Raw genomic sequence first — 228,448 nt, 5'->3', positions numbered from 1 at the left:
GTGGCCCTGGGCGGCTTCGTGCTGCAGCCCAACGCCACGCTGGCCGCGGCCATGCTGTTCATCGTGCTGGGGCCGGCCATCCTGGCCTACCGCTTCTGGGGCGAGGGGGTCAAACGCGCCGGACCGGCCACCGCCGGTTTTTTTGCCAACCTGATTCCGCTGTTCACAGCCCTGCTGTCCATCCCCGTGCTGGGTGAGGTGCCGCAGCTCTACCACGCGCTGGCTTTTGTGCTGATCGTGGGCGGCATCGTGGTGTCCTCGCGCCGCTAGCCAGTGGCCACCTCGGCCCTGCGCACAAAAAAAGCAGCCCGTGGGCTGCTTTTTGTTTGGGGGGGGCGTGATGCCGGCTCAGTAGGTGCCGGGGTACAGGCCGCCGTCGGGCAGGATGTTCTGCCCCGTCATGTAGCCCGCCTGCACGCTGCACAGGAAGGCGCAGATGGCGCCGAACTCCTCGGCCGTGCCAAAACGCTTGGCCGGGATCTGCGCGGCCTGCGACTGGCGGATGGCCGCCAGGTCCTTGCCAGTCTTGGTGGCCGCAGCTTGGTGGGTGGCGGCCAGGCGGTCGGTGTCGAACTTGCCGGGCAGGATGCTGTTGATGGTCACGCCCTGGGCGGCAATGCCCGAGCGCGCCAGGCCCGCGACGAAACCGGTCAGGCCGCTGCGCGCGCCGTTGGACAGGCCCAGGATGTCGATGGGCGCCTTGACCGCGCTGGAGGTGATGTTGACGATGCGGCCAAAACCGCGCGCAGCCATGCCGTCCACCGTGGCCTTGATCAGCTCGATGGGGGTCAGCATGTTGGCGTCCACGGCCTTGATCCAGGCGTCGCGGTCCCAGTCGCGGAAGTCACCGGGGGGCGGGCCGCCGGCATTCGTCACCAGGATGTCGACATCACGGCCCGGGCCACCGGCGACGCTGAACACGGCCGTGCGCCCTTCAGCGCTGGTGATGTCGCAGGCCACGGCCAGCACTTGGGCGGCTGGTTGGCCGCTGGCCTTTGCGCGCTCTGCGCTGATCTCTCTCAATTGCGCAGCAGCCTCCTGCAGCGGGCCGTCGGTGCGCGCGTTGATGACCACGTGCACGCCTTCCTGCACCAGGGCCTTGGCGCAGCCAAAACCCAGGCCCTTGCTGGCCCCGCACACCAGGGCCCATTTGCCTTGAATGCCCAAATCCATGTTGTTTGCTCCTTCGCGTTTTACTTTGTCATGCCGGGCTTCTTGGCCCAGCGCGTGAACACAAAAATCCCCACCATCACCAGGCTGGTGCCGGCCACCATCCAGGCGTTGAGCTGTTCGTCCAGCAGCCACACGCCCATCAGGATGGTGGACAGCGGGCCGATCATGCCGGTCTGCGCTGTCATGCCGGCGCCGATGCGCTCGATGGCCATCATCACCATCAGCACCGGGGCCACGGTGCAGGCCGTGGAGTTGAGCAGTGACAGCCACAGCACCTGCGGCGCGACCTGCATGGCCGACAGCGGGTGGGTCAGCAGGAACTGTGCGATGCAGAAGAAGCACGCCACGCTGGACGCCAGCCCGACCAGCCGCAGCGCGCCCAGGCGCTTGACCATCTCGCCGCTGTAGACCATGTAGATGGCATAGCTGATGGCGCTGCCCAGCACCAGCAGGCTGCCCAGCACGACATCCGTGCCCTGGGCGCCGACCTCGTGGCCGAAGACCAGCAACACGCCGCAGTAGCTCAGCAGCATGCCCGCGCACTGGCCCCAGGTGATGCCGCGCTGGTAGACCACCCAGCCGAAGATCACCACCAGCGTTGGGTTGAGGTACAGGATCAGCCGCTCCAGCGCCGCCGTGATGTAGGCCAGCCCGGCAAAGTCCAGGTAGCTGGCCAGGTAGTAGCCCGAGAAGCCCAGGCCCAGCACGCCCAGCCAGTCCTTGCGCGTCAGCGGCGGCTGGCCGCGGCCGGCCCACCAGGCCATGAGCAGAAACACCGGCAGCGCAAACAGCATGCGGTACATCAGCAGCGTGACGGCATCCACCCCGTAGCGGTAGGCCAACTTGACGATGATGGCCTTGCCGCTGAAGGCAATCGCCCCCAGCAGGGCCAGCGTCAGCCCCAGCGCTACGCCTTTTTGAGCACCCTGCGCTGGCGAATCAACACTTTCAGACACTTTAAACCTTCAAAACCAATGGACAGCAGCGCCAGGCGCTACTGTTTTATGCAATTTCAATGCTTGTCGCCGAACAGGCGGTGGTGCAGCCGGCGCAGCGACCACCACACGCTGAGCGCCACCACGGGGATGGCGGCAGCAGCCGTCAGCTCGGGCGACAGCGGCCAGCCCAGCTTCTGCGCGCCCTTGCTCAGGTAGGCGATCAGGCCGGTGATGTAGTAGGTGATGGCGGCGACCGACAGCCCCTCCACCGTGGACTGCAGCTTCAGCTGCATGCCCTGGCGGTGGTTCATGGCCTCCAGCACCAGCTGGTTGCTTTGCTGCTGCTCGATCTCCACGCGCGTGCGCAGCAAGTTGCTGACGCGCGAGACACGTTCGGACAGCGCGTTCTGGCGGCGCGAGGCCCACTCGCAGGTGCTGCGCGCGGGCGACAGGCGGCGTTCCATGAATTCGCGGATGGTCAGCAGGCCCGACAGGCGCTCTTCCTGCAGATCGTGGATGCGGCGGTCCACCAGCTCGAAATAGGCCTTGCTGGCCGAAAAGCGCGAGTGCGTGGCGGCGTATTCGCTCTCCACCTCGCCGGCCAGGCGCGTCAGCCGGTCCAGCAGCAGGGGTTCCTCGTCGCGCTGCGCCTCGCGGATGGCCTTGGCCAGATCGGCCAGTTCCTTTTCCACCGTGCCCAGCACCACCGCCGCCTTGCGCGCGGCGGGCAGGCCCAGCAGCGCCGCCATGCGGTAGGTCTCGATCTCCAGCACACGCTGCACCAGCCGCCCCAGGCGGCGGGCGCTGACGCTGTCCGAAGGCTTGACCAGGATGCGCGAGTAGCCATCGGCGTGGATGGCAAAGTCCGTGCACACCTCGGTGTGGCCCAGGTGCACCGTGGCACCGGCCAGGGTGTCGTCATTGAGCATCTGCTGCACCAGGTGCTTGATGCCCTGGCCCTCGCACTGCGGGTCCTTCACGATCCACAGGTGCACGCTGCTCAGGCACTGGCCCGGCAGGTCCTTGAGCCACTGCTGGGGCACCTCTTCCATCGCCGTCTGGGGGCTGCGGGCATTCAGCACCGCCTCGGTCGGCATGGGCACCATGAAGGTCCAGGTGACGAACTCGGTGTGCAGCTCCCAGCGCAGGCGGAACGCGCCAAAGTCCATGCGCAGGTGGGTGCAATCGGCATCCGGCCCGGTGCGGTGATGGTTGTGCATCAGGGTCGCCAGGTGGGCACGGCTGGCCTCGCGCTGGGCGGGGTCGGTCAGCATCACCAGGTGCGCAATCGCAGCGGGGCCTTGCACCGGCTCCGCCGGGCGGGCATGCACTTCGTTGTGCAGCAAGGCACGCAAGGGGTGTTGGGAAGGCTGGGGCAGAACAGGCATGAAACGGTGCAGGGCAGCAGCAAACAAGCGCTTATTGTGGGGCTTTCCCCAGGCGTGCGGCGGCGCAAACCAAGTAGCCCCGCATCGCGGGGCGCCCTGCGGGCCGCGCACGGGGCTGCCGCGTCAGAAGGTTTCCCAGTCGTCGTCCGGGCTGGCGGCCGGCTTGGCCGACGCCACCGCGCGCGGTGCCGCCACGGCCTTGGGCGCGGCCGGCGTGCGGACGGTGGAGGCGGGCGCCACGGCCTTGGGCGCGACCACCTGGGGCGCCGGTGTGGGCGTGGGCGTGGGCGTGGGCGTGGGCGTGGGCGTGGGCGTGGGCGTGGGCGTGGACGGGGGGACGGTCATGGCCTGCCCCGCCGCGGTCGAAGCCCCGACCTGGAAGACCGCCATGGTCTGCATCAGCCGCTGGGCCTGCTCGTGCATGGCCTGCGCGGCCGCACTGGACTCTTCCACCAGGGCCGCGTTCTGCTGCGTCATCTCATCCAGGTTGCTGACCGCCTGATTGACCTGGCCAAAGCCTTCGCGCTGCTCGTTCGCGGCGGCCGTGATCTCGCCGATCAGGTCCGTCACGCGGCGCACGCTGGCCACGATCTCCTGCATGCTCTGGCCGGCCTGCCCCACCTGGTCCGCACCCACCGCCACCGTGCCGACGCTGGCTTCGATCAGGCCCTTGATTTCCTTGGCCGCCTCGGCGCTGCGCTGCGCCAGCGTGCGCACCTCGCCAGCCACCACGGCAAAACCACGGCCCTGCTCGCCGGCCCGCGCGGCTTCGACGGCGGCGTTCAGCGCCAGGATGTTGGTCTGGAAGGCGATGCCATCGATCACGCCGATGATGTCGCCGATCTTGCGGCTGGAGGCATTGATCTGGTCCATGCTGTGCACCACCTGCTGCACCACCGCACCGCCGCGCTCGGCGGCCTGCACCGTCGTGGCCGCCAGCTGGTTGGCCTGGCGCGAGGTGTCGGCCGACTGGTGTACCGTGGCCGTCAGCTGCTCGATGCTGGCGGCGGTCTGCTCCAGGTTGGCCGCTGTCTGCTCGGTGCGGGTCGACAGGTCTGCATTGCCCTTGGCGATTTCCGCTGCGGCTTCGGACACCTCGCCCACGCCGCTGCGTACCTCGGACACCACCTGGCGCAGGCGCTCGGCCATGGCGTCCAGGGCATTCATCAGGTGGCCGAACTCGTCGCGCCGATCGGTCTTGGCCGCCACGTTCAGGTCCCCGCCACCGATGGTGGCGGTCAGTTGCACGGCCTGCTGCAGCGGGCGGGTGATGTTCACCACCAGCCAGCGCGCCATCGCCACCGCGACCAGCAGCAACAGGCCGGCCACGCCCCAGCCGACCATGACGCTGCGCTGGCGGCGGGCCTCGGCACGCTGCGTGACCACATCCAGCTGGTCGATCTGGTACTGCACGAATTCATCGAACGCCTGCGAGTACTTCACGCCCATGGCGGCATAGTCCCCGAAGGCGAAATTGGCACGGGCGTTGTAGTCGTCCAGGTCCAGGTTCTGCTCGGTCTCGGCACGCCGGGTCTGCACCGCGTCGCGCGCCTGCAGGACGCGCGCGAATTGCGCCCGGTCGGCCTCGTCGTGCAGGGCGGCCTCCATGGCTTGCAAGGCTTCGGTGGCGGCCACCCGCCGTTGCTCGAAGCGCTTTTCCAGCTCGATCTGCAAGCGGTTCTCGTTGGTGGCGAACTGCGCGATGCCCAGCTCCAGCCCGGTCATGGCCGCGCCGCGCATGTGCTGGGCCAGCGCAATCTTGCGCTCGATCTGCTGCACGTCTTCGCGCGCCTGCTCCAGGGCCCGCTCGGTATTGCTGCGCACCCACAGGTTGGACAGCATCATCACGACCAGCAAACCCAGGATGGTTGCCCACAGCTTGGGGGCCACACGCACGTTGTTCAAATTCATAGTTTTGGCTTCTCTTGTTCCGGTGGTCCGCCCACATGGGGACCTTGCAGCGTGGAACCAAGCGCTCACCGCGCCAGACAGCCCTTGCAGCTGTTGGCAACCATGCGGTGCGGAATGGGCGTGTGCCCATCCCTCGGAGTTTGCAGCCCGGCGACCGTTGCGCAGCGATTGCGCGGCAGGCCCGTAGCTTTGCGACCCTGGTTTTCACACAGGTGAGCCCTCGGAATACGGATTCTTCTGTAACTTTTTTACAAACAGCGCGCCAAAAAATACCGGCATGGCCATCCAGGATAAAAAAAAGCGCCCCGCAGGGCGCTTTTTGAAGGGTCACACACAGGGTGTGCGTCACTCTTCCACGAAGGCTTCTTCGCGCTTGTTCTTCACCGCGGGCAGCGTCACGATGATCAGCAGGATCACCGCCAGCGCCAGCATCACGGCCGAGATGGGGCGGGTCACGAAAACGGACCAGTCACCACGCGACAGCAGCAGGGCGCGGCGCAGGTTTTCTTCCATCATCGGGCCCAGGATGAAGCCCAGCAGCAGGGGTGCAGGCTCGGTGCCCAGCTTGTAGAACACATAGCCGATGAAACCGAAGATACCCACCAGCCACACGTCGAACTCGGAGTTCTTGGTGCCGTACACGCCCACCGCGCAGAACAGCACGATGGCGGGGAACAGCCAGCGATAAGGCACGGACAGCAGCTTGATCCACATGCCAATCATCGGCAGGTTCAAGATGATCAGCATCGCGTTACCCAGCCACATCGAGGCAATCAGACCCCAGAACAACTCAGGGTTGCTGGTCATCACTTGAGGACCAGGCTGAATGTTGTGGATGGTCATCGCACCCACCATCAGGGCCATCACAGCGTTGGGAGGGATACCCAGAGTCAGCAGCGGAATGAACGAAGTCTGCGAACCAGCGTTGTTGGCCGATTCAGGCGCCGTCACGCCACGGATGTTGCCTTGACCGAAGGGCACTTCACCAGGCTTGAGCTTGGTCTTCTTTTCAATGGTGTAGGCAGCAAATGCCGACAACATCGCGCCGCCACCAGGCAAGATACCCAGGGCAGAGCCCAGCATGGTGCCACGCACCATGGCGGGGAACATACGCTTCAGGTCCTCGCCTGTAGGCATCAGGCCCTTGACCTTGGCCGTGAAGATTTCACGTTCGTCTTCTGGCTTGGACAGATTGGCAATGATTTCGCCATAACCGAACACACCCATGGCGATCACGACGAAGTCGATGCCGTCGGTCATTTCGGGGATGTCGAAGCTGTAACGCGCCACACCGGAGTTCACGTCGGTACCGACCATGCCCAGCAGCAGGCCCAGCACGATCATGCCCACAGCCTTCAGCAGCGAACCCGAAGCCAGCACCACGGCGCCGATCAGGCCCAGCACCATCAGCGAGAAGTACTCGGCAGGGCCAAACATAAAGGCCACTTCGGTCAGTGGGGGGGCAAAGGCAGCCAGGATGATGGTGCCCACGCAACCGGCGAAGAACGAGCCGATGCCCGCAGCCGCCAGCGCCGGACCGGCACGGCCCTTGCGGGCCATCTGGTAGCCGTCGATCATCGTCACCACGGACGAGGATTCACCCGGCAGGTTCACCAGGATCGCAGTGGTCGAGCCGCCATACTGTGCACCATAGTAAATACCGGCCAGCATGATCAGCGCAGCCACGGGAGGCAGCGAATAGGTTGCGGGCAGCAGCATCGCGATCGTTGCGACGGGGCCCAGGCCGGGCAAGATGCCGATCAGCGTACCTAAGATACAGCCGATCAGGCAGTAGATCAGGTTCTGCGCTGTGAAGGCAACGCTGAAGCCCAATGACAGGTGTTCAATCAATTCCACGATTCAAATCTCCTGCTGGCAATTAACCAACGATGAAGGAAGGCCACACGGGGAACTGCAGGCTCAGTGCCCAGACGAACACCGCGTAGCTGCCCACGGCCAGCACCGTTGCCAAGATCAAGCATTCCTTGAAGTTGGCTTCCTTGCGGGCATAGCTGGCGATCAGGACCAGGGCGTAGATCGCCACGATCAGACCGAAGCCGGGGATGCCCAGGGCAGGCACGCCCACCAGCAAAATGCCGAAGGCAAAGTTGGCGGCCAGGATGAAGAAGACTTGGCGCCAGGCCCACTTGCCCACCGGGTCTCCGTCGCCAGGGCCAGACAGCGTGGCCTTGAACGCGATGACCAGGCCGATCAGGGACAGCATCACGCCCAGGATCAGCGGAAAGTAGCCAGGGCCCATGCGGGCACCGGTGCCGATGTTGTAATCGGTCGCACCGATGGCGAAGGCACCACCGACCAGCAAATACATCAGCCCGGCGAAAAAGTCTTTGTGACTCTTGATTTTCACGAAACGTCTCCCATGAGAGGATTTACGACCGGTGGATTCTGTAAGGAAAGTGAAGGTGAATTCATGTGGATTCCACCTACAGCACGCGTTTTTTTGCCTGCAGAATCAAGCACTTTTCTACGCGTTTATCCCTATTCCACGACCCCTCCGGGCATGTTCCGCAAAGCCGGGCAACAGGCCCGGCACCGCCCCTAGCGCAGGGGGGGCGTGGCCGCCATCACCTCGGCCAGCGTGGTCACCCCTTCGGCCACGCGCAGGGCACCCGACAGGCGCAGCGGACGCATGCCATCCTGCACGGCCTGGCGGCGCAGCACATCCATGGATGGACTGTGGTTCATGTGCTGGTGCAGGGCTTCGCTGCTGAGCAGCAGCTCGTACAGGCCCATGCGACCCTTGAAGCCGGTCATACGGCAGGCTTCGCAGCCCACCGGCTGGTAGGGCTGGAAACCGCCCGTGAGCTTCCAGGGGCTCATCATCTCAGCCACCATCTCGCGCGTGGTCTGCGTGTCGGGCTCCTTGCACAGCGGGCACAGCACGCGCACCAGGCGCTGTGCCAGCACCCCCAGCAAGGTGGCGTTGAGCAGGTAGGGCGGCACGCCCAGCTCCATCAGACGGCTCACGGCGCTGGGGGCGTCGTTGGTGTGCAGGGTCGAGAACACCAGGTGCCCGGTGAGCGCGGCCTGCACCGCCATCTCGGCAGTGGCCGTATCCCGGATCTCCCCGACCATGATGATGTCAGGGTCCTGGCGCATCAGCGCCCGCAGCCCTTCGGTGAAGCCGAAGTCCAGCTGCGGCTGCACCTGGGTTTGGTTGAAGGCCGGCTCGATCATTTCGATCGGGTCTTCCACCGTGCTGACATTGACCTCCTCGGTCGCCACGCGCTTGAGCGTGGAGTACAGCGTGGTGGTCTTGCCCGATCCCGTGGGTCCGGTGACCAGGATGATGCCGTGGGGCCGTTGCACCAGCGACTCCCAGCGCGCAGCATCGTGGGGCGTGAAGCCCAGCTGATCGAGCTGCTTGACGGTGTTATCCGGGTCGAAGATGCGCATCACCATCTTCTCGCCGAAGGCCGTCGGCAAGGTGGACAGGCGCATTTCCACCTCTTCGCCACGCGGATTGCGGGTCTTGATGCGACCGTCCTGCGGCCGGCGCTTTTCGACCACGTCCATGCGCCCCAGCAGCTTGACGCGGGCCAGCATGGCATTGAGCACGCCCATGGGCATGCGGTAGACGGAGTGCAGCACCCCGTCAATGCGAAAACGGATCACGCCCTGCTCGCGCCGGGGCTCCAGGTGGATGTCGCTGGCGCGCTGGTCGAAGGCGTACTGCCACAGCCAGTCCACCACGCGGATCACGCCGGTGTCGTTGGCATCGAGCTGCTTGTTGCTGCGCCCCAGCTCCACCAACTGCTCAAAACTGGCTGCGGCCGACGCCCCGCCGCTGCGCTGCGCCGAACGCACCGAGTTGGCCAGGGCAAAGAACTCCGCCGTGTAGCGCTGGATGTCCGCCGGATTGGCCATCACACGGCGCACGTTCTTGCGGGTCTGGCGCTCCACCTCGGCCACCCAGTGCTGCACAAAGGGCTCGGCCGTGGCGATCACGATCTCGCTGTGTCCGACCTGCACCGGCAACACCTTGTGCCGCTGTGCATAGGGCGCGCTCATGGCCTCGCCCACGCGCCCCACATCCACCTTCAGCGGATCGATGCGCTGGTAGCCCATTCCAGTGCTGGCCGCGACAAAGGCCGTCAGGCTCTCCAGGTCCAGCGGCACCCCGTCGCTGGCCCGCGTGACGCCCACGCTGGCCAGACGGATCAAGGGGTGCTGGCTGCTCTCGGCCGTGGCGCAGCGCGCATGCACACGCTCGGCCTCGGCCGCGTCGATCACGCCATCCTCGCGCAGCCACTGCAGCACCAGCCGCCACTCCAGGGCACAGCCGCTGTGGGGGCCGTCCACGGCGCGCAAGGACAAGGAAGAGGCGGAAGGGGCTAGGGATGCGTTCATGGCGTGCCAGGAAGTCGGTCGTCAACGGACATTGTGCCGCCTTGGCCCACCCTGGGGCCGGTCCACTCAGGCGTAGGTATCGACCTGGACGCCCAGTGGGCTGTAGTTGGGGCGTTCCTCGGTGCCCTCGGCAACCTGCGGGGAACTGGCCTTACCCGCCGACTTTTGCTGCGCCTGCTGTTGCTGCAAAGCCTGGATCTGCGCCTGGATGGCCTGGATCTGGGCCTGCAGCATCTTCGCGGTCTGCACCTTCAGCTTGGCCTCCATGTCGGAGTTGGCCGTGTCCTTGAGCTTCTGGGTCAGCTCCTTGAGCTTGCCCTGCAACTTGGCGATCTGGCTGGACACATTGGATGCACTGGTGGCAGCTCCCGGGCTGCTGGAGATGGCGGAAACAGACATATCGGACACCGTAGAAACAAAAAGAAAGCGACCAGTGTAGGCCTTTCGCCGATCTCAGTCTGCGGACAGATCCGCCGCTGGCTCGATGCGCTTGAACACCTTGAGCCACTTGGTCGCCGGTAGGCCCCAGCGCGCCTGCACGGCCTCGGCCCGGGCCTGCAACTCCTCGCGCGCCAGCGGTGTGGCCACGCGCTGCGCCAGCACGATGGTGTTGCCCTCGCGCGTCGGTCGGAAGGCCCAGACATGGCCTGCGCCGAAGGCCTCGGTGATCTTGTCCAGGCTGCGCTGGTAGCTGGAGGCCCGACCGAACAGGTTCACCGTCATGCTGCCCTCGGGGGTGAGCATGGCGCGGCAGTCGGCATAGAACTCCACGCTGTCCAGCACCGGTGCGGCCGCGTTGTGGTCGTACAGGTCCACCTGCAGGGCATCGACCGCGCCTTGCCAGCGGGGCTGGAGGATCTCCAGCGAGGCATCGCCCAGCACCACCTCCAGCATGTCGTTGTCCGGCGGCAGCTTGAACCAGTTGCGGCAGATGTTGACCACCAGCGGGTTGATTTCGATGGCGGCGGTGCGCATCTTGAGCTTCTTGTAGTGGAACTTGGTCAGCGCGGCCGCGCCCAGGCCCAACTGCACAGCGCGGCGCTCGGCCACGCTGTCGGGGTCGATGAACAGCAGCCAGGCCATCATGCGCTGCACATATTCCAGGTCGATCTCGAACGGCTCCTTGAGCTTCATCGAGCCCTGCACCCAGGGCGTACCCAGATGCAGGTAGCGGGCCACGCCATCGTCCGAGACGCTGACCTGGGGCAGGCCGTCGTCGCCCGATGTGCTGGAGTTCTTCTTGCGTGCTGCCACGGTTCAATCGTCTTTCTGTAAAAGGCCCGCCGCCTGCATCACCGCGCGCCAAGCGGCCAGCTTGCGCTCGAAGCTCCACGCGGCATTCGCCGGGCTGGTCGAGGGCAACTGGTACACCTGCAGCCCCAGGCCGGCGAGCTGGCGGGCGTGCTTGTAGCTCTCGCCGCCGTTGTGCGCCACGGCCTGCAGCTGCGGACACGCGGTGCGCAGGGCCACGAAGTCGTTGACCTGCGGCACGCGAATGGCGCTGTCCAGGCTGCCGCGGCGCTCACAGCTGTCGTACACATCCCACAGCCCCAGGCCCCGCGCCAGCAGCCATTCGCAGCGCGCGCCGTAGGCGTCCCGCCCGGGCTGCGGCACGGTGGGCCACAGCGCAGCCAGGAGGGGCCAGAACTTGTTCTGCGGATGGGCGTAGTACTGCTGCGCCTGCAGCGAGGCCACACCGGGAAAGCTGCCCAGGATCACCAGCCGCGTGCGGCCGTCGGCCACGGGGGCCAGTCCCTGCAGGCGGTCGTTGGGAGGGGGGGGCATCACGGACATGGCGCCCGATTGTGCGGGCAAATGCATGGCGGCGTGCGCTGTACAGAATTGCAAAGCATAGCTGTCAGCGCAAGCCAGGTAAGGGCTGGAGGCCAAAATACCTCAATTCTCAATCCACGGTCGCTGCCGCCCAAGCCGGCAGTCCGCGCAGCGCCGCACGGGCGTTGCGGCCAGTGGCATGGGCCAGTGCCGGCAGCGGCAGGCTGCGCAGCCGCGCCACCTCGGCCGCGATGCGCGGCAGCTCGGCACTGGTGTTGCGCCCCTGGGGCTGGCCAGCGGCGCGCTGCTCGGCCGTGGTGTAGAGCCAGTGCGGGGGAATGTCGGGGGCATCGGTTTCCAGCACCAAGCTGTCCAGCGGCAGGCGGGCCGCCAACTCGCGCAGCTTCAGCGCACGCTCATAGGTCACGGCACCGCCGAAGCCCAGCTTGAAGCCCAGGTCGATGAAGGCCTGGGCCTGCTGGGCGCTGCCATTGAAGGCATGGGCAATGCCCCCCACCACCGGTGTGGCCCGCAAGGTCTTGAGCAGGCGGTCGCTGCTCTTGCGCACATGCAGGATCACGGGCAGGCCGAACTCCCGCGCCAGTTGTACCTGCTGCTCATAAAACCAGATCTGGCGCGCCGCCTCCAGGCCAGGCACAAAGAAGTCCAGACCGATCTCCCCCACCGCCACCAGCTGCGGGTCGTCCCGGTACTGCGCCAGCCAGTGGCGCAAGGCGGCGATATCGCCCTCCTGCGCCTGCGGGGTGTACAGGGGGTGGATGCCCAGGGCATAGCTGTCGCCGTGCTGGTGGGCCAGGGCCACCACCTCCGCCCAGTGGGTGCGCTGCACGGCGGGAATCACCAGGTGCGCCACGCCGGCCTGCCGGGCCACGGCACGCACCTGGGCGCGGTCTGGGCTGAATTCCGCAGCATCCAGGTGGCAATGGGTGTCGATCCAGGCAGTCATGGATTGATGATGCCATGCCCCTGCCCGCCCCTCGCAGCGCTGGGTGTGCGCGCTCTCCTACAAATCACAAACAGAAACATGTGCAACATCGTTTTTCACCACCCAAACGATGGTTCCCTGCCTCTCCCCGCACAAGGCCCTTCCATGCCGCACTTTGATTGGAAACAACTGCTCAATCGCCACACCCGCAAAACCGCAGACCAGCAAGGCCAACTGGCCGCCATCCAGGCCGTGCAGGCTGTGATCGAGTTCGACCTGCAAGGCCATGTGCTGCATGCCAATCGCAACTTCCTGCAGGCCACCGGCTACACGCTGGCAGAAATCCAGGGCCAGCACCACCGCATGTTTGTCGATGAGGCCACGCGCAACAGCGCATAGTACGCCGCGTTCTGGCAGCGTCTGGGGCAGGGCCAGCACGATGCCGGCCGCTACCGCCGCATCGCCAAGGACGGGCGCGAAATCTGGCTGCAGGCCAGCTACAACCCCATCCTCGACAGCCACGGCCAGCCGTTCAAGGTCGTCAAATACGCCACGGACATCACCGAGCAGCAGTACCGCGAGGCCGACGCCCAGGGCCAGTTGCAGGCAATTGCCAAGGTGCAGGCCATCATCGAGTTCGAGCTGGATGGCACCATCCTGCACGCCAACGCCCTGTTCCTGCGCGCCACCGGCTATGCCCTGCACGAAATCGTCGGCCAGCACCACCGCATCTTCATGCCCCCCAAGGAAGCCCGCAGCGCCGCGTACCAGGCCTTCTGGCGCAAGCTGGCGCGCGGCGAACACGCTGCCGGCGAGTACCGGCGCCTGGGCAAGCAGGGACGCCCGATCTGGATCGAGGCCAGCTACAACCCCATCTTCGACGCCAGCGGCCGCCCCTTCAAGGTCGTCAAATACGCCACGGACATCACGGCGCGCCACATGGCGGCGGCCACGCTGCGCTCGGCGGTGGAAGGCCTGTGCGACAGCGTGCAACGCTCGACCCAGGCCCGCACCCTGGCAGAGCAGGCCAGCCAGGTGGCCGAATCCGGGGGGCACACGGTGCACGAGGTCATGGACACCATGGAACGCATTAGCGCCAGCTCCCGCAAGATCGGCGACATCATCGGCGTCATGGACACCATCGCCTTCCAGACCAATCTGTTGGCCCTGAACGCGGCCGTCGAGGCCGCGCGTGCCGGTGAGCAGGGCCGTGGCTTTGCCGTGGTGGCTGCAGAGGTGCGCAACCTGGCACAGCACAGCGCGGCGGCGGCCAAGGAAATCAAGCAGCTGATCGAGGTGTCCTGCCAGCAGGTGAACTGCGGCGCGGAACAGGTGCGCAAGGCCGGTCAGACCATGCAGGACATCATGGGCGCCTCGAGGCAGGTGACGACCATCATCCACGAGGTGGCCGAGGCGGCCGTGCACCAGTCGGCCCAGCTGCGCGCCGTGACCGAGGCCCTGGACCATCGGCCCCAGGACCCGGCGCCCGTGCCGGAGCTGGCACCGCCGCCGGCGGTCACCAGCATGCCGGTGTTCTCGTTTGCGCCCACCCCGCGCCCGGGCGCCCTGCTGGCCTAGTGAGCTACGCCCACAGGCCCTAGGCGGCGGCGCTCAGGCCAGCCGGCCCTGCACCAGACGCACCACGCGGTCGCACTTGGCGGCCAGCGATTCGTCGTGCGTGACCATGACAAACGCCGTGCCGTGGTTGCGGGCCAGCTGCAGCATCAGGGCGAACACGCTGTCGGCCGTGGATCGGTCCAGGTTGCCCGTGGGCTCGTCCGCCAGCACGCAGGCGGGCTGGGCCACCAGGGCGCGGGCAATCGCGACGCGCTGGCGCTCGCCACCCGACAGCTCGGCCGGCCGGTGCTCCATGCGCTCCTGCAGGCCCACGGCCTCCAGCATGCGGGCCGCCTGGGCCAGCGCCTGCGACCGGGTCTCGCGGCGGATGCGCAGCGGCATGGCCACGTTGTCCTGGGCGCTGAACTCGGGCAGCAGGTGGTGGAACTGGTAGATGAAGCCCAGATGCTGGTTGCGCAGCTCGCCCTGGCGCTTCGGGCTCAGGGTGTGCAAGGGCTGCCCCATCAGGTGGACGCTGCCCTGGCTGGGCGCGTCCAGGCCGCCCAGCAGGTGCAGCAAGGTGCTCTTGCCCGAGCCCGAGGCCCCAACGATGGCCAGGGTCTCTCCAGCATGGACCTGCAGGTCCACGCCATGCAACACCTGCACATTCAGGCGCCCATCCTCGAAACGCTTGGTGATGCTGCGCGCATCCAGGACCAGTTGCTTACTCATAGCGCAGGGCCTCCGCTGGGTTCACGCGGCTGGCGCGCCAGCTGGGATAAATCGTGGCCACGAAGGCCAGAATCAGGGAAATCACGGCAATCGGCACGATGTCGCTGCTTTGCGGATCGCTGGGCATCTTGCTGATCAGGTAGATGTCCTTGGGCAGGAAGGTGGCGCCCAGGGCGTGCTCAATGGCCGGTACGATGACGTCGATGTTCAGTGCCACACCCAGGCCCAGCAGCAGCCCAGCCAGGGTGCCGATCACCCCGACCATGGCGCCCTGTACCATGAAGATGCCCATGATGGACCCCGGCGAGGCGCCCAGGGTGCGCAGGATGGCGATGTCGGCGCGCTTGTCGGTCACCGTCATCACCAGGGTGGACACCAGGTTGAACGCGGCCACGGCCACGATCAGCGTCAGGATGATGAACATCATGCGTTTTTCCAGCTGCACGGCGGCAAACCAGGTCTTGTTCTGCTGCGTCCAGTCGCGCAGGTAGAGGAACTCAGTGATCATGCCCGACAGCTCCTGCACCACACGGGGGGCCTGGTGCAGGTCCTTGAGCTTGAGGCGGATGCCGGTCGGCCCCTCCAGGCGGAAGATGCGCTGCGCATCCTCGTAATGCAGCATCACCATGGCCGAGTCGTACTCGTAGTGGCCCGAATCGAAGGTGCCCGCCACGGTCATCTGCTTGAGGCGCGGCACCACACCGGCCGGGGTCACCTGGCCACTGGGCGCGATCAGCGTCACCACATCGCCCACGCCCACGCCCATCTGGCGCGCCAGTTCCTGGCCCAGCACGATGTTGAAGGTGCCCGGCGTCAGCAGCTTGAGCACGTCGGCATTGGTGGCGGCCAAGTCGGTCACCTCGCCCTCGCGCGCGGGGTCGATGCCGCGCACGATGGCGCCCTTCATGTCCTCGCCACGGGCAATCAACCCCTGCGCCGCCACAAAGGGCGCGGCCCCGATCACCTCGGGGTGCTGCTTGGCCTGGCGCATGGTGGCGTCCACGTCCTGCAGCGCCTGGCCGTTGGGCGCAAAGATCTCGATGTGCGACACCACGCTGAGCATGCGGTCGCGCACTTCTTTCTGAAAGCCATTCATCACCGACAGCACGATGATGAGCGCGGCCACACCCAGGGCGATGCCCAGCATGGAGACCCCGGAGATGAAGGAGATGAAGCCATTGCGCCGTGTGGCGCGGCCGGCGCGCGTGTAGCGCCAGCCCAAAGCGAGTTCGTAAGGAATTTGCATACGTGGCCCGCATTGTGGCACTGGCCGCCGCCCGGCCTTGTCATACAAGACTGACGCTGGGCAGCGGTTTAGGGACAATACGGCCCCATGTCGCTTTCCCCGCCCGCACTGCCCGCGCCGTTCCTGGCGTCGCCCGCCCCGGCCGCCACCCACCGCCACCTGGTGCTGCCCTATGCCGCCCTGCTGGACGACAGCTGCCAGCACCTGCTGTCCACCCTCGAGCTGCCCCAGCTGGAGCGCCTGCTGCGCAGCCTGCGCCCTGCCGGGGCAACGCCGGGCCAGCCCGACCAGCCGATTCCGCCGCACGAACGCGTGGTGGCGCGCGCCTGGGCGCTGGACCCCGAGCGGCCCGCCTGGGCCGCCCTGGCCACGCAGACCGTCGACACGCCCTGCGCCTGGATGACGCCCTGCCACTGGACCGCTGGGGCCGACCAGGTGCGCATGGACGATCCGGCCAGCCTGCAATTGGAACTGGCCGATGCCCAGGCCCTGCACGCCCTGCTGCAACCCTGGTTTGCCCAGGACGGGCTGTCGCTGGACATCGTCACGCCGCTGCTGTGGCGCATCGCCGGCGCACCGCTGGCCGACCTGCGCCCGGCCTCGCTGGACCGGGTGCTGCTGCGCGATGTCAGCCCCTGGCTGCCCAGCGCCCAGACCGCACGCACCCTGCACCGCCTGCACAGCGAGGTGCAGATGCTGCTGTACACCCACGCCTTCAACGACCAACGCGCCGAACGTGGCCTGCGGCCGATCAACGCCTTCTGGCTGCACGGCGCAGGCCACCTGGATGCGGCCGCGCTGGCGCACAGCCAGCAGGCCGCCGCCCAGGTCCAGCTGCAGGTGGTGGACGGGCTGCGCCAGGCGGCCCTGCGCCAGGACTGGCCGGCGTGGAAGCAGGCCTGGCTGGCCGCCGACGCCGGCCCCCTGGCCGAACTGGCGCAGCATGTCGCCCAGGGCGGCCCGGCCACCCTGAGCCTGTGCGGCGAACACCACGCCCGCAGCTGGGACAGCCAGCCGCGGGGGCTGGTGGACAAGATCAAGAACGTTTTCAGCCCCCAGCGCTTTGCTGGCTTGCACCAAGCGCTATGAAGATCATTGAACGAACGATCCCGGAAAGCACCGTCCAGACCCTGGTGCAATCCGGCATCAACCCCTTGCTGGCGCGCCTGTACGTGGCGCGCGGTGTGCAGTCCTGTGAAGAGCTGGACACCGGCCTGGGCAAGCTGCTGCCGCCTTCCGGCCTCAAGGGCATCCAGGAAGCGGCCCGCGTGCTGGCCGACGCCATCGCGCGGCAGCAGCGCATCTGCATCGTGGCCGACTACGACTGCGACGGTGCCACGGCCTGCGCGGTCGGCATCCGCGGCCTGCGCATGCTGGGCGCCCAGCATGTGAGCTACGAGGTGCCAGACCGCATCACCGACGGCTACGGCCTGTCCGCCCCGATTGCGCGCCGCGTGCACGCCCAGGGGCACGAGCTGCTGCTGACCGTGGACAACGGCATCGGCAGCGTGGACGGCGTGGCCCAGGCCAAGGCCCTGGGCCTGACCGTGGTGGTGACCGACCACCACCTGCCCGGCGAACAACTGCCCACGCCCGACGCCATGGTCAACCCCAACCAGCCCGGCTGCACGTTCGAGAGCAAGTCCCTGGCCGGCGTGGGCGTGATGTTTTACGTGCTGCTGGTGCTGCGCGCCGAACTGCGCGCGCGCGGGGTGTTCGACGCCGCCAACCAGCCCAAGCTGGACACCCTGCTGCCCCTGGTGGCCTTGGGCACCGTGGCCGACGTGGTCAAGCTGGACGCCAACAACCGCCGCCTGGTGGCGCAGGGCCTGCAGCGCATCCGCAAAGGCCACATGCCAGCCGGCATTCGCGGCCTGTACGAGGCCGCCGGCAAGGAATACGGGCAGGCCAGCACCACGGATTTCGGCTTTGCCCTGGGCCCGCGCATCAATGCCGCCGGCCGCCTGGCCGACATGACGATCGGCATCGAATGCCTGCTGACCGATGACTACCCCAAGGCCCTGGATCTGGCGCACACGCTGACGCGCATCAACCGCGAGCGCCAGGAAATGGAATCCGGCATGCGCCTGCAGGCCTTTGCCCTGGCCGATGAGCTTTTTGAGGACGGCGTGCTGCCGCCCGCCGCCATCAGCGTATTCGACCCGGACTTCCACGAAGGCGTGGTCGGCATCGTCGCCTCGCGCGTCAAGGACCGCCTGCACCGCCCCACCTTCGTCTTCGCCGCCAGCCAAGCCGAAGGCAAGGCGCACGAGCTCAAGGGCTCGGGCCGCTCCATCCCCGGCTTTCACCTGCGCGATGCGCTGGACCTGGTGGCCAAGCGCCACCCCGGCGTGCTGCTGCGCTTTGGCGGCCACGCCATGGCGGCCGGCTGCACCATCGCCGAGGAGCACTTCCACACCTTCGAGCAGGGCTTTGCCCAGGTCGCCCAGGAATGGCTGGACGCCAAGACGCTGACACGCTGCGTGGAGACCGATGGCCCGCTGGACCCGGCCTTCCGCCAGGCCGAAGTGGTCGAGCAGCTGAACCTGGAAGTCTGGGGCCAGGGCTTTGCCCCGCCCACCTTCAGCGAGGACGTGGAGGTGCTGTCGCAGCGGCTGGTCGGCGAAAAGCACCTGAAGCTGCAGCTGCGCCACCGCGGCGACGTGGTGGACGGCATCTGGTTCGGCCGCACCGAGCCCCTGCCCGGCTGGGTGCACCTGGCCTTCCGCCTCGACATCAACGAGTGGCGCGGCGAGCGCAAGGTCCAATTCCTGGTCGAAGGCGCCGAAGGCTGAGGCCGCAGCAACCACAAAAGCAGAGCTGGCAGCGCTGATCTTTAGGCGCTTTCAGCACCAAAACTACTGAAAATCCAGGATTCACCAGCGCATCCAGCTATAAAAAAAGACCTGCACACGCAGGTCTTGGGATGTCCGCCTGGGCGGCGGGGGCGCTTCCCCCGCACTGCTGCCGCAGGCTAGGCGCCACCGCGCGATGGCGACTTCAGAAGCTTTCCCATTCGTCCTCGCCCCCCTGGGCGACGGCGGCCTTGGGCGCCGCAGCGGGTGCGTGCTTGGCAGGGGCCGGCGCGGCCGCCACCGCAGCAGGGCGCTGGGGCGCCGCCCCACCCAGGGCCGCCGGTGCTGCCCGGACCGGCGCGGCCGGTGCCTTGGCGACCACCGGCACGGGGGCCTTCATGGCCGGTGCAGACGGCTGCGGCACGGCGCGCGGCGCCATGGTGCCGGCGCCGACGTTGAACACCGCCACCACATCGGCCAGGCGCTGCGCCTGATCGTTCATGGCCAGTGCCGCGGCGCTGGATTCCTCGACCAGGGCGGCGTTCTGCTGCGTCATCTGGTCCAGGTTGCTGACCGCCTGGTTGACCTGACCGATGCCGTCGCGCTGCTCACTGGCCGAGGCCGTGATCTCGCCAATCAAATCCGTCACGCGGCGCACGCTGGCCACGATCTCCTGCATGCTCTCACCGGCCTGCGCCACCTGGGACGAGCCGGCGTCCACATTGCCCACGCTGGCGGTGATCAGCTGCTTGATCTCCTTGGCCGCCTCGGCGCTGCGGCCCGCCAGGGAACGCACCTCACCAGCCACCACGGCAAAGCCACGGCCCTGCTCGCCGGCCCGCGCGGCTTCCACCGCCGCATTCAGCGCCAGGATGTTGGTCTGGAAAGCGATGCCATCGATCACGCCGATGATGTCGCTGATCTTGCGGCTGGACGCATTGATCTGCTCCATGCTGTGCACCACCTGCTGCACCACCTCGCCACCGCGCTCGGCGGCCTGCACGGCGGTGGAGGCCAGCTGGTTGGCCTGGCGGGCGGTGTCGGCCGACTGGGTCACGGTGGCGGTCAGCTCCTCGATGCTGGCGGCGGTTTCCTCCAGGTTGGCTGCGGTCTGCTCGGTGCGGGCCGACAGGTCCTGGTTGCCCGTGGCAATCTGGCTGGCGGCCGAGGACACGGAATCCACGCCATTGCGCACCTCGCCCACCACGGTCCGCAGCTTCTGCGTCATGGCACTCAGGCTGCGCAGCAGGTGGCCCAGTTCGTCCTTGCGCTCGTCGTGCACGTCCACGGTCAGATCGCCGGCGGCAATCGTGTCCGCCAGGTGCACTGCACGGCCCAGCGGCCGCGTGATGGAGCGCACGATCATGCCGGCCAGGGCCACGCCCACCAGCACCAGCACCAGGCTGACCGCCCCCACCACCCAGTAGGTGCGCTGGCGCTCCTGCAGGGCCTGCTCGCGCACCTGGTTGCGCATCTGCTCCTGCAGCTGCACCAGATCATCCTGGGACTTCACGTACACCGCGGCCGCAGGGCGCAGCGCCTGGACGGCCAGCTCCATCGCCTGCAGCACATCGCCCTCTTCGCGCGAACGGTTGATCTTGGCCACGGCTTCCAGCGCCTTGGCGCGGTTGCCGGCCACCACGGCCAGCTGGGCTTTTTCCTGCGCCGAATCGGCCTGGGCCTCGACCTCTTTCTGCAATTCGCTGATGCGCGCAATGCCCTGGGCGCTGAGCGCTTTCATTTCCTGCACCAGCACCGACTCCGACGACATGGCACTGACCACCACCCGCTCCACCGACAGTTCGGTCAGCGCCTTCCAGCGCATGGTGGTGGCGATGCGCACATCCGCCGCCTGGGTCTTGGCGTTCACCTGCTCGGCGGTGCGCTCGGCGAACACCAACAGGCTGAATGCCAGCGTCAGCATGGCCCCCATGGACCCCAATACCACCCCCCACAGCTTCACGGCCACAGGCAAATTGTTCAAACGCATGATGATGGCCCTCTCTCCATTCCTTGTTGTTGTCTGCGGACCGGCCCCCTGACGGGGTCGGCCTGCCTCCCATGTGCAAACACCCTCCGGGGCCTGGCCCCTAGAGGGTGTTTGATTTTTTCACCGCCATGTGAACGGGCAGTCCCTGGCAAACCCTGATCGGATAAAGCCGCAGCGCCCCGGGCTAGAAGTCCTCCCACGCCCCCGCGTCGGCCGAAGCCGGCTGGTTCGGCGCATGGCCGCCGGCCTTCGCCGCCGCACCCGGCGAGGGCGAGGGCAAGGGCGCGGCCTGGGGCTGCAGCGCTGGGGCCGGTGCCTGGCGCGCCGGCGCGGCCGATGCGGCCCGCGCCACGTTCGCCCCTGGGCGGCTGGCTGCCAGCGGGCGAGGGCTGGGCATGCCGACCTGTCCCACGTTGAAGACCGCCACCACCTGGGCCAGGCGCTGGGCCTGCTCGTTCATGGACATGGCCGCCGCGCTGGACTCCTCGACCAGGGCGGCGTTCTGCTGGGTCATCTGGTCCAGGTTGCTCACCGCCTGGTTCACCTGCGCAAACCCGTCATGCTGCTCGCTGGCGGCGGCGCTGATTTCACCGATGAGGTCGGTCACCCGGCGCACGCTGGCCACGATCTCCTGCATGCTGGCACCGGCCTGGGCCACCTGGGCCGAACCGGCATCCACATTGCTGACGCTGGCCGAAATCAGGGCCTTGATTTCCTTGGCCGCCTCGGCGCTGCGGCCCGCCAGCAAACGCACCTCGCCGGCCACCACGGCAAAGCCACGGCCCTGCTCGCCGGCGCGGGCGGCTTCCACTGCCGCGTTCAGCGCCAGGATGTTGGTCTGGAAGGCGATGCCGTCGATCACGCCGATGATGTCGCTGATCTTGTGGCTGCTGTGGGTGATCTGCTGCATGCTGGTCACCACCTGCTCCACCACATGGCCGCCACGTTCGGCGACCTGCACCGCGGTCGCCGCCAGCTGGTTGGCCTGGCGTGCCGTGTCGGTCGACTGCGCAACCGTGGAAGTCAGCTCCTCGATGCTGGCGGCGGTCTCTTCCAGGTTGGCGGCGGTCTGCTCGGTGCGGCCGGACAGGTCGTGGTTGCCGGTGGCGATCTGCGAGGCCGCCGACGACACCGCCTCCACGCCATTGCGCACTTCCGACACGACGTCGCGCAGGCGCTGCGCCATGGCTTGGAGGCTGCGCAGCAAGTGGCCCAGTTCATCCTTGCGATCGTCTTGCACCTCGGCCGTGAGATCGCCCGCGGCAATCGTGTCCGCCAGCGCCACGGCCTGGTCCAGCGGCACCGTGATCTGGCGCACGATGACGATGGACAGCAGCAGGCCCAGCACCACCACCGCCAACAGCGCCGCACTGCCCACCAGCATGGCGGCGTCGCGATCCTGGGCACTGTCGGCCAGGGCCTGGTCCCGCATGCGCTCCTGCAGCGTCACCAGATCAGTCTGCGCCTGGTTGTAGACCGCAACGGCCGGCAGCAACTGGCTGTCGAGCATCTGCCGGGCATGCGCCAGATCGCCGCGGTTGCGCAGCGCACTCAGCTGGCCATTGATCTCCAGCACCTTGCTGCGCGCCTGGGCGATCTTTTCCAGCTGCTGGTGACCTTCCTGGCTGGTCAGCACCTGTTCGAGCTGCTGCTGCAGGGCCGAGGCCCCTTCGACCCCTTGCTGGACTTTGCCCGCGGCGTAGCGGCTGACCTCGTCCTCGCTCGACATCGCCCCCAAGACCACGTTGGCAATCGCCAAGTCCGTCACGCCACGCCATTGCACCGCCAGCCGGATGCGGCTCTCATAATTCTGGATTTCCGAGCGCACCTGGGCTTCCACACGCCCGATGTAGGTGGTCATGCCGAAGCCGGCGGCCAACGTCAAGGCCAGCACGCCAAACAGCAACACCCAGATTTTCTTGGACACCGACAAGTTCTTGAATTGCATACCCCTCCCTCCCTTTGCGCTTTGTTGTTGTTGCGGCAGGGCGCAGCCCAGACAGTGGCTGGTGAAATGCGCCCGACACCTGCCGACGCAGTATCTGGAAGAAGCCCTTTTGCCGACCCAGGATTCCCGACAGCTATTGCGCCAAAGCAAACCGCGTTAAAAACACAGTTGCTTTTTGTCTGCGTTTTTGCCCAGGCAGTTTGTACCCACTTACACAACCCTTGAGTCCCCCACCCCATGCCTGCCAGGTTCCATGCCGACCTTCACTGCCATTCCACGTTTTCGGATGGAACCCTCACGCCCGCACAACTGGCGCAACGCGCCCGCACGGCCGGCGTCACACTGTGGGCGCTGACCGACCACGATGAGCTGGCCGGCATCCCTGCCGCCCAGCAGGCGGCCGCCGCGCAGGGGCTGGACTTTCTGGCCGGGGTCGAAATCTCCGTCAGCTTTGCCCAGGCCTGCGTGCACATCGTCGGGCTGGGCGTTGATCCGGAACATCCTGCGCTGCAGCAAGGCCTGGCCGACCTGCGCAACAGCCGCGGCCCACGCGCCCAGGAGATGGGCCGCCAGCTGGAAGCCGTGGGCATCCCCAACGCCTACGAAGGCGCACTGCGCTATGTGGGCAACCCGGCCCTGATATCGCGCACCCACTTTGCACGCCATCTGGTGGAAACCGGCGTCTGCAAGGACATCCCCGAGGTGTTCAAGCACTACCTGGCCGATGGCAAGCCCGGGCATGTGCCCCAGCGCTGGGCCAGCCTGCAGGAAGCCGTCGGCTGGATCACCCAGGCACAGGGTGTCGCCGTGATGGCCCACCCCGCCCGCTATGGCTTCACGGCCAACGAAGAGCATGCCCTGTTCAGCGGTTTCTGCGCCTGTGGCGGTCAGGCCGTGGAAGTGGTGACTGGCAGCCACGCGCCGCACGAATACGCGACCTATGCCGCACTGGCCCGCGAGCTGGGCCTGGCCGCCTCGCGCGGCAGCGACTTTCACAGCCCACAGGAGTCCAAGATCGACCTGGGGGGGCTGCCTGCTGACCTGCCGGGGCTGCAACCCGTCTGGGACTTGCTGCAGGACCGCATCGTGCGCGCCCCGGCGCCCTGAAGCACCGGGACTGCCACGCCCACGGTGGGCGACAAATTCCACCGGACTGATAACAGACTGGGCCCAGCTGCGCTAGGCTTGCCACCACGGCATCACCAAGGATCGTCCATGGCACAGTATTTCGAGATTCATCCCGACAACCCCCAGCCCCGGCTGCTCAAGCAGGCCGTGGCCCTGCTGCAAAAGGGCGGGGTGCTGGCCATTCCCACCGACTCCAGCTATGCCCTGGTCTGCCAGTTGGACGACCGGAACGCCGTGGACCGGCTGCGCCGGATCCGCCAGGTGAACGACAAGCACCACCTGACGCTGCTGTGCCGGGACCTGTCGGAACTGGCCAACTACGCCATCGTGGACAACAAGCAGTACCGCCTGATGAAGCTGGCCACGCCAGGCCCCTACACCTTCATCCTGGACGCCACCAAGGAGGTGCCACGGCGGGTCAGCCACCCTTCGCGCAAGACCATTGGCCTGCGCGTGCCCGACCGCAAGGGCACCCAGATGCTGCTGGAGCTGCATGGCGCCCCCCTGCTGGCCACCACGCTGATTGCCCCCGGCGAGAGCGAGCCCATGAACGACCCGCAGGCCATCCGCGCCCGCTGGGAGCACGAGATTGACGCCGTCATCGACGCCGGTGCCTGCCCCCTGGAGCCCACCACCGTGCTGGACCTGACCCCCATGGGCGCTGGGGACGAGCCGGCGGTGTTGCGACAAGGTGCCGGCCTGCTGGACCGCATTGGTTTGTAGGCCCACGCACCAACGGGGCGCCAGGTTTGCGACAATGAGGCGGTGAACGCCTCCGACCTCATACAAACCGTCCTCATCTACGCCCTGCCTGTGCTGTTTGCCATCACAGTGCACGAGGCGGCCCACGGCTATGCTGCGCGCCATTTTGGCGATCAGACCGCCGCGATGATGGGCCGCATCACCCTCAACCCCCTCAAGCACATCGACCCCATCGGCACCATCCTGATGCCGCTGTTGCTGTACTTCTCCACCTCCGGGGCCTTCCTGTTCGGCTATGCCAAGCCGGTGCCGGTGAACTTCGGCAACCTGCGCCACCCCAAGCGCGACATGATCTGGGTGGCCCTGGCCGGCCCGGCCTCCAATTTCGTCCAGGCCATCGCCTGGGCCGTGCTGCTGGTGATCCTGGCCGTGGCCGGCACGCAGGAGCGCTTTTTCGTCGAGATGGCCCGCGCCGGCATTCTGGTGAACCTGGTGATGTGGGCCTTCAACCTATTCCCCCTGCCGCCCCTGGATGGGGGCCGCATCCTGGTGGGCCTGCTGCCGACACGCGCCGCCCTCCTGCTGTCGCGCGTGGAGCCGTTTGGCTTTTTCATCGTGCTGGCCCTGGTGCTGCTGGGCATCGTGGGCAGCCTGTGGCTGCGGCCGCTGATGGACATGGGCTACACCGTGATCGACTGGATCATCACCCCCCTGCTGGCGCTGCTGCGCTGAGGCAACATTTTTCTGCGCTGCGCCCCCTGCGCAGCCACCGACTTTGAACTTGGTTTGAGCTATGAGCACCACCCGTTTCCTGACTGGCATCACCCCTTCCGGCACCCCGCACCTGGGCAATTACGCAGGCTCCATCCGCCCGGCCGTGGCGGCCAGCCGCACGGCAGGCGTTGAAAGCTTTTACTTCCTGGCCGACTACCACGCCCTGATCAAGTGCCAGGACCCCGCGCGCGTGCACCGCTCCACCCTGGAGATTGCCGCCAGTTGGCTGGCCTGCGGCCTGAACCCCGAACACGTGGTGTTCTACCGCCAGTCCGACGTGCCCGAGATCCCCGAGCTGAACTGGTTCCTGACCTGTGTCACCGGCAAGGGCGTGCTCAACCGCGCCCACGCCTACAAGGCGTCCCAGGACAAGAATGCCGAAGCAGGCAAGGACCTGGACGATGGCGTGACGGCCGGCCTGTTCATGTACCCCGTGCTGATGGCGGCCGACATCCTGATGTTCAACGCCCACAAGGTGCCCGTGGGCCGCGACCAGATCCAGCACATCGAGATGGCGCGCGACATGGCCTCCAGCTTCAACCACCTGTATGGCGAGCACTTCGTGCTGCCCGAAGCCGCCATCGAGGAAAGCGTGGCCACCTTGCCCGGCCTGGACGGCCGCAAGATGAGCAAGAGCTACGACAACACCATCCCGCTGTTTGCACCGCGCGAGCAGCTCAAGAAGCTGATCGGCAGCATCGTCACCGATTCGCGCGCGCCCGGCGAACCCAAGGACACCGAAGGCTCGGCGCTGTTCCAGCTCTACCAGGCCTTTTCCACCCCCGAGGACACCGCCGCCATGCGCCAGGCCTTTGCCGACGGCATTGGCTGGGGCGATGCCAAGCAGATGCTGTTTGAGCGCATCGATGCCGAGCTGGCGCCCATGCGCGCGCGCTACGACGACCTGATGGCCCACCCCGAAAAGGTGGAAGCGGCCCTGCAGATCGGTGCCGAGCGCGCCCGCGCGCTGAGCCGCCCGCTGATCGCCACCCTGCGCGCGGCCGTCGGCCTGCGCAGCCTGGCCAGCCAGGACACCGGCGCCAAGCAGGCCAAGGCGGCGAAGGCGGCCCTGCCCAGCTTCAAGCAATACCGCGAGAAAGACGGCAAGTTCTATTTCAAGTTCCTGGCTGCCGATGGCCGCCTGCTGCTGCAAAGCGCCGGCTTTGACCAGCCCAAGGTCGCGGGCCAGACGATTGCACAGTTGCAGCAACAGGGCGCCACAGCCCTGGCAGCGCTGGGCACGGCGGTCCAGCTGGCAGACGCCATCAGCAGCGATGACGTCGCGCACGCCCTGCACGTCTTGCAGGAAGCCAGCCAGGCCTGAGGCTCTGCATCATGGCTGTGGGGGCGAGGCTGAGCCCCACGCATTGGGCCATCCCTGCACGCCCCGTCGCACGGCCTGCGAAGGTCTGTTGTGCCATCCATGGCCCCCAGAGGCCCTACCGCAGCGTGCATCATCGCGGCGCCATCGCTGGCTGGTACTCAACCCGCCCAAGGGCAGAAGGTTTGGAGCACCAACCGGTATCAAAGACTGCAGCGTGCGGCGACCTTCTCGCACGGTCGCCGGCGGGCGTACAGGTGGCATGACCTTCGCCAGGTCATGGGCCACACCGAAAAAACGCCCACGTCCTTAGAACGTGTTTACGATCTCCTGAGCAGTAGGGCCAGGAAAGCCAAGTGGACGAACTGCAGGCTGGTGTTCAAGAGCCGCTCGCAGTTCTTCCATAGCCTCCTGTTCTTGTCCAGCCACGCAAAGCTGCGCTCGACGATCCAGCGCTTGGGCATGACCTTGAAGGTGTGCAGCTCACTCCTCTTGGCGATCTGCACCGTCACGTGCTCGCCCACAATCTCCTGCACACCCTGCTCAAAAGGCTTGCCGGTGTAGCCGCTGTCGCACAGCACACTTTGCACTCGGCCCAGGTTGGGCTTGCAGCGCTTGAGCGCCTGCAGTGCCCCTTTGCGATCCGTCACCTCAGCCGTGGTCACCGCTATGGCATGCGGCAAGCCCTGGGCATCCACCGCGATGTGGCGCTTGATGCCCGAGACCTTCTTGCCTGCGTCATAGCCCTTCAGGGCCGCCGTGTCCGTGTTCTTCACGCTCTGCGCGTCCACGATCAAGAACGCGCTGCATGCGTTGCGCACCAGTTTCTCGCGGGCCGCGCCAACCTGTTTTTTTTAAAGCCTGCTCCAGCACGCTCACACCGTGCTGGTCAGGCTCACTCCACTTGCGCCAGTAGGCGTACACGCTTTGCCACTTGGGAAACTCCGGTGGCAGGAAGCGCCACTGACAGCCTGTGCGCAGCAGGTAAAGCACTGCGCAAAATACTTCATACAAGTCCACCGTCACCGGCTTCGTGGTGCGCCGCACGCTGCGCAGCAGCGGCTCGATCTGCGCAAACTTCTCTCTGCTGACGTCGCTGGCGTAGGGCTTTCTCTTCACTCGGCTATTGTCGAGTCATAGAAGGATCGTAAACACGTTCTTAGACCGTGGCAGCAGTGACACGGCCTTCGCTGCCCAAGCGCAAGTCCCTGCCACGCGCTGACGGGACATTATGGGATGGGCTGCCACAGCCACTGACTGCGGCGGACGGACGAATCGTCTGCAGAGACAGCCTGCCAGCCACCTCGTAGTCTTGGTGCCTGCTTGGCGCCAACCGAAGCCTGCGCCAGGTATGTGAAACAGTTTTTTTTCAGCACCAACGAAAAAGCCTCAGAACTTTGCAGTTCTGAGGCTTGTCGTTTTGGTGCGGCTGGCAGGAATCGAACCCACGACCCCTTGGTTCGTAGCCAAGTACTCTATCCAGCTGAGCTACAGCCGCTGAAGCCGTGATTATATGCAGGTTTTGGCGGCGCAAATCCGAAAAACGCTCTTTTTCCTGTGGGGTGCAGCAGGTTGAGCTCCAAAAATCACTGTATTTACATACAGTTTTTATCGAAAAATATAGCAGTCCGCCCCTAGAATGATGGGCTACATGCTATCGATGTACAAGCAAACTTTCTTGCCTGGGCATGTGCTGGCCCATGGCGACGCGTAAAAAGAAAACCTTTGCCCCTCTCTCCTGGCTGCGTGCCTGGCGCCAGCGCCTGACCAGCCGCATGGCCTGCTTTGTCTGGGGGGCCATCCTGGGCAATGCCGTGCTCAGCCACCCCATCCAGCCCCTGAACCTGCTGCTGGAGCCGCCCGAGCACATGCTCAGCACCGCGGCACGGCAGGGGCTGGACCTGCTGCGCGCCGAGGTGCGCCAGCTGGGGAATTCAGTCAGCGCGGCCCTGGGCGAGGCCACCACGCACTGGCTGCGCGCACGCACCGAGGACACGCGCGCCCAGGATCCGGCACCACCGCCCGCAGCCACGCGCAGTGGCGACTTTGCCGATTGCGCCGACCAGTTTCCGGCCCAGCGCCCCCTGCATGTGGCGGATACCAGCACCCAGTGGGCCCCCTTGGCCCTGTGTGCCGATGCCTTCGCCGTGCTGTATTCGGGCCTGACCAAGACGCCCCTGGTGGTGGTGGAAAAACTCAACCGCCAGCGCCTCAAGCACGCCGCCGGCCTCGCGCGCACCAACGCGTTCTACGCCGACACCCGCCTTCCTGCGCCATGGCGCGCCGACCTGGCCGACTACCAGGGCAGTGGGTATGACCGTGGCCACCTGGCCGCAGCGGCCAACCAGCCAGATGCCCAGGCCATGGCCCAGTCGTTTGCACTGAGCAACATGGTGCCCCAGGACCCGACGCACAACCGCCGGCTGTGGTCCAAGCTGGAAGCCGATGTGCGCAAGTACGCGCTGCGCACGGCAGGCAATGTCTATGTGTTCACCGGCAGCCTGCACGAGGGGCCAGCGCAGACGCTGGGCCGCAATGCCGTGTGGATTCCCAGCCACCTGTTCAAGCTGGTGTACGACGAAAACCAGCAGCGTGCCTGGGCTTATGTGCTGCCCAACCGGGCCGACGCACGGATCACCCGCCCCATGGATTACGCCGATTTCGTCGAGCGCACCGGCTGGCCACTGCTGCGAGGGCTGCCGGTGGTGGGCAGCATCCGTTGAGCCCCGCACACCGGGCGTAAAAAAGGCGCCTGCCAAGGCGCCGTGTGGGGCTGCAGGTCTGTGGACTCAGGCCGCAGGGTGCTCGCCCCCCGCGGACAGCTCCTCCGCCGAGCGCATGCGCACCCGCAGCCAGAAGCCGCGCGGCTCGCCCTGCTTGACCAACTTGGTCTCCATCTTCATGCGGTTGAGCAGCGGTGTGGGGATGTGATACAGCGAAGGCGCACGCAAGATGGACTCCTGCGAAGGCATCTTCCAGTACTGGTCATAGCCCGCGTGGTAGGCCACTTCCTCGCACCAGCCGGCACGCTGCAGGTCGGCCATCATGCGGGCGGTGAACTCTTCGCCCTCGGCCACCCCAAGATCGGGCACCAGCAGCAGGCGCTGGGTGGCGGGCTGGATGTGCACCCAGAATTCGGCCGGTGCATGCTCCAAGCCCTTTTCGACGACCGCCGGCTCCGACTCGTCGGCCAAGCCATCGCGGCCCATGAAGCGGCGACGCGGCTCCTCCTCCTGCGAGCTGGTGGCCCGGGTCGGCGCGGGGGCTGGTGCGGGCTTGTCTTCCGCCCCTGTCAATGTCGAAATCAACCGGTCAAAAATACTCACTGCGCTGTGTCTTTCCGTTCTGCCTGCCGCATGCGCAGGCCATAACCACTTCGTTCAGGGGCCTATTGTGGCAAAAAGCCACGCAAACCGATGCTGCGCCCCATCCGATAACCTTGGCAACGCCCGATTTTTTAACGATTAGCAACTATCAACGGCTTCATGCCCGGCCAGCTTGACCTGCGTCAACGACGCGGCAGTCCAGCATCCCGGCGCCGCGCCAGCGGCTCACGCCAGCAGCGCCAGCACCACGGCTGACTCCGGCACCTGCACCACCACCTTGCGCCCAACGCGCAAGCCACTGCCCGCAGCGGCAAAGCCGACCAGTTGCACCCCGGCGGCGGTCTGCACCGCCACCTCATCGCCAATCGCCCCGATGGCCACCCGCGTGACCTTGCCGCTCCAGGCATTCGGGACCGGTCCGGTCTGCGCGGCCAGCTGCCAGGGCTGCACCAGCACGGCCGTGGCCTTGCACAAGGCCAGCACGGGCAACCCGGCCTGCAGGCCCAGCAGTTGGGCACTTTCGGCCGTGATGCGCGCCGTAAGCTCCAGTTCGGCGTGCTGGCTGCGCAGTTGCACCAGGGCCAGCGGCCCGGCCACCTGCACCTGCTGCACCACGCAGGGCCACTGGTTGCGCATGCTGGTCTGCACGCCCAGGCGCGGCACCGCCACCGGTGCCCGCAGCTGCTGCATGACCGAGCCACGCACCTGGGCCAGGGCATCGGCGGCCGTCAACAGCTCCTGCCCGGCCGCCGTCAACCGTGCCCCGCCACCGCCCGCGCCGCCGACGGATTTTTCCACCAGGGCCACGCCCGCCAGGTTGGTCAGCGTGTCGATCGCCTGCCAGGCGGCCTTGTAGCTGACGCCCACATCGCGGGCCGACTGCGAGATGGAGCCACTGCGCGCAATGCCGCGCAGCACCTCCAGGCGGCGGTCGGTTTGCGGGTGACCCAGCGCCTGCATCCAGACGGGCGCTGCGGAAGAATCGTTCGAAAACTGGGACATGCGCGCATCATGCCGCCAATTGCCCACCGTACCGGCACAGCATGGCTATACTTTCGCTATTCACGAAAGGAATAGCGATCCATGTTCACCCTGCCCACCCTGCGCCGCAGCCTGATCCTGACCGCCCTGCTGGAGGGCGCCGCCCATGCCGACACCGTGTCGGTGGCCGTGGCGGCCAACTTCACCGCCCCGATGCAGAAGATTGCCGCGGAATTCGCCAAGGACACCGGCCACAAGGCCGAGCTGTCGTTCGGCGCCACCGGCAAGTTCTATGCGCAGATCAGCAATGGTGCGCCGTTTGGCATCCTGCTGTCGGCCGATGACACCACCCCCGCCAAGATCGCCAGCGAGGGCAAGGGCGTGGCCGATTCGCGCTTCACCTATGCCGTGGGCAAGCTGGTGCTGTGGAGCAAGCAGGACGGCTACGTCGATGCCCAGGGCGCGGTGCTCAAGACCGGCAAGTTCCAGCACGTGGCGATTGCCAACCCCAAGCTGGCGCCCTACGGCCTGGCCGCGGAGCAGACGCTGACCCAGCTGGGCCTGCTGGAGCAGATCAAGCCCAAGTTCGTGCAGGGTGAAAACATCGGCCAGACCTACCAGTTCGCCGCCACCGGCAACGCCGAGCTGGGCTTCGTGGCCCTGTCGCAGGTGATGGAAGACGGCAAAATCAAGTCCGGCTCGGCCTGGCTGGTGCCGTCCAGCATGCACGAACCCATCCGCCAGGATGCCATCGTGCTGAACACGGCCAAGGACAACGCCGCCGCCAAGGCGCTGATGGACTACCTCCGCGGCGACAAGGCGCGTGCCATCATCACCTCGTACGGCTACGCTTTCTAAAGCAGCCTGCGCTTGATTGACAAGCACTTCAGCATGTTTTGATGCTGAAGTGCTTGTACTACCTGCGTAAGCAGCTCACTTTTCAAGAACAACACCTTGGACACTCTCTCCACCGAAGACTGGGCAGCCATCGCCCTCACCCTGAAACTGGCCAGCGTCACCACCGTGCTGCTGCTCGTGCTGTGCACCCCGTTGGCCTGGTGGCTGGCCCACACGTCTTCGCGCTGGAAGGGGCCGATCGGCGCCGTCGTGGCCCTGCCCCTGGTGCTGCCGCCCACCGTGATCGGCTTTTACCTGCTGGTCACCATGGGCCCCAACGGCCCCGTCGGGCAGTTCACGCAATGGCTGGGCCTGGGACGCCTGCCCTTCACTTTTCCGGGCTTGGTGGTCGGCTCGCTGATCTACTCACTGCCGTTTGCCGTGCAGCCGCTGCAGCGGGCCTTTGAAAGCCTGGGCCAGCGCCCGCTGGAAGTGGCCGCCACCCTGGGCGCCAGCAAGCTGGACACCTTCTTCAGCGTGGTGCTGCCCCTGGCGCGCCCCGGCTTCATCACCGCCGCCGTGCTCAGCTTTGCGCACACCGTGGGCGAGTTCGGCGTGGTGCTGATGATCGGCGGCAACATCCCGGGCGTGACCCGCGTGGTGTCGGTGCAGATCTACGACCACGTGGAAGCCATGGAATACACCCAGGCCCACTGGCTGGCGGGCGGCATGGTGGTCTTTGCCTTCGTGGTGCTGGTGCTGCTGCACTGGCTGCAACCGCGCGCACACCGCCACAGCTCCCCCCTGTAACCCTGGCCTGCCCCATGAATGACCGTGTGATCTCCGCCCGCCTGCAACTGCAACGCGCCGACTTTGTGCTCGACGTCGACCTGCAACTGCCCGGCCAGGGCATTACCGCGCTGTTCGGCCCCTCGGGCTGCGGCAAGACCACCTGCCTGCGCAGCATCGCCGGACTGGAACGTGCCCAGGGCCAGGTGCGCGTCAACGGCCATGTCTGGCAGGACGATGCCAGCCGCTGCTGGCTGCCCACGCACCGGCGCGGCCTGGGCTATGTGTTCCAGGAGGCCAGCCTGTTCCCGCACCTGAGCGTGCACGACAACATCCATTACGGCCTGCGCCGCACCCCCGTGGCCCGCCAGCGTGTCGCGCTGGAACAACTGCTGGAGCTGCTGGGCATCACACAGCTGCTGGGCCGCAAGCCCGCCACCTTGTCCGGCGGCGAACGCCAGCGCGTGGCCATTGCCCGCGCCCTGGCCACCAGCCCGCAGATGCTGCTGATGGACGAACCCCTGTCCGCCCTGGACGCCGAACGCAAGGCCGAAGTCCTGCCCTATCTGGACCGCCTGCAGGCCCATCTGGACATTCCCGTGCTCTACGTCAGCCATGCGCTGGACGAGGTGGCGCGCCTGGCCAGCCACCTGGTGCTGCTGCGCGCCGGCCGCGTGCTGGCCCAGGGCGCGACGGCGACCATGCTCTCGCGCCTGGACCTGCCGCTGTCCCAGGGTGACACCGCCACGGCCGTGATCGATGCCCGGGTCCTGGCGCACGACGCCGCTACCCACCTGAGCACGCTGGCCTTCGATGGCGGCCACCTGCGGCTGATCACCCCGCAGCCACCCGTGGTGGGCAGCCAACGCCGCCTGCGCATCCAGGCCCGCGATGTCAGCCTGTGCCTGCAACCGCCCCAGCACAGCAGCATCCTCAACACCTTGTCGGCCACCGTGCAGTCGGTGCGCGAGGACACGCCGGGCTACGCCATGGTGGCGGTGCGCACCGGCCACACCCACCTGCTGGCGCGCATCAGCCAATACTCGGCGCAGCAGCTTCACCTCGAAACCGGGCAATCGCTGTTCATCCAGGTCAAAAGCGTGGCATTGCTGGACTGAGCACCATCAAACTTTGGCCCATGGCAAGCACGCCGTGACATATCACAGCGATTTGCTCACCATTTGGACACCCACGCTGGACAGTGCCTGGGCATGGGACTAGTTTCGCCCGCTTTTCGACCTGATCTAAATTCAGCGCGAAAAAGGAAGGCTTGAGGGCCTTCACCCTTCGTTTCCTCGCCTTGCGAACCCACGCCCCACGCGCGGGTTCAATTGCTTGCCATTGGCATCCCTCAACATTCGACGTGGCCCGTGAGGTCCGGCAATGCGCGGGCAGTCGCCAAGGTCGAGGCCCCGAGTCCGGGCTGTTCCCCCGGCTCACCAGGCGTGCGTGCACTGCATGCATGGCCTGCAAACCTAACGCCCTCCATGGTCATGGGAGCGCGGTTGAAGAAAACAACTCACGATGAATCACGGCAGAAGACGGTTCTTCAAGCTGTGCGGTGCCGGTGTCGCTGGCGCCACTGCTGCATCCCTGGGCTTTGCGCCCTCGGTGGCCCTGGCCACCCAGCCTCGCCAGTACAAGCTGCTGCGCGCCAAGGAAACCCGCAACAACTGCACCTACTGCTCGGTCGGCTGCGGCATGCTGATGTACAGCCTGGGTGATGGTGCGAAGAATGCCAAGGCCAAGATCTTCCACATCGAGGGGGATCCGGACCACCCGGTCAGCCGCGGCTCGCTGTGCCACAAGGGCGCGGGCGCGCTGGACTACATCCACTCCGACCAGCGCCTGAAGTACCCCGAGGTGCGCGAGGCCGGCACCAACGCCTGGAAGCGCATCAGCTGGGAAGAAGCCAACACCCGCATCGCCCGCCTGCTCAAGGACGACCGCGACGCCAACTTCATCGAGAAGAACGAGAAGGGCCAACTGGTCAACCGCTGGCTGTCCACCGGCATGCTGGCCTCGTCGGCCGCCTCGAACGAAACCGGGGTGCTGGACTTCCGCTTTGCCCGTGCCCTGGGCATGGTCGGCTTCGACTGCCAGGCGCGCCTGTGCCACGGCCCCACCGTGGCCGCGCTGGCGCCCTCGTTTGGCCGCGGCGCCATGACCAACCACTGGGTGGACATCAAGAACGCCAACGTGATCCTGGTCATGGGTGGCAACCCTGCCGAGGCCCACCCCGTGGGCTTCAAGTGGGCGATCGAGGCCAAGATCCACAACCAGGCCCACCTGATGGTGGTGGACCCGCGCTTCAATCGCACGGCGTCCGTCGCCGACTTCTACGCCCCCATCCGCGCCGGCTCGGACGCCGCCTTCCTGATGGGCGTGGTGAACTACCTGCTGCAGCACAACAAGATCCAGCACGACTACGTCAAGGCCTACACCAACGCCAGCCTGATCGTGCGCGAGGACTACCGCTTCGACGAGGGCCTGTTCAGCGGCTACGACGAAGACAAGAAGGTCTACGACAAGAGCAGCTGGACCTATGAGCACGACGCCCAGGGCCACGCCCTGAAGGACGAGACCCTGCAGCACCCGCGCTGCGTGCTGAATCTGCTGAAGAAGCACGTGGAGCGCTACACGCCCGAGATGGTCAACACCATCACCGGCACCCAGGTCGCCGACTTCCTGCACGTGTGCGAACAGCTGGCCAGCACCTGCGTGCCCGACCGCACCGCCACCTTCCTGTACGCCCTGGGCTGGACCCACCACACAGCGGGCGCGCAGATCATCCGTGGCGCGGCCATGATCCAGCTGCTGCTGGGCAACATTGGCATGGCCGGCGGTGGCGTGAACGCGCTGCGCGGTCACTCCAACATCCAGGGCTATACCGACCTGGGCCTGTTGTCCACGCGCCTGCCCGGCTACATGGACCTGCCCAAGGATGCGCAGCAGAACCTGGAGGGCTACCTTAACGACATCACGCCCAAGGCGGATGTGGCCGGCCAGGTCAACTTCTGGAAGAACACGCCCAAGTTCTTCGTCAGCCTGATGAAGGACCTGTACGGCGAGCACGCCACCAAAGACAACAACTGGGGCTACGACTGGCTGCCCAAGTGGGACCGCAGCTACGACATGCTGGCCTACTTCGACCTGATGTACCGCGGCAAGGTCAATGGCTACATCGCCCAGGGCTTCAACCCCGTGGCGGCCATGCCCGACTCCGGCAAGATCCGCGATGCGCTGGCCAAGCTGAAGTTCCTGGTCGTCATCGACCCGCTGCAGACCGAGACCTCCACCTTCTGGAAGAACCACGGCGAGTTCAACGATGTGGACCCGGCGCAGATCCAGACCACGGTGTTCCGTCTGCCGTCCTCGTGCTTCGCCGAGGAGAACGGCGCCATCGTCAACTCCAGCCGCTGGCTGCAATGGCACTGGGCCGCGCAGGAGCCACCGTTCGAGGCGCGCCACGACGGCCGCATCCTGGGCGGCATCTTCACGAAGCTGCGCGAGCTGTACGCCCAGGAGGGCGGCACCTGCCCCGAGCCGCTGATGAACATGCGCTGGGACTACCACAACCCGCAGGACCCCCACCCCGAGGAAGTGGCCAAGGAAGCCAACGGCTACGCCCTGGCCGACCTGTACGACGACAGCGGCAAGCTGATCGCCAAGCAGGGCCAGCTGCTGTCCGACTTCGGCATGCTGCGCGACGACGGCAGCACCGCCAGTTTCTGCTGGATCTTTGCCGGCTCATGGACCGAGGCCGGCAACCAGATGGCGCGCCGCGACAACACCGACACCGGCCATGGCAACACGCCCGGCTGGGCCTGGGCCTGGCCGGCCAACCGCCGCGTGCTGTACAACCGCGCCTCGGCCGATCCCTCGGGCAAGCCCTGGGATCCCAAGCGCCAGATCCTGCACTGGGACGGCAAGAAGTGGGGCGGCAGCGATGTGCCGGACTACCCCGCCACAGCCGCCCCGAACAGCGGTGTGAACCCCTTCATCATGCTGCCCGAAGGCGTGGGCCGCCTGTTCTCGGCCAAGGGCATGAACGACGGCCCCTTCCCCGAGCACTACGAGCCCACCGAGAGCCCGATTGCGGCCAACCCGCTGCACCCCAAGGTCAGCCAGAGCCCCGTGGCGCGCGTGTTTGCTGATGATGCCGCGCGCATGGGCGGCCGCGAGGAGTTCCCGTACGTGGCCACGACCTACTCGATCACCGAGATGTTCCGCCACTGGACCAAGCATTCGCGCCTGAACGCCATCGTCCAGCCCGAGCAGTTCATCGAACTGTCGGAAAAGCTGGCCGCCAAGAAGGGCATCCAGGCCGGTGACGTGATCCGCGTGTCCAGCAAGCGCGGCCACATCAAGGGCAAGGCCGTGGTCACCAAGCGCGTGATGACGCTGCAGGTCGATGGCCAGGAAATCGAGCAGATCGGCATTCCCTGCCACTGGGGCTACGAAGGCACCACGCGCAAGGGCTATCTGGCCAACACGCTCAGCCCCGGGATTGGTGATGCGAATGCGCAGACCCCGGAGTTCAAGGCCTTCCTGGTCAACATCGAGAAAGCATAAGGCGCGCCCATGAGCATGCAAACCCAAGATATCGTGCGGCGCTCGGCGACCAACGACCTCACGCCCGCCGCCCACGTCCGCGACCACAAGGCGGACGTGGCCAAACTCATCGATGTGAGCATCTGCATTGGCTGCAAGGCCTGCCAGGTGGCCTGCAGCGAATGGAACGACCTGCGCGACGACGTGGGCGAGAACTTCGGCGTCTACGACAACCCGCGCGACCTCTCGCCGCAGAGCTGGACGCTGATGCGCTTTGACGAGCACGTCAACGAACAGGGCAAGCTGGAATGGCTGATCCGCAAGGACGGCTGCATGCACTGCGAGGACCCCGGCTGCCTCAAGGCCTGCCCCCAGCCCGGCGCCATCGTGCAGTACGCGAATGGCATCGTGGACTTCCAGTCCGAGCAGTGCATTGGCTGCGGCTACTGCGTGGCCGGCTGCCCGTTCAACATCCCGCGCATCAGCGAGAAGGACAACAAGGCCTACAAGTGCACGCTGTGTTCCGACCGCGTGGCCGTGGGCCAGGAGCCGGCCTGCGTCAAGACCTGCCCCACGGGCGCCATCGCCTTCGGCACCAAAGACGACATGCTGGTCAAGGCCGAAGGCCGTGTGGCCGAGATGCAGACCCGCGGCTTCGACCAGGCCGGCGTCTACAACCCGCAGGGCGTGGGCGGCACCCACGTGATGTACGTGTTGCACCACGCCGACCAGCCGCAGCTCTACCACAACCTGCCCAAGGATCCCCGGATCAGCAGCGTGGTCCAGGGCTGGAAGGGCTGGTTCAAGCCGCTGGCGGCGCTGGGCTTTGTCACCGCGCTGGCGGGCGCGGCCGCCCACTACATCACCACCGGCCCCAACGAGGTCGATGAGGACGAGGAAACCAAGACCAGCGAAGGAGAGAAGGCATGAAAAAAGACCGCATGATTTTGCGCACCCCCCTGCCCGATCGCCTGTGCCACTGGGCCATGGTGGTGTGCTTCTTTCTGGTGGCGCTGTCGGGCATTTCCTGGGTGTTCCCCAGCCTGAACTGGCTCAACGGCGTGCTCGGTACGCCGCAGCTGGCGCGCCTGCTGCATCCCATCTTGGGCATCGTGGTGTTTGTGGCCCTGGTCTACTTGTTCGTGCGGTTTGTGAAATACAACCTCTTCGTCAAGGAAGACAAAATCTGGGCGGACAACATCCAGTCCGTGCTGGCCGGTGACCACAGCAAAAAGCTGCGCATTGGCAAGTACAACGCGGGGCAGAAGTTCCTGTTCTGGGGCACGATGGCCTTGATCTGCGTGCTGTTGGTCTCGGGCTTGATGATCTGGCGCGCGTACTTTGCGCACCTGTTTCCCATCCCGGCGCTGCGCCTTGCCTTGCTGGTGCATTCCTTGGCAGGCATTAGCCTGATCTTGCTGATCATTGGCCACATCTACCTGGCACTGTGGGTCAAAGGCTCGATCCGCGGCATGGTCACCGGCTACGTCAGCCATGCCTGGGCCCGCACCCACCATGACCGCTGGCACGCCGAGATCAGCAGCCCGCCCACGGCACCAGCCAAGGCCAAGGGGGGGCCGCACGCGATGAGCATCCAGATCGTTCCGGAGTCCGAGCGCTCGCCGGGCGTGGGGCCCGTCGAACCCGTGCAACTGCCCGCCGCCCAGCTGCCCTATGCGCGGCGCGCCAGCCGCCTGCAGCACCTGGCCCAGGGCCATGCCATGGCCGACTACCTGCTGTGGGCGGCCGACCTGGCCCACGCCCAGCAGGCCACGGCCGAGGCCCTGCCCCTGCCCGCCGAGGAGGCCGACCGCCTGACCACGGTCCTGCAGCAGCATCCGCAAACGCCGCTGCATTCCGCCACCTGGCCACGCTCGGCGCACTGGCAGGCCCTGCTCGATGGATTGCTGCACCGCATGGCCCAGCAGCCGCGCATGCAGACCGCCGCCATCCAGCAGGCCGATGCCGCACAGCGCGACGCCTGGGCCGAGGCCCTGCTGCGCGCGCTGCGCAGCGACGCCGTGACCGAGGCCCACGCCCTGCCCGAGGCCGGCGTGGCCCAGTTGCTGTGGGCGGCCCTGTCGCTGTACTGGCGCCAGCTGGCCAGCCACTTGCCCGCCACCGGCCAGGCCACGCTGGGCGCACCGCGCCACCTGTGCCCGGTCTGCGGCCATGTGCCCACCGGCAGCCTGGTGCAAGGCGGTGCGCAGGCCGGCCTGCGCTACCTGCAGTGCAGCCTGTGCGAATGCCAGTGGCACGTGGTGCGCAGCACCTGCACCAACTGCGACAGCACGCAGGCGCTGGACTACTGGTGCCTGGAAGACGAGCACGCGCCCATCAAGGCCGAGGGCTGCACCGACTGCCAGACCTACCTCAAGGCCTTCTACCAGCAGGCCGACCACCAGCTGGAGCTGGTGGCCGACGACCTGGCCAGCCTGGCCCTGGACGCCGAGATGGAAGCCCAGGACCTGGCGCGCAGCGGCATCAACCCACTGATGCTGCCGCTGCTGGGCGCGCCGGGCTGAGGCCGGCGCAGCCCCCCGCCCTCGATAAAAGGAGCTGTGGGCGCTGGATACACCTGGTTTTCCGCATGCTTTCGTGCTGAAAACCTTGTGGATCGAGCGCTGACAGCTCCTTTTTTTATGAACCGCACGCGACAACCCACGCGGCCGCGATGGTTCCGCCACGGCAGGGATAATCGCCGCATGACACTGCCTGCCGCCACCGCCTGCACGCTGGCCCCCACCCCGCCCACCGCCGTCCCCGCGCTGCACACCCAGGCCGTGCAGCTGCACCATGCCGAACGTGGCGTGCTGCCCCAAGAGCGGGTGCTGGCCAACGAAGTGCCGATTGCCCTGGTCTTCAACGGCATCGCCCACGCGGTGATGATGGGCACGCCGCTGGACCTGGAGGATTTCGCCATCGGCTTTGCGCTCAGCGAAGGCATCATCGACAGCGCCGCCGATTGCTACGGCGTGGACGTCCAGCCCGTGGCCGCGGCCGCCGCCGGCCTGCCCGCCGGCATGGACGGCATGGAAGTGCAGCTGGAGATCGCCTCGCGCTGCTTCGCCCGCCTCAAGGACCACCGCCGCAGCATGAGCGGGCGCACCGGCTGCGGCGTCTGCGGCGTGGAAAGCTTCGCCGCGCTGGACCTGTCGTTCGACGCCCTGCCGGCGCGCGACTGGGTCGCCCGGGTGGACCTGCCCACCGTGCTGCAGGCGATCGCCAACCTGCCGCCCCGGCAGGTGCTCAACGCCCAGGCCGGCGCCATCCACGCTGCGGGCTGGGCCACGCTGGATGGCCAGGTGCACGAGGTGCTGGAAGACGTGGGCCGCCACAACGCACTCGACAAGCTGCTAGGCCGACTGGCCCGCACCGGGCGCCTGAGCGAACCCGGGTTTGTCGTGCTCTCCAGCCGCGGCAGCCATGAACTGGTGCGCAAATGCGCCAAGCTGGGCGTGGGCGCGCTGGCCACCATCTCGGCCCCCACGGCCATGGGCGTGCGCATGGCCGAACTGACCGGCCTGCGCTTCTGGGGCATGTGCCGCCCGCCCCAGGCCGTGCTTTACGCCCCCGGCGCGCAGTCGGCCTGAACGCCGCCGCGCAGCCCCAGCCCCAAGGCCGCAGCACGGCCCGCAGCCGCGCCGAACAGCCCAGCGACGCCACGCCCGGCCAAGTCTGCAGACGGGCCACGGACCATCGCCGGCGCCAGCCACGCGCGGGGGAAACTGGGCCCCCCAGCACACGATGGCACCGGTTCCGCAGTTGCGGCCCACCGTGCCGATCTGGACGATGACCACGTGAGCACGTCTCCACTAGCGGGCTGTGCACCAAGCTTCTGCACCGCTCAGATCACCGTTGCCGCCCTGCGCAAATAGCCGCTCAAAGGACCGTGGTGGCCGCAGCGCGGGCGCGCAGAAACTGGCCAGGCGTGCGCCCGAACAGCTGGCGAAATGCGGCGATGAAGGCCGAGGTCGAGTCGTAGCCGCAGGCCAGGGCCACCTCGGTCACGCTCTGCTGGTCCTGCAGCTGCGGCAGGGCGGCCAGCAGGCGCGCGCGCTGGCGCCACTGGCGAAAGCTCATCTGCGTCTGCTTCTGGAACAGCCGGCCCAGGGTGCGCTCGGACACGCCCAGGGCCTGGCTCCAGGCCCCCAGCTGCAGCGGCGCCTCGGGCACGTCCAGCAGGTGGCGGCACCAGGCGCGCAGGCGCTCGTCCTCGGGCCAGGGCAGGCGCAGCGCGGCCGGTGGTGCGGCATGGATCTGGTCCAGCAGGGCCTGCACGAACCGCCCCTCGGCGCCCTCCTGGGCGTACTCCACCGGCAGGGTGGCGAAGTGGCGGATCATCTCGCGCAGCAGGTCCGAGACCTCCAGCACCACGCAGTCCGTGCCCAGGGCCGGCATGGCCCCGGTCTCGATGTAGAGGCTGCGGATCTCGGTGTGCGGCGCATTGACCACGCTGTGCACGCATTGCGGCGGGATCAGGATGGCCCACTGCGGCGGCGCGATGAACAGGCCCTGGTGCGTTTGCACCTGCAGCACACCACGGCTGGCATACGAGAACTGCACCCAGTCATGGGCGTGGGCCACGGTGGCGGCCTTGCGCTGCATCTGCTCGGCACGCGCATACACCGGCCGCGGCAGCCGCGCCAGCACAGGCACGGGGCGCGAGGCCAGATCCCGGCGTTTTGTCGTTTCAGCGATATCCATGCGCCTGATGTCGTTAGCAGGAAAGTCGCCAGCGTACTAGAGTGCAGGCCAGCGCGGCCCAGCCGCCGTGGTTTGCCCCTGCTCCCATCCCCTGTTGGCCGCTGCCGGTGGTGGCCAACCACATGTTTGCCCCGCCCCTGCCATGCGACGCCCCCGTTTCCTGCCCGACAACTTCATGCTCATCCTGCTGGCCATGCTCCTGCTGGCCAGCGTCCTGCCCGTGCGCGGCGTCTATGCCGGCTATGCCACCACGGTGACCAACCTGGCGATCGCCCTGCTGTTCTTCCTGCACGGCGCCAAGCTGTCGCTGCAGGCCATCGTCAAGGGAATGGGCCACTGGCGCCTGCATTCGCTGGTGTTCGCCTGCACCTTCCTGCTGTTCCCGCTGCTGACCTACGCACTCAAGCCCGTGCTGCTGCCCCTGCTGGGCCCGGACCTGTTCCGCGGCATGCTCTACCTCAGCGCCCTGCCCTCGACCGTGCAGTCGTCCATCGCCTTCACCTCGATCGCACGCGGCAACATCCCGGCCGCCATCTGCTCGGCCGCCACCTCCAGCCTGATGGGCATCTTCATCACGCCCCTGCTGGTGCTGCTGATGCTAGGCCAGAGCGCCCAGAGCCTGCCGTTCGGCGATGCCGTGCTCAAGATCATGCTGCAGCTGCTGCTGCCCTTTGTGCTGGGCCAGCTGGCGCGCCGCTGGATCGGGGCCTGGGTGGACCGCAACAAGGCCTGGCTCAAGCATGTGGACCAGACCTCGATCTACCTGGTGGTCTACACGGCCTTCAGCAGCGCCGTGGTCGAAGGCCTGTGGTCGCAGCTGCCGCTGCAGCAGATCCTGGCGCTGGCCGTGGCCTGCTGCGTGCTGCTGGCCCTGGTGCTGGGCACGACCTGGTGGCTGGGCCACCGCCTGGGCTTTGACCTGCCCGACCGCATCACCATCCTGTTCTGTGGCTCCAAGAAGAGCCTGGCCACGGGCGTGCCCATGGCCCAGGTGCTGTTCGTGGGTGGTGCCATGGGCACGCTGCTGCTGCCCATCATGCTGTTCCACCAGATCCAGCTGCTGGTCTGCGCCGTGCTGTCCAAGCGCTTCGCCGACCGCCCGGAGGAGCCACGGGCCTGATGCGCGCGGCCGCCACCGCGGCGGCCCGCCCGGCCATATCTGAGCGCGCTTCGCTGGCGTGGAGTTTTCTTTAGAATGCCGCAGTCTGTCAGCCCCTGGATGAACACCATGAACCGCTGCTCGCTTGCTTCCTGGATGGCCGCGCCCCTGCTGGCGGTGGCTGCCACCTGCGCGGCCCAAGAAGCCCCCAGCACCTTGCCTGCCGTACAAACCATCAAGCCGGTGCCCCACCCCGGCCTGCGCACCTTCCCCAGTACCGCGCTGGTGGGGGTGCTGCGCATCGACCAGGTGCCCAACGCGCAGATCAATGGCCAGCCCATCCGCACCGCGCCGGGCTTTCGCCTGTTCAGCGCCGACAACAAGCTGATCTTTGCCCACACCGTGCTGAACCAGGAGCTGCGGGTGGCCTATGTCAAGGAAGCCAGCACCCAGTGGCTGCTGACGGCGTGGATCCTCACCCCCGAGGAACTCGCCCACTATTCGGTCAAGCGCTGACGCAGCGACCGCCTCTGCCCGCGTTTCAACGCTACCCTTTTTAGACCTGTTGCGCCCGCCCTGCTTGCCCGGGCGGCCGTTTTTACTTGGAAAACCAGCTGCCACCACGACGGCTGTGTTGCGACCCCGATGAGCAAAAAAGTCTTTATCAAAACCTTCGGCTGCCAGATGAACGAGTACGACTCGGACAAGATGGCCGACGTGCTGGGCGCCGCCCAGGGTTACGAGCCCACGCAGAACATGGACGAGGCCGACCTGATCCTGTTCAACACCTGCTCGGTGCGCGAGAAGGCGCAGGAGAAGGTGTTCTCCGACCTGGGCCGCGTCAAGCACCTGAAGGAAAAGGGCGTGCTCATCGGCGTCGGCGGCTGCGTGGCCAGCCAGGAAGGCGACGAAATCATCAAGCGCGCGCCCTATGTGGACGTGGTCTTCGGCCCCCAGACCCTGCACCGCCTGCCCGAGCTGCTGAATGCCCGCGCCGCCAAGGCCAAGCCGCAGGTGGACATCAGCTTCCCCGAGATCGAAAAGTTCGACCACCTGCCACCCGCGCGCGTGGAAGGCGCCTCCGCCTTTGTGTCCATCATGGAAGGCTGCTCCAAGTACTGCAGCTACTGCGTCGTGCCCTATACGCGCGGCGAGGAAGTCAGCCGCCCCTTCGAGGACGTGCTGGTGGAAGTGGCCGGTCTGGCCGACCAGGGTGTGAAGGAAGTCACGCTGCTGGGCCAGAACGTGAATGCCTACCAGGGCAAGATGGGCGATACGGCCGAGATCTGCGACTTTGCCCTGCTGCTGGAATACGTGGCCGAGATCCCCGGCATCGAGCGCATCCGCTACACCACCAGCCACCCCAACGAGTTCACGCCGCGCCTGATCGAAGCCTACGCCAAGATCCCCCAGCTGGTCAGCCACCTGCACCTGCCCGTGCAGCACGGCAGCGACAAGATCCTGATGGCCATGAAGCGCGGGTATACCACTATGGAATACAAGAGCACGGTGCGCAAGCTGCGCGCCATCCGCCCCGATCTAGCGATGAGCAGCGACTTCATCGTCGGCTTCCCTGGCGAGACCGAGGACGACTTCCAGAAGATGATGAAGCTGATCCACGACGTGCGCTTTGACAACTCGTTCAGCTTCATCTTCAGCCCCCGCCCCGGCACGCCCGCGGCCAACCTGCACGACGACACCCCGCACGAGGTCAAGCTGCGCCGCCTGCAGGAGCTGCAGGCCGTGATCAACCAGAACATCAAGGACATCAGCCTGGAGCGCGTGGGCACCGTGCAAAAGCTGCTGGTCGAAGGCTTCAGCAAGCGCGGCAACGGCGAGCTGATGGGCCGCACCGAGTGCAACCGCGTGGTCAACTTCCCCGGCCAGGAGCGCCTGATCGGGCAGCTGATCGACGTCAAGATCACCGAGGCCATGGCCTACACCCTGCGCGGCGAAGTCCTGATCCAGGCCTGAACAGCCGCGCCCGACCGCCCCCCTGGGCCGGTCCAGGCGTCAGCGCGCCGGCTGCCTGGGGTGGCTGATGCGCCGCCCCTTGGTGTAGCGGTGCAGCACGCGCGCCAGCAGCAGCACGGCCACGATGGCCAGGTAGATGCCCACCTCGGCCAGGTTGTTCTTGCCGGCACGCATCCACCAGAAGTGCAGCACGGCCAGCGCCGCCGCCGCATAGACCGCGCGGTGCAGGGCCTGCCAGCGTTTGCCCCCCATGCGCCGGATGAGCCGCGGAATGGACGTGACGGCCAGCACCAGCAAAATCCCCCAGGCGAGGGTGCCCACCAGGATGAAGGGCCGCTTGGCCAGGTCCTCCAGCACCGCCGCCCAGTCCAGCCCCATATCCAGCAGCAGGTAGCACAGCCAGTGCAAGTTGCCGTAGAAGAAGGCATACAGCCCCAGCATGCGCCGGTAAGCCGCCAGCCGGGTCCAGCCCAGCCACACGCGCAGCGGCGTGACGGCCAGCGCCAGGCACACGAAACGCAGGGCCCACAGGCCCAGGTCGCGCAGTAGGGCCTCGGCCGGGTTGGCCCCCAGACCGTCGGTGGCCGCCAGAGTGAACAGCCACAGCACCGGCACCAGGCACAGCAGATGCAGCGCCACGCGCTGCAGACCTTTCAGTGACAACGACATCGCGCCCCGTCAGAAGTGCTTGCGCAGGTCCATGCCCGCATACAGCTGCCCCACCTGGGCCTCATAGCCGTTGAACAGCTGGGTCTTGCGCTTGGGGGCGAACAGGCCGCCCTCGCCAATGCGCCGCTCGGTGGCCTGGCTCCAGCGCGGATGCGGCACATCCGGGTTGACGTTGGAGTAAAAGCCATATTCGTTGCGTGCCGCCTTGTTCCAGGCGGTGCCTGGCTCGCGCTCCACCAGGCGGATGGTGACGATGCTTTTGGCGCTCTTGAAACCGTACTTCCAGGGCACCACCACGCGCACCGGGGCCCCGTTCTGCTTGGGCAGCTCGTGGCCGTACATGCCCAGGGTCAGCAGGGTCAGCGGGTGCATGGCCTCGTCCATGCGCAGCCCCTCGGTGTAGGGCCAGTCCAGCACCGAGCGCCGCAGCCCTGGCATCACCTTGGGATCGGCCAGCGTGACGAACTCCACATACTTGGCGCTGCCCAGGGGTTGCACCTCGGCCAGCAGCTTGGACAGCGAGTAGCCGATCCAGGGAATCACCATGGACCAGCCTTCCACGCAGCGCAGGCGGTAGATGCGCTCCTCCAGGGCGCTGAGCTTGCGCAGCGCATCCAGGTCGAAGGTCTTGGGCTGCTGGACCAGCCCTTCCACACGCACCGTCCACGGCCGGGTGGGCAGCACCTGCGCGTTGCGCACCGGGTCCCCCTTGTCCAGGCCGAACTCATAGAAGTTGTTGTAGCTGGAGGCATCGGTAAACGGGGTCTGCTTGTCCAGGGCCAGCGCCCCCGGCACATTGGAGGGCAGCGCACGCAAGGGCGCCAGAGCGTCCGGGGTGTCCGCCTTGGCAAAGGCGCTCCCCGACGCCACAGTCATACCGCCCAGGGCCGCCCACTGCAGCAATTCGCGCCGGCGCAGGTACACGCCTTCCGGGGTGATTTCGCTGCCATGCGGGTGGATAAAGCCCGAAGCACCAGTCTTAATCAGCATAGTCATATCCTTGGATCAGGTTCACACGCCCTGCTTCAGAGCACACGGTAGCGCCGAAGTTCCACAGCGCCCGCGCGCCGCCCCGGAAGCACCACGGCCGCCAGGGGCACCACCTGGCCCCACAGGCCCCAGCCCACGCACACATCGCACTGACCTCCGATGCCCGGTGGACCACCAATCCGGGGCGATTCGGTCTGCGCAGGGCCCGTCTCCGATAGAGTGCAGGGCATGCGATGCCGCGCGACCAAGCGACACCCAGGGAAAGCGGGACCATCCACCCAGACCGACCCCAGACCGTGCACCGGCACCGACCCCACGCCGACAGACTGCCCTTTGGACACCATGAACCCCACTGCCGCACTTCAGGGCGAAGCCCTCTACGCGCTGCTCGAACAAGCCCGAGACCTGCTCCACGACTACGGCGAAGTTGCAAGAGCTGGCAGGGCTGCAAGAGCCTGCGCAATGGGCATTGGAGCGGCTGGCACGCCAGCAAGCCGGCGAAGCCCTGCCTGCGCTGTGGTGGATCCAGCCCGACAGCGCGGCGGTGCTCACACTGGAAACGCGGCTGGTGGAATTTCTCTCCACCCGCAAAGGCACCTCGCTGGAAAGCAAGCTGCAGCGCATCAATTGCCCGCAGGCACTGGCACGCTGGACGCTGGAGCACCTGGCCTTCGAGAAAAAGCAAAACAGCGGCCGGGTGGCGCACAGCCAGCACGCCGTGCAAGGGCTGCTGCGTGGCCAGCATGGCACGTTTGTGGAGTTCGATGCCCGCAGTCCGCAGCTGCGCCAAGAAATGGCCTATGAGAGCCAGATGATGGGGCACTGCGTCGGCCAGTTCGCCAACCGCCAGGGTTTCAGCGGTGGCTATGGCGAGCACTACGCCACAGGGCTTGAATCTGGCCGGATGCGGCTGTTCAGCTACCGCACCGGCTCGGCCCAGCCGCGCATCACTGTCAACGCCTATGTGCAAGCCGACGGCTCACTGCAGATCGAGCAGATCAAGGGCAAACAGAACCGACCACCGATTGCGCGTTATGCCGCCGATGTGGTGGACCTGCTCAACCACCTGCCCCTCAACGACGAAGTGCCCGAGGACGCCCTGGCGATGGGCATCGTCCGCCGCCCCCCCGAACTACTGCAGGCACACCCCGGGCTTGCCCTGTGGTGCACGGTGCAGGCGCTGCGCACCGACGACGAACAGCTGTGGCTGGTGAGCTGGGGCGTATTTGCGAGGGAGCTGTCGAAGACCTCATACCTCTCCAAAGCGCCGCTGTCGTGCGCGGCGCTGTCGATGAGCGCCCTGACGTCGACGTAGGGGGCATCTCTTTTGACATCAAGGGGGCGTATGCACGCCCCGGGTATACGTTCTCGGTAGCTCACTATCTTGCTATGAAATATGAAGCACTGGTGCTAGTAATGATGCAACCTGATGGGACATTGCACGTTTGGGCGGTGCGGTGTAAGCCCGAGAATTTTGAGCTAAGACGAGGGGTTAATGGAGGAGCGGACTTCTATCTCGTGAGATGCCCGGCGCCAACAAAAACGCTGCATTAGCCCCGGCTGAAATCTTGGTGCATAGCCCCCTTTGAGGGGCTTTTTCTTTAGCTAGACGCGGTAATGACCAAATTTACCGCCCCGTTGACCTCGCTACGCAGGGGAGTAGCACACGTTAAGGCGCACTGGGAGACCTGGGCGGCCGCCGCGTTTACGGTGGCGCTGGCTGGCTTTGAGCTGTTTGCTGATTACCTACCCCTTCTCGCCGGCGCGGTGGGTGGGTGGCAGCTGGTTGTACTGACTAGCGTCGTTTCATTCGCTATTGCCGCGCTACGCACGAAGAAACGGGGAAAGCGCGCTAGCAAAAAAGGAGCGACCGATGTGGGCTCTGATTCTTAAACGGCTGGGCGCGTATGCCCTGCCCCTGTTGCTCGTAGCTGCCGGGGCGCTGGTTGTCCGCGGTGTCCAGCTCCGCATCGAGAAAGCGGAGCACCGCGCAACCACTGCTGAAGCGCGTATCGCGGAAGTTACTTCTGCGTACGAAAGTAGCTTAGCTGCTCTACGAAAGCTCGAGCAAGAGAGTGTTTCGCGGAAAGCTGCAACTGACATAGCTATCAATGAGGTGGAAAAAGTACGCGTAGAGACAGTAGAGAAGCTCGTGTACATCGAGTCCGCTCCTACCCCCTCGTCATGCCCGGGGGCTATCGAATTTCTCACAAAGTTTGGGGAGGAATTCTGATGAACATGCACCAAGTAACGAGCGGCCTGTTTTGCACATTCGTTCTTGCTGGCTGTGCATCTACTGCTACAGATTCAGTAGCTACACGTCATGTAATGCTCATTCAGCAGCCCTGCCCCGCGGCCGCTGACGAGCACCGCCCTGCCCTGCCTCCGCAACGCCTTAAAAACCTGGACCCCACCCAACCGGGGCTTGTAGCAAAGGCTTTCGCGCTATCAATAACTGAGCATCGTACACGTGCAGACGCTCTCGAAAAACTCTTGGACGCATGCAAATGATGACAAATCACCCCTCCGTTTCACACGCTGAGCTGCTTGCTGTCTGCGCATCGAGACACTGCGCAATCTCGCTAACGCTTCACTGAACCGCTCAGACAAGATTGCAGCTGAGCTGCGCGGAGTATCAGTCGCCTCTCTCGCTCGCGAAGCCGAATAACCAGCCCCGCCCCGCTCCGCGGGGCTTTTTCATGCCCCCGCCCCCACTTGACTGGTGCATATGCCCCCCGCACCGCCCGCCCGCCCCGCCCAAGGCCTTTCGGCCCCGGACGCGACGGGCTACGACATGCTTAATCAAGAACGAACAAAGCCCGAGTGCTCATCGCACCCGGGCTTTACTCTTATTTGACGCTAGTTGAATTCGCCGACGCTACGCGCTATGCACCACGCGTTTCGCGTTACACGCTTCATCTCAAAATCACAAGCAAAAAAAGGCCGCCATCTCATTTCAAGATGACAGCCTTTTCTTCTCCACGCTCCCAAATTGAGAGCAAGGAAGCGTTGTGGTGGGCCTCCCGTGAGTCGAACACGGCACCAACGGATTATGAGTCCGCTGCTCTAACCAAGCATGAGCTAGAGGCCCGTCGACACCGCTTAACGCGATGCCCGACATATTGACAGCTTACCCGATTTTCGGCTAGCTGCCACAATCCTAAATTCCGCCTACGTATAAACCCGTAGAAAAGTCCGGCGTGGAAAAAACGTGGAAAACTTCCTTTTTTCCAGCTTGTCGCCTTCAAAAAAACTCTTTTAAAACAACAGCTTAGAGCATTTTACGCTGGTTAGAACGAAGTATTATGAGTCCCCTGCTCTAACCAACTGAGCTAACGCCCCAACCGGGCTTGCCAACCCATGGTAGGGCCCGCAAAGCCTGCGCATTGTAACGGCTAGCGATGGTGGCTCAGCGCATTGCTGACCAGCTTGGAAGTGATGTCCACAATCTGGATCATCTTGTCGTAGGGCATGCGCGTCGGGCCGATCACCCCCAGGGTGCCCACCACCTGCCCATCGACCTCGTAGGGGGCACTCACGACCGACAGATCCTCGAACGGCACGACCTGGCTTTCGCCACCGATGTAGATGCGCACCCCCTCGGCCTTGCTGGAGAAGTCCAGCAGGTGCAGCAGCTGGGTCTTTTGCTCGAACAGATCGAAGGCGCGGCGCAGATTGCCCATGTCGCTGGAAAAGTCGCTGACGGACAGCAGGTTGCGCTCACCGGAGATGATGACCTGGTCCTGGGGACCGGGGCTCATGGCCTCGGCGCTGATGTTCACGGCGGCCTGCATCAGGTGGGCGACCTCACCGCGCAGTTGTTCCACCTCCTGCTTGATGCGCTCGCGCACCTGCTCGATGTCCAGGCCGGCGTAATGCGCGTTCAGGAAATTGGAGGCTTCCAGCAGTTGGGTCGAGGAGAAATCGGCATCCGTGAAGATCACACGGTTTTGCACATCGCCCTGGGGCGAGACGATGATGACCAGCACGCGCCGTTCGGATAGCTTCACAAACTCCAGGTGCTTGAACACCGAGCTGCTGCGCGGTGCCATGACCACGCCCACGAACTGGGACATGTTGGACAGCAGCTGCGCCGCATTCGCAATCACCTTCTGGGGCTGCTCGGCCGCCAGGGCTGGCGTCACCAGGCTGCCTTGCTGCACGGTCAGCATGGTGTCCACAAACAGGCGATAGCCGCGGGCGGTGGGAATGCGTCCGGCCGAGGTGTGGGGGCTGGCGATCAGGCCCAGCTCCTCCAGGTCGGACATCACGTTGCGGATGGTCGCGGGCGACAATTCCAGGCCCGAGGCGCGCGACAAAGTGCGCGACCCCACCGGCTGGCCGTCGGCAATGTAGCGCTCGACCAGCGCTTTCAACAACAACTTGGCACGTTCATCGAGCATGCACAGATTTTACTTCTGTAACCTCTTCTGGGGAGACCAGCGGCCGCGTGATTCATGCCTATGTATGTGATCCCGTAGACAAGAAACCGAAACCCCCAGCATCTCAGCCAGGAGTTTCTGCGTATCACTGCGCCAGGCAGAAACAACAGCCTCAACTTCCGCATCGTCAAGAGCCCTAGGCGGGCCCCAAGTCTTTCCAGCAGCACGCGCAGCACGCTGGCCAGCAAGACAACGTTCCCGAATCAACTCCCTCTCAAATTCAGCAAAGGCACTCAGCATGTGAAGAAACATGCGACCTTGAGGACTATCAGTTTCGATAGATTCCGTGAGAGATCTAAAACCGACTTGCTTGCGTTGAAGCTCCTCGAACACGCGGGTGAAATGCGAGACGCTTCGAGCCAAACGATCCAGCTTGTAAACGACCAGGACATCCCCAGGCTGTAGGGATGAAAGCAGCTTCACAAGCTCCGGACGATCTTTGATTGCAGACTTCTTTTCTTGGACGATTTTTGTGATACCCGCACGCCGAAATGCAGCGATCTGCGCCGCTGTGTTTTGATCCTGAGTGGAGACACGTGCATAACCGTAAACAGCCATTCATTCCCTCATCACGAATTTGGTTCCGGCTCAGTGTGAAGCACAAACCAATCCCTCCAACGATCCAAATGACCCACAGCAATACGACAGCCAGGGGGGATCAGGGCGTAGGCCACTTCGATGGCCTCTAGGGGGCCGTTGACGATGCCTAGGACCTCAGGTTCAGGCACGGAGCCCTCGCCGTACTTCGTCCAACGGTTCGACCACTTCTCGCCCTCCGCGTAATCCTTGACGATGTACTTGGCAATGTAGGAAGCAATCTGCGCCGCAGATTTACGGGAGTGAAACTTGCGCCGGGCCACATCGATATTGCCGCCCAGGTCACCAACCACAGAGCGCCAGATACGCCGGATGACCTCATAGGACTTGAATCGCGCTGCGTTCTGCCTGTTGCGATCAGCCAGGGATTCAGGGATGCGCCGGGTTGCCATGTGGACATGCCAGGCGCCGCGCTGCTGACGCTCGAATGCAGCGACAAAACCGAAGTCAGGGAGGATGCGCAGGATGCGCCGATTGAACTCCCGCAAATGCCGCTTGGTGAGGGCCAAATCCTGCTGATTTGCCTTGTAGGTGAGGGTGAGCATGGTGTCCACTCCCATGGCCTTGCAAAGCTGCCTGACGCGCTTCTTGGCCCTTGTAGCGGCTCTCTTGGCATTGTTCTCTGCACGCTTGGCTTGTTCTTCGGGGTCATCCATGCGGGCTTGCATGGTTTCCAGGAGGTTTTCCATGGCGATGCGGTCTAGGTTCATTTCGCGCCAACCAAGCATGCGAGATGCGGTCAGTTCCAAATGGCCGTTGCCACAGTCATACGCCTTGACCTTGAAATGCTCGGTCGAAAAACTTTCGTATGCGATTCCATCTATGATGCGTATCACTTGACTACCTCACTTAGTTAAGTCACCGCCCCGGGAAGGTTGCAGCCTTCGCTGGGGCTTTTTTTCGGCTGTATGCCTTGCTGTACTTAAAGTGTCTTAGGGATAAATCTAGGGCGCGCTGCGCGCGCCCCCTGCAGCGCTGCGCTGGCTGCTTGGGGGCGCGCCATGCGCAGCCCAAGACCCATCAAACCGCGCACTTTGTCGCCAGCAGGCAGACCGCCTGGCCAGACATGCAGCAGCAACGCAAGCAGGGAGAGATGGGCGATTCGCCGCTGGTGCGGCGACCGGGCTTTGGCCCTGCGGGTCAAGCCTTGTCCCAAGTCTTGATCGGCCCAGCCGACTAGCAATCCCTATCGCGGACAACCGAATACCCATAGTCAGAGCGCCTACGGCGCTGGATGCGCTCGCCGCGCGGCGTCCGCTGCCCGTCAAGCACCACGCCCTCTGCACCGTTCCCCAGTAGTTCACCGCCTCTTCGGGGACGATGCCACGGGCTTGTGGGAACGGGCCTGCGGCCCTTTGCAAGGGGGTATTCATAAAGCTTCGCTTTACAAAGCTTCCCCCTTGCAATCCCAAAAGCCCGAGGCATTTCCGCCCCACGGCGATGAACTCAGGGGAACGGTGCAAGCAGAGGACAGTTAAACGGGCAGCAGACAGTAAACGACCCGGCTCCGAATCTAGGGGCCCGGTACACCAGAAAGGCAGGGGCGGCACATGGCGATAGCAGCAAATTTCTACAAATTTCCGGAAGCAATGGCTCTGCAGATGCCTTTGCGCTTGGGAAAACCCGTGTGGAATACGAAGCGCCCCACCACGCGCCGAGGCCGTGCGTTTCGCGCCCATATCGCGGCCGTGGTGAAAGCCGTGGGGCTCCGAGTCGCACCAGTGGTAAAGCCAGTGCCTCAGTGGTGGAAAGATGCGCAAAAACGCGCGCGTGCCTTTGGCCGCGAAATCCGCGCCGGGGTTCTGGAATTGAGCCTGCACGTCAACGCCCCAGGACACTAACGGATTCAGCCATACGGGGGCCATAACCGCCGACCTCAGAACGCGCCTGCGCGTTTGTGGCCAACAGGCCCTGAGAGTGCACAGGCTGAGCCAGGGGGGGCGGGGAGGCAGGCACAGGGACTGTGCGCAATGCTGGAGGGGCCGCAGGGGACACAGGGGACGCGATGCGTTCAGGTTGCGGGGATACAGGCATGGGCTGCTGCCAATCCACGAAGAACCCCTTTTCGGCGATATCCCGGCAGACCTCATTGGACGCGACCAGCCTGGTGGCTTGCTGAGAGTAGCAACGGCACTCACCAGCCATCACCAGGCAGGCCGCTGGGTAGGGTGCAACGACCGGTTTGGTGATGTCGTCATACCGCGGCGCTGTATGCGGAAAACCGCCGATCCGCGGATTGTGAGAATCCACGTATTCGGCAGTGGTCATGGGCCGTTTTAAAGCACCAGGGTCAGCAATTGGCGAGGCCGACGCGTTGTCCTGCGCTGCTTTCCCGTTGCTTGTCACCATCGAGAAAGCACCCCAGATCATCGCGGGGATCAACAGCAAGCAGGCACCAAAAACGTAGAGCTGCTTTGGGATCTGGCGCTTGCCGGTATGGAGACTGGCCGAGCGATACCAGGCGTAAGCCTCTTTGGGGAAATTGCGCGTGGTGCACTGGGCGCGCTTGCCTGAGTTGCGCTCCTCGCACTTCAGATCAACCGCGTCAAACTTCAGCTCGTTGGACATTTCAGCGCCGAAAATCCGCTTGAAATGCCGGTGGTAGCTGGGGGAGGCAATCAGCTTGCGAATGAAGTCATCGACCAAGCTGGGATGCGGAGCGATCATCCAGAAGTCAAAACCCCGTTTGCGCCGGAACTGAGCCACCGCGTTGACGTAATCAGGGACGGCATCACGCACACCGCGCTTGGGAAATTCGTTCTGACACTCATCCATGATACAGATGGAGCCATCAGGGAGGTCTTGCCATTTGCGGGGATCAAAGGGTTTCCACCCGAATTCATCCGCGTATTTTTGGACCATCTCAAACCCGTTGTAGAAAACAGGCCGATGGGGTTCTTTGAGCTGCTGCTGACGAACATCCCAGATGGTCATCAAGGTTTTGCAGGCACCGTTGGCGCCGGTCGTGAAATAGATCATTGGACGATCCACTTCTTGAAAGTGTCAGAACTCATACCCGTAAGCAGCATGGACGCAAACATGCAGCTAAAGAGTATGGTCAAACAGGTGCCAACCTTGAGCAGCCCGAGTATCTGGACCACATCCGGGGGCAGGCCAGCCAAGGCCACGATGATGCGATCCCGCAGCCAGTTCATGGACTGATTGATGCCCACATAAGTGACCAAGGACAGCCCCAGGGAAGCCAGAACACGACCGACGATAGAGCCGGTAATAGCGATGAGGACGCCACCAAGAGCGCCGGCAAAAGGCAGAGCCATTACGAGTACCTCCCAACGATGATGCGGGCACCAGCGATGCAGGAAACGACCACCATGATGTTGCCCAGGATGGAGAACCAGGGGCAGAGCTGGGAATACGGGATTACCAACTCGCCGTAGAGCAGAGAAATTGAGCGATCAGGGGGGCAGGAACCAGCCCCTATAAAGTCATCACCGCTGGAAAACCGATCCATGAGGTTGATGGTCTGGTTACCCGGCAAATCGTCGGTGACCTTGCCCGTTATCGCCTTTGCGGCAACGTAAGCAGCATGCTCCGGAGACTTAAGGGCCTCACAATAATCCGCGTGCTGCTTTTTAGCAATGGCACAGGTGATTGCATCACCCTTGCATTGGAAGCCGGAATCACAGTTGCCCGTGAAACTGCCATTGCCGTCCTCGTTCTCGCCCTTTTCGTCCTTGCAGGCTCCGGCGGTCTTGTTCTGGCTGCAATAGGTGGACTTGTCTACCGTTGTCGTAACGCTTGAAGAGTTAACCGTAGAACCAGTCTGAGTATTTGTCGTAGTGCTCGTCTTAGTAACTTCGCACTTTCCGTTCTCGCATTTGACCTGGGTCTTTGAATCCGTTTTGGTGCCATCGCCATTGTCTTTGGACTCCATTTCAGTGACGCCAGAGGAAGCCTTTGGAGGCACGCAAACAGACACGCCATTAACGGTGCCCTTAAAGCCGTTGGGGCATGATGGGTCAGCCTTATCGGTCGTAGTAGGGGCCTCTTCGGGGACGTACTCAGGATCAGATTCAGCGTTCAAATCATTGATGACGCTGGGGTCACAGGTGGCCCCGGAATACTTCGCGGAGCCGGTCGTAACCCAGGAGCCGGAATTGTCCTGAAAAGCCGTAGTGAAGCCACCAACCTGCGCCATACAGCCCTTGGTGCAACCAGGCAGAGGGTCGTTTGTACCGATGGCAGCGGGTGCCATGCAGGTGAACGAGACGCCGGTTTTTCGACCAGGCAGAGAGAAGTTTGTAGACATGCCCTGACTGCCAGAGCACATATCGGCGAGCAGCTCACAAGGATCGGGAGCAGGCTTCACCACACACTGATTTCCCTGCTCAATATAGCCCTCATTGCATGAGCAACCAGCACCGTTTTCTGTAGTGTTAGACGGGCAAGTCAACCGGGAATAAACATTGCCGGAAAGAATAGTCTGATCCCACTCACGTAAAAACGTGCAACCTTGACGTGGGCCAGGCGCATCTTGCCAGGTCCACCCCTCGCCATAATCAGCACATGCGGCAGACTGAGAAGAACGCCAGGGGCCCTCAGCTTTTTGATACTCGTAAGACTTAGGGACAACTGCCAAAGCCAGGGTCGCAAAAAGGCAGAAAAACAGACAGCAGGAAACAACAGTCAGGCGGTGAAGATAAGCCATAGCGCGCCCAGTACAGCGATCAAAAGAAATAGACCCATGACGACCCCCTTTTGAATACCCACCAGGCGATGGGCATTCAAAAAGGCAAGAGCCGAAGCCCTTGCCACGCTGACAAAACAGAGATCAGCGCAGGGCGGAACGCACCCAGCGGAAAGCAGCAACAGCAACCACGATCAGCAGCACAGCGCCACCGATCAGGCCGATGGGGCCAGCTTGAGCGCCGATGTCAGTCACCACATCGGCAACGTCAACAGCAGCGGCATGGGCAGAAGTAGCCACAGCAGAACCCACGGCAGCAGCCACGGGAGCCAGAACACGCGCAGAGCGCAGGATTGCGAACTTGTTCATATCAATCACCTTCGTTGGAAGAATCACCAGTTTTGATGGTGCGGATCAGCATCCGAATACCGAAGCCAACCGCCCAAACGGCAGCAATTGCCCATGCAATCTGCGCCGCATCTGCTGTACTGATGGAAAACAGCGGATTCGTGAATTCATGCTGCACGGTGACCGTGCAGGCTTGTGCGCACTGAATGACTTGTTCAGCCATGGCGCAGCTTGCGCAGCTCACGGCGGGCAGTCATCGCAGCAGTGAGGTGCAGACGGCGACTCATGCGCAAATCACGCACACGAGCGCCAGGGCCACGGACGGCCTTTACCAGACCGCCCAACAGCAGATCGAGTAGCTGTGCGAGCAATGGGACCGCCACGACTCCGACCAGAGCGCCGAGGAAAGCCGCAAAAATGACCAACTGTGCAAACTGCACGAGCTGGTCAGGGGTCAAGGATTCAATAAACATCACGCCCCCTTGACGCCGGAGGCAGGTGCAGGCTTGTAGGGGGTCAGATCGAGCAGGACGGGCTGAATCACACGATCCTTGTCTACGCGCATGCCGTAGACAGGACGGAAATAACCAGCGCCGACTTGTCCCAGAAGATGCTGGGGGACACGGATGATGCCGACTTGCAGGGGGTTGCCAGCATCATCGAGACAGACGCATTCAAGCTGCTGCGCCTTGTATTCACGGTTTTCGTACTTCTTATCGACCACATCGCCAGGGACGACAACTTGAATGACGGAGGGGAGGGGCTTTGCGTGGGCTTGAGAGACAGGGGTAGACATAGTTGGAACTCCGATGAGTGGGGTAAAAATATGTACACATACTGAGTACACGACCACACCTTACAATGACCTCAACATGAGAGCAAGAAAAGCCCTCATGTTGAGTACAGTTTTACAACGGAGGTCCTATGAATACGCTTGAATTGCTAGCAAAAGCAGAGCAGATAAAGCCAATCCCAGAATGGGTCCGAGAGTTAAAACTCTCCAGAAATGCGCTTAACAACGCACGAAGCAGAGGACACCTAAGCCCAGCAATCGCAGGATCAATAGCCGAACGACTGGGTGAGGACGTAGACAGGTGGATAGTTATCGCAGCGATAGAGAGCGAAAAAGACAGTGCATGCAAAGAACGCATGCTGAAAAGACTCAAAAGGATGACATCACTTTAATGATGTAATTTCCTTTATGACGTCCAAGTTTCGCCACGTTGCCTTGGTTGGGAAATACCAAGCCTCCACCGCCTCCGACGCTTCCACGGCGCAGTCCCGTGAGGTCTTGCAGGACATTGCCGATTTTTTGCAGACGCAGGGCTGTGAAGTCATCGTGGAGGCGGAAACCGCCGCGCACACCGGCCTGCACCAGCGCCTGCCCAGCATGGATGTGGATGGCCTGGGCCGGCATTGCGACGTGGGCATTGTGGTGGGCGGCGATGGCACCATGCTGGGTATCGGCCGCCACCTGGCCCGGTACGGCACCCCGCTGATCGGCATCAACCAGGGGCGCCTGGGCTTCATCACCGACATTGCGCTGGACGACTACCAGCATGTGCTGCAGCCCATGCTGCACGGCCAGTACGAGGAGGATGCCCGCCCGCTGATGCACGCGCGCGTGGTGCGCAACGAGCAGTGCGTGTTCGAGGCCCTGGCCATGAACGACGTGGTGGTCAACCGCGGCGGCACCTCGGGCATGGTGGAACTGCGCGTGGAAGTCGATGGGCGCTTTCTGTCCAACCAGCGCGCCGACGGCCTGATCGTCGCCACGCCCACCGGCTCCACGGCCTACACCCTGTCCGTCGGCGGTCCGCTGATGCACCCATCCATCCCGGCCTGGTTAATGGCGCCGATTGCGCCACACACCCTGTCCAACCGCCCCATCGTGCTGTCCGACCAGACGGAAGTGATGATGGAAGTGGTCGGCGGCCGCGATGTCAGCGCGAATTTCGACATGCAGTCGCTGGCATCGCTGCTGCACGGCGACCGCATCTACGTGCGCCGCTCGGCCTACAGCGTGCACTTTCTGCACCCCGTGGGCTGGAACTACTTTTCCACGCTGCGCAAGAAGCTGGGCTGGAACGAAGGGGGCTATTGAACATGGCGCTCAAGCGGATTGCACTGCGCGACTTCGTCATCGTGCAGCAGCTCGACCTGGATCTGCACACCGGATTCACCGTGCTGACGGGCGAGACCGGCGCCGGCAAATCGATCCTGATCGACGCCTTGCAACTGGTGCTGGGCAGCCGCGCCGACACCGGCGTGGTGCGTGAGGGCGCCAGCCAGGCCGACATCAGCGCCGAATTCGACTGCCCCGCCCACCTGCAGCTGTGGCTGGAGGAAGGCGGCTTTGCCCAAGAAGACAGCCTGCTGCTGCGCCGCGTGATCGACACCCAGGGCCGCAGTCGCGCCTGGATCAACGGTGCGCCCGCCACTGCCACGCAGCTGCGCGGCCTGGGCGAGGCCCTGCTGGACATCCATGGCCAGCATGCCTGGCAAAGCCTGACGCGGGCCGACGCGGTGCGCGAGCTGCTGGATGCCTACGCCTGCGTCAGCACCCAGGCCCTGCGCCAGCACTGGATGGTCTGGCGCGCCGCCGCCAAGGATCTGGAGCATGCGATCGCTGCCCAGGACACCGTGCAGCGCGAGCGCGAGCGCCTGCAGTGGCAGATCGGCGAGCTGGACAAGCTCAGCCCCGGCGCCGACGAATGGGACGAGCTGAACACCCAGCACACGCGCCTGTCCCATGCCCAGGCATTGCTGGAGACGGCGCAGGGCGCACTGTTCCTGCTGGAAGATGACGAGGCCGGTATCAGCGGACCACTGGGGCGTGCACAGGACATGCTGCAGGACAAGGAGCACCTGGAGCCCGAGTTCCAGGCGATCGCCGATGTGCTGGCCTCCAGCCTGGCACAGATCAACGATGCCCAGCACTCGCTGCAGATCTATCTGCGCCGCACCGAGCTGGACCCCGACAAGCTGGCCGAGCTGGACGAGCGCCTGTCGCTGTGGATGCAGCTGGCGCGCCGCTACAAGCGCACCCCCGAGGAGCTGCCCGGCCTGCTGCAGTCCTGGCGCGACGAACTGCGCCAGCTGGATGCGGTGGTCGACATCGGCCGCCTGCGCCAGGCCGAGCAACGCGCCCACGAGGCCTACCAGGCCGCCGCCCGCGAGCTGTCGCAGCAGCGCGCCAAGGCCGCGCCCAAGCTGTCGCGCGCCATCACCCAGGCCATGCAGGGCCTGGGCATGCAGGGTGGCAAATTCGAGGTGCAGCTGGACAAGCTGACCGAGCCCAGCCCCCACGGCGTGGACAGCGTGCAGTTCCTGGTGGCCGGCCACCCGGGCGCCACGCCCAAGCCGATCGGCAAAGTGGCCTCGGGCGGCGAACTGTCCCGCCTGTCGCTGGCGATTGCCGTCACCACCAGCCAGCTGGGCCAGGCCGGCACGCTGATTTTTGACGAGGTGGATTCCGGCGTCGGCGGCGCCGTGGCCGAAACCGTGGGCAAGCTGATGCGCGCCCTGGGGCGCGACCGCCAGGTGCTGGCCGTCACCCACCTGCCCCAGGTGGCCGCTTGCGCCGACCACCACTACGTGGTCGCCAAGAAGCGCGACAAGGGCGGCACCAGCAGCTCGGTCACGCCCACCGATGCCACGCAGCGCGAGCGCGAAATTGCGCGCATGCTGGGCGGGGAGAAGATCTCCGACACCACCATGGCCCACGCCCGCGAGATGCTGCTGCAGGCTGCCCACACCCCCTAACCCCTCGATCACGCAAAGGCAGGCTATGACGGATTTGGAAATTGTGCTGATCACCGGCATGTCGGGTTCCGGCAAGTCGGTCGCACTCCACGCCCTGGAAGACGCGGGCTACTACTGCGTGGACAACCTGCCGCCCGAGCTGCTGGCCGACTTTGTGCGCCTGCAGCACGTGCACCATGGCCATCGCGTGGCGATCGCCATCGACGCCCGCAGCGCCGCGGGCCTGCCCGATCTACCGCGCGAGCTGGAGAAGCTGCAGCGCCTCAAGGCCTCGGGCGTGCACCTGCACGTGCTGTTCCTGGACGCCTCCACCAGCACCCTGGTGCGCCGCTTCTCCGAGACCCGGCGCCGCCACCCGCTGTCCCAGTCCAAGCTGCCCGACGGCCGCCAGGCCCTGGTTCAGATCATCGAGCAGGAGCGCGAGCTGCTGGGCGACCTGCGCGAGTACGCCCATGTGATCGACACCAGCAACATCCGCGGCTCGCAGCTGCAAAGCTACGTCAAGGCCTTGATCCAGGCGCCCGCCAACCAGATGACGCTGGTGTTCCAGTCGTTCGGCTTCAAGCACGGCATCCCGGTCGATGCCGACTATGTCTTCGACGTGCGCATGCTGCCCAACCCCTATTACGACCTGGAGCTGCGCCCCCTGACCGGCATGGACGAGCCGGTGCAGCGCTTTCTGCGCCAGCAGCCCGACGCGGCGGCGATGCAGACGCACATCGCCCAGTTCCTGGACCACTGGCTGCCGGCCCTCAACGCCAACCACCGCAGCTACGTCACCGTGGCCATTGGCTGTACCGGCGGCCAACACCGTTCCGTCTACCTGGTGGAACAACTGGCCCAGCGCTACCAGGCGAAATGGACCACGCTGCGCCGCCACCGCGAAATGGACAGCCGCGGCCCGGCCGCAGCCGCTCCGCTGCCCGAGGCGCCACAGCTTCTCTGAGCAAAAAAAAGAGAGCTACTCGCGCCGGCTTCGCAAGCAGTTCAAATACTTTTGTATTTGAATGCCTTTAAAAACAAGCGCCAACAGCTCCTTTTTTCATACCCCTGCACCGCCCCTGCCACGGCGCAGGCGCAGGCACAGTCGGCCGCTTCAAGCTAACCGGCGGCAATGGCCTCCACCAGCTTGCGCACAGGCGCCGGCAGGCCTTGCTGCAACCAGTCCGCCGCGGACTGCCACTGCCCGGCGCCCAGCTCCGCAGAGTCCAGGGGCAGGCGGCCCTCGGCCAGCTCCACCACCACCGGGTGCAGGAACAGGTCACGGTGCGTCAGCACATGCAGCTGCGCCGGCCAGTCCTCGCGCTGGGCCACGCGCAGGGCCAGGGTGTCCAGGCCGGCCTCCAGCGCCGGGGCACTGGCAAACACCGGCGGGCTGAACAGCCCGGCCCAGATGCCGGTCTCCCCACCCTGGACAGGGCGGCGCTGCAGCCACAGCTGCCCTTGCGGATCGCGTAGCACCAGCAGCCACCAGGACTGGGTGCTGCGCCGCGTCTTGCGGGTCTTGACCGGGTAGGCCTGCGGCGCGCCCTGCTGTGCGGCGCGGCAATGCGGCTGCAACGGGCACACCAGGCAGGACGGGTTGCGCGGCAGGCACACGGTGGCGCCCAGGTCCATCAGGCCCTGGGTGTAGCGCGGCATGCTGCTGGTCAGCTCCTGCGTCGGCAGCAGGTCTTCGGCCAGGGTCCACAAGGCCTTTTCGTTGCGGCTGCTGGACAGGTCTTCGCCATAGGCCAGCACCCGGGTCAGCACCCGTTTGACGTTGGCATCCAGGATGGCCACGCGCTCGCCAAAGCAGAACGAGGCGATCGCCGCCGCCGTGGACCGGCCGATGCCCGGCAGCGTGGCCAGCACGGCCGCGCTGCGCGGGAAGGCCCCGCCATGCAGTTGCACCACCGCCTGGGCGCAGGCATGCAGGTTGCGCGCCCGGGTGTAGTAGCCCAGGCCGCTCCACAGCGCCATCACATCGTCCTGCGGCGCAGCCGCCAGGCTGGCGACGTCCGGGAAACGCTGCAAGAAGCGTTCGTAGTAGCCCAGCACCGTGCTGACCTGGGTCTGCTGCAACATGATTTCGGACAGCCAGACGCGGTACGGGTCACGGGTCTGTTGCCAGGGCAGGTGGTTGCGGCCATGGCTGGCCTGCCAGCGGACAACGTCCGTGGCGATAGGAGGGAGAAGGGGATTCAAGGGAAAGCAACAGGTCAGAGAACGAAAGCCACAGGGCGCACGCAGCCTCAGACACCGGCGGCCGGGGCATCGGTCAGTACGGCCTCAGGCTCGGGCGGTTGCAGCAGTTGCTGCATCCACTGCGCCAACCGCTGCTCCAGCGCGGTGAGTTGCTGCTCTGCCGACTCGATCTCGGCAATGCGCTCCATCAGGCCGCTGGCCGCTTCGCTGATGCGGTCCACCGCCTCGATGCGGCGGGCAAAGCTGCGTTTGCGCTCCTTCAATTGTGCATCCAGCTGCGAGGTGGCGCTTTTGCTCCACAAATCCAGGTCATTCGCTGCGGACTCGAACAGGGTGCGCAGCCGCATGCCCAGGGCCTTGACCATGCGCTGGCCAAACAGCGGGTTCGCCAGCTTGAGCGCATGACCAAATCCCAGGTACTGCAGGTAGCTCTCTTCGATCTGTGCCAGCTCGCGGTCGAAGTCGTGCAGCTGCAAGTCACCAGGCAGTTGCAGGGAGAAGCCAAACTCCGTGTTCAGTTCTTTGAACGTGGCGCTGAGCATGGTCTGGATTTCGCCGGCGGCGGCCTTGGCCTGTTGCCCCAGGCCACGCAGGCTCTCGAACGTGGCCGCATAGACCTTGCGCACCCCCAGCTTCAGCCCGGAATGCTCCAGTGCCCCGGCCAGTTGCTCCAGCTCGCGCCGCAGCGAGGTCGCGCCCAGCAGCTGGAAGGCCTGGTTCATGAGCTTGAGGTGCACCGTGCGCACCGCCAGAATCTTGGCACTGCTGTCCTCGAACGTGCGCTGCTCCTGCTGGATGCGCTGGCGCATGCTCTGGATCACCGTGGCATTCTTGCCGCGCAGGCTGCGCAGCTCTAGCATCTGCTCGTCCAGGTCACGGCGGCGGATCTGGATGGCGCGCTGCACCTGGGCCTGCAGCTGGGTCACGCCCGCCCCCACAACGTTGCGCAGGATGCTCTGGCGGTGCGCCAGGATGCCCTGCGCCAGCAGGTCCTCGAACAAGGGCAGGCCGCTGCGCTGCAGCAGTGCGGCATTGCTCTCGATCTTGGCCATCAGGCCTTTCTGCGCCGACAGCGGCAGGATGCGCGCCGGATCGATGCCCAGAATCTGCGCACTCTGCGCACGCTGGCGGTTCAGCTGGGCCTGCACTTCCGTGCCGGAATCCAGACTGCCCCACAGGGTGTCGATCTTGTTCAGCACCACCAGGTGGGCATCGCCCTCGCGGTGGCAGGGCAGCAGGTGCTCGCGCCAGATGGCCAGGTCCGACTTGGTCACACCCGCATCGGCCGCCAGCAGGAACACCACGGCATGGGCCTGGGCGATCAGGTTGACGGTCAGCTCCGGCTCGGTGCCCACGGCATTCAGGCCCGGTGTGTCGACGATCACCAGCCCCTGCTTGAGCAACGGGTGGGCCATGTTCAACAGGGCGTGGCGCCATTTGGGAATCTCGACCAGCCCCTGCTCATCGGGCACGGGGTTGTCGGCCCCCGCCTCATCGCTCCAAAAGCCCAGGGTCCTGGCCTCTTCCACCGGCACCTTGCACACCTGCGCCACATGCGCCAGGGTGCTGGCCAACTGGTCCGGGTCGTGCACGTCCATGGGCAACTGCACCCAGGTCGAGGGCCGGCTGCGCCATTCCGCCAGGCTGTAAGGCTGCGCCCGGGTCTCCACCGGCAGCAGTCGCAGGCAGGGGGGCAAGGCCGGGTCGTAGCCCAGCTCGGTCGGGCACATGGTGGTACGCCCCGGCGTGGCCGGCATGATGCGCCGGCCATAGTGGGCAAAGAACACGGCGTTGATCAGCTCGGACTTGCCACGCGAGAACTCTGCCACAAAGGCCACACAGACCTTGTCACCGCGCAGCAGATGCTCCAGGCGCAGCAGGTGGTCCTGCACGGCGGCATCCAGCAGGTCCTGGGCCGCCAGCCAATCCCGGAAACCGGCCATCTGAGCGGCAAACCCCTTGCGCCATTGGCCAAAACGATCAAATTGCTCGCCGAATGAAAGGCCCACGATCATCCCCTCTCGCAACGTCTGTGTGCTGCCTGCATGCAATATACCTGCAGGCTGCCTGCGGGGAGCCCGGTGAATGTGACCCTTTTGCCTAGGATTTCTGGCAGTGCGGGCAATAGAACGTGCTGCGCTGCCCTTGGCGCAACAAGGCAATCGGCCTGCCACACTGCACACAGGGCTGGCCTTCCCGGCCATAAACCTTGGCTTGCAACTGGAAGTGTCCCGGCAGCCCATCCGCGTTCGAGAAATCACGCAGCGTGGTGCCGCCGCGCTCGACCGCCAGGGCCAGGATGTCACGAATCGCCTGGAACAAACGGCGGGCCTTGACGGCGCTAATGGCCTGCGCCGGCGTGGTGGGTGCAATCCGGCTGGCAAACAACACCTCGGAGGCATAGATATTGCCCACGCCCACCACCAGCTTGCCCCCCAGCAGCAAGGGCTTGATGGGCGTGCGGCTGCGCGCCAGCCCATCCCGGAACGACTCCCAGCGGAAGTGGTGCGCATCCAGCGGCTCCATGCCCAGCCCGTCGAGCAGCTTGCGCGCCACCGGATCGTCGTCGCCGTCCGTGGCGATCACGGCGCCGAAACGCCGCGGATCGTGCAGGCGTAACGTGCCCCGGTCGGTTTGCATGTCGAAGTGCTCGTGCGGCCCCAGTGCGGCGGGCAGCTGGGTGGCGAACCGCAGGCTGCCGGACATGCCCAGGTGCACCATCAGCATGCCGCGGTCCAGATCGATCAACAGATACTTGCCGCGCCGGCGCACCTGCTGCACACGGGCCCCCACCAGGCTGGACGGTGCACGCCCCAGCGGCCAGCGCAGGGGTTTGCCCAGGGTCACCGACAGCACCTGGGCACCGGCGATTTGCGACGCGAAGCTGCGGCGCGTGACTTCAACCTCAGGAAGTTCTGGCATCTGTCGAATTCATTCACAGGGGGGAAATGCTTGGATTATTATGGGTTGATGGTTCTCACACTCCGCACTTGGCACTTGGCCCTGATCCCTGCCCTTGTTCTTGGAACAGTGCCGGCTCACGCTCAAGGAAAATCCTCCCCCGCGCCGCAGCCCGACCAGCCATCGGCGTCAGACCTGGCCGCGGCCTTGGATGCGGAGCTGTTCTATGAACTGCTGGTCGGAGAGATGTCGGCCTCCCAGGGCGATGCCACCAATGCGATTGCGCTGTTTATGGATGCGGCCCGCCAGACCCAGTCGCCACAGCTGTACCAGCGGGCCGCCGAGCTGGCCCTGCAATCCCGCTCGGGTCAGCGTGCGCTGATCGTTGCCAACGAGTGGTACAAGGCCTTTCCGCAGTCGCGCGACGCCAACCGCTACATGCTCCAGATTTTGCTGATGCTCAATCGCGTCTCCGAATCCCAGGAGTACCTGGCCCGCGAAGTCGCCTGGACCCCCGCAGCCTCCAAACCCGCCACTTATCTGGCGATTGCCCAGCTGTACAGCCGTGCCAGCGACAAGGCCATGGCAGCCAGCGTGGTCGAGCAGGCGCTGCAGCCCGATGTAAAGGACCCCGCCCTGGGGTCTGCAGCCTGGGCCACGATTGGCCATCTGCGCCTGGTGGCCGGCCAGAAGGACCTGGCACTGCAGGCTCTGGAACAGGCCTATGACCTCGGCCCACGCAATGGCGCCACGGCACTGCTGGCGCTGGAACTGCTCGAAACCGGCAGCCTGTCCGTCGAGCCAATGGTCCAGGATTACATGCAGCACCAGCCCGCACCGACCATACAGATGGCGTATGTGCGCGTGCTCATGGAGCAGCAGCGCCTGGAAGACGCGCAAAAGCAGCTGACGCCCCTGCTCAAGGCACAGCCCGACATGACCGATGCCTGGATGGCCCAGGCCAGCCTGCATGCCCAGCGCGCGGCCTGGCCGCAGGCGCAGCAGGCGCTGCAACGCCTGGAAAGCCTGTTGCTCCAGATCCCGAACGAAGCGCCGCGCACGCATGCACTCACCCAGGCCTATGTGCTGGGCGGGCGCATTTCCCTGCAGCAAAAAGACTACCCCCAGGCGCTGGCATGGCTGGACAAGGTGCCGGAAGAGGCTCAAACGCTGACGGTGCAAGGCCTCAAGGCCCAGGCCCTGGCCAAACAGGGCAAGCTGGCCCAGGGCCGCGCCTTGATCCGTGCCGTTCCCGCGAATGGCGATGAACAGGAAATGCAAAAACGCCGGGCTGAAGTGACTCTGCTGCGGGACAATGGTGCGCCCCAGGAAGCCTATCTGCTGCAGCGCACCCTGTATGAGCAATCCCCCAGGAACGCTGACATCGCCTACGAAACCGCGATCCTGGCTGAGCGTGCCGGCAAGCTGGAGGTGATGGAGAAGATCCTGCTCGACCTGATCGCGCAGCACCCCGACCACTACCACGCCTACAACGCGCTGGGCTACTCCTGGGCCGACCGCGGCATTCGACTGCCGGAAGCCCGCAAGCTGATTGAAACCGCCCTGTCGCACGCCCCCGAGGACCCCTTCATCACCGACAGCCTGGCGTGGCTGGAGTTCCGTGCCGGCAACCACGCGCAGGCACTGGCGCTGCTGGAAAAGGCCTACGCAGTGCGTGACGATGTGGAGATTGCCGCCCACCTGGGCGAAGTGCTCTGGACCCTGGGCCAGCACAACCGTGCACGCACCATCTGGCGCCAGGCGCAACGGCGCGATGCCGACAACGAAACCTTGCGCGCCACCTTGGAACGCCTGCAAGTCACGCCCTGATGCCGCGCCCCACCATGTCCGTTCTTTCCCATTTCCTGGCAAGGCGCGCCCGCATGCTGGCCTTGGGCGCCATGTTGGTGCTCGCAGGCTGCAGCACCCCGCCGCCACCCGCCGTATCCAGTGGGCAGCAACAAGCCTGGGCAGGCCGCATGGGCCTGCAGGTGCACGACCCACTGGCTCCGGAGCGCTCCTTCAGCGCCTCTTTCCATCTGCAAGGCACGCCAGACAACGGCAGGTTGGACATTTTCAACCCCCTGGGCTCGCAGATCGCCAAGCTGGAGTGGCAACCGGGTGGTGCGTCCCTGCAGCAAGGGGACCGCATCACCGAATCCACGTCGCTGCAAGAGCTGCTGGAGCGCAGCCTGGGTACCCCCCTGCCTCTGGAGGCACTGTTCGGCTGGTTGCGCGGCCTCCAGACCAGCGCACCAGGCTGGCAGGTGGACCTCAGCCGCTATGCACAAGGCCGCATCACGGCGCAGCGCCTGAGCCCGCCCCCCACAGCCACCTTGCAACTGCTGCTGCAAGCACCCGAATAAGCCAAGAGGCAGGCCCTCTTTCGCGACACTTTTCTGCGCCACTCTCCATGCACACCTTTTATGACGTGCCGGCCCCCGCCAAACTGAACCTGTTCCTGCACATCACGGGACGCAGGGCCGATGGCTACCACCTGCTGCAGTCGGTATTCATGCTCATCGACTGGCAAGATCGTTTGCATTTCGAGCGCACGCACAGTGCCCAGATCTCCCGCCAGGACCTGAACCCCGAGGCCCCACCACTTCCGGCCGACGACCTGTGCACCCGCGCCGCCCAGGCGCTGCAAACCGCCACAGGCTGCACCCAGGGTGTGCGGATTGCGATCGACAAGCACATACCGGCCCAGGCAGGGATGGGTGGGGGATCGTCGGATGCGGCCAGCACACTGGTGGCCCTCAATCGCCTGTGGAACCTGCAGCTCTCGCGCACCGAACTGGCACGGATTGGTGAACGCCTGGGCGCCGATGTGCCGTTTTTCATCCATGGACAGAATGCCTGGGTGGAAGGCATTGGCGAACACATCGCACCACTCACCGGTGCCGCACAACTGCCCGCCAGCGATTTCATCGTGATCAAACCCCAAGCCGGTTTGGATACGCAAGGCATCTTCACTGCGCCCAATCTGACGCGCGACACAAAGCGTGCTAGAATCGAAGACTTTGCTGCAGATCACTACGGTTTTGGCCATAACGACTTGCAGCCCGTCGCTGAAGCCTTGTGCCCCGACGTGAGAAAAGCACGACAGCTGCTGGAATCACTAGGATTGCATGCTACAATGACTGGCTCAGGAAGTGCAGTGTTTGCACAAACCAGCAAAGCCATTGAAATGCAAGACGCACCGTGCGGATGGCAAATCAAACTTTGCAAGAATCTGGAAAAACATCCTTTGTTTCACTGGATACCAGAGTAGTCAAGCTACCGGTTGGTTGTTATCAACGACAATTGACCTGTGTAGGGGAGTCGCCAAGTTGGTTAAGGCACCGGATTTTGATTCCGGCATGCGAGGGTTCGAGTCCTTCCTCCCCTGCCAAATATCTTCATGCGTTCAAGCAAACCCAATACTGGGAAGCTCATGCAATCCAACAATTCTGAATTCGTGGTTTTTACGGGCAATGCCAACCGTGGCATGGCCGAAGAAATCGCCAAGCATCTCGGCACGTCCCTGGGCGCGGCCGATGTTGGTCGTTTTTCCGACGGTGAAGTCACCGTAGAAATCAAGCAAAACGTTCGTACCCGCGACGTCTTCGTGGTGCAGCCCACCTGCGCCCCCACCAACGACAACCTGATGGAGTTGCTGGTGATGGTCGATGCGCTGAAGCGTGCCTCGGCACAAAGCATCTGCGCCGTCATCCCCTACTTTGGCTACGCCCGCCAGGACCGCCGCGTGCGCTCCACGCGTGTGGCCATCACGGCCAAGGTCGTGGCCAACATGCTGCAAGCAGCTGGTGTCAACCGCGTGCTGACCATGGACTTGCACGCGGACCAGATCCAGGGTTTCTTCGACATTCCCGTCGACAACATCTACGCCTCGCCCGTGCTCCTGGGTGACCTGAACCAGAAGAAGTACGACGATCTGATCGTGGTCTCTCCGGACGTGGGTGGCGTGGTGCGTGCCCGCGCACTGGCCAAGCAACTGGGTTGCGATCTGGCGATCATCGACAAGCGCCGCCCCAAGGCCAATGTGTCCGAAGTGATGCACGTGATTGGCGACATCGATGGCCGCAACTGCGTCATCATGGACGACATGATCGACACCGCCGGCACCCTGGTGAAGGCTGCCGAAGTGCTGAAGGAACGCGGTGCGAAGAATGTGTATGCCTATTGCACACACCCCATCTTCTCCGGCCCTGCGATCCAGCGCATCACCGAAGGCTCGGCGCTCGACGAAGTCGTGGTGACCAACACCATTCCTCTGAGTGCAGCCGCCCAGGCGTGCAGCAAGATCCGCCAACTGTCCGTGGCTCCGCTGTTTGCGGAAACCATCCAGCGCATCTCCACCGGTGACTCGGTGAGCAGCCTGTTCCAGGACTAAAGTTTTTCCTTCGGGATCCGTGACAGCCTCCTTCGGGAGGCTTGCGTTTTCCGGAGTTTCTTCCAAAGCCTGTGCTTTGGTCATCAACCGAGTGGGACTGGTCGCGGTCCACTCACATTGGAGTTAGTTATGCAAATCGCTGCAACATCGCGCAATCTGCAAGGTACGGGTGCGAGCCGCCGCCTGCGTATTTCCGGCAACACCCCTGGCATCCTGTTCGGTGCTGGTCAGGACGCACAAAAGATCGAAATCGATCACAACACCCTGTTCCACGCTCTGAAGAAGGAAGCTTTCCACACTTCGGTCCTGGATCTGGACCTGGACGGTCAAGTCGTGAAGGCCGTGCTGCGCGACGTGCAGTACCACCCCTTCAAGCCCGCGATCCTGCACGTGGACTTCCAGCGCGTGGACGAAAACACCAAGGTCGAATCCAAGGTGGCCCTGCGTTACGAAGGCGCTGAGCAATCGCCCGCCGTGACCGTGGAAAACGGCACCGTGACCCCCCTGATCACCGAAGTGTCCGTGCTGGCTACGCCCGCCAAGACCCCCGAGTTCATCACTGTGGACCTGTCCAAGCTGACCTCGAAGATCATCCCCGGTCTGCAAACCGTGAAGGCGCCTGCTGGCGTGAAGATCATTGCCCGCGGTTCCAACAAGAACCCCGTGCTGGTCGCTGTGAAGCTGCCCGAAGCTGCCGTGGCAGCACCTGTGGCCACAGCCGCTCCCGCCAAGAAGGGCAAGAAGTAATTCTTGCGCTTGGCGCCGGACAGTCCCTACGGACTGCCCCCCAACAATGGCCCGCCCTGTGCGGGCCATTTGTTTTGCACGGCCGCGCGGCACACGCGGCCCTGATTGGATAATCCGCACATGATCAAACTGTTTGTGGGCCTGGGCAATCCGGGGCCGGAATACGAAGACACACGCCACAACGCCGGGTTCTGGTGGATTGACGGGCTGGCGCGGGAACTCAAGGTGCACCTGCAGCCCGAACGCAGCTACTGGGGGCTGGCGGCCCGCGCCAACGTCCAGGGGCAGACGGTGTGGCTGCTGCAGCCGCAGACCTTCATGAACCTGTCGGGCAAGTCGGTGGCGGCCCTGGCGCGCTTTTTCAAGATCAAGCCCGAAGAGGTGCTGGTGGTGCACGACGAGCTGGATTTCGAGCCCGGCCAGATCAAGCTCAAGCAAGGCGGCAGCCACGGCGGCCACAACGGCCTGCGCGACATCCACGCCCAGCTGGGCAGCCCCGACTACTGGCGCCTGCGCGTCGGCATCGGCCACCCGGGGCAAAAGGGCGAGGTCTCGGGCTGGGTCCTGCGCAAGCCGCCCCAGGACCAGTGGCAGGCCATCCACGAGCAACTGGACCGCAGCCTCAAGGCCTGGCCCCTGCTGGTGGCCGGCGAGATGGACAAAGCCATCGCCCAGATCAACACCAACAAGCCACCGCGTCCCAAGCCACCGCGCAAACCGGCGCCCGACGACGCGGCCGGTGCGCCAGCGATCAAGGAATAAAAAAATAGCTGCTGACGCTTGACTGGTAAGCATCAGCAGCCAGTTTGACTGATATTTTCTGGGTCAGATTTTCTGCGCTTGCGCCTGCAGGCTCTCGAACTTCTGCAGCAGACTGTCGCGGCTTTCAACAAACTCCGGGTTGACCGGAATGCAGGAGACCGGGCAGACCTGCATGCACTGTGGCTCGTCAAAGTGGCCAACGCATTCGGTGCACTTGTGCGGGTCGATCTCATAGATCAACTCGCCCATGAAGATGGCATCGTTGGGGCACTCAGGCTCGCAGACATCGCAATTGATGCACTCTTCCGTGATCATCAGTGCCATGGCACGCCTCCTGGGCACAGTTCGGCCCGCACGGCGGCCCAGGGGTCGGGGGGGGTCAACTCAGGCAACATGCACCGATTATCCCGCGCCTGTCCCCAGTGCCGTGCAGGGGGTCACTACGTCCATGCTTTGCACTGTGGGATTTGCCGCTATGCTCGGGGCCCGCGCCCCTCGCCTGCCTTGCCTTCATGAGTGTTTTCCTCGCCAAACGCCTGCTCACGCTGATTGCCACCCTGCTCGGGGCATCGGTCGTGGTGTTTGCCGTGCTTGAGGTCTTGCCGGGCAACGCCGCCCAGGTGCTGATGGGCCCCGATGCCGATCCCGAGGCCGTGGCCGCCATGGCCGAGCAACTGGGCCTGCACCAGCCCGCGCTGCAGCGCTACGCCCACTGGGTGCTGGGCTTTTTCACCGGCGACCTGGGCAACAGCTATGCCTATGGCTCGCCCGTGTGGGAGCTGGTGGGGGAGCGCCTGGCGCTGACCCTGCCGCTGGCCATCCTGGCCATGGCCCTGACCACTGTGCTGGCCTTGCTGGCGGGTGTGTATGCCGCCTCGCAGCACAACAAGCTGGGCGACATCGGCACCATGGGTCTTGCACAGCTGGGCATTGCCATCCCCAACTTCTGGTTTGCCATCCTGCTGATTCTGCTGTTTTCCGTGAAGCTGCAGTGGTTCTCGGCCGGCGGGTTTCCCGGCTGGAGCGCCGAGATGGGCGGCGGCTTGTGGCCCGCGCTGCAAGCCCTGCTGCTGCCTGCCATCGCCCTGGCTGTGGTGCAGGCCGCGATCCTGGCCCGCATCACACGCTCGGCCGTGCTGGAGGTGCTGCGCGAAGACTTTGTGCGCACCGCGCGCGCCAAGGGCCTGAGCCAGCGCGCCGTGCTCTGGGGCCATGTGCTGCGCAATGCCATGATTCCGGTGGTCACCGTCATGGGGCTGCAGTTTGCCAACCTGCTGGCCGGCACCATCGTGGTGGAGAACGTGTTCTACCTGCCCGGCCTGGGCCGGCTGATCTTCCAGTCCATCGCCAACCGCGACCTGATCGTGGTGCGCAACTGCGTGATGCTGCTGGCTGCCATGGTCATCGTGGTCAACTTTGTGGTGGACGTGCTGTACGCGGCCATCGATCCGCGTGTGAAGGCCAGCGACCTATGAGCGCCACCGCCGCCTGGCCACAGCGCGCGCTGCGCCATCCCAGCCTGGTGGTGGGCGCCGCGCTGACGCTGGCCCTGATCGCCACCGCCCTGCTGTCCTTCGTCTGGACACCGTGGAGCCCCTATGAGATGAACCTGGACGCCAAGCTGCTGGCGCCCAGCGCCCGGTTCTGGATGGGCACCGACGCCTTTGGCCGCGATGTGCTGTCGCAGATCATGGTCGGGGCCCGCAGCTCGATCGCCGTGGGCCTGGTGGCCGTGGGCATCGGCCTGGTCTGTGGCGTGGCCCTGGGTCTGCTGGCTTCGGCCCTGCGTGGCTGGACCGAAGAGCTCATCATGCGCCTGTCGGACTTCACCTTCGCCTTCCCCGCCATCCTGTCGGCCATCATGATGACGGCGGTGTTTGGCCCAGGCATGGTCAACGCCATCGTCGCCATCGGCATCTTCAACATTCCCACCTTCGCGCGCATCACCCGGGCCTCGGCGAACGCCATCTGGGCGCGCGAATACGTGCTGGCGGCGCGCGCCTGCGGCAAGCACCGCCTGAGCATCACCGTGCAGCATGTGCTGCCCAACATCCTGGGTGTGCTGGTGGTGCAGGCCACCATCCAGTTCGCCCTGGCCATCCTGGCCGAGGCAGCCCTGTCCTACCTGGGACTGGGCACCCAACCGCCGCAGCCGTCCTGGGGGCGCATGCTCAGCGACGCCCAGACCCTGATGTTCCAGGCGCCGCTGCTGGCCGTCTTTCCCGGCGCAGCGATTGCCCTGGCCGTGCTGGGCCTGAACCTGCTGGGCGATGGCCTGTGCGACCTGCTGGACCCGCGCCTGTCCCGCCAGCGCCAGTGAGCCCCGCCATGCCCTTGCTTGAAGTCACCGGCCTCAACCTCTTTCTGCGCAGCTCCGGCCGCAGCGTGCAGGCGCTGCGCCACCTCTCGTTCAAGCTGGAGCGCGGCGGCGCCCTGGGCCTGATCGGGGAGTCCGGCAGCGGCAAATCGCTGACCGCCATGACGCTGATGGGCCTGCAGCCCCAGCAGGCCAGCGTGACCGGCAGCCTGCAGTGGGAAGGCCAGGAACTGCTGGGCAGCACCGAGCGCCAGTGGCAGGCGCTGCGCGGCAACCGCATGGCCATGGTGTTCCAGGAACCCATGACCGCCCTCAACCCGGTGCACACCATCGGCCGCCAGGTGGCGGAACCCATGGTGCGCCACCTGGGCCTGGCACCGCGCGAAGCCCTGAAGGCCGCCACCGGCCTGCTGGAGCGCGTGGGCATCCCCGAGCCCTCGGTGCGCGTGCACGACTACCCGCACCAGTTCTCTGGCGGCCAGCGCCAGCGCATCACGATCGCCATGGCCCTGGCCTGCCAGCCGGACCTGCTGATCGCCGACGAACCCACCACGGCCCTGGACGTGACGGTGCAGCAGCAGATCCTGGACCTGATCAACGACCTGGTGGCCGAGCGCGACATGGCGCTGCTCCTGATTTCGCACGACCTGGGCGTGATCTCGCAGAACGTGGACGACATGCTGGTCATGTACGGCGGGCAGATCGTCGAAAGCGGGCCCACGGCGGCCATCTTCCGCCACATGGCCCACCCCTACACCCGCGGGCTGATGGCGGCCCGCCCGCGCCTGGATGCCGCGCGCCAGCCCAGTGGCCAGCCGTATGCGCTGTTCACCATCGCCGGCAACGTGCCCGCCCTGCCCGATCTGCCGCGCGGCTGCACCTTTGCCGGCCGCTGCCCGTTCACCGAAGCCCGCTGCTTCGAGGAGCGCCCGCAGCGGGTGGGCATTCCCAGCTTCCAGCCGCAGGAGGCCGAATACAGCAGCCTGGGCGTGCACCAGGTGCGCTGCCTGCGCCCAGAAGCCATGCGCCCCGGCAACACGGAGGCCTGGCAATGACCCCCGACAACCTGCGCCCGCCGCTGCTGCAGCTGCAGGGCGTCAGCAAGACCTACCGCCTGCCGCGGCGCCAGCTGTGGCAGCCCGCCCCCCTGGTGCAGGCCCTGCACGGCGTGGATGTGACGGTGTACAGCGGGCGCAATGTCGGCATCGTCGGCGAGTCCGGCTGTGGCAAATCCACGCTGGCGCGCCTGGCGATGGCGCTGGACACCCCCAGCAGCGGCCAGGTGCTGTTTGAAGGCCAGGACCTGCACCGCCTGCCCCGCCCGGCCCTGCGCGCACTGCGGCGTGACTTCCAGATGGTGTTCCAGGACCCCTACAGCTCGCTGGACCCGCGCATGACCGTGGCGCGGATCGTGGCCGAACCCCTGAGCGCCCAGGCCGGCACCAGCCGCCTGGAGCAGCGCGAACGGGCCGCCGAGGTGCTGGCCCAGGTGGGCCTGCACCCGCACGACCTGGACAAGTACCCACATGAATTCTCGGGCGGCCAGCGCCAGCGGGTTGCGATTGCCCGGGCCCTGATCACGCGGCCCAAGCTCATCGTCGCCGACGAACCGCTCAGCGCGCTGGATGTCTCCATCCAGGCGCAGGTGCTGAACCTGCTGCTGGACCTGCAGCAGCGCTTTGGCATGACCTACCTGCTCATCAGCCACGACCTGGCCGTGGTCAACCACCTGTGCGATGAAGTGCTGGTCATGCAGCAAGGCCAGGTGGTCGAGCGCGGCACGCCCCACCAGCTGTTCACGCAGGCGCGCCACCCCTACACCCAGACCCTGGTGAACGCCGTGCCCCAGATTGCCCCGGGCCGCGCGCGGGCCCTGCGCCAGTTACGGGCCAAAGCCCCGTCCAACTTGGTGTAAAAACGCGCATTGCTTGGCCGGCCACCCCGGCACGCCAGCTTGTTGACCCGATACCCAGAAGCCCCCCGGAGACCCGCCACCATGATCCACCGCCGCAGTTTGCTTGCCTCTGGCGCGCTTGCCAGCCTGACCACGCTCATGCCCCTGGGCAGTTGGGCGCAGGCCAAGAAAGACACGGTGACGCTGGCGCTGGCGCTGGAGCCGCCGGTGCTCGACCCCACGGCCAGCGCCTCCTCGTCGATCGCCGAGATCACGCAGTACAACATCTACGAGACCCTCACCAAGATCAACCCCGACGGCAGTGTCTCGCCCCTGCTGGCCGAAAGCTGGGAGGTCTCGCCCGACCTCAAGACCTACACCTTCCGCCTGCGCAAGGGCGTGCGCTTCCACAACGGCGAAGTCTTCGACGCGCTGGCCGTGAAGTTCTCGTTCGAGCGCGCCGGCGGCGAAAAGAGCACCAACAAGGACAAGCGCAGCTTCACCAACCTGCAGGTGCGGGTGATCGATCCACACACGGTCGAGCTGGTCACCGAGGACATCGACCCCGACTTCCTGTTCGTGCTGGGCCAAGGCACCTCCATCATCGTCGAGCCCAAAAGCGCCCCCACCAACGCCACCAAGCCTGTGGGCACAGGCCCCTACCGCCTGGGCATGTGGCAAAAGGGCGCCTCCATCACCCTGGTGGCCTGGCCGCAGTACCGCGATGCGGCCAAGATCCGCATCCGCCGCGCCACCTTCCGCTTCATCCCCGATGCAGCCGCCCAGGTCGCCGCCCTGCTGGCCGGCGATGTCGACGCCTTCCCGCGCGCCACACCGCGCAGCGTGCCCCAGTTCGAGAAGGACGGGCGCTTCCAGGTCCTGGTCAGCGGCTCGCGCGCCAAGACCATCCTGGCCATCAACAACGGCCGCAAGCCGCTCAACGATGTGCGCGTGCGCAAGGCGATTGCAGCCGCCCTGGACCGCAAGGCCATCATCGAAGGCGCCGCCGAGGGCTATGGCGTGCCGATTGGCAGCCACTACGTGCCCGGTGCCTTTGGCTATGTGGACACCACCGGCATCAACCCGCACAACCTCGACAAGGCCAAGGCCCTGCTGGTCGAGGCCGGCGTGAAGCTGCCGCTGAAGCTGAACATGACGCTGCCCCCCGCACCGTACGCGCGCCAGGGCGGTGAAATCATTGCCGCCCAGCTGGCCAAGGTGGGCATCGAGGTCAAGCTGCAGAACGTGGAATGGGCGCAGTGGCTGTCCGGCACCTACGGCAACAAGCAGTACGACCTGACCATGATCAGCCACGTCGAGCCCTTCGACCTGGGCAACTTCGCCAAGCCCGACTACTACTGGGCCTACGACTCGCAGGCCTTCCGCGACCTGTTCGACAAGATCAAGCACACGCCCAAGCCCACGGACCGCGCGCGCCTGCTGGGCGAGGCCCAACGCCTGCTGGCCAACGACGCGGTGCATGGCTTCCTGTACCAGCCGCAGTGGGTGACGATTGCCAACAAGCACCTGCGCGGGCTGTGGAAGGACATGCCGATCTTCGTCAACGATCTGTCGGTGATGTACTGGTCGGAGAAATCCTGATCACCAGCAACCATAGCGCCTGGCGCTGATGGAACAAGGGCTTCAGAGCAAAAACACTCTGAAGCCCTTTGTCTATAAGCGCAAAGCGCTCCGCTTTTATTTCTCCACCGTCGCCAGGCGCACGGCCAGACCCAGGAAGACCACGCCGGTCAGGCGGTTCAGCCACCACTGCGCGCGGGCCGAGCCCATCAGCACCTGGCCGAAGACGCCGGAAAAACACGCCACGGCCGCGAACACCGGAAACGCCGCCAGCACAAACACCCCACCCAGCACCAGCAACTGCAGCGCCACGCTGCCGCGCGCCGGGTCGGCGAACTGCGGCAAAAAGGCCAGGAAGAAGATCAGCACCTTGGGGTTGGTCAGGTTCATCACCACCCCGCGCCCGACCAGGCGCCAGGCCTGGGCCGCATCCAGGCGGTCGGCGCGCGCCGTCTGCGCCTGCGGCAGCGCGGACCGCTGCGCCGGGGCCCGCAAGGCCCCCCAGGCCAGGTACGCCAGGTAGGCGGCGCCGCACCATTTCAACAGTGTGAAGGCCAGGGACGATGCGGCCAGCACCGCCGCCAGGCCCAGTGCCACGGCCAGCGTGTGGCCCAGCACGCCCAGGCACAGGCCCAGCACCACGCACAGGCCCACGCGCCAGCCGCGCTGCACCGACTGCACCAGCACAAACAGGTTGTCCGGTCCCGGGCTGAGCGACAGCAGCAAGGCTGCACCATAGAAAGCCACCAATGTTTCCCAAGCAGGCATGTGTCAGGCGCCGTGTGACGCTTCGCAAAAAATGCCATTGTGCAGGCGCCGCGGGCGCGCCACAACCGGCGTCAGCGCGGGGGCACCGGACGCTGCGGGTGGCACTGGGGGTTGTTGAAGGGCCCCTCCGCCTGCGTCCAGCCCTGGCGCGGCATGAACTGCGCACACACACGCTGGCCGTCGACCTTGCTGGTCCACCAGTACCAGGGCGCCGGCGCGGCACGCGCGCCCTCCAAGGTCATCCACAGCAGCAGTGCGCCACTGCAACTCACAACATATCGCAGCATGCGGGCCACTTTACCCCAGGCCCAGCGCCGTCACCCCCAGGGCGATCAGCACCGCCCCACCCATGCGCACCAGGCGGTCGCCCTCCCGCAGCAGGTGGCCACCAATCAGGGCCGCGAACAGCATGGACACCTCGCGCGCCGGCGCCACGTGCGAGATGGGCGCGCTTTGCATGGCAAACAGCACCAGCACATAGGCCACCGGGCTGACCACGGCCACCAGCAGCGCCCAGCGCCACTGCACCGTCCACAGCACACGGGCCTCGGGCAGGTTGCGCAGCACCACGGGCGACAGCAGCAGCACACGCAGGCAGCTGCCCAGGTAGTCGATGAGGATGGGGGACAGCAGCAACACCTTGACGCCATAGCCATCGACCACGGTATAGGCCGCAATGAAGACCCCGGTCAGCAGGCCGTACAGCAGGCCCTGGTGCAGCCGCAGGCGGGCCACCGGGTCCTGGCGCACGCGCAGCAGGCCCGGCCCCCCGGCGATCAGGAACACGCCCAGCACCACGCCGGCCACGCCCAGCAGGCCCAGCTGCGAGATCTCCTCGCCCAGCACCACGATGGCAAACAGCGAGCTGATCAGCGGGCCGCTGCCGCGCGCCAGCGGATAGACCACGGTCAGGTCGGCATGGCGGTAGCCGCGCAGCAAAATCACGTAATACGCCAGGTGCAGCACCCCGCTGACGGCCACCAGGGCCCAGGCCTGCCAGCCCCAGTGCGGCACCACATCGTGGCCCACCCACCAGGCCAGGGGCGCCCAGACCAGCACCAGCAGCAGCGAGCTGAAGAAGGCGAAGCGCGCATCACCGCCGGCTTTCTTGGCGGCGATGTTCCAGCCAGCATGGATCAGGCCGGCCAACAGAATCAGGGCGAAGGCTTGCAGTGACATAGGGACCCGGGGCAGCGCCAGCAGCGCAGTGCCCACGGTGCGCAGGCAAGAAAAAGGCTGCGGGGTACGCAGCCGGAATGAAGGGGAAAACCGCGCTTACTGGCGCCCGGGGATCAGGGCCAGGAACTCGCGGCGCAGCGTGGGATCCTTGAGGAAGGCGCCGCGCATGACCGAGTTCAGCATCTTGCTGTCCTTTTCGCGCACACCGCGCCAGGACATGCAGAAATGCGAGCATTCCATGACCACGGCCAGGCCGTCAGGTCGGGTTTTTTCCATGATCAGGTCGGCCAGCTGGATGATGCCTTCCTCCTGGATCTGGGGGCGGCCCAGCACCCAGTCGACCAGGCGTGCGTACTTGGACAGGCCGATCACATTGGTGTGCTTGTTGGGCATCACGCCGATCCACACCTTGCCCATGACGGGGCACAGGTGGTGGCTGCAGGCGCTGCGCACGGTGATGGGACCGACGATCATCAGCTCGTTCAGGTGCTTGCCGTTCGGGAATTCGGTGATCTTGGGCGGCTGGTGGTAGCGGCCGGCGAACACTTCCTTGAGGTACATCTTGGCCACACGGCGCGCGGTGGCCTGGCTGTTGTGGTCGTTGGCGGTGTCGATGACCATGCTGTCCAGCACGCCCTGCATCTTGGCCTCGACCTCGTCCAGCAGCAACTCCATCTCGCCGGGCTCGATGAAGTCGGCGATGTTGTCGTTGGCGTTGAAACTGCGCCCTGCTGCCTGCACCCGCTCACGAATCCTGACGGAAATGGGCGTGCCCTGCGGGTCTCCACCGGCAGGCTTTTTATCGGATGCAGCAAGCAAATCTGTAAACATGGGCGGGATGGTAACAGTGAATCAGCGGGCCGACAGGCGCCATGGAATTAGCGACGGACTCAGAGTTTGAACTCGGCAATCAGGGGCAAATGGTCGGACATGCGCCACCAGATGCGGCCCTGCGGCACCACCAGACTCAGGGGTTCCAGCCCGCGCACGTAGACATGGTCGAGCTGCGCCAGCGGCAGACGTGAGGGGTAGGTGAAGCTGCTGCGGTCGCCCTCGTATTCGTGCAGGCCGAAGCCCGCCAGCATGCGTTTGATGTGGTTGCCCCAGTCGTTAAAGTCGCCGGCCACCACCACGGGGGCGCCGGGCGGCACCTCGCGCTCGATGAACTGGTGCAGCTGCTGGATCTGGCGCACCCGGCTGCCGGCAATCAGCCCCAGGTGCACCACCACGGTGTGCACAGAACGGCCATGGAACTCGACCTCGGCATGCAGCAGACCGCGCTGCTCGAAGCGGTGGTCGGACACGTCCAGGTGCTTGACATCGCGCACCGGCCAGCGCGACAGCAGGGCATTGCCATGCTCGCCATCCTTGGTCACGGCGTTGGTGCGGTACACGGCCTCATAGCCCTCGGGGGCCAGGTACTCGGCCTGGCCCACGGCGGGCCAGTGTGCGAAGTACTGGGCCTCGCGGCGGTTCATCTTGCGCACCTCCTGCAGGCAGACGATGTCGGCATCCAGCTGCTCCACGGCCAGGCCCAGGTTGTGGATCTCCAGCCGGCGCGTGGGCCCCAGGCCCTGCACCCCCTTGTGGATGTTGTAGGTGGCCACGCGCAGGATGCGCGGCTCCGGCGGCAGCAGGATGCCCGACGGCGTGGACGGTGACAGCGGCGACAGGGTCGGTAACTCAAACGTCATGCAGCGACAAAAGCAGGCAGATGGAGGATGGCTTCGGCATTCGACGGGGCGTAGCAGCGGTCTGCCGCTTCGCGCCAAGCATGCCAAGCAAATGCGGTGTGCTCCCGGGGATTCAAGGTGACGTGGGTGTAGGACGCCACCTCCAGCCCGAACACGCGCTCGGTGTTCATGCACACGCCCGGGGCGTAGCGGTGCAGCCACTGGGGATAGATCGGGTAGGTGTTCTCCAGTTCCCAATCGTGCAGGCGGCAGCCCGGGGCCGTGGCGTCGATGCCGGTCTCCTCCTCCACCTCGCGCACGGCCGCGGCCGCCCAGGGTTCGTCCTCGGCATCCAGGCTGCCGGTGACGGACTGCCAGAAGGCCACGCCCAGGCCGTCGCCCAGCGCGCGGCGCAGCAGCAGGACCTGCAGATCCGGCGTGTAGATCACGACCAGCACGGAGCGTGGAATTTTGTAGGGCGGGCACACCATGACCGCATCTTCGCACTGGAAGCCGGGCCCTGGATGCAAAAAAGCCTTTGCGTCACCGCAAAGGCTTTTGGAGCGTTTCAAGGCTTCAGCGATTGTCTATCAAGCGTCAACAGCTATGAATTTCAGAGCCCTCGAATCACGATGCCTTGACGGCGTCGGGGTTGCGCAGGCGGATGTGCAGCTCGCGCAGCTGCTTTTCGTCCACAGGGGAAGGTGCCTGAGTCAGCAGGTCCTGCGCACGCTGGGTCTTGGGGAAGGCGATCACGTCGCGGATCGACTCGGAGCCGGTCATCAGCGTGATCAGGCGGTCCAGACCGAAGGCCAGGCCACCGTGCGGGGGCGCGCCGTATTGCAGGGCGTCCAGCAGGTAGCCGAACTTGGCACGCTGCTGCTCGGGGGTGATGTTCAGCGCTTCGAACACCTTGGCCTGCACGTCGGCGCGGTGGATACGCACCGAGCCGCCGCCCAGTTCCCAGCCGTTGAGCACCATGTCGTAGGCCTTGGCCACGCACTTGCCGGGATCGGTGGCCATGAGTTCTTCGTGGCCGTCCTTGGGCGAGGTGAAGGGGTGGTGCACGGCCACCCAGCGGTCTTCTTCCTCGTCGTGCTCGAACATGGGGAAGTCCACCACCCACAGCGGTGCCCACTTGTCTTCGAACAGGCCGCTCTTCTTGCCGAATTCGCTGTGGCCGATCTTCAGGCGCAGTGCACCGATGGCGTCGTTGACGATCTTGCCCTTGTCGGCACCAAAGAAGATCAGGTCGCCGTCTTGTGCCGCGGTGCGCTTCAGGATTTCAGCGATGGCGGCATCGTGCAGGTTCTTCACGATGGGCGACTGCAGGCCGTCGCGGCCCTTAGCCACTTCGTTGACCTTGATCCAGGCCAGGCCCTTGGCGCCGTAGATCTTCACGAAGTCGGTGTACTGGTCGATCTCGCCGCGCGAGATCTGCGCACCACCGGGCACGCGCAGGGCCACCACGCGGCCACCCTTGGTGGTCGCGGGGGTGGAGAACACCTTGAAGTCCACGTCGGCCATGACGTCGGTCAGCTCGGTGAACTCCAGCTTGACGCGCAGGTCGGGCTTGTCCGAACCAAAGCGGAAGGCCGCATCCTGGTACGTCATGATGGGGAATTCGCCCAGGTCCACGCCCAGCTGCTGCTTGAACACTTCGGTGATCATTTGCTGGAAGATGGCGCGAATTTCCTCTTCGTTCAGGAACGAGGTTTCGCAGTCGATCTGGGTGAATTCAGGCTGGCGGTCGGCACGCAGGTCTTCGTCGCGGAAGCACTTGGTGATCTGGTAGTAGCGGTCAAAGCCAGAGACCATCAGCATCTGCTTGTACAGCTGGGGTGACTGGGGGAGCGCGAAGAACTGGCCGTCGTGCACGCGCGAGGGCACCAGGTAGTCGCGGGCGCCTTCGGGGGTGGACTTGCCCAGCATGGGGGTCTCGATGTCGATGAAGCCCAGCTTGTCCAGGAAGTTGCGCACCTGGATGGAGGTCTTGTAGCGCAGCATCAGGTTGCGCTGCATCACGGGGCGGCGCAGGTCCATCACGCGGTTGGTCAGGCGCACGTTTTCCGACAGGTTGTCGTCATCCACCTGGAAGGGCGGGGTCACGGCGGCGTTCAGCACGTTCAGCTCGTGGCACAGCACTTCGATCTGGCCGCTCTTGAGCTTGTCGTTGGTGGTGCCGGCGGGGCGTGCGCGCACGATGCCCTTGACCTGCACGCAGAACTCGTTGCGGATGTCCTCGGCCACCTTGAACATCTCGGGACGGTCCGGATCGCACACCACCTGCACATAGCCTTCGCGGTCGCGCAGGTCAATGAAGATCACGCCACCATGGTCGCGGCGACGATTCACCCAGCCGCACAGGGTAACGGTTTGGCCCATCAGGGCTTCGGTCACAAGACCGCAATATTCGGAGCGCATGGCCATGGTCTATCTTCCTGCGCCCTTGGGGGACGCGCTTTCAGGGTTGTTTATCGTTCTTCGTCGGGCACGGGCAGCGGTGGCGGAGCCACCACCCCCATGGAGACGATGTACTTGAGCGCGGCGTCCACGCTCATTTCAAGTTCCACACAGTCACTTTTGCGCATCAGCACAAAGTAGCCGCCGGTCGGATTGGGCGTGGTCGGCACGAACACGCTGACGAATTCATCGCGCAGGTAGCTGGCCACCTCGCCCGCCGGATTGCCGGTGATGAAGGCCACGGTCCACACCCCCTCGCGGGGCCATTGCACCAGCACCGCCGTCCGGAAGGCGTTGCCGCTGTCCGAGAACACGGTGTCCGACACCTGCTTGACGCTGGAATAGATGGAGCGTACCACCGGGATGCGGGTGATCACCGCATCGCCCCACTGCACCAGCTTGCGGCCGACGAAGTTGCTGGCGATGGCACCGATCACCAGTAGCACGGCCAGCGTCAGCAGCACGCCGAAGCCTGGGATGTGCATGCCCAGCAGGTGGTCGGGCTGCCAGGCTTGCGGCAGCAGGTACAGCGTTTGGTCCAGCGTGCTGATGATCCAGTTCAGCACCCAGACGGTGATCACACCGGGCACCAGGACCAGCAAGCCGGTGAACAGCCATTTGCGCAAAGCAGACATAGACAAAAAGGGGGATTTAGGCTTCGGTGGCGGCAGGGCAGCCGGCGGCGGCGCAGGCGCTGCCGCCATTGTCGCAAGCTGCGGCCGGCGCTGCCGCGGCGCTGCTGGTTCCACCCTTGAAGTCGGTGGCATACCAGCCCGTGCCCTTGAGCTGGAAGCCGGGTGCGGTCAATTGCTTGGAGAAGGCCGCGGCACCACAGGCCGGGCAATCGGTCAACGGTGCATCCGACATCTTCTGGAGCACATCCTTGGCGTGGCCACAGGCGCCACACTTGTACGCATAAATCGGCATAGCTTCTGTTTCTGTGTGCGAGACAACAATCAAGCGAAATTCGCAAAACCCTCGATTATAGGCGGGCCTGTTTTGGGATGAGGCCCACGCCCCGCTTGCCCAGACGCGACACAGGGCGCCTGAGCGCCCTGTGCATCGCCAGCGAGGGTGCCCGGGGCACCGGTCGCTTACTCCGCGGAACCCTGGTAGTGCACCACGTCTTCGTGTTCGTTGGCGATGTACTGGGGCGCCAGCGAGCCGAACACCATGCCGGCGAACGCGCCCAGCAGGCCGGCCAGCTGCTGCGGGAAGGCCTCGCCCCAACCGGGCATGAACACGAAGGTCAGCCACACGCCCAGACCCGACACCACGGCCAGCAGTGCGCCCTGGGTGGTCGCGCGCTTCCAGTACAGGCCGCAGACCAGGGGCACGAAGGCACCGACCAGCGGCACCTGGTAGGCCCCGGCGACCATTTCATAGATGGAGCTGTCCTGCATGCTGATGGCATAGACCAGCACGCACAGCGTGAAGACCACCACCGTCACGCGCATGGCCTTGAGGGTCTGCGCGTCGGTCATGCCGGGCTTGATGTTGCGCAGCACGTTCTCCACGAAGGAGGTCGAGGGCGCCAGCATGGTGGCCGAGGCGGTGGACATGATGGCCGACAGCAGCGCGCCGAAGAAGGCGATCTGCAGCACCACGGGCATGTGGCCCATCACCAGGGTGGGCAGGATCTTCTGCGGATCGTCCGCGATCAGGGCCTTGGTCTCTTCGGGCATGACCAGCACGGCCGCCGTCACCACGAACATGGGGATGAAGGCGAACAGGATGTACAGGCTGCCACCGATGATGGGTCCCAGGCGCGCCACGTTCTCGTCCTTGGACGACATCACGCGCTGGAACACGTCCTGCTGGGGGATGGAGCCCAGCATCATGGTGATGGCCGCAGCAAAGAAGAACAGCCAGGTCTTCAAGTCCGCATCCTGCGGGAAGAACTGCAGCTTGCCCTCGGTCACGGCATAGTCGATCACCTTGTCGGCGCCGCCGGCCAGATTGCCGGCAAACCAGGCGATCGCCAGCAGGCCGACGCAGATCACGATCATCTGCACCAGATCGGTGATGGCCACCGACCACATGCCGCCAAACAAGGTGTAGATGAGCACGATCACGGTGCCCAGCACCATGCCCGCCACGATCGACAGGGCGCCACCGGTCAGCAGGTGGAACACCAGACCCAGCGCCGACACCTGCGCCGCCACCCAGCCCAGGTAGCTGAAGATGATGATGATGGAGCACAGCAACTCCACGGCGCGGCCATAGCGCAGGCGGTAGTAGTCACCGATGGTGATCAGGTTCTTCTTGTACAGCTTGTAGGCAAAGAACAGGCCCACCAGGATCAGGCACATGCCCGCGCCAAACGGGTCCTCCACCACCCCTCCCAGGCCCTCTTCCACGAACACCGCGGACACGCCCAGCACCAGCTCCGAACCGAACCAGGTCGCAAACGTGGTCGCCACCACGATGTACAGCGGCAGGTTGCGCCCAGCCACGGCGTAGTCGGCCGTGTTGTGCACACGGCGGGCTGCGTAAAGGCCAATGCCGATCGACACCAACAGGTACGCGGCGATAAAGGTAATCAGCATGGTGGCTGGTCCCTCCGGGAAAAGGAAAAGGGTTGTGGAAAAATTTGAGGCGCGATTATGGACACCACTTGTGTCCGCACGCGGAAAAAATCGCGCGCTGTCTGCTTCAGGCCACAAACAAAAAGGAGCGCCTGGCGCTTGCCTCGATTGGATTTCGATATCCAATGACATCGAAATCCAAACGGAACAAGCGCTAAGCGCTCCTTTTTTCTTGAACTGAGCACCTGCTCACGCAGCAGGCGCCCGTGCAGGCCGGATCAGAAAAGCCGAATTCGCGTAAGGACTTGCATGGCCAGCATGCCTAGTACAAACCCGAGCCCGCCGTACACCAGCCCCTGCAGCAAACGATTGGTACGCCGCTGCTCGCGAAGCAACTCCTGTACCAGTTCCGGGTCCGCAGCCTGCTGGCGCTGCAGCGCGGCGTGCACCAGGCGCGGCAACTCCGGAATCAGCTTGGCGTAGCGCGGGGCCTCGGCCTGCAGCTCGCGCCAGAAGCGCTGCGGCCCCATCTGCTCCAGCATCCACTTTTCCAGGAAGGGCTTGGCCGTGCTCCACAGGTCCAGGTTGGGGTCCAGCTGGCGGCCCAGGCCTTCGATATTGAGCAGCGTCTTTTGCAACAGCACCAGCTGCGGCTGGATCTCGACCTGGAAGCGGCGCGAGGTCTGGAACAGGCGCATCAGCACCATGCCCAGCGAGATCTCGGCCAGCGGACGGTCAAAGTACGGCTCGCACACGGCGCGGATGGCCGCTTCCAGCTCTTCCACGCGCGTGCTCGCCGGCACCCAGCCACTTTCGATGTGCAGGGCGGCCACGCGCTTGTAGTCGCGGCGGAAGAAGGCCAGGAAGTTCTGCGCCAGGTATTCCTTGTCGAACTCGGTCAGCGTGCCGACGATGCCGAAGTCCAGCGAGATGTAGCGCCCGAAGGTGGCCGGTGCCAAGCTGACCATGATGTTACCCGGGTGCATGTCGGCGTGGAAGAAGCCATCGCGGAACACCTGGGTGAAGAACAGCGTCACGCCGTCGCGCGCCAGCTGCGGAATGTCCACCCCGGCTTCGCGCAGGCGCTCGGTCTGGCTGATGGGCACGCCGTGCATGCGTTCCATCACCATCACCTCGGCATGGCAGTAGTCCCAGAACACCTCGGGGATCAGCACCAGGTCCAGCCCCTCCATGTTGCGGCGCAGTTGCGCCGCGTTGGAGGCCTCGCGCACCAGGTCCAGCTCGTCGTGCAGGTAGTTGTCAAACTCGGCGACCACCTGGCGCGGCTTCAGGCGCTTGCCATCGGCCGAGAGCTTTTCCACCCAGCCGGCCATCATGTGCATCAGGGCCAGGTCCTTGTCGATCACCGTCTTCATGCCCGGGCGCAGCACCTTGACCGCCACCTCGCGCTCCACGCCATGCTTGTCGCGGGTCACGGCAAAGTGCACCTGGGCGATCGAGGCGCTGGCCACCGGCGTGCGTTCGAACTGCACGAAGATCTCGTCCAGCGGTTTGCGGAAATTGCGCTCGATGGTGTCGACGGCGATCTGCGAATCAAACGGCGGCACACGGTCCTGCAGCTTGGCCAGCTCCTCGGCCACATCGGGCGGCATCAGGTCGCTGCGCGTGGACAGCACCTGACCGAACTTCACGAAGATGGGGCCCAACTGCTCCAGCGCCTCGCGCAGGCGCTGGCCGCGCGGCGCATCCAGCTTGCGGCCGATGGTGAGCACGCGGCGCAGGCGGTGCAGCCACGGGAGCTGGAAGCTGGAAAGCACCAGCTCATCCAGGCCGTAGCGCAGCACCACCCAGACGATGGTGCAGCCTCGGAAAAAGCGGCTCATTGCGACAACCGGTCCGCGTCGCTGGCGGCAGCGCCCTGGCCCATGCGACCACCGACAAACTGGCGCACCGCCCCGGCAATGCTGCGCCCCAGGTTGGCCAGGGTGTGCGCGGGCACGTCGCCGATGATGCGGGACATGTCTTCCTCGACGTCCCACTGCACGTTGTCGACCAGCCAGTTGATGTCGGCCGCCAGTTGCACATCGCCCTGGATGCGCAAGGCCGGCTTGTCACCGCGCAGCGCCATCTGGGCCAGGGCCAGCGGGTTGCTGTCGGTGATCTCCAGTTGCAGATCAGGCTGGGCGCCCTCGGCCGCCAGGTTCAGCAGGCCGGCCGGGGTCACCACCAGGGCCATGTTGAAGTTGCGCCACTGCACACGGGCCACGCGCCCCTTTTGCCGCACCAGGCGCTCCATGGCCTCGCGTTCCTGCATCAACACGTGGTTGAGAAACAGCACGATGCGCTGCTGGGTTTCGTGGACGAGCCAGCTGGGCGGCTGCACGGCCTGCACCGCGCGTTCCACCAAGCCGTTCAGTAAAGAAAAAGGGGACTGTGTTGCCATAGTCCCCTGATTATTCCTGAAGTCGCAAGTTTTTTAGGCCAAGGCCTGTAAACCCGCTACCAACCAGCCGCTGGAGTTGTCCTTGGGCTTGGCCATGTTCCACACTTCACGGAAGGGGTTGGGCCCGGCGGAGGCTTCTTCGCGGATCAGGCCGGAGAATTCCACGCTGGCCATGTAGGAATCGCCCAGGTCCTCGATGCCCAGCAACTGCGCATCGATCATGACCACGTCGGTCTGGTTGAGGGCGCCGCCGCTCTGGGCTTCTCGCTCTTCCAGTTGGTGCTTGATCTCGGCCAGCATGCCGTCGGTCATCATGGAGCGCAGGGTGGTGATGTCGCCCTTGTCCCAGGCCGCCTGCAGGGTCACGAAGTTGCGCTTGGACGCCTCCAGGAAACCCTGGGTGTCGAAGTCGGCAGGCACGCTCCAGGTGGAGGCTGCGGTGCCCAGGCCGGAGCCGATCATGCTGCCGCTGGCACCGGGGATCTGCTCCCAGGGACGGGCCGAGGCGTCATTGCCCACGTTCTGGGGCTTGTACTGGGGCGGTGTGGCCACGCTGTCGGGCGTCACCGGGGCACCGGCGCCCTGGAAGGCGAAGGGCGAGGCCGCCGCCATCGCGGGCGCGGCCTTCTTGTTGGCGCGTGCGCGCATCACCATGCCGACCACCACCATCACAGCCAGGGCCAGCAGGCCGAACATCAGCATGTTGGCGAAGGCTTCGCCAAAGCCCAGGCTGTGGGCCAGCCAGGCCAGGCCCAGGCCGGCGGCCAGGCCGCCAAGCATGGCGCCCCAGGGCTTCTTGGCGGCTGCGGGGGCCGCCGCGGGGGGCGTTGCGGGTTTGGCAGCGGCGGTGTTCTGCGCAGGCTGCTGCGCAGGGCTGGCCGGTGGGGTGGCCGGGGGCGTCGCCTGGCGCTGCGTCACATTGCTGGACTGCTTGCCGATCGAGCCGCCACCGCCCATGCGCTTGGCTTCTGCCAGGGGATGCATGACGACCAATGCCGCCGCCAATGTCACTGCCCACACCTTCTTCATCGCTGTATCTCCGCTTGAATTTGAATAAACCGTTGATTAACCAAAACCTGCAAACACGTTATGCATGGGACATCTCCCTGTTCAGCATTTGATCCCGACATGCAGCGCGACGATGCCGGCCGACATGTTGTGGTAGTCCACGTGCCCGAAGCCCGCCTGCTGCATCAGGGCCTTGAGCTCCTCCTGGCCCGGGTGCATGCGGATGGATTCCGCCAGATAGCGATAGCTGTCGGGGTCGCCCGCCACCATCGAGCCCATCTTGGGCAGGATGTTGAAGGAGTACCAGTCGTACACCTTCTCCAGCGGTTTGGCGACCTTGGAAAACTCGAGCACCAGCAGCTTGCCGCCGGGCTTGAGCACGCGGTTCATTTCCTTGAGGGCGGCGTCCTTGTGCGTCATGTTGCGCAGGCCGAAGGCCACACTCACCAGATTGAAATAGTTGTCGGGGAAGGGCAGCTTCTCCGCATCGCACACCAGCGTAGGCAGGAAGATGCCCTTGTCGGTCAGGCGGTCGCGTCCAACGCGCAGCATGGCTTCGTTGATGTCGGTGTGCACCACGGTGCCACTGGCGCCGACCTTCTTGGAGAAGGCCATGGACAAGTCGCCCGTGCCCCCGGCAATGTCCAGCACCTGGTCGCCCTCTTTCAGGTTGGCCACCATCACGGTATAGGCCTTCCAGGCGCGGTGCAGACCGCCGGACATCAGGTCGTTCATGACGTCGTACTTGGACGCCACGGAGTCGAACACGCCGCGCACGCGACTGGCCTTGTCTTTTTCGTCGACCGTCTGGAATCCAAAGTGTGTGCTGCTCATAAGCTTGAAATGTAAGCAGGCTGCTGCGTCTGGTACAGCGACAACCCCGTGCACCCCCAGGGCATAGCAGGCCTGCAGTCAAAATCTGGTGCTGGGAAAACGCTTTTCAAGTGGCCATCTCCAGCTACTTTAAATATAGCACCACCGAGGGAATATCCCAGCCCAGCGACGGCACTTGTTGCGCGCGGGGCATGCCGCCCCGGGCTTCAGCAGCCGCAGGAGCCGCTGCCGCAGCCACCACCGCTGCTGGCACCACCGCCGGTGCCGCAGCTGCCGCCGGACTTCTGCGGCATGGGGGTGTCGCGGTCCACACCGGCCGCCTCCAGGCGCGCCAGGTAGTCGCGCCACAGGGTTTCCTGGTTCTGGCCCAGCTCGTACAGGTAGTTCCAGGTGAACAGGCCGCTTTCATGGCCGTCGCTGAAGAACGGCTTGATGGCGTAGTTGCCCACCTGCTCGATGTTGTCGATGCCGACTTCGCGCTTGCCGGTCTGCAGCACTTCCTGGCCCGGGCCATGGCCCTGCACTTCGGCCGAGGGGGAATACACGCGCAGCAGCTCGAAGGGCAGGCGGAAGGTCTGGCCGTCGGAATAGCCCACCTCCAGCACGCGCGAGGCGGCGTGCACGGTCAGCGATTGGGGAAGAGGCATGTCTGCCATGGAATGCAACCTATCAAAACAATAGCTGCCTGCGCTTGCCAAACGCCAACTTCAGCCCTGAAACCTGCTGAAGTCGCGATATGGTCAGCGCAAACCGCTCACATCAATGTGATCACGCCCAGCGTGCCAGCGCCTGGGCGATGGCAGCATCGCAGTCGGCGAGTGCGTCCTGCAATTGTGCTTCGCGGGCCAAATCGCGCGCCCGCAAGGGGTTTGCCCAGACGGGCGCCGGGAAATGGCTGTCCCAGTCATGGCGCGCAATCACATGCCAGTGCAGGTGCGGCACCATGTTGCCCAGGGCAGCCAGGTTGATCTTGGTGGGCTGCAGCTGGGTGCGCAGCACGCGCTCCACCGCGGCCACCACGGCCATGCAGGTGTTGCGCTCGGCCTCGGACAGGTCCGACAGCTCGGCCGCATGCGCGGTCCAGATCACGCGGTAGAAGGCCGGGAAGCCCTCCTCCTGCGCCCGGATGACGCGCAGCTGTGCGCCCTGCCAGACGGGCAGGCCGCCCGCCTCGCGGCACAGCACGCAGTCCGCGGACGGCGCGCTCACAGCAGCACCCGTTCGATGCCGCCGGCGTTGGCGCGCTGCACGTAGTCCGGCATCCAGTTCTCGCCCAGGATCTGCTTGGCCATCTCGACCACGATGTAGTCGGCTTCCAGCAGACCGTTCTGCAGGTCGTTGCCGTAGCGGCTCAGGCCTTGCAGGCAGCTGGGGCAGCTGGTCAGGATCTTGACGTTGTCCTTGGCACCGACGGAGCCGTTGGCCCGCAGCTCAGCCTCACCCTGGCGCAGCTCGGTTTCCTTGCGGAAACGGATCTGCGTGGAGATGTCGGGCCGCGTCACGCCCAGCGTGCCGGATTCACCGCAGCAGCGGTCGCTCTTGAGCACGCCATCGCCGACCAGGGCCTTGACGGTCTTCATCGGATCCTGCTGCTTCATGGGGCTGTGGCAGGGGTCGTGGTACAGGTAGCCGCCCTGCCCCCCCTCCGCCGCGCCCGGCAGCGTGATGCCCTTTTCCAGCAGGTACTCGTGGATGTCGATGATGCGGCAGCCCGGGAAGATCTTGTCGAAGGCATAGCCCTGCAGCTGGTCGTAGCAGGTGCCGCAGCTGACCACCACGGTCTTGATGTCCAGGTAGTTCAGCGTGTTGGCCACGCGGTGGAACAGCACGCGGTTGTCCGTGATCATCTTGTCCGCCACGTCGTACTGGCCCGAGCCGCGTTGCGGATAGCCGCAGCACAGGTAGCCCGGGGGCAGCACCGTCTGCACGCCGGCATGCCACAGCATGGCCTGGGTGGCCAGGCCCACCTGGCTGTACAGACGCTCCGAGCCGCAGCCGGGGAAGTAGAACACCGCCTCGGTGTCGGCCGTCGTCGCCTGGGGGTCGCGGATGATGGGGACGTAGTCCTTGTTCTCGATGTCCAGCAGCGCGCGTGCCGTCTTGGTCGGCAGACCGCCGGGCAGCTTCTTGTTGACGAAGTGGATCACCTGCTCCTTGAGCGGTGGCTTGCCCACCGAGGCCGGTGGGTGCTTCATCTGCGGCTTGGCCACGGCGTGCAGCAGGTCGGACGCCAGGCGCTGCGCCTTGAAGCCCACGCCCACCATGCCCTTGCGCAGCAGGTTGATGGTGTCGGGGTTGGTGGCGTTCAGCATGGCCATGGCCATCTTGTTGCCGGGGTTGAAGCTCTTCTTACCCATCTTGCGCAGCAGGTTGCGCATGTTCATGGTCACATCGCCGAAGTCGATCTTGACCGGGCAGGGCGTGAAGCACTTGTGGCAGACCGTGCAGTGGTCGGCCACGTCCTCGAACTCCTGCCAGTGCTTGATGGACACACCGCGGCGCGTCTGCTCCTCGTACAAGAAGGCCTCGACCAGCAGCGAGGTCGCCAGGATCTTGTTGCGCGGGCTGTACAGCATGTTGGCGCCGGGCACGTGCGTGTTGCACACGGGCTTGCACTTGCCGCAGCGCAGGCAGTCCTTGACCGAATCGGCGATGGCGCCGATGTCGGACTGCTGCATGATCAGCGACTCGTGGCCCATCAGGCCGAACGAGGGCGTGTAGGCGTTGGTCAGGTCGGCGTACATCAACGCATCGCGCGGCGACTCGGCCGGCACCAGGCCATTCTTTTCGCGGATCAGCTTGCCGCGGTTGAAGCGGCCATGGGGGTCGATGCGCTTCTTGTAGTCGGCGAACGGCTGCAGCTCCTCATCGCTCAAAAATTCGAGCTTGGTGATGCCAATGCCGTGCTCACCGGAGATCACGCCGTCCAGGCTGCGCGCCAGCTGCATGATGCGCGCCACGGCTTCGTGCGCGGTCTGCAGCATCTCGTAGTCGTCGGAATTGACGGGGATGTTGGTGTGCACATTGCCGTCACCGGCGTGCATGTGCAGCGCCACCCAGACACGGCCCTTGAGGACCTGTTGGTGGATCTTGACGGTCTCGGCCAGGATGGGCTTGAAGGCGTCGCCATTGAAGATCTGCGCCAGGGGCGCCTTGATCTGCGTCTTCCAGCTGGCGCGCAGGCTGTGGTCCTGCAGTTGCGGAAACAGGGTGGCCACGTCGGCCAGCCAGCCCGCCCACAGGGCGCGCACGTCCTGCACCAACGCGATGGCCTGTTGCACGCGGTCTTCCAGCAGTTCGGCCGAGGGAATTTCACCCGCATCGTCCTGCTTGCCCAGCGGGAGATTGCCCTTTTCAAAGAAGGCCAGCAAGGCATCGCAGAACTTGAGCTTGTTGCGCAGGCTCAGCTCGATGTTGATGCGCTCGATGCCGTCCGTGTACTCCGCCATGCGGGGCAGCGGGATCACCACGTCCTCGTTGATCTTGAAGGCGTTGGTGTGGCGGCTGATGGCCGCCGTGCGCTTGCGGTCCAGCCAGAATTTCTTGCGCGCCTCGGCGCTGATGGCCACGAAGCCTTCGCCGTTGCGCGAATTGGCGATGCGCACCACTTCCGAGGTCACGCGCGCCACTTCGTCGGCGTCGTCACCGACGATGTCGCCGATCAGCACCATCTTGGGCAGGCCGCCGTTGCCCTTCTTGGACTTGGTGGCATAGCCCACGGCCTTCAGGTAGCGGTCGTCTAGGTGCTCCAGGCCGGCCAGCAACACGCCCGAGCGTTTTTGCTCCTCGAACATGTAGTCCTTGATCTCGACGATCGAGGGCACGGCATCCTTGGCGTTGCCAAAGAACTCCATGCACACGGTGCGGGTGTGCTCGGGCATGCGGTGCACGATCCAGCGCGCGCTGGTGATCAGGCCGTCCGTGCCTTCCTTCTGCACCCCGGGCAAGCCGGAGAGGAACTTGTCCGTGACGTCCTTGCCCAGGCCTTCCTTGCGGAACTTCTGACCGGGAATGTCCAGGCGCTCGGTGCGCAGCGGCGTCTTGCCGTCGGCCGCGAAGTAGCGCAGCTCGAAGCTGGCCATCTCGGCATCGTGGATCTTGCCCAGGTTGTGGCCAATGCGCACCACCTCCAGCCATTCGGCATCGGGGGTGACCATGCGCCAGGAGGCCAGGTTGTCCAGTGCCGTGCCCCACAGCACGGCCTTCTTGCCACCGGCGTTCATGGCGATGTTGCCGCCGATGCAGGACGCCTCGATCGAGGTCGGGTCCACCGCGAACACAAAGCCCGCGCGCTCGGCCGCATCGGCCACGCGCTGGGTCACCACGCCGGCTTCCGTCCACACCGTGGGCACGGGGTGGTCCACGCCAGGCAGTGCCACCGACTCCACCTCGGTGATGGCCTGAAGCTTTTCGGTGTTGATGACCACCGAGCGCCAGGTCAGCGGAATCGCGCCGCCGGTGTAGCCGGTACCGCCCCCCCGCGGAATGATGGTCAGACCCAGCTCGATACAGCCCTTGACGAGGCCGGCCATCTCGACTTCCGTGTCCGGGGTCAGCACCACGAAGGGGTATTCGACACGCCAGTCGGTGGCGTCGGTCACATGGCTGACGCGCGACAGGCCGTCAAACTTGATGTTGTCCTTGTGCGTGAGCTTGCCCAGGGTCTTGCGCACGCGGTGGCGCAGCTCGGCCGCCTCGACGAACATGCGGTCAAACTCAACCACGGCGCGGTTGGCGGACTCAATCAGCTCGCCCACCAGGTGATCGCGTTGCGGGTCATCCTGTGGCATGCGGCGTTTGTGAACTTCCGCCATGCGGTGTTGCAAGGCATCGACCAGCAGCTTGCGGCGTCCGGGATTGTCCAGCAAGTCGTCCTGCAGGTAGGGGTTGCGCTGCACCACCCACATGTCGCCCAGCACCTCGTACAGCATGCGGGCAGAGCGGCCGGTCTGGCGCTCTTCACGCAACTGGTTGAGCACACTCCAGGCCGAAGTGCCCAACAAGCGGATCACAATTTCCTTGTCGGAGAACGAGGTGTAGTTGTAGGGAATCTCTCGGAGACGGGCGGGTTCGGCAACCTTGGTTTCCAGCATTGCCTGCGCAATCGGTGCATTCATGGACGTGGACCGGATCGGGCGCTCAAGCGGCGCCCCTGAGTCATGGGGGGCCCAATTTTATGCCACCCCCAGGCACCACCCCCGAGGCTATGTCAGAGACCTCTCGGTGCGCTGACCCAGCCGCCACCGCCGCGGCACGTCAGATTTGAACCACTAAGCAAATCCCACAATTGCGAAAATAAATAATCAAAAAAGAAAAGAATTCGCGCATACCCGCATTCACCAGCGCAGGCCCGGCTTCTAGAATGCGGCCACAGCCACGGACCACCCCGGCATTTGCCACGCAAGTGGAGTACAAAGGACCGTGCGACTGTCATTTGGCCCTACACCGGCCAGATGACTGTCATAAAAGTGCCATCTTCATTCTTAGGATGGGCAGCACACATTTCTACACGTTGAGGAGTTTTCCATGCAATACAAGCGTTTCGCCCTGACCGCCGTCATCGCGGCCACCGCCATGGGCGCAGCCAATGCAGCCACTGAAATCCAGTGGTGGCACTCGATGACCGCCGTGAACAACGAGTGGGTCAACGATCTGGCCAAGCAGTTCAACGAAAGCCAGAGCGAATACAAGGTGGTCCCCACCTTCAAGGGCGCCTATGACGAATCCATGACCGCCGCCATCGCTGCCTTCCGTTCCGGCAACGCCCCCCACATCCTGCAAGTGTTTGAAGTGGGCACCGCCACCATGATGGCCTCCAAGGGCGCCACCGTGCCCGTGGGCAAGGTCATGGCCGATGCCGGCGCCAAGTTTGACCCCAGCAGCTACATCCCCGCCGTGGCTGGCTACTACACCGCCCCCAACGGCCAGATGCTGAGCTTCCCGTTCAACAGCTCGACCACGGTTTTCTACTACAACAAGGACGCCTTCAAGAAGGCAGGCCTGGATGCAGAAAAGGCCCCCAAGACCTGGCCTGAAGTATTTGCTGCCGCCAAGAAACTGAAGGCCGCGGGTGTCAGCTGCCCGATGACCACATCGTGGCAAGGCTGGACACAGTTGGAGTCCTTCTCCACATGGCACAACGTGGAGTTCGCCACCCACGGCAACGGCATGGGCAAGGACGGCCACAAGGCCCGTCTGAAGCTGAACTCGCCTTTGCACGTCAAACACATCAACAACTTGGCTGAAGCAGCCAAGGCCGGTGACTTTGTGTACAAGGGTCGTGGCTCTGTGCCAGACGCTTCGTTCGTGTCCGGCGAGTGCGCCATGACTTTTGCGTCTTCCAGCTCCTACGGCAACGTGGCCAAGAACGCCAAGTTCGACTACGGTATCTCCAACCTGCCTTACTACCCCGATGCCAAGGGCGCTCCGCAAAATACCGTGATCGGCGGCGCATCGTTGTGGGCCATGGCTGGCAAAAAAGCACAGGAGTACAAGGGCGTGGCCAAGTTCTTCGAATTCCTGTCCAAGCCTGAAATCCAGGCCTCTTCGCACCAGCGCACCGGCTACCTGCCTGTGACCATGGATTCCTTCAAGATGACCGAAGCTTCGGGCTTCTACCAGAAGAACCCCGGCACCGACGTGGCCGTGAACCAGATGATCCGCAAGGTGACCGACAACTCGCGCGGCGTGCGTCTGGGCAACTACGTGCAGATCCGCACCATCGAGGACGAAGAACTCGAACAAGTGTGGGCCGGCAAGCAATCCGGCAAGCAAGCGCTGGACAACATCGTCAAGCGTGGTGACGAACTACTGGCCCGCTTCGAGCGCGCCAACGGCGGCAAGTAACCCGCGACCACAGAAGGGCTAATACCCTTCTGACTTCAACGGAACAGCCGCTGCGCCTCTGGCGCAGCGGCTGACAGCTAGGCACAATACGCGCACATTCGATACACATAGTGTTTCGCCTTGGTTCGTTTTGACGCGATTCCAACGCGACACGCCTCGATGACCCTCACTCTCCTCCGCGGCTGATGCAGCTCCGGCGGTTTTTTATTTTGTGATCCATCATGGAAAAACGCGTACTTTTCCGCTCCCGATGGCTGCCCTGGGCGCTGATCATGCCCCAGCTGCTCATCATCGGCATCTTCTTCTTCTGGCCAGCCGGCCAAGCCGTGCTCCAGTCTTTCCAGATGGAAGATGCGTTCGGCATGTCGACCGAATGGGTCGGATTGGACAACTTCCGCAACCTGCTGGATGACCCCACCTACCTGAATTCCTTCCAGCGCACCGCCGTGTTCTCGGTGCTGGTGGCCGGGGTTGGGATCGCCGTGTCACTGGGTCTGGCGATCTTTGCCGACCGCATCATCCGCTTCGCCATGGTCTACAAGACCCTGCTGATCGTGCCCTACGCCGTGGCGCCCGTGATCGCCGGCGTGCTGTGGGTCTTCATGTTCTCGCCCTCCATCGGCGTGATCACCCACTACCTGGGCAAACTCGGCTACGAGTGGAACCACCTGATGAACGAAAACCAGGCCATGGCCCTGATCGTCATCACGTCGGTGTGGAAGCAGATCTCGTACAACTTCCTGTTCTTCCTGGCCGGCCTGCAGTCGATCCCCAAGGCGCTGATCGAGGCTGCCTCGATTGACGGTGCCGGCCCCTGGCGCCGTTTCTGGAACATCCAACTGCCCCTGCTGTCGCCCACCACCTTCTTCCTGCTGGTGATCAACATCGTGTACGCGTTCTTCGACACCTTCGGCATCATCGACGCGGCCACGCAAGGCGGTCCCGGCCAGTCGACCTCGATCCTGGTCTACAAGGTGTACCAAGATGGCTTCAAGGCCCTGGACCTCGGTGGCTCGGCCGCCCAGTCCGTGATCCTGATGCTGATCGTTGTCGTGCTGACCGTGATCCAGTTCCGCTATGTTGAAAAGAAAGTGCAGTACTGATCATGGTTGATCGCAATCCCTGGCTCACCTTCATCTCGCACGCCGTCCTGATCTTCGGCGTGGCGATCGTCGCCTTTCCGCTGTACCTGGCGCTGATCGCCTCGACCCACACGGCCGATGCCATCGTGCAGGCGCCCATGCCGCTGCTGCCCGGCGCCCACATGTGGGACAACTACAAGGAAGCGCTGCTGGGCTCCGGCAAGCTGGGCTCCAACACCAACGTCGTGCACATGATGTGGGTGAGCTTTGTAGTGGCCATGGTCATCACCCTCGGCAAGATCGCCATCTCGCTGCTGTCGGCCTTCGCCATCGTCTACTTCCGCTTCCCCTTCAAGATGCTGTGCTTCTGGGCCATCTTCCTGACGCTGATGCTGCCCGTGGAAGTGCGGATTCTGCCCACCTACAAGGTCGTGGCCGACCTGGGCCTGCTCAACAGCTACGCAGGCCTGACCCTGCCCCTGATCGCCTCGGCGACCGCCACCTTCCTGTTCCGCCAGTTCTTCCTGACCGTGCCGGACGAGTTGGTGGAGGCCGCCCGCATCGATGGCGCCGGCGCCATGCGTTTTTTCAAGGACATCCTGGTGCCCTTGTCCAAGACCTCGATCGCTGCGCTGTTCGTGATCCAGTTCATCTACGGCTGGAACCAGTACCTGTGGCCCCTGCTGATGACCACCTCGGAAGACATGTATCCCGTGGTGATTGGCATCAAGCGCATGCTGGCCGGCGGTGAAGCCGCCGTGGACTGGAACATCGTGATGGCCACCGCCATCCTGGCCATGCTGCCCCCCACGGCCGTGGTAATCCTGATGCAAAAGTGGTTTGTCAAAGGCCTGGTGGATACCGAAAAGTAACTCCAACAGCCCCATCCACCCTCTTTTGACCAATTACAAGATACGAACGAGATACTGTTATGGCATCCATCTCTCTCAAGAACATCGTCAAGCGCTACGGCACCGGCAAGACGGCCGTGCCTGTGATCCATGGCGTGAACGTCGACATCAAGGACGGCGAATTCATCGTGCTGGTCGGCCCCTCGGGCTGCGGCAAGTCCACCCTGCTGCGCATGATTGCGGGCCTGGAAGAAATCACCGGTGGCGATCTGATCATTGGCGACAAGAAGGTCAATGACCTGGAACCCGCCAAGCGCAACATCGCCATGGTGTTCCAGAACTACGCGCTCTACCCCCACATGAGCAACTACGAGAACATGGCCTACGGCCTGAAGCTCGCCAAGGTGCCCGAGGACGAGATCAAGCGCCGCGTGGACAAGGCCGCCAAGATCCTGGAGCTGTCCCACCTGCTGGACCGCAAGCCACGCCAGCTGTCCGGCGGCCAGCGCCAGCGCGTGGCCATGGGCCGCGCCATCGTGCGCCAGCCCCAGGTATTCCTCTTCGACGAACCCCTGTCCAACCTGGACGCCAAGCTGCGCGGCCAGACCCGCATCGAGATCCAGAAGCTGCACGCCGAACTGGGCATCACCAGCCTGTTCGTGACCCACGACCAGGTCGAGGCCATGACCCTGGCCCAGCGCATGGTGGTGATGAACGGCGGCAACGTGGAACAGTTCGGCACGCCCGAAGAGGTCTACCACACCCCTGCTTCGACCTTCGTGGCCGGCTTCATCGGCTCGCCCCCGATGAACCTGCTCAAGCACTCGCCCAACGGCAAGCCCGGCCTGATCCTGGGCATCCGGCCCGAGCACATCGACCTGGTGGAAACCGGCGGCGTGGAATTCCGCGTGGAAACCGTGGAACTGCTGGGTGCCGAGCGCCTGCTGTACGGCAAGGTGGGTGACGAGGACGTCACCGTGCGCGTGGAAGAAGGCAAGCCCTTCCCCAAGCCCGGCGAGACCGCCCGCATCTCGGCCCGCCAGGACCGTCTGCACTGGTTCGACGCCGAAACCGGCAAGCGCGCCTGAGGGTTCAGGCGCGTGGCCGCGCCGAATGCACGCGTGCATGCCTGCGCAATGACTTCTGCACTAAGCTTCCCCAAGCGCCCCAGCCCACGCTGACGGCGCTTTTTTCACGTCTCTACGGGCGCAAATCCACGATGACTACTGCATTGAAACCCTGGCCCTACCCCCGTTGGGTGGCCCACCGCGGTGCCGGCAAGCTGGCACCGGAAAACACCTTGAGCGCCTTCCGCTTGGGCGCGCAGCACGGCTACCGCTTTTTTGAATGCGACGCCAAGCTCAGCAGCGATGGCGTGCTGTTCCTGATGCACGACGCCACGCTGGAGCGCACCACCAACGGCCACGGCGTCGGCGGCGCATTGACCATGGGCCAGATCGCCCAGCTCGATGCTGGCAGCTGGCACTCGCGCGCCTACGCGGGCGAGGCCCTGCCCACGCTGGAAGCCCTGGCGCGCTGGTGCCTGGCCAACCACCTGCACCTGAATGTGGAGATCAAGCCCACGCCCGGCCAGGAGCTGGAAACCGGCCGCGCCTGCGGCACGCTGATGCAGCGCATCTGGCCGCACAGCGAAGTGCCGCCGCTGTTCACCTCGTTCAAGCCCGAGGCCCTGCAGGGCGCGCGCGAAACCGCACCCCACATCCCGCGCGGCCTGCTGGTGGACAAGCTGGCCGATGGCAACGGTGACGCCGATCTGCAAGTGGCCTTGGACCTGGACTGCCACGCCATGGTGCTCAACCACGCGCTGTGGACCCCCGAGCTGGTGGCCAAGGTGCATGGCGCCGGCCTGCGCTGCAGCAGCTACACCGTGAACGACGAATGGGCCGCCCAACGCCTGATCGACCTGGGTACGGACGGCATCATCACCGACCGCGTGGACCTGTTCAGCCCGGCCCAGACCAGCACCTCGATCTAAAAAAGAGAGCTGCTTGCGCTCGATCACAGTGCATTTCAGGCACAAAACACACTGAAATTCGCGCACAGCGCGCGCTGTGCGCTATCGATTTTGCCAGCATGGCATCCCAAAAGGCCTTCCCGCAGGGGAAGGCCTTGCTGTTGGTGCAGCCCGCTGCGCGGGCAGCACGCTCAGTCCATCTTGGTGCCCGAGGCCTTGACCGCATCGGCCCAGCGGGGCATTTCGGCGGCCAGGAACTTGGCAAAGGTCTCGGCCCCCATGAAGTCGGGGTTGGCGCCCTGGCTGACCATGCGCTCGCGCAGCTCGGGGTTCTCCATCACCTTCTGGAAGGCCTGGCTCAGGCGGTCAACCACGGGCTTGGGTGTGCCGGCCGGGGCCAGGAAACCGTAGAAGCCGACCACTTCGAAGCCCTTGAGACCACTTTCGATGGCGGTCGGAATCTCGGGCAGCGCCGGGTTGCGCTCCCGGCTGGTCACGGCCAGCGCGCGCACCTTGCCCTGCTTGTGGTAGGCCGCGGCCTGCGGAATGCTCTCGGCCATGAACTGCACCTGCCCGCCCATCAGATCGGTGAAGGCCGGGGCGCTGCCCTTGTAGGGGATGTGCACCATCTGGATGCCCGTGGCGGACTTGAACATCTCGGGCACCAGGTGGCTGATGCCGCCGTTGCCGGCCGAGCCGAAGTTGACCTTGCCCGGATGGGCCTTGGCATAGCTGATGAACTCCGGCAGCGTCTTGACCGGGGTGTTGTTGCTGACCAGCAGCGCCAGCGGCTGCATGGCGGTACGTGCAATCGGCGTGAAGTCCCGCAGCGTCTGGTAGGGCAGCTTGGGGTAGAGCGCAGGGTTGATCACCATCACACCGGTGTTGGCGATCATCAGCGTGTGCCCGTCGGGCGCGGCCTTCATGACCTCCTGCGCCCCCAGCGTGCCACCGGCACCGGGCTTGTAGTCCATGACGATGGGCTGGCCCAGCTCGGCCTGCAGCTTGTCGGACAGCAGGCGGGCGTGCTGGTCCAGCGGGCCGCCGGCCGGGAACCCCATCACGATGCGGATGGGCTTGCTGGGAAAGTCATGCGCCTGCGCCCCCACCGCAGCCACCAGGCACGCGACCGCGGCCAGGCATGTACGCCATGTTGTGTTCATTCAATGCTCCTTGTTGTGGAATGGCCCGCCTGCCGTCTGGCGACAGGCATGGCGGGCGGATTCTAGGGAGCAAGCCCGGTGCCGCGGGGCTGGAATGTGACAAATTCATGTCAAATCCGTGAAAACCCCGGGGCGTTCGTGCGCCCTCACCCCGCGGACTGTCAGGGCCGCCATTCCGGGCCGCGATGCCGCCACCGACAAGCCCGCAGGCTCAGGCGCGCGGCAGTTGGCGCATGCGCTGGCGCACGTGCTCGGCCACCACCGGCATCAACTGCTGCAGGTGCTGCTGCACCTGGGCAAAACCGGCGCTGGGCAGGCGTGTGTCCTCGTCCAGATAGATGCGGCGGTTGATCTCGATTTGCAGGCTGTGGCGGTGCAGATGCGGCTGGCCAATGCGGCCGATCAGGGCCACGCCCTTGTACGGCTCGTTGTAGGCCACGCTGTAGCCCTGGGCCTGCAAGGTCTCGCCAATCAGGCGGATGAAGTCCGGATCGCAGGTCGTGCCATCCCGGTCGCCCAGGACAAAGTCGGCCAGGGTCTTCTCGGGCGTGCCCAGGCGCTGGTAGACATCGCTGGGCATGGAGTGCAGGTTGATGTGCCAGACCCCGCCGAAACGCCCCACACACCAGCGGATGGCCTGCGCCAGCGCGGCGTGGTAGGGGCGCCAGTAGCGCTCGATGCGCTGCTGCACCTCGGCCACGCTGAGTGCGCGGTCGTACACCGGGGTGGACCGACCGGCCTGGCTGAGCTTCTCCCACACCAGACCCAGGCCCTGCAGGGTCTTGGGGCTCGGGTGCAGCGGCGTGGGCCAGGGGCCGTCCAGCATCGCGGGGTTGATGTCGTCTTCCTCGCGGTTGGGATCGATGTAGGTGCGCGGAAACGTGGCCTCGACCAGGGTCGCACCATGCTCGGGCCAGGCCTGCCACAGGCGGTCCACCAGCGAGTCCTCGCCGCGGCGCAGCTGCGCCAGGGGCAGCGCGAACCCGAAATCCGCCGGATAGGCCGTGCCGCTGTGCGGGGAATCGCACACCAGCGGCAAGACCTCGGCCTGGGGCGGGTGCACCCGCACCGGGGCCTCCGGGCGGGGCTGCAGAAAATCAGGCACACCAGGCATCAGTTGATCTTGATGTTGGCGCGCTGGGCCACGGCGGTGTAGCGGGCGATGGCGGCATCGATCTGCTTGGCAAACTGCTCGGGCGTGTTGGCCATGCCTTCGCCAGCGATGTCCTTTTGCTTGGCCAGGTAGCTGGGGTCCTGCATGGCCTTGTGGGCGGCCGCGTTCAGCTGGTCGATGATGGCCTTGGGCGTGCCGGCGGGGGCCACCAGGCCGAACCAACCGCCATCACCCATCTGGGGGTAGCCCAGCTCGGCATAGGTGGGCACGTCCGGCAGCACCTCGGTGCGCTTGAGCGCCAGCACCGCCAGCGGACGCAGCTTGCCGGCCTTGATATTGGTCAGCGACGAGGACAGGTTGTCCGTCATTGCGTGCACCTGGCCCCCCAGTGCGTCGTTCAGCGCCTGGCCCGCGCCCTTGTAGGGGATGTGCAGCAGGTCGATGCCCGCCAGGTTCATGAAGTTTTCGATGTTGGCATGGCCCAGCGAGCCGGTGCCGGGCGAGGCGAAGCTGTACTTGCCGGGTTCCTTCTTGGCCAGGGCGATGAACTCCTTCATCGTCTTGGCAGGCACGCTGGGGTGCACCACAAACACGCTGGGCACGGCCATCACGTTGGTGATGGGGGCGAAGTCCTTCTTGGCGTCATAGGGCAGCTTGGCCATGATCGCGGGGTTGGCGCCGTGCGTGGACACGGTGGCCATGCCGATGGTGTAGCCATCGGGAGCGGCCTTGGCAATTTCGGCCGCACCGATCGAGCCCCCGGCACCACCCTTGTTCTCGATCACGATGGGCTGGCCCAGGATGGGGCCCATCTTGTCGGCCAGCAGGCGCGCCACGATGTCGGTCGACCCCCCGGCGCCAAACGGCACCACCAGCTTGATCGGGCGGCTGGGGTAGTTGTCTGCGGCCAGGGCGGCGGGGGCCAGGGCGGTCAGGGCCGCAGCAGCGGCGACGGAAGACAACAGGGTGCGGCGCAACATCATGGGGTTTTCTCCAGGGTTCGGATAATTTATGAGAAGTACGCACAGATTCTTGGCCACTGGGGCGCAGGAAAAAAGGGACAAAAAAGCAAGCAAGCATTACCAAAAGTCATAATTCAGCCATGCGCCTTCAGTCCCCGTCCATTTCGGAACTCCATGCCTTTGCCCAGGCCGCGCGGCTGGGCAGCTACACCCAGGCGGCCGATGCCCTGCAGGTCACCCAAGGTGCCATCAGCCGCGCGATTGCCCGCCTTGAAGAGCACCTGGGCTTTGCCGTCTTCGAGCGCCAGGGCCGGCGCAGCGTGCTGACCACGGCCGGGCGCCAGTACCTGGACGCCGTGGGTCCGGCCATCTTTACCATCGAATCGGCCACCCAGGCCATGCGCCGCAAGCGCGAAGGCCGGCACGTACGCCTGTCCATGCCGCCCACGCTGTTCAGCCATTGGCTGATTCCGCGCCTGCCGGATTTCAGCGCCCGCCACCCGGAGACCGTGCTGTCGTTTGCCCCGTATCGGCGCGACGATCCCATCACCTCGCCCGACATCGACGCCTGGGTCCGCATAGGCAGCATGCCGTTTCCCGAGACCGTGCAGGCCGACTACCTGGTGGGCCGCGATCTGGTGCCCATCTGCCGGCCCCAGGATGCGCTGAGCATCTGCCGCCCGCAGGATCTGCTGCGCCGCCCGCTGCTGGCCCACACCAACTACCCGGACAACTGGGCGCGCTGGTTCGAGAAAATGGGCTGCGACGGCCCCTACCCGGCACCAGCGGCCGACTTCGAACTGGTGGGCATGCTGGTACAGGCCGTGGTCGCCGGCATGGGCGTGGCCGTGGTACAGCGCTGCCTGATTGAGGACGATCTGGCCGCCGGGCGCGTAGCCATCCCCGTGCACCGGCCCTTCCAGATCGAGCGCGGCTATTTCCTGTGCCAGCCCGCCTCGCGCCCGGCCTCGCATGCGTTGCAGGATTTCCGTGACTGGGTGCTGGCGCAGGCGCGGGCCGACCAGGCCCAGTACGCGCAGGCCTAGGTGCCAACGCCGCGCCACTTCCGCTGCCGCAGACCGGTCCGGAGCGGCGCCGGCGTCCTGCGGCTCAGCCGCGCCAGCCCTGGGACATCAGCCACTGGCAGCTGCCCATGGCCAGCACCAGGATGGCATAAGTACCCATGCGGCCGTCGTGGCCGGTCAGCACCACGCCCAGGGCCAGCACCAGCACGCCCAGCAGCAGGTTGACGGCGGCCATCAGGTACCAGGGCAGCAGGTGCGCCCGTTTGCGCCACAGCACACACGCGCCCAGCGCCAGCACCAGGGACAGAAAAACAGCCGGTGCCACGAAGTTGAGCAAGTGGTTGAGGAAGTCCAGGACGGGCATAGAAATGACACAGATCAAGACTTTGGACTGTAGGACAGCGCAAAGCGGCAGCAAATTTTATAATCTCGGCTTATGGCAGTCTGGGCACTCGGCATCAACCACAACACGGCACCGTTGGATTTACGGGGCCGTTTTGCGTTCGCCATCGACCAGATCGCCCCCACCCTGCACGGATTGCGCCAGGCGCTGACCAGCGCCACGTGCCACCCCGAGGTGGAAACCGCCATCCTCTCGACCTGCAACCGCACCGAGATTTACTGCGCCGCCGACGCCCCCGCCCTGGACCACACCCTGGGCTGGCTGGCCCATGCCGGCGGCGTGAGTGCGGACATGCTGCGCTCGCACTCCTACCTGCTGGAAGACGGCTCCGCCGCGCGCCATGCCTTCCGCGTGGCCTCAGGCCTGGACTCCATGGTGCTGGGCGAAACCCAGATCCTGGGCCAGATGAAGAACGCCGTGCGCGCCGCCGAGGAAGCCGGCGCCCTGGGCAGCACGCTGAACCAGCTGTTCCAGCGCAGCTTTGCCGTGGCCAAGGAAGTGCGCAGCTCCACCGAGATCGGCGAGCACTCGATTTCCATGGCCGCCGCCGCCGTGCGCCTGGCCGGCCAGCTGTTCGAAGACCTCACAAAGATCCGCATCCTGTTCGTGGGCGCCGGCGAGATGATCGAGCTGGCCACCACCCACTTTGCCGCCAAGAACCCCGCCCACATCACCATCGCCAACCGCACCATGGAGCGCGGGGAAAAGCTGGCCAGCCGCTTTGGCGCCGAGGTGATGCCGCTGGCAGAGATTCCCGAGCACCTGCACGAGTACGACGCCATCATCAGCTGCACGGCCTCGACCCTGCCCATCATCGGCCTGGGGGCGATCGAGCGCGCGCTCAAAAAACGCAAGCACCGCCCCATGTTCATGGTCGACCTGGCCGTGCCCCGCGACATCGAGCCCGAGGTCAAGGACCTGCGCGACGTCTACCTGTACACCGTGGACGACCTGGCCAGCGTGGTGCGCACCGCCCAGGCCCAGCGCCAGGCCACCGTGGCCGAGGCCGAGGTCATCATCGACGCCGGCGTGCTGAACTTCATGCAGTGGATGCACCAGCGCGCCCAGGGCGGTGTGGTGCCGCTGATCCAGCAGCTCAACGCCCAGACCGATGCCTGGCGCGCCGCCGAAATCGCCCGCGCCAAGAAGCTGCTGGCCAAGGGCGAGGATGTGGATGCCGTGCTCGACGCCCTGTCACGCGGCCTGACCCAGAAGATGATGCATGGCACCCTGGCGGCCCTGCACAAGGGCAGCGCCGAAGAGCGTGCCCAGACGGTGGACACCGTCTCCCGGCTGTTCCTGCGCCCCGGCAAGCCCGGCCAGCGTTAGCGCCGCTTCGCGCTGCGGCTTTTGAGCCAAAACACCCTCCAGCGCTGATCTGACCAGCGCTTGCCGCTACGTTTCGCGTAGCACCCCATTTCCCCGAATCGACCATGCAACCATTCCTGCGCACCCAGCTGGAGCGCTATGCCCAGCGCCTTGAAGAACTGGATTTCCTGCTCTCGCGCGAAGACATCATGGGCGACATGCAGCAGTACCGCCGCATCTCGCGCGAACATGCCGACGTGACCGCCGTGGCCGGCCGCTACCAACGCTACCTGCAGACCGAGACCGACATCGCCACCGCGCGCCAGCTGCTGGAGGACCCGGACATGGCCGAGATGGCCCAGGAAGAGATCCAGGCCGGCGAGGCCGAGCTGCTCAAGCTCGAGGACGAACTGCAGCGCCTGCTGCTGCCCAAGGACCCGGACGACGAGCGCCCGGCCTTCGTGGAAATCCGCGCCGGCACGGGCGGTGACGAATCGGCCCTGTTCGCCGGCGACCTGGCGCGCATGTACACCCGCTACGCCGCCAACGTGGGCTGGAAGGTGGAGGTGATGAGCGCCAACGACAGCGAACTGGGCGGCTACAAGGAAGTGGTGCTGCGCATCGAGGGCGAACGCGTGTACGGCGCGCTGCGCTTTGAATCCGGCGGCCACCGCGTGCAGCGCGTGCCCGCCACCGAGACCCAGGGCCGCATCCACACCAGCGCCTGCACCGTGGCGGTGATGCCCGAGCCCGACGAGCAGCAGGCCATCACCCTGAACCCGGCCGACCTGCGCATCGACACTTTCCGCGCCAGCGGCGCCGGCGGCCAGCACATTAACAAGACCGACTCGGCCGTGCGCGTGGTCCACCTGCCCACGGGCATCGTCGCCGAATGCCAGGACGGCCGCAGCCAGCACAGCAACAAGGCCAAGGCCCTGCAGGTGCTGCAGGCGCGCATCCAGGAAAAGGAACGCAAGGAGCGCGAGGCCAAGGAAGCCGCGCTGCGCAAGGGCCTGATTGGTTCGGGCGACCGCAGCGACCGCATCCGCACCTACAACTTCCCCCAGGGCCGCCTGACCGACCACCGCATCAACCTGACGCTGTACAAGCTGCTGAACATCATGGAAGGGGACCTGGGCGATGTGATCCAGGCGCTGCAGCAGGCCCGCGAGGCCGAACTGCTGGCCGAGCTGGAAGTGAATACTTAGTGAGATCGGCAAACACCACCCCGCACACCGAAGATGGACGATGGCAAAACGTGAAACTGCGTGCCGTACCGGCGTGCGACAAGGCACAACAACATATCCAGCGTGGTGCGAGCGAGTCTTTTTATCTTTTCAAGCCAAATTGACCTCTAACGCTTATACCGTCTGCTCCAGCAGCTATACAAAGTGAACTCACCTTTGACTTTGCAGCACGCCCTACGCCAGGCCCACCAGCAGGGCCTGGCGCGCATTGACGCGCAAATGCTGCTGCTGCACGTGCTGGGCCAGCCCGGTGCCAGCCGCGCCTGGCTGCTGACGCACGACCAGGACCCGCTGAGCCACGACCAGCAGGCGCAGTTTGCGCAGCTGTGCGCCCAGCGCCTGGATGGCGTGCCCGTGGCCTATCTGACGGGCTGCAAAGAATTTTTCGGCCTGCCGCTGCAGGTGGATGCCCGCGTGCTGGACCCGCGCCCCGACACGGAGACCTTGGTGGAGTGGGTGCTGGACGTGGTGGAAAAAATCGTTTCACCCCGCGTGGCCGACCTGGGCACCGGCAGCGGTGCCATCGCCCTGGCCGTACAAAGCCAGCTCCCGGACGCCGCCGTGACCGCCGTCGACTTCAGCCCGCAGGCGCTGGACGTGGCGCGCGCCAACGCACAGCGCTTGCAGCTGCCGGTGCAGTTCGTGGCCTCGTCGTGGCTGGAGCAGGTGGAGGGGGTGTTTGACGTCATCGCCAGCAACCCGCCCTACATCCGCGAGGACGATCCGCACATGCCCGCGCTGCGCCACGAGCCCCGCCACGCCCTAACCAGCGGCGCCGACGGCCTGCAGGACCTGCGCGCCATCGTCGCCCAGGCCCCCGCGCACCTGCCGCCCGGCGGCTGGCTGCTGCTGGAGCACGGTTGGGACCAGGCCGGCGACGTGCAGGCCCTGCTGCGCAGCGCCGGTTTTGTGCAGGTGCACAGCCGCCAGGACCTGGCCGGCGTGGACCGCTGCACAGGCGGGCAAATCCCGGACGGCGCCAACGTTGGCGAGACAGTGAAATAATCACAAGCATTGCCGGGCGGACCATGCCCAGGCTCCCCTGCAAGGAGAACCCATGAGCGACGTACAACAACGCATCGACCAACTGGTCAAGAACAACGACATCCTGCTGTTCATGAAGGGCAGCGCCAGCTTCCCCATGTGCGGCTTCTCGGGCCGCGCCATCCAGATCCTGAAGGCCTGCGGTGTGGAGCCCAAGGCGATCGCCACCGTGAACGTGCTGGAAGACCAGGAAATCCGCCAGGGCATCAAGGACTACAGCAACTGGCCCACCATCCCCCAGTTGTACATCCGCGGCGAATTCATCGGCGGCTCGGACATCATGATGGAGATGTACGAGTCCGGCGAGTTGCAGCAAGTGATCAACGGCGAAGCCTGATCGCATGCAGCTGCTGGGACCGATGCCAACCCCAATGACCAGTACGGCTGGCATGGCCCCTGCTTTATCCAAAACCGCCCCTGTGGGCGGTTTTTTCGTTCTCGGCCGCAGGGCAGCGGCACAGAGTGATCGGTATGCCGGCATGCGAAGGAGGCATGCACAATGGTGACACTCGGCCGTCACCTGCCACCCCACTGACTTATGACGTTGACGCAAAGCCTGTTCATCATCGCGCTGTTGATTGCCGCCAGTGCCTTCTTCGCCGTGGCCGAGATTTCCCTCGCTGCCTCCCGCCGTCTGCGCCTGCGCCAGATGGCCGACGAAGACGACCCCCGTGCAGACAAGGCGCTGAGGATGCAGGAGCAGCCCGGCGACTATTTCACCGTGGTACAGGTGGGCCAGAACGGCATTGCCATCCTGGGCGGTATCGTCGGCGAAGGGGCCCTCAGCGGCACACTGGGCAGCCTGTTGACGCTGTGGCTGCCCGAGAGCACCGCCAGCAGCCTGGGCTTCGTGCTGTCCTTCCTGGTGATCACCTCCCTGTTCATCCTGTTTGCCGACCTGGTGCCGCGCCGACTGAGCATGGTCGAGCCCGAGCACCTGCTGCTGCGCGTGCTGGGTCCCATGCAGCTGTGCATGACGGTGTTCAAGCCCATCGTCTGGATCTACGCCCGCATCACCGATGCGCTGATCCGCGTGCTGGGCCTGCCCGACCAGCGCGACGAGCGCATCACCTCGGACGACATCCTGGCCATGACCGAGGCCGGCGCGCGCGCCGGCGTGCTGGCGGTGCGCGAGCAACAGGCGATTGCCAACATCTTCGAGCTGGATTCGCGCACCGTGGCCTCGGCCATGACACAGCGCGATCGCATCGCCTACTTCCTGCGCGATGACCCGGACCACGTGATCCGTGCGCGCATCGCCGAGGAGCCCTTCTCCACCTACCCGGTGTGCGACGGCGACATCGACCACATCGTCGGCTACGTGGACGCCAAGGACCTGTTCCAGCGCGTGCTGAACAACCTGCCGATCTCGCTCAAGGACGACAGCCTGATCCGCCGCGTGCTGCTGGTGCCCGACAAGCTGACCCTGGCCGAGGTGCTGGACCAGTTCCAGCAGGTGCACGAAGACTTTGCCGTGATCCTCAACGAGTACAGCCTGGTCGTCGGCGTGGTCACGCTGAACGATGTGATGAGCACGGTCATGGGCGACCTGGTCTCGCCCGACGATGAAGAGCAGATCATCCGCCGTGACGAGAACTCCTGGCTGATCGACGGTATCACCCCCATCGACGATGTGCTGCGCGCCCTGGACCTGGAAGCCCTGCCGAATGAGGACGAGTACGAAACCCTGGCCGGCTTCTTGATGGTCATGCTGCGCCGCGTACCACGCCGCACCGATGCGGTGAACTGGGGTGGCTACCGCTTCGAGGTGATGGACGTGGACAGCTATCGCATCGACCAGGTGCTGGTCTCGCGCCTGCATGCGGATGGCAGCGTGATGCCGGTGCCAGACGCGCCGACCTCCACCCTGTCGGCCGTGGCCGCCGTGGCGGCCTCCGGCCCGGCCATGAGCACCCTGCCCGGCGCCGCCTCCAAACCCGAGGCCCAGCACCCCAAGCCCCAGCGCGAGACCCCCAGCGTGCCTTGAGCGTCCTTTGGACGCGCCCGCTTACCGACAGCGGTCATCCGTGATCGCCGTCGGCACGGCGGAACCCTGGCATAACTTGAGAAGTGACGGGGCAGCACCAGGCCCAGCGCGCCCGTGGCCTGACGCTGTAGCCGCAGGCGACGACCACCTCCCCGCAGCAGCACACGCCGGAGGACCTGCCCACAGACAGCAGTGCTGGGCATGCCTCATCTGCCGCGCCACGCTCCCCCAACAACGGCGGCATTCACACTGCAACAGGCACCTGATTGCGCCGCAAACTTGCCACATTCACACAAATACATAGCTGCTAGCGCAGACGAACAAAGGGTTTCAGAGCCCTTAGACCCTGAAACCCTTGTTTGCGCTGCGTCAACTGCTCTGCTTATTTCATGCCTGGCGCAGTGCCTGCGGATCGAACTGCCACTGCTTCTGCGCCCCCAGCACCAGGCCGGGGTATTTGTCCTTGCCACGGCTGCCGTTGTAGCGCCCCAGGGCCATGAACAGGTCGCCACGCTCACGCTCCAGGTAGTGGCGCAGGATCACGCAGCCAAAGCGCAGGTTGGTCTGCATATGGAACAGCTTGCCCGCATCGCCATCGCCAATCACGCGCGTCCAGAACGGCATGATCTGCATGTAGCCGCGCGCCCCGGCGACCGAGACCGCGAACTTGCGAAAGCCGCTTTCCACCTGGATCAGGCCCAGCACCAGCGACACTTCCAGCCCTGCGCGCTTGGCCTCGTACCACACGGTCTGCAGAAAGTCGCGCCGCACCTCCCAGTCCGGCTTGCGGCGCTGCAGGCGATCGCTCATGGTGGTCAGCCAGCGCAGGTAGGCGATGCGCGCGTCGGTGGAGGCAAACACCGGCTCCGGCGGTGCCAGGTCGCTGACGGCCGCGCTCAAGGCGCTGCGCACGGCATCGGCCAGCGGCTCTTCCAACTGTGCACCGGCCTGCGCCCACCCCGCCTGACCCAGCGCCCAAGCCGCAGCCAGGCCCAGGCAGGCACGCCGGCCCGGTTGCTGGGGTGGAGGCAAGAACGAGGACCGTGGCATGCAGGGATCGAATTCTGTCAGGGGGTGAGATAGCGCCTGGCTGGCACAGCCGCCAGTGTGCACCGCAACCGGTGCCGCACAGGGCGTAAAAAAAGCAGCCGCAGCTGCTTTTTTATCGGTGCTCGCGGCTCAGTGCAAGCCCAGCTGGGCCTTGAGGTGCGCCAGCGCGTCGGCCGTGGGCAGCTTGGTGGCCTCGGCAGCACGGCGGTGCTGGTACTCGACCACGCCATCCTTGAGGCCACGGTCGCCCAGCACCACGCGGTGCGGCACGCCGATCAGCTCCCAGTCGGCCAGCATGGCGCCGGGGCGCTCGTCGCGGTCGTCCAGGATCACGTCCACGCCCAAAGCCAGCAATTCGGCATAAAGCTTCTCCGCTTCGGCCTTGACGGCCTCGCTGCGGCCCATGCCGATGGGGCAGATCACCACGGTGAATGGCGCAATCGCGTCGGGCCAGATGATGCCGCGCTCGTCGTGGTTCTGCTCGATGGCCGCAGCCGGCAGGCGGGTGATGCCGATGCCGTAGCAGCCCATCTCGAAGTGCTGGGGCTTGCCGTTGTCGCCCAGGAAGGTGGCGTTCATGGCCTGGGAGTACTTGGTGCCCAGGTAGAACACGTGGCCGATTTCGATGCCGCGCTCGATGGCCAGCTCACCCGCTCCGTCGGGCGACTTGTCGCCCGCCACCACGTTGCGCAAGTCGGCCACCACGGCAGGCTCGGGCAGGTCACGGCCAAAGTTGACACCGGTGATGTGGAAATCTTCGTCGTTGGCACCGCAGACCCAGTCGGCCATCACGGCCACTTCGCGGTCCACCACCAGGTTCACCGGCTGCTTCAGGCCGATGGGGCCCAGGTAGCCTGGCTTGCAGCCGAAATGGGCTTCGATCTCGCCCACGGTGGCAAAACGGAAATTGGCCAGGCCCTCCACCTTGCCGACCTTGATCTCGTTCATCTCGTGGTCGCCGCGCAGCAGCAGCAGCCAGACCTGGGTCTGGACAATCTCACCGGCCTCGTTGCTGGTGTCGGTGGCCAGCACCAGGGACTTGACGGTCTGGCTCAGGGGCAGGCCCAGCTGCGCCGCCACGGCTTCGCAGGTGCTGTTACCGGGCGTGGCCACCTTCTGCAAGGGCTGGGATGCCGCAGGGCGGGGACCGGCAGGTGCCAGGCACTCGGCCTTCTCGATGTTGGCCGCGTAGTCGCTCTGGGGGCAGTAGACGATGGCGTCTTCGCCGGTGGAGGCAATCACCTGGAACTCTTCGCTCAGGTCGCCACCGATGGCACCGCTGTCGGCGCGCACGGCACGGTATTGCAGACCGAAGCGGTCAAAGATGCGCTGGTAGGCCGCGCGCATGGTCTGGTAGCTGATTTGTGCGCTGTCGCGGTCCTTGTCGAAGGAGTAAGCGTCCTTCATGGTGAACTCGCGGCCACGCATCAGGCCGAAGCGCGGACGGCGTTCGTCGCGGAACTTGGTCTGGATCTGGTAGAGGTTTTTGGGCAGCTGCTTGTAGCTCTTGAACTCCTGGCGGGCGATGTCAGTCACCACCTCTTCGCTGGTGGGCTGGATCACGAAGTCACGGCCGTGGCGGTCCTGGATGCGCAGCAGCTCGGGGCCCATCTTCTCGAAGCGGCCGGTTTCCTCCCACAGCTCGGCAGGCTGCACCACGGGCATGGTCACCTCCATGGCGCCAGCGCGGTTCATTTCCTCGCGCACGATGGCCTCGACCTTGCGGATCACGCGCAGGCCCATGGGCATGTAGTTGTAGATGCCAGCACCCAGCTTTTTGATCAGGCCCGCACGCATCATGAGCTTGTGGCTGACCACTTCGGCATCGGCCGGAGCTTCCTTGAGGGTGGAGATGAAGAATTGGGAGGCTTTCATGAGGGGGATTCAGCGGGATATCGCAGCAGCAATCTTGATAGGCACAGACTGCCGTGCATAATGAACGCAATATAGAAAATTGGGGTTCGATTATGCTTGACCGGGACGGATTTCGCCCGAACGTCGGCATCATCCTGCTCAACCAGAAGAACCAGGTGTTCTGGGGCAAACGCATTCGCACCCACAGCTGGCAGTTTCCGCAGGGAGGCATTGACCGGGGCGAAAGTCCCGAGCAGGCCATGTTCCGGGAGCTGCATGAGGAGGTGGGTTTGAAGCCCGACCACGTGCGCGTGGTGGCCCGAACCAGGGACTGGTTGCGCTACGAGGTGCCGGATCGTTACATACGCCGCGATGCGCGAGGTCATTACAAGGGCCAGAAGCAGATCTGGTTCCTGCTGCAGTTGCTGGGTCACGATTGGGACCTGAACCTGCGTGCCACCGACCACCCGGAGTTCGACGCCTGGCGCTGGAACGATTACTGGGTGCCGCTGGATGTGGTGGTGGAGTTCAAGCGCGGCGTCTATGAAATGGCGCTGACCGAACTGGCCCGCTACGTGCCGCGCAGCGAACAGCAGCGCAACCGGTATTTGCGCAGCGGCATGCGCCCGCGCGAGAGTGAGCCCCCTACCGCCCCGCCACGCCCGGCGCCCGTGCTGCGCCACCATGGCGTGATGGGCAATCCCGGTCTGGAGTTGCCGCCCGGCGCCAGCTTTGACCCGGATCCGCAGAACGACCAGAACCCGCGCTGAGATTCCCGATCCCGCTGCACCTCACCGTGCCGCGGGATTTTTTTGCGGCCGCGCGGCTGCGGCTAGGTGCTCAGGACAGCACGACCATGTTGTCGCGGTGCACCATCTCGGGCTCGGCCCGGTAGCCCAGCAACTGCTCGACCTCGGACGATGCGTGCTTGCACAGCAGGCGTGCCTCGGCGCTGGAGTAGTTGGCCAGACCGCGGGCGATTTCCTTGCCGCCCGCATCGCACACGGCGATCACGTCGCCGCGCGAGAAATCGCCTTCCACCGCCACCATGCCCACGGGCAGCAGGCTCTTGCCCTCGCCCTGCAGCTTGCGCACCGCACCGTCGTCGATGGTGACCGAGCCATGCAGCTGCAGGTGGTCCATCATCCATTGCTTGCGGGCCTGGTTCTTGTGGGTGGGCGCCACCAGCAACGTCCCAATCGCCTCCCCGCGGGTCAGGCGCAACAGCACATCCTGCTCACGCCCCCAAGCGATCACGGTGGAGGTGCCCGAGCCTGCCGCACGCTTGGCCGCCAGGATCTTGGTCAGCATGCCACCCTTGCCGATGCTGGAGCCGGCGCCGCCGGCCATGGCCTCCAGATCGGGGTTGCCGGCCTGTGCTTCGTGCACGAACCGGGCCTCGGGGTTGCGGCGCGGGTCGGCGGTGTACAAGCCCTTCTGATCGGTCAGGATGACATAGGCATCGGCATCCACCAGGTTGGCCACCAGCGCCCCCAGGGTGTCGTTGTCGCCGAACTTGATTTCGTCGTTGACCACCGTGTCGTTCTCGTTGATCACCGGCACCACGCCCAGCTTGAGCAGGGTCAGCAAGGTGGAGCGCGCATTCAGATAACGCTCGCGGTCGGCCAGGTCGGCGTGCGTCAGCAGCACCTGGGCACTGCCCACGTGGTGGTTGCGCAGCTTGGTTTCGTACATCTGGACCAGACCCATCTGGCCCACTGCCGCAGCGGCCTGCAGCTCGTGGATTTCCTTGGGCCGCGTGGCCCAGCCCAGGCGCTTCATGCCCTCGGCCACCGCACCGCTGGACACCATGATCACCTCGCGGCGCACACCGTCATCGCCGTGCACCAGGGCCGCCAGCTGGCGCGACCATTCCTCAATCGCTGCCTCGTCGAGGCCACGGCCTTCGTTGGTGACCAGACTGGAGCCGACCTTGACCACGATGCGACGCGCATCTTGCAGAACACGGGATGACATTGTTATGAGTGTTTTAAGGCTCTAACGCTTGTCCAGCAAGCGCTAGCAGCTATTGATCCAAGAGCACCGGCGGTGCAACCTCACACGGGCATGTCGCCAGCGAAGCGGGGATCGTACTCCGCTTCCTGGGGTTGCTCGGCCTTTTGCTGGACTTGCACGTGCTTGAAGATGTCCTGCACCAGGCGGTCTGTGCCTTCGCGCGCCAGGGCCGAGATTTCGTAGACCGGCCCCTTCCACTTGTAGCGCTTCACAAAGTCCTTGACCTTGGCGGCACGCTCCTCGGCGGGCACCATGTCCAGCTTGTTGAGCACCAGCCAGCGCGGCTTGTTGTACAGCGCTTCGTCGTACTTCTTGAGTTCCTGGACGATGGCCTTGGCCTGCTCGACCGGATCCACAGCCTCGTCAAACGGCGCCAGATCGACGATGTGCAGCAGCAGGCGGGTGCGCTGCAGGTGGCGCAGGAACTGGTGCCCCAGACCGGCGCCGTCGGAAGCACCCTCGATCAGACCGGGAATGTCGGCAATCACAAAGCTCTGTTCGGGGCCGACCCGCACCACGCCCAGGTTGGGGTGCAACGTGGTGAAGGGGTAGTCGGCAATCTTGGGGCGGGCATTGGAGACCGAGGAAATGAAGGTCGACTTGCCGGCGTTGGGCATGCCCAGCAGGCCCACATCGGCCAGCACCTTCAACTCCAGCTTCAGGCTGAAACGCTCGCCGGGACGCCCGGGCGTCTTCTGGCGCGGAGCACGGTTGACCGCACTCTTGAAACGCAGGTTGCCAAAGCCGCCGTCGCCGCCCCGCGCCAGCACGATCTTTTCACCAGGGACCAGCAACTCGTGCAGCACTTCGCCCGTGGCTTCATCGGTGATGATGGTGCCCACGGGCAGGCGCAAGGTGATGTCCTTGCCGGCCGCGCCGAACATGTCGTTGCCCATGCCGTTCTCGCCGCGCTGCGCCTCATGGCGGCGCGAGTAACGGTAGTCGATGAGGGTGTTCAGATTCACATCGGCCACGGCATAGACGTGGCCGCCACGGCCACCGTCACCACCGTCGGGTCCGCCGAATTCCTTGTATTTTTCGTGCCGGAACGTGGCTGCGCCATTACCGCCATCGCCCGCGGCAATTTCAATATAGGCTTCATCGACGAACTTCATGAGGCTTTCCCGTGATCATTGGAGAGACAGGCACCCGTGGTGCCGGCCCAAAAGCATAAGCCAGGACCTTCCTGGCTTGCTGTGCAAGGGCTTTGGCGCCCTTGTGAAAACAACAAAGCCCCGACGCATCGGGGCTTTGTGATGTCAGATGACGCGTGTTGCTTTAAGCAGCAGGCGTGATGCTGACGGTGTGCTTGGACAGAGCGCCCTTGGTGTCAAAAGACACGTGGCCGTCCACCAGAGCGAACAAAGTGTGATCCTTGCCGATGCCCACGTTGGTACCGGGGTGGAACTTGGTGCCACGCTGGCGCACGATGATCGAGCCTGCGCTGATCAACTCGCCACCGAAGGCCTTCACACCCAGCATTTTGGGCTTGGAATCACGTCCGTTGCGCGTAGAGCCGCCGCCTTTTTTCTGTGCCATGACTTAGCTCCTTGGGAATTAAGCGGCAATCGCCACGATTTGCAGTTCGGTGAACTGCTGGCGATGGCCTTGAGACTTGGCGTAGTGCTTACGACGACGCAGCTTGAAGATGCGCACCTTGTCGTGCTTGCCGTGAGCAACCACCGTTGCCTTCACAGTTGCGCCGGACACCAGGGGAGTGCCAACCTTCAGTTCTGCGCCGTTGCCGACTGCCAAAACTTGGTCGATCACGATTTCCTGGCCTACGTCCGCAGCAATCTGTTCTACCTTGATTTTTTCGCCAGCAGCAACACGATACTGTTTGCCACCGGTTTTTATGACCGCGTACATGTAAACCTCTTTCGATTCTTGAGTCTCCGCGGACGAATTTCCACGGAAGCGCAAGATTGTACGCGTAAACGCCAATGAGCGTCCACACACAACCTTGCCGCCCCACAGGGCTTGTCCGATGTCTTCCTATAATCATCGCCTCTCCTGGTGGCGATTACCTTGACTACAGCAAACCCCATTCCCAACCCGCTTGCCCTGATTGCCGACGATATGCAGGCGGTGGACCGTGTCATCGCACAGCGTTTGACCACCAGCGTCCCTTTGATCGGTCAGATTTCCCAGTACATCATTGCGGCCGGCGGCAAGCGCCTGCGCCCCGCCCTGCTGCTGATGGTGAGCAATGCACTGGGCGAGCAGCGCCCGACCAAGCACACGCTGGCCGCCGTGGTGGAGCTCATCCACACAGCCACCCTGTTGCATGACGATGTGGTCGACGAATCGACCCTGCGCCGCGGCCGCCCCACGGCCAACGAGTCTTTTGGCAACCCGGCCAGCGTGCTGGTGGGGGATTTTCTGCACACGCGCTCGTTCCAGATGATGGTCGAGGCCGGCAATATGCGCATCCTGCAGGTGCTCTCCGATGCCACCAATGTGATCGCCGAAGGCGAAGTGCAGCAATTGATCAACACCCATGACGCCTCGCTAGACGAAGCCGGCTACCTGCACGTCATCCGCTCCAAGACCGCCAAGCTGTTCGAGGCCAGCACCCAGATCGCCGCGATCCTGGCGGGGGCCAACGCCAGGGTCGAGGCCGCCTGCGCGACCTATGGCCAGGCACTGGGCACCGCCTTCCAGATCATCGACGATGTACTGGACTACGACGGCGATGCCACGGAAATGGGCAAGAACCTGGGGGATGATCTGCGCGAAGGCAAATGCACACTGCCCCTGATCATCGCCATGCAAAGGGCCACGCCAGAAGATGCCCAAGTGGTGCGCGAGGCGATCGAGCAAGGCTCCACCGAGCAATTGCCCAGCATCCTGTCCATCGTCAAGCGGACCGGCGCTCTGGATGCCACCCGCGAGGCCGCCCACAACGAGGCCATGCGTGCGATCGCGGCCTTGCAGGCCCTGCCCGTGAATGCCTACACGCAGGCGATGGAGCAACTGGCAGCACAGCTGCTGCTGCGCCGCACCTGATCACGGCTCGCGAACGTGCACAGGAGACTGTGCACCACGTCAATCTTTTTCAAAAAGCCTGCCCCTGCAGGCTTTTTGCGTCTGTACAGTCCTGTTTTGATCGGGGATGATAGGCGCGTCTTTCCACACCCGAATACAACATATTCCACTCACGGCCCATGAACGCCGCATCCACTGCATCCTTGATCGCCCAGTCCTCCTCGAACACGACACTGGCCGGGCTGGCCCGGGCCCTGGTCAGCGCAGGCCAGCTCCCGGAAGCGGTTGCGCTGGAGACGGCCCGCAAGGCACACGCCAGCAAGAACAGCTTCGTGGCACAGCTGGTGGCATCCGGGCACATGCCTGCGGCGGAGCTGGCCTTTCAGATCGCACAGATCTTTCGTACACCGCTGCTGGACCTGGACACCATCGATCCCCAGCGCCTGCCCAGGGATTTGCTGGACGCCAAGCTGTGCAGCATGCACAAGGTGCTGCCCCTGCTCAAGCGCGGCAACCGCCTGGTGGTGGCCACAGCAGACCCCACCGACAAGGACGCCGCGGAGAAGATCAAATTCACCGCCCAGATGGGGGTGGACTGGGTCATCGTCGAGTGCGACAAACTGCAGCGGCTGGTCGAAGCCACCACCAAGAGTGCCTCTGAGGCCCTGGACGCTTTCAATTCCGATGCCGACTTCCAATTCGACGAAGTGGTGGATGCGCCCGCCCCGGACGACAAGGACAGCAATGCATCCGAGGTCGAGGACGCGCCGGTCGTCAAGTTCCTGCACAAGATGCTGATTGACGCGTTCAACATGCGGGCCTCGGACCTGCACTTTGAGCCCTACGAACACAGCTACCGCGTGCGCTTCCGGATCGATGGCGAACTGCGGGAGATCGCAAGCCCGCCCATCGCCATCAAGGAAAAACTGGCCTCGCGCATCAAGGTGATCTCGCGACTGGACATCTCGGAAAAACGCGTTCCCCAGGATGGGCGCATGAAGCTCAAGGTCGGTGCTGACCGCGTCATCGACTTCCGTGTGTCCACCTTGCCCACGCTGTTCGGCGAGAAGATCGTGATCCGTATCCTGGACCCCAGCAGCGCCAGGATGGGCATTGATGCCCTTGGCTACGAGCCCGAGGAAAAGGGTCGTCTGCTGGATGCCATCCAGCGGCCCTACGGCATGATCCTGGTCACAGGGCCCACCGGCTCGGGCAAGACCGTGTCGCTATACAGCTGCCTGAACCTGCTGAACAAACCCGGGGTCAACATCTCCACGGCCGAAGATCCCTCGGAAATCAACATGCCCGGCGTCAACCAGGTCAATGTGAATGAAAAGGCCGGACTGACTTTCGCCACCGCCCTGCGATCCTTCCTGCGCCAGGACCCGGATGTCATCATGGTCGGTGAAATCCGTGATCTGGAAACAGCCGACATCGCCATCAAGGCCGCGCAGACGGGGCACTTGGTGCTATCCACCCTGCACACCAACGATGCGCCCACCACGTTGACGCGCATGCGCAACATGGGCATTGCGCCGTTCAACATCGCCTCCAGCGTGATCCTGATCACGGCCCAGCGTCTGGCGCGCCGCTTGTGCCCACAATGCAAGCAGCCGCATGATGTGCCACACGAAACCCTGGTCGAAGCCGGTTACGAGGAACACCAGCTGAATGGCTCCTGGGTCCCCTACAAGGCTGTGGGCTGCAGTGCCTGCAACAATGGTTACAAGGGCCGCGTGGGCATCTACCAGGTGATGCCGATCACCGAAGCAATCCAACAAATCATCCTGCGCGACGGCAGTGCCCTGGAGATTGCCGCCCAGGCCAGGAGCGAAGGCGTGAAATCGCTGCGCGAATCCGGATTGGACAAAGTCCGGCAAGGCATCACTTCGCTGGAAGAGGTGCTGGCCGTCACCAATTTGTAGGCGCCGCAGGCCTGACCACCATACAACATCAAGATCAGAGGGAACAGCGTTATGGCAACCGCAGCACCTGGCAGGAGCAACGCAAAGGAGTTCATTTACGAATGGGCCGGCAAAGACCGCCAGGGCAAGGCACTGCACGGAGAGATGCGGGCCGTTGGGGAAGCCCAGGTCCAGGCCTCCTTGCGCCGCCAGGGCATCTTCATCACCAAGCTGAAGAAGCGCAGCATGCGCGCCGGCAAGAAGATCAAGCCCAAGGACATTGCGCTGTTCACCCGCCAGATGGCCACCATGATGAAGGCCGGGGTCCCGCTGCTGCAGTCGTTCGACATCGTCGGGCGTGGCAACCCCAATCCCAGCGTGACCAAGCTGCTCAACGACATCCGCCAGGATGTGGAGACCGGCACCTCGCTGAGCATGGCATTCCGCAAGCACCCCATGCACTTCAACGCCTTGTACTGCAACCTGATCGAGGCCGGGGAAGCTGCGGGCATCCTGGACACCTTGATGGACCGCCTGGCCACCTACATGGAAAAGACCGAGGCCATCAAGGGCAAGATCAAGTCCGCGCTGATGTACCCCATCGCGGTGATCGTGGTGGCGTTCGTGGTGGTGACGGTGATCATGATCTTTGTGATCCCGGCGTTCAAGGAAGTCTTCACCTCGTTCGGCGCCGACCTGCCGGCCCCGACGCTACTGGTCATGGCCATCAGTGAGTTCTTTGTCGCGTATTGGTGGCTGATCTTTGGCGTGATCGGTGGCGGCCTGTATTTCTTCATGCAGGCATGGCGGCGCAGTCCCAAGATGCAGCGCGTGATGGACCGTCTGCTGCTGAAGCTGCCCATTTTTGGCATCCTGATCGACAAATCCTGCGTCGCACGCTGGACGCGCACCCTCTCCACCATGTTCGCCGCCGGCGTGCCCCTGGTGGAAGCGCTGGACTCCGTCGGCGGGGCCTCGGGCAACAGCGTCTACCGGGAAGCCACCGACAAGATCCAGCAGATGGTTGCCACCGGCACCAATCTCACCGATGCGATGACGAGTGCCGATGTCTTCCCGTCGATGGTGCTGCAGATGTGCGCCATCGGCGAGGAATCGGGCTCCATTGATCACATGCTGGGCAAGGCGGCCGACTTCTACGAACAGGAAGTGGACGAGATGGTGGCAGGCCTTTCCAGCCTGATGGAGCCCATCATCATCGTGATCCTGGGTGGCATCATCGGCGGGATTGTGGTGTCCATGTACCTGCCGATCTTCAAGTTAGGACAAGTGGTCTGATGGACTTTTCTGTATGGAGCGGTGCCGCGCTGGCGGCATTGCTGGGGCTGCTGATCGGCAGCTTCTTGAACGTGGTGATCCATCGCCTGCCTCGCATGATGGAGCAGCAATGGGATGCCGAATGCGCACAGCACCGGGCAGCACAGGCGGGCGAGGCCTATACACCCACCCCCCCCGCGCTGACACTGTCCAAGCCCCGCTCGCGCTGCCCCCACTGCGCACACCCCATAGGCTGGCTGGAGAACATCCCGGTGCTCAGCTGGCTGTACCTGCGCGGCCAATGCGCACACTGCCACGCAGCGATCAGCGTCCGCTACCCCCTGGTGGAAGTCGCGACGGCCGGGCTGTTTGCCTGGTGCATCACCCGCTGGGGATTCACCCCGACAGGCTGGGCCTGGTGCGGCTTCAGCGCCACCTTGCTGGCACTGGCGCTGATCGACTGGGACACCACCTACCTGCCCGATGACCTGACCCTGCCGCTGCTGTGGGCCGGCCTGCTGGCCACTGCCCTGGGCTGGACCTCGGTGACCCTGGGCGACGCCGTCTGGGGCGCCGCCATCGGCTACCTGTCGCTGTGGTCCATCTACTGGGTTTTCAAACTGATCACCGGCAAGGAAGGCATGGGCTACGGTGACTTCAAGCTGTTCGCCGCCCTGGGCGCCTGGTTCGGCTGGCAAGCCCTGGTGCCGATGATCTTGATGGCATCGGTGATCGGCGCCGTCATCGGCATCGCCCTGAAGCTGCGCAGCAGCCTGCGCGAGGGGGGCTACATCCCGTTCGGCCCCTTTCTGGCGGGCGCGGGCTTTACCGCGATGTTCTTCGGCCCGGACCGCCTGCTGCGCGCCGTGCTGACGGCGTTGGGCCTGTGAACATGCAGCGCGCACAACGCTGGGGCCTGACCGGCGGGATTGGCAGCGGCAAAAGCACGGTGGCGCAGATGCTGGCCGCCGCAGGGGCCGTGGTCATCGACGCCGACCAGATTGCCCGCAGCCTGACGGCGGCGGGTGGTTTGGCCATGCCGCAGATCGAGGTCGAATTTGGTGCCTCGGCGATCGATGCGCAAGGGGCCCTGGACCGTGATTTCATGCGCCAACTGGTGTTTGAAGACCCCAGCGCACGCCAGCGGCTGGAAGCCATCGTCCACCCGCTGGTGGGCAGCCTGACCGAGCGCCAGGCCCTGCAGGCCGAAGCCTGCGGCGCGCAGTGGCTGGTGTTCGACATTCCGCTGCTGGTGGAATCCGGGCGCTGGCGCCCGCAGCTGGATGCCGTGCTGGTGGTCGACTGCGAGGAAAGCACCCAGGTGCAACGCGTCAGCGCGCGCAACGGGCTGGCCCCCGACGCCATCGCACGCATCATGGCGGCACAGGCCACGCGCGCGCAGCGCCGGGCCGCAGCAGACTGGGTGATCTACAACGATGGCCTTGATTTAGCTGGATTACGTCAAGAAGTGCTATCAATTTCCGCATGGTTACAGCTATGATGGCAGCCAGCGACTTTGTAACCAGTGCCCCTTTGGGCTGGCCCGCTGGTGCAAGCTCCATTTTTTCGCCTCAGCACACCGGGATACCGCCAGCGTGATTCTTTACGAGTACCCTTTCAACGAACGCTTGCGCACGTATTTGCGACTGGAACAATTGTTCCGGCGTTTGTTTGAACTCGTCACGCGCGAATCGCCGGTGGACCACCACTTTGCCCTGGCGACGATCTTCGAGATCATGGAAGTGGCGGCCCGCGCCGACCTCAAGTCGGACCTGCTGCGCGACCTGGACCGCCACAAGAGCCTGTTCGAAGGCCTGCGCGACAATCCCGCGATTGCGCAGGACATGCTGGACAGCATCATTGCCAAGCTGGAGCAGTGCTACAGCGTCCTGCATACCCAGACCGGCAAGACCGGCCAGCCGCTGACGGAAAACGACTGGCTGATGGCCATCCGCAGCCGCATCAGCATTCCCGGCGGCACCAGCAGCTTCGACCTGCCCGCCTACCACCGCTGGCAGAACAAGCCTGCGGCCGAGCGCCGGGCCGACCTGCACCAGTGGATCCAATGCCTGCAGCCCCTGGCAGATTCGCTGGGCCTGCTGCTCAGCCTGGTGCGCGACACCGGCTCCCCCCAGAAAGTGGCCGCGATGGGTGGGCAATTCCAGCAGGCGCTGCCGGCCGGACGCCCCTACCAGCTGCTGCGCCTGCGCATCGATGCGGAATCCGGCCTGGTGCCCGAGATCAGCGCCAACCGCCTGATGGTGTCCGTGCGCCTGCTGCGCCCCAATGAGGCCGGCGGCCTGCAGGTCACCACGGAAAATGCGGCTTTCGAGCTGACGCTGTGCGCCTGACCCGGCGTCTGTGACAGACTTGGGCCATGCGAGACGCTGCCTCTTTTCCCTCCACCACCGTCCCCTGCCCTACCTGCGGCGGGCCCAGCCTGTTTGCCCCCACGAATGCGGCGCGACCGTTTTGCAGCCAGCGCTGCAAGGACATCGACCTGGGCGCCTGGGCGGCTGAAAGCTTCCGCGTGCCTGCCCAGCCCCCACAGGACAACCAGTACGGCGACCCGCGCGTCGAAGACTGAGTGCGCGGCGCGCACCTACAAAAAAAGGAGCTGCACGCGCAGCTCCTTACTTGTTTTGAAGGTACTTCAAGTGCCTAATCCATACGGCAAGCGCGCTGACCGCTCACTTTTCCGATAACGCCGTTTCGGCATAGACGGCCGCATCGAACGGTAGCCCCCGCTCCTCGCTCAGCCACTGCAGCACGGGGAGCGAGCCTTCCAGCACCGGGCGCACGCTCAGGGGCAATTGCTGCCAGGCCATCTGCTGGCCTTCGCGCATCTCAAAATCGCCGTCCCACTGCGTGACCTTGCACCAGTGCAGGCGCACCAGGGCATGGCTGTAGGCATGCTCGGTCACCTTCCAGGCCAGGCAGTTGCGGATGGTGATGCCCAGCTCCTCCTGCAGCTCGCGACGCAGCGCCTGCTCCACGCTCTCGCCGGCTTCCAGCTTGCCCCCGGGAAACTCCCACCAGCCCGCGCGGGGCTTGCCCTCGGGGCGGCTGGTGATGAGCAGGGCGCCGTCGCTCTCGCGGATCAGCACGCCTACGGCGACTTCGGTGGGTTGTTGGGCAAGGGGGGTACTCACTGGGGGACTCTTTTCAAACAATCAGATTTCCGCGCCGTCGCTCAGGCCATCGACATCGGCAATACGGTGGCGCACGGCCACCGGGCGTTCGCTGCGGCCGGCATAGTCGCGCGCAAATTGCTGGGCCACGCGACCGCTGCGCGAGCCGCGTTCCAGCGCCCAGACCAGGGCCTCGGGCTGCGCGGCCGCAATCGCCGCATCGTCCAGGCCCATGGCGCGCAGCCACTGGGCCACCACGCGCAGGTACTCGTCCTGGCTGAAGGGGTAGAAGCTGACCCACAGGCCAAAGCGCTCGGACAGGGAGATTTTCTCCTCCACCACCTCACCTGGGTGGATCTCGCCGTGCTCGCCCTTGGAATGCGTCAGGTTGTCGGTCATGTACTCGGGCAGCAGGTGGCGGCGGTTGCTGGTGGCGTAGACCAGCACGTTCGGCGTGGCGGCAGAGACCGAGCCGTCCAGGATGGACTTCATGGCCTTGTAGCCGGGCTCGCCCTCCTCAAAGCTCAGGTCGTCGCAGTAGATGACGAACTTCTCGGGCCGGCCGGCCACCACGTCGACGATGTCGGGCAGGTCGGTCAGGTCCACCTTGTCCACCTCGATCAGGCGCAGGCCCTGCGGTGCATAGGCGTGCAGGCAGGCGCGGATCAGCGACGACTTGCCCGTGCCGCGCGCGCCCGTCAGCAGCACGTTGTTGGCCGTGCGGCCTTGCACGAACTGCTCGGTGTTGCGCGCAATCTTGTCCTTCTGCACGTCCACGTTCTGCAGGTCCGACAGCTGCATGGCGCCCACATGGCGCACCGGCTCCAGCACGCCGCAGCCATTCGCGCGCTTGCGGTAGCGCCAGGCGATGGCCGCATTCCAGTCGGCCGGTGCCTGCAGGGGCTGGGGCAGCACCGACTCGATGCGCTGCATCAGCTGCTCGGCACGCTCCACCAAACGCTCCAAAGGATTCATCACATCTTGCACTGTCTGCCTCCATTCATTTTTTGATAGCTGTTTGCGCTTGATTTCAAAGCATTTCAAATAGAAAACACCTTGAAAGGATTGATTTACCAGCGCCAGCAGCTCCTAAAACACAAAGGAGCCACCAGGCTCCTCATTGCGTTTGCAGCGTTGCACAACGCTCAGCCGGCCAGTGCTGTGCAGGCGCGGCGCAATGATGCAGACAGTGGCAGCGCCACGGCAAACGATTGCCACCAAGCCTGCAGGGCATTGCGCTTGGCAACGCTACCTTTATCAAGAGCGGTAATCGGCGTTGATGGTCACGTAGTCGTGGCTGAAGTCGCAGGTCCAGACGGTCTGGCTGGCCATGCCGCGGCCCAGGTTCACGCGCACGGTGATCTCGGGCTGCTTCATCACGCGCTGGCCGTCGGCCTCCTGGTAGGCGGGGTTGCGGCCACCGTTCACGACGACGTGCACGTCGTCCAGGAACAGTTCGATCTTCGTCTGGTCCAGATCGGTGATGCCGGCGTAGCCCACGGCCGCCAGGATGCGACCCAGGTTCGGGTCGGAGGCGAAGAAGGCCGTCTTGACCAGGGGCGAGTGCGCGATGGCATAGGCCGCCAGGCGGCATTCTTCCTCGGTCTTGCCGCCGTCGATCTGCACGGTGATGAACTTGGTTGCGCCTTCGCCGTCGCGCACGATGGCCTGGGCCAGCAGGCGCGAGACCTCCAGCAGCGCGGCCTTCAAGGCCTGGGCCTCCGGGCTGCTCCAGCCCGTCACCTCGGCATTGCCGGCCTGGTGTGTGGCCACCAGCACGAAGGAGTCGTTGGTGGAGGTGTCACCGTCGATGGTCACGCGATTGAAGGAGCCATCGGCCAGCTCCTTGACCAGGTCCTGCAGCAGCGCGGGCGCGATTGCCGCGTCGGTGGCCACATAGCCCAGCATGGTGGCCATGTTGGGTCGGATCATGCCCGCGCCTTTGCTGATGCCGGTGACGGTGACGGTCTTGCCACCCAGCACCACCTGGCGGCTGTAGGCCTTGGGCTGGGTGTCGGTGGTCATGATGCCTGCGGCGGCGGTGGCCCAGTTGTCGGGCTGGGCCGCGGCGATGGCCGCTGGCAGGCCAGCGACGATGCGGTCCACAGGCAGCTCTTCCATGATCACGCCGGTGGAGAACGGCAGCACCTGCTCAGGCGCCACGCCCAGCGCCTGGGCCAGGGCCGCGCAGGTGGCGCGGGCATTGGCCAAGCCGGCGGCACCGGTGCCGGCATTCGCGTTGCCCGTGTTGATGACCATGGCACGGATGCCCTGCCCGGCCGCCAGATGCTCGCGGCTGACCTGCACGGGCGCCGCACAGAAACGGTTCTGCGTGAACACGCCGACCACGCTGGCGCCTTCGTCCAGCAGGAACACGGTCAGGTCTTTGCGGTTGGCTTTGCGCACACCGGCTTCGGTGACGCCAATGCGCACACCGGCAACCGGATGCAGGTCAGCGGCGACGGGGACGGGCAAATTCACGGGCATTGCAGGACTTCCTACCGAGATAAAACAGTGAGACAGCCATTATCGGGACAAAAAAGAACACGGGCCGCAGCCCGTGTGTGTTCTTTGGTGAAGCGTGCCGTATCAGCTCAGCTTGCCGTGGCAGTTCTTGAACTTCTGGCCGCTGCCGCAGGGGCAGGGGTCGTTGCGCCCCACGCGCGCGCCGGGCGGCAGCTCGAAGCTGTCGCTCTTGTCGCCATCGGCGGACGAGTAGTTCATGCCGGGCACATGTTCGGCGCGGTCTTCGATGCTTTGCGCCGCCTGGTCCAGCTGCTCGGGCTGCTGGATGCGCACGGTCAGCAGCACACGCGTGACTTCGTTCTTGACCTGGTCGATCAGCTGGCGGAACAGCTCGAAGGCTTCGCGCTTGTATTCCTGCTTGGGCTGCTTTTGCGCAAAGCCGCGCAGGTGGATGCCCTGGCGCAGGTAGTCCAGCGCCGCCAGGTGGTCGCGCCAGTTGGTGTCGAAGCTTTGCAGCAGCACGGCACGCTGGAAGTTCATGAACTGCTCGGAGCCCACCAGGTCCAGCTTGCCTTGGTACAGGTCGTTGGCGGCCTTGACGCAGGTTTCCAGGATCTCTTCGTCGGTGATGCTGTCCGAGTCCTTGATCATGCCCTGCAGGTCCACGGACACGTGCCACTCGGCCAGCGCCTTCTCCAGCGCTGGCAGGTTCCACTGCTCTTCCATGGATTCGGCCGGCACGTACTGGCGCACCAGATCGGCCACGCAGTCCTCGCGCATGACGTTGATCATCTCGGTCAGGTCCTCGGCATCCAGGATCTCGTTGCGCTGCTGGTAGATCACCTTGCGCTGGTCGTTAGACACGTCGTCGTATTCCAGCAGCTGCTTGCGCATGTCGAAGTTGCGTGCCTCAACCTTGCGCTGTGCCGACTCGATGGAGCGGGTCACGATGCCTGCCTCGATGGCTTCGCCTTCGGGCATCTTCAGGCGGTCCATGATGGCGCGCACGCGGTCGCCCGCGAAGATGCGCATCAGCTGGTCATCCAGGCTCAGGTAGAAACGCGAAGAGCCAGGATCGCCCTGGCGGCCGGAACGGCCGCGCAGCTGGTTGTCGATGCGGCGCGACTCATGGCGCTCGGTGGCGATGATGCGCAGCCCGCCCAGGGCCTTGACCTCTTCGTGGTCCTGGCGCCACTGCGCGTGCAGCGCAGCGATCTGCTCGGCCTTGGCGGCGTCATCCAGCTCGGGGTTGTGGGCGATCTCCGCTTCCTGTTTGCTGATGTTGCCGCCCAGCACGATGTCGGTACCACGACCCGCCATGTTGGTGGCGATGGTGATCATGCCCTTGCGCCCTGCCTGGGCGATGATGTCTGCTTCCTTGGCGTGCTGCTTGGCGTTCAGCACCTGGTGGGGCAGGCCGGCCTGGGTCAGCAGCTGGGCAATGATTTCCGAGTTCTCGATCGAGGTCGTACCCACCAGCACAGGCTGGCCGCGCTCATGGCACGCACGGATGTCGTCAATCGCGGCGTTGTACTTTTCCTGCGTGGTCTTGTAGACGCGGTCCAGCTGGTCCTCGCGGCGGCTGGGTTTGTTCGGCGGGATGACCACGGTTTCCAGGCCATAGATGCTCTGGAATTCAAAGGCTTCCGTATCCGCGGTGCCCGTCATGCCAGCCAGCTTGCTGTACAGGCGGAAGTAGTTCTGGAAGGTGATGGAGGCCATGGTCTGGTTCTCAGCCTGGATGGCCACACCTTCCTTGGCTTCCACGGCCTGGTGCAGGCCTTCGCTCCAGCGGCGGCCGCTCATCAGACGGCCGGTGAACTCGTCCACGATCACCACTTCACCGTTTTGCACCACGTAGTGCTGATCACGGTGGTAGATGTGGTGGGCACGCAGGGCGGCGTACAGGTGGTGCACCAGCGCGATGTTGGAGGGGTCGTACAGCGACGCGCCTTCGGCCAGCAGGCCGGCGGCGGTCAGAATCTGCTCCGCCTTTTCGTGACCGTCTTCGGTCAGGAACACCTGATGGCTCTTCTCGTCGACCGTGAAGTCGCCGGGCTTGGTCACGCCTTCGCCCGTGCGGGGGTCGGCCTCACCCTCCTGGCGCACCAACTGGGGAGCAAGCTGGTTGATGGCCTGGTACATGGCCGTGTTGTCATCGGCCTGGCCGGAGATGATCAGCGGCGTGCGCGCCTCATCGATCAGGATGGAATCCACCTCGTCAACGATGGCGTAGTTCAGGCCCCGCTGCACGCGATCGGCCTTGTCGTAGACCATGTTGTCGCGCAGGTAGTCGAAACCGTATTCGTTGTTGGTGCCGTAGGTGATATCAGCCAGGTAAGCCAACTGCTTTTCCTCGCGCGGTGCCTGGGGCAGGTTCACCCCCACGGACAGGCCCAGGAAGTGGTAGAGCGGGCGCATGGTCTCCGCATCGCGGCTGGCCAAGTAGTCGTTCACGGTCACCACGTGCACGCCCTTGCCGGTCAGCGCATTCAGGTACACCGGCAGGGTCGAGGTCAGCGTCTTGCCTTCGCCCGTGCGCATTTCCGAAATCTTGCCCTGGTGCAGACCGATACCGCCCATCAGCTGCACATCGAAGTGGCGCATCTTCAGCACGCGCTTGGAGGCCTCGCGCACCACGGCGAAGGCTTCGGGCAGCAAATCGTCCAGGGACTCGCCCTGCCCCAAACGTGACTGGAACTCCTGGGTCTTGGCCTTCAGCGCCTGGTCATCGAGCTTTTCCAGCTCAGGCTCCATCGCATTGATGCGCGCCACCGTCTTGCGGTACTGCTTGAGAAGCCGGTCGTTGCGGCTGCCGAAAAGTTTGGTGAGAAAGTTGACCATGCGAACGGAAGCCGCGCACCAGTCGCCATGGGCACCGGAAGCGGCCAAATCCCTAATGTAGAGTTGCCATGCAGATGGGCTCATTCAGCGATAAAGCAAGAGCCCATCGGCTGAAAGCCAAAAATTGATTCTAACTGCCGCTTTCACTTCGGCACCCGCAGGGATGCCGCATGCACCCACATACAACGCAAGACACGGATAATGTGAGCCCCATCCGGACACTCCACCATGCATTCGCGCCGCCATTTCGCCATTTCGCTGGAGCAAGCCTCCCAGGCTTCCCCCGCCCTGTCCCAGTTGATCGGCCAGGCACGGGAGGCGAATGCGCGCCTGAAGGCCATCACCCCCCTGCTCCCGCCCGGCTTGCGCCACAGCGTGCAGGCCGGGCCGATTGAAGGTGACAGCTGGTGGTTGCTGGTCAAGACATCGGCCGCTGCGACCAAGGTCCGCTATCTGCTGCCAGGACTGGAGGCCCACCTGCGCACCAAAGGCTGGAACGTGGCACGCATCCAGCTCAAGGTGCTGCACGCCGCACCATGGCAAAGCCCGCTGTGAAACTGGAACAGCGAACGCAGTCAATCCCAGTATGCGGGAAGTGTGATCGGAACAATGGATGGTGCCGGTTGTCGGATTCGAACTGACGACCTACCGCTTACAAGGCGGGTGCTCTACCAACTGAGCTAAACCGGCGGTCCGCAACACAGGCCAGAGGCTGCCGAAGGGACAAGGTACTTCAAAGAAAAAGCACCAGAGATGGTGCCGGTTGTCGGATTCGAACTGACGACCTACCGCTTACAAGGCGGGTGCTCTACCAACTGAGCTAAACCGGCGAAGACCGCGATTCTAATACAAGTTTCACGGCCGAAAAAATATCCGCTTACTTCACCCGCTTGAGGGCGGGACGGCCTGTGGCAGGCGTGGGAGGACGCGGCTCGTCACCCTCCTCCACCTGCGGCTTGGCGCCGGAAGTGACCAGCTGCACCACCTGTGCGGGCGCTGGCTCGTCAGGCGCAGCAGCTTCTGGCGACGCCACGTCCACAGCGCCTGCCACATCCAGCACCTCGTCCGGCACATCTGCCAGGACATCGTCCACCACCGGGAACGACATGCCTTGCCCCGACTCGCGGGCATAGATCGCCTGCACACGCTCCACCGGCACCATGATGTCGCGCGGCTTGCCACCGAAACGGGCCTTGAATTCAATGAACTCGTTGCCCAGCTGCAAGCTGCCCGTGGCGTCATAGCTGACGTTGAGCACGATCTCGCCCTCGTTCACAAACTCGCGGGGCACCTGCACGGAACGATCCACGCGCACGGACAGGTAGGGCGTCAAGCCATTGTCCGTGCACCACTCATGAATGGCACGAATCAGGTACGGCCGTGTCGAAGTGGTGGTGGGCTCGTTCATGTACAAATTCCAGCAAACAGCAAAAGCAGTAGATCGGTGCTCGGGGCAGGCGCAATTACTTGCGCATCACCTTCTCGGAAGGTGTCAGCGCTTCAATGTAAGCGGGGCGCGAGAAGATGCGCTCGGCGTACTTCAGCAGCGGCGCCGCGTTCTTGCTCAGCTCGATGCCGTAGTAGTCCAGGCGCCACAGCAGAGGCGCAATCGCCACATCCAGCATGGAGAAGCCCTCGCCCAGCATGTACTTGTTCTTCAGGAACACGGGGGCCAGCTGCGTCAGGCGGTCACGAATGTGCTGACGGGCCTTTTCCACGTCCTTTTCGTTGCCCTTGACGTTGCGCTGCTCCAGCGTGTTCACATGCACGAACAACTCCTTTTCGAAGTTCAGCAGGAACAGGCGCACGCGCGCACGGTCCACCGGATCGCCAGGCATCAGTTGGGGGTGGGGGAAGCGCTCGTCGATGTACTCATTGATGATGTTCGACTCGTACAGGATCAGATCGCGCTCGACCAGGATCGGCACCTGGCCATAAGGGTTCATCGCCGCGATCTCTTCGGGCTTGTTGTACAAGTCCACATCACGGATCTCGAAGTCCATTCCCTTTTCAAACAGCACAAAGCGGCAGCGGTGGGAATATGGGCAAGTCGTTCCCGAGTAAAGCACCATCATGGCGGAAGCTCCTAAAAATCAAAAAGAGTGGGACGCTTCAAAAGCGCCCACTCCGCTGTGACCAAACCGTTTCTGCACCGAAATGCAAAGCGGCTGCAGTCTATCTATTTATTTGACGTCTTTCCAGAATGCGGCGTTCAATCTCCAGGCAATCAGAATGAAGATGCCCAGGAAGATCAAGACGCCAACACCGACGCGAATGCGTGTATTCTGGGCTGGTTCCCCCATCCATTGCAGGAAGTTCACCAAATCACCGACGGCCTGATCGTACTCTTGTGCGCTCATTGTGCCCGGAGAAATGGTTTCCCAGCCCTTGAACACCTGGGTGTTTTGACCATGCACCTCGACATTTTCCAGGATCGCATGACGTTCACCCTGCAGCTGCCACAGCGCATGCGGCATGCCGACCGAGGGGAACACCAGATTGTTCCAGCCAGTGGCCTTGGCCTCATCACGGTAGAACGTGCGCAGGAAGGTGTACAGGTAGTCCGCCCCAGAGCCTTGGGCGCTGGCGCGCGAGCGCGCGATCACCGACAGATCCGGTGGGTTGGCACCAAACCACTCCTTGGCCTGCTTGGGGTCCACCGCCGCCACCATGGTTTCACCCACCTTGTCGGTGGTGAACAGCAGGTTGTCCTTGATCTGTTGATCGGTCAGACCAATGTCCTTGAGACGGTTGAAGCGCATGGACGCCGCCGAGTGGCAACCCAGGCAGTAGTTCACAAACAGCTTGGCGCCGTTTTGCAATGAGGCCTGGTTGGACACATCCACCGGCGCCTTGTCCAGGGCAATCAGACCACCACCGGCAGCGTGCACACCGCCTGCCAGACCCAGAGCGGTCAACAGCGTGAGAATCAGTTTTTTCATTGTTGTTCGCTCCTAGCTCAGTGGGGCTTGAAATTCACGCGGTCAGGCACGGGCTTGGGCGTTCCCAGCTGGCTCCACCAGGGCATCAGCAGGAAGAATCCGAAGTAAAACAGCGTACCGACCTGCGACACACGCTCGCCAATCGGCGAAGGCGCCTGCACCCCCAGGTAGCCCAGGATCAGGAAATTCACCACGAACACCGCATACAAGTACTTGTGCCAGCTTGGGCGGTAGCGAATGGACTTGACCGGGCTCAGATCCAACCAGGGCAGGGCAAACAGGATGATCACAGCACCGCCCATCACCACCACGCCCCAGAACTTGGCATCGATCGCCAGCATCAGCGCCACGGCTACCACGGCAGCACCTACCAGCACCAGCTTGAACAAGCCGGCCATCTTGGCCTTGAAGGCCGTGAACGCAGCCGCCAGCACCACGCAGGCCACCAGCACGTACATCATCTCGGAGGTGATCGCACGCAGCATGGAGTAGAACGGTGTGAAGTACCACACGGGTGCGATGTGCGCCGGAGTCTTCAGCGGGTCCGCAGGAATGAAGTTGTTGTATTCCAGGAAGTAGCCACCGAACTCGGGGGCAAAGAACACCACTGCCGAGAACAGGAACAGGAACACAGCCACGCCAAAGATGTCGTGCACGGTGTAGTAGGGGTGGAAGGGAATGCCATCCAGGGGGTTGCCCTTGGCATCCTTGGGCGCACCGGGCGCCTTGATTTCAACGCCATCGGGGTTGTTCGAACCCACATCGTGCAGCGCCAGCAAGTGCGCCACCACCAGACCCAGCAGCACCAGGGGCACGGCGATCACGTGGAAGCTGAAGAAGCGGTTCAGCGTGGCATCGCCCACCACGTAGTCGCCACGGATCAGGATTGCCAGATCAGGACCGACAAAGGGAATCGCGGCAAACAGGTTCACGATCACCTGGGCGCCCCAGTACGACATCTGACCCCAGGGCAGCAGGTAGCCCATGAAGGCTTCGGCCATCAGCGCCAGGAAAATGGCGCAACCGAAGATCCAGACCAGTTCGCGCGGCTTGCGGTACGAACCGTACAGCAGACCGCGGAACATGTGCAGGTACACCACCACGAAGAAGGCCGATGCCCCTGTGGAGTGCATGTAGCGGATCAGCCAGCCCCAGGGCACATCCCGCATGATGTATTCCACCGAAGCGAACGCCTTCTCGGCGTCGGGCTTGTAGTGCATGACCAGGAAGATGCCGGTCACGATCTGGATCACCAGCACCAGCAGCGCCAGCGAGCCGAAGATGTACCAGAAGTTGAAGTTCTTCGGAGCGTAGTACTCCGACATGTGAACCTTGTAGGCCGAGAATGCCGTGGGGAAACGGTTCTCGAACCAGTTCGTCACCTTGGCGCCCGTGGACGCGTTGGGATCGATGTCTTTGAATTCGTGGGCCATGTCGTTTTAACTCCCTCAAGCCTTGTCTTCACCGATCAGGAGCTTGGTCTCCGACAGGTAGATGTGGGGCGGCACTTCCAGGTTGTCGGGCGCGGGCTTGTTCTTGAACACACGGCCGGCCATGTCAAAGGTCGAGCCGTGGCAAGGACACAGGAAGCCGCCCTTCCAGTCGCTGGGCAGGGATGGTTGGGCACCGGCCACAAACTTGTCCGTGGGCGAGCAACCCAGGTGCGAACAGATGCCGACGGCCACGAGGATCTCGGGCTTGATGGAGCGCCAGGTGTTGCGGGCGTAGGCAGGGGTCAGCTCGGCAGGCTTGCGCTGCGAGTCGGGATCCGCCAGCTGGGCGTCCAGGCTGGCCAGCTCGTCCAGCTGCTCCTTGGTGCGCTTGACGATCCAGACTGGCTTGCCGCGCCACTCCACCGTGATCTTCTGGCCGGGCTGCAAGGCCGAGATATCGACCTCCACCGCGGCACCTGCGGCCTTGGCCTTCTCCGAAGGCTGGAAGGTACTCACAAAGGGGACAGCGGCTGCCACGCCGCCTACCGCGCCAGCGCAGGCAGACGTGATGATCCACGTCCGTTTGCTGGAGTCGACAGGTGTTTCGCTCATGGGGATCCTCGATAAAACATCGCTAGGTATAGGGACAATCGGGAAATTGTAGCGGAGCGAAATTCAGGAATCCAAGCACGCGTCTGACACTACTTTTGCGTTAGATCACGCAATATTGCGCATCTCAACCGATTTGTGGAGTATGCGTATGGGGATGATGCAAGAGTTTCGCGAGTTCGCCATCAAGGGCAATGTGATCGATCTGGCTGTGGGTGTCATCATCGGCGGGGCCTTCGGCAAGATCGTGGACTCGGTGGTCAACGACCTCATCATGCCGGTCGTGGGTCTGGTGTTCGGCAAGCTCGACTTCTCCAACCTGTTCGTGGTGCTGGGCACCATTCCAGACGGCACGCCGCGCACCCTGGCGGCCCTCAAGACGGCCGGCATCCCGGTGTTTGCCTATGGCAACTTCATCACCGTAGCAGTGAATTTTGCGATCCTGGCCTTCATCATTTTCCTAATGATCAAGCAAATCAACCGCTTGAAGCGCGAGGCGCCCGCTGCCCCGCCCGCCCCTGAAGTCACCCCGGAAGAGGTGCTGCTGCTGCGCGAAATCCGCGACCAGCTGCGCCGCTGATCCAGCCACCGCTGGTCCGACGGTTGCGCCGACCGTCCCCCCACAGGCCGCACCGCAAGCTGCGGCCTGTGTCGTTCAGCCCTGCGAAGGTGCCGACAGGCGCTGTGCCATGCGCACCGCTTCGAGCAGGCTGGAGGCATCGGCCACGCCCTGGCCCGCAATATCAAAGGCTGTGCCATGGTCCGGGCTGGTGCGCACCAGTGGCAGACCCAGGGTCACGTTCACCCCTTGCTCAACACCCAAATATTTGACTGGGATCAACCCTTGGTCGTGGTACATCGCCAACACCACGTCGAATTCCCCTGCTCGCGCATCAACATCCCTTGCGCGCATGAAGATGGTGTCGGGTGCAAACGGGCCTTGTGCGTTGATCTGTTCGGCCCGCGCGGCCGCCACGGCCGGGGCAATGATGGTCAATTCTTCCTGACCGAACAGCCCCCCTTCCCCCGCATGCGGGTTCAGCCCGGCCACGCCGATGCGCGGCGCTCGGCCCAGCATGCACGTCAGCGCATCGTGGGTGATGCGCAGCGTCTGCAGCACGTTGTCGAAGGTGACAGCCTCGATGGCCTGGCGCAGCGAGACATGGATGCTGACCAGCACGGTGCGCAGCTCGTGGTTGGCCAGCATCATGCGCACCGGCATCTGCGCAAGCCCAACGCCGGCGTGCGCGGCGGCCTCGGCCTGCAGCAGTTCGGTGTGGCCGGGGTAGTCCACCCCGGCCGCATGCAGCGCCTCCTTGTGCAGGGGCGCGGTCACCAGGGCGGCGATCTCCCCCCGCAGCGCCGCCCGCGCAGCCCACTGCACGCTGTGCGCGGCCGCGGCACCGGCCTGGGCGCTGACCTGCCCCCAGGGCGCGGGGGGCGGCATGTCCGGCAACTGCAGCACCGGGATGCAGCGCGGCGGCACCGCCCACGCATCTTGCGGCGCAGCGATCACTGCCACCGGCAGGTGTGCCTGGCCCGGCCCGGTGATGGCCTGGGCCGCACGCCGCAGCGTGGCCACATCCCCGGCCACAAAACACCCCTGCAGCTCGGACGCATGGTCGCGAAAGGCCTTGGCAATGATCTCCGGGCCGATGCCGGCCGAATCTCCCTGGGTGATGGCGATGGCGTGGGTGTTGGACATGAAATAAACCTCCAGCGCTTATCCAGCATGCGCGGACAGCTATGAATAGTGAGAGTGCTGCGCAGCCACCCGTCCGCGCGGCACGGGAGCGGTGGTGCCACGTTCCGCCGCAGGGCATTGGCCCCGCTGGGGATGACCGCACCGCCAGCCCCCAGGCACGGGCGCGCCACGCTCAGGCCGGATTATCGATCTCGATGAAGCGGTGACTCAGGCCCAGTGCGGCAGCCACATGGGCCGCCACCGCGGGCGCGCCGTAGCGCTCGGTCGCATGGTGCCCCGCGGCGATGAAGGTGGTGCCGGTCTCGCGCGCCAGGTGGGCCTGGGGCTCGGAGATTTCCCCGGTGAGGTAGGCGTCGGCGCCGGCTGCCAGGGCGCTTTCATAAAAGCCCTGGGCCCCGCCCGTGCACCACGCCAGCCGGCGGATGGCCTGTTGCGGCGCGCCGCTGACGCAGGTCACGGGCCGGCCCAGCACGGCCTGCACATGGGCAGCCAGGGCGTCGGCGTTGGCAAACTGCACGTCGCCCAGCAGGCCCAGCGCCTGCTCGCCAAAGCTGCCGCTGGCCTGCACGCCCAGCCGGGCGCCCAGCTGCGCGTTGTTGCCCAGCTCGGGGTGGGCATCCAGCGGCAGGTGGTAGGCGAACAGGCTGATGTCGTGTGCCAGCAGCAGGCGGATGCGTTCCTTCATCCAGCCGGTGATGCGCCCGTCCATGCCGCGCCAGAACAGGCCGTGGTGCACGAAGATGGCGTCGGCACCCTCGGCGATCGCGGCCTCGATCAGCGCACGGCTGGCCGTGACGCCGCTGACGAGGTGGCGAATCTCCGCCTTGCCTTCGACCTGCAGACCATTCGGTCCGTAGTCCTTAAAGCGCTCGGGCTGCAGCAGGCCATCGAAATGGGCGAGAAGGTCTTGTCGCTGGATCATGGGGCCGATTGTGCCAAGCCATGGCAGGCCCCTGCATGCAAAAGGGCAGCCGAAGCTGCCCTCCATGCCGCAGGTCAACGACCGATCAGCCGTGCTGCACCTTGGGCTGCCAGCCGCGCGAGGCCATGGGCCAGAACAGGCCGATGGCCGCGCCCAGCACGCCCATGCCCGCCACGTAGTGGGCGGGCGCCATCACGTCCACCTGCTGCCACACGGACACCAGCATGGGGGTCAGGCCGCCGAACACGGCATAGGCCATGTTGTAGGCAAAGGACAGGCCGGTGAAACGCACCGCCACGGGGAAGGCGCGCACGCCGACGATGGGCAGCAGCGAGATGGAGCCGACGAAGAAGCCCACCAGCGCATAGCGCGCCACCAAGGTGTCCTGACCGGGGAGGCCCAGGTAGAACAGGTAGGCCGTCACGGCCATGCCGCCCCAGCCCAGCACCATGGTCCAGCGGGTGCCGATCTTGTCGTTCAGCCAGCCCCAGAACACGCAGCCCAGGGTCAGGGTGACGGTGGCCACGGCGTTGGCGGTCATGGCGTCGGCGGGGGCGATGTGGAACACCTTCTGCAGGTAGGACGGCGTCATCAGCACCACCACCACCACGGCGGTCGACAGCACCCAGGTCATCAGGGCCACCAGCCAGCAGGCCTGCTTGTGCTCACGCAGGATGGTCTTGATGGGCAGCTCCACGTCTGCGGCCTTGCGCTTTTGCAGGTCCTTGAACAGCGGGGTTTCGTGCAGGAAGCGGCGCAGGTACACCGACACCAGGCCCAGCACGCCGCCCACAATGAAGGGCATGCGCCAGGCCCAGTCGTGGATTTCGGCCTGGGTGTAGGTGCTGTTGAGCCAGACGCCGAAGATGGAGCCCAGGAAGATGCCGCCGGTGATGCCCGAGGTCAGCGTGCCGATAGCCAGGCCGTAGTTGCGGGCGGGCGAGTGCTCGGCCACGAACACCCAGGCGCCCGGCATTTCACCGCCGATGGCCGCGCCTTGCAGCACGCGCATCAGCAGCAGCAGCAGGGGCGCCACGATGCCCAGGGTCTCGTAGGTGGGCAGCAGGCCGATGACCAGGGTGGGCACGGCCATCAGGAAGATGGAAAGCGTGAACATCTTCTTGCGACCGATCTTGTCGCCGTAGTGGGCGATGATGATGCCGCCCAGGGGGCGCGCCAGGTAGCCGGCGGCGAAGATGCCCAGGGTCTGCAGCTGGCGCATCCAGTCGGGCAGGTCGGCGGGGAAGAACAGTGCGCCAATCACGTTGGCGAAGAACACGAACACGACGAAGTCATAGAACTCCAGCGTGCCGCCCAGGGCCGACAGGCTCAGGGTCTTGTAGTCCTCACGGTTCAAAGGACGATGGTGTGCACCGCCCGCCACCTGGTGGGCTTGTGCATTCGGGTGCTTACTCATTGGGTTGTCTTTCCAGAAACTTCAGTTGGTCAGACAGCGCTAGAGCCACGGCAACGGATAGGTGCTAAAGGCAGACCGGACGGTTCTGGCAACTTCACGGTGAGAAGCCGCGGCTTCCTCGGGCGGGCGGGTGTGCCCGTCCAAGAACGAACGCAGTGTGGCGCAGTCGATCGAACATTCTAGGGTTTGCACCAAAAGGGTTTACCCACACATCGCGTTTCGCGAAGCGAATTCGCAAAATAGAGGGGGTTCATCTTGTTTCACGATGACACCCCCAAAGCGGCACCTCCCACACCCGAGCGCCCGCCAAGGCTTCGCATTTGCGCGTACGCTTTCAGACCATTGCCCCTCCCCACCTGTTGCTATGAAGCGTTACTGGCTCTTGTTCTCCCAGGCTGTCACCGTCCTGCTGGCCGCTTATTTCATCGTTGCGACCCTGCAGCCCAGCTGGCTGCAGCGCGGCGCCACCTACAGCCGCGCCGGCATCTCCCTGCTGGAGGCGCCCTCCGAACCGCGCACCGAATTCGCCCCCGGCAGCCTGGCCGCCGCGGCCCAGAAGGCCATGCCGGCCGTGGTCAGCATCAACACCAGCAAGGAAGTGCGCCACCCGCGCAGCAACGACCCCTGGTTCCAGTTCTTCTTCGGTGATGTCGGCCCGCAGCAGCAGACCGGTCTGGGCAGCGGCGTCATCGTCAGCCCGGCGGGCTACATCCTGACCAACAACCACGTGGTCGAAGGCGCCGACCAGATCGCTGTGACCCTGGCCGACGGCCGCATGGCGAATGCCAGCATCATTGGCACCGACCCCGAGACCGACCTGGCCGTGCTGAAGGTGGAGCTGGACAAGCTGCCCGTCATCGTCCTGGGCAACTCGGACCACGCCGTGGTCGGCGACACGGTGCTGGCCATCGGCAACCCGTTTGGCGTGGGCCAGACCGTGACCAGCGGCATCGTCAGTGCACTGGGCCGCAAGGAGCTGGGCATCAACACCTTCGAGAACTTCATCCAGACCGATGCGGCCATCAACCCCGGCAACTCCGGCGGCGCGCTGGTGGATGTGAACGGCAACCTGCTGGGCATCAACACCGCCATCTACTCGCGCTCGGGCGGCAGCATGGGCATCGGCTTTGCCATCCCCGTCTCCATCGCCAAGCTGGTGCTGGACGGCATCGTCAAGGACGGCAAGGTCACGCGCGGCTGGATCGGCGTGGAGCCCAACGAGCTGTCACCGGAACTGGCCGAAACCTTTGGCGCCAAGGCCTCGCAGGGCGTGATCATCACCGGCGTGCTGCAGGACGCACCGGCCGCGCGCGCCGGCATGCTGCCCGGGGACGTGATCACCGCCGTTCAGGGCCAGGTCGTACGCAATGTGGCCGAGATGATGACCGCCGTGGCCGCCCTGCCCCCCGGCCAGGTGGCCGATTTTGCCGTGCTGCGCAATGGCAGCGAGACCACGCTGAGCATCACCCCCGGCGTGCGCCCGGCACCGCAACGCGCCCGCCGCTGAGACTGCATGCAAAAAGCAGAGCGCCTGCCGCTTGCCGGCAGGCCATTTTCACCATAAAACTCTTAGAAACCACCTGAATACGAGCGTCCAGCGCTCCTTTTTCAGACAGCATCCGCCCACAAAAAAGCCCGCCCACCATCCAGGTGCGCGGGCTTTTTGCTTCCCCACCAAGGGTGGGTAAGAAATCAATCCGTGGCGGCTTCGGCCTCGTCGTCCTCGGGCTTCTTGGACGACTTGGCGAACCAGCCGGCGGCGACAATACCGACCTCGTACAGCACGCACATCGGGATGGCCAGCGCCAGCTGCGAGATCACGTCGGGCGGCGTCACCACGGCGGCCACGACGAAGGCCAGCACGATGAAGTAGCCACGGAAGCTCTTGAGCTTGGCGATGTCCACGATGCCGAAACGCACCAGCAGCATCACCACGATGGGCACCTGGAAGGCCATGCCGAAGGCCAGGTACAGCGACAGGATGGCCTCGACGTACGAGGCGATGTCGGGCGTGGCTGCCACGCTCTCGGGCGTGAAGCCCTGGATGAAACCGAACATCTTGTCCAGCACGAAGAACTGCACGAAGGCGATGCCCAGGTAGGCCAGCAGGCTGCCGAACACGATCAGCGGCAGCGCAAACTTCTTTTCATGGGTGTACAGGCCGGGCGCCACGAAGGCCCACAGCTGGTACATGATCCAGGGCAGCACCGACAGGATGCCCACCATCATCAGCACCTTCAGCGGCACGAAGAACGGCGAGAACACGCCCACGGCAATCAGCTTGGCATCGGGCGGCATGTGCGCCTTGATGGGGTGGGCGATGAAATCGATCAGCCCGTTCGGTCCGGGCCAGACCGCCAGCACCGCGACCGCCAGGGCAATCCCGTAAATGCAGTACAGCAGGCGGTCCCGCAGCTCCATCAGGTGCTGCACAAAGGGCTGCTCGGTGCCTGCCAGCTCGTCGTCTTTGGTGGATTTGTCAGACATGGTCGGAAAAAGCGCCGGACTGCGCAGCCCGGCCATTCAGGAAAGAAAGCCGCAGCGCACGGCGGTGGGCCCTGCGCTGCGTCACCACACCCGCGCTCAGCGCTTGGGCTTGAAGCGTGCCACCCGGGCAGCGCCCGACTGCACGTGCGTGCGCACGCCGGCGCGCGCCTTGTACCAGCGCGGCACGGCGCCGCGCTTGAGGCGGAAATTCTTGCCCGGATTCTTGTACACCGGCGCCACGGCACTGCGGCTGTCGTAGCTGCCGTAGTCGCTGGTCGACGTGCCGCTGTCGTAGTCCGAGGCGAAATCGGTGGCCTCGCGCCAGTCTTTCTCAAAATCGCTGGAGGCCGTGTGCACCGTCTGCTCGACATCGCGCGCCGCCGTCTCCACCGACTCCTTCATCTTCTTGAGCTCGTCGAGCTCCATGGAGCGGTTGACTTCGGCCTTGACATCGGACACATAGCGCTGCGCCTTGCCCAGCAAGGTGCCCACCGTGCGGGCCACGCGCGGCAGCTTCTCGGGCCCGATGACCACCAGGGCCACCGCGCCGATCAGCGCCAACTTCGAGATCCCGATGTCAATCATGCCAACGCCCCTGGTCGGTGCTTGCAGCCATGTTCAAGCATCAGCTCTTTTGCTTGGCGTCGACGTCGATGGTGTTCTTATCGGCCTTGGTCTGGTCTGCCACGGCGGCCTTGTCGGCGGTGGCGTCACCAGCGGTGCCGTCCTTCATGCCGTCCTTGAAGCCCTTGACAGCGCTCCCCAGGTCACCGCCCAGGTTCTTGAGCTTCTTGGTGCCGAACACCAAAACCACGATCAGCAGCACGATCAGCCAGTGCCAGACGGAAAACGTTCCCATGAGATTTCTCCTAACGAATACAAGTCATTTTAGACGGGCGGCTGCCACTTGGCGCCGCAGATGGCCTTAGAACACCCGGGTACAGGCCGCGCCGTCATCCAGTGTCAGCAATCGATCAGCCGTGCTTCCAGGGGCGGGGGCCACCCATCACGTGCAGGTGCAGGTGGTGCACTTCCTGGCCGCCTTCGGTCCCGGTGTTGACCACGATGCGGAAGCCGCCCTCGGGATAGGGGTTGCAGCCCTGCTCCAGCGCCAGCTGGGGCGCCAGGGCCATCATCTTGCCCAGCAGGGCTTCCTCGCTCGGACGGACCTGGGCCATCGAGGGGATGTGCTGCTTGGGCACGATCAGGAAATGCACCGGTGCCGCAGGACGGATGTCGTGGAAGGCGAACAGCGTGTCGTCTTCGTACACCTTGCGGCTGGGGATCTGGCCAGCGGTGATTTTGCAGAAAAGGCAGTTCGGGTCGTGCGCAGTCAGTGCGGGCTCGGTCATCAAAGGCTCAACTCTCGGTTCTCGGTGAAGGTGCAGGGCGTGCGGGGTGCACGGTCAGGGATTGTCCACAATCTGCAGGGTCTCGCGCACGCCCACGTCCTGGCGGTGATCATGCACCCATTGCTGGCCCTGGGCGCGCCCCAGCGCAAACAATTTCAGCAGGAAGCCCATGTCCACGCGCGATTTGCTGGCCGCGCCAAAGTGGCTCAGGGCCGCACCGCCGTCGATGCGGTGCATCAGCACGCTCTTGTAGCGCGTGGCATCCAGGCGGCCCTCGGCCAGCAGGCGGCGCACGAAGTCGATGGCGCGCAGCTCGCTGAGCAGGCCGGCGTTGAACATCACCTCGTTCATGCGCTCCATGATGTCGCCCGCCGTCTCGGGCAGCTCATGGTGCTCGATCGGGTTGATCTGCACCAGCAGCATGTCGCGGCAGTCGGTGCGGTAGATCAGCGGGTACAGGGCCGGGTTGCCCGAAAAGCCGCCGTCCCAGTAGTACTGCCCGTCGATCTCGACCGCCTGGTACAGCTGCGGCAGGCAGGCCGATGCCATGACGGCATCGGCACTGAGGCGCTCGCCACTGAAGATCTCGCCCTTGCCGGTGCGCACATTGGTGGCGCAGACAAACAGCCGCGGCATGCCCGGGTGCGGCAGGGCGGCGCGCAGCTGGGCGAAGTCGACCGTCAGCTCCAGCAGCCGGCGCAAGGGGTTGATGTCCAGCGGGTTGGTCTGGTAGGGCGACAGGAACTGCGACATCATGCCCATCAGCGGGTTGCTGGCCACCGGCACCCCCAGGGTGAAGCTGCCCATGGCCCCCACGCCCTCCCACAGCTTGCGCAAGGCGTTGCGCGCGGCGCTGCAGCTGGCCGCATGGCGTGCCGCGTCGTCCTTAGGGTGTTGCAGTGCGGCCGTGGCAAAGCCCTGGGCCACGGCGACGGCGTTCATGGCGCCGGCACTGGTGCCGCTGATGCCGGGAAAGCAAAAGCCGCCGTCCTCCAGCAGCGCGTCCAGCACGCCCCAGGTGAAGGCCCCGTGCGAGCCCCCGCCCTGCAGCGCCAGATTCAGACCTTGTGGGGTGGTGGTGCTCATGGGTGGCGGGGGTCTGGGCCATGGCCGCTCAGCGCGGCAGGGCCTCTTGCTGGTTCATGGCGACCATGCCGCGCACGATGCGGTAGAGGAACCACAGCGAGATCACGCACCAGGCGATCCAGCCGGGCACGAAGAACAGCAGCCACAGCGGGGCGGTGAGTACGTACAGCACGCCGGCCCACAGCACGCTGCGGATGCGCCAGGCGAAATGCGAGGCGTGCCAGGTGCCGCTGGCATCCGGGCGCTTGACCAGATCGATGACCAGCGCGATCAGCAGCACCGCCACGCTGACCTGCGCCCCGGGCACCACCGCCGCAATCGCGACGATCAGGTGCAGCAGGTAGCTGACCCAGCCCCAGGCGTTGAGGCCATCGAGCGTGGCCTTGTCGACCGCGCGGACTTCGACGATGTCATCGTTCACTCGCTGTGTCCTTCCTGCGCTGCCCGTGCCTGGGCCTTGCGCAAAGCCTTTTCCTCCAGCCCGCTGGTGCCTTCACGGCGCTCCAGCTCGGCCACGACGTCGGCGGGCGTCAGCCCATAGTGCGACAGGGCAATCATGGAGTGGAACCACAGATCCGCCACCTCGTACAGCAGCTTGCCCTTGTCGGCGCCATGGTCCACGTCCTTGGCGGCCATGACCACCTCGGTGGCCTCTTCGCCGATCTTCTTCAGAAAGGCGTCGGGGCCCTTGTGCAGCAGGCGCGCGACATAGCTTTTGTCGGGGTCGCCGCCGTTCACAGTTTTACGGCTTTCGATGACGGCCGCAAGACGCGCCAGCGCGCCTTCGACCGATGCAGGATGTTGTGCAGACATGGGGGTTATTTGTAGATGGAGGCAGGATCTTTCAAGACCGGATCGATGGCCACCCACTGGCCGTCCCGCAGCACGCTGTAGAAGCAGGAGTGGCGGCCAGTGTGGCAGGCGATGCCGGGCGTGTGGCCCTGCTGGGTGATCTTGAGCAGGATGACGTCGTTGTCGCAGTCGATGCGCAGCTCGTGCACGGTCTGCACGTGGCCGGACTCCTCGCCCTTGGCCCACAGCTTGTTGCGCGAGCGGCTGAAGTACACGGCGCGGCCCAGCTCGGCCGTCTGCTGCAGCGCCTCGCGGTTCATCCAAGCGAACATCACCACGTCGCCCGTGGCCTGTTCCTGTGCAATCACGGGCACCAGGCCCTGGGCGTCCCATTTGACTTGGTCGAGCCAGCTCATAGTCATTCCTGTTTGTATAGCTGCCTGCGCAGGCAGGCAGGCAGGCAGCCACTTTCAACGATTAATCCATGGCCAACACTGATAGAACCAGCGCCAGCCGCTTATTTATTTCAACAGTGATGCCGCCGCGCGCCACCGTGGAGCGTTGCGGACCCGGCACCTGCGGCATCCATCGCCGCCGCCGCACGCTGCCGCCCAGCCTCCGGCAGGGCCGCCCCACTCACAGGCGCACGGGAATGCCACGCTCGCGCATGCGCTGCTTGGCCTGCTGCACCGTGTATTCGCCATAGTGGAAGATGCTGGCGGCCAGCACCGCATCGGCGCCGCCCTGCTGCACACCGTCGGCCAGGTGGTCCAGGTTGCCCACGCCGCCCGAGGCGATCACGGGCACGCCCACGGCATCGCTCACGGCCCGGGTCAGCGCCAGATCGAACCCGCTCTTGGTGCCGTCCTTGTCCATGCTGGTCAGCAAGATCTCGCCGGCGCCGCGCTGGGCCATCTCGGTGGCCCAGCGCACCACGTCCAGGCCCACGTTCTTGCGCCCACCGTGGCTGTACACGTCCCAGCCCGGGCCCATGGGCGTGCCGCCGGGGCCGATGCGCTGCTCGTCCTCGGGCGTGCGGCGCTTGGCGTCGATGGCAACCACGATGCACTGCGCGCCGTACTTGTCGCTGCAGGCGTTGATGGTGTCGGGGTTGGCGATGGCGGCGGAGTTGAAGCTGGTCTTGTCCGCCCCCGCGTTCAGCAGGCGGCGCACGTCTTCCACGCTGCGCACACCGCCACCCACGGTCAGCGGGATGAAGACCTGGCTGGCCACGGCCTCGATGATGGGCAGGATCAGGTCGCGCCCGTCGCTGGTGGCGGTGATGTCCAGGAAGGTCAGCTCGTCCGCACCCTGGGCGTTGTAGCGCGCGGCGATCTCCACCGGGTCGCCCGCGTCGCGCAGTTCCAGAAAGTTGACCCCCTTGACCACGCGGCCCCCGGTGACGTCCAAGCAAGGAATGATGCGTTTGGCGAGCATGAAAAGACTTTTTCTATCGGTTGAACAGCGAACACCGGCGACCGCCCCTCAGGCGACCACCTGCAAAGTTTGGGTCGCCTGCCAGCGCTGCCCCGGGTGCAGGGCCACGGGCTGGTTGATGGCGGCGGCTTCCACGCACAGCATGCGCATCCAGTCGGCGCCCTGCAGATCCGCCAGGGTGGCGCACAGGGCGGGGCCGGGGTTCCAGACCACGGTCTCGGGCCAGGCCGCATCCTGGTGGATGCGCAGCGTGCCGGCCGCATCGCGCAACTCCAGCGGCTGGGCGGGGCGGGCGTAGACACGGTCCACCTCGGCGCCCAGCGCCACAGCGCCGGCCTGCACCTGCGGTGCAAAGTGGTGGGCCGCATCCCAGTAGGCCGCGCCGTCCAGGCCGTGCAGGGCGGCGATGTCGGCCCCTTGCACCGCCAGGTAGGTGTGCAGCGCGCCGGTGAAGGCCAAGGCGGTGCTGCCGGTGTTGGTGGCCGACAGCGTGATCTGCAGGGCGTCGGGCGACAGCGTCACCGCCAGCTCGGCCTGCAGGGCATGCGGAAAGTCGGGGTGCAGCGGCGCGGCGGCTGCCCACTGCCAGCGCGTGGTGACGGCATGGCCCTGCGCCTCGGCCTCCAGCCAGTCCCAGATGGTGCGCCGCGCCAGGCCATGCTTGGGCAGCGGGCCGCGCTGGTTGAACTGGGGAAAGCACACGGGCACACCGCCCCGGATGGCGGCCGTGCCATCCAGCACGGCGCGCTCGGACAGGAACATGCGCTCCTGCCCCCGGGCGTTCCAGGACAGCACCTGGGCACCGAAATCAGACACCCGCACGCTGTCGCCATTCGGCAGGGTGATGCGCGTGCAGCGCAGGCCGCGCCAGTCTTCGCGCGCGGCGGGGGACGGGTTCATCCGGCGTCTTCTTCGTCGCCGCCGTTGAGCTGGTCGGCCCGCTTCTGGCCCGCGGCAAAGTCCAGGTCGCCGGTGTAGATGGCACGGCCGCAGATCACGCCCTCGATGCCCTCGTCCTCGACGGCGCACAGGGCGTCGATGTCCTGGATGCTGGCCAGGCCGCCCGAGGCGATCACGGGGATGCGCACCGACTGCGCCAGCTTGACGGTGGCGTCGATGTTGATGCCCGACAGCATGCCGTCGCGGCCGATGTCGGTGTAGATGATGGATTCCACGCCCCAGTCCTCGAAGCGCTTGGCCGTGGGGATCACGTCCTGGCCGGTCAGCTTGCTCCAGCCGTCGATGGCGACCTTGCCGTCCTTGGCATCCAGGCCGACGATGATGTGGCCGCCAAAGGCGCTGCAGGCATCCTGCAGGAAGCCGGGGTTCTTCACCGCGGCGGTGCCGATGATGACGTACTCCAGGCCCGCATCAAGGTACTTCTCGATGGTGTCCAGGTCGCGGATGCCGCCACCCAGCTGCACGGGGATTTCACCGTCCACGGCCTTCAGGATCGCCTTGATGGCCGCCAGATTCTTGGGCTGTCCGGCAAAGGCACCGTTCAGGTCCACCAGGTGCAGACGGCGGGCGCCGGCTTCCAGCCACTTGCGGGCCATGTCAGCAGGGTCACCGAACGTGGTGGATTGGTCCATGTCACCTTGTTTGAGTCGGACGCATTGGCCGTCTTTGAGGTCGATGGCGGGAATCAGCAGCATGATGGGCTAAGGGCTTTGCCTAAGAGTTGGCCTCAGGGTGAAGTGGCCAGGGTTGAAGAAATCGGTGCTTACGGGTTCCAGTGCAGGAAGTTGCGGTACAGCTGGATGCCGTGGTCCGCGCTCTTCTCGGGGTGGAACTGCGTGGCAAAAATCTTATCGCGTGCGATGGCGGATGCAAACCGCCCCCCGTAATCTGTCTCAGCGGCGCAATGCGCGGCGTCAGCGGGTTGCGCATAAAAGCTGTGCACAAAGTAGAAGTAGGCCCCATCGGGGATGCCGTCCCACATGGCGTGGCGCACGCCGCCGGGGGTCGTGGGCACGACCTGGTTCCAGCCCATCTGCGGCACCTTGTAGCGGCTGCCGTCGGGCTGGGTGCGGCCGGCCAGGTCAAAGCGGCGCACCACCCCGGGGATCAGGCCCAGCGCCGGGGTGTCGCCCTCTTCGCTGTGGTCCAGCAGCATCTGCATGCCCACGCACACGCCGAACAGCGGCTTGGTGGCGGCGGCTTCCAGCACCGCCGCCTGCAGGCCCGAGGCCTGGAGCGCAGCCATGCAATCGCGCATGGCGCCCTGGCCGGGCAGCACGATGCGGCCAGCGGCGCGCACCTCGGCCGGGTCCTGGGTGACGATGACGCGCACGTCGGTCCCGGCGGCCGCATGCAGCACGGCCTGCGAGACCGAGCGCAGGTTGCCCATTTCGTAATCGACCACGGCCACGGTGTTGTTCATGGAACTCATAGCACTTTGCGCTGGTTGTTGCTGGTTTTCAGCAGGCTTTGGCTTGGAAACCCAGGTTTCACCAGCGCAAGCCGCTCACATTGTTCAGAGACTGCCCTTGGTCGAGGGGATCACGCCGGCCATGCGCTCGTCGCGCTCCAGCGCAAAGCGCAGGGCCCGGGCGAAGGCCTTGAAGATGGTCTCGCACTGGTGGTGGGCGTTGAAGCCCTTGAGGTTGTCGATGTGCAGCGTCACCCCGGCGTGGTTCACGAAGCCCTGGAAGAACTCGTAGACCAGCTGCGTGTCCAGCTCGCCGATACGGCCGGCGGTGAACTTGCAGTCCAGGTGCAAGCCGGGGCGGCCCGAGAAGTCGATCACCACGCGGCTCAGGGCCTCGTCCAGCGGCACGTAGGCATGGCCGTAGCGGCGGATGCCCTTCTTGTCACCCACGGCCTTGGCAAACGCCTGGCCCAGGGTGATGCCAATGTCTTCCACGGTGTGGTGGCCGTCGATGTGCAGGTCGCCCGCGCACTCGATGTCCAGGTCGATCAGGCCGTGGCGCGCGATCTGGTCCAGCATGTGGTCCAGAAAGCCGATGCCGGAGTTCAGCCGCGCCTTGCCGCTGCCGTCGAGGTCCACGCGCACCTGCACGCGGGTTTCGGCGGTGTTGCGCTGCACTTCGGCGACGCGGGGATGGTGGCCCTCGGCGGTGGCGGGGGCGGTGGAGGGCACGAGTGCGTTGCTCATAACGATTCCTTCAGGGCTGCCAGCATCTGGGCATTTTCTTCACGGGTGCCCACGGTCAGACGCAGGCAGTTGGCCAGCAGCGGGTGCATGGCCGAGACATTCTTCACCAACACGCCCCGGGCCTTCATGGCGGCCTGCGCGGCGGCGGCATCGCGCACGCGCAGCAGCACCATGTTGGCTTCGGACGGCCAGACCTTGTCCACGCCGTCCAGCGCGGTCAGGGCATCGATCAGCGGCTGGCGCTCGGCGCGGATGGCGGCGGCCTGCTCAGCGTACAGCGCGGCGTGTTCCAGTGCAAAGATGGCGGTTTCGCAGTTCAGCACGCTGATGTTGTAGGGCGGGCGCACCTTGTCCAGCTCGTTGACCAGGGCTGCGGGGCCGATCAGGTAGCCAAGGCGCGCACCGGCCAGGCCGAACTTGGACAGCGTGCGCATCAGCAGCACGTGGGCGTTGCGCGCCGGGTCGGCCTGCATGTTGCGGATCCAGCTGCGGCTGGCAAAGGGCTGGTAGGCCTCGTCCATGACCACCAGGCCGCCGATGGCGCCGACGGCGTCGATCACGGCCTGCACCTGGTCTTCGGGCCACAGCGTGGCCGTGGGGTTGTTGGGGTAGGCGATGTAGGTGATGGCGGGGCGGTGCTGCGCAATCGCCGCCTGCATCGCGGGCAGGTCCAGCTCGAAATCCGGCGTCAGGTTCACGCCCACGAAGTCCAGGCCCTGCAACTGGGCGCTCAGCGGGTACATCACGAAGCCGGGCATGGGCGCCAGCATGGTGGCGCGGCCGCCCGCGGTGGGCTGGGCCGTGGCCAGCGCCAGCAGGGTGATGATTTCGTCCGAGCCATTGCCCAGCAGCACGGCGCTGCCGGCGGGCGCACCGGCGTAGTCGGCCAGCATCTGCTTGAGGACGTCCAGGCGCTCGCCGGGGTAGCGGTTGATCTCGAGTGCGCCCAGGCGCGCGCCCAGCGCCTGCTGCAGCGCGGCCGGCAGGCGGAAGGGGTTCTCCATGGTGTCCATCTTCAGCAGACCCTGGGCGGGCTGCACGTGGTAGGCCGACATGGCGCGCACATCGGCGCGGATGCGTTGCATGGCTCGTTGCTGGGTCTCTGGCACTGTCATCGTCTTACTTTCTTGCGGGAACCTGCGTTGGCCGGCATGGCACGGGCTGCCATGGTCTGGGGGCGCTCAGGCTCCTTCCACGGCCGGTGCGGCCTGCTGCAGCGGGTGCACCACGGTCACGCCGCCAAATTCCGCGCCATGCGGCAGGTGCAGGCTCAGCATCTGCGCGCAGCCACTGTGCTGGGCGCAGGCCACGGCCAGGCAATCGCCGAAGTCGAGCTGGTGGCGGGCCTGCACGGCCCACGCGGTCTCCAGCGTGGCGCTGTCGGTTTTCCAGGGGGTCCAGGTCTGGTAGCGGCGGATGGCCGCACGCGCATCGCCCTGCGACATGGGCTGGGGGGCGGTGGTCACCTGGTCGTAGAACTCCACCAGGGCCTGGTGGCTGGTGCGGCCGCTGCGGCGGCGCCACAGCAGGTCCAGCCAGTCCAGCGTGGCGGCATACAGCGCGCCGCCGCCCACGTTCTCCGCCGCGATCAGGACCGAGGTATCGACGAACACCGGGTTCATGCGGCATCCCCCAGGGCGGTAGATTTGGCATCTTTTTGGCCTGCAGCGCGCTGGCTGCTTGCGCTGCGCGCTACGGATTTTGCAGGCGCCTGGGCGCCCTGCTGCCAGCTGCGCTCGTCCGTGCGCCAGGCCAGGTAGGCGCGCTCGTAGGCGTCCTCGCGCTGCATCATCTCGGCCATGAAGTCACCCAGCATGCGCGAGACACTGGTGCCGCGCCGTGCTGCCTCGATGCGCGCCCAGTCGAGCACGCTGTCTTCCACGGTGATGGTGACGTTCTTCATGCCGCCCATCGTACACGAAATTCGTGTTGCACGAAATTCGTGTGACAACAGATCCCCGTCAGACCGTGGACGTGCCGCGCAGCAAATGCCGGGCAATCTCGCCCACGCGGTGCAAGGCGTCGAGATGCTGTGCGGTCCAGTCGCCTCCGAGGCCAATCCGCACACCCTGCGGGCCCCGCCCGGCTGCACCTGGGTGCGCAGGGGCAGGCGCCGGCCCTGGTGCGCTGGGTGATGCTGCCCCCGGGCAGTGGTACGCCGGCATAAGCGACTGCGGCGTCCGCAGAGGCTAGTCCCTGGGCGGTCGCTGGGGGCGGCGCGCAGCCGCCAGGCTGCTGAAAGATGCCGTGCGACGGCAGGCAGCCATGGGACACGCGGGCGCAGCGTGCGTGCCTGCCACCACCGAACGGACGAAAAAAAGCCGTGGACGCGCCACGGCTGGTGCACACCTGGCGGCGCGCGTTTTATTTCAAGCGCATCTCGGCGGCACGGGCGTGGCCCTGCAGGCCCTCGCCATGCGCCAGCACCGAGGCGATCTGGCCCAGCACCTGGGCGCCCTGTTCGCTGACCTCGATCAGGCTGCTGCGCTTCTGGAAGTCGTAGACCCCCAGGGGCGAGCTGAAGCGCGCCGTGCCGCTGGTGGGCAGCACGTGGTTGGGGCCGGCGCAGTAGTCGCCCAGCGATTCGCTGGTGTAGGCCCCCAGGAAGATGGCGCCCGCGTGCTTGAGCGCAGGCTCCCAGCGGTGCGGGTCATTGCTGGAGACTTCCAGGTGCTCGGGCGCGATGCGGTTGGAGATGGCGCAGGCCTCGTCCATGTCGCGCGTCAGGATCAGTGCGCCACGGTCGCTCAGGCTCTTGGCGATGATGGCCTGGCGGGGCATCTCGGGCAGCAGGCGGTCGATGGCGGCCTGCACCGCGTCGATGTAGGCGGCATCGGGGCACAGCAGGATGGACTGGGCCAGCTCGTCGTGCTCGGCCTGGCTGAACAGGTCCATGGCCACCCACTCGGGCGGCGTGCTGCCGTCAGCCAGCACCAGGATTTCCGAGGGGCCGGCAATCATGTCGATCCCGACCAGGCCAAACACGCGCTTCTTGGCGCTGGCCACGTAGGCGTTGCCGGGGCCGGTGATCTTGTCCACCTTGGGCACGGTGGCCGTGCCATAGGCCAGGGCCGCCACGGCCTGGGCCCCCCCGATGGTGAAGGCGCGGGTGACGCCGGCCACATAGGCGGCGGCCAGCACCAGCGCGTTCTTCTCGCCCTTGGGGGTGGGCACGACCATGATGATCTCAGGCACACCGGCCACATGGGCCGGGATGGCGTTCATCAGCACGCTGGAGGGGTAGGCCGCCTTGCCGCCGGGCACGTAGATACCCACGCGGTCCAGCGGCGTGACCTTCTGGCCCAGCAGGGTGCCGTCCTCGTCGCGGTAGCTCCAGCTTTCGCCGTTGGCCTTCTTCTGCGCCTCGTGGTAGCTGCGCACGCGGCGCGCGGCGGACTCCAGGGCCTCGCGCTGCACGGCAGGCAGGCTGTCAAAGGCGGCTTTCAGTTCCGCCTGGCTCAGCTCCAGCGCGGCCATGCCATCGGCGGGCAGGCCGTCGAAGCGCGCGGTGTATTCCAGCACGGCGGCGTCACCGCGTTGCTGCACGTCGGCCAGGATGTCGGCCACGCGCTGCTCGATCGCAGCATCCGTGTCGGCCGACCAATGCAGGCGCTGCGCAAAATCATGCTCGAAATTGGCATCCGCGGTGGACAGACGGAGGGGAGTAGCTGCGATTTCCATAGTGCTTGGACGGTGACAGTGGGGAAAGGGAATCAGGGGTTCTTGGCGGCAACCGCCTGCGCGAACGCATCGAGGATGGGGCGCAGGGTCCGCTGCTTGAGCTTGAGCGAGGCCTGGTTGACCACCAGGCGCGAGCTGATGTCCATGATGGGTTCGACCTCGACCAGGTCGTTGGCCTTGAGCGTGTTGCCGGTGGACACCAGGTCGACGATGGCATCGGCCATGCCGGTCAGCGGCGCCAGCTCCATGGAGCCGTAGAGCTTGATCATGTCCACGTGCACGCCTTTTTCGGCGAAGAAGTCGCGTGCGATCGTGGAGTACTTGGTGGCCACCTTCAGGCGTGCGCCCTGCTTGACGGCATGCTGGTAGTCAAAGCCCTTGCGCACGGCCACGCTGACGCGGCACTTGGCGATCTGCAGGTCCAGCGGCTGGTACAGGCCCTGGCCGCCGTGCTCGATCAGCGAGTCCAGGCCCGACACGCCCAGGTCCGCACCGCCGTACTGCACGTACACCGGCACGTCGGAGGCGCGCACCAGCACCACCCGCACCTCGGGGTTGGTGGTGTCGAAAATCAGCTTGCGCGACTTGTCCACGTCTTCCGTGACCACGATGCCGGCCGCGGCCAGCAGGGGCACGGTTTCTTCGAAGATGCGGCCCTTGGACAGGGCGATGGTGATGCTCATTGCGACACTCTTTCAATATCGGCGCCCAGGCCGCGCAGCTTGGCTTCCATGCAGTCGTAGCCACGGTCCAGGTGGTAGATGCGGTCCACCAGGGTCTCGCCCTTGGCCACCAGGCCGGCGATCACCAGGCTGGCCGAGGCGCGCAGGTCCGTGGCCATCACAGTGGCACCGCTCAGGGGCACGCCGCCGACCACGGTCGCCAGGCGGCCGTCGGTGGTGATGTGCGCACCCAGGCGCAGCATCTCGTTGACGTGCATGAAGCGGTTTTCAAAAATCGTCTCGGTGACCGTGCTGGTGCCCTCGGCCACCAGGTTCAGCGCCATGAACTGCGCCTGCATGTCGGTCGGGAAACCCGGGTATTCCGTGGTGCGGAAGCTCTGCGCCTTCAGGCGGCCCTGGCTGCGGATGCGGATGCCACCGTCCTCGGCCTGCACCTGCGCACCAGCGTCCACCAGCTTGTCGATGACGGCGCCCAGGTGGTCGGCACGGCCGTGGCGCAGGAATGCCTCGCCGCCCGTGGCCGCCACAGCGCACAGGAAGGTGCCGGCCTCGATGCGGTCGGCCACCACGGCGTGTTCACAGCCGTGCAGCGCGTCCACGCCGCGGATCACGATGCGGCTGGTGCCGTGGCCGCTGATCTGCGCGCCCATCTTGATCAGCATCTCGGCCAGATCGGTGATCTCGGGCTCCATGGCGGCGTTTTCCAGCACCGTCTCGCCTTCGGCCAGCGCCGCGGCCATCAGGAAGTTTTCCGTGCCGGTCACGGTCACCATGTCGGTGGTGATGTGCGCGCCCTTCAGGCGGGTCCAGCCCGCGGGCAGGCTGGCGTGCATGTAACCGTTTTCCACGGTAATGATCGCGCCCATGGCCTGCAGACCCTTGATGTGCTGGTCCACGGGGCGCGAGCCGATGGCGCAGCCGCCGGGCAGCGACACCTTGGCACGGCCAAAGCGCGCCAGCAGCGGGCCCAGGGCCAGCACCGAGGCGCGCATGGTCTTGACCAGCTCGTACGGGGCTTCGGGGTTGTTCAGCGCACCGGCATTCAGCTGCACGGTGCCGTGCTCGTCGCGCTCGGCCGTCACGCCCATGTTGCGGATCAGCTTGAGCATGGTGTTCACGTCCTGCAGACGTGGCACGTTGTGCAGGGTGACGGGCTGGGCGGTCAGCAGGGCGGCGCACAGTTCTGGCAGGGCGGCGTTCTTGGCGCCGGAGATGTGCACTTCACCGTGCAAGGCACGGCCACCGCGGATGAGGAGTTTGTCCATGGCGTGGGAGCCTTGAATCAGAGTATTTGAAGAAATCAGGCTCCAGCCCTTGTGGGGCAAGCGCCAACAGCTATGAAATGATGATCACTCAGACGGGGCATTCGCCCATTCTGCCGGGGTGTAGGTCTTCATGGACAGCGCATGCACCTCGTCGGTCTTGATGCGGTCGCCCAGCGTGGCATACACCAGGCGCTGGCGCGCCAGCAGGCGCTTGCCCTCAAACTCGGCGGACACGATGGTGGCATACCAGTGGCGGCCATCCCCTTCCACAGTCAGGTGCTCGCAGGCCAGGCCGGCGCGGATGATGGATTGAAGTTGGTCAGCGGTCATACATTTCTCTGGGCCGCAGCGCCTGCGCTGCCGCCAAATACGGTGGCGTGCAGCACCAGGCTGCACGCCGAAGTGGGCTCAATGGCGGATTTTGTAGCCAATGCGCAGCAGGTGCACGGCCAGGGCGCTGACCACCAACCAGGCCACGCCGACGATGGACAGGCTCACCCAGGGCGACACGTCGCTCTGGCCGAAGAAGCCGTAGCGGAATCCGTCGATCATGTAGAAGAACGGGTTCAGGTGGCTGACCTGCTGCCAAAACGGTGGCAGCGACTGGATGGAATAGAACACCCCGGACAGGAAGGTCATGGGCATGATCAGGAAGTTCTGGAACGCCGCCATCTGGTCGAACTTGTCGGCCCACAGCCCGGCGATCAGGCCCAGCGTGCCCAGCAGCGCCGCACCCAGGAAGGCGAACACAAAGATCCACAGCGGCGCCGCTGCCACCGGCGGGGTGAACCACAGGGTGACCAGGTACACGCCCAGGCCCACGACCAGGCCACGCACAATGGAGGCGCCCACAAAGGCCATGAACCAGGCCCAGTGCGACAGCGGTGTCAGCAGGATGAACACCACGCTGCCCATGATCTTGCTCTGCACCAGGCTGGAGGAGCTGTTGGCAAAGGCGTTCTGCAGCACGCTCATCATCACCAGACCGGGCACCAGGAAGGCGGTGTAGCCCACGCCGTCGAAGACCTGCACATGGTCTTCCAGCACATGGCCGAAGATCAGCAGGTACAGCACGGCCGTGAGCACGGGGGCGGCCACGGTCTGGAAGCTCACCTTCCAGAACCGCAGGATTTCCTTGTAGAACAGCGAGGTCCAGCCCTGCATCACGCGGCTCCCTTCATGACCTGCAGGAACACGTCCTCCAGGTCGGCACGGCGGATTTCCATGTCTTCCATGACCACCTGCGCCTGGCGCAGCGTCGCCAGGAAGCGCTCGATGTCATGCGGCCCCTGGGCCGGCAGTTGCACCACGCGCCCGGTGACGCGGGCCACGGGGGCCAGCTCGGCCGGCAGGGCATCGTCGGTCTTGAACTGCAGCACGTTCGCCGAGGCGGTCTTGAGCAGGTTGGACGTGGCATCCAGCGCCACCACCTGGCCTTGCTTGAGCATGGCGATGCGGTTGCACAGGGCCTCGGCCTCTTCCAGGTAGTGCGTGGTCAGCAGCACCGTGTGGCCCTGCTTGTTGAGCTGGGCGATGAAGTGCCACAGCGTCTGGCGCAGCTCCACGTCCACGCCAGCCGTGGGCTCGTCCAGCACGATGATCGGCGGCTTGTGCACCAGGGCCTGGGCCACCAGCACGCGGCGCTTCATGCCGCCGGACAGCTGGCGCATGTTGGCCGTGGCCTTGTCGGCCAGCCCCAGGTTCTCCAGCAGCTCGTCGATCCAGGCGTCGTTGTGCTTGACGCCGAAGTAGCCCGACTGCAGGCGCAGCGTCTCACGCACATTGAAGAAGGGGTCGAACACCAGTTCCTGCGGCACCACGCCCAGCTGCTTGCGTGCAGCGGCGAAGTCGTCCTGCACATCGTGCCCCATGACGGTGATGCGCCCGGCGCTGGGCTTGGTCAGCCCCGCCAGGATGCTGATGAGCGTGGTCTTGCCTGCGCCATTCGGGCCCAACAAGCCAAAGAACTCGCCCTCGGCAATGTCCAGGCTGACATCACGCAGCGCGTGGAAATCACCCCGGGAGGTGGCGTAGGTCTTAGAGATGGATTGGATGGAGATGGCTGGCATGAGAGCCTGACATTCTAAGCCTGCATGGGGATCCGACCACTGCGGCCGGCAGAGGCCTTCAGGCGGCCGCGGCCTCTGCGCTGTCGGGGTCCAGCAGGGGCATGACGCCATAGACCTGCGCCAGCGCCCGCAAGCTGGCCGGCCAGCCCTGGACCTGCAGACGGCTGCCACGGGCCAGCGCCACACGGCGGCAGGCCAGCAGCAGGGCCAACCCCGCCGAGTCGAACGACTGCACCGCCGCCGCGTCCAGCACCACCGGCGTGCCCTGGGGCAGCGCCTGGATTTGCTGGCGCAGCTGCGCCTGGGCCTGCACGGCCACATCGGCATTCAGCACGGAAGGAAGGGCAATCGTAGAGGACATGGCGGATTTATTTGCTGGCCTGCGCGTCGGCGGCCATGGTGCGGCTGGACAGGGCCGTGATCAGGCCGTCGATGCCGCCCTTGTTGAGCTCCTGCGCGAACTGGGTGCGGTAGGTTTCCACCATCCACACGCCCAGCACGTTCAGGTTGTAGATCTTCCAGGCCTTGCCGTCGGTGTTCTCCAAGCGGAAGTCCAGTTGCACGGGCTCACCCTTGCCATGCACCTCGGTGCGCACCAGCACGTCCTTGTCGCCGGGCGCGGCGCGCAGGGGCTTGACCTCGACGCGCTGGTCGCTGACCTGCTTGAGGGCGCCAGCATAGGTGCGGATCAGCATCAGCTTGAACTCCTGCTGCAGGCGGTCGCGCTGCGCGGGCGTGGCCTGGCGCCACTGTGGGCCCACGGCGGCCGAGGTCATGCGGCGGAAATTCACGTGCGGCATCACGGTGGTATCCACCACCTGGGAAATGCGCGCGATGTTGCCCTTGCGCAGCTCTGGATCGGCCTTGATGGTCTCCAGAAGGTCGGCCGACAGGCGCTTGACCAGCGCGTCCGGCGCTTCCGCAGGGGCTTGTGCCCAGCTGGGAGTGGCCATCCAGAGGGCGGTGGTGGCCGCCAGCAGGGCAGCCAAGGTACGGCGTTGCATCATCCAATCATCCTTTCGCACCAGGGCCCACGGCCCTGGTTTCTTGCACTCAGTCGTCGTAGCTCTCTACGCGACCAGCGTTATCGTCATTGTGCTGGCGGCTGGCGGGATCCCGCTGTTTTAAATAGAAATCCCGCATCAGGGTGTAGCGATCCAGGGCCGCGGCATCCAGCGTGTCGGTGGCACCCAGCAGGTTGGCGCGGGCGTCCACCAGGCGCAGACCCAGCAGGCTGTTGCGGTGCGACACCGGGTGCATGCGGTCCACCGGGTGTCCCCACCAGTCGGCAGGCATGGCCACGGTGTCGCGCACGGTCGAGGGACCCAGGAAGGGCAGCACCAGGTAGGGGCCGGGCTTGACGCCCCAGCTGGCCAGGGTCAGGCCGAAGTCCTGCTTGTCACGCTCGACCTGCATCTCGGTGGCGATGTCCAGCAGACCGCCGATCCCCAGCACGGTGTTGGTGGTGAAACGCACCATGTGGTTGTAGGCCTTCTCGCCATTGCCTTGCAGCGCATGGTTGACCATGGACCACAGGTCACCCAGGTTGCCGAAGAAGTTGGTCACGCCGGTGCGCACCGGCTGGGGCGTGACCGTCTCGTAGGCGGTGGCAGCGGGCTCGAGCACGGCCTTGTCGACCGAGTCGTTGAACGAGGTCATGGCCCGGTTGTAGCCCTCATACGGGTCCTGGGGGTGCGTGGCCTGGGTGCTGGCACAGCCGGCCAGCAGCAGGCCCGCGGTCAGGGCCGCGCTCAGGCCGGTGCGGCGCCACAGCGCGGTGGATGGGTTGGAATTGCTTTTCATCGTGTCACCTTGTGCGGAAAACGTGGACATCAAGGAGCGGGCGCCGCGGCAGAGCCGCCCTCTTCCGCCTTGCTGTACAGGAACTGGCCAATCAGGTTCTCCAGCACCACCGCCGACTGGGTCGCGGTGATGCGGTCACCCTCGGCCAGGTTGGCCTCGTCGGCGCCGGCCTCGATCCCGATGTACTGGTCCCCCAGCAGGCCGCTGGTCAGGATCTTCAAGGAACTGTCCTTGGGGAAGGCATAGCGCTTTTCCAGGTCCATGTGCACCGTGGCCTGGAAGGTCTTGTCATCGAAGGAGATCGCCTCGACACGGCCCACGACCACCCCGGCGCTCTTGACCGCCGCTTTGGGCTTGAGCCCGCCGATGTTGTCGAAACGCGCCGTCACCTTGTAGGTGGGCTCGAAGCTGAGGCTCAGCAGGTTGGCCGACTGCAGAGCCAGGAAGACCAGGGCTGCCGCGCCCAGCAAGACAAAAAGGCCGACCCATACGTCGTTTTTAGAAGCCTGCATAAAAAATGTTTCCTTGTTGAAACCCATCGTTCGAGGCTGCTGCCTCAAATGCTAAACATGGATGCGGTGAGCAGGAAGTCCAATGCCAACACTGCCAGTGATGCGACCACCACCGTGCGGGTGGTGGCACGCGAGACCCCCTCGGGGGTGGGCTTGGCGGTGTAGCCCTGGTACAGCGCCACGAAGGTGACGGCCACACCGAACACGACGCTCTTGATCACGCCGTTGCCCAGGTCGTACCACCAGTCCACGCCGGACTGCATCTGCCCCCAGAAGGCGCCACCGTCCAGGCCGATCAGCACCACGCCGACCACCCAGCCACCAAGGATGCCCACGGCGCTGAACACGGCCGCCAGCAAAGGCATGGCGAGGAAACCGGCCCAGAAACGCGGCGCCAGGATGCGGCGCACGGGATCGACCGCCATCATTTCCATGGCCGAGAGCTGCTCGCCGGCCTTCATCAGGCCAATTTCCGCCGTCAGGGCCGTGCCCGCACGGCCGGCGAACAGCAGCGCCGTGACCACCGGCCCCAGCTCGCGCAGCAGGGACAGGGCCACGAGCAGGCCCAGCGCCTCGGCCGAGCCATAGCGCTGCAGCGTGTAATAGCCCTGCAAGCCCAGCACAAAGCCGACGAACAGGCCCGATACCGCGATGATGGCCAGCGAATAATTGCCCAGGAAATGGATCTGGTCGCCGAGCAGGCGAAAGCGCGCCAGCGTGGCCGGCAGCATGCCCAGCAGGCGCAGGAACAGGCCGGCGGCCTGGCCCAGCGCCGCCAGCTGGCGGCGGGTCCACAGGCCCAGTGCGTGGAGGGTGTTCATGCCTGGCCTCCAAAATCCTGCTCCAGGCTGGGCGCCGGATAGTGGAACGGCACCGGTCCCTGCGGCCGGGCATGGATGAATTGCTGCACCAGCGGGTCCGTGCTCTGGCGCACTTCGTCGGGCGTGCCCTGGGCAGCCACGCCGCCCGCGCCGAGGATCACCACATGGTCGGCGACGTGGAAGGTTTCCTCCAGGTCGTGCGACACCAGGATGCTGGTCAGCCCCAGGGTGTCATTGAGCGTGCGGATCAGGCGCGCGGCCGTGCCCAGCGAGATCGGGTCCAGGCCCGCAAACGGTTCGTCGTACATGACCAGGTCCGGGTCCAGGGCAATCGCGCGCGCCAGGGCCACGCGCCGCGCCATGCCGCCCGACACCTGGCTGGGCATCAGGTCGCGCGCGCCGCGCAGCCCGACGGCGTGCAGCTTCATCAGCACGATGTCGCGCACCATGTCCTCGGGCAGGTCGGTGTGCTCGCGCAGCGGGAAGGCGACGTTGTCGAGCACGCTCATGTCGGTGAACAGGGCGCCGAACTGGAACAGCATGCCCATGCGGCGTCGCATGGCGTACAGCTGCTGGGCATTCATCTGCCCCACATCCTGGCCGGCCACCAGCACCTGGCCCTGCTGGGCGCGCTGCTGCCCGCCGATCAGGCGCAGCACCGTGGTCTTGCCACCGCCGGAGGCCCCCATCAAGGCCGTGATCTTGCCGCGCGGCACCTGCAACGACAGGTCGCGCAGGATGGTGCGATCACCATAGCCAAAGGTGACATTGCGCAACTCCACAAGGGGGGCGGGACTACTCATGCGATGGAAAACACGGAGGAATTGGAAGAAACGCTATTGTGCAGACAAGCGGCAAGCACCGCCCGCTGCCACCTCGAACAAACATACACGAATGTATGTCAAGACCATGATGACGCCCCGTCATCCACAAAATTCATAGCTATGTACGCAAGCTAGATAAGCGCTGCAGGCCTTTTTAAGTCAAAGTTGCGATCACCCGGACCGCAGCTTTTTTACAACATGTTCTGCAGAAACGCCTGGGTGCGCTCGTGCTGGGGGTTGGCGAAGAAGGCCTCGGCGGGGGCCTGCTCCACAATAGCGCCGCCATCCATGAAGATCACGCGGTTGGCCACCTCGCGGGCAAAGCCCATTTCATGGGTCACCACCAGCATGGTCATGTGCTCGTTGGCCAGTTCGCGCATGGTGCGCAGCACCTCGCCGGTCAGTTCGGGGTCCAGGGCCGAGGTCGGCTCGTCGAACAGCATGATGTCCGGGTCCATGGCCAGGGCACGGGCAATCGCCACGCGCTGCTTCTGGCCGCCCGACAGGCGGTTGGGATAGGCATCGCGCTTTTCCAGCAGGCCCACCTTCTTGAGCAAAGCCTCGGCCTTGGGCACGATCTGCTCGCGCTTGAGCTTCTTGACCAGCATCGGCGCTTCGATGATGTTCTCCAGCACCGAGAGGTGGGGGAACAGGTTGAAGGACTGGAACACCATGCCCATCTTGCGGCCAATCTGGCGGATCTGCGCCTCGGGCGCGTAGTGGGCCTTGCCGGCGTCGTCGTTGCGCGCCAGGGTCTCGCCCTCGACCACGATAGTGCCGCGGTCGATGGTCTCCAGGTGGTTCAGGCAGCGCAGGAAGGTGCTCTTGCCCGAGCCCGAGGGGCCGATCACGGCCACCACCTCGCCGCGCAGCAGGTCCAGCGACACCCCGCGCAGCACCTCGACGCCGCCGAAGGCCTTGTGGATGCCCTGGGCGGAGATCATCACATCAGGCGTCGTACTTGGCATAGCGTTTCTCGAGGTACTGGAAGCCCCAGGTCAGGATCAGGGTCATCACAAGGTAGAAGGCAGCGGCCACGATGAACGGCGTGGTCGTGAAGTCGCGCTGGACAATGCCGCGCGCGGCGCGCAGCAGGTCGTTCAGGGCCAGCACGTAGATCAGCGAGGTGTCCTTGACCAGGGTGATGGTCTCGTTAGACAGTGGCGGCAGGATGCGCGGCCACACCTGGGGAATGACAATGCGGCGCATGGTCTGGGCGTAGCTCAGGCCCAGCACCTTGGCGCCTTCGTACTGGCCACGGTCGATGGACTGGATGCCGGCGCGGAAGATCTCGGCGAAGTAGGCCGCGTAATTCAGAGTGAAGGCGACGATGGCGGCCGGGTAGTCGTCGAACCGGATGCCGATCACCGGCACAAAAGGCAGCGCGAAGTAGATGAACAGCATCTGCAGCATCAGCGGCGTGCCGCGCATCAGCCAGATGTAGCCGCCCACCAGCGCCCGCAGGCCGGCAAAGCGGGACAGGCGCACCAGCGCCAGCACCAGCCCCAGGGGGATGGAGAGCACCAGCGTGATCGCGAAAAGCTTGAGGGTCACCAGCGCGCCTTGCGACAGTGGCCCCAGAAGGGAAATGACGTAATCCATGGAAAAGGCCTTCAGTGCGACCGCTTGACGGGAGCCGCCGGTGCCCTCGGGCACCCCGCTGCACAGCTGCACAAGCCATGCCTACAAAAAACACCGGCGTGGCCAAGGCGGGCCACGCCGGTGTGTGCGTCAAGCGCGAAGCTTACTTGACAATGTTTTCACCGAACCACTTCTTGGAAATTTCGGCGGCGGCGCCATCGGCCTTCATGTCCTTCAAGGCCTGGTTGACCTTGCCCAGCAGCTCGGTGTCTTCCTTGCGGAAGCCCACGCCGTAGTCTTCGGTGCCGAAGTTGTCTTCCAGCACGGTGTAGGTGTCGGCCTTCTTGGCGACATGGAAGCGCCCCACCACCTCGTCCACCACCACGGCGTCCAGGCGACCGGCTTCCAGGTCCATCAGCGCAGTGATGTTGTCACCGAACTGCTTGAATTCCTTGAAGGTCTTGAAGACTTCTTCTTCCTTCTTCATCGCATCCACGGCGGACGACGATTCCTGCACGCCGATCACCTTGCCAGCCAGACCGGCCTTGTCCTTGATGTCGGAGCCGGCCTTCACGATGATGATCTGGCGGTTGGCCATGTAGGGGTCGGTGAAGGCAATGTGCTGCTTGCGCGACTCCAGGATGGTCAGGCCGTTCCACAGCACGTCGATGCGCTTGCCGTTCAGCTCGGCTTCCTTGGCGCTCCAGTCGATGGGCTTGAATTCCACTTCCATGCCCAGGCGCTTGGTGGCTTCCTTGGCCATGTCGATGTCAAAACCCACCAGCTCGTTCTTCTCGTCACGGAAACCCATGGGCGGGAAGTTGTCGTCCAGACCCACAACGATCTTGGTCACAGCCGCAGGTGCGGGCGCAGCAGGCGCCTGGGCGGTGGCGGCGGGTTCGGACTTGCCGCAGGCCGCCAGAACAGCTGTCAGGGCCAACGATGCGAGAAGGGTGCGTTTTTTCATGGCTTCAAAGTTGAGTTGGAACAACCGGTGGAAGGCCCCAGCCCACAGACCCGGGGAAACCCCATGTCCTGTATGCCTCGGTGGCCGAATCCGCTATTGTCGCGCAGACAAGCCTGGGTTGCCACCTGCCTGGGCATTAACTCGCATGCAAACCACATGCCTGCGTGCATTTCGACGGACTTGCCATGGCTGACACCGCCCTCCCCGAGCCTCTGCTGCAGGCCTACCACGCCACCCGCTACGGGCTCAACGACTGCGACTGGCAGTTGCAACTGGACCAGGCCCAGCCTGCCCTGGCACCGCACTACCAGCGCCATGCCGTGCACTGTGCCGCCTACCTGACCGCCTGCAACCCGTTGGGCGAATTGCTGCCCGACCACCTGAACGCACGCCGCATGGCCCAGCTGCGCCAGGCGCTGCAGCGCGCCGGCTGGTCCTGGCTGGACGGCCATGGCCACGACCCGCAGGGCCACTGGCCCGGCGAGGACAGCGTGCTGGTCTGGGGCATGGGCGAGAGCACGGCCCGCGCCTGGGGCACGCAGTGGAACCAGAACGCCGTGGTCTGCTGCGGCACCGACATGGTGCCGCGCCTGGTGCTGCTGCGCTGACACCCGCTCTCTGATTCCTAGCTGCCTGCGCTCGCCTACAGGGTGTTTCAAAGCAAAAAGCCTTTCAATCTCTTGCAAGGCCTGCGCGTTCAACTCTCTTTTTTGCAGCATGCAAAAAGGCGCCCGTAGGCGCCTGAATGTGCATCTCCGGTGGGCATCCAGGGTGGACGGTGCGGGGGCCGCACCGCGCCCATGCAGCGCCCCGGCCCGACGGTCAGCGGGGCAGCGTGCTGGCCCCCATCAGGAACTCGTCCACCGCGCGGGCAGCCTGGCGGCCTTCGCGGATGGCCCAGACCACCAGGGACTGGCCTCGGCGGATGTCACCGGCCGCAAACAGCTTGGGCACGCTCGTGGCGTAGCCGCCCAGCAGATCGGTCGAGGCCTTGACGTTGCCGCGCGCATCCTTGTCCACGCCAAAGGCATCCAGCACGGTCTGCACGGGCGAGACAAAGCCCATGGCCAAGAACACCAGGTCGGCCTTGAGGATCTGCTCGGAGCCGGGCACTTCCGTCATCTTGCCGTCCTTCCACTCCAGGCGCACGGTCTTCACGGCGGTCAGTTGGCCCTTTTCGCCGATGAACTCCTTGGTGCCGATGGCGAACTCGCGCTCACAACCTTCCTGGTGGCTGGAGCTGGTGCGCAGCTTCAGCGGCCAGTAGGGCCAGACCAGGGGCTTGTTCTCCTGCTCGGGCGGCATGGGCATCAGCTCCAGCTGGGTCACGCTGAGTGCGCCATGGCGGTTGGAGGTGCCCACGCAGTCAGAGCCGGTGTCACCACCGCCGATGACCACCACGTGCTTGCCGTCGGCGCGGATCTGGTTCTTCAGCTTGCCGTCGCGCGTCACCTTGTTTTGCTGGGGCAGGAACTCCATGGCGAAGTGCACGCCCTTGAGGTCCCGGCCGGGCACGGGCAGGTCGCGCGACTGCTCGGCACCGCCGGTCAGCAGCACGGCGTCGAACTCGGCCATCAGCGCCTCGGGGGCGATGGTTTCCTTGGACCAGTTGGTGACCTTGCTGCCTTCGCCCAGTCCGTCCTTGCCCGCCACCAGCACGCCGGTGCGGATCTTCAGGCCCTCGGCCACCAGTTGCTCGACGCGGCGGTCGATGTTGGCCTTGTCCAGCTTGAAGTCGGGGATGCCGTAGCGCAGCAGGCCGCCGACCTGGTCGTTCTTCTCGAACAGGGTCACGTCGTGGCCGGCGCGCACCAGTTGCTGCGCCGCCGCCAGACCCGCAGGGCCGGCGCCGACCACGGCCACCTTCTTGCCGCTATGGGCCTTGGGCAGCTGGGGCTTGACCCAGCCTTCTTCCCAGGCGCGGTCGATGATGGCGTGCTCGATGGACTTGATGCCGATGGGCGCGTTGTTGATGTTCACCACGCATGCGGCCTCGCAGGGCGCGGGGCAGATGCGGCCGGTGAACTCGGGGAAGTTGTTGGTGCTGTGCAGCACCTTGATCGCGTTTTCCCAGTCACCGCGGTACACCAGGTCGTTGAAGTCCGGGATGATGTTGTTGATCGGGCAGCCGTTGTTGCAGAACGGCGTGCCGCAGTCCATGCAGCGCGCGCCCTGGATCTTGGCCTGTTCAGGGGTCAAGGCGATGACGAACTCTTTGTAGTTCTTCACGCGCTCGGCCACGGGCAGGTAGCCTTCTTCGATGCGTTCGTATTCCAGAAAACCGGTGGTCTTTCCCATGATGTCTATTCCTTCAATCTGTGTTCGCTGAGCAGTGCCGGGGCGGGCGGGGCCGCGCCACCGTTTCAGGCTGTGATTACTTCGCGGCTACTGCTTCTTTTTGAGGAGCTGCTGGCGCTTGCGCTGCTTGCTTTTCCTTTTGTTTGCGTTCATAGATCTCGCCGAGTGCACGCTGGTACTCGGTCGGGAACACCTTCACGAACTTGGCACGCGCGGCGCCCCAGTTGTCCAGCAGGTCACGGGCACGCTGCGAACCGGTCCAGCGGCTGTGCGCTTCCACCAGCGCACGCAGCTGCTGGTCGTCGCTCTGGTCGTGGTGCCAGATGCCGCGCGGCACGGTGGACAGGAACTCTTCGTGGGGCAGCACCTTCTCCAGCTTCACGCTGGCGGTGTTGCAACGCTCGGCAAACTTGCCGTCTTCGTCGTACACATAGGCCACGCCGCCGCTCATGCCGGCCGCAAAGTTGCGGCCGGTCTTGCCCAGCACCACCACGGTGCCGCCGGTCATATATTCGCAGCCGTGGTCGCCCACGCCTTCGACCACCGCCGTGGCGCCCGACAGGCGCACCGCAAAGCGCTCGCCAGCCACGCCGCTGAAGAAGGCCTCGCCCCGGGTGGCACCAAACATCACGGTGTTGCCGACGATAGTGTTGGCCGTGGACACGCCGCGGAACTCATGGCTGGGGCGCACGATCACGCGGCCGCCGGACAGGCCCTTGCCGGTGTAGTCGTTGGCCTCGCCGGTGATGTTCAGCGTGATGCCCTTGCACAGGAAGGCGCCGAACGACTGGCCGCCCGTGCCTTCGAAGTGGATGCGGATGGTGTCATCCGGCAGGCCTTCGGGGTGCACCTTGGTGACCGCGCCCGAGAGCATGGCGCCGACGGAGCGGTTCACGTTCTTGGCCACTTCCATGATGCGCACCTTCTCGCCATGCTGGATGGCGGGCTGGCAGCGCTCGATCAGCTTCACGTCCAGCGCCTTGTCCAGCAGGTGGTCCTGCTTGTCGACGTGGTAGCGGGCCACATCGGCCGGTACGACCGGCTGGGCGAAGAGGCGGCTGAAGTCCAGGCCCTGGGCCTTCCAGTGCTCCACGCCCTTGCGGGTGTCCAGCAGGTCGGTGCGGCCGATCAGCTCGTCGAACTTGCGGATGCCCAGCTGGGCCATGATCTGGCGCACTTCCTCGGCGATAAAGAAGAAGTAGTTCACGACATGCTCGGGCTTGCCGGTGAACTTCTTGCGCAGCACGGGGTCCTGCGTGGCCACGCCCACGGGGCAGGTGTTCAGGTGGCACTTGCGCATCATGATGCAGCCCTCGACCACCAGCGGTGCGGTGGCGAAGCCGAATTCGTCCGCGCCCAGCAGCGCGCCGATGACCACGTCGCGGCCGGTCTTCATCTGGCCGTCGGCCTGCACGCGGATACGGCCACGCAGGCGATTCAGCACCAGGGTCTGCTGGGTTTCGGCCAGGCCGATTTCCCAGGGACCGCCGGCATGCTTGATGGACGACAGGGGCGAAGCGCCGGTGCCGCCGTCATGGCCGGCGATCACCACGTGGTCGCTCTTGCACTTGGCCACGCCGGCCGCAATCGTGCCCACGCCGACTTCGGACACCAGCTTCACCGAGATGTCGGCGTGCGGGGCCACGTTCTTCAGATCGTGGATCAGCTGGGCCAGGTCCTCGATCGAGTAGATGTCGTGGTGGGGCGGGGGCGAAATCAGGCCCACGCCGGGCACCGAGTAGCGCTGCATGCCGATGTAGTCGGTCACCTTGCCGCCGGGCAGCTGGCCGCCTTCACCGGGCTTGGCGCCCTGGGCCATCTTGATCTGGATCTGGTCGGAGGACACCAGGTACTCGGCGGTCACACCGAAGCGGCCGGACGCCACCTGCTTGATGCGCGAGCGCAGGCTGTCACCGTCGCGCAGCACGATGTCGGACTCAACCTGCTCCTTGCCGATGATGGAGGCCAGCGACTCGCCCTGCTGGATCGGGATGCCCTTGAGCTCGTTGCGGTAGCGCTTGGGGTCTTCGCCGCCTTCACCGGTGTTGCTCTTGCCGCCGATGCGGTTCATGGCCACGGCCAGCGTGGCGTGGGCTTCGGTGGAGATCGAACCCAGCGACATGGCGCCGGTGGCGAAACGCTTGACGATCTCGGCCGCGGGCTCCACCTCATCCACCGAGATGGCGGTGGCCGGATCGCTCTTGAACTCGAACAGGCCACGCAGCGTCATGTGCTGCTTGCTCTGGTCGTTGATCAGCTGCGCGTATTCCTTGTAGGTGCTGAAGTTGTTCGAACGGGTCGAGTGCTGCAGCTTGGCGATCGCGTCAGGCGTCCACATGTGGGCTTCGCCACGAGCACGCCAGGCGTATTCGCCGCCGGCGTCCAGCATGGTTTCCAGCACCGGGTCGTCGCTGAAGGCGTTGACGTGGTTGCGGATGGTTTCCTCGGCGATCTCGAACACGCCAATGCCTTCCACGCGGCTGGCGGTGCCGGTGAAGTACTTGTCCACGGTGGCGCTGTTCAGGCCCACGGCCTCGAACAGCTGCGCGCCGCAGTAGGACATGTAGGTGGACACGCCCATCTTGGACATGATCTTGGACAGGCCCTTGCCGATCGCCTTGACGTAGTGGTAGATGGCCTTCTTGGCATCCACGCCGCCCACGGGCTGCTGGTACATGTCGGCCAGGGTTTCCATGGCCAGGTAGGGGTGCACGGCTTCAGCACCGTAGCCCGCCAGCACGGCGAAGTGGTGGATTTCACGGGCCGTGCCGGTCTCCACCACCAGGCCGGTGGTGGTGCGCAGGCCTTCGCGCACCAGGTGCTGGTGGATGGCCGACAGGGCCAGCAGCGCGGGGATGGCCACCTGCGTGGCGCTGACGTTGCGGTCGCTGACGATCAGGATGTTGGCACCACCTTTGATCTCGTCCACGGCCTGGGCGCACAGCGAGGCCAGCTTGGCTTCCACGCCTTCACGGCCCCAGCTCAGCGGGTAGGTGATGTCGATGGTCGCGCTCTTGAACTTGCCGTGGGTGTGCTGCTCGATCTCGCGCAGCTTGGCCATGCCCTCGAAGTCGAGGATGGGCTGCTGCAGCTCGAGGCGCATGGGCGGGTTGACCTGGTTGATGTCCAGCAGGTTGGGCTTGGGGCCCACGAAGGACACCAGCGACATCACGATGGCTTCGCGGATGGGGTCGATCGGCGGGTTGGTCACCTGCGCGAACATCTGGCGGAAGTAGTTGTACAGCGGCTTGTTCTTGTCCGACAACACAGCCAGCGGGCTGTCGTTGCCCATGGAGCCCACGCCTTCCTCACCGTTCTTGGCCATCGGCTCCAGGATGAACTTGATGTCTTCCTGGGTGAAGCCAAAGGCCTGCTGGCGCTCCAGCAGGGGCAGCTCGGCAGCCTTCGCGGGGGCCACGAAGTCAGCGGGCACTTCCACCTGGTCCAGCTTGATGCGCAGGTTCTCGATCCACTGCTTGTAGGGCTTGGTGTTGACGATGTTGGCCTTGAGCTCATCGTCCTCGATCATGCGGCCCTGCTCCAGGTCGATCAGCAGCATCTTGCCGGGCTGCAGGCGCCACTTGCGCACGATCTTGCTGTCCGGCACTGGCAGCACGCCGGCTTCGGAGGCCAGGATCACCAGGTCGTCTTCGGTCACGACATAGCGCGAGGGGCGCAGGCCGTTGCGGTCCAGCGTGGCGCCGATCTGGCGGCCATCGGTGAACACGATGGAGGCGGGACCGTCCCAGGGCTCCATCATCGCGGCGTGGTACTCATAGAAGGCGCGGCGGCGCTCGTCCATGGCCTCGTGCTGCTCCCAAGGCTCGGGGATCATCATCATCACGGCCTGGCTGATGGGGTAGCCCGCCATGGTCAGCAGTTCCAGGCAGTTGTCGAAGGTGGCGGTGTCGGACTGGCCGGCAAAGCTGATGGGGTAGAGCTTCTTCAGGTCATCGGCCAGCACCGGCGAGGCCATCACGCCTTCGCGCGCCACCATCCAGTTGTAGTTGCCGCGCACGGTGTTGATTTCACCGTTGTGGGCCACATAGCGGTAGGGGTGGGCCAGGGGCCACTCGGGGAAGGTGTTGGTGGAGAAGCGCTGATGCACCAGGCCGATGGCCGAGACGCAGCGCTGGTCGGCCAGATCCTTGTAGTACACGCCCACCTGGTCGGCCAGCAGCAGACCCTTGTACACCACGGTACGGCTGCTCATGCTGGGCACGTAGTATTCCTTGCTGTGCTTCAGGCCCAGGTTCTGGATGGCCGCGCTGGCGGTCTTGCGGATCACATACAGCTTGCGCTCCAGCGCGTCCTGCACGATCACATCGTTACCACGGCCGATGAACACCTGGCGCAGGATGGGTTCCTTTTCGCGCACAGTGGGCGACATGGGCATGTCGCGGTTCACGGGCACATCGCGCCAGCCCAGCAGCACCTGGCCTTCGGCCTTGATGGCGCGCTCCATCTCCTGCTGGCAGGCCAGACGGGAGGCATGTTCCTTGGGCAGGAACACCATGCCCACGCCGTATTCTCCGGCGGGGGGCAGTTCCACGCCCTGCTTGGCCATCTCTTCGCGGTAGAGCTGGTCGGGAATCTGGATCAGGATGCCTGCGCCATCGCCCATCAGCGGGTCGGCGCCCACGGCGCCACGGTGGTCGATGTTCTCGAGGATCTTCAGCGCGCCCAACACGATGTCGTGGCGCTTCTCGCCCTTGATGTGGGCGACAAAGCCCAGACCGCAGGCATCGTGTTCATTGCTCTTGGCGTACAAGCCGTGTTCTTGGAGATGTGCAATTTCTGCAGCCGTAGTCATGGCGCTCATCCTCTAATTTCTATCGCAGGGACCGCGAGATTACGCCACCGCATTAACCCATGCAAGAAAATTTAATTAGGGTCAGATACTAATTAATACGCACCAAAAACAAACAAAACATAAATTAGGGACATATTTAAAATGCTAACAAAAACAACAGTATTCAAAAAACATACCGAAACAACGCACGCAAATGGTGCAAGAAACCCAGAGTCGCCCTCAGCCTATCGGTGCATCGCCACGCACCGGACGGCCGGCTTTCTGGCGGGTCAGGCGGCGTTCGGTCTGCTGCTGCAGGCCCTGGACAAAGCTGTCCCCGCCCAGCACCCAGCCCTTGAGCGCGGCTTGCAGCACCACCTCCTGCACCTCTTCGCTGGCCCCGCGGTCCAGCAACTGGGCGTAGGCGGCCTCACGCGCAAACGGTGTATCGCCCAGACTCCAGTACGCCCGGTGCAGGCGCAGCATGCCGTCGACCTGCGCCCCGGCGTTGTGGCGCGCACTGCTGAAGGCATAGTCCACCGCGCGTGCAGCCATCCCCTGGGTGACAGCCTGGCTTTCCAGCACCACCATGGCCGGCAGCAGCCAGGCCTGCGGCTCCAGCACCGTGCCGCGGTAGCGCCCCTCCCACAGCGTGCCGCTGCGGCCATGGCGGTTGTTGAAGCCGCGCACATAGCTGCGCCCCACGGCCTGCATGAACTGCGGCAGGCTGTCGGCGGTCTCCGGCGTGGCCAGCAGGTGCAACTGGTTGGGCAGCAGGATATAAGCATGCAGCTCCACGGCAAAGCGCCGCCCCATCTCGCGCAGCAGGTCCTTCATGCAGGCGTAGTCCTGGGCATCGGCAAAGATGGGCTGCAGGTTGTTGCCACGCTGCAGCACATAGTGCGGCAGGCCGGGCAAGGTTAGGCGGGGGAGTCGTGCCATGGGTGCCAGTCAGAAGTTGCGCCGCATTATCCCGCGCGGCGCACTCAGCGCCGTGCCGTGCGCATCAGCAGCGAAATGGTCTGGGCCGCGCGCAGCAGGTGCGGCACGATGCGCGCCTGCATCTCCTGGGCATTGGTGCGGTTGGCCTGGCCCGAGACATTGATCGCCCCAACGCACTGGCCCTGGGCGTTGTGCAGTGGCGCGGCAACGGAGATCAGGCCCTCCTCCAGTTCCTGGTTGATCAACGCCCAGCCCTGCTGGCGCACCACCTCGATGGCCCCCAGCAGGTCGGCGTCCTCGGTCAGGGTGTATCGCGTGAACGGCTCGCGCGGGCAGTTGGCCAGCAGGGCCAGCAGTTGCGGCTGCGGCAGGCCGGCGAGGAGCACGCGCCCCATGGACGTCCAGAACGCGGGCAGGCGCGAACCCACGCCCAGGTTGGTGCTCATGATCTTGTGGGCGTGCACGCGCACCACATAGACCACCTCCAACCCGTCCAGCACCCCGGCCGAGCAGGACTCCTGCACCGCTTCCGACAGGGTTTCCATGGCCGGCATGGCCAGGTTCCACAACGGCTGCGAACTCAGGTAGGCAAAGCCCAGGTCCAGGATGCGCGGCGTCAGCTCAAAGTGCTTGCCGTCGGCGCACGCCACATAACCCAGCGTCTGCAAGGTCAGCAGGATGCGGCGCGCCCCGGCGCGGGTCAGGCCGGTCTGGGCGGCCACCTCGCTCAAGGTCTGCACCGGGCGGTCGGCGCTGAACGAGCGGATCACCTCCAGCCCGCGGGCGAACGACTGCACATAGGTGTCGCCCGGCTTTTTCTCCGACCCATCTTGCACATCCAGGGTTTTCCCTGATGTGGTTTCTACAGCTGACTTGGTGACAATCCCATTCATATAATTCTTTCAGCGAACAAATGTTCTTATTGCGAACATTTTAGCAAAGCCCTCACTTTGCAACCGGTCCCGCAGGGAGACAGAGACACATGATCAACAAAATCACCGACACGATCGCCGAGGCACTGTCGGGCATCCAAGACGGCGCCACCGTACTCATCGGTGGCTTTGGCACTTCCGGCAACCCCGTGGAGCTGATCGACGGCCTGATTGCCCACGGCGCCCGCGACCTGACGATTGTGAACAACAACGCGGGCAATGGCGACACCGGTCTGGCCGCTTTGCTCAAGAGTGGCCAGGTGCGCAAGATCATCTGCAGTTTCCCCCGCCAGGTCGACAGCTGGGTGTTCGACGAGCTGTACCGCAGCGGCAAGATCGAGCTGGAACTGGTCCCCCAGGGCAACTTGGCCGAGCGCATGCGTGCTGCCGGTGCCGGCATCGGCGCCTTCTTCTGCCCCACGGCCTATGGCACCGAGCTGGCCGCCGGCAAGGAAACCCGCGAGATCAACGGCAAGCACTATGTGCTGGAGTACCCGATCTACGGCGATGTGGCGCTGATCAAGGCCGAACAAGGCGACCGCTGGGGCAACCTGACCTACCGCAAATCGGCGCGCAACTTCGGCCCCGTGATGGCCACTGCGGCCAAGTTCACCGTGGCCACCGTGCACGAGGTGGTGGAACTGGGCCAGCTGGACCCCGAAGCCATCGTCACCCCCGGCATCTACGTGAGCAAGGTGGTGCCGATCGAACGTGTTGCCACGCAAGCTGGCGGCTTTAAGAAGTCTGCCTAAAAACAGTTAAAGCGCAGGAGTATCAAGCGTGAGCAGCTATCAAAAGCGTACCAAAGACGAACTGGCCCAACGCATCGCCCAGGACATTCCCGACGGCGCCTATGTGAACCTGGGCATCGGCATGCCCACCAAGGTGGCCAACCACATCCCCGCCGACCGCGAAATCGTGCTGCAGTCGGAAAACGGCATCCTCGGCATGGGCCCCGCCCCCGAAGCAGGCCAGGAAGACTATGACCTGACCAACGCCGGCAAGCAGCCCGTGACCTTGCTGCCCGGTGGCAGCTATTTCCACCATGCCGACAGCTTCGCCATGATGCGCGGCGGCCACCTGGACATCTGTGTGCTGGGCGCCTTCCAGGTGTCGGCCACGGGCGATCTGGCCAACTGGAGCACCGGCGAAGCCGGCGCCATCCCCGCCGTGGGCGGCGCGATGGACCTGGCCGTGGGCGCCAAGAGCACCTGGGTGATGATGGACCTGATGACCAAGACCGGCGAATGCAAGGTCGTCCAGGCCTGCAGCTACCCGCTGACCGGCCTGGCCTGCGTCAAGCGCATCTACACCGAGCTGTGCACGCTGGAATGCACACCCCAGGGCCTGCGCCTGATCGATCTGGTGGACGGCCTGAGCCACGCCGACCTCGAAGCCATGGTCGGCCTGCCGATTGCCACGGCCTGATTGCAATTGATACCCAAACAGCCTCCAGCGCGCATCTAGCCAGCGCTGGCAGCTCTTCTTTTAAAAACTTGGCGCTGGCCGCCAAGCGTGACTCGGAGACACCCGTATGAGCACTGCACCCGAAGCCTTCATCTGCGACGCCATCCGCACCCCCTTCGGCCGTTACGGCGGCGCGCTGTCCAGCGTGCGCGCTGACGACCTGGGCGCACTGCCCATCAAGGCCCTGATGGAGCGCAACCCCGGTGTGGACTGGGCCGCCGTGGACGATGTGCTGTACGGCAACGCCAACCAGGCCGGTGAAGACAACCGCAACGTGGCCCGCATGTCCAGCCTGCTGGCCGGCCTGCCCATCGATGTGCCCGGTGCCACCATCAACCGCCTGTGTGGCTCCGGCCTGGACGCCGTGGGCTCCGCCGCGCGCGCCATCAAGTCCGGCGAAGCCCGCCTGATGATTGCCGGCGGTGTGGAATCCATGAGCCGCGCGCCCTTCGTCATGCCCAAGGCCGAAAGCGCCTTCAGCCGCAACAACGCCGTGTACGACACCACCATCGGCTGGCGCTTCGTCAACAAGCTGATGAAGCAGCAGTACGGTGTGGACTCCATGCCCGAGACCGCCGAGAACGTGGCCGACGACTTCCAGATCGAGCGTGAAGCCCAGGATCACATGGCCCTGGCTTCCCAGCAAAAAGCGGCCGCAGCCATCGCTGCCGGCTACCTGGCCCAGGAAATCGTTCACGTCACCATCCCCCAGAAGAAGGGCGATGCCATCGTGGTGAGCCAGGACGAGCACCCCCGCGCCACCACGCTGGAAGCACTGGCCAAGCTCAAAGGCGTAGTGCGCCCTGACGGCACCGTGACCGCTGGCAATGCTTCTGGCGTGAACGACGGCGCTTGCGCCCTGCTGCTGGCCAATGCCGAAGCCGCCCAGCAATACCACCTGGTGCCCCGCGCCCGCGTGGTGGGCATGGCCACCGCCGGTGTCGCCCCCCGCATCATGGGCTTTGGCCCCGCCCCCGCCGTGCGCAAGGTGCTGTCCCAGACCGGCCTGAGTCTGGCCGACATGGACGTGATCGAGCTGAACGAAGCCTTTGCCGCCCAAGGCCTGGCCGTGCTGCGCGACCTGGGCATTGCCGACAACGACCCGCGCGTCAACCAGTGGGGCGGCGCCATCGCCCTGGGCCACCCCCTGGGCGCCTCCGGTGCCCGCCTGGCCACCACCGCCGTCAACCAGCTGCACACGCTGGGCGGCCGTTACGCGCTGTGCACCATGTGCATCGGCGTGGGCCAGGGCATTGCCGTGATCCTCGAAAAGGTCTGACCCCCGCTTGCACACCGCCAGGGCCGGGCACCGCAGTGCCTGGCCTGGGCACCGGGTGACCCCACCCACCGGCCCGCTCCGAGGGAGCCGGGCCGCCACAGGGACTGCCGCTGGCCTGCCAGCGCGCGGCCCCGCACCTTCCCGGATGGCCGTGCCATGCATGCGCGGCCACCAATCCCCCCTGGACTGACTGCACCGCACCCGCTGCGCGGGCGCACGGGGGACTTGTTCTGACCAGCATCTGTTCACACAGGAGACGTTGATGTTTGCATCCCGCACTTTCACCCGCCGCACCGGCCTGAAAACCCTGGCCGCCGCCGCCCTGGCTGTGGCCGGCATGGGCTCGGCCCTGGCCGCTGACGCCTACCCCGACAAGCCCCTGACCATGGTCGTGCCCTTCTCCGCAGGCGGCACCACCGACATCCTGGCGCGCATCGTGGGCCAGGCACTGGGACAGGAACTGGGCCAGACCATCATCATCGAGAACAAGCCCGGCGCCGGCGGCAACATTGGTGCGCAGCAGGCGTCGCGCGCCAAGGCCGACGGCTACACCCTGTTCATGGGCACCGTGGGCACGCACGCCATCAACCAGGCGCTGTACAAGAAGCTGCCTTACGACCCGGCCAAGGACTTCGCGCCGCTGAGCCGCGTGGCCAACGTGCCCAACCTGCTGGTGGCCCACCCCAGCCGCCCCTACAAGACGGTGCAGGAAATGATTGCCTACGCCAAGAAGCACCCCGGTGAAGTGACCTACGGCTCACCCGGCTCCGGCGCTTCGCCCCACGTGTCCGGCGCGTTGTTCCAGAGCATGACCGGTGCCGAGCTGACCCACGTGCCTTACAAGGGCAGCGCCCCCGCCATCTCTGACCTGCTGGGCAACCAGATTGCCGTCATGTTCGACAACATGCCCTCGGCCATCCAGCATGTGCGCTCGGGCAAGCTGCGCCCCATCGCCGTGACCACGGCCAAGCGCTCGCCCGAACTGCCGGACGTGCCCACCATCGCCGAAGCCGGCGTGCCGGGCTACGAAGCCACGTCCTGGTTCGGCCTGTGGGCCGTGGCCGGCACGCCCGCCCCCATCCTGACCAAGCTGCAGACCGCGCTGACCAAGGTGCTGAAGGACCCGGCCGTGGCCAAGAAGATCGCCGACCAGGGTGGTGAAGTGGTCATCGAGACCCCCGCCCAGTTCGACGCCTTCATCAAGTCCGAAGCCGCCAAGTGGGGCAAGGTCGTGAAAGAGTCTGGCGCCGAGGTGTAAGCGCCCGACCGACTGTCCCGACCGGCTGGGTCGGGCAGCTGTGTTCTCCTCCTTTGGCAACGCCGAACGTGTCACACGTTCGGCGTTTTTTTGTGCGCCACTGCCATGGGTACATGACCCGTTTTGGATAAAAAGTGGCTGTAGCCCTTGATCCGCGCGCGCAAGGCGCTCTGCTTTTTGCCAGGCCGTGCACCGGACCGCACGCGCGAACGCGCCCGCCACGGCAGGCGGCCGCCTAAGGGGTACGCCTCACCCCTGACTTTGCACGGGCAAGCTGGCGCCCTTGATGCGCAGCCACGCCGCGGCCTCGGGTGCCACGGCATCGGTGATGTAGACCCGCACGCCCTGATCCTGGGCGGTGCTGATCATGGCCTCCAGCAGGTGGCGCACCCCCGGGTTGCTAAGTGACTGCTCCGCAAAATAGCCCCCCAGCTTCACATAGCGCAGCGGCAGGCTGGGCAGGTGCCACAGGGCCTTGGGCGACTGGTCCAGGCGACGCAGCCCCACCCCCACATGGGCCAACGCGGTTTCGTCGCACAGCTCGGCCACGCGCGCGGGGTTGACCTCCAGCGCGTGCGCATCCAGTTCCAGCACCAGTTGCTCCAGCCCCGCCCCCAGGGCCTGGGCCGGCGGGGATTGCAGCAGCTTGCGCACCTGCGGCACCAAGTCGTCCTGCTCCAGCGACGGCACGGACACGCGCACCACCAGGGTCTCGCCCGGGTGCTGGCCCAGCCACTGCAAGCCCAGCGACAGCGCCTGCAGGTCGTAGTCGGCCGACATGCCCAGGCGCACGGCCGCCGGCAGGAAGAAGGCTCCGCCCAGCACGCGCCCATCGGGCTCGTGCAGTTCCAGGGATGCCTCATGGCGCACATCGGTGCCGACCAGGGAGGTGCTGGTCTGGGGCTGCACCGCGATCTGCAAGGCCTGGGGCGTCTGCAGGGCCATGCTGAGCAGTTGCTGCCAATTGCGCTCGCCGGACACCATGTGGCCAGGCTGGCGCGTGGCCTCGGCGTACTCGACATCGCCATGGCCTGCGCTTTCGGCCTGCATCAGCCCACGGTCCAGGCGCGACAGCACATCGCCCACCGTGTCCGTGCCGATGAAGGCCGTCAGCGCAAACGCCCAGCGCGTCCACTGCCCCGCCCCCAGCGCCAGATTCTGCGACTGCAGCAGCTTGCGCAGCTGCTGCACCATGTGCATGCCCTCGGGGCCCAGCCCCCCGGGCAGCAACACCACGAAGTCACTGCCATTCAGGCGTGCCAGCTGGGCCTGCACCTGGGCGTTGTCAGCCAGCAATTGCTGCACCTGCTGCCAAACGCTCTTGAGCCATTCGTCGACCTCGTGGCGCGCGTAGCTGGTGTTCATGGCCTGCAGGTCGCGCTGGCGCACCATCAGCACATGCCCCTGGGCCTGCGGCCCGCTGAGCAGGAGCTTTTGCAGCTCGTTGACGAAGTACTTGCGGTTGGGCAGCTGGGTGACCGGGTCGCTGTTGGTCTCCAGCTCCAGGTGTTCGATGCGCTGGGTCTGCGCCTGGGCCGCTTGCTGCACGCGCACATGGGTGTGCTGAATGGCATGGGACACGGAGGTCAACTCCGCCACGCGCGATTCACCCACGTCGGCCACATCGCTCTGGCTGGTGCCGATGCGCAGCACCTGGGCCTCGATTTCCTCATGCAGCACCCGCCGGAACCACCGCAGCAGCAGGCCCACGAACAAAGCCCAGGCACCGCCCGCCACCAGAATCAGCCCAGTCATCCGGATGCTGCTGGACCACAGCGCATCCATGGCAAACCGGTTGTCCACCATCACGCTGAGGTTGCCCACCTGCCGCCAGCCGTCGCTGATGGCCCGCTCGGCCTGGGGCTGCGGCAAGGGCAGCATGTGGCGGAACCACTCGGGCGCGCGCGCCTGCATCTCCAGCGGCTTGCGTTCACGCTCGAACAACACCTGCTCGTCCGGCGCCACCAGGCGAATGCCGGCGAACTGCCCCGTGTCGAACAGGGCCGCCATCAGCAGCTCCTGCGTGACGGGGTCCTGGTTGCCCGGTTGGGACAAGGACAGCGCCAGGGAGGAGGCGGCGTTCTCGCTTTGCGACTGCAATTGCTCCGTCAGATAGCTGCGCGCCGCCTCGATGCTGAACGCCAGCGTGCCCAGCAAGATCCCCGCAATCGCGATCGACACACTGAGTAAAAGCTGTTTGAGCAAGGACATGGCTTAAGGCCTTTCAAAAATACGCCGTTGCACCGTACCAGGGTCCAGGGGACTGACGGGTGGCGCAACGCAAGGAACTCGGTAATCAGGGCCTTCACAACGCATCAAACCCCTCCTTGCGCATCCGTTGCTGCAAGTCTTGCCAGCGGTTGATGCGGTCTGAGGGCGCAGAGCGCTCGCCGCGGACATAAATCCCCTGGGCATTGAAGCTGAACACGGGGGTCAGGTCGGTGCGCAAACTGGCCAGCTGGATGCTGCTGACCAGGTTGTCCAGCACCAGCGGCTCGGCCTGGGGCGTCTCGTAAAAGCCCAGCACCATGTGGGCAATGCTCTGGGTGCTGCCGATCCCGCCCATGCGCGCGCGGACATAGATCAGACGCATGTTCTGCGCTGGCACCCCCAGGCGCACCAGAGAGACGAACTTGCCGATCACGAAGTCTTCGCAATCGCCGGCCCCTTTGCCCAGGCTTTCCAGCGGCGTCGCCCAGTAATCCGTTTCATTCCAGATCTGCAAATCCTCGGATGCCAGCAACTGCTGGTTCCAGAAGGCATTCACCGCCTGCAGCTGCTGGGCAACCGACAGACCGGATTGGGTGCGCAACATCTCCAGCCACGCCTGCAACCTGCGCGTCCCTGCCGCACCAAAGCGTGACGCCATCTGGCGGTGCAGCAGGGATTCATCCCAGGCCTGCGCGCCACGCAATGCCCAGCCGCCCACGGCAGCCACCGCCAAGGTCAGCAGTGTTCTGCGGCGCAGGGAAGGCATCCAGGGAATAGAGCGCTCAGGCGGCATTCGACCTCTCATTTCGTGCGGCTCGCCCTCCATTGTGCAGGCATGGAGACGCTCATAAAAAAGGACGCCTGTCACACAACAGGCGTCCTGGTCGGTGAAGAACGCCTGCGCGTTCTTCATGCCCCCGCCACGCTCAGTGGTCGACGTGCAGCTTGCCTTGCGAGATCAGGTTGCTGATGATCTGCGCTTGGCTCGTTTCACTGCCAACCAGGTTCACGTTCTCCAAAGTGATCTGCTGGTCAAAGCCAGTGCCTCCCGCCCCCAACTCCCCGGTGCTCGACACCTTGATCACCGTGTGGGTCTGTCCCGCCACGGTCTCGGTACCAACGTGCAGGAACTGGGTCAGATTGAAGCTGCCAGCATCGCTGTGCTCGCCCACCAGCAGATCGCTCAGATCCAGTTTGTCGTTACCGTTACCAAAGTCTGTCACCCGATCGAGCGCTGGCGCATCGGTCGTGCCAGCGTCTCCAAGCTTCCAGGCAAAGGTATCGTTGCCAGCGCCGCCGGTCAGGATGTCATCCCCCTGCCCGCCCAGCAACCAGTCGTTGCCCGTGCCGCCATACAGCTTGTCGTCGCCGTTGCCGCCATACAACTCGTCATTGCCACCCTGACCGTAGAGGATGTCATTGCCCTCGCCGCCATATAGCTTGTCATTGCCACCACGGGTATCGCTTGGCACGTCGAACTGCTGATGGTTGGCGCGGATGTAGTCGTAGATCTGCTGATCGGTCGGCTCCACCCCACTGGTGACCGTAGCCTTGAGGAAAGCGGTCAATGCAGACATGCCAGAACCATTAGGCAGCGTCGTCATATCGCGGCCCACCCATTGCAGAGCATCCGTGTTGATGACATCGCCAAATATGATGTCATTCCCTGCACCGCCATTTACGGTGTCATTGCCTACTGCAACCAGGGAGTTAGATGTAGATCCACCTTGCAACGCAATTTCAAGATCGCTGGCCGTCATGACAATTTCAGGCTGCCCACCAAAACCAGAAACAGTATCCCTGCCGCTCGGGTAATTGACTGAAATATTGTCAATAAATACTTGGTATTCATTCGTTGAGGTCTTGTCCTCTACGGTAAACACATAGCGATAGGTGCCTGCCCCCACAATGTCCGATTGCATAGTGATCGCACTGTTAGCGCCAGTGTTAGTGTCAGCATTAGATCCACCATCTTGCACAACCCAATTGCCATTTGCGTCTTGCTTCTGCAACTCCCAGGTAAATCGATCATTCTTCGCCCATCCAGAGTGCTGGTAATCAAAAGACATATACGCATTTGCGTGCGAAGTGGTGAATGCCGAACTGGTATACGTTGCAGCAACGTTGTTGTTATTGCTTGCATCGTTCAACACCAATCTGCCGCCATTCAACGACACTGCCTGATGATCGCCACCTCCCACCCAACTACCCGCTGAATTGTTGAAATTCCAAACAACGTCAGCTTCTGGGGAAATATCCGCAACAACACTACCAACCTTGCTGGTGGTATCAAAGAACTGCAGGAACGACTTATTCACCGAAGGGCCTATCCCAATCGCATACACGTCACTGATTGCACTCAAACCACCAGATTTGTTAAATGCAGTGACAGACTCCTGGAGAGTTGTTTGTGTTGCAACAGTACTTGGCGTTTGTGTTTTTCCATTATTGCTAATGTATGCCGTTGGATCGCCATCTGTCAGGAAGAATGTCAAGTTCTTGAAGCTTGAATCTTTGCTTGCAGTTGTGTTGGCACCTGTAAACCAGTCGACCGTTTTGTTAAATCCAGCTTCGTAGTTGGTATAGCCACTTGCACTCAATTTGCCAATTGCAGTCTCCAACTGAGTCAATGCACTTCCAGACTTCAGATCTGAATAAGAAACTTTAATCGAAGCATCCGTACTAAACCCGATCAAGGCAATATTGATAATTCCGTCATGGTCTGCCAGTTTTTCCACAAATTGCGTCAACGCATCCTTCATAAGCTTCAACCGTGAATCTGAAGAGGACGTACTATTCGAATCCACCGCACGTCCCATGCTAGTAGACAAATCGACTAGCAACGCGATGTTGTAGTTCACCCCCGCAACAGTAATCGGCGTGGATCCGCCAATATCGGCAAGCAGCACATCATCGCCAGCACCGCTGTTGATGATGTTGTCGGCATTGTTACTGCCCACGAACTGGTTCACATTGATGGTCAAGGTCGCGGACTTCATATCACCGTCGCGATCACGCACCACATAGGTGAAGACATCCTGGGCGTTGCCCGACAGGGCCTCGCCACGGGTAAGGCTGGGGTTGGCATGGTAGGTGTAGCTGCCGTCGGCATTCAGCGTCAGCGTGCCATACGTGCCTGCAATCGGCTTGCCCACGCCACTCGGCGAGGCCGCGCTGGCGTCGTTACCCACGCCAACCGCAAACACGCCGCCCTGACCTGGGTGCCACCCGTTCTCGCTGGTGTCGTTGGACAGAACCCCCTGCAAGTCCAGTACGCCCTTGGTCATGCCCTCGGTGACATGGTTCACGTCAGCAACGGCCACTGGCACGCTGTCTTCAATCCGGACGCTCAGATTGCTGCTTTGAACTCCGCCATCTTGGGTCTTGACCGTGACCGTGAAATCATCGTGGATGCTGTCTTTGCCAGCAGAGTGATCGTGGGACTTGCCTTTCTCCTTGTAAGAGTAAGACACCGAGCCAGTGGCAGCGTCGTAGCCCATCACACGCAACGTTCCCTTGTCAGTCTCGATAACAACAGGATCCTGCGAGGTAGCTCCAAGGACCTGCTGGCCAGCTACCATCAAGCTCGTAATTCCCAGAGTGGCAGACACTGCCAGCGTCCCGCTCACGGTATCGCTGGAGTTTTCCATCACACTGCTGAAAGCACTACCCACTGTGGCTTGCGTCAGAGTGATGTCCAATTCGCTGTTGACAAAATCGCCGTCGGCATCGACAAGTTGAACAGGCAGTGAGATATTCACATCGTCTTCCGTCACAGCCGATGAGCCGAACCCGCTGAGCGTAAAGGCGGTGCCACTCACATAAGATACATCCATGGTGGTGTACTGCGTGACACCCACAATCGCAACGTCATCACCCCCCTTCAAGCCACTAATGCTGACACTCAGGTTTCCAGCCCCCCATACCAACGTGTAGCCAGCCACAGAGGTCGTACCGGCATTCACGATGATGCTGTTGTTGAGGATGACGGACTTGATGGCTTGGTGTGTGACATCGTTGACCGAACTGTCTTCGGCGCCACCGTAGTCATTGTCAGTCCCAATTTCAAACCGTGCGGCCGTCGTGCCGTTGTTAATCCCCAGCGTGACGCTCGCGTTGTTGACCAGGTAATGCGCGTCAAAGCTATGGCCAGGAGTCCCTGGAACATAGTCTTGCTGCAGCGGAGAACCTGTGGCGTCAATCACAAAGTTGAGGCGCACGCCCTCCCCATTGCCAATCGCTTGACCTCCGCTATTGCCACTGCTGGCCGCACCAACATCATTCGCAGTTCCATTGATTTTCACGGCATTGCCGATGGGAGTGATCAGCAAATCGCGTGAATTGTCATCCACCGGTGTTTGGTTTTGGCCTTTGGGTGTAAAGACCACCCAGTTGGTATTGCCGCCAGTGAAATCGTAAGTCTTACCGCTGTAGTTGATGTCTTGGACAGCATCCACCTTGGCATACATCGTGACCATGAATGCATCGTTCGCACTCCCGATGTCATGATCCTGGTTGAATTTGACCTCAAATACCCAATCCGATTTATCAAGGTTTGGCTCTGCGGCCGAAGTTGTCGCAACCAACCGGGTTCCGCCCTCCAACAGGTGGTAGTAAACGGTCTGCCCACCAGAGACATAGTCACTAGCCATACCGTTCAACGATGCTGCAAACTTGACCACACCCAACTGATCCGCCCCGACGTTGTTGTCAATGTTGTGATCTGTATCCAGCCAAGACGAACCTGAAGCCCCAGAAGTATTACTAAGGCTCAACTGGATTGGACTGAAAGACACAGGTACATCATCCGAGACGGTCACATTGACCGTGCCTTGCGCCGTATCTCCGTCGATGTCGGTCGCCACCACCTTGACCGAGCCCAACGCCGCCAGGTCATCACCCAGCGCTGTATGACCGGTGTAGTTGCTGTTGAGCGTGGCTTTGACGGTGGCAGTGGTGTTGTCTGCGTTGGCCGTCAGGTCCAGTGTCACCACTGTCGTAGTACCAATCTTGCCGACGATCTGGTTGTCCGAGTCTCGGCTCCAGACCAAGCCTGCGGCTGTCGAGAGGGTGCCCAGGTCTGTACCGAACTTCAGCGAGGCAATCGCATCCGAGCCTGCCGTGAAGGTGATGGCATCCTGCGCAAAGTCAGGGCTCGCAGACGTGTTGCCATTGGCCAGGTTTTCGTCATCCAGTGCCAGGGTGATCACCCCGCCATTGGGACCCGATACCACCGGGCCGGAACCATCGGTCACCGTGATGGTGTGGGTCTTGCTGTCCGTGTCGTTGTCGCCATCCTTGGCACTCAGCGTGAAGCTCACGTTCACACCGCTGGCATTGTTCAGACCGTTGGCTGGCAAGAAGCTCCAGGTGTTGTCTGCATTGATCGTCAACGTGCCCTTGCCGGTGTCAATACCCGTGCCCAATGCCACCGTCCTTGCAGCACCGCCGTCGATCGAGATCGTGAAGTTGGAGGGCGTCACACCATCGGCTCCTGCAGCCAAGCTCCACGCACCAGTGATGGCCGCAGCACCCTCCACCACAGTCATCGCTCCAGACAACGTCACCACCGGTACGTCGTCCGAGACGGTCACATTGACCGTGCCTTGCGCCGTATCTCCGTCGATGTCGGTCGCCACCACCTTGACCGAGCCCAACGCCGCCAGGTCATCACCCAGCGCTGTATGACCGGTGTAGTTGCTGTTGAGCGTGGCTTTGACGGTGGCAGTGGTGTTGTCTGCGTTGGCCGTCAGGTCCAGTGTCACCACTGTCGTAGTACCAATCTTGCCGACGATCTGGTTGTCCGAGTCTCGGCTCCAGACCAAGCCTGCGGCTGTCGAGAGGGTGCCCAGGTCTGTACCGAACTTCAGCGAGGCAATCGCATCCGAGCCTGCCGTGAAGGTGATGGCATCCTGCGCAAAGTCAGGGCTCGCAGACGTGTTGCCATTGGCCAGGTTTTCGTCATCCAGTGCCAGGGTGATCACCCCGCCATTGGGACCCGATACCACCGGGCCGGAACCATCGGTCACCGTGATGGTGTGGGTCTTGCTGTCCGTGTCGTTGTCGCCATCCTTGGCACTCAGCGTGAAGCTCACGTTCACACCGCTGGCATTGTTCAGACCGTTGGCTGGCAAGAAGCTCCAGGTGTTGTCTGCATTGATCGTCAACGTGCCCTTGCCGGTGTCAATACCCGTGCCCAATGCCACCGTCCTTGCAGCACCGCCGTCGATCGAGATCGTGAAGTTGGAGGGCGTCACACCATCGGCTCCTGCAGCCAAGCTCCACGCACCAGTGATGGCCGCAGCACCCTCCACCACAGTCATCGCTCCAGACAACGTCACCACCGGTACGTCGTCCGAGACGGTCACATTGACCGTGCCTTGCGCCGTATCTCCGTCGATGTCGGTCGCCACCACCTTGACCGAGCCCAACGCCGCCAGGTCATCACCCAGCGCTGTATGACCGGTGTAGTTGCTGTTGAGCGTGGCTTTGACGGTGGCAGTGGTGTTGTCTGCGTTGGCCGCCAGGTCCAGTGTCACCACTGTCGTAGTACCAATCTTGCCGACGATCTGGTTGTCCGAGTCTCGGCTCCAGACCAAGCCTGCGGCTGTCGAGAGGGTGCCCAGGTCTGTACCGAACTTCAGCGAGGCAATCGCATCCGAGCCTGCCGTGAAGGTGATGGCATCCTGCGCAAAGTCAGGGCTCGCAGACGTGTTGCCATTGGCCAGGTTTTCGTCATCCAGTGCCAGGGTGATCACCCCGCCATTGGGACCCGATACCACCGGGCCGGAACCATCGGTCACCGTGATGGTGTGGGTCTTGCTGTCCGTGTCGTTGTCGCCATCCTTGGCACTCAGCGTGAAGCTCACGTTCACACCGCTGGCATTGTTCAGACCGTTGGCTGGCAAGAAGCTCCAGGTGTTGTCTGCATTGATCGTCAACGTGCCCTTGCCGGTGTCAATACCCGTGCCCAATGCCACCGTCCTTGCAGCACCGCCGTCGATCGAGATCGTGAAGTTGGAGGGCGTCACACCATCGGCTCCTGCAGCCAAGCTCCACGCACCAGTGATGGCCGCAGCACCCTCCACCACAGTCATCGCTCCAGACAACGTCACCACCGGTACGTCGTCCGAGACGGTCACATTGACCGTGCCTTGCGCCGTATCTCCGTCGATGTCGGTCGCCACCACCTTGACCGAGCCCAACGCCGCCAGGTCATCACCCAGCGCTGTATGACCGGTGTAGTTGCTGTTGAGCGTGGCTTTGACGGTGGCAGTGGTGTTGTCTGCGTTGGCCGTCAGGTCCAGTGTCACCACTGTCGTAGTACCAATCTTGCCGACGATCTGGTTGTCCGAGTCTCGGCTCCAGACCAAGCCTGCGGCTGTCGAGAGGGTGCCCAGGTCTGTACCGAACTTCAGCGAGGCAATCGCATCCGAGCCTGCCGTGAAGGTGATGGCATCCTGCGCAAAGTCAGGGCTCGCAGACGTGTTGCCATTGGCCAGGTTTTCGTCATCCAGTGCCAGGGTGATCACCCCGCCATTGGGACCCGATACCACCGGGCCGGAACCATCGGTCACCGTGATGGTGTGGGTCTTGCTGTCCGTGTCGTTGTCGCCATCCTTGGCACTCAGCGTGAAGCTCACGTTCACACCGCTGGCATTGTTCAGACCGTTGGCTGGCAAGAAGCTCCAGGTGTTGTCTGCATTGATCGTCAACGTGCCCTTGCCGGTGTCAATACCCGTGCCCAATGCCACCGTCCTTGCAGCACCGCCGTCGATCGAGATCGTGAAGTTGGAGGGCGTCACACCATCGGCTCCTGCAGCCAAGCTCCACGCACCAGTGATGGCCGCAGCACCCTCCACCACAGTCATCGCTCCAGACAACGTCACCACCGGTACGTCGTCCGAGACGGTCACATTGACCGTGCCTTGCGCCGTATCTCCGTCGATGTCGGTCGCCACCACCTTGACCGAGCCCAACGCCGCCAGGTCATCACCCAGCGCTGTATGACCGGTGTAGTTGCTGTTGAGCGTGGCTTTGACGGTGGCAGTGGTGTTGTCTGCGTTGGCCGCCAGGTCCAGTGTCACCACTGTCGTAGTACCAATCTTGCCGACGATCTGGTTGTCCGAGTCTCGGCTCCAGACCAAGCCTGCGGCTGTCGAGAGGGTGCCCAGGTCTGTACCGAACTTCAGCGAGGCAATCGCATCCGAGCCTGCCGTGAAGGTGATGGCATCCTGCGCAAAGTCAGGGCTCGCAGACGTGTTGCCATTGGCCAGGTTTTCGTCATCCAGTGCCAGGGTGATCACCCCGCCATTGGGACCCGATACCACCGGGCCGGAACCATCGGTCACCGTGATGGTGTGGGTCTTGCTGTCCGTGTCGTTGTCGCCATCCTTGGCACTCAGCGTGAAGCTCACGTTCACACCGCTGGCATTGTTCAGACCGTTGGCTGGCAAGAAGCTCCAGGTGTTGTCTGCATTGATCGTCAACGTGCCCTTGCCGGTGTCAATACCCGTGCCCAATGCCACCGTCCTTGCAGCACCGCCGTCGATCGAGATCGTGAAGTTGGAGGGCGTCACACCATCGGCTCCTGCAGCCAAGCTCCACGCACCAGTGATGGCCGCAGCACCCTCCACCACAGTCATCGCTCCAGACAACGTCACCACCGGTACGTCGTCCGAGACGGTCACATTGACCGTGCCTTGCGCCGTATCTCCGTCGATGTCGGTCGCCACCACCTTGACCGAGCCCAACGCCGCCAGGTCATCACCCAGCGCTGTATGACCGGTGTAGTTGCTGTTGAGCGTGGCTTTGACGGTGGCAGTGGTGTTGTCTGCGTTGGCCGCCAGGTCCAGTGTCACCACTGTCGTAGTACCAATCTTGCCGACGATCTGGTTGTCCGAGTCTCGGCTCCAGACCAAGCCTGCGGCTGTCGAGAGGGTGCCCAGGTCTGTACCGAACTTCAGCGAGGCAATCGCATCCGAGCCTGCCGTGAAGGTGATGGCATCCTGCGCAAAGTCAGGGCTCGCAGACGTGTTGCCATTGGCCAGGTTTTCGTCATCCAGTGCCAGGGTGATCACCCCGCCATTGGGACCCGATACCACCGGGCCGGAACCATCGGTCACCGTGATGGTGTGGGTCTTGCTGTCCGTGTCGTTGTCGCCATCCTTGGCACTCAGCGTGAAGCTCACGTTCACACCGCTGGCATTGTTCAGACCGTTGGCTGGCAAGAAGCTCCAGGTGTTGTCTGCATTGATCGTCAACGTGCCCTTGCCGGTGTCAATACCCGTGCCCAATGCCACCGTCCTTGCAGCACCGCCGTCGATCGAGATCGTGAAGTTGGAGGGCGTCACACCATCGGCTCCTGCAGCCAAGCTCCACGCACCAGTGATGGCCGCAGCACCCTCCACCACAGTCATCGCTCCAGACAACGTCACCACCGGTACGTCGTCCGAGACGGTCACATTGACCGTGCCTTGCGCCGTATCTCCGTCGATGTCGGTCGCCACCACCTTGACCGAGCCCAACGCCGCCAGGTCATCACCCAGCGCTGTATGACCGGTGTAGTTGCTGTTGAGCGTGGCTTTGACGGTGGCAGTGGTGTTGTCTGCGTTGGCCGCCAGGTCCAGTGTCACCACTGTCGTAGTACCAATCTTGCCGACGATCTGGTTGTCCGAGTCTCGGCTCCAGACCAAGCCTGCGGCTGTCGAGAGGGTGCCCAGGTCTGTACCGAACTTCAGCGAGGCAATCGCATCCGAGCCTGCCGTGAAGGTGATGGCATCCTGCGCAAAGTCAGGGCTCGCAGACGTGTTGCCATTGGCCAGGTTTTCGTCATCCAGTGCCAGGGTGATCACCCCGCCATTGGGACCCGATACCACCGGGCCGGAACCATCGGTCACCGTGATGGTGTGGGTCTTGCTGTCCGTGTCGTTGTCGCCATCCTTGGCACTCAGCGTGAAGCTCACGTTCACACCGCTGGCATTGTTCAGACCGTTGGCTGGCAAGAAGCTCCAGGTGTTGTCTGCATTGATCGTCAACGTGCCCTTGCCGGTGTCAATACCCGTGCCCAATGCCACCGTCCTTGCAGCACCGCCGTCGATCGAGATCGTGAAGTTGGAGGGCGTCACACCATCGGCTCCTGCAGCCAAGCTCCACGCACCAGTGATGGCCGCAGCACCCTCCACCACAGTCATCGCTCCAGACAACGTCACCACCGGTACGTCGTCCGAGACGGTCACATTGACCGTGCCTTGCGCCGTATCTCCGTCGATGTCGGTCGCCACCACCTTGACCGAGCCCAACGCCGCCAGGTCATCACCCAGCGCTGTATGACCGGTGTAGTTGCTGTTGAGCGTGGCTTTGACGGTGGCAGTGGTGTTGTCTGCGTTGGCCGTCAGGTCCAGTGTCACCACTGTCGTAGTACCAATCTTGCCGACGATCTGGTTGTCCGAGTCTCGGCTCCAGACCAAGCCTGCGGCTGTCGAGAGGGTGCCCAGGTCTGTACCGAACTTCAGCGAGGCAATCGCATCCGAGCCTGCCGTGAAGGTGATGGCATCCTGCGCAAAGTCAGGGCTCGCAGACGTGTTGCCATTGGCCAGGTTTTCGTCATCCAGTGCCAGGGTGATCACCCCGCCATTGGGACCCGATACCACCGGGCCGGAACCATCGGTCACCGTGATGGTGTGGGTCTTGCTGTCCGTGTCGTTGTCGCCATCCTTGGCACTCAGCGTGAAGCTCACGTTCACACCGCTGGCATTGTTCAGACCGTTGGCTGGCAAGAAGCTCCAGGTGTTGTCTGCATTGATCGTCAACGTGCCCTTGCCGGTGTCAATACCCGTGCCCAATGCCACCGTCCTTGCAGCACCGCCGTCGATCGAGATCGTGAAGTTGGAGGGCGTCACACCATCGGCTCCTGCAGCCAAGCTCCACGCACCAGTGATGGCCGCAGCACCCTCCACCACAGTCATCGCTCCAGACAACGTCACCACCGGTACGTCGTCCGAGACGGTCACATTGACCGTGCCTTGCGCCGTATCTCCGTCGATGTCGGTCGCCACCACCTTGACCGAGCCCAACGCCGCCAGGTCATCACCCAGCGCTGTATGACCGGTGTAGTTGCTGTTGAGCGTGGCTTTGACGGTGGCAGTGGTGTTGTCTGCGTTGGCCGCCAGGTCCAGTGTCACCACTGTCGTAGTACCAATCTTGCCGACGATCTGGTTGTCCGAGTCTCGGCTCCAGACCAAGCCTGCGGCTGTCGAGAGGGTGCCCAGGTCTGTACCGAACTTCAGCGAGGCAATCGCATCCGAGCCTGCCGTGAAGGTGATGGCATCCTGCGCAAAGTCAGGGCTCGCAGACGTGTTGCCATTGGCCAGGTTTTCGTCATCCAGTGCCAGGGTGATCACCCCGCCATTGGGACCCGATACCACCGGGCCGGAACCATCGGTCACCGTGATGGTGTGGGTCTTGCTGTCCGTGTCGTTGTCGCCATCCTTGGCACTCAGCGTGAAGCTCACGTTCACACCGCTGGCATTGTTCAGACCGTTGGCTGGCAAGAAGCTCCAGGTGTTGTCTGCATTGATCGTCAACGTGCCCTTGCCGGTGTCAATACCCGTGCCCAATGCCACCGTCCTTGCAGCACCGCCGTCGATCGAGATCGTGAAGTTGGAGGGCGTCACACCATCGGCTCCTGCAGCCAAGCTCCACGCACCAGTGATGGCCGCAGCACCCTCCACCACAGTCATCGCTCCAGACAACGTCACCACCGGTACGTCGTCCGAGACGGTCACATTGACCGTGCCTTGCGCCGTATCTCCGTCGATGTCGGTCGCCACCACCTTGACCGAGCCCAACGCCGCCAGGTCATCACCCAGCGCTGTATGACCGGTGTAGTTGCTGTTGAGCGTGGCTTTGACGGTGGCAGTGGTGTTGTCTGCGTTGGCCGCCAGGTCCAGTGTCACCACTGTCGTAGTACCAATCTTGCCGACGATCTGGTTGTCCGAGTCTCGGCTCCAGACCAAGCCTGCGGCTGTCGAGAGGGTGCCCAGGTCTGTACCGAACTTCAGCGAGGCAATCGCATCCGAGCCTGCCGTGAAGGTGATGGCATCCTGCGCAAAGTCAGGGCTCGCAGACGTGTTGCCATTGGCCAGGTTTTCGTCATCCAGTGCCAGGGTGATCACCCCGCCATTGGGACCCGATACCACCGGGCCGGAACCATCGGTCACCGTGATGGTGTGGGTCTTGCTGTCCGTGTCGTTGTCGCCATCCTTGGCACTCAGCGTGAAGCTCACGTTCACACCGCTGGCATTGTTCAGACCGTTGGCTGGCAAGAAGCTCCAGGTGTTGTCTGCATTGATCGTCAACGTGCCCTTGCCGGTGTCAATACCCGTGCCCAATGCCACCGTCCTTGCAGCACCGCCGTCGATCGAGATCGTGAAGTTGGAGGGCGTCACACCATCGGCTCCTGCAGCCAAGCTCCACGCACCAGTGATGGCCGCAGCACCCTCCACCACAGTCATCGCTCCAGACAACGTCACCACCGGTACGTCGTCCGAGACGGTCACATTGACCGTGCCTTGCGCCGTATCTCCGTCGATGTCGGTCGCCACCACCTTGACCGAGCCCAACGCCGCCAGGTCATCACCCAGCGCTGTATGACCGGTGTAGTTGCTGTTGAGCGTGGCTTTGACGGTGGCAGTGGTGTTGTCTGCGTTGGCCGTCAGGTCCAGTGTCACCACTGTCGTAGTACCAATCTTGCCGACGATCTGGTTGTCCGAGTCTCGGCTCCAGACCAAGCCTGCGGCTGTCGAGAGGGTGCCCAGGTCTGTACCGAACTTCAGCGAGGCAATCGCATCCGAGCCTGCCGTGAAGGTGATGGCATCCTGCGCAAAGTCAGGGCTCGCAGACGTGTTGCCATTGGCCAGGTTTTCGTCATCCAGTGCCAGGGTGATCACCCCGCCATTGGGACCCGATACCACCGGGCCGGAACCATCGGTCACCGTGATGGTGTGGGTCTTGCTGTCCGTGTCGTTGTCGCCATCCTTGGCACTCAGCGTGAAGCTCACGTTCACACCGCTGGCATTGTTCAGACCGTTGGCTGGCAAGAAGCTCCAGGTGTTGTCTGCATTGATCGTCAACGTGCCCTTGCCGGTGTCAATACCCGTGCCCAATGCCACCGTCCTTGCAGCACCGCCGTCGATCGAGATCGTGAAGTTGGAGGGCGTCACACCATCGGCTCCTGCAGCCAAGCTCCACGCACCAGTGATGGCCGCAGCACCCTCCACCACAGTCATCGCTCCAGACAACGTCACCACCGGTACGTCGTCCGAGACGGTCACATTGACCGTGCCTTGCGCCGTATCTCCGTCGATGTCGGTCGCCACCACCTTGACCGAGCCCAACGCCGCCAGGTCATCACCCAGCGCTGTATGACCGGTGTAGTTGCTGTTGAGCGTGGCTTTGACGGTGGCAGTGGTGTTGTCTGCGTTGGCCGCCAGGTCCAGTGTCACCACTGTCGTAGTACCAATCTTGCCGACGATCTGGTTGTCCGAGTCTCGGCTCCAGACCAAGCCTGCGGCTGTCGAGAGGGTGCCCAGGTCTGTACCGAACTTCAGCGAGGCAATCGCATCCGAGCCTGCCGTGAAGGTGATGGCATCCTGCGCAAAGTCAGGGCTCGCAGACGTGTTGCCATTGGCCAGGTTTTCGTCATCCAGTGCCAGGGTGATCACCCCGCCATTGGGACCCGATACCACCGGGCCGGAACCATCGGTCACCGTGATGGTGTGGGTCTTGCTGTCCGTGTCGTTGTCGCCATCCTTGGCACTCAGCGTGAAGCTCACGTTCACACCGCTGGCATTGTTCAGACCGTTGGCTGGCAAGAAGCTCCAGGTGTTGTCTGCATTGATCGTCAACGTGCCCTTGCCGGTGTCAATACCCGTGCCCAATGCCACCGTCCTTGCAGCACCGCCGTCGATCGAGATCGTGAAGTTGGAGGGCGTCACACCATCGGCTCCTGCAGCCAAGCTCCACGCACCAGTGATGGCCGCAGCACCCTCCACCACAGTCATCGCTCCAGACAACGTCACCACCGGTACGTCGTCCGAGACGGTCACATTGACCGTGCCTTGCGCCGTATCTCCGTCGATGTCGGTCGCCACCACCTTGACCGAGCCCAACGCCGCCAGGTCATCACCCAGCGCTGTATGACCGGTGTAGTTGCTGTTGAGCGTGGCTTTGACGGTGGCAGTGGTGTTGTCTGCGTTGGCCGCCAGGTCCAGTGTCACCACTGTCGTAGTACCAATCTTGCCGACGATCTGGTTGTCCGAGTCTCGGCTCCAGACCAAGCCTGCGGCTGTCGAGAGGGTGCCCAGGTCTGTACCGAACTTCAGCGAGGCAATCGCATCCGAGCCTGCCGTGAAGGTGATGGCATCCTGCGCAAAGTCAGGGCTCGCAGACGTGTTGCCATTGGCCAGGTTTTCGTCATCCAGTGCCAGGGTGATCACCCCGCCATTGGGACCCGATACCACCGGGCCGGAACCATCGGTCACCGTGATGGTGTGGGTCTTGCTGTCCGTGTCGTTGTCGCCATCCTTGGCACTCAGCGTGAAGCTCACGTTCACACCGCTGGCATTGTTCAGACCGTTGGCTGGCAAGAAGCTCCAGGTGTTGTCTGCATTGATCGTCAACGTGCCCTTGCCGGTGTCAATACCCGTGCCCAATGCCACCGTCCTTGCAGCACCGCCGTCGATCGAGATCGTGAAGTTGGAGGGCGTCACACCATCGGCTCCTGCAGCCAAGCTCCACGCACCAGTGATGGCCGCAGCACCCTCCACCACAGTCATCGCTCCAGACAACGTCACCACCGGTACGTCGTCCGAGACGGTCACATTGACCGTGCCTTGCGCCGTATCTCCGTCGATGTCGGTCGCCACCACCTTGACCGAGCCCAACGCCGCCAGGTCATCACCCAGCGCTGTATGACCGGTGTAGTTGCTGTTGAGCGTGGCTTTGACGGTGGCAGTGGTGTTGTCTGCGTTGGCCGCCAGGTCCAGTGTCACCACTGTCGTAGTACCAATCTTGCCGACGATCTGGTTGTCCGAGTCTCGGCTCCAGACCAAGCCTGCGGCTGTCGAGAGGGTGCCCAGGTCTGTACCGAACTTCAGCGAGGCAATCGCATCCGAGCCTGCCGTGAAGGTGATGGCATCCTGCGCAAAGTCAGGGCTCGCAGACGTGTTGCCATTGGCCAGGTTTTCGTCATCCAGTGCCAGGGTGATCACCCCGCCATTGGGACCCGATACCACCGGGCCGGAACCATCGGTCACCGTGATGGTGTGGGTCTTGCTGTCCGTGTCGTTGTCGCCATCCTTGGCACTCAGCGTGAAGCTCACGTTCACACCGCTGGCATTGTTCAGACCGTTGGCTGGCAAGAAGCTCCAGGTGTTGTCTGCATTGATCGTCAACGTGCCCTTGCCGGTGTCAATACCCGTGCCCAATGCCACCGTCCTTGCAGCACCGCCGTCGATCGAGATCGTGAAGTTGGAGGGCGTCACACCATCGGCTCCTGCAGCCAAGCTCCACGCACCAGTGATGGCCGCAGCACCCTCCACCACAGTCATCGCTCCAGACAACGTCACCACCGGTACGTCGTCCACGATGGTGATATTGATGCTGCCATCGGCTGTACTTCCACCTGCGCCCAGTACCGTGACTGCGATCTGGTCTTGCAAGGTGTTGTTGCCCTCTGCCGGGGCGTGCATTTGGGCAGCATTCAGCGTGTATTCGTAGCTGACCGTGCCTGCTTGGTTGTTGGCCCCCGGGGTGTATCCCGTGATTCGAAGAGTTCCTTCACCCGTATTTACGGATGGCAGCAAACTGACATCCCCCAACAGCTGAGCCAAGCTGAAGCTCACGCCACCAATCGTGATGGAGCTGATGCCATCGCTGGCACTTACGGCGATGCTGCCGCTAGTGGTTTCGCTGGAGGCTTCTTGATTCAAACCGGCTTCGTAGACAGACTTTGCGTCACCACCGACCCCAGCCTGTGGCGCGGGCTCTTCTGGCGCAATCACCCCGCCCGAAATGACATCTGCCGTTGGTGTCGACACAGAGCGTGGGTATTGCAAGGCGAGGGGCGTTGTGTTTTCAATCACGCTGGACAAGCGCACATAGGTGCTGCCTGCACCATCACCGCCAGCCAGGGTTGCCGCAGTGGGATCCAACTGCGCCAAGGGATCCTGGCCTTGATTCAGCGCCGTAATCAATGCATTGACATCCGTATCTGCAGGATTGACCAGCGCTGATTCCGCAGGATCCGCCGTCTTGAACAAATCATCAGCCAGTTTGAACTGCTGGTTTTCAGCGACTTGCAAGACACCGTTTTCACTGCCTTGCAAAAACAGCTGAGCGCCAGCCGCCGTGATGATTTCTGCATCCACGGGAATGCGCATCCCGACCCGCAAAGGCTGCAGATTGCCGTCAGCGTCACGAATCCAAGCTTGCCCTTCCAGCTTGGTGATCAATGCAAAAGTGTTGGCCATGACATTTCTCCAAAATATCGAGATCACTGACGCGATGCGCCACCCTTGGAGAAAATGCTAAGACACAAGCACTTGGAAAACTATTGGCTACAAAGCCAATACAAATACGGCCTTCAGACAGACGCACAGAGAACAAGACATTTGAAGAACGAAAAATGGCGCCCAAGGCGCCATCAACTTTCAGCACAACAAGACTTTTTCCTACAAAACTCAAGGGTGCTAACGGCGAATACCATGCACTTGGAGCGCCAGTTGAAGACGGTCATCGACATGCAGCTTTTCAAACACTGCCGACAGATGGGCCCGTACGGTTCTCTCGGTGATCAATAGCTTTTGGGCGATGTCCGCATTGCTGTGCCCCACCGCCGCCAGGCGAGCCACTTCAGCCTCCCGGCTAGACAGTGCTTGCGCCCAGTCGTTGGCCGTAGCCACCGGCAACCGTTGGTCAATATCGTGGAGCATTTTCTGTAGCAGGCTGCGGCCCAGCCAGATGGCTCCACTCTCCAAACTGCTGATGACCAGGGCCAAGGACTCCATCGGCAAATGGCTATGGGCATAGCCGCTGGCCCCTTTGGCCAGCACCAATTGCCCTTCGGTATCACTCATGTGGGCGCTCAGCACCAACACGCACAGCCCATCAAAGTACGTCGACCATTGCTCTTCGGCGCCCAGTTGCTTCAGGAGTGCCATATCCACAATCACCAGCCGATGCCCTCTGGCTTTCCAATTGAGCATGTCCTGCATGCCGACCCCGCGATAGGGTTGCTTGCCAGATTGCGCCAACAGCTGCCAGCTCTGCCATAGACCTGCGTCCTGTGTCACCACCAAAATAGGCTGTACTTGCATCTTTTCCTCGCGTGCTTGAAGCGCAAGCTCAACGCTCTGTGAAAGCATTTGCTTTGGCCCGCAAAATAGGTTTAAGCAGGTACTGCATCAGGGTGCGCTGCCCCGTCAGGATATGCACCTCTGCCTGCATGCCTGGAATGATCGGCCGCGAGTCATCGCCCACATGGGCACGATCGGTCCGAACCTTCACGATATAAAAAGAGTTGCCTTTCTCATCGGTGATCGTGTTGGCACCAATTTGCTCCACCTTGCCTGCCAGCCCGCCGTATATTGCAAAGTCATACGCGGTGAACTTGACTTCGGCCTTCTGACCAAAATGCAGAAAACCGATGTCCTTCGGGTTGATCTGCACCTCCAGCAGCAAGGTGTCATCCATAGGGACAATATCTAGAATGTCCTTGCCCGGCTGCACCACCCCACCGACGGTGTTGGCCATCAGGTTGTTGACCGTGCCCCGCACAGGCGAGCGCACCTCTGCCAGCTTGACACGATCCTGCAGCGCCAGCTGTCCTTGCTCCAAGGACGAAAGCTTACCCCGGGTCTCCGACAGTTCCACCCGGGCCAGGTTGCGAGCGTTCAGCTCGGACTCCTGGACCTTGCGTTCAGCCTCCTGGATGGCCGCCTGGATGCGACCGATCTGCGCACCTGCGGCCTTGGCCTCGCCACAAAAACGGGCCACATCACGCTGCAAGCGCAGCAGATCCACTTCCGACACAGCGCCACTGCTCAGCAAAGGCTTGGTGACCCGCAACTCCTCGGAAGTCAAACTGCAGCTGGATGCAGCCTGATCGCGGTTGGCCATGGTCTCGCGAAGCTCCTGCTGCCGCTGATTGAATTGGTCACGCGCAATACTGATAGCGGTCTGCAATTCCTGGGTTTTGCTTTCCCACACTCGCCGCTCCATCTCGACCACATTCGGCGCCTGTTTAAGCACATCATCGGGGGCCTTGAAAGGCTCACCCGTGGCCAGCGCCTCCAAACGCGCGGCCTTGGCTTTCAACGCCAAGGTCTCAGCCTTGTTCTCTCCGAGCGAAGCTGTGGAACGCGTAGGATCCAGCCGCAGCAAGACCTGTCCGGCATCCACCCGTTGACCGGGCCGCACCAAAATCTCCTCCACGACCCCGCCATCGAGGCTTTGCACCACCTGCACCTGCCGCGATGGCACCACCTTGCCCTGGCCACGCACCACTTCGTCGATATAGCCCAGGCTGGCCCAGATCAAAAGCACCAGCACGCACAGCAGGGAACTCCACAGCAAGATGCGCGATCCCTTGGCCTGCTGCTGGCTGGCAGCCCATTGGGCATCCGCGGCCAGGTCGGAGGCCGCCAATGTGTCCTTCTTGGCATCCCCCTCGACCAGCCAGTTCTCCCAGCGCTGCTTCCAGCTGCTGGGTTTGCTCTCAGGCCGCTTCATGTGCGCCCTCCCGCCCGTGCGATCCGGCCCGATTTGAGCGCTTGGATCACCTGTTCCTTGGCACCATCAGCCACGATTTTTCCGCAATCAATCACGATCAAGCGATCGACCAGTTCCAGCAACGCGGTTCTGTGCGTGACCAAGATGATCGTCTTGTCGGCACTGGCGCGCTGCAAGCGCTGTCTTAGCAAGGCTTCGCTTTGGTTGTCCAAATTGCTGCTGGGCTCATCCAGCAACAGGATTGGAGGGTCCTGGATCAAGGCGCGGGCGACGGCGATCGACTGGCGCTGCCCCCCGGACAGAGATTCGCCACGTTCGCCAATCGCCATGTCGTAGCCTTTCGGATGCTCGGCAGCGAATTCATCCACGCCGGCGATCTGCGCAGCATGCAGCATGTCGCCTTCAGAAGCGTACGGAGCCCCCACCAGCAGGTTGTGCTTAAGGCTGCCGTAAAAGAGCATCGGGTCCTGCGGCACATGGCCAATCGAACGCCGCAAATCGATTGGATCCATCTGGCGCACATCCACACCATCGACCAGGATCACGCCCTCCGTGGGCTGGTACAGGCCCAGAATGAGCTTTTCCAGGGTGGTCTTGCCGGAGCCGATACGGCCGATCACCCCGACCTTTTCACCCGGCCGCACCTGAAAGCTCACGCCCGTCAGCGCAGGCTGCTCCTGACCAGGATAGGTAAAGCTGACCTGCCGAAACTCCACGCCGCCCTTGATGACGGGCCGCGCCACAAACTCTTTATCGGCGCCATGTTCCACAGGCATCTTCATGTAATTGTCGATAGAAGCCAGCGAAGTGCGAGCATTGTGGTACTGCATCATCAAGCCAGCCACCTGACCGAGCGGAGAAATGCAGCGCCCAGCAATCATTGAGGCAGCAATGATCCCCCCCATCGACAGCTGGGCGCCTTGCACCAGGTACACGCCGATGACCACGACCGCCACCGTCACCAGTTGCTGCATCACCTGCACGAAATTCACATTGGCTGAAGAAATCAGCTTGATCTTGCCCCCAATCAGGGCGATGTACTGCGATGCACTCTCCCACAGGCGCTGCACGCCGCCTTGGGCATTCAAGGTCTTGACGGCATCCAGATTGGTCAGCGCCTCCACCAACAGCGCATTGCGTTGTGACGTGGCCTGGAAGGTCTTGACCGTCAAGCTTTCCAGGCTGGATTGCGCAAAGAACGAAACCAGCAAAACCAATCCGATCGCCACGACCGGCGGCAGCACCATCCAGGGTGAAATCCAGGCCAACACCACCAGGAACAGCAGCACAAACGGCAGGTCGACCAAGGTGGTGAGGCTGGCCGAGGCGATGAAGTCGCGCACCGATTCAAACGACCGCAGGTTGGCAGCAAACGAGCCCACCGATGCTGGACGGCTTTCCATCCGCAAATCCAGGACACGCTCCATGATCTGTGCGGAAAGCTGCACGTCGATGCGCTTGCTCGCGGTGTCAACCACATAGGCCCGCGCCGTCGCAAGCACAAAGTTGAAGAACAGGATCAGGGCCACGCCGAGGGCCAGCACCCACAGCGTCTCTACCGCATTGTTGGGCACCACGCGGTCATACACATTCATGCTGAACAGGGGAATCGCCAGCGCAAACAGGTTGATGAGCACCGCCGCGAGCAGCGCATCCCGGTACAGACGCTTGTTGTCCAGCACTGCGGACCAGAACCAGTGCCCCTGCTTGCCCTCCACGCCCTGCGACGCCCGCTTTTCAAAGCGGAACTGAGGCCGGACAAAGCAAAGATAGCCGGTGTAGACGGCCTGCAGCTCTGCCGCTGTCATCTCGACCGGGCTGCTGACTTCGGGGAACTGCAGCAGGAACGAGCCATCTTCACGCTCTTCCAGCAAGATGGCTGCGCGGCTGTCATGCAACAACACAATTGCGGGCAGCAATCCGCTCGGTATGCCCTGCAACGCGCGCCGCAGAATGCGGGAGCTGAACTTGGCGCGGGCTGCGGCACGCTCCAGCAGCGACGGCGTCAGGCGATTGTTTTCCAATGGCAAGCCATTGCTCAACGCCTGCGCGGTGTAGGGCGTGCCATGCATGCGGGTGATTTCCACCAGGCAATCCAGCAAAGGATCATCCTGTGTGCTGTGCGGAGGCAGTCGATCTGCGACAGGCATCGCAGCAGGGGCCGACAGGGTCTCTTGGGAAGTATCCATAGGAGTTGCTCTGTCGTGTTAGATCAGACCGTCGTCATCGGGCAGCAAGTCCAGCGAGTTGCGCAAACGTTCGCGCACCTGCTTGCGGCGATTGAGCTTTTCCAGCGCCTGGGGCGGCAGATCGGTCAATCGCAGCGTGCCATTGCTCAGCAAAGCATCAATCAAATCCTCCAGCACCCGGATGAAATCATCATCCAGGGCGGAGAAGTCTTGCTGGCCTTTACGCGGTCCATCGTTTGCATCTTTTGTTGCCATACTGCCCTCCCTCACAAGGGCGCTGCATATCCCCTGCAGCCGGGGGACGTGATCAGTTAGGGGTGCGCGGCGTGGATGAACCGGTCTGCTGCAGGGCCACAGGTGTCAAGTTGCTGGTGTCTGGCAGCGCATCGGAGCAAGCCATGACGGGATCGTCAGGCAAGACCAGGTTTTGCTGCTCTTCCGGCTGGTTGTCGTTGTAAGGCTGCGCCAGACCCAGGGTCTGCAGCACCTGGCTGGACAGTGTCAGCCAGTAGTACTCGGCCTTCTTCAGGTCGTACTCGGCATTCAGCAGCGCGCGACGGGCATTGAACAGCTCGTTCTCGGTATCCAGCAAGTCCAGCAGCGACCGCTGGCCAATGCTGAATTGCTGCTGGTAAGCCACTCGGACTTTGGATGTCGACAGCTCGTGCTCGCGCAGGAAGGGCAGTTGCTGGCGCAAACGCTGGATGTTGTTCCAGGCAATCGACAACTCTTGCTGCACGTTGCGACAGGTGTAGTCACGCACATCCCGGGCGGCATAGTTTTGCGCAGCGGTCTGGCGGATGCGTGCGGAATCGGCACCACCACGGTACAGGGGATATGTCAGCATCAGCTGCACGCGAGAGCTTTGCACGTCGCGGTACAAGGCGCCGGGCTGCTCGCGATCACGGCCGGTGGAAGCGCGCAGGTCCACGGTGGGGGCGAACGCAGCCTTGGCGACCTTTTCGCCGGCCTCGGCGGCCTGGACCAATGCTTGCTTGGACAAGATGGTCGGATTGGCGCGCAGGGCATCCTCGAAGTTCTTGGTCTGACCGACCACGGGCAGACCGGTCACGGCAGCTGGCACGGGTTCCATCTGTGCTGGAGGGTACTCACCGACCAGACGGCGGTAGCGCTGGGTGACATCGTTGAGGTTGTTGCTCTCAGTCATCAGGTTGGTCTGTGCCAGCGACAGGCGACCACTGGCCTGTTCCATATCGACGCCACGTCCGACACCCGACTGTTGGCGCTCACGCAACTGGTTGAGCGTGGTCTGGTGCATGGAGAAGTTGTCCTGCGCCAGGGTCTGCATGGTGCGATAACGCTGCACGTCCAGGTAGGCCCCTACGGCCTCGTTGGCCAGGGCATTGGTCGTGGCACGCAGGTCGTAGTACTTGGACAGCTTCTCGAAGCCGAACTGGCGGATGCGGTTGGTCGTGGCGCCCGCATCAAAAATCAGCTGGCGCAACTCCAGGTTCCAGCCGGGTCGGCTCCAGTTGTAGGAGGGGACGTTTTCAATGTTGCTGCGCCATTCCTTGCCCACCCAGCCCGAAGCAGTCACCTGGGGGCGCCAGCCGGCACGGGCGATGTTCTGGTCTTCCAGCGACGAGACAAAGTCATGGTAGCGGGCCATGATTTCAGGGTGGGACGTGATGGCACGATCCACAACCTGGTTGAGCTGTGGCTGGGCCACAACCGGGGCCTGCGCTGCAGGCGCGGGGGCCGCCTGTTGGGCCCAGGCACCCACGGCAAGGGACGTGAAGCCCAGGGAGGCCATCAGGCGAGGGAGTTGACGCATTTTCATAAGAGGTTCTCTCAGTGAGTTGCAACTGGCCCCGACTGATTGAAAAAACTAATCAGCAGAAGGCAAATATTTAAATTTGCATAAACTTTAATTTACTTACGCAAAAAAATACAACCATCACCAAGCCGTTTATCTACGTCACATCCTTTGTCCCGCATGGATGCAGGAAAAATCCTACAAGAACAAAAAAACTATCACTACACAAACTCAATAGCAAAACAACCAATAAAAACATTGTCTTTCTGTTTCCAATAATCTTTTGCACTTCGTTTTTTATAGCAAAAAACGCTTGCATCAAAATGAGTTCAACACAAAATATTGTTGAAAAACTTTAAAAACAAGCGCTTGAAGCTATCATTTTAGGAGTTTGTCGCTAATCAACTTTTTGGGCGACTGTATACAAAAAACTACACTTCGCCCGCATCCCCACTCTTCGGCAACGCCACTTTGAAGCGCTGCTGTGCCAGGGTTTCCAGCCCGAACTCGGCCAGCAGCTGTTGCAGGCGCTCGGCCGCGCTGCGTTTCTTGTGCCCGGTGTAGCGCGCCACGATCAGCTCGTTCTTCATGCTGTGTTCCCAGCCCACCAGCTCGGTCACGGTCACCTGGTAGCCGCTGGCCTCCAGGTACAGGCAGCGCAGGACGTTGGTGATCTGGCTGCCCATTTCCCGCGTGTGGATGGGGTGACGCCACAGCTCCGCCAGTGGGGTGCGCGACAGGCTCAGCGCCTTGGTCTGGCGCAAGCAGGCAGCCACTTCGGCCTGGCAGCAGGGCACCAGGACCATGGCCTTGGCCTTCTTTTCCAAACCAAACGCGATGGCGTCGTCGGTGGCGGTGTCGCAGGCGTGCAGCGCCGTGACCACGTCAAAACGCTCGGGCATGGCATCGGCACGCGTGGATTCGGCCACCGACATGTTCAGGAAATGCATGCGCGCAAAGCCCAGCTCGGCCGCCAGCTTCTGCGAGGCCTCGACCAGGGGGGCACGGGTTTCGATGCCGTAGATGTGGCCCTGCGCCTGGGCCTTGAAGTACAGGTCGTACAGGATAAAGCCCAGGTAGGACTTGCCGGCGCCATGGTCGGCCAGCGTGAGGGCCTGGCCGCCCTGCCCCAGCTCCTGCAGGATGGGTTCGATGAACTGGTAGAGGTGGTAGACCTGCTTGAGCTTGCGGCGCGAGTCCTGGTTGAGCTTGCCGTCGCGCGTCAGGATGTGCAGCGCCTTGAGCAGCTCGATGCTCTGGCCGGGTTTCAGCTCCAGCTGCGTGGCGATGTCTTGGGGGGTGGGCTTGCCACCCGCGGTTTTTGCCGGGGTCTTGCCGGCCTTGTCGTGTCTGCTCATCAATCTTTCTCGGTTGGGGGCGTGGCATCGCGGCCGGTGAACGGGCAGCGTGCCGCCAGGTCCAGGTCCAGCCAGCCTTCGATGCCCATCTGCTCCAGCACTTCCATGTTGCGCTCGTAGATGGTCTCGGCTTCTGGGAAAGCCTCCACGGCCTTGTCGATGCTGTCTTCACGCAGCAGGTGCAGCGTGGGATAGGGGGCACGGTTGGTGCAGTTGGTGACGTCGTCCACGTCCGTGCCTTCGAACTGGAAACGCGGGTGAAAGGATGCCACCTGCAGGATGCCGCCCAGCTCCAGCTCTTCCACCATGGCGTCAGCCACCTCCAGGAAGTCGTTGAAGTCCAGGAACTCCTGCAGCGCCTGCGGCAGGATCAGCAAGGTGGTGTCCCGCTTGTCGGGCGAGATTTCGGCCAGCGCCTCAAGCTCCCGGTGCAGGTCCATGACCACGCCTTCCGCGTCCGTGGCTTGGCTGACCACGTAGTGGATCTGCCCTTTGACATGCACGCTCTTGGCGAACGGGCACAGGTTCAGGCCGATCACGGCCTTTTCCAGCCAGCGCACCGTGTCGGCGATCACGATGTCTTCAGGAAAGGAGCGTTCGGTGGAGGTGTCGGTCATAGGTCGGCCTTAAAAACAAATGGGGGCACCATGCCCCCTCTTGTGTTGTGCTGCAAATTCTAGCCAGCCGGGCTTGGCGGTGCAGACCGCTTGGGATTGCCGCCACTCCACCCGCCCGTCAGCCCAGCAGCTGGCGCCCCGTGATGCGTTCGTGCTCTCGGGAGGCATAACGGTCCGTCATGCCGGCCACAAAGTCGGCCACGGCGCGGGCCTTGACCGCCTCCTGGTCCGCCTGCAGCGCGCGCTGGGCGAAGCGCGGTTTCATCATCGCCGGCTGCTGCAGGTAGGCGGCAAACAGCTCGCGCACCACCTGGCGGGCGGCGTCCATGGTCTGAATCACCTGGTCGTGGCGGTACAGCTGGTGGAACAGGAAATGCTTGAGCGCCTGGGACTGCGCCTGCATGCCGGCGCTGAAGGCCACCAGCCGCTGCCCCTGGGCGCGCACGTCGTCCACGTGCGCCACGCCCGACTGGGCAATCTGCGCGCGCGTGGTGTCGATCACGTCGTACACCTGGGCGCTGAGCATGCGGCGGATGGTCTCGTACAGCAGGCGCCGCTGCTCCGACGCCTGCGCCAGCTGCGGGTAGGCCGCCAGGGTCTGGGCATGGAAATGCGCAAACAGGGGCACGGCCTGCAGCTGTTCCAGCGTGATCAGGCCGGAGCGCACGCCGTCGTCCACGTCGTGGGCGTTGTAGGCGATCGCGTCGGCCAGGTTGGCCAGTTGCCCCTCCAGCGAGGTCTGCCGTCCGCTGAGAAAGCGCGCCGCGACGCCGCCCGGCTCCTGGGCTTCGAGCCTGAGCGCATTCGCGCGCGAGCAGTGCTTGAGGATGCCCTCGCGCGTCTCGAACGTCAGGTTGAGGCCTTCGTACTGGGGGTAGCGCTCTTCCAGCGCATCGACCACGCGCAGGCTTTGCAGGTTGTGCTCGAACCCGCCCCAGGCCTGCATGCAGGCATTCAGTTCATCCTGGCCAGCATGGCCAAACGGTGTGTGGCCCAGGTCGTGGGCCAGGCAGATGGTCTCGACCAGGTCTTCGTTCAGGCCCAGCGGCCGGGCAATCGATCGGCCGAGCTGCGCCACCTCCAGCGAGTGGGTCAGGCGCGTGCGGAAAAGGTCGCCCTCATGGTTGACGAACACCTGGGTTTTGTAGACCAGGCGGCGGAAGGCGCTGGAATGCACGATGCGATCGCGGTCACGCTGGTGTTCGGTGCGCGTCGGGGCGGCGTCTTCCGGATACCGGCGGCCGCGCGATTGCTCGGGCTGGCAGGCCCAGGGCGACAAGGTTTGCAGTGCCAAACGCAGCTCCTCCCGTTTCACGTCCCAAGGTGTCGAGCGCACAGCGCTCGACAAAAGCATAGCTGCTTGCGCTTGCTAAACAACGGAGTCAGACCACTATGCAGTCCAAAACTTTGTTCAGCGCGCGCTGGCAGCTATCTTTTTCGATTACACCTGAATGCCCACACCCTGGGCGCAGCAGGTGTCGATCACGCGGCGCACCAACGCGTCGGGCGCCGCGCGCACCACGGCCTTGCCCGGGCCATCGATCAGCACAAAGCGGATTTTCCCCGCCTCGGCCTTCTTGTCCACGCGCATGTGCGCCAGGTAGGCACCGGCGTTGTCTGCGGCATCCAGCACGGCGCCGCGCGTGGGCAGGCCGGCCCGTTCGATCAGGCGCGTCAGCCGCTGCACGAAGGCAGCATCCACCAGCCCCAGCTCCAGCGACAGGTGCGCGGCCATCACCATGCCGGCGCCCACGCCTTCGCCGTGCAGCCAGTTGCCGTAGCCCATGCCGGCCTCGATGGCGTGGCCGAAGGTGTGGCCGAAATTGAGGACGGCGCGCAAGCCGGCTTCCTTCTCGTCCTGGCCCACCACCCAGGCCTTGATCTCCACGCTGCGGCGCACGGCGTGCAGCAGCGCCGTGCGGTCGCGCTGGCGCAAGGCATCAATGTGGGTTTCCAGCCAGTCGAAGAAGGCCATGTCGGCAATCGGGCCGTACTTGATGATTTCCGCCAGCCCGGCCGCGACTTCGCGCTGGGGCAGGCTGTCCAGCGTGGCCAAATCGCACACCACCAGCTGCGGCTGGTAGAAGGCGCCGATCATGTTCTTGCCCAGGGGGTGGTTGATGGCCGTCTTGCCGCCGACGCTGGAATCCACCTGGGACAGCAGCGTGGTCGGCACCTGAACGAACGGCACGCCACGCATGTAGCTGGCGGCGGCGAAGCCGGTCATGTCGCCCACCACCCCGCCCCCCAGCGCAAACAGCACCGTCTTGCGGTCGCAGCCTTGCTGCAGCAGGCCGTCGAAAATCAGGTTCAGCGTCTGCCAGTCCTTGTGGGCTTCACCATCCGGCAGCACCACGGTGTGCACCTGGCGGTACTTGCCCGCCAGTGCGGCCTGCAGTTGCGCGGCATACAGCGGCTGCACCGTGGTGTTGGTAACGATGACGGCCTGCGCCGCATCGGGGCAGGCGGCGAAGGTGGCGGCCTGCCCCAGCAGATCGGCAGCAATCACGATGGGGTAGGAGCGGTCGCCCAAATCGATGTGGACGGTGTGGCGGGTTTGGGTCACGGCAAGCATCTCGGCAAACATGGCAGGCCAGCGCGGCCTGGGAACAGCATGCAGCCCGGCTGCACGCTGTGGCATTGGGGCGTATTTATACCTTCAATCCGCCGCAGCCCCTGGGCCGCCCTGGCCCGTCAGCAGGCCTGCCAGCTCGGCCTGCATCCCTATCTTGCGGCTGACCTGGCTGGCGTTTTGCCGAACGGCATCCACGACATAGTGGGCCGTCGCCAGGTACAGCGGCCCGCGCACCGCCAGCAGCTGCTGCAGGCGCTGCAGCGGATCGTCCCCCTGCATCAAAGGCCGGGTGGTGTCGTTGCGCAGGCGGCGGGCAATGTCCTCGGGCGTGGACTGCAGGTAAAACACGGTGCTGTGGGCCTGCAAGGCTTGGCGGTTGGCCGCGCGCAGCACCGATCCACCACCGGTGGACAGCACACAGGGCGCCGTGGCGGCCAGCAACTCGGCCAGCACCTGCTGCTCGACGTCGCGGAACGCCGCTTCGCCATGCTCGGCAAAGTACTGCTTGATGGTGCAGCCCAGGCGCTGCTCGATGACATGGTCGGAGTCGACGAAGGGCAGATGCCACTGGCGTGCCAATTGGCGCCCGATGGTGGATTTGCCGGAGCCCGGAAGGCCGATCAGAGAAAAGTGCACAACCGCATCCTGTTCATGCATAGACAAAGACCGCCTTGCGGCGGTCTTGGATTGTCACCGACATTGCGCGCTGTCAGTTGCGGGCAATCGCATCGGTCACCATGCGCGGGGTGATGAAGACCAGCATCTCGCGCTTGGTCGACTCGCGCGTGCGGCTTTTGAACAGGTTGCCCATCACGGGGATATCCCCCAGGACCGGCACCTTGTTGACCTGGTTGGTTTCTTCCATCTCGAAGATACCGCCAATCACCACCGTGCCACCGTTTTCCACCAGCACCTGGGTCTTGATGTGCTTGGTATCGATGGCCACCCCCTGCAGCGTGGTTTCGCCGCGCGAGTCCTTGTTCAGGTCCAGATCCAAAATGATGTTGCCCTCGGGCGTGATCTGCGGCACCACTTCCAGCTTCAGCACGGCCTTCTTGAAGGCCACCGTGGTGGCGCCATTCGGGGCGGTCTGGGTGTAGGGGTACTCGGTACCTTGCTCGATCACCGCCTGGGTCTGGTCGGCGGTCAGCAGGCGCGGGCTGGAGATCACCTTGCCTTCGCCTTCCGCCTCCATCGCGGACAGCTCCAGCGACAGGAAACGCGTCAGCCCAGAGTTGAAGATGCTCAGCGCCAGCGACGAAGGCGTGCCCCCGGTCGACAGGCCGGCCGGCAAATTGACAAATGGGGAGCTGGTGGTCGTGCCATACGGCGCATAGCCGGTGCCGATGCTGCCGCGGCCAGGGCTTTGGTACCCCCCGCCAAACTTGACACCCAGAGAGCGACCGAACGTATCGCGCGCCTCGACAATCCGCGCCTCGATCAGCACCTGGCGCACTGGCACATCCAGCTTCTTCAGCAGGTTGGCGATCTCCTCCAGCTTCTTGGCGGTATCCGTCACAAACAGCTGGTTGGTGCGTGGTTCAGCAATCGCCGAGCCGCGCTGCGACAGGAAACGCGTGCTGGCTTCGCTGGAGCCACTGTTGTCCGCAATCTGCTTTTTCAGATCTTCGGCCTTGGCGTAGTTGATCTGGAAGCCCTGGGTGCGCAAAGGCTCCAACTGCTCGATATTGCGTGCCGCCTCAAAGTCGCGCTTGGTGCGTTCATCGATCTCATCCTTGGGGGCAATCCACAGCACATTGCCGTTTTTCTTCATGCCCAGGCCCTTGGCCTCCATGATGATATTGAGCGCCTGGTCCCAGGGCACATCCTTGAGCCGCAGGGTCAGGGCCCCACCCACCGTGTCGGATGTCACGATGTTGAAGTTCGTGAAATCGGCGATCACCTGCAGCAGCGACCGCACTTCGATGTTCTGGAAGTTCAGCGACAGGCGCTCGCCGGTGAAGCCAGGGCCTTTGCTCAGCTTGGTTGGATCCACGCGCTTGGGACGCACTTCCAGCACGAACTGGCTGTCACTTTGGTAGGCACTGTGCTCCCACTCCCCGGTCGCTTCGACCTGCAAGCGCACGCGATCGCCTTGCTGGCTGGATGTCACCACCTGCACCGGCGTTCCAAAATCCACGACGTCCAGACGACGGCGCAATCCTTCCGGCAAACTGGTCTTCAGCAGATCCACCACGATCCCCTTGCCTTCAGGGCGGACATCCGCACTCACCATCGGCGAGCCCAAATCCACCACCACACGGCCAGCGCCATCGGCACTGCGGCGGAAATCAACATCCTTCAGGACCACTGCCCCATCCTGCTGAACCGGCTTGGCCACCAGACGGCGGTTGGGCGATTCCGTGGGCGCAATCGCCGAGGCCTGCTGCACCGGATCCAGGAACACCAGGACGGTGTTGCCCTTGGTTTCCGTGCGGTAGGTGGTCGCGGTCTTGAGATTCAGCACCAGCCGCGTACGGCCGGAGACCTCCACCACATTCGCGGTGTTCAGGTTGCCCTGCTGAATCTCCACCAGCGATTGCCCCAGGGCATTGCTGGTCTGCGGGAAATCCAGCGCAATGCGTGCCGGCGTCTGGATGGCAAACCCGGTGACAGGTGCACTCAGGGGCTCGGAGAGCTCGATGCGCACCACCTCACCGCCGGCCTGCAACGACCCCGTGACCGACTGGATGCTGGCCGCCCAGGCCCATGAGGAACAGAACGCAGTCATGGATACGGCCAACCAGCGCGCGGACAGCCAATTTTTCTTTTTCAGCATTATTTATTCCCCTCTTGCAGATCCAGCGTGGTCATGCGCTCCACCCAGTCCCCCGCAGGGTCCTGAACGATTTCACGCAGCTTGATGCTGTTTTCTCCAATTTGGACGATACGCCCGTAGTTCTGCCCCAGATAGTTGCCCGCCTTGACCTGGTAAATCAACTGATTCACCTTGAGCAGCGCGGTATCCTGCCCGCCCTTGCGCAAGCTACCCACCATCACCATGCTGTCCAGGGGATAGTTTTCCAGCTCTTCCTTGCGCCGCCCCTGCTCTGCGATCAAGAGCGCCATATTCGAGGTGTTTTGCGCCGATTCGCGGGTCAGCACCTGGGTCAGCTTGCTCATGCTGAAAGGGTCTGCACCATCGGCCGCCACATAAGCTTGCGGGGTGAAAACCGAAGGTTCCTTCAGTGGTTGAATCCTGGGCTTGGTCACCGCCCGTTGTTCGGCCACCCATTGCTGCAAGTCCCCGTGCTCATCCCCCGAGCACCCCAGCAGCAGGAGAACGCTCAGACAGCCCACCCAACGCGCATTACGGAGGTTCATCATTTGCCACCCCGCTTGGTTTTTTGGGCGCCAGCCCGTCCACTGATCTCCTCGGGATCCAAGTAACGGTAGGTCTTGGCCGTCGCATCCAGCGTCAGCACACCATCCTTGCCTTTGGGCGCCACCGACAGGTCATTCAGGGTGACGATGCGCGACAAATGCGCCACATCCGACGCAAACATGCCCATGTCGTGAAACTGCCCGGACACCCTGACGGCAATCGGCAACTCTGCATAGAAGTCTTTCACGACTTCGGTACCCGGCTTGAACAGTTCAAACTGCAGACTGCGCCCTAATCCAGCCTGGTTGATATCAGACAACAAGGCCGCCATTTCCGATTTGCTGGGCAACTGTTTCTCCAGCTGGATCACATATTGCTGCACTTGCTCGCGCTGCTGCTTCAAGCCATCCAGGCTGACTGCCTTGAGCAGTTTCTTGCTGTAGTCTGCGCGCAAGCTGGTCTCTTTATCGCGCTCGCTTTGCAAATCGACTTCCAAGTCGCTGAGGTAGAAATACCATGCTGCCCCCGCCGTGAACAACGTGATGGCGATGCACAGCAGTACCCGGGGCAAGATGGGCCACAGTGAGGGATCCTTGGGATCCAGGTCCTGGAACTGTGCCTTGGCATCGGCCAGATACCCTGCGACATCCAGCTTCAACTGCACTTTGGAGGATTTCATGGTTTTGCCCCGCCAGTCGCAACAGCCGCTGCACCAGACTCTGCGTCAACAGGCAGCACCAGCAAAAAGCTCAAATTGAAGTTGACCACCTTGCGTTGGTCCTTCGGGGACAACGCCACTGTCGATGCCACGATCTCTTTGAGATCAGGTTTGGCAAACCAGGCGGTATTGCCAGACAAATTGCGCAACACTTCCGAGACACGCTCGTTGGATTGCGCAACCCCCTTCATCTCGACCTGCAGACCGTTTTGCTTGATCGAGCTGATGTACACGCCTTCCGGGAGCTGGCGCACCAGCTCATTCAGCAGATGCACAGGCAAATTGCGGTTGGCCTGCAAGGCCTCCACCGCTTTCTGCCGCTCGCGCAGCGCATTGATTTCCCCTTCCAAGCCCGCAATTTCCTTGATCTGCTTGTCCAGCACGGTAATTTGCGAGCTCAGGTAGGCGTTGCGATCTTGCTGGTTTTCAATCCGCGATTGGAACCACCAATAGACTAGGGCCGCCGCCAGCAGACCCACGACCACGGCCAAGAACATGGTGACCTGAAACGCCTCTTTGCGGCGCTTGCGCGCAGCCTCTCTGTGGGGCAATAGATTGATCAAGATCACGACAGGAACCTCCGCATCGCCAAGCCGCAAGCCGTGAGGTACATGGAGGCATCCTGCTTCAGTCGGGACTGCAGCACGCCCGTCGACAGCTTCATGCCCTCGAAGGGGTTCAGCACATGGGCCTGCACGCCGGTTTGCGCCTGTACCGCCTCGGCCAAACCTGCCACCCCTGCTGTGCCGCCAAACAGCACCACATGCTGCACGCTGTGATAGGGCGTGCTGGTATAGAAGAACTGCAGGGCGCGCCCGATATCCTGGGCCAGGCTGCCAACAAAAGACTGAAGCACGGCCTGGGGATAATCCGCCGGCAAGTCACCCGTCCTTTTCTTCAGCTCCGCCTCTTCCACCGTCACCCCGTAGTGGCGCGCAATCATCTGGGTCAACTGCGCACCGCCAAATGCCTGTTCGCTATCGTGCAGAACCTCATCGTCACACACGATTTGCAAGCTGACGTTGCGGGCACCAACCTTCACCAAGGCAATCAGCTCACCGGCGCCGGCATTCGGCAGCTTGGCAATCCAGCGCCCCGCCGCCAGACGCGAGGCATAGGACTCCACGTCCATCACCACCGGATTGAGCCCCACCAAAACCGCCAAGTTGTTGCGCTCTTCCACCCGTTCCTTGCGTGTGGCCGCGAGCAGCACATCGACGTCGCTGGGGTTCTTCGCGTTCGCGCCCACCACACAGAAATCTAGACTCACTTCGTCCAACGGGAAAGGAATGTATTGGCTGGCCTCGGACTCCACCTGCACCTCCAGCTCCTGCTCGCTGAGGCTGCCAGGCAAAATGATTCTTTTTGTAATAACTGCAGAATAAGGTAACGCAAGGGCCGTGTTCTTGGCCCGCGTCCCGCTTTTCTTCAACAGGCGCCGCAGTGCGTCGGCCACTTCATCGAATTTCTCGATGTTGCCATCCACGATCCAGTCCGCGTCCAAGGGCTCTGTCGCGCACCGCTCCAGCACCCACTCACCTTGACCGTCTTGATTCAACTCGACCAGCTTGACAGCAGATGCACTGATGTCCAAGCCAATCAGCGGCGAGGGCTGGCGCCTAAATAGAGAACCTACAGATATCAAGGGCCCTCCCTTCCGGTTTCATTTTGAGATATAGAAATTAGCAGTTCGAGGCATGCTATCAGTAAGGATAGAAATCAACCAAGCCCTCCCCATAGCGGGCGGCTGCGCTATCGTTGCCAAAAGTAGACGCTTTGGCGCTCACCGCGCCAGGGGCTCCGCAAGCTGCCTGGGCACCGTCACCGTTTCACCGCATTGAATCTTGACCATTTCTATAATGGTCTCCCCCTTTTGAGTGGAGCGTCATGCCTACCTCTCCAGACTCTCGAGATAAGAGCACATCCCGTCCTCAGACCCCCCCACACGCACGCATGCACTGGCTGGTGCGTGCTTTTTTATGGCTGATTGGCCTGGCGGTCGCTGGCGCGCTGGCCTTGGCCATGGTGATTGCTGTAGCCCTGGCGATGGCATATCCCAACCTGCCGGACGTGTCCGAGCTGGCCGACTACCGCCCCAAGCTGCCGCTGCGCATTTACTCGGCCGAAGGCGCTCTGCTGGGAGAGTTCGGCGAAGAGCGGCGCACGCTCACGCCCATCAACGATATCCCCAAGGTCATGGTGGATGCGGTCCTGGCGATCGAGGACACCCGCTTCTTCGAGCATGGCGGCGTGGATTACAAGGGCATGCTGCGTGCGGCCTTGGCCAACCTGGGCAAGGTCAAGAGCCAAGGCGCATCGACCATCACCATGCAAGTGGCCCGCAACGTATACCTGTCTTCCGAGAAGACGTACACGCGCAAGATCTATGAAATCCTACTGACCTTCAAGCTGGAACATTTGCTGACCAAGGAGAAGATCCTCGAGATCTACATGAACCAGATCTTCCTGGGTCACCGGGCCTACGGTTTTGCGGCGGCCAGCGAGGTCTACTTCGGCAAGCCCCTGAAGGATGTCTCGATCGCCGAGGCTGCGATGCTGGCTGGGCTGCCCAAGGCCCCCTCGGCCTACAACCCCATCAGCAATCCCAAGCGTGCTCGCATTCGCCAGCTCTACATCATCGACCGCATGGAAGAGAACGGCTTCATCACCCCCGAGCAGGCACGCCTGGCGCGTGAGGAGCCGCTGCAACTGCGCAACGCCAACCACAACGTGGGCGTGAACGCGGACTACGTGGCCGAAATGGCCCGCCAGCTGGTCTATGCCCAGTACGGTGACGATGCCTACACCCGCGGACTGAACGTCTACACCACCCTGAACGCTGGCGAGCAGGAAGTGGCCTATGCCGCACTGCGCAAGGGCATCATGGACTACGAACGGCGCCAGCGTTACCGCGGCCCCGAAAAGTTCATTGCCTTGCCCAGCGATGCCCAGGCGCTGGAAGATGTGATCGACGACACCCTGGCCCAGCACCCCGACAACGGGGATGTGCTGGCCGCTGTGGTGCTGGAAGCCTCGACCAAGTCGATGACCGTGCAACGCCCTGACGGCGAGAAGATCGTCATCACCGGGGACGGACTGAAGCCCGTGGAATCGGGCTTGAGCGACAAGGCGGCCCCCAACATCAAGATCCGCCCGGGTGCCGTGATCCGGGTGATCGAAACCGGCAAGGGCAAGTGGTCGGCCACACAGCTGCCTGAAGTGGAAGGCGCGTTTGTCGCAGTCGACCCTCGCACCGGCGCCATCCGCGCGCTGGTCGGTGGGTTTGACTTCCAGAAAAACAAGTTCAACCACGTCACCCAGGCATGGCGCCAGCCCGGCTCGTCCTTCAAGCCGTTCCTGTACTCGGCGGCCCTGGAGAAGGGTGTGGGCCCTGCCACCCTGGTGAATGACGCGCCCATGTTCTTCGGCGCCAACGTCACCGGCGGCCAGCCATGGGAGCCACGCAACTACGATGGCAAATTCGAAGGCCCGATGCCCCTGCGCACGGCCCTGGCCAAATCGCGCAACATCCCGTCGATTCGCGTGCTGGAGTTCACCACCCCACAGTTCGGCCAACAATGGGTCACCCGGTTCGGGTTCGAGGCCAGCCGCCATCCCGCCTACCTGACGATGGCCCTGGGCGCCGGCTCGGTCACCCCAATGCAGATGGCCACCGCCTTCTCGGTGTTTGCCAATGGTGGCTACCGCATCAACCCCTGGCTGATCTCCAAAATCACGGACCACAAGGGCCAGGTGCTGTCGGCCTACACCCCCAAGCCGCTGGAAGAGCAGCCACAGGCCATCGACGCACGCAATGCCTTCATCATGAACAGCATGCTGCAGACCGTGGCCAAATCCGGCACGGCAGCGCGCGCGCAGGCCACGCTGAAGCGCCCGGACATCTACGGCAAGACCGGCACCACCAACGATGCGGTCGATGCCTGGTTTGCCGGCTTCCAGCCCACGCTGACCGCGATCACATGGATTGGCTATGACACCCCGCGCAACCTGGGTTCGCGCGAAACCGGTGGCGGCCTCAGCCTGCCAATCTGGATCAGCTTCATGCAGCACGCGCTCAAGGACGTGCCGGTTGCCACCTACCCCGTGCCTCCGGGGGTGGTGAACATGGGGGGGGAATGGTTCTACGAGGAATATGCTGGCGGCGCCGGCGTGACCGCGCTGGGCATGAACCCCGGGTACTTCAACCCCGATCAGCCCACGGAAGCGCCTCCGCAAGAAGAGCGCAGCCGCATCCTGGACCTGTTCCGCAACTGATGCGCCCACAAAAAAGCCCGGTGGTCACCCACCGGGCTTTTTTCATTCATGGGCTTGGCGATCACCCGCCAGCCGTCAGACCGTCTTGGCGGTGAATGCCAGAGTCAGTCCCGATTGGGCGCTGGCAAAACGGCTCAGGTTCTCGAAGAACTCACCGCCGCCCTTGGTGTCCTGCCAGTGCTGGCCATCGAACTTGTAGTGAAAGCCGCCGGCCTTGGCCGCCATCCAGATTTCATGCAACGGCTTTTGCTGGTTGATCACAATCTGCGTGCGGTTGGCAAACACCAAGGTCACCATCCCCCCCACGCGCTGGGCATCAATGTCTGCGTCGGTCTCATCGTTGAGCCGATCGCACGACTGCTCCACGGCCAGCAGCAACTGCTCGGCTCTGTCTAAATATTCAAGGTCGGTCATTACAATCCACTCATGTTGAATGCTCCCCAAATTCTAGTCAGGTGCATTGCCCTTGCCGTTTGTACGGCGGCCTTGGCAGCCTGCGGCCAGCGCGGACCTTTGTACCTGCCCACCGACCCCGCGGCCCAAGGGCGTGCCTCCCTGCCCGATACAGTGCTGCCGAACACCCCTGCGCCGGGCACCACCCCGCCACCTGCGCCGGCACGCTGAACCTGCGGCGGCTGGGCGACGGTCTGCGCCCACCGACCGGGTGCGCAGCACACGGAGGATTGCGCTTGATCAAGCGCTGGCCGGGCCACGTCTCCTACAGTGGGCCCTTTTTCCGCATCGCCCCTGCAGATGGCCATCGAACTCTACCGTGACAAGACCCACGCTTGCCTGATGTTCACCGACCTCATGGAGGAAGATGGGCAGGCCGTGCAGTGCAACCAGTTCCTGATCGTCGACCATGGCACCGGCGCCATCATCGACCCCGGCGGCAACCTGGCCTTCAACGAGCTGTTCATGGGCATGACACGGCACTTTGCGCCGCAAAAGCTCTCTTACGTCATCGCCTCCCACGCCGACCCGGACATCATCGCATCGCTGGACCGCTGGATGAGCAGCACCAAGGCATCTCTGGTCATCTCGCGCGTCTGGGAACGCTTCGCGCCGCACTTCACCAAAGTGGGCAAGACCGAAGACCGCGTGATCGGGGTGCCGGACAGCGGCGGCCGCCTGCCGCTGGGGCGCACCGAACTGCTGCTGCTGCCGGCGCACTTCATGCACTCGGAGGGCAACTTCCACTTCTACGACCCGATCAGCCGCATCCTCTTCACCGGCGACCTGGCGGTGTCCATGACCACCGGGGCCGAGGCGCGCAAGCCCGTGGTTCACATGCCCAGCCACATCCCGCGCATGGAAGCCTTCCACCGCCGCTACATGGTGTCCAACAAGATCCTGCGCCTGTGGGCCCAGATGGCCCGCCAGCTGGACGTGCAGATGCTGGTGCCCCAGCACGGTGCCCCCATCATCGGCAAGCGGGCGATCGAGGACTTTTACTGCTGGATTGAAAACCTGGAGTGCGGCATCGACCTGTTCGGTGCGCAGCACTACCAGATCCCCTCGGCCCAGATCGATCCCGCCACCCGGCAGATGCGCACGGGCCAGCCGGCGGTGGCCACGCCCTGAGCACCACCGCCAGCGCATGGGGGCAGACAGCGCCCCCCGCCGGCGCCGATAGCGATAATGCAGCCCATGGCACTCTTGGCTGAAGGCATCCTCAAGCTGCACTGGGACCAGACGGTCCCGGTCAACATTGCGCACATCGTCAAAAGCATGGGTGTGCGCCTGTCGCTGGAAGACAGCGTGCCCTGCAGTGCCCGCCTGTCCATCACCGCGGGCAACCAGGCCCAGCTGCAGCTGTCACGCCAGTTGCCCCACCTGCACCAGCGCTATGTGGTGGCCCACGCCCTGGCGCACGTGGCCCTGCACCACCTGCGCCCCGGCATGCAGCGCGAGCTGCACCTGTCTGAGGACTTCCGGCTGGATTTCGGCGTACCCCACAACCTGGAAGCCAACGACTTTGCCCTGCGTCTGCTGATGCCCGAACCGGCGCTGCGCTACGCCGTCGAGCAGATGCAGGCGCGCAGCATGGCCGAGCTGGAACATGTGTTCGCCGTGCCGGCCCTGTTCATCAAGCAGCGCCTGAGCGACCTGGGGATGGAGCTGCCACGGGCCCAGCCGCGTGCGCGCCGCAGCACCCGCCCGCCGGTGCAAGACGTCTGAACGGCGGTGCCCCCCCCTGGCCGTGCAGCGCCCAGGACGGAGCCCTACCCGACGCGCATCAGGCCAGCGCGCGCTGGATCAGGATCTTCTGCACATCGCTGGTGCCTTCGTAGATCTGGCACACGCGCACATCGCGGTAGATGCGCTCGACCGGGAAGTCGCTGACCACGCCGTAGCCGCCCAGGGTCTGGATGGCGGCGCTGCACACGCGCTCGGCCATCTCGCTGGCAAACAGCTTGGCCATGGCCGCCTCCTTCAGGCAGGGCAGGCCGGCATCGCGCAGGCTGGCCGCATGCCAGATCAGCTGGCGCGCGGCCTCAATCTGCGTGGCGCAGTCGGCCAGCCGGAATCCCACGGCCTGGTGGTTGAAGATGGGCTGGCCAAAGCTCTCGCGCTCCTTGGCGTACTGCAGCGCGCACTCGAAGGCGGCGCGCGCCATGCCCACGCTTTGCGCGGCAATGCCGATGCGGCCACCTTCCAGCGCCGAGAGCGCAATCTTGTAACCCTCGCCTTCCGCGCCAATCAGGTTGGCGGCGGGAATGCGGCAGTTGTCAAAGTTGATCTGCGCCGTGTCGCTGGAATGCTGACCCAGCTTGTCTTCCAGCCGCGCCACCTGGTAACCGGGGTTGGAGGTGGGCACCAGGAAGGCGCTCATGCCTTTTTTGCCGGCAGCCTTGTCGGTGACGGCAATCACGATGGCCACATCGCCGTTCTTGCCGCTGGTGATGAACTGCTTGACGCCCTGGATGACGTAATCGCCACCGTCGCGGGTGGCCGTGGTGCGCAGCGCCGAGGCGTCCGAGCCGACATGCGGCTCCGTCAGGCAGAAGGCACCCAGCATGTCGCCCTGCGCCAGCGGCTTGAGCCATTGCTGCTTTTGCGCCTCGCTGCCATAGCGCATCAGGATGGCGTTGACCGGGCAGTTGGTCACGCTGATCACGGTGCTGGTGCCGCCATCGCCGGCGGCAATCTCTTCCAGCACCACGGCCAGGCTCACATAGTCCAGGCCGGCGCCGCCGTACGACTCGGGCACGCAGATGCCGTAGCAGCCCAGCGCCGCCAGGCCGCGGTGCACGTCCTGGGGGAAATGGTGTTCCTTGTCCCAGCGCGCGGCGTGGGGGGTGATCTGCTCCTGCACAAAGCTGCGCAGGGCCTCGCGGATCATTTGCTGGTCTTCGGTCAGCAGCATGGGGGTGTCTCCTTGGTTTTATATAAATAAGAGCTGCCAGCGCAGGTGCTTGCTTGTTTTCAATACTTAAAGTATTTGAAGTGCTTGTCTATCCTGCGCTGTCAGCTATGCTTTTTCAGCCCTTGCAGCGCTCGCCGTTGTAGCGCAGCAGGCCGCCCCGGTCCTCCCGGGTCAGCTGGTCGACCGTGTCCAGCATGCCCTGCACGCTGGTCTCGACCGTGATCGGTGCGGCGGCGCCGCCCATCTCGGTCTGCACCCAGCCCGGGTCCATGGCGATCACGGTGGCACCGGGCCACTGCGGCTGGGCGCTGGCCACCACCATGTTCACCGCCGCCTTGCTGACGCGGTACAGCCAGGCATCCGCGTCGGCCAGCGACAGGCGCGACATCTCGCTGCTGATGCAGACCATGGTGCCGCCAGCGGCCTCCACGCAGGGCATGACCTGGGGCAGCATCTGCATGGCGCCCAGCACATTGGTGTGCATGACGCGGTCAAACTGCTCCTGGGTGGGCGGGTGGGCCGCCGTTCCGGCATCCCACACCCCGGCCACATACCAGGCGCAATCGATCTCCTGGCCGTCCAACTGCCAGGCCAGGCCGCTGACGCTGGCGGGATCGGCCACATCCACCACCAGCACCTCGGCGCCTTCGGCCCGCAGGGCCTCCCCATCCGCACGTTGGCGCACGGTGGCGATCACGCGGTCGCCGCGCGCCACACAGGCCCGCACCAGACCGCGGCCAATGCCGCGCGAAGCCCCCATCACCAAAATCACTGCCATACCACTCCCTTTTGCTCAGTTCACGGCCGCACACGGCGGAACTGGTTCAATCCTGCGCGCGCTCCGCCGCAATCTGCTGCTGGTAGCGCTGCTCCATCGCCGCCTGGCTTTCCGGCGGGGTGTCCAGCCCGATCTGCGCGTGGATCATCTGGTTCATGCTGGGCAGGACCGAGCGTTCCACCTGCGCCTCAGCCTGCCACAGGCGCGAGCGCATCAGCGCCTTGGCGCAGTGCAGATAGGCCTCGCGCACCTGCACCTCGATCACCAGCTTGGGGGTGAAGTGCGCGCCGGCAAAGTGCCCGGTCCAGGCCGGCTCATCGCGCAGCCGGGCCGTGCCATTGATGCGCAGGGTTTCGTTCACCCCGGGCACCATGAACACCAGGCCGATGCGCGGGTCGTGCAGCAGGTTGCTCAGGCTGTCCAGCCGGTTGTTGCCGCCGGCGTCAGGGATCCACAGGGTCTGGGCATCGTGCACGTGCACAAAGCCCGGCGCGCCGCCGCGGGGCGACGCGTCCATCAGCGCCCCGGCAGCGCCGCCGGTGGCCAGCACGCAAAACGGCGACAGCGCGATGAAGCGCTGGCAGTGCGCATCCAGCGCCGCCTGCTGCTTGCGCAGTGCCCGCTCGGCCGGCATGGCGTACAACTGGCGCAACTGGTCTTCGCGGGTGATCATGCGGCGTCCTCGGCCGCGTGCCGGTCCTGGCGGTGGATGGCGCTGTACATGCCCAGGTACTCGCGCCAGGAGGGGTCGTACTCCAGCGCCAGTGCGGCGTCCAGACCCGGGGCGTGCTCGGCCGCCAGCTGGCGGGCCAAGGCGGCGGCGACGTCCGGGTCGTCCACATAGAAGGCCGCCACGCGGGACTGCATGCCCTCCATGCGCGTGAAGGCCTGGACGCCGCGCTGCTGGGCCAGCAGCTGCGCATCCAGCGCGTCCTGGGCCGCCCGCGCGCAGTCCAGGCTCTCCTGGCTGTCCACCGGGAACCGCAGCGTCAGCAAATAGGACAGGTCGGCGCGCGTGGCCAGCGCATGGGCGCTGTCGTGGAAGGTCAGCAGATCGGGGGCATCGTCCTCGTCGGCATCGCGGGACCGGACTTCCAGCGAGATCCAGCGGTCCTGCTCCTCCTGCGGAAAGTCGTAGGTGCGCCCCAGGACCTCGCGCTGGAAGGCATCGAACACGACGGGGAACTGCGACAGCGGCACCGCATCGGCCTCGGCGTCCACAAACTCCACCGGACCCACGCGCACGGCGAAATCCCATTCGCCCAGGGCATGGTCCAGCAGGATGAAGGCCATGTGCCGGGCCTGCTCCTGCAGCTGCGGCGGCACGGCCTGGGCGAACGACAGCGCCAGCCCGATGATGCCGCCCGCGTCATAGTGGGCCACCAGCACATCGTCACAGGACAGCTCGAAATCCTGCAGGCGCATGGCGAAGTTGCTGCCAGCGGCGCGGCTGCGGAACGCCTGCACGGCATAGCCCGCCAGCGGCGGGGCCTGGCGCACCACAGCCTGCGCCGCCTCAAAGTGTTCGATGTTGCCGTGGGCCGTGACCACCAGGCGGGCGCCGTCCTGGCCGGGCGTGCCTTCCAGCTCCAGCGACAGGCCGGGGGCATGGCGCTGCAGCAGCGCGTTGGCCGCCTCGACAAAGGCCCGCCCGTCCAGCGCGGCCAGGGCCGTCAACTGGCCGGAAAAATCATTCCAGAAGGCGGTCACCTGCGCGGCGCTCAAGGGTGCGTGGGGGTGGTCGTCTTCGGGCAGTTCTGCATGCATACGGAAAATCCTGGAAAAGGCCGCACCCCGCAAGGTGGGGGCGCGGCCGGTGGCACATGGACCGACTGTAAGCCAAGCCCTACGGCCCAGTACCCAGCAGCGCCGGGGGACGGCGCTGCCGTGGTCGCTCAGACCAGTTCGATGGCCATGGCCGTGCCTTCTCCACCGCCAATGCACAGCGTGGCCAGGCCGCGCTGCTTGCCATGGCGCTGCAGGGCGTGGATCAGCGTCACCAGGATGCGCGCGCCGCTGGCGCCGATGGGGTGACCCAGGGCGCAGGCGCCGCCGTGCACGTTGACCTTGTCGTGGGGCACCTTCATTTCGGCCATCAGCGCCATGGGCACCACGGCAAAGGCTTCGTTGATTTCCCACAGGTCCACATCCTCGACCTTCCAGCCTGCCTTCTTCAGCGCCTTTTCGGTGGCGCCCACGGGTGCGGTGGTAAACCACTCGGGAGCCTGTGCAAAGGTCGCGTGCGAGACGATGCGCGCCAGCGGCTTGCAGCCCAGTTGCTTGGCCGTGGACTCGCGCATCAGCACCATGGCGGCGGCGCCGTCGTTGATGCTGGAGCTGGAAGCGGCAGTGATGGTGCCGTCCTTCTTGAACGCAGGCTTGAGGCTGCCGATCTTGTCCAGCTTGGCCTTGGCCGGGCCTTCGTCCACGCTGATGGTCACATCGCCCTTGCGGGTCTTGACGGTGACGGGGGTGATCTCGGCATCGAAGGCACCGCTCTGGGCGGCTTGCTGCGCGCGCTGCACGCTGGCAATCGCAAACGCGTCCTGCGCTTCGCGCGTGAACTGGTACTTGGCGGCACAGTCCTCGCCGAAGGTGCCCATGGAGCGGCCGGCTTCGTAGGCATCTTCCAGACCGTCCAGCATCATGTGGTCGTAGACCTTGTCGTGGCCCATGCGGTAGCCGGCACGGCCCTTCTTCAGCAGGTAGGGCGCGTTGGTCATGCTCTCCATGCCGCCGGCAATCATCACGTCACGGCTGCCGGCAATCAGCTGGTCGTGGGCCAGGATGGTGGCTTCCATGCCGGCGCCGCACATCTTGGACAGCGTCACGGCGCCGGTGCTTTGCGGCAGACCGCCCTTGAAGCCGGCCTGGCGTGCCGGTGCCTGGCCCTGGCCGGCCATCAGGCAGTTGCCGAACAGCACTTCCTCGACCTGCTCGGGCTGGATGCCGGCGCGGGCCACGGCGGCCGCAATGGCCGCACCGCCCAGGTCGTGGGCAGCCAGATCGGAAAAATCGCCCTGGAACGCGCCCATGGGGGTGCGCGCAGCGCTGACGATGACGACGGGGTCTTGGTGTTGTGGCATGGAAGTCTCCTTGTTGATGTCAGTTGGCAAGCCAAAGGTTCACGAAGTCAGCGCCGGCGCATGCAGCTGGCGGCTGGGGTCGTACGGGAAAACGTCGTGCATGTGGCCCTGCTGGATGCGCGCCTGGTGCGCCTGCCAGAAGGCGGGCTCCAGCAGGTCGGCGTGGTGCTGCAGGAAGACCTCGCGCACGGCGGGATGGCCCAGCAGGAACGGGCCGAAGGTCTCAGGGAACACATCGTGCGGACCAACCCGCCACCAGATCTCCCCGCTCATCTCTTCCTCTTCGGTGCGTGCCGGGGGGATGGCCCGGAAGTGGCAGTCCGTCAGGTATTCGATCTCGTCGTAGTCATAGAACACCACCTTGCCGCCGCGGGTGACGCCGAAGTTCTTCCACAGCATGTCGCCCGGAAAGATGTTGGCCGCCACCAGGTCCTTGATGGCATTGCCGTACTCGATCACACAGCGCTCCATGTTGGCGCGCGCGCGGGGCTGCTCCAGCCCGGCATCGAAGCACTCCTGCAGGTACAGGTTCAGCGGCACCAGCCGGCGCTCGATGTAGAGGTGGCGGATGATGACTTCCTGCTGTCCGTCGCCATCGCGGTCGCTGACCTCGATCTGCTCGGGCGCATGGGCCAGCAGCTCGGCCAGCAGGGCATCGCTGAAGCGCTCGCGCGGGAAGGCCACCAGGCTGTACTCCATGGTGTCGGCCATGCGGCCCACCCGGTCGTGCTGCTTGACCAACTGGTACTTGGCCTTGACCTGGGCGCGCGTGGTCTCCTTGGGCGCCGGGAAGCGGTCGCGGATCAGCTTGAACACATACGGAAAGCTGGGCAGGTCGAACACCAGCATCACCAAGCCCTTGATGCCCGGCGCGATCCGGAACTGGTCGCTGGAATGCTTGAGGTGGTGCAAGAATTCCCGGTAAAACAGGGTCTTGCCCTGTTTGGCCAAGCCCAGGGCGCTATAGATTTCGCCGCGCGGTTTGCGCGGCATCAAGCCGTGCAGGAACTGCACGTAGGCGCTGGGCACGGCCATGTCGACCATGAAATAGGCGCGTGCAAAGCTGAACAGCCCGTGCAGGTCATCCTCGCCGAACAAGGCCGCGTGCAGCACCAGTTGCCCCTGGGCGCCGTGCACGATAGGAATGGCCAGCGGCAGCTCGGTGTAGCCGGTGATGATCTTGCCCACCAGGTAGGCGCCCTTGTTGCGGTAGAACAGGCTGGACAGCACCTGGATCTGGAAATTGGCGCGCAGCGTCAGGCCCGCCAAGCGCTCGCGCATGCGAGCGGCCAGCACGGCGATGTCGCGGGCCAGGTCCTCGAACGGGGCTTGCAGCTGCAGCTGCTGCACCAGGGCCTGCAGCGCCTGCGGCAAGGCGTCCAGCGATCCGGGGTAATAGGCACGGTACGTGGGCGCATCGTCCGGGTCCCGGCTCTCCAGGTACTCGGTGCTGACAGCCGGCCGCACGAAGATGAAATCGTTGTGGAAGTGGGTGCGGTGCAGGATCTTGGTGGTGACGGAGTTGAAGAAGGTCTCCGCCAGCTCCGGCTGCAGGTGCTCCACCATCAGGCCGATGTAGTGCAGCTTGACCTGCTGCCACACCGGCATGGGCAGCTGGCCAGCGTGGAACTCGGTCTCCAGCCGCTGCACGCACTCGGTCACGCGCAGGTCGTAGAACGCGATGCGCTCGCGCTGCGCGGTCTGCTGGCCGCTCCAGTCGGCCTGTTCGAAACGGCGCTTGGCGCGGGCCGATTCGGCCCGGAACAGGCGGTAATGGCGGTCAAAGCCATCCATCATCGCCTGGGCGATGCCAAAGGCCTGGGGGGCATCCAGCTGCTGGGGAAACATGGCTCAACGCACGCCGGGGCGCCCCAGGCGCAGGGCCCGGGGGCGGCCGCTTGCCCGCCGTTCAGTCACGCTGGCGCTCGGCCACCAGTTGCACAGCGCGCTGGTGGATTTCATGCAGGCCACCGACGCCGGGGACGGTCATCTCCAGGTTGGTGATATGGCCGTTCTTCAGGCTGTAGCACCAGCCGTGCAGCGACACGCTCTGGCCGCGGGCCCAGGCGTCCTGCATCACGGTGCTCTGCGCCACGTTCATCACCTGCTCGATGGCGTTCAGCTCGCACAGCACGTCATGGCGGAACTGCACGGGCGTGGCCTTGATCAGGTCGTAGTGCTTGTCGCGCACGTCGCGCACATGGCGGGTCCAGTTGTCGGCCAGACCCAGGCGGATGCCTTCCAGTGCCGCCAGCACGCCGCCGCAGCCGTAGTGGCCCACGACCATCAGGTGCTCGACCTTGAGGTGATCGACCGAGTACTGGATGGTGGACAGGCAGTTCAGGTCGCTGGGCACCACCACGTTGGCCACGTTGCGGTGCACGAAAACTTCACCCGGCTCCAGCCCGGTGATCTGGTTGGCAGGCACGCGGCTGTCCGAGCAACCAATCCACATGTACTTGGGTTTTTGCTGCGACATCAGCCCGGTGAAGAATCCGGGGCGGTCGCGCTCCATCTGGGCAGCCCATTCCTTGTTGTGCACAAACAGGTCATCGATGGAGGTAGTGGTCATGTGGCCTTCCTTTTCTAGGTTGCGTGAAACATGCGCAGGCGCGCCATCCGTTCCGTCAGCAGGTCTCCGCGAACAGTTCGCGGCCGATCAGCATGCGGCGGATTTCGCTGGTGCCGGCGCCAATTTCGTAGAGTTTCGCATCCCGCCACAGACGGCCCAGCGGATACTCGTTGATATACCCATTGCCACCATAGATTTGCACGCCTTCTCCGGCCATCCAGGTGGCCTTCTCAGCGCACCACAGGATCACGCTGGCACAGTCCTTGCGCACCTGGCGCACGTGGTCGGTGCCCAGCATGTCCAGGTTCTTGGCCACGGTGTAGGCGAAGGAACGGCCCGCCTGCAGCACGGTGTACATGTCGGCCACCTTGCCCTGGATGAGCTGGAACTCGCCAATGCTCTGGCCGAACTGCTTGCGGTCGTGGATGTAGGGCACGACGTTGTCCATCACGCTCTGCATGATGCCCAGCGGGCCACCGGTCAGCACGGCGCGCTCGTAGTCCAGGCCGCTCATCAGCACCTTGGCGCCACCGTTGACCTGGCCCAGCACGTTCTCAGCGGGCACTTCCACGTTCTGGAACACCAGCTCGCCGGTGTGACTGCCGCGCATGCCCAGCTTGTCCAGCTTCTGGGCGATGGAGAAACCGGGCATGCCCTTCTCGATCAGGAACGCCGTCACACCGCGCGCACCCAGCTCGGGCTCGCTCTTGGCATAGACCACCAGGGTGTCGGCGTCGGGGCCGTTGGTGATCCACATCTTGTTGCCGTTGAGCAGGTAGTAGCCGCCCTTGTCCTCGGCCTTGAGCTTCATGCTGATCACGTCCGAACCGGCGCCCGGCTCGCTCATGGCCAGCGCGCCCACGTGTTCGCCGCTGATCAGCTTGGGCAGGTACTTGGCCTTCTGCGCGGCGTTGCCGTTGCGGTTGATCTGGTTCACGCACAGGTTGCTGTGCGCGCCATACGACAGGCCCACCGAGGCGCTGGCGCGCGAGATTTCCTCCATGGCCACCATGTGCGCCAGATAGCCCATGTCGGCGCCGCCGTACTGCTCGGGCACGGTGATGCCCAGCACGCCAAGCTCGCCGAACTTGCGCCACAGGTCCATGGGGAACTGGTCGCTGCGGTCAATCTCGGCGGCGCGCGGGGCAATCTCGGTCTGCGCGAACTCGCGCACCGCGTCGCGCAGCGCATCAATGTCTTCACCCAGCTGGAAGTTCAGTCCTGGCAGTTGGCTCATGGTGGTGTCTCCTTGTGTGTATCGGTGTCTGGGCTGGCGATCGGCGCCGCCTATTTGCCCGCAATCCCTGGGCGCCCCTGCACCGCCATCAGCGTGCAGTGCATGGTGGCGCAGAGTTTTTCCTGCCCGCCGTCGATCGCGAAGGCCCGGCCTTCGACCAGGACGATGGTGCGCCCGGGCTTGAGCACCCGGCCTTCGCAGCGAAAGCGCTGCCCCTTGGCGGGGGCCAGCAGGTTGATCTTGAATTCGATGGTCAGCACCCCGGCGTCTTCCGGCATCAGGCTGAAGCCGGCATAGCCGCAGGCCGAATCCAGCGCCGCCGACAACATGCCGGCGTGGATGAAGCCGTGCTGCTGCGTCAGGCCCGGGGCCCAGTCAAAGCTGATGTCCACCGCGCCCGGCGCCAGGTGGGTGAGTTGCGCCCCCAGCGTGCTCATGGCGCCCTGCAGTGCAAAGCTGTCCCGCACACGCTGCAGGCTGTCGGTCTGGGCCATGTTGTCTCCTTGGCTGTGCGGAATTTTCCATTCCTTTTACGTTAACGTCAATTATGACGTCTTGGCCTTGGGCAACTTGCGCAGCAGCGACTTGGCCTCTTTCTCCTGGGCACAGACCTCGTCCAGCGTGGCCTGCAGGTCTTCCATGCGCGCTTCCAGCTGGCGGCGGTGGTTGCCCAGCACCTCCAAAAAGCGCTCCAGCTGCACATGGGTGTCGCGCGGGCTGTCATACAGGTCGATGATTTCCTTGGCCTCCACCAGCGACAGCCCCAGGCGCTTGCCGCGCAGGATCAGGCGCAGGCGCGTGCGGTCGCGCGGGCTGTAGACGCGGGTGCGTCCGCCCGAACCCTGGCGCGTGGGCTGCAGCAGGCCCATGTCTTCGTAGAAGCGGATGGCGCGGGTGGTCAGGTCGAATTCCTGCGCCAGATCGCTGATGGAATAGGCCGCAGGGGCCTGGGTGGTCTTGCTCATGGCCTGCATTATTGACGTGCACGTCAACGTCAGACAAAACCATGCCCTGCGCACGCGGGGTTTTTGGCCGAAAATCACGGCCTTGCCGCCTGTGCGGCACCTGCCTGAACCCTCGCCGTTGCCCATGCCCCTGTCGCCCCACGCCGCCTGCCCCTGCGGACGCACCACCGCCCAAGGCCTGCCCGTGGCCTATGCCGATTGCTGCGCCCGCTTTGTGGAACACTTCGACACGGCCCCGGCCACCGATGCCGAGCACCTGATGCGCTCGCGCTACAGCGCCTTCGTGACCGAAAACGCGCCCTACCTGCTGGCCACCTGGCACCCCAGCCAGCGCCCGGCGACGCTGGACTTCGAGGCTGGCGCCAAATGGCTGGGCCTGCAGGTCAAGGCCTTTCAGCCGACGGGCGCGGCCACGGCCGAGGTCGAGTTCGTCGCGCGCTTTCGCGTCGGCGGGCGGGCCGTGCGGCTGCACGAACGCAGCCGCTTCGTCTGCGAAGCCGGCCGCTGGTTCTATGTGGACGGCGACCAGTTCTGATGCAGATTCCAGCCTTTTACCCTTTGCACGCAGGTGCCGCCTGCGCTGACAGCCATGTCTTTTGAAGCCATCTTGTTCGACTGCGACGGTGTCCTGGTCGACAGCGAACTCATCACCAACCGCGTGCTGCACGCCATGCTCAACGAATCGGGCTGGACGCTGTCCGAGGACGACTGCATGCGCATCTTCATCGGCAAGACGGTGCGCAGCGAGACCGCCCGCATCGAGGTCGAAACCGGCAAGCCCCTGACCGACGCCTGGATGGCCGCGTTCTATGAACGCCGCAACGAGCGCCTGCGCGCCGAACTGGTGGCCATCGACGGCGCCGTGGACGCCGTGCGCGGCGTGCACGCCCAGCTGCAGGGCCGCATCGCCGTGGCCAGCGGCGCGGACAAGCCCAAGGTGCTGATGCAGCTCGACAAGGTGGGCCTGCTGCCCTACTTCGGCGGCCACGTCTTCAGCGGCCACGACCTGCCGCGCACCAAGCCCTGGCCCGATGTCTACCTGGCCGCCGCGGCCGCCGTGGGCGTGCCCCCCGAGCGCTGCCTGGTGATCGAGGATTCCGTGCCCGGCCTGACGGCGGGCGTGCGCGCCGGCGCCACGGTCTGGGGCTACTGCCCGCGGGTCAACGCCCACACCACGCCCGAGGCGTTGCGGGCCGCCGGAGCCGTGCGGGTGTTCGACCACATGGCCGACCTGCCCGCCTTGCTGGCCCAGGCGCTGGCGGCCGCACAGGCACCGCAATAACAGGAGCAGGCTGCGCACGCTGAATCGGCATTTCGCAGTCATTTACTACAGAAACGCCGATACAGCGCGCGCCATGCGCTCACCTTTTCGCGCTATGCCCTCATGCCACAGGGGCGGCTTTGCGGGCTTGCCCTGCAGAGCACAGGGCTGAAATATAGAATCTGCGCCAGATCAAGGTTTTGCCGGATTGGCGTACCCCGGGGGGCATGCAAATCTGTGCCCCATGCTGGCAGACCGATCGCCCCCGGCCC

204 protein-coding genes, 5 tRNA genes, 3 pseudogenes and 1 riboswitch (1 of these 213 only partly in view) are annotated in these 228,448 nt (G+C 64.4%); of the genes and pseudogenes, 68 read left to right on the top strand and 144 right to left on the bottom strand.

Annotated elements, in window-relative coordinates:
* Window positions 1–270, top strand: the final stretch of a protein-coding gene (locus KAQ61_RS01305) for a DMT family transporter (RefSeq protein WP_210930250.1). The gene continues 642 nt to the left of window position 1, outside the view; 270 of the gene's 912 nt are visible here — the last part of the coding sequence; its start codon lies beyond the left edge, outside the window; it ends in the stop codon at window positions 268–270.
* A gap of 78 nt (window positions 271–348) precedes the next feature.
* Here KAQ61_RS01305 and KAQ61_RS01300 read toward each other — a convergent pair whose 3' ends face one another.
* The 11 genes from KAQ61_RS01300 to KAQ61_RS01250 all read right to left on the bottom strand — a co-directional run bounded on the left by KAQ61_RS01300 (window position 349) and on the right by KAQ61_RS01250 (window position 12,521).
* Window positions 349–1,173, bottom strand: coding sequence for an SDR family oxidoreductase (locus KAQ61_RS01300; RefSeq protein WP_210930249.1), 825 nt, complete (start codon window positions 1,171–1,173; stop codon window positions 349–351).
* Window positions 1,174–1,193: 20 nt separating this feature from the next.
* Window positions 1,194–2,129, bottom strand: coding sequence for a DMT family transporter (locus KAQ61_RS01295; protein ID WP_210930248.1), 936 nt, complete (start codon window positions 2,127–2,129; stop codon window positions 1,194–1,196).
* Window positions 2,130–2,185: 56 nt separating this feature from the next.
* Window positions 2,186–3,499: a DUF3422 family protein gene (locus tag KAQ61_RS01290; RefSeq protein WP_043380225.1), complete on the bottom strand. Its 1,314-nt coding sequence runs from the start codon at window positions 3,497–3,499 to the stop codon at window positions 2,186–2,188.
* Between the two features lie 123 nt (window positions 3,500–3,622).
* Window positions 3,623–5,410: a methyl-accepting chemotaxis protein gene (locus KAQ61_RS18915; protein WP_210930247.1), complete on the bottom strand. Its 1,788-nt coding sequence runs from the start codon at window positions 5,408–5,410 to the stop codon at window positions 3,623–3,625.
* Window positions 5,411–5,548: 138 nt separating this feature from the next.
* A riboswitch (cyclic di-GMP riboswitch) is annotated at window positions 5,549–5,639 on the bottom strand.
* Between the two features lie 116 nt (window positions 5,640–5,755).
* Window positions 5,756–7,267, bottom strand: a complete 1,512-nt coding sequence (locus tag KAQ61_RS01280; RefSeq protein WP_210930246.1) for a tripartite tricarboxylate transporter permease — start codon at window positions 7,265–7,267, stop codon at window positions 5,756–5,758.
* 22 nt (window positions 7,268–7,289) lie between these two features.
* The gene (locus KAQ61_RS01275; RefSeq protein ID WP_210930245.1) at window positions 7,290–7,778 is read right to left on the bottom strand and encodes a tripartite tricarboxylate transporter TctB family protein; all 489 of its coding nucleotides are present in this window, start codon (window positions 7,776–7,778) and stop codon (window positions 7,290–7,292) included.
* 191 nt (window positions 7,779–7,969) lie between these two features.
* Window positions 7,970–9,781, bottom strand: a complete 1,812-nt coding sequence (gene tfpB, locus KAQ61_RS01270; protein WP_081770627.1) for a type IV pilus assembly ATPase TfpB — start codon at window positions 9,779–9,781, stop codon at window positions 7,970–7,972.
* Between the two features lie 66 nt (window positions 9,782–9,847).
* A complete protein-coding gene (locus KAQ61_RS01265; protein WP_042411694.1) occupies window positions 9,848–10,180 on the bottom strand; it encodes a FlxA-like family protein in 333 nt (110 codons plus the stop codon).
* Between the two features lie 54 nt (window positions 10,181–10,234).
* Entirely contained in the window at window positions 10,235–11,035 is an 801-nt protein-coding gene (locus tag KAQ61_RS01260) for a class I SAM-dependent methyltransferase (protein ID WP_210930244.1), read from the bottom strand.
* A 3-nt stretch (window positions 11,036–11,038) separates the two neighbouring features.
* Window positions 11,039–11,575 carry a DNA-deoxyinosine glycosylase gene (locus KAQ61_RS01255; protein ID WP_244982957.1) on the bottom strand — a complete coding sequence of 179 codons (537 nt, stop codon included), beginning with the start codon at window positions 11,573–11,575 and terminating at the stop codon, window positions 11,039–11,041.
* A gap of 109 nt (window positions 11,576–11,684) precedes the next feature.
* Window positions 11,685–12,521, bottom strand: a complete 837-nt coding sequence (locus KAQ61_RS01250; protein ID WP_210930242.1) for a TatD family hydrolase — start codon at window positions 12,519–12,521, stop codon at window positions 11,685–11,687.
* Between the two features lie 144 nt (window positions 12,522–12,665).
* Between KAQ61_RS01250 and KAQ61_RS19055 the strand changes: the two are divergent.
* Window positions 12,666–14,078, top strand: a pseudogene (locus KAQ61_RS19055) (methyl-accepting chemotaxis protein).
* Between the two features lie 33 nt (window positions 14,079–14,111).
* On the opposite strand, the gene lolD reads toward KAQ61_RS19055, so the two are convergent.
* Window positions 14,112–14,789 (bottom strand): lipoprotein-releasing ABC transporter ATP-binding protein LolD, encoded by a 678-nt coding sequence (gene lolD, locus KAQ61_RS01240; protein ID WP_210930241.1) that lies wholly within the window; start codon window positions 14,787–14,789, stop codon window positions 14,112–14,114.
* Window positions 14,782–16,035: a lipoprotein-releasing ABC transporter permease subunit gene (locus KAQ61_RS01235; protein WP_183303465.1), complete on the bottom strand. Its 1,254-nt coding sequence runs from the start codon at window positions 16,033–16,035 to the stop codon at window positions 14,782–14,784. The genes lolD and KAQ61_RS01235 overlap by 8 nt, the downstream gene beginning before the upstream one ends.
* Before the next feature lie 87 nt (window positions 16,036–16,122).
* Here KAQ61_RS01235 and KAQ61_RS01230 point away from each other — a divergent pair, with 87 nt between their 5' ends.
* Both KAQ61_RS01230 and recJ read left to right on the top strand, forming a co-directional pair.
* Complete coding sequence (locus tag KAQ61_RS01230) at window positions 16,123–17,124, top strand: phosphoglycerate mutase (protein ID WP_244982956.1); 1,002 nt, start codon at window positions 16,123–16,125, stop codon at window positions 17,122–17,124.
* Window positions 17,121–18,830, top strand: a complete 1,710-nt coding sequence (recJ, locus tag KAQ61_RS01225; protein WP_210930240.1) for a single-stranded-DNA-specific exonuclease RecJ — start codon at window positions 17,121–17,123, stop codon at window positions 18,828–18,830. The genes KAQ61_RS01230 and recJ overlap by 4 nt, the downstream gene beginning before the upstream one ends.
* A 205-nt stretch (window positions 18,831–19,035) precedes the next feature.
* Here recJ and KAQ61_RS01220 read toward each other — a convergent pair whose 3' ends face one another.
* The gene (locus tag KAQ61_RS01220) at window positions 19,036–20,820 is read right to left on the bottom strand and encodes a methyl-accepting chemotaxis protein (RefSeq protein WP_210930239.1); all 1,785 of its coding nucleotides are present in this window, start codon (window positions 20,818–20,820) and stop codon (window positions 19,036–19,038) included.
* Window positions 20,821–21,004: 184 nt separating this feature from the next.
* The gene (locus KAQ61_RS01215; RefSeq protein ID WP_210930238.1) at window positions 21,005–22,768 is read right to left on the bottom strand and encodes a methyl-accepting chemotaxis protein; all 1,764 of its coding nucleotides are present in this window, start codon (window positions 22,766–22,768) and stop codon (window positions 21,005–21,007) included.
* 237 nt (window positions 22,769–23,005) lie between these two features.
* Here KAQ61_RS01215 and KAQ61_RS01210 point away from each other — a divergent pair, with 237 nt between their 5' ends.
* The 4 genes from KAQ61_RS01210 (at window position 23,006) to KAQ61_RS01195 (ending at window position 26,696) form a co-directional block, all read left to right on the top strand.
* On the top strand, window positions 23,006–23,875 hold the full coding sequence (locus tag KAQ61_RS01210) for a PHP domain-containing protein (protein WP_210930237.1): 870 nt from the start codon (window positions 23,006–23,008) through the stop codon (window positions 23,873–23,875).
* Between the two features lie 108 nt (window positions 23,876–23,983).
* A complete protein-coding gene (locus KAQ61_RS01205; protein WP_043380182.1) occupies window positions 23,984–24,619 on the top strand; it encodes an L-threonylcarbamoyladenylate synthase in 636 nt (211 codons plus the stop codon).
* Window positions 24,620–24,661: 42 nt separating this feature from the next.
* Window positions 24,662–25,330, top strand: a complete 669-nt coding sequence (locus KAQ61_RS01200; RefSeq protein ID WP_210930236.1) for a site-2 protease family protein — start codon at window positions 24,662–24,664, stop codon at window positions 25,328–25,330.
* A 61-nt stretch (window positions 25,331–25,391) separates the two neighbouring features.
* Entirely contained in the window at window positions 25,392–26,696 is a 1,305-nt protein-coding gene (locus KAQ61_RS01195) for a tryptophan--tRNA ligase (protein WP_210930235.1), read from the top strand.
* Between the two features lie 317 nt (window positions 26,697–27,013).
* On the opposite strand, the gene KAQ61_RS01190 is transcribed toward KAQ61_RS01195, so the two are convergent.
* Window positions 27,014–27,812, bottom strand: a protein-coding gene (locus KAQ61_RS01190; protein ID WP_409819019.1) for an IS5 family transposase whose coding sequence is annotated in 2 segments (ribosomal slippage) — window positions 27,014–27,538 and window positions 27,540–27,812 — 798 coding nt in all. Because the reading frame shifts where the segments join, the coding sequence is not laid out codon by codon here.
* Between the two features lie 302 nt (window positions 27,813–28,114).
* Window positions 28,115–28,191, bottom strand: a tRNA-Arg gene (locus KAQ61_RS01185).
* A 202-nt stretch (window positions 28,192–28,393) separates the two neighbouring features.
* Between KAQ61_RS01185 and KAQ61_RS01180 the strand changes: the two genes are divergently transcribed.
* Window positions 28,394–29,416 (top strand): DNA/RNA non-specific endonuclease, encoded by a 1,023-nt coding sequence (locus KAQ61_RS01180; RefSeq protein ID WP_197504819.1) that lies wholly within the window; start codon window positions 28,394–28,396, stop codon window positions 29,414–29,416.
* 66 nt (window positions 29,417–29,482) lie between these two features.
* Here KAQ61_RS01180 and KAQ61_RS01175 read toward each other — a convergent pair whose 3' ends face one another.
* Together KAQ61_RS01175 and KAQ61_RS01170 are read right to left on the bottom strand one after the other, a co-directional pair.
* Window positions 29,483–30,019: a hypothetical protein gene (locus tag KAQ61_RS01175; RefSeq protein ID WP_156105925.1), complete on the bottom strand. Its 537-nt coding sequence runs from the start codon at window positions 30,017–30,019 to the stop codon at window positions 29,483–29,485.
* 225 nt (window positions 30,020–30,244) lie between these two features.
* A complete protein-coding gene (locus KAQ61_RS01170) occupies window positions 30,245–31,021 on the bottom strand; it encodes a TOBE domain-containing protein (protein ID WP_210930233.1) in 777 nt (258 codons plus the stop codon).
* Between the two features lie 81 nt (window positions 31,022–31,102).
* Between KAQ61_RS01170 and modA the strand changes: the two genes are divergently transcribed.
* The 7 genes from modA (at window position 31,103) to fdhD (ending at window position 40,773) form a co-directional block, all read left to right on the top strand.
* Window positions 31,103–31,858 (top strand): molybdate ABC transporter substrate-binding protein, encoded by a 756-nt coding sequence (modA, locus tag KAQ61_RS01165; RefSeq protein ID WP_210930232.1) that lies wholly within the window; start codon window positions 31,103–31,105, stop codon window positions 31,856–31,858.
* Window positions 31,859–31,954: 96 nt separating this feature from the next.
* Complete coding sequence (gene modB, locus KAQ61_RS01160) at window positions 31,955–32,647, top strand: molybdate ABC transporter permease subunit (RefSeq protein ID WP_210930231.1); 693 nt, start codon at window positions 31,955–31,957, stop codon at window positions 32,645–32,647.
* Window positions 32,648–32,661: 14 nt separating this feature from the next.
* A complete protein-coding gene (modC, locus tag KAQ61_RS01155) occupies window positions 32,662–33,744 on the top strand; it encodes a molybdenum ABC transporter ATP-binding protein (protein ID WP_042411728.1) in 1,083 nt (360 codons plus the stop codon).
* Window positions 33,745–34,150: 406 nt separating this feature from the next.
* Window positions 34,151–37,201, top strand: a complete 3,051-nt coding sequence (fdnG, locus tag KAQ61_RS01150; protein WP_210930230.1) for a formate dehydrogenase-N subunit alpha — start codon at window positions 34,151–34,153, stop codon at window positions 37,199–37,201.
* A 9-nt stretch (window positions 37,202–37,210) separates the two neighbouring features.
* Window positions 37,211–38,110, top strand: a complete 900-nt coding sequence (gene fdxH, locus KAQ61_RS01145; protein WP_042411732.1) for a formate dehydrogenase subunit beta — start codon at window positions 37,211–37,213, stop codon at window positions 38,108–38,110.
* On the top strand, window positions 38,107–39,705 hold the full coding sequence (fdhE, locus tag KAQ61_RS19010) for a formate dehydrogenase accessory protein FdhE (protein WP_210930229.1): 1,599 nt from the start codon (window positions 38,107–38,109) through the stop codon (window positions 39,703–39,705). The genes fdxH and fdhE overlap by 4 nt, the downstream gene beginning before the upstream one ends.
* Window positions 39,706–39,885: 180 nt before the next feature.
* Window positions 39,886–40,773 carry a formate dehydrogenase accessory sulfurtransferase FdhD gene (gene fdhD, locus KAQ61_RS01135; RefSeq protein WP_210930228.1) on the top strand — a complete coding sequence of 296 codons (888 nt, stop codon included), beginning with the start codon at window positions 39,886–39,888 and terminating at the stop codon, window positions 40,771–40,773.
* A 289-nt stretch (window positions 40,774–41,062) separates the two neighbouring features.
* Here fdhD and KAQ61_RS01130 read toward each other — a convergent pair whose 3' ends face one another.
* Complete coding sequence (locus KAQ61_RS01130; RefSeq protein ID WP_210930227.1) at window positions 41,063–41,887, bottom strand: AraC family transcriptional regulator; 825 nt, start codon at window positions 41,885–41,887, stop codon at window positions 41,063–41,065.
* A gap of 142 nt (window positions 41,888–42,029) precedes the next feature.
* Here KAQ61_RS01130 and KAQ61_RS01125 point away from each other — a divergent pair, with 142 nt between their 5' ends.
* From KAQ61_RS01125 to miaB, 3 genes are all read left to right on the top strand, one after another.
* Complete coding sequence (locus KAQ61_RS01125; protein ID WP_210930226.1) at window positions 42,030–43,007, top strand: bile acid:sodium symporter family protein; 978 nt, start codon at window positions 42,030–42,032, stop codon at window positions 43,005–43,007.
* 108 nt (window positions 43,008–43,115) lie between these two features.
* Window positions 43,116–43,502, top strand: a complete 387-nt coding sequence (locus KAQ61_RS01120) for a hypothetical protein (protein WP_042411776.1) — start codon at window positions 43,116–43,118, stop codon at window positions 43,500–43,502.
* Between the two features lie 129 nt (window positions 43,503–43,631).
* A complete protein-coding gene (gene miaB / locus KAQ61_RS01115; RefSeq protein ID WP_210930225.1) occupies window positions 43,632–44,960 on the top strand; it encodes a tRNA (N6-isopentenyl adenosine(37)-C2)-methylthiotransferase MiaB in 1,329 nt (442 codons plus the stop codon).
* Window positions 44,961–44,999: 39 nt separating this feature from the next.
* Here miaB and KAQ61_RS01110 read toward each other — a convergent pair whose 3' ends face one another.
* From KAQ61_RS01110 to KAQ61_RS01100, 3 genes are read right to left on the bottom strand one after another with little or no spacing between them, the layout of a single operon-like run.
* Window positions 45,000–45,629, bottom strand: a complete 630-nt coding sequence (locus KAQ61_RS01110; RefSeq protein WP_210930224.1) for a protein-methionine-sulfoxide reductase heme-binding subunit MsrQ — start codon at window positions 45,627–45,629, stop codon at window positions 45,000–45,002.
* A 9-nt stretch (window positions 45,630–45,638) separates the two neighbouring features.
* Window positions 45,639–46,619 carry a protein-methionine-sulfoxide reductase catalytic subunit MsrP gene (msrP, locus tag KAQ61_RS01105; protein ID WP_210930223.1) on the bottom strand — a complete coding sequence of 327 codons (981 nt, stop codon included), beginning with the start codon at window positions 46,617–46,619 and terminating at the stop codon, window positions 45,639–45,641.
* 35 nt (window positions 46,620–46,654) lie between these two features.
* A complete protein-coding gene (locus KAQ61_RS01100; RefSeq protein ID WP_210930222.1) occupies window positions 46,655–46,849 on the bottom strand; it encodes a hypothetical protein in 195 nt (64 codons plus the stop codon).
* 194 nt (window positions 46,850–47,043) lie between these two features.
* On the opposite strand from KAQ61_RS01100, the pseudogene KAQ61_RS01095 reads away from it, so the two are divergent.
* Window positions 47,044–47,934, top strand: a pseudogene (locus tag KAQ61_RS01095) (hypothetical protein); the annotation flags it as partial.
* Between the two features lie 1,697 nt (window positions 47,935–49,631).
* Here KAQ61_RS01095 and KAQ61_RS01090 read toward each other — a convergent pair.
* From KAQ61_RS01090 to KAQ61_RS01040, 11 genes are all read right to left on the bottom strand, one after another.
* A tRNA-Ile gene (locus tag KAQ61_RS01090) sits at window positions 49,632–49,710 on the bottom strand.
* A gap of 304 nt (window positions 49,711–50,014) precedes the next feature.
* Complete coding sequence (gene hrcA, locus KAQ61_RS01085) at window positions 50,015–51,022, bottom strand: heat-inducible transcriptional repressor HrcA (protein WP_210930221.1); 1,008 nt, start codon at window positions 51,020–51,022, stop codon at window positions 50,015–50,017.
* A 9-nt stretch (window positions 51,023–51,031) separates the two neighbouring features.
* A complete protein-coding gene (locus tag KAQ61_RS01080) occupies window positions 51,032–51,619 on the bottom strand; it encodes a recombinase family protein (protein WP_210930220.1) in 588 nt (195 codons plus the stop codon).
* Window positions 51,620–51,630: 11 nt separating this feature from the next.
* A complete protein-coding gene (locus KAQ61_RS01075; RefSeq protein ID WP_210930219.1) occupies window positions 51,631–52,494 on the bottom strand; it encodes a rolling circle replication-associated protein in 864 nt (287 codons plus the stop codon).
* A gap of 985 nt (window positions 52,495–53,479) precedes the next feature.
* A complete protein-coding gene (locus KAQ61_RS01070; RefSeq protein WP_210930218.1) occupies window positions 53,480–54,637 on the bottom strand; it encodes a zonular occludens toxin domain-containing protein in 1,158 nt (385 codons plus the stop codon).
* A complete protein-coding gene (locus tag KAQ61_RS01065; RefSeq protein WP_210930217.1) occupies window positions 54,634–54,936 on the bottom strand; it encodes a DUF2523 domain-containing protein in 303 nt (100 codons plus the stop codon). Before KAQ61_RS01065 ends, KAQ61_RS01070 begins: the two co-directional genes overlap by 4 nt.
* The gene (locus KAQ61_RS01060; RefSeq protein WP_210930216.1) at window positions 54,936–56,327 is read right to left on the bottom strand and encodes a virulence factor TspB C-terminal domain-related protein; all 1,392 of its coding nucleotides are present in this window, start codon (window positions 56,325–56,327) and stop codon (window positions 54,936–54,938) included. Before KAQ61_RS01060 ends, KAQ61_RS01065 begins: the two co-directional genes overlap by 1 nt.
* Before the next feature lie 123 nt (window positions 56,328–56,450).
* A complete protein-coding gene (locus KAQ61_RS01055; protein WP_210930215.1) occupies window positions 56,451–56,675 on the bottom strand; it encodes a major capsid protein in 225 nt (74 codons plus the stop codon).
* A 1-nt stretch (window position 56,676) separates the two neighbouring features.
* Window positions 56,677–56,877 carry a hypothetical protein gene (locus KAQ61_RS01050; RefSeq protein WP_210930214.1) on the bottom strand — a complete coding sequence of 67 codons (201 nt, stop codon included), beginning with the start codon at window positions 56,875–56,877 and terminating at the stop codon, window positions 56,677–56,679.
* Window positions 56,870–57,127, bottom strand: a complete 258-nt coding sequence (locus tag KAQ61_RS01045; RefSeq protein ID WP_210930213.1) for a hypothetical protein — start codon at window positions 57,125–57,127, stop codon at window positions 56,870–56,872. Before KAQ61_RS01045 ends, KAQ61_RS01050 begins: the two co-directional genes overlap by 8 nt.
* The gene (locus KAQ61_RS01040; RefSeq protein WP_210930212.1) at window positions 57,127–57,450 is read right to left on the bottom strand and encodes a hypothetical protein; all 324 of its coding nucleotides are present in this window, start codon (window positions 57,448–57,450) and stop codon (window positions 57,127–57,129) included. The genes KAQ61_RS01045 and KAQ61_RS01040 overlap by 1 nt, the downstream gene beginning before the upstream one ends.
* 405 nt (window positions 57,451–57,855) lie before the next feature.
* On the opposite strand from KAQ61_RS01040, the gene KAQ61_RS01035 reads away from it, so the two are divergent.
* Genes KAQ61_RS01035 through rapZ form a run of 3 tightly spaced genes read left to right on the top strand, consistent with a single transcriptional unit; the run spans window position 57,856 to window position 61,365 of the window.
* Window positions 57,856–58,758: an NAD kinase gene (locus KAQ61_RS01035; RefSeq protein WP_042416851.1), complete on the top strand. Its 903-nt coding sequence runs from the start codon at window positions 57,856–57,858 to the stop codon at window positions 58,756–58,758.
* Window positions 58,759–58,760: 2 nt separating this feature from the next.
* The gene (gene recN, locus KAQ61_RS01030) at window positions 58,761–60,419 is read left to right on the top strand and encodes a DNA repair protein RecN (RefSeq protein ID WP_210930211.1); all 1,659 of its coding nucleotides are present in this window, start codon (window positions 58,761–58,763) and stop codon (window positions 60,417–60,419) included.
* Between the two features lie 25 nt (window positions 60,420–60,444).
* Window positions 60,445–61,365 carry an RNase adapter RapZ gene (gene rapZ / locus KAQ61_RS01025; protein WP_210930210.1) on the top strand — a complete coding sequence of 307 codons (921 nt, stop codon included), beginning with the start codon at window positions 60,445–60,447 and terminating at the stop codon, window positions 61,363–61,365.
* Window positions 61,366–61,520: 155 nt separating this feature from the next.
* Here the strand turns inward: rapZ and mutY are convergent, their stop codons facing one another.
* The 3 genes from mutY to mutM all read right to left on the bottom strand — a co-directional run bounded on the left by mutY (window position 61,521) and on the right by mutM (window position 65,528).
* Window positions 61,521–62,606, bottom strand: a complete 1,086-nt coding sequence (mutY, locus tag KAQ61_RS01020) for an A/G-specific adenine glycosylase (RefSeq protein ID WP_210930209.1) — start codon at window positions 62,604–62,606, stop codon at window positions 61,521–61,523.
* A 47-nt stretch (window positions 62,607–62,653) separates the two neighbouring features.
* A complete protein-coding gene (locus tag KAQ61_RS01015; RefSeq protein WP_210930208.1) occupies window positions 62,654–64,615 on the bottom strand; it encodes a dynamin family protein in 1,962 nt (653 codons plus the stop codon).
* A gap of 91 nt (window positions 64,616–64,706) precedes the next feature.
* Window positions 64,707–65,528 (bottom strand): bifunctional DNA-formamidopyrimidine glycosylase/DNA-(apurinic or apyrimidinic site) lyase, encoded by an 822-nt coding sequence (gene mutM / locus KAQ61_RS01010; protein WP_210930207.1) that lies wholly within the window; start codon window positions 65,526–65,528, stop codon window positions 64,707–64,709.
* 108 nt (window positions 65,529–65,636) lie between these two features.
* Here mutM and KAQ61_RS01005 point away from each other — a divergent pair, with 108 nt between their 5' ends.
* From KAQ61_RS01005 to pth, 7 genes are all read left to right on the top strand, one after another.
* Window positions 65,637–67,337: a tetratricopeptide repeat protein gene (locus KAQ61_RS01005; RefSeq protein ID WP_244982954.1), complete on the top strand. Its 1,701-nt coding sequence runs from the start codon at window positions 65,637–65,639 to the stop codon at window positions 67,335–67,337.
* A gap of 14 nt (window positions 67,338–67,351) precedes the next feature.
* Window positions 67,352–67,873 (top strand): outer membrane lipoprotein LolB, encoded by a 522-nt coding sequence (locus KAQ61_RS01000; protein WP_210930206.1) that lies wholly within the window; start codon window positions 67,352–67,354, stop codon window positions 67,871–67,873.
* A 47-nt stretch (window positions 67,874–67,920) separates the two neighbouring features.
* Window positions 67,921–68,781 carry a 4-(cytidine 5'-diphospho)-2-C-methyl-D-erythritol kinase gene (gene ispE, locus KAQ61_RS00995; RefSeq protein WP_210930205.1) on the top strand — a complete coding sequence of 287 codons (861 nt, stop codon included), beginning with the start codon at window positions 67,921–67,923 and terminating at the stop codon, window positions 68,779–68,781.
* 43 nt (window positions 68,782–68,824) lie between these two features.
* Window positions 68,825–68,901, top strand: a tRNA-Gln gene (locus KAQ61_RS00990).
* 42 nt (window positions 68,902–68,943) lie between these two features.
* Complete coding sequence (locus KAQ61_RS00985; protein WP_042416873.1) at window positions 68,944–69,903, top strand: ribose-phosphate pyrophosphokinase; 960 nt, start codon at window positions 68,944–68,946, stop codon at window positions 69,901–69,903.
* A 129-nt stretch (window positions 69,904–70,032) separates the two neighbouring features.
* Entirely contained in the window at window positions 70,033–70,650 is a 618-nt protein-coding gene (locus tag KAQ61_RS00980; protein ID WP_210930204.1) for a 50S ribosomal protein L25/general stress protein Ctc, read from the top strand.
* A gap of 120 nt (window positions 70,651–70,770) precedes the next feature.
* Window positions 70,771–71,412, top strand: a complete 642-nt coding sequence (gene pth, locus KAQ61_RS00975; RefSeq protein ID WP_210930203.1) for an aminoacyl-tRNA hydrolase — start codon at window positions 70,771–70,773, stop codon at window positions 71,410–71,412.
* A gap of 63 nt (window positions 71,413–71,475) precedes the next feature.
* On the opposite strand, the gene KAQ61_RS00970 is transcribed toward pth, so the two are convergent.
* Complete coding sequence (locus KAQ61_RS00970; RefSeq protein WP_210930202.1) at window positions 71,476–71,736, bottom strand: YfhL family 4Fe-4S dicluster ferredoxin; 261 nt, start codon at window positions 71,734–71,736, stop codon at window positions 71,476–71,478.
* A 188-nt stretch (window positions 71,737–71,924) separates the two neighbouring features.
* Between KAQ61_RS00970 and KAQ61_RS00965 the strand changes: the two genes are divergently transcribed.
* From KAQ61_RS00965 to KAQ61_RS00945, 5 genes are all read left to right on the top strand, one after another.
* Window positions 71,925–72,887: an ABC transporter permease gene (locus tag KAQ61_RS00965; RefSeq protein ID WP_210930201.1), complete on the top strand. Its 963-nt coding sequence runs from the start codon at window positions 71,925–71,927 to the stop codon at window positions 72,885–72,887.
* Window positions 72,884–73,732, top strand: a complete 849-nt coding sequence (locus KAQ61_RS00960) for an ABC transporter permease (RefSeq protein WP_210930200.1) — start codon at window positions 72,884–72,886, stop codon at window positions 73,730–73,732. The genes KAQ61_RS00965 and KAQ61_RS00960 overlap by 4 nt, the downstream gene beginning before the upstream one ends.
* Before the next feature lie 8 nt (window positions 73,733–73,740).
* Window positions 73,741–74,784, top strand: a complete 1,044-nt coding sequence (locus KAQ61_RS00955; RefSeq protein ID WP_210930199.1) for an ABC transporter ATP-binding protein — start codon at window positions 73,741–73,743, stop codon at window positions 74,782–74,784.
* Window positions 74,781–75,644: an ATP-binding cassette domain-containing protein gene (locus tag KAQ61_RS00950; RefSeq protein ID WP_210930198.1), complete on the top strand. Its 864-nt coding sequence runs from the start codon at window positions 74,781–74,783 to the stop codon at window positions 75,642–75,644. The genes KAQ61_RS00955 and KAQ61_RS00950 overlap by 4 nt, the downstream gene beginning before the upstream one ends.
* Window positions 75,645–75,725: 81 nt before the next feature.
* A complete protein-coding gene (locus tag KAQ61_RS00945) occupies window positions 75,726–77,225 on the top strand; it encodes an ABC transporter substrate-binding protein (RefSeq protein ID WP_210930197.1) in 1,500 nt (499 codons plus the stop codon).
* 96 nt (window positions 77,226–77,321) lie between these two features.
* Here the strand turns inward: KAQ61_RS00945 and KAQ61_RS00940 are convergent, their stop codons facing one another.
* The 17 genes from KAQ61_RS00940 to KAQ61_RS00860 all read right to left on the bottom strand — a co-directional run bounded on the left by KAQ61_RS00940 (window position 77,322) and on the right by KAQ61_RS00860 (window position 95,178).
* On the bottom strand, window positions 77,322–77,972 hold the full coding sequence (locus tag KAQ61_RS00940; protein ID WP_210930196.1) for a LysE family translocator: 651 nt from the start codon (window positions 77,970–77,972) through the stop codon (window positions 77,322–77,324).
* 71 nt (window positions 77,973–78,043) lie between these two features.
* The gene (locus tag KAQ61_RS00935; RefSeq protein WP_210932010.1) at window positions 78,044–78,259 is read right to left on the bottom strand and encodes a hypothetical protein; all 216 of its coding nucleotides are present in this window, start codon (window positions 78,257–78,259) and stop codon (window positions 78,044–78,046) included.
* Between the two features lie 10 nt (window positions 78,260–78,269).
* On the bottom strand, window positions 78,270–79,151 hold the full coding sequence (locus KAQ61_RS00930) for an EamA family transporter (RefSeq protein WP_210930195.1): 882 nt from the start codon (window positions 79,149–79,151) through the stop codon (window positions 78,270–78,272).
* A 96-nt stretch (window positions 79,152–79,247) separates the two neighbouring features.
* The gene (folE, locus tag KAQ61_RS00925) at window positions 79,248–79,982 is read right to left on the bottom strand and encodes a GTP cyclohydrolase I (protein ID WP_042416911.1); all 735 of its coding nucleotides are present in this window, start codon (window positions 79,980–79,982) and stop codon (window positions 79,248–79,250) included.
* A 59-nt stretch (window positions 79,983–80,041) separates the two neighbouring features.
* Window positions 80,042–80,845, bottom strand: coding sequence for an endonuclease/exonuclease/phosphatase family protein (locus KAQ61_RS00920; protein WP_210930194.1), 804 nt, complete (start codon window positions 80,843–80,845; stop codon window positions 80,042–80,044).
* A complete protein-coding gene (nudB, locus tag KAQ61_RS00915; RefSeq protein WP_210930193.1) occupies window positions 80,842–81,315 on the bottom strand; it encodes a dihydroneopterin triphosphate diphosphatase in 474 nt (157 codons plus the stop codon). Before nudB ends, KAQ61_RS00920 begins: the two co-directional genes overlap by 4 nt.
* 136 nt (window positions 81,316–81,451) lie before the next feature.
* Complete coding sequence (gene aspS / locus KAQ61_RS00910) at window positions 81,452–83,254, bottom strand: aspartate--tRNA ligase (RefSeq protein ID WP_210930192.1); 1,803 nt, start codon at window positions 83,252–83,254, stop codon at window positions 81,452–81,454.
* A gap of 44 nt (window positions 83,255–83,298) precedes the next feature.
* Window positions 83,299–83,922, bottom strand: coding sequence for a DUF502 domain-containing protein (locus tag KAQ61_RS00905; protein WP_042416923.1), 624 nt, complete (start codon window positions 83,920–83,922; stop codon window positions 83,299–83,301).
* Between the two features lie 16 nt (window positions 83,923–83,938).
* Window positions 83,939–84,214, bottom strand: a complete 276-nt coding sequence (locus KAQ61_RS00900; RefSeq protein ID WP_043380045.1) for an FmdB family zinc ribbon protein — start codon at window positions 84,212–84,214, stop codon at window positions 83,939–83,941.
* Window positions 84,215–84,381: 167 nt separating this feature from the next.
* Window positions 84,382–85,836, bottom strand: coding sequence for a high affinity choline transporter 1 (locus KAQ61_RS00895; RefSeq protein ID WP_043380038.1), 1,455 nt, complete (start codon window positions 85,834–85,836; stop codon window positions 84,382–84,384).
* Window positions 85,837–86,093: 257 nt separating this feature from the next.
* The gene (ubiB, locus tag KAQ61_RS00890) at window positions 86,094–87,659 is read right to left on the bottom strand and encodes a ubiquinone biosynthesis regulatory protein kinase UbiB (protein WP_210930191.1); all 1,566 of its coding nucleotides are present in this window, start codon (window positions 87,657–87,659) and stop codon (window positions 86,094–86,096) included.
* Entirely contained in the window at window positions 87,656–88,219 is a 564-nt protein-coding gene (locus KAQ61_RS00885; RefSeq protein WP_183303178.1) for a ubiquinone biosynthesis accessory factor UbiJ, read from the bottom strand. The genes ubiB and KAQ61_RS00885 overlap by 4 nt, the downstream gene beginning before the upstream one ends.
* Before the next feature lie 33 nt (window positions 88,220–88,252).
* Window positions 88,253–89,248, bottom strand: coding sequence for a Tim44 domain-containing protein (locus tag KAQ61_RS00880; RefSeq protein ID WP_210930190.1), 996 nt, complete (start codon window positions 89,246–89,248; stop codon window positions 88,253–88,255).
* Window positions 89,249–89,329: 81 nt separating this feature from the next.
* Complete coding sequence (ubiE, locus tag KAQ61_RS00875) at window positions 89,330–90,061, bottom strand: bifunctional demethylmenaquinone methyltransferase/2-methoxy-6-polyprenyl-1,4-benzoquinol methylase UbiE (RefSeq protein WP_210930189.1); 732 nt, start codon at window positions 90,059–90,061, stop codon at window positions 89,330–89,332.
* A gap of 206 nt (window positions 90,062–90,267) precedes the next feature.
* Window positions 90,268–90,717, bottom strand: a complete 450-nt coding sequence (locus KAQ61_RS00870) for a gamma-butyrobetaine hydroxylase family protein (protein ID WP_210930188.1) — start codon at window positions 90,715–90,717, stop codon at window positions 90,268–90,270.
* Window positions 90,718–90,829: 112 nt separating this feature from the next.
* The gene (locus KAQ61_RS00865; protein ID WP_043380011.1) at window positions 90,830–91,270 is read right to left on the bottom strand and encodes an HIT family protein; all 441 of its coding nucleotides are present in this window, start codon (window positions 91,268–91,270) and stop codon (window positions 90,830–90,832) included.
* Window positions 91,267–95,178 (bottom strand): DUF3683 domain-containing protein, encoded by a 3,912-nt coding sequence (locus KAQ61_RS00860; RefSeq protein WP_210930187.1) that lies wholly within the window; start codon window positions 95,176–95,178, stop codon window positions 91,267–91,269. The genes KAQ61_RS00865 and KAQ61_RS00860 overlap by 4 nt, the downstream gene beginning before the upstream one ends.
* Window positions 95,179–95,587: 409 nt before the next feature.
* Here KAQ61_RS00860 and ugpB point away from each other — a divergent pair, with 409 nt between their 5' ends.
* The 5 genes from ugpB (at window position 95,588) to ugpQ (ending at window position 100,836) form a co-directional block, all read left to right on the top strand.
* Window positions 95,588–96,907 (top strand): sn-glycerol-3-phosphate ABC transporter substrate-binding protein UgpB, encoded by a 1,320-nt coding sequence (gene ugpB / locus KAQ61_RS00855; protein WP_210930186.1) that lies wholly within the window; start codon window positions 95,588–95,590, stop codon window positions 96,905–96,907.
* Between the two features lie 221 nt (window positions 96,908–97,128).
* Window positions 97,129–98,010 (top strand): sn-glycerol-3-phosphate ABC transporter permease UgpA, encoded by an 882-nt coding sequence (gene ugpA / locus KAQ61_RS00850; protein ID WP_042416954.1) that lies wholly within the window; start codon window positions 97,129–97,131, stop codon window positions 98,008–98,010.
* Between the two features lie 2 nt (window positions 98,011–98,012).
* On the top strand, window positions 98,013–98,861 hold the full coding sequence (ugpE, locus tag KAQ61_RS00845; RefSeq protein ID WP_210930185.1) for a sn-glycerol-3-phosphate ABC transporter permease UgpE: 849 nt from the start codon (window positions 98,013–98,015) through the stop codon (window positions 98,859–98,861).
* A 59-nt stretch (window positions 98,862–98,920) separates the two neighbouring features.
* Window positions 98,921–99,928 carry a sn-glycerol-3-phosphate import ATP-binding protein UgpC gene (locus KAQ61_RS00840; RefSeq protein ID WP_042416960.1) on the top strand — a complete coding sequence of 336 codons (1,008 nt, stop codon included), beginning with the start codon at window positions 98,921–98,923 and terminating at the stop codon, window positions 99,926–99,928.
* A 131-nt stretch (window positions 99,929–100,059) separates the two neighbouring features.
* Window positions 100,060–100,836 (top strand): glycerophosphodiester phosphodiesterase, encoded by a 777-nt coding sequence (gene ugpQ, locus KAQ61_RS00835; RefSeq protein WP_210930184.1) that lies wholly within the window; start codon window positions 100,060–100,062, stop codon window positions 100,834–100,836.
* 170 nt (window positions 100,837–101,006) lie between these two features.
* Here ugpQ and KAQ61_RS00830 read toward each other — a convergent pair whose 3' ends face one another.
* The 3 genes from KAQ61_RS00830 to KAQ61_RS00820 all read right to left on the bottom strand — a co-directional run bounded on the left by KAQ61_RS00830 (window position 101,007) and on the right by KAQ61_RS00820 (window position 104,075).
* Complete coding sequence (locus KAQ61_RS00830; RefSeq protein WP_210930183.1) at window positions 101,007–101,978, bottom strand: Bug family tripartite tricarboxylate transporter substrate binding protein; 972 nt, start codon at window positions 101,976–101,978, stop codon at window positions 101,007–101,009.
* 211 nt (window positions 101,979–102,189) lie between these two features.
* Entirely contained in the window at window positions 102,190–103,092 is a 903-nt protein-coding gene (locus KAQ61_RS00825; RefSeq protein ID WP_210930182.1) for an N-formylglutamate amidohydrolase, read from the bottom strand.
* Window positions 103,092–104,075 (bottom strand): tripartite tricarboxylate transporter substrate binding protein BugE, encoded by a 984-nt coding sequence (locus tag KAQ61_RS00820; protein WP_042416970.1) that lies wholly within the window; start codon window positions 104,073–104,075, stop codon window positions 103,092–103,094. Before KAQ61_RS00820 ends, KAQ61_RS00825 begins: the two co-directional genes overlap by 1 nt.
* Window positions 104,076–104,194: 119 nt before the next feature.
* On the opposite strand from KAQ61_RS00820, the gene KAQ61_RS00815 reads away from it, so the two are divergent.
* On the top strand, window positions 104,195–105,100 hold the full coding sequence (locus tag KAQ61_RS00815) for a LysR substrate-binding domain-containing protein (protein ID WP_210930181.1): 906 nt from the start codon (window positions 104,195–104,197) through the stop codon (window positions 105,098–105,100).
* Window positions 105,101–105,164: 64 nt separating this feature from the next.
* Here the strand turns inward: KAQ61_RS00815 and KAQ61_RS00810 are convergent, their stop codons facing one another.
* Window positions 105,165–105,443 (bottom strand): hypothetical protein, encoded by a 279-nt coding sequence (locus KAQ61_RS00810; protein WP_210930180.1) that lies wholly within the window; start codon window positions 105,441–105,443, stop codon window positions 105,165–105,167.
* Window positions 105,444–105,515: 72 nt separating this feature from the next.
* Here KAQ61_RS00810 and hemA point away from each other — a divergent pair, with 72 nt between their 5' ends.
* The 5 genes from hemA to paeA all read left to right on the top strand — a co-directional run bounded on the left by hemA (window position 105,516) and on the right by paeA (window position 111,068).
* Window positions 105,516–106,811, top strand: a complete 1,296-nt coding sequence (gene hemA, locus KAQ61_RS00805; protein ID WP_210930179.1) for a glutamyl-tRNA reductase — start codon at window positions 105,516–105,518, stop codon at window positions 106,809–106,811.
* A gap of 104 nt (window positions 106,812–106,915) precedes the next feature.
* The gene (gene prfA, locus KAQ61_RS00800) at window positions 106,916–107,998 is read left to right on the top strand and encodes a peptide chain release factor 1 (RefSeq protein WP_210930178.1); all 1,083 of its coding nucleotides are present in this window, start codon (window positions 106,916–106,918) and stop codon (window positions 107,996–107,998) included.
* Between the two features lie 195 nt (window positions 107,999–108,193).
* Entirely contained in the window at window positions 108,194–109,042 is an 849-nt protein-coding gene (prmC, locus tag KAQ61_RS00795) for a peptide chain release factor N(5)-glutamine methyltransferase (protein ID WP_244982953.1), read from the top strand.
* 52 nt (window positions 109,043–109,094) lie between these two features.
* Entirely contained in the window at window positions 109,095–109,418 is a 324-nt protein-coding gene (grxD, locus tag KAQ61_RS00790) for a Grx4 family monothiol glutaredoxin (RefSeq protein WP_042416983.1), read from the top strand.
* A 201-nt stretch (window positions 109,419–109,619) separates the two neighbouring features.
* A complete protein-coding gene (gene paeA / locus KAQ61_RS00785; protein ID WP_081888972.1) occupies window positions 109,620–111,068 on the top strand; it encodes a polyamine export protein PaeA in 1,449 nt (482 codons plus the stop codon).
* A 387-nt stretch (window positions 111,069–111,455) separates the two neighbouring features.
* Here the strand turns inward: paeA and KAQ61_RS00780 are convergent, their stop codons facing one another.
* Entirely contained in the window at window positions 111,456–112,118 is a 663-nt protein-coding gene (locus tag KAQ61_RS00780; RefSeq protein ID WP_210930176.1) for a lytic transglycosylase domain-containing protein, read from the bottom strand.
* A gap of 129 nt (window positions 112,119–112,247) precedes the next feature.
* Window positions 112,248–113,993 (bottom strand): proline--tRNA ligase, encoded by a 1,746-nt coding sequence (locus KAQ61_RS00775; RefSeq protein ID WP_210930175.1) that lies wholly within the window; start codon window positions 113,991–113,993, stop codon window positions 112,248–112,250.
* A 92-nt stretch (window positions 113,994–114,085) separates the two neighbouring features.
* Here KAQ61_RS00775 and KAQ61_RS00770 point away from each other — a divergent pair, with 92 nt between their 5' ends.
* Complete coding sequence (locus KAQ61_RS00770) at window positions 114,086–114,742, top strand: RNA pyrophosphohydrolase (RefSeq protein ID WP_042416989.1); 657 nt, start codon at window positions 114,086–114,088, stop codon at window positions 114,740–114,742.
* Window positions 114,743–114,812: 70 nt separating this feature from the next.
* Here KAQ61_RS00770 and proB read toward each other — a convergent pair whose 3' ends face one another.
* The 4 genes from proB to rplU form a co-directional block, all read right to left on the bottom strand.
* On the bottom strand, window positions 114,813–115,949 hold the full coding sequence (proB, locus tag KAQ61_RS00765; protein WP_042416992.1) for a glutamate 5-kinase: 1,137 nt from the start codon (window positions 115,947–115,949) through the stop codon (window positions 114,813–114,815).
* 80 nt (window positions 115,950–116,029) lie between these two features.
* Window positions 116,030–117,103: an Obg family GTPase CgtA gene (cgtA, locus tag KAQ61_RS00760; protein WP_042416995.1), complete on the bottom strand. Its 1,074-nt coding sequence runs from the start codon at window positions 117,101–117,103 to the stop codon at window positions 116,030–116,032.
* Window positions 117,104–117,266: 163 nt separating this feature from the next.
* Window positions 117,267–117,527 (bottom strand): 50S ribosomal protein L27, encoded by a 261-nt coding sequence (gene rpmA / locus KAQ61_RS00755; protein WP_042416998.1) that lies wholly within the window; start codon window positions 117,525–117,527, stop codon window positions 117,267–117,269.
* An 18-nt stretch (window positions 117,528–117,545) separates the two neighbouring features.
* Complete coding sequence (gene rplU, locus KAQ61_RS00750; protein ID WP_042417032.1) at window positions 117,546–117,857, bottom strand: 50S ribosomal protein L21; 312 nt, start codon at window positions 117,855–117,857, stop codon at window positions 117,546–117,548.
* A 210-nt stretch (window positions 117,858–118,067) separates the two neighbouring features.
* Here rplU and KAQ61_RS00745 point away from each other — a divergent pair, with 210 nt between their 5' ends.
* From KAQ61_RS00745 to KAQ61_RS00715, 7 genes are all read left to right on the top strand, one after another.
* Window positions 118,068–118,997 (top strand): polyprenyl synthetase family protein, encoded by a 930-nt coding sequence (locus KAQ61_RS00745; protein WP_210931650.1) that lies wholly within the window; start codon window positions 118,068–118,070, stop codon window positions 118,995–118,997.
* A 158-nt stretch (window positions 118,998–119,155) separates the two neighbouring features.
* Window positions 119,156–120,901 (top strand): type IV-A pilus assembly ATPase PilB, encoded by a 1,746-nt coding sequence (gene pilB, locus KAQ61_RS00740; RefSeq protein ID WP_210930174.1) that lies wholly within the window; start codon window positions 119,156–119,158, stop codon window positions 120,899–120,901.
* 51 nt (window positions 120,902–120,952) lie between these two features.
* Window positions 120,953–122,176 (top strand): type II secretion system F family protein, encoded by a 1,224-nt coding sequence (locus KAQ61_RS00735; protein WP_045267485.1) that lies wholly within the window; start codon window positions 120,953–120,955, stop codon window positions 122,174–122,176.
* A complete protein-coding gene (locus tag KAQ61_RS00730) occupies window positions 122,176–123,045 on the top strand; it encodes a prepilin peptidase (RefSeq protein ID WP_210930173.1) in 870 nt (289 codons plus the stop codon). Before KAQ61_RS00735 ends, KAQ61_RS00730 begins: the two co-directional genes overlap by 1 nt.
* Before the next feature lie 2 nt (window positions 123,046–123,047).
* Window positions 123,048–123,656: a dephospho-CoA kinase gene (gene coaE, locus KAQ61_RS00725; protein WP_154163335.1), complete on the top strand. Its 609-nt coding sequence runs from the start codon at window positions 123,048–123,050 to the stop codon at window positions 123,654–123,656.
* A gap of 94 nt (window positions 123,657–123,750) precedes the next feature.
* Window positions 123,751–124,506, top strand: coding sequence for a cell division protein ZapD (gene zapD / locus KAQ61_RS00720; RefSeq protein WP_210930172.1), 756 nt, complete (start codon window positions 123,751–123,753; stop codon window positions 124,504–124,506).
* Window positions 124,507–124,532: 26 nt separating this feature from the next.
* Window positions 124,533–124,742, top strand: coding sequence for a DNA gyrase inhibitor YacG (locus KAQ61_RS00715; protein WP_045267488.1), 210 nt, complete (start codon window positions 124,533–124,535; stop codon window positions 124,740–124,742).
* 103 nt (window positions 124,743–124,845) lie between these two features.
* Here the strand turns inward: KAQ61_RS00715 and KAQ61_RS00710 are convergent, their stop codons facing one another.
* The 4 genes from KAQ61_RS00710 to secA all read right to left on the bottom strand — a co-directional run bounded on the left by KAQ61_RS00710 (window position 124,846) and on the right by secA (window position 130,596).
* Window positions 124,846–125,307, bottom strand: coding sequence for a (deoxy)nucleoside triphosphate pyrophosphohydrolase (locus KAQ61_RS00710; RefSeq protein WP_210930171.1), 462 nt, complete (start codon window positions 125,305–125,307; stop codon window positions 124,846–124,848).
* 21 nt (window positions 125,308–125,328) lie between these two features.
* Window positions 125,329–126,261, bottom strand: a complete 933-nt coding sequence (locus KAQ61_RS00705; protein WP_043379904.1) for an ATP-binding protein — start codon at window positions 126,259–126,261, stop codon at window positions 125,329–125,331.
* A 282-nt stretch (window positions 126,262–126,543) separates the two neighbouring features.
* The gene (argJ, locus tag KAQ61_RS00700; protein WP_210930170.1) at window positions 126,544–127,773 is read right to left on the bottom strand and encodes a bifunctional glutamate N-acetyltransferase/amino-acid acetyltransferase ArgJ; all 1,230 of its coding nucleotides are present in this window, start codon (window positions 127,771–127,773) and stop codon (window positions 126,544–126,546) included.
* Window positions 127,774–127,875: 102 nt separating this feature from the next.
* Window positions 127,876–130,596, bottom strand: coding sequence for a preprotein translocase subunit SecA (gene secA, locus KAQ61_RS00695; RefSeq protein ID WP_210930169.1), 2,721 nt, complete (start codon window positions 130,594–130,596; stop codon window positions 127,876–127,878).
* Between the two features lie 228 nt (window positions 130,597–130,824).
* Here secA and KAQ61_RS00690 point away from each other — a divergent pair, with 228 nt between their 5' ends.
* The gene (locus KAQ61_RS00690) at window positions 130,825–131,151 is read left to right on the top strand and encodes a hypothetical protein (RefSeq protein WP_043379894.1); all 327 of its coding nucleotides are present in this window, start codon (window positions 130,825–130,827) and stop codon (window positions 131,149–131,151) included.
* Between the two features lie 59 nt (window positions 131,152–131,210).
* Here KAQ61_RS00690 and KAQ61_RS00685 read toward each other — a convergent pair.
* From KAQ61_RS00685 to petA, 7 genes are all read right to left on the bottom strand, one after another.
* Window positions 131,211–131,286, bottom strand: a tRNA-Thr gene (locus KAQ61_RS00685).
* 64 nt (window positions 131,287–131,350) lie between these two features.
* Window positions 131,351–131,426 (bottom strand) — tRNA-Thr (locus KAQ61_RS00680).
* 47 nt (window positions 131,427–131,473) lie between these two features.
* On the bottom strand, window positions 131,474–132,004 hold the full coding sequence (locus KAQ61_RS00675) for a ClpXP protease specificity-enhancing factor (RefSeq protein ID WP_210930168.1): 531 nt from the start codon (window positions 132,002–132,004) through the stop codon (window positions 131,474–131,476).
* 55 nt (window positions 132,005–132,059) lie between these two features.
* Window positions 132,060–132,671: a glutathione S-transferase N-terminal domain-containing protein gene (locus tag KAQ61_RS00670; RefSeq protein WP_042419909.1), complete on the bottom strand. Its 612-nt coding sequence runs from the start codon at window positions 132,669–132,671 to the stop codon at window positions 132,060–132,062.
* Window positions 132,672–132,779: 108 nt separating this feature from the next.
* Window positions 132,780–133,538: a cytochrome c1 gene (locus KAQ61_RS00665; RefSeq protein ID WP_042419913.1), complete on the bottom strand. Its 759-nt coding sequence runs from the start codon at window positions 133,536–133,538 to the stop codon at window positions 132,780–132,782.
* 17 nt (window positions 133,539–133,555) lie between these two features.
* On the bottom strand, window positions 133,556–134,971 hold the full coding sequence (locus KAQ61_RS00660; protein ID WP_042419916.1) for a cytochrome b: 1,416 nt from the start codon (window positions 134,969–134,971) through the stop codon (window positions 133,556–133,558).
* A gap of 15 nt (window positions 134,972–134,986) precedes the next feature.
* On the bottom strand, window positions 134,987–135,583 hold the full coding sequence (petA, locus tag KAQ61_RS00655) for a ubiquinol-cytochrome c reductase iron-sulfur subunit (RefSeq protein ID WP_042419919.1): 597 nt from the start codon (window positions 135,581–135,583) through the stop codon (window positions 134,987–134,989).
* Window positions 135,584–135,731: 148 nt separating this feature from the next.
* On the opposite strand from petA, the gene mscL reads away from it, so the two are divergent.
* Entirely contained in the window at window positions 135,732–136,160 is a 429-nt protein-coding gene (gene mscL / locus KAQ61_RS00650; protein ID WP_183303209.1) for a large conductance mechanosensitive channel protein MscL, read from the top strand.
* 75 nt (window positions 136,161–136,235) lie between these two features.
* On the opposite strand, the gene pdxA is transcribed toward mscL, so the two are convergent.
* The 3 genes from pdxA to KAQ61_RS00635 all read right to left on the bottom strand — a co-directional run bounded on the left by pdxA (window position 136,236) and on the right by KAQ61_RS00635 (window position 139,624).
* Window positions 136,236–137,285, bottom strand: a complete 1,050-nt coding sequence (pdxA, locus tag KAQ61_RS00645; protein WP_210930167.1) for a 4-hydroxythreonine-4-phosphate dehydrogenase PdxA — start codon at window positions 137,283–137,285, stop codon at window positions 136,236–136,238.
* Between the two features lie 172 nt (window positions 137,286–137,457).
* Window positions 137,458–138,207 (bottom strand): Nif3-like dinuclear metal center hexameric protein, encoded by a 750-nt coding sequence (locus KAQ61_RS00640; protein ID WP_210930166.1) that lies wholly within the window; start codon window positions 138,205–138,207, stop codon window positions 137,458–137,460.
* Window positions 138,208–138,292: 85 nt separating this feature from the next.
* A complete protein-coding gene (locus KAQ61_RS00635) occupies window positions 138,293–139,624 on the bottom strand; it encodes an MFS transporter (protein WP_210930165.1) in 1,332 nt (443 codons plus the stop codon).
* Window positions 139,625–139,988: 364 nt separating this feature from the next.
* Here KAQ61_RS00635 and KAQ61_RS00630 point away from each other — a divergent pair, with 364 nt between their 5' ends.
* Window positions 139,989–141,131 carry a S1C family serine protease gene (locus KAQ61_RS00630; protein ID WP_210930164.1) on the top strand — a complete coding sequence of 381 codons (1,143 nt, stop codon included), beginning with the start codon at window positions 139,989–139,991 and terminating at the stop codon, window positions 141,129–141,131.
* A 185-nt stretch (window positions 141,132–141,316) separates the two neighbouring features.
* Here the strand turns inward: KAQ61_RS00630 and tatC are convergent, their stop codons facing one another.
* The 31 genes from tatC to KAQ61_RS00480 form a co-directional block, all read right to left on the bottom strand.
* Window positions 141,317–142,111: a twin-arginine translocase subunit TatC gene (tatC, locus tag KAQ61_RS00625; protein ID WP_043380490.1), complete on the bottom strand. Its 795-nt coding sequence runs from the start codon at window positions 142,109–142,111 to the stop codon at window positions 141,317–141,319.
* A gap of 96 nt (window positions 142,112–142,207) precedes the next feature.
* Window positions 142,208–142,696 carry a Sec-independent protein translocase protein TatB gene (gene tatB / locus KAQ61_RS00620; RefSeq protein ID WP_042414243.1) on the bottom strand — a complete coding sequence of 163 codons (489 nt, stop codon included), beginning with the start codon at window positions 142,694–142,696 and terminating at the stop codon, window positions 142,208–142,210.
* Between the two features lie 40 nt (window positions 142,697–142,736).
* Window positions 142,737–142,970: a Sec-independent protein translocase subunit TatA gene (gene tatA, locus KAQ61_RS00615; protein ID WP_042414246.1), complete on the bottom strand. Its 234-nt coding sequence runs from the start codon at window positions 142,968–142,970 to the stop codon at window positions 142,737–142,739.
* 115 nt (window positions 142,971–143,085) lie between these two features.
* Window positions 143,086–143,463, bottom strand: a complete 378-nt coding sequence (locus KAQ61_RS00610; RefSeq protein ID WP_042414249.1) for a histidine triad nucleotide-binding protein — start codon at window positions 143,461–143,463, stop codon at window positions 143,086–143,088.
* 54 nt (window positions 143,464–143,517) lie between these two features.
* Complete coding sequence (locus KAQ61_RS00605; protein WP_210930163.1) at window positions 143,518–144,549, bottom strand: patatin-like phospholipase family protein; 1,032 nt, start codon at window positions 144,547–144,549, stop codon at window positions 143,518–143,520.
* A gap of 28 nt (window positions 144,550–144,577) precedes the next feature.
* Window positions 144,578–144,970, bottom strand: coding sequence for a DUF4870 family protein (locus tag KAQ61_RS00600; RefSeq protein ID WP_042414254.1), 393 nt, complete (start codon window positions 144,968–144,970; stop codon window positions 144,578–144,580).
* Window positions 144,967–145,362: a phosphoribosyl-ATP diphosphatase gene (locus KAQ61_RS00595; RefSeq protein WP_210930162.1), complete on the bottom strand. Its 396-nt coding sequence runs from the start codon at window positions 145,360–145,362 to the stop codon at window positions 144,967–144,969. Before KAQ61_RS00595 ends, KAQ61_RS00600 begins: the two co-directional genes overlap by 4 nt.
* Before the next feature lie 5 nt (window positions 145,363–145,367).
* The gene (hisI, locus tag KAQ61_RS00590) at window positions 145,368–145,757 is read right to left on the bottom strand and encodes a phosphoribosyl-AMP cyclohydrolase (protein WP_042414259.1); all 390 of its coding nucleotides are present in this window, start codon (window positions 145,755–145,757) and stop codon (window positions 145,368–145,370) included.
* A 220-nt stretch (window positions 145,758–145,977) separates the two neighbouring features.
* Window positions 145,978–146,778 (bottom strand): imidazole glycerol phosphate synthase subunit HisF, encoded by an 801-nt coding sequence (hisF, locus tag KAQ61_RS00585; protein WP_042414262.1) that lies wholly within the window; start codon window positions 146,776–146,778, stop codon window positions 145,978–145,980.
* A 48-nt stretch (window positions 146,779–146,826) separates the two neighbouring features.
* Window positions 146,827–147,678 (bottom strand): D-hexose-6-phosphate mutarotase, encoded by an 852-nt coding sequence (locus tag KAQ61_RS00580; RefSeq protein WP_210930161.1) that lies wholly within the window; start codon window positions 147,676–147,678, stop codon window positions 146,827–146,829.
* Entirely contained in the window at window positions 147,675–148,433 is a 759-nt protein-coding gene (gene hisA / locus KAQ61_RS00575; RefSeq protein ID WP_210930160.1) for a 1-(5-phosphoribosyl)-5-[(5-phosphoribosylamino)methylideneamino]imidazole-4-carboxamide isomerase, read from the bottom strand. The genes KAQ61_RS00580 and hisA overlap by 4 nt, the downstream gene beginning before the upstream one ends.
* Before the next feature lie 68 nt (window positions 148,434–148,501).
* Window positions 148,502–149,170 carry an imidazole glycerol phosphate synthase subunit HisH gene (gene hisH / locus KAQ61_RS00570; RefSeq protein ID WP_210930159.1) on the bottom strand — a complete coding sequence of 223 codons (669 nt, stop codon included), beginning with the start codon at window positions 149,168–149,170 and terminating at the stop codon, window positions 148,502–148,504.
* A gap of 84 nt (window positions 149,171–149,254) precedes the next feature.
* Window positions 149,255–149,896: an imidazoleglycerol-phosphate dehydratase HisB gene (gene hisB / locus KAQ61_RS00565; protein ID WP_042414277.1), complete on the bottom strand. Its 642-nt coding sequence runs from the start codon at window positions 149,894–149,896 to the stop codon at window positions 149,255–149,257.
* Entirely contained in the window at window positions 149,893–151,011 is a 1,119-nt protein-coding gene (gene hisC, locus KAQ61_RS00560; RefSeq protein ID WP_210930158.1) for a histidinol-phosphate transaminase, read from the bottom strand. The genes hisB and hisC overlap by 4 nt, the downstream gene beginning before the upstream one ends.
* A 66-nt stretch (window positions 151,012–151,077) precedes the next feature.
* Window positions 151,078–151,518 (bottom strand): PIN domain-containing protein, encoded by a 441-nt coding sequence (locus tag KAQ61_RS18620; protein ID WP_043379852.1) that lies wholly within the window; start codon window positions 151,516–151,518, stop codon window positions 151,078–151,080.
* Complete coding sequence (locus KAQ61_RS18615; RefSeq protein ID WP_042414345.1) at window positions 151,515–151,799, bottom strand: hypothetical protein; 285 nt, start codon at window positions 151,797–151,799, stop codon at window positions 151,515–151,517. Before KAQ61_RS18615 ends, KAQ61_RS18620 begins: the two co-directional genes overlap by 4 nt.
* Before the next feature lie 461 nt (window positions 151,800–152,260).
* Window positions 152,261–153,577, bottom strand: coding sequence for a histidinol dehydrogenase (hisD, locus tag KAQ61_RS00550; RefSeq protein WP_045267503.1), 1,317 nt, complete (start codon window positions 153,575–153,577; stop codon window positions 152,261–152,263).
* A gap of 32 nt (window positions 153,578–153,609) precedes the next feature.
* Complete coding sequence (gene hisG, locus KAQ61_RS00545) at window positions 153,610–154,260, bottom strand: ATP phosphoribosyltransferase (RefSeq protein WP_042414296.1); 651 nt, start codon at window positions 154,258–154,260, stop codon at window positions 153,610–153,612.
* On the bottom strand, window positions 154,257–155,525 hold the full coding sequence (gene murA / locus KAQ61_RS00540; RefSeq protein ID WP_042414299.1) for a UDP-N-acetylglucosamine 1-carboxyvinyltransferase: 1,269 nt from the start codon (window positions 155,523–155,525) through the stop codon (window positions 154,257–154,259). Before murA ends, hisG begins: the two co-directional genes overlap by 4 nt.
* An 84-nt stretch (window positions 155,526–155,609) precedes the next feature.
* Window positions 155,610–155,855 (bottom strand): BolA family protein, encoded by a 246-nt coding sequence (locus KAQ61_RS00535; RefSeq protein WP_043379830.1) that lies wholly within the window; start codon window positions 155,853–155,855, stop codon window positions 155,610–155,612.
* A gap of 78 nt (window positions 155,856–155,933) precedes the next feature.
* A complete protein-coding gene (locus tag KAQ61_RS00530) occupies window positions 155,934–156,689 on the bottom strand; it encodes an ABC transporter permease (RefSeq protein ID WP_210930157.1) in 756 nt (251 codons plus the stop codon).
* Window positions 156,689–157,594 (bottom strand): ABC transporter ATP-binding protein, encoded by a 906-nt coding sequence (locus KAQ61_RS00525; protein ID WP_210930156.1) that lies wholly within the window; start codon window positions 157,592–157,594, stop codon window positions 156,689–156,691. Before KAQ61_RS00525 ends, KAQ61_RS00530 begins: the two co-directional genes overlap by 1 nt.
* 58 nt (window positions 157,595–157,652) lie before the next feature.
* Window positions 157,653–157,955, bottom strand: a complete 303-nt coding sequence (locus KAQ61_RS00520) for an STAS domain-containing protein (RefSeq protein ID WP_154164782.1) — start codon at window positions 157,953–157,955, stop codon at window positions 157,653–157,655.
* Window positions 157,956–157,962: 7 nt separating this feature from the next.
* Window positions 157,963–158,601 (bottom strand): MlaC/ttg2D family ABC transporter substrate-binding protein, encoded by a 639-nt coding sequence (locus tag KAQ61_RS00515; protein ID WP_042414310.1) that lies wholly within the window; start codon window positions 158,599–158,601, stop codon window positions 157,963–157,965.
* A gap of 46 nt (window positions 158,602–158,647) precedes the next feature.
* The gene (locus KAQ61_RS00510; protein WP_210930155.1) at window positions 158,648–159,397 is read right to left on the bottom strand and encodes an MlaA family lipoprotein; all 750 of its coding nucleotides are present in this window, start codon (window positions 159,395–159,397) and stop codon (window positions 158,648–158,650) included.
* Between the two features lie 29 nt (window positions 159,398–159,426).
* Complete coding sequence (gene mlaD / locus KAQ61_RS00505; protein ID WP_045268075.1) at window positions 159,427–159,909, bottom strand: outer membrane lipid asymmetry maintenance protein MlaD; 483 nt, start codon at window positions 159,907–159,909, stop codon at window positions 159,427–159,429.
* 44 nt (window positions 159,910–159,953) lie between these two features.
* Window positions 159,954–160,730, bottom strand: a complete 777-nt coding sequence (gene mlaE, locus KAQ61_RS00500) for a lipid asymmetry maintenance ABC transporter permease subunit MlaE (protein ID WP_045267506.1) — start codon at window positions 160,728–160,730, stop codon at window positions 159,954–159,956.
* A complete protein-coding gene (locus KAQ61_RS00495; protein ID WP_045267507.1) occupies window positions 160,727–161,533 on the bottom strand; it encodes an ABC transporter ATP-binding protein in 807 nt (268 codons plus the stop codon). Before KAQ61_RS00495 ends, mlaE begins: the two co-directional genes overlap by 4 nt.
* A gap of 212 nt (window positions 161,534–161,745) precedes the next feature.
* Window positions 161,746–162,498 (bottom strand): amino acid ABC transporter ATP-binding protein, encoded by a 753-nt coding sequence (locus KAQ61_RS00490; protein WP_045268076.1) that lies wholly within the window; start codon window positions 162,496–162,498, stop codon window positions 161,746–161,748.
* A 4-nt stretch (window positions 162,499–162,502) separates the two neighbouring features.
* Window positions 162,503–163,156, bottom strand: a complete 654-nt coding sequence (locus tag KAQ61_RS00485; RefSeq protein WP_183303232.1) for an amino acid ABC transporter permease — start codon at window positions 163,154–163,156, stop codon at window positions 162,503–162,505.
* A gap of 142 nt (window positions 163,157–163,298) precedes the next feature.
* The gene (locus KAQ61_RS00480) at window positions 163,299–164,102 is read right to left on the bottom strand and encodes an amino acid ABC transporter substrate-binding protein (RefSeq protein ID WP_210930154.1); all 804 of its coding nucleotides are present in this window, start codon (window positions 164,100–164,102) and stop codon (window positions 163,299–163,301) included.
* A gap of 185 nt (window positions 164,103–164,287) precedes the next feature.
* On the opposite strand from KAQ61_RS00480, the gene KAQ61_RS00475 reads away from it, so the two are divergent.
* Window positions 164,288–164,710, top strand: a complete 423-nt coding sequence (locus tag KAQ61_RS00475) for a DUF3293 domain-containing protein (protein WP_210930153.1) — start codon at window positions 164,288–164,290, stop codon at window positions 164,708–164,710.
* Between the two features lie 214 nt (window positions 164,711–164,924).
* On the opposite strand, the gene KAQ61_RS00470 is transcribed toward KAQ61_RS00475, so the two are convergent.
* The 4 genes from KAQ61_RS00470 to KAQ61_RS00455 all read right to left on the bottom strand — a co-directional run bounded on the left by KAQ61_RS00470 (window position 164,925) and on the right by KAQ61_RS00455 (window position 173,027).
* Window positions 164,925–166,400, bottom strand: coding sequence for a glutamate synthase subunit beta (locus KAQ61_RS00470; RefSeq protein ID WP_210930152.1), 1,476 nt, complete (start codon window positions 166,398–166,400; stop codon window positions 164,925–164,927).
* Window positions 166,401–166,476: 76 nt separating this feature from the next.
* Entirely contained in the window at window positions 166,477–171,213 is a 4,737-nt protein-coding gene (locus KAQ61_RS00465) for a glutamate synthase-related protein (protein ID WP_043380452.1), read from the bottom strand.
* Between the two features lie 219 nt (window positions 171,214–171,432).
* On the bottom strand, window positions 171,433–172,134 hold the full coding sequence (locus KAQ61_RS00460) for a transposase (protein WP_210930151.1): 702 nt from the start codon (window positions 172,132–172,134) through the stop codon (window positions 171,433–171,435).
* Window positions 172,135–172,178: 44 nt separating this feature from the next.
* Window positions 172,179–173,027, bottom strand: coding sequence for an IclR family transcriptional regulator domain-containing protein (locus KAQ61_RS00455; RefSeq protein ID WP_210930150.1), 849 nt, complete (start codon window positions 173,025–173,027; stop codon window positions 172,179–172,181).
* A gap of 89 nt (window positions 173,028–173,116) precedes the next feature.
* Here KAQ61_RS00455 and KAQ61_RS00450 point away from each other — a divergent pair, with 89 nt between their 5' ends.
* The 4 genes from KAQ61_RS00450 (at window position 173,117) to KAQ61_RS00435 (ending at window position 177,070) form a co-directional block, all read left to right on the top strand.
* Window positions 173,117–173,818, top strand: coding sequence for a 3-oxoacid CoA-transferase subunit A (locus KAQ61_RS00450; RefSeq protein WP_210930149.1), 702 nt, complete (start codon window positions 173,117–173,119; stop codon window positions 173,816–173,818).
* A gap of 28 nt (window positions 173,819–173,846) precedes the next feature.
* A complete protein-coding gene (locus KAQ61_RS00445; protein WP_210930148.1) occupies window positions 173,847–174,494 on the top strand; it encodes a 3-oxoacid CoA-transferase subunit B in 648 nt (215 codons plus the stop codon).
* A gap of 106 nt (window positions 174,495–174,600) precedes the next feature.
* The gene (gene pcaF, locus KAQ61_RS00440) at window positions 174,601–175,812 is read left to right on the top strand and encodes a 3-oxoadipyl-CoA thiolase (RefSeq protein ID WP_210930147.1); all 1,212 of its coding nucleotides are present in this window, start codon (window positions 174,601–174,603) and stop codon (window positions 175,810–175,812) included.
* A gap of 262 nt (window positions 175,813–176,074) precedes the next feature.
* Complete coding sequence (locus KAQ61_RS00435; RefSeq protein WP_210930146.1) at window positions 176,075–177,070, top strand: Bug family tripartite tricarboxylate transporter substrate binding protein; 996 nt, start codon at window positions 176,075–176,077, stop codon at window positions 177,068–177,070.
* 249 nt (window positions 177,071–177,319) lie between these two features.
* On the opposite strand, the gene KAQ61_RS00430 is transcribed toward KAQ61_RS00435, so the two are convergent.
* The 19 genes and pseudogenes from KAQ61_RS00430 to KAQ61_RS00345 form a co-directional block, all read right to left on the bottom strand.
* A complete protein-coding gene (locus tag KAQ61_RS00430; RefSeq protein WP_210930145.1) occupies window positions 177,320–179,281 on the bottom strand; it encodes a bifunctional diguanylate cyclase/phosphodiesterase in 1,962 nt (653 codons plus the stop codon).
* Between the two features lie 94 nt (window positions 179,282–179,375).
* On the bottom strand, window positions 179,376–180,047 hold the full coding sequence (locus KAQ61_RS00425) for a transglutaminase-like cysteine peptidase (protein ID WP_210930144.1): 672 nt from the start codon (window positions 180,045–180,047) through the stop codon (window positions 179,376–179,378).
* A 160-nt stretch (window positions 180,048–180,207) separates the two neighbouring features.
* On the bottom strand, window positions 180,208–195,273 hold the full coding sequence (locus tag KAQ61_RS00420) for an Ig-like domain-containing protein (protein ID WP_244982952.1): 15,066 nt from the start codon (window positions 195,271–195,273) through the stop codon (window positions 180,208–180,210).
* Between the two features lie 171 nt (window positions 195,274–195,444).
* Window positions 195,445–195,813: pseudogene (locus tag KAQ61_RS19050) on the bottom strand (retention module-containing protein); the annotation flags it as partial.
* A 219-nt stretch (window positions 195,814–196,032) separates the two neighbouring features.
* Window positions 196,033–196,659, bottom strand: coding sequence for a helix-turn-helix transcriptional regulator (locus KAQ61_RS00415; protein ID WP_043385539.1), 627 nt, complete (start codon window positions 196,657–196,659; stop codon window positions 196,033–196,035).
* 28 nt (window positions 196,660–196,687) lie between these two features.
* Entirely contained in the window at window positions 196,688–198,073 is a 1,386-nt protein-coding gene (locus tag KAQ61_RS00410) for an HlyD family type I secretion periplasmic adaptor subunit (RefSeq protein ID WP_210930142.1), read from the bottom strand.
* Window positions 198,070–200,262 carry a type I secretion system permease/ATPase gene (locus KAQ61_RS00405; protein ID WP_420839363.1) on the bottom strand — a complete coding sequence of 731 codons (2,193 nt, stop codon included), beginning with the start codon at window positions 200,260–200,262 and terminating at the stop codon, window positions 198,070–198,072. Before KAQ61_RS00405 ends, KAQ61_RS00410 begins: the two co-directional genes overlap by 4 nt.
* Before the next feature lie 18 nt (window positions 200,263–200,280).
* A complete protein-coding gene (locus tag KAQ61_RS00400; protein ID WP_042414384.1) occupies window positions 200,281–200,517 on the bottom strand; it encodes a hypothetical protein in 237 nt (78 codons plus the stop codon).
* 52 nt (window positions 200,518–200,569) lie between these two features.
* A complete protein-coding gene (locus tag KAQ61_RS00395; protein ID WP_210930141.1) occupies window positions 200,570–202,063 on the bottom strand; it encodes a TolC family outer membrane protein in 1,494 nt (497 codons plus the stop codon).
* A gap of 407 nt (window positions 202,064–202,470) precedes the next feature.
* Entirely contained in the window at window positions 202,471–203,397 is a 927-nt protein-coding gene (locus KAQ61_RS00390) for a class I SAM-dependent methyltransferase (protein ID WP_244982950.1), read from the bottom strand.
* The gene (locus KAQ61_RS00385; RefSeq protein ID WP_042414389.1) at window positions 203,397–204,014 is read right to left on the bottom strand and encodes a DUF1415 domain-containing protein; all 618 of its coding nucleotides are present in this window, start codon (window positions 204,012–204,014) and stop codon (window positions 203,397–203,399) included. Before KAQ61_RS00385 ends, KAQ61_RS00390 begins: the two co-directional genes overlap by 1 nt.
* 118 nt (window positions 204,015–204,132) lie before the next feature.
* The gene (locus tag KAQ61_RS00380) at window positions 204,133–205,308 is read right to left on the bottom strand and encodes a deoxyguanosinetriphosphate triphosphohydrolase (RefSeq protein ID WP_244982949.1); all 1,176 of its coding nucleotides are present in this window, start codon (window positions 205,306–205,308) and stop codon (window positions 204,133–204,135) included.
* A 147-nt stretch (window positions 205,309–205,455) separates the two neighbouring features.
* Entirely contained in the window at window positions 205,456–206,589 is a 1,134-nt protein-coding gene (gene aroB / locus KAQ61_RS00375; protein WP_210930139.1) for a 3-dehydroquinate synthase, read from the bottom strand.
* Window positions 206,590–206,673: 84 nt separating this feature from the next.
* Window positions 206,674–207,225 (bottom strand): shikimate kinase, encoded by a 552-nt coding sequence (locus KAQ61_RS00370; RefSeq protein ID WP_338026732.1) that lies wholly within the window; start codon window positions 207,223–207,225, stop codon window positions 206,674–206,676.
* A gap of 73 nt (window positions 207,226–207,298) precedes the next feature.
* Window positions 207,299–209,368, bottom strand: coding sequence for a type IV pilus secretin PilQ (locus KAQ61_RS00365; protein ID WP_042414397.1), 2,070 nt, complete (start codon window positions 209,366–209,368; stop codon window positions 207,299–207,301).
* Complete coding sequence (locus KAQ61_RS00360; RefSeq protein ID WP_042414400.1) at window positions 209,368–209,916, bottom strand: pilus assembly protein PilP; 549 nt, start codon at window positions 209,914–209,916, stop codon at window positions 209,368–209,370. The genes KAQ61_RS00365 and KAQ61_RS00360 overlap by 1 nt, the downstream gene beginning before the upstream one ends.
* Window positions 209,913–210,593 (bottom strand): type IV pilus inner membrane component PilO, encoded by a 681-nt coding sequence (locus KAQ61_RS00355; RefSeq protein WP_043385476.1) that lies wholly within the window; start codon window positions 210,591–210,593, stop codon window positions 209,913–209,915. The genes KAQ61_RS00360 and KAQ61_RS00355 overlap by 4 nt, the downstream gene beginning before the upstream one ends.
* The gene (locus KAQ61_RS00350; RefSeq protein WP_210930137.1) at window positions 210,590–211,201 is read right to left on the bottom strand and encodes a PilN domain-containing protein; all 612 of its coding nucleotides are present in this window, start codon (window positions 211,199–211,201) and stop codon (window positions 210,590–210,592) included. Before KAQ61_RS00350 ends, KAQ61_RS00355 begins: the two co-directional genes overlap by 4 nt.
* On the bottom strand, window positions 211,198–212,277 hold the full coding sequence (locus KAQ61_RS00345; protein ID WP_210930136.1) for a pilus assembly protein PilM: 1,080 nt from the start codon (window positions 212,275–212,277) through the stop codon (window positions 211,198–211,200). The genes KAQ61_RS00350 and KAQ61_RS00345 overlap by 4 nt, the downstream gene beginning before the upstream one ends.
* 308 nt (window positions 212,278–212,585) lie before the next feature.
* On the opposite strand from KAQ61_RS00345, the gene KAQ61_RS00340 reads away from it, so the two are divergent.
* Window positions 212,586–214,907, top strand: a complete 2,322-nt coding sequence (locus KAQ61_RS00340; RefSeq protein WP_210930135.1) for a penicillin-binding protein 1A — start codon at window positions 212,586–212,588, stop codon at window positions 214,905–214,907.
* Between the two features lie 75 nt (window positions 214,908–214,982).
* Here KAQ61_RS00340 and cyaY read toward each other — a convergent pair whose 3' ends face one another.
* Window positions 214,983–215,321: an iron donor protein CyaY gene (gene cyaY / locus KAQ61_RS00335; RefSeq protein ID WP_154164215.1), complete on the bottom strand. Its 339-nt coding sequence runs from the start codon at window positions 215,319–215,321 to the stop codon at window positions 214,983–214,985.
* Between the two features lie 12 nt (window positions 215,322–215,333).
* Here cyaY and lptM point away from each other — a divergent pair, with 12 nt between their 5' ends.
* The 3 genes from lptM (at window position 215,334) to KAQ61_RS00320 (ending at window position 217,088) form a co-directional block, all read left to right on the top strand.
* Complete coding sequence (gene lptM / locus KAQ61_RS00330) at window positions 215,334–215,531, top strand: LPS translocon maturation chaperone LptM (protein ID WP_081770784.1); 198 nt, start codon at window positions 215,334–215,336, stop codon at window positions 215,529–215,531.
* Between the two features lie 129 nt (window positions 215,532–215,660).
* Window positions 215,661–216,491, top strand: a complete 831-nt coding sequence (locus KAQ61_RS00325; protein WP_210930134.1) for an oxygen-binding di-iron domain-containing protein — start codon at window positions 215,661–215,663, stop codon at window positions 216,489–216,491.
* Between the two features lie 66 nt (window positions 216,492–216,557).
* Entirely contained in the window at window positions 216,558–217,088 is a 531-nt protein-coding gene (locus KAQ61_RS00320) for an ImmA/IrrE family metallo-endopeptidase (RefSeq protein ID WP_162524708.1), read from the top strand.
* 58 nt (window positions 217,089–217,146) lie between these two features.
* On the opposite strand, the gene KAQ61_RS00315 is transcribed toward KAQ61_RS00320, so the two are convergent.
* The 10 genes from KAQ61_RS00315 to KAQ61_RS00270 form a co-directional block, all read right to left on the bottom strand.
* Window positions 217,147–218,277, bottom strand: coding sequence for an acyl-CoA dehydrogenase family protein (locus tag KAQ61_RS00315; protein WP_210930133.1), 1,131 nt, complete (start codon window positions 218,275–218,277; stop codon window positions 217,147–217,149).
* A gap of 115 nt (window positions 218,278–218,392) precedes the next feature.
* Entirely contained in the window at window positions 218,393–219,055 is a 663-nt protein-coding gene (locus KAQ61_RS00310) for an SDR family oxidoreductase (protein WP_210930132.1), read from the bottom strand.
* A 46-nt stretch (window positions 219,056–219,101) separates the two neighbouring features.
* The gene (locus KAQ61_RS00305; protein WP_210930131.1) at window positions 219,102–219,728 is read right to left on the bottom strand and encodes a pyridoxamine 5'-phosphate oxidase family protein; all 627 of its coding nucleotides are present in this window, start codon (window positions 219,726–219,728) and stop codon (window positions 219,102–219,104) included.
* Window positions 219,725–220,822 carry a hypothetical protein gene (locus tag KAQ61_RS00300; protein WP_210930130.1) on the bottom strand — a complete coding sequence of 366 codons (1,098 nt, stop codon included), beginning with the start codon at window positions 220,820–220,822 and terminating at the stop codon, window positions 219,725–219,727. The genes KAQ61_RS00305 and KAQ61_RS00300 overlap by 4 nt, the downstream gene beginning before the upstream one ends.
* 128 nt (window positions 220,823–220,950) lie before the next feature.
* Window positions 220,951–222,141: an acetyl-CoA C-acyltransferase gene (locus tag KAQ61_RS00295; protein ID WP_210930129.1), complete on the bottom strand. Its 1,191-nt coding sequence runs from the start codon at window positions 222,139–222,141 to the stop codon at window positions 220,951–220,953.
* 39 nt (window positions 222,142–222,180) lie between these two features.
* Window positions 222,181–223,989 (bottom strand): bifunctional isocitrate dehydrogenase kinase/phosphatase, encoded by a 1,809-nt coding sequence (aceK, locus tag KAQ61_RS00290; RefSeq protein ID WP_043385431.1) that lies wholly within the window; start codon window positions 223,987–223,989, stop codon window positions 222,181–222,183.
* A gap of 61 nt (window positions 223,990–224,050) precedes the next feature.
* Complete coding sequence (can, locus tag KAQ61_RS00285; protein WP_045268084.1) at window positions 224,051–224,713, bottom strand: carbonate dehydratase; 663 nt, start codon at window positions 224,711–224,713, stop codon at window positions 224,051–224,053.
* A 55-nt stretch (window positions 224,714–224,768) separates the two neighbouring features.
* Window positions 224,769–225,950: an isovaleryl-CoA dehydrogenase gene (locus tag KAQ61_RS00280; RefSeq protein ID WP_043385428.1), complete on the bottom strand. Its 1,182-nt coding sequence runs from the start codon at window positions 225,948–225,950 to the stop codon at window positions 224,769–224,771.
* A gap of 50 nt (window positions 225,951–226,000) precedes the next feature.
* On the bottom strand, window positions 226,001–226,444 hold the full coding sequence (locus KAQ61_RS00275; protein ID WP_244982947.1) for a PaaI family thioesterase: 444 nt from the start codon (window positions 226,442–226,444) through the stop codon (window positions 226,001–226,003).
* A gap of 51 nt (window positions 226,445–226,495) precedes the next feature.
* On the bottom strand, window positions 226,496–226,915 hold the full coding sequence (locus KAQ61_RS00270) for a MerR family transcriptional regulator (protein ID WP_210930128.1): 420 nt from the start codon (window positions 226,913–226,915) through the stop codon (window positions 226,496–226,498).
* Window positions 226,916–227,039: 124 nt separating this feature from the next.
* On the opposite strand from KAQ61_RS00270, the gene KAQ61_RS00265 reads away from it, so the two are divergent.
* Window positions 227,040–227,450 (top strand): YchJ family protein, encoded by a 411-nt coding sequence (locus KAQ61_RS00265; protein ID WP_210930127.1) that lies wholly within the window; start codon window positions 227,040–227,042, stop codon window positions 227,448–227,450.
* 54 nt (window positions 227,451–227,504) lie between these two features.
* Complete coding sequence (locus tag KAQ61_RS00260; RefSeq protein ID WP_210930126.1) at window positions 227,505–228,197, top strand: HAD family hydrolase; 693 nt, start codon at window positions 227,505–227,507, stop codon at window positions 228,195–228,197.
* Window positions 228,198–228,448: the final 251 nt, after the last annotated feature.

This window comes from Comamonas aquatica, from assembly GCF_018064205.1.
Classification (GTDB): Bacteria; Pseudomonadota; Gammaproteobacteria; order Burkholderiales; family Burkholderiaceae_C; genus Comamonas; species Comamonas aquatica.
The sequence above is the reverse complement of the archived record's forward strand: the minus strand, read 5'-3'. Positions and strand labels throughout refer to the sequence as shown.

Bases quoted from the DNA above. Each gene is read 5' to 3' on its own strand.
- KAQ61_RS01300 (WP_210930249.1), bottom strand. From the start codon at position 1,173: ATGGATTTGGGCATTCAAGGCAAATGGGCCCTGGTGTGCGGGGCCAGC.
- KAQ61_RS01290 (WP_043380225.1), bottom strand. From the start codon at position 3,499: ATGCCTGTTCTGCCCCAGCCTTCCCAACACCCCTTGCGTGCCTTGCTG.
- KAQ61_RS18915 (WP_210930247.1), bottom strand. From the start codon at position 5,410: ATGAATTTGAACAACGTGCGTGTGGCCCCCAAGCTGTGGGCAACCATC.
- tfpB (WP_081770627.1), bottom strand. From the start codon at position 9,781: ATGAACGCATCCCTAGCCCCTTCCGCCTCTTCCTTGTCCTTGCGCGCC.
- KAQ61_RS01265 (WP_042411694.1), bottom strand. From the start codon at position 10,180: ATGTCTGTTTCCGCCATCTCCAGCAGCCCGGGAGCTGCCACCAGTGCA.
- KAQ61_RS01255 (WP_244982957.1), bottom strand. From the start codon at position 11,575: ATGTCCGTGATGCCCCCCCCTCCCAACGACCGCCTGCAGGGACTGGCC.
- KAQ61_RS01250 (WP_210930242.1), bottom strand. From the start codon at position 12,521: ATGACTGCCTGGATCGACACCCATTGCCACCTGGATGCTGCGGAATTC.
- lolD (WP_210930241.1), bottom strand. From the start codon at position 14,789: ATGAGTAAGCAACTGGTCCTGGATGCGCGCAGCATCACCAAGCGTTTC.
- KAQ61_RS01235 (WP_183303465.1), bottom strand. From the start codon at position 16,035: ATGCAAATTCCTTACGAACTCGCTTTGGGCTGGCGCTACACGCGCGCC.
- KAQ61_RS01230 (WP_244982956.1), top strand. From the start codon at position 16,123: ATGTCGCTTTCCCCGCCCGCACTGCCCGCGCCGTTCCTGGCGTCGCCC.
- recJ (WP_210930240.1), top strand. From the start codon at position 17,121: ATGAAGATCATTGAACGAACGATCCCGGAAAGCACCGTCCAGACCCTG.
- KAQ61_RS01220 (WP_210930239.1), bottom strand. From the start codon at position 20,820: ATGCGTTTGAACAATTTGCCTGTGGCCGTGAAGCTGTGGGGGGTGGTA.
- KAQ61_RS01215 (WP_210930238.1), bottom strand. From the start codon at position 22,768: ATGCAATTCAAGAACTTGTCGGTGTCCAAGAAAATCTGGGTGTTGCTG.
- KAQ61_RS01210 (WP_210930237.1), top strand. From the start codon at position 23,006: ATGCCTGCCAGGTTCCATGCCGACCTTCACTGCCATTCCACGTTTTCG.
- KAQ61_RS01205 (WP_043380182.1), top strand. From the start codon at position 23,984: ATGGCACAGTATTTCGAGATTCATCCCGACAACCCCCAGCCCCGGCTG.
- KAQ61_RS01195 (WP_210930235.1), top strand. From the start codon at position 25,392: ATGAGCACCACCCGTTTCCTGACTGGCATCACCCCTTCCGGCACCCCG.
- KAQ61_RS01180 (WP_197504819.1), top strand. From the start codon at position 28,394: ATGGCGACGCGTAAAAAGAAAACCTTTGCCCCTCTCTCCTGGCTGCGT.
- KAQ61_RS01170 (WP_210930233.1), bottom strand. From the start codon at position 31,021: ATGTCCCAGTTTTCGAACGATTCTTCCGCAGCGCCCGTCTGGATGCAG.
- modA (WP_210930232.1), top strand. From the start codon at position 31,103: ATGTTCACCCTGCCCACCCTGCGCCGCAGCCTGATCCTGACCGCCCTG.
- modC (WP_042411728.1), top strand. From the start codon at position 32,662: ATGAATGACCGTGTGATCTCCGCCCGCCTGCAACTGCAACGCGCCGAC.
- fdnG (WP_210930230.1), top strand. From the start codon at position 34,151: ATGAATCACGGCAGAAGACGGTTCTTCAAGCTGTGCGGTGCCGGTGTC.
- fdxH (WP_042411732.1), top strand. From the start codon at position 37,211: ATGAGCATGCAAACCCAAGATATCGTGCGGCGCTCGGCGACCAACGAC.
- fdhE (WP_210930229.1), top strand. From the start codon at position 38,107: ATGAAAAAAGACCGCATGATTTTGCGCACCCCCCTGCCCGATCGCCTG.
- fdhD (WP_210930228.1), top strand. From the start codon at position 39,886: ATGACACTGCCTGCCGCCACCGCCTGCACGCTGGCCCCCACCCCGCCC.
- KAQ61_RS01130 (WP_210930227.1), bottom strand. From the start codon at position 41,887: ATGGATATCGCTGAAACGACAAAACGCCGGGATCTGGCCTCGCGCCCC.
- KAQ61_RS01125 (WP_210930226.1), top strand. From the start codon at position 42,030: ATGCGACGCCCCCGTTTCCTGCCCGACAACTTCATGCTCATCCTGCTG.
- KAQ61_RS01120 (WP_042411776.1), top strand. From the start codon at position 43,116: ATGAACCGCTGCTCGCTTGCTTCCTGGATGGCCGCGCCCCTGCTGGCG.
- miaB (WP_210930225.1), top strand. From the start codon at position 43,632: ATGAGCAAAAAAGTCTTTATCAAAACCTTCGGCTGCCAGATGAACGAG.
- KAQ61_RS01110 (WP_210930224.1), bottom strand. From the start codon at position 45,629: ATGTCGTTGTCACTGAAAGGTCTGCAGCGCGTGGCGCTGCATCTGCTG.
- msrP (WP_210930223.1), bottom strand. From the start codon at position 46,619: ATGCTGATTAAGACTGGTGCTTCGGGCTTTATCCACCCGCATGGCAGC.
- KAQ61_RS01100 (WP_210930222.1), bottom strand. From the start codon at position 46,849: ATGCCCTGCACTCTATCGGAGACGGGCCCTGCGCAGACCGAATCGCCC.
- hrcA (WP_210930221.1), bottom strand. From the start codon at position 51,022: ATGCTCGATGAACGTGCCAAGTTGTTGTTGAAAGCGCTGGTCGAGCGC.
- KAQ61_RS01080 (WP_210930220.1), bottom strand. From the start codon at position 51,619: ATGGCTGTTTACGGTTATGCACGTGTCTCCACTCAGGATCAAAACACA.
- KAQ61_RS01070 (WP_210930218.1), bottom strand. From the start codon at position 54,637: ATGATCTATTTCACGACCGGCGCCAACGGTGCCTGCAAAACCTTGATG.
- KAQ61_RS01065 (WP_210930217.1), bottom strand. From the start codon at position 54,936: ATGGCTCTGCCTTTTGCCGGCGCTCTTGGTGGCGTCCTCATCGCTATT.
- KAQ61_RS01060 (WP_210930216.1), bottom strand. From the start codon at position 56,327: ATGGCTTATCTTCACCGCCTGACTGTTGTTTCCTGCTGTCTGTTTTTC.
- KAQ61_RS01055 (WP_210930215.1), bottom strand. From the start codon at position 56,675: ATGAACAAGTTCGCAATCCTGCGCTCTGCGCGTGTTCTGGCTCCCGTG.
- KAQ61_RS01050 (WP_210930214.1), bottom strand. From the start codon at position 56,877: ATGGCTGAACAAGTCATTCAGTGCGCACAAGCCTGCACGGTCACCGTG.
- KAQ61_RS01045 (WP_210930213.1), bottom strand. From the start codon at position 57,127: ATGTTTATTGAATCCTTGACCCCTGACCAGCTCGTGCAGTTTGCACAG.
- KAQ61_RS01040 (WP_210930212.1), bottom strand. From the start codon at position 57,450: ATGTCTACCCCTGTCTCTCAAGCCCACGCAAAGCCCCTCCCCTCCGTC.
- KAQ61_RS01035 (WP_042416851.1), top strand. From the start codon at position 57,856: ATGACGTCCAAGTTTCGCCACGTTGCCTTGGTTGGGAAATACCAAGCC.
- recN (WP_210930211.1), top strand. From the start codon at position 58,761: ATGGCGCTCAAGCGGATTGCACTGCGCGACTTCGTCATCGTGCAGCAG.
- rapZ (WP_210930210.1), top strand. From the start codon at position 60,445: ATGACGGATTTGGAAATTGTGCTGATCACCGGCATGTCGGGTTCCGGC.
- mutM (WP_210930207.1), bottom strand. From the start codon at position 65,528: ATGCCAGAACTTCCTGAGGTTGAAGTCACGCGCCGCAGCTTCGCGTCG.
- KAQ61_RS01000 (WP_210930206.1), top strand. From the start codon at position 67,352: ATGTCCGTTCTTTCCCATTTCCTGGCAAGGCGCGCCCGCATGCTGGCC.
- ispE (WP_210930205.1), top strand. From the start codon at position 67,921: ATGCACACCTTTTATGACGTGCCGGCCCCCGCCAAACTGAACCTGTTC.
- KAQ61_RS00985 (WP_042416873.1), top strand. From the start codon at position 68,944: ATGCAATCCAACAATTCTGAATTCGTGGTTTTTACGGGCAATGCCAAC.
- KAQ61_RS00980 (WP_210930204.1), top strand. From the start codon at position 70,033: ATGCAAATCGCTGCAACATCGCGCAATCTGCAAGGTACGGGTGCGAGC.
- pth (WP_210930203.1), top strand. From the start codon at position 70,771: ATGATCAAACTGTTTGTGGGCCTGGGCAATCCGGGGCCGGAATACGAA.
- KAQ61_RS00970 (WP_210930202.1), bottom strand. From the start codon at position 71,736: ATGGCACTGATGATCACGGAAGAGTGCATCAATTGCGATGTCTGCGAG.
- KAQ61_RS00965 (WP_210930201.1), top strand. From the start codon at position 71,925: ATGAGTGTTTTCCTCGCCAAACGCCTGCTCACGCTGATTGCCACCCTG.
- KAQ61_RS00960 (WP_210930200.1), top strand. From the start codon at position 72,884: ATGAGCGCCACCGCCGCCTGGCCACAGCGCGCGCTGCGCCATCCCAGC.
- KAQ61_RS00955 (WP_210930199.1), top strand. From the start codon at position 73,741: ATGCCCTTGCTTGAAGTCACCGGCCTCAACCTCTTTCTGCGCAGCTCC.
- KAQ61_RS00950 (WP_210930198.1), top strand. From the start codon at position 74,781: ATGACCCCCGACAACCTGCGCCCGCCGCTGCTGCAGCTGCAGGGCGTC.
- KAQ61_RS00945 (WP_210930197.1), top strand. From the start codon at position 75,726: ATGATCCACCGCCGCAGTTTGCTTGCCTCTGGCGCGCTTGCCAGCCTG.
- KAQ61_RS00940 (WP_210930196.1), bottom strand. From the start codon at position 77,972: ATGCCTGCTTGGGAAACATTGGTGGCTTTCTATGGTGCAGCCTTGCTG.
- KAQ61_RS00935 (WP_210932010.1), bottom strand. From the start codon at position 78,259: ATGCTGCGATATGTTGTGAGTTGCAGTGGCGCACTGCTGCTGTGGATG.
- KAQ61_RS00930 (WP_210930195.1), bottom strand. From the start codon at position 79,151: ATGTCACTGCAAGCCTTCGCCCTGATTCTGTTGGCCGGCCTGATCCAT.
- folE (WP_042416911.1), bottom strand. From the start codon at position 79,982: ATGTTTACAGATTTGCTTGCTGCATCCGATAAAAAGCCTGCCGGTGGA.
- KAQ61_RS00920 (WP_210930194.1), bottom strand. From the start codon at position 80,845: ATGACGTTTGAGTTACCGACCCTGTCGCCGCTGTCACCGTCCACGCCG.
- nudB (WP_210930193.1), bottom strand. From the start codon at position 81,315: ATGGTGTGCCCGCCCTACAAAATTCCACGCTCCGTGCTGGTCGTGATC.
- aspS (WP_210930192.1), bottom strand. From the start codon at position 83,254: ATGGCCATGCGCTCCGAATATTGCGGTCTTGTGACCGAAGCCCTGATG.
- KAQ61_RS00905 (WP_042416923.1), bottom strand. From the start codon at position 83,922: ATGTCTGCTTTGCGCAAATGGCTGTTCACCGGCTTGCTGGTCCTGGTG.
- KAQ61_RS00900 (WP_043380045.1), bottom strand. From the start codon at position 84,214: ATGCCGATTTATGCGTACAAGTGTGGCGCCTGTGGCCACGCCAAGGAT.
- KAQ61_RS00895 (WP_043380038.1), bottom strand. From the start codon at position 85,836: ATGCTGATTACCTTTATCGCCGCGTACCTGTTGGTGTCGATCGGCATT.
- ubiB (WP_210930191.1), bottom strand. From the start codon at position 87,659: ATGAGCCGCTTTTTCCGAGGCTGCACCATCGTCTGGGTGGTGCTGCGC.
- KAQ61_RS00885 (WP_183303178.1), bottom strand. From the start codon at position 88,219: ATGGCAACACAGTCCCCTTTTTCTTTACTGAACGGCTTGGTGGAACGC.
- KAQ61_RS00880 (WP_210930190.1), bottom strand. From the start codon at position 89,248: ATGAAGAAGGTGTGGGCAGTGACATTGGCGGCGGCATTGGTCGTCATG.
- ubiE (WP_210930189.1), bottom strand. From the start codon at position 90,061: ATGAGCAGCACACACTTTGGATTCCAGACGGTCGACGAAAAAGACAAG.
- KAQ61_RS00870 (WP_210930188.1), bottom strand. From the start codon at position 90,717: ATGGCAGACATGCCTCTTCCCCAATCGCTGACCGTGCACGCCGCCTCG.
- KAQ61_RS00860 (WP_210930187.1), bottom strand. From the start codon at position 95,178: ATGAATGCACCGATTGCGCAGGCAATGCTGGAAACCAAGGTTGCCGAA.
- ugpB (WP_210930186.1), top strand. From the start codon at position 95,588: ATGCAATACAAGCGTTTCGCCCTGACCGCCGTCATCGCGGCCACCGCC.
- ugpA (WP_042416954.1), top strand. From the start codon at position 97,129: ATGGAAAAACGCGTACTTTTCCGCTCCCGATGGCTGCCCTGGGCGCTG.
- ugpE (WP_210930185.1), top strand. From the start codon at position 98,013: ATGGTTGATCGCAATCCCTGGCTCACCTTCATCTCGCACGCCGTCCTG.
- KAQ61_RS00840 (WP_042416960.1), top strand. From the start codon at position 98,921: ATGGCATCCATCTCTCTCAAGAACATCGTCAAGCGCTACGGCACCGGC.
- ugpQ (WP_210930184.1), top strand. From the start codon at position 100,060: ATGACTACTGCATTGAAACCCTGGCCCTACCCCCGTTGGGTGGCCCAC.
- KAQ61_RS00830 (WP_210930183.1), bottom strand. From the start codon at position 101,978: ATGAACACAACATGGCGTACATGCCTGGCCGCGGTCGCGTGCCTGGTG.
- KAQ61_RS00825 (WP_210930182.1), bottom strand. From the start codon at position 103,092: ATGCCTGGTGTGCCTGATTTTCTGCAGCCCCGCCCGGAGGCCCCGGTG.
- KAQ61_RS00820 (WP_042416970.1), bottom strand. From the start codon at position 104,075: ATGATGTTGCGCCGCACCCTGTTGTCTTCCGTCGCCGCTGCTGCGGCC.
- KAQ61_RS00815 (WP_210930181.1), top strand. From the start codon at position 104,195: ATGCGCCTTCAGTCCCCGTCCATTTCGGAACTCCATGCCTTTGCCCAG.
- KAQ61_RS00810 (WP_210930180.1), bottom strand. From the start codon at position 105,443: ATGCCCGTCCTGGACTTCCTCAACCACTTGCTCAACTTCGTGGCACCG.
- hemA (WP_210930179.1), top strand. From the start codon at position 105,516: ATGGCAGTCTGGGCACTCGGCATCAACCACAACACGGCACCGTTGGAT.
- prfA (WP_210930178.1), top strand. From the start codon at position 106,916: ATGCAACCATTCCTGCGCACCCAGCTGGAGCGCTATGCCCAGCGCCTT.
- grxD (WP_042416983.1), top strand. From the start codon at position 109,095: ATGAGCGACGTACAACAACGCATCGACCAACTGGTCAAGAACAACGAC.
- paeA (WP_081888972.1), top strand. From the start codon at position 109,620: ATGACGTTGACGCAAAGCCTGTTCATCATCGCGCTGTTGATTGCCGCC.
- KAQ61_RS00780 (WP_210930176.1), bottom strand. From the start codon at position 112,118: ATGCCACGGTCCTCGTTCTTGCCTCCACCCCAGCAACCGGGCCGGCGT.
- KAQ61_RS00775 (WP_210930175.1), bottom strand. From the start codon at position 113,993: ATGAAAGCCTCCCAATTCTTCATCTCCACCCTCAAGGAAGCTCCGGCC.
- KAQ61_RS00770 (WP_042416989.1), top strand. From the start codon at position 114,086: ATGCTTGACCGGGACGGATTTCGCCCGAACGTCGGCATCATCCTGCTC.
- proB (WP_042416992.1), bottom strand. From the start codon at position 115,949: ATGTCATCCCGTGTTCTGCAAGATGCGCGTCGCATCGTGGTCAAGGTC.
- cgtA (WP_042416995.1), bottom strand. From the start codon at position 117,103: ATGAAGTTCGTCGATGAAGCCTATATTGAAATTGCCGCGGGCGATGGC.
- rpmA (WP_042416998.1), bottom strand. From the start codon at position 117,527: ATGGCACAGAAAAAAGGCGGCGGCTCTACGCGCAACGGACGTGATTCC.
- rplU (WP_042417032.1), bottom strand. From the start codon at position 117,857: ATGTACGCGGTCATAAAAACCGGTGGCAAACAGTATCGTGTTGCTGCT.
- KAQ61_RS00745 (WP_210931650.1), top strand. From the start codon at position 118,068: ATGCAGGCGGTGGACCGTGTCATCGCACAGCGTTTGACCACCAGCGTC.
- pilB (WP_210930174.1), top strand. From the start codon at position 119,156: ATGAACGCCGCATCCACTGCATCCTTGATCGCCCAGTCCTCCTCGAAC.
- KAQ61_RS00735 (WP_045267485.1), top strand. From the start codon at position 120,953: ATGGCAACCGCAGCACCTGGCAGGAGCAACGCAAAGGAGTTCATTTAC.
- KAQ61_RS00730 (WP_210930173.1), top strand. From the start codon at position 122,176: ATGGACTTTTCTGTATGGAGCGGTGCCGCGCTGGCGGCATTGCTGGGG.
- coaE (WP_154163335.1), top strand. From the start codon at position 123,048: ATGCAGCGCGCACAACGCTGGGGCCTGACCGGCGGGATTGGCAGCGGC.
- KAQ61_RS00715 (WP_045267488.1), top strand. From the start codon at position 124,533: ATGCGAGACGCTGCCTCTTTTCCCTCCACCACCGTCCCCTGCCCTACC.
- KAQ61_RS00705 (WP_043379904.1), bottom strand. From the start codon at position 126,261: ATGAATCCTTTGGAGCGTTTGGTGGAGCGTGCCGAGCAGCTGATGCAG.
- argJ (WP_210930170.1), bottom strand. From the start codon at position 127,773: ATGCCCGTGAATTTGCCCGTCCCCGTCGCCGCTGACCTGCATCCGGTT.
- secA (WP_210930169.1), bottom strand. From the start codon at position 130,596: ATGGTCAACTTTCTCACCAAACTTTTCGGCAGCCGCAACGACCGGCTT.
- KAQ61_RS00690 (WP_043379894.1), top strand. From the start codon at position 130,825: ATGCATTCGCGCCGCCATTTCGCCATTTCGCTGGAGCAAGCCTCCCAG.
- KAQ61_RS00675 (WP_210930168.1), bottom strand. From the start codon at position 132,004: ATGAACGAGCCCACCACCACTTCGACACGGCCGTACCTGATTCGTGCC.
- KAQ61_RS00670 (WP_042419909.1), bottom strand. From the start codon at position 132,671: ATGATGGTGCTTTACTCGGGAACGACTTGCCCATATTCCCACCGCTGC.
- KAQ61_RS00665 (WP_042419913.1), bottom strand. From the start codon at position 133,538: ATGAAAAAACTGATTCTCACGCTGTTGACCGCTCTGGGTCTGGCAGGC.
- KAQ61_RS00660 (WP_042419916.1), bottom strand. From the start codon at position 134,971: ATGGCCCACGAATTCAAAGACATCGATCCCAACGCGTCCACGGGCGCC.
- petA (WP_042419919.1), bottom strand. From the start codon at position 135,583: ATGAGCGAAACACCTGTCGACTCCAGCAAACGGACGTGGATCATCACG.
- mscL (WP_183303209.1), top strand. From the start codon at position 135,732: ATGGGGATGATGCAAGAGTTTCGCGAGTTCGCCATCAAGGGCAATGTG.
- pdxA (WP_210930167.1), bottom strand. From the start codon at position 137,285: ATGTCCAACACCCACGCCATCGCCATCACCCAGGGAGATTCGGCCGGC.
- KAQ61_RS00640 (WP_210930166.1), bottom strand. From the start codon at position 138,207: ATGATCCAGCGACAAGACCTTCTCGCCCATTTCGATGGCCTGCTGCAG.
- KAQ61_RS00635 (WP_210930165.1), bottom strand. From the start codon at position 139,624: ATGAGTAAGCACCCGAATGCACAAGCCCACCAGGTGGCGGGCGGTGCA.
- KAQ61_RS00630 (WP_210930164.1), top strand. From the start codon at position 139,989: ATGAAGCGTTACTGGCTCTTGTTCTCCCAGGCTGTCACCGTCCTGCTG.
- tatC (WP_043380490.1), bottom strand. From the start codon at position 142,111: ATGTCTGACAAATCCACCAAAGACGACGAGCTGGCAGGCACCGAGCAG.
- tatB (WP_042414243.1), bottom strand. From the start codon at position 142,696: ATGATTGACATCGGGATCTCGAAGTTGGCGCTGATCGGCGCGGTGGCC.
- tatA (WP_042414246.1), bottom strand. From the start codon at position 142,970: ATGGGAACGTTTTCCGTCTGGCACTGGCTGATCGTGCTGCTGATCGTG.
- KAQ61_RS00610 (WP_042414249.1), bottom strand. From the start codon at position 143,463: ATGACCGAGCCCGCACTGACTGCGCACGACCCGAACTGCCTTTTCTGC.
- KAQ61_RS00605 (WP_210930163.1), bottom strand. From the start codon at position 144,549: ATGAGCACCACCACCCCACAAGGTCTGAATCTGGCGCTGCAGGGCGGG.
- KAQ61_RS00595 (WP_210930162.1), bottom strand. From the start codon at position 145,362: ATGTCTGCACAACATCCTGCATCGGTCGAAGGCGCGCTGGCGCGTCTT.
- hisI (WP_042414259.1), bottom strand. From the start codon at position 145,757: ATGAGCTGGCTCGACCAAGTCAAATGGGACGCCCAGGGCCTGGTGCCC.
- hisF (WP_042414262.1), bottom strand. From the start codon at position 146,778: ATGCTCGCCAAACGCATCATTCCTTGCTTGGACGTCACCGGGGGCCGC.
- KAQ61_RS00580 (WP_210930161.1), bottom strand. From the start codon at position 147,678: ATGAACCCGTCCCCCGCCGCGCGCGAAGACTGGCGCGGCCTGCGCTGC.
- hisA (WP_210930160.1), bottom strand. From the start codon at position 148,433: ATGCTGCTGATTCCCGCCATCGACCTCAAAGACGGCCAATGCGTCCGA.
- hisH (WP_210930159.1), bottom strand. From the start codon at position 149,170: ATGAGTTCCATGAACAACACCGTGGCCGTGGTCGATTACGAAATGGGC.
- hisB (WP_042414277.1), bottom strand. From the start codon at position 149,896: ATGAGCAACGCACTCGTGCCCTCCACCGCCCCCGCCACCGCCGAGGGC.
- hisC (WP_210930158.1), bottom strand. From the start codon at position 151,011: ATGACAGTGCCAGAGACCCAGCAACGAGCCATGCAACGCATCCGCGCC.
- KAQ61_RS18620 (WP_043379852.1), bottom strand. From the start codon at position 151,518: ATGAACCCGGTGTTCGTCGATACCTCGGTCCTGATCGCGGCGGAGAAC.
- KAQ61_RS18615 (WP_042414345.1), bottom strand. From the start codon at position 151,799: ATGAAGAACGTCACCATCACCGTGGAAGACAGCGTGCTCGACTGGGCG.
- hisD (WP_045267503.1), bottom strand. From the start codon at position 153,577: ATGGAAATCGCAGCTACTCCCCTCCGTCTGTCCACCGCGGATGCCAAT.
- hisG (WP_042414296.1), bottom strand. From the start codon at position 154,260: ATGAGCATCACCATCGCCCTGTCCAAGGGCCGCATCTTCGAAGAAACC.
- murA (WP_042414299.1), bottom strand. From the start codon at position 155,525: ATGGACAAACTCCTCATCCGCGGTGGCCGTGCCTTGCACGGTGAAGTG.
- KAQ61_RS00535 (WP_043379830.1), bottom strand. From the start codon at position 155,855: ATGACCGCTGACCAACTTCAATCCATCATCCGCGCCGGCCTGGCCTGC.
- KAQ61_RS00530 (WP_210930157.1), bottom strand. From the start codon at position 156,689: ATGCAGGGCTGGACCTCGCTGTTCTACAAGGAAATCCTGCGGTTCTGG.
- KAQ61_RS00525 (WP_210930156.1), bottom strand. From the start codon at position 157,594: ATGCCAGCCATCTCCATCCAATCCATCTCTAAGACCTACGCCACCTCC.
- KAQ61_RS00520 (WP_154164782.1), bottom strand. From the start codon at position 157,955: ATGTCCTCTACGATTGCCCTTCCTTCCGTGCTGAATGCCGATGTGGCC.
- KAQ61_RS00515 (WP_042414310.1), bottom strand. From the start codon at position 158,601: ATGATGCAACGCCGTACCTTGGCTGCCCTGCTGGCGGCCACCACCGCC.
- KAQ61_RS00510 (WP_210930155.1), bottom strand. From the start codon at position 159,397: ATGAAAAGCAATTCCAACCCATCCACCGCGCTGTGGCGCCGCACCGGC.
- mlaD (WP_045268075.1), bottom strand. From the start codon at position 159,909: ATGCAGGCTTCTAAAAACGACGTATGGGTCGGCCTTTTTGTCTTGCTG.
- mlaE (WP_045267506.1), bottom strand. From the start codon at position 160,730: ATGAACACCCTCCACGCACTGGGCCTGTGGACCCGCCGCCAGCTGGCG.
- KAQ61_RS00495 (WP_045267507.1), bottom strand. From the start codon at position 161,533: ATGAGTAGTCCCGCCCCCCTTGTGGAGTTGCGCAATGTCACCTTTGGC.
- KAQ61_RS00490 (WP_045268076.1), bottom strand. From the start codon at position 162,498: ATGATCTCCGCCCAGGGCATCCACAAGGCCTTCGGCGGCGTCGAGGTG.
- KAQ61_RS00485 (WP_183303232.1), bottom strand. From the start codon at position 163,156: ATGGATTACGTCATTTCCCTTCTGGGGCCACTGTCGCAAGGCGCGCTG.
- KAQ61_RS00480 (WP_210930154.1), bottom strand. From the start codon at position 164,102: ATGAAAAAACGCACCCTTCTCGCATCGTTGGCCCTGACAGCTGTTCTG.
- KAQ61_RS00475 (WP_210930153.1), top strand. From the start codon at position 164,288: ATGGCTGACACCGCCCTCCCCGAGCCTCTGCTGCAGGCCTACCACGCC.
- KAQ61_RS00470 (WP_210930152.1), bottom strand. From the start codon at position 166,400: ATGGGAAAGACCACCGGTTTTCTGGAATACGAACGCATCGAAGAAGGC.
- KAQ61_RS00465 (WP_043380452.1), bottom strand. From the start codon at position 171,213: ATGACTACGGCTGCAGAAATTGCACATCTCCAAGAACACGGCTTGTAC.
- KAQ61_RS00460 (WP_210930151.1), bottom strand. From the start codon at position 172,134: ATGGCACGACTCCCCCGCCTAACCTTGCCCGGCCTGCCGCACTATGTG.
- KAQ61_RS00455 (WP_210930150.1), bottom strand. From the start codon at position 173,027: ATGAATGGGATTGTCACCAAGTCAGCTGTAGAAACCACATCAGGGAAA.
- KAQ61_RS00450 (WP_210930149.1), top strand. From the start codon at position 173,117: ATGATCAACAAAATCACCGACACGATCGCCGAGGCACTGTCGGGCATC.
- pcaF (WP_210930147.1), top strand. From the start codon at position 174,601: ATGAGCACTGCACCCGAAGCCTTCATCTGCGACGCCATCCGCACCCCC.
- KAQ61_RS00435 (WP_210930146.1), top strand. From the start codon at position 176,075: ATGTTTGCATCCCGCACTTTCACCCGCCGCACCGGCCTGAAAACCCTG.
- KAQ61_RS00430 (WP_210930145.1), bottom strand. From the start codon at position 179,281: ATGTCCTTGCTCAAACAGCTTTTACTCAGTGTGTCGATCGCGATTGCG.
- KAQ61_RS00425 (WP_210930144.1), bottom strand. From the start codon at position 180,047: ATGCCTTCCCTGCGCCGCAGAACACTGCTGACCTTGGCGGTGGCTGCC.
- KAQ61_RS00415 (WP_043385539.1), bottom strand. From the start codon at position 196,659: ATGCAAGTACAGCCTATTTTGGTGGTGACACAGGACGCAGGTCTATGG.
- KAQ61_RS00410 (WP_210930142.1), bottom strand. From the start codon at position 198,073: ATGAAGCGGCCTGAGAGCAAACCCAGCAGCTGGAAGCAGCGCTGGGAG.
- KAQ61_RS00405 (WP_420839363.1), bottom strand. From the start codon at position 200,262: ATGGATACTTCCCAAGAGACCCTGTCGGCCCCTGCTGCGATGCCTGTC.
- KAQ61_RS00400 (WP_042414384.1), bottom strand. From the start codon at position 200,517: ATGGCAACAAAAGATGCAAACGATGGACCGCGTAAAGGCCAGCAAGAC.
- KAQ61_RS00395 (WP_210930141.1), bottom strand. From the start codon at position 202,063: ATGAAAATGCGTCAACTCCCTCGCCTGATGGCCTCCCTGGGCTTCACG.
- KAQ61_RS00390 (WP_244982950.1), bottom strand. From the start codon at position 203,397: ATGAGCAGACACGACAAGGCCGGCAAGACCCCGGCAAAAACCGCGGGT.
- KAQ61_RS00385 (WP_042414389.1), bottom strand. From the start codon at position 204,014: ATGACCGACACCTCCACCGAACGCTCCTTTCCTGAAGACATCGTGATC.
- aroB (WP_210930139.1), bottom strand. From the start codon at position 206,589: ATGCTTGCCGTGACCCAAACCCGCCACACCGTCCACATCGATTTGGGC.
- KAQ61_RS00365 (WP_042414397.1), bottom strand. From the start codon at position 209,368: ATGCTGAAAAAGAAAAATTGGCTGTCCGCGCGCTGGTTGGCCGTATCC.
- KAQ61_RS00360 (WP_042414400.1), bottom strand. From the start codon at position 209,916: ATGATGAACCTCCGTAATGCGCGTTGGGTGGGCTGTCTGAGCGTTCTC.
- KAQ61_RS00355 (WP_043385476.1), bottom strand. From the start codon at position 210,593: ATGAAATCCTCCAAAGTGCAGTTGAAGCTGGATGTCGCAGGGTATCTG.
- KAQ61_RS00340 (WP_210930135.1), top strand. From the start codon at position 212,586: ATGCACTGGCTGGTGCGTGCTTTTTTATGGCTGATTGGCCTGGCGGTC.
- cyaY (WP_154164215.1), bottom strand. From the start codon at position 215,321: ATGACCGACCTTGAATATTTAGACAGAGCCGAGCAGTTGCTGCTGGCC.
- lptM (WP_081770784.1), top strand. From the start codon at position 215,334: ATGTTGAATGCTCCCCAAATTCTAGTCAGGTGCATTGCCCTTGCCGTT.
- KAQ61_RS00325 (WP_210930134.1), top strand. From the start codon at position 215,661: ATGGCCATCGAACTCTACCGTGACAAGACCCACGCTTGCCTGATGTTC.
- KAQ61_RS00320 (WP_162524708.1), top strand. From the start codon at position 216,558: ATGGCACTCTTGGCTGAAGGCATCCTCAAGCTGCACTGGGACCAGACG.
- KAQ61_RS00315 (WP_210930133.1), bottom strand. From the start codon at position 218,277: ATGCTGCTGACCGAAGACCAGCAAATGATCCGCGAGGCCCTGCGCAGC.
- KAQ61_RS00310 (WP_210930132.1), bottom strand. From the start codon at position 219,055: ATGGCAGTGATTTTGGTGATGGGGGCTTCGCGCGGCATTGGCCGCGGT.
- KAQ61_RS00305 (WP_210930131.1), bottom strand. From the start codon at position 219,728: ATGATCACCCGCGAAGACCAGTTGCGCCAGTTGTACGCCATGCCGGCC.
- KAQ61_RS00300 (WP_210930130.1), bottom strand. From the start codon at position 220,822: ATGCATGCAGAACTGCCCGAAGACGACCACCCCCACGCACCCTTGAGC.
- KAQ61_RS00295 (WP_210930129.1), bottom strand. From the start codon at position 222,141: ATGCCACAACACCAAGACCCCGTCGTCATCGTCAGCGCTGCGCGCACC.
- aceK (WP_043385431.1), bottom strand. From the start codon at position 223,989: ATGTTTCCCCAGCAGCTGGATGCCCCCCAGGCCTTTGGCATCGCCCAG.
- can (WP_045268084.1), bottom strand. From the start codon at position 224,713: ATGACCACTACCTCCATCGATGACCTGTTTGTGCACAACAAGGAATGG.
- KAQ61_RS00280 (WP_043385428.1), bottom strand. From the start codon at position 225,950: ATGAGCCAACTGCCAGGACTGAACTTCCAGCTGGGTGAAGACATTGAT.
- KAQ61_RS00275 (WP_244982947.1), bottom strand. From the start codon at position 226,444: ATGGCCCAGACCGACAGCCTGCAGCGTGTGCGGGACAGCTTTGCACTG.
- KAQ61_RS00270 (WP_210930128.1), bottom strand. From the start codon at position 226,915: ATGAGCAAGACCACCCAGGCCCCTGCGGCCTATTCCATCAGCGATCTG.
- KAQ61_RS00265 (WP_210930127.1), top strand. From the start codon at position 227,040: ATGCCCCTGTCGCCCCACGCCGCCTGCCCCTGCGGACGCACCACCGCC.
- KAQ61_RS00260 (WP_210930126.1), top strand. From the start codon at position 227,505: ATGTCTTTTGAAGCCATCTTGTTCGACTGCGACGGTGTCCTGGTCGAC.